Source organism: Rhizobium sp. C104, assembly GCF_022354505.1.
GTDB lineage: Bacteria > Pseudomonadota > Alphaproteobacteria > Rhizobiales > Rhizobiaceae > Rhizobium > Rhizobium redzepovicii.
This window is the reverse complement of the sequence record NZ_CP092348.1, coordinates 288,276-513,648: the sequence shown is the minus strand read 5'-3', so window position 1 is coordinate 513,648 and position 225,373 is coordinate 288,276. Positions and strand designations below refer to the sequence as shown.

Below are 225,373 nucleotides of genomic sequence, written 5' to 3'. Positions count from 1 at the left end.
ACAAGGATGAGGTTGGAGAGAGGTTGGCGCTTGGGGTTTGCGGCTCGCGCGCGCCAACAATGGCACAGTCTAGCCGTTTCCCGAGACACCAGCGCCGCCATTGGAAACCATTCTTCAAGCATAATGGCACAAATCCAGGGAGTACGAGCTTTCCCTCTGACCGCCCGCGACAATGCCGCTCGACACTTTCTTCGCAAAATCGGAAACGGATGAGAATGAAAACGTGGTCGCTCGCAGGACGCGGATTTCATCTCGTCGTGGCCGATCCCGGCGCCCGGTCGGTGCTGTAAGATCGGGAAGAGCCTGAAAGCCCTGCCGGGGCGGGCCGTGTCAGAAAACGTTGTTTTCCACGCTAAGCGCCCTGTGGACCTCGGTCCAGAACAGCGCCAGCGGGGTGTCCCCGTTGCGTTCGGCAACGAGCGCGCGGATCAGCGCTTCGGAGCCTGCCATGTCCTGCCAGCTGGATTTCAGGCCTTTGGCGGCCTGTTGGCATTCGGCAATCTCGAAGGGGCGCTTGCTGTCCATATGAGGTCTCCTCGTGGAAAGGCGCTAGCAGGCGGAGCCGGGATTGTCATTCCCCGCATATGTGGGGATGCCTTGTATTTATGACGGTCCTCACGGTAGGATTGAGGGAATTGGGGCAGTGGAAATGATCGAGAATAGCTATAGCGATAAGTTCGAGTCCGCCTTCGAACAGATCAAGGCGGCGGCCAATGTGGATGCTGCCATCCGCATTCTCCAGGCGCAATATGGCCTCGATTTCGTCACCTACCATCTCGCCCAGACGATCGCCAGCAAGATCGACTCGCCCTTCGTGCGCACCACCTATCCGGATGCCTGGGTCTCCCGTTACCTGTTGAACAGCTATGTGAAGGTGGATCCGATCGTCAAACAGGGCTTCGAGCGCCAGCTGCCTTTCGACTGGAGCGAGGTCGAGCCGACGCCGGAGGCCTATGCCATGCTGGTCGACGCCCAGAAGCACGGCATCGGCGGCAACGGCTATTCCATTCCCGTCGCCGACAAGGCGCAGCGCCGCGCGCTGCTGTCGGTGAACGCCCGAATCCCGGTCGAGGAATGGACGGAGCTTGTCCGGCGCTGCCGCAACGAATGGATCGAGATCGCCCACCTGATCCATCGCAAGGCCGTCTACGAGCTGCACGGTGAGAACGACCCTGTGCCGGCACTGTCGCCACGCGAGATCGAGTGCCTGCACTGGACAGCACTCGGCAAGGATTACAAGGACATCTCGGTCATCCTCGGCATTTCCGAGCACACCACACGCGATTATCTGAAGACCGCCCGCTTCAAGCTCGGCTGCGCCACCATCTCGGCCGCCGCCTCGCGGGCCGTGCAATTGCGCATCATCAATCCATAGTCTTTGCTCGGCGCATGTCGTGACGTCAGCCCTCATGCTTTTGGGCTAATCCCCTCATCTGAGGGGGCCCATCTGAGGGAATTTCCGAACCGGCCGGCCTGAACCATTCTGCTCTCCACGAACTTGTAAACGCTGGAGGGCAAAATGTTCGTTATCATTCAGGCACATGAGTATCAGAAATACGCTGCCGTACTCGACCAGATGTTTCGCCTGCGCAAGAAGGTGTTCGCCGATACGCTCGGCTGGGACGTTCCTGTCGTCGGCCCTTACGAACGCGACAGCTACGATGCGCTGGCTCCTGCCTATCTCGTCTGGTGCAACGACAGCCGCACGCGTCTTTACGGCGGCATGCGCCTGATGCCGACGACCGGCCCGACCCTTCTCTACGATGTCTTCCGCGAGACGTTTCCCGATGCCGCCGATCTCATCGCGCCGGGCATCTGGGAGGGCACGCGCATGTGCATCGACGAAGAGGCGATCGCCAGGGATTTCCCTCAGATCGACGCCGGCCGCGCCTTTTCGATGATGCTGCTTGCGCTTTGCGAATGCGCGCTCGATCACGGCATCCATACGATGATTTCCAACTACGAGCCCTATCTCAAGCGCGTCTACAAGCGCGCTGGCGCAGAAGTGGAAGAACTCGGCCGCGCAGACGGCTACGGCAAGTACCCCGTCTGCTGCGGCGCCTTCGAAGTGTCGGACCGCGTGCTGCGCAAGATGCGCACCGCCCTCGGCCTGACCCTACCCCTTTATGTCAGACATGTTCCGGCCCGCTCGGTCGTGACGCAATTCCTGGAGATGGCAGCATGAACCGCCTCGCTGAAACCGCAATACAGAAAGATATCGGCGCCCTGGAGCGCCACGTGCTCGCCTCCCGCGATATCGCCACGCAGATCGGGGATCCCTTCCTCTCCTATCTCCTCTCGATGGCGCTGTTCACCATCTACGAGAAGAAGGCTCACCACGAGAACGAGGCGCTGAAGAGCAGCTTCAGCTGAGGGCGCGACCCCCTCCGCACGCCTGAAGACGAGCATGTCTCCCGGCGCCTCGCGCGCAGCCGCAAAACCTGTCCCCGTTTTGCGGCTGTGCGCCCCGTCATGTCATCAGCGAATTGCCGTCACGTCATCAGGGAATCGATCGTCGAGATCAACGCGTCGTGCATATAGGGCTTCGGCAGGAAGGCGGTGTTGGCGGGCAGCGCCATGGGGTCGAGCCGCACCATGCCCGAGGTGATGATGATGCCGATGTTCGGCCGCATCGCCCTCACCCGCTTGGCAAGCTGGATGCCATCCATGGTACCCGCCATATTGACATCGGTGAACAGGATATCGACATCCTGCCTGCCCTTCAGCACCACCATCGCCTCGTCGGCATTCGCCGCCTCCAGCGCCACATGGCCGACCTCTTCAAGCACATCGAGAACATTGAACCGGATCAGCGGCTCATCCTCGACGATAAGCACCACGGCACTGTTCAACGCCACCATCTGCGATCGCCCTCCTTCATCGAATCCAATCTCTGTAATTGTCGCCGGCGCGAGAAGGTTCCAGTACCGGCGCCGATGAAATATGCATCGTCCACAGATGCTTGCGCTCTGCGCTTGTGGCTCCCTGCAATTTGCGTTAGAGCGAACCGATGCTGCGGGAACCATTGCCCCGGTATCCTGGCGCCGGCCTCCGGCGCCAAGGCGCCACCACCGGCGTCAAGGGCCTGTAGCTCAATGGTTAGAGCCGGCGGCTCATAACCGCTTGGTTGGGGGTTCGAGTCCCTCCGGGCCCACCATTTTTTCTTGTTTTAAGGGATTTGATGAGGGGGTTAGCCTTTGGTTCAGCGCCATCTTGATCGACTGTAGCCGGACGCGGAATTCCGGAATTTTGACACCAAGTTCCGGAATTTTACAAGAATCGTTGAAGGGGCTTTGAAGGCCACTTGAGCCATCAGTAGCGAGACGATCAATTCCGATCGATCACGGCAGAATGGTGTAAACCCTCATGACATTAACAAAATCGTTTGAGAGGGAGCTATGGGTAATCAGTTCCTCTATTTTCTCCGCCCAATAATCGGTATCGGGCAAAATAAGGGTTGCGCCGTTTCGAGCTAGGAATTCGGCGGCGGCGTGAAATGCTGTTCGCTTGTTACCTTGTTCGAACGCGTGGGCCTTCGCGATTGCGAACAAAAGGTTGCCGAAGGCCTGCACAAGATCTGGCCCCTCATAGTGCCAATGGTCCCGAGGCGACATCACCGCAGCTTCTAAAAGCCCAAAGTCTCGCAGAAAGTGCACCTCCCCAGTCTTGGAAACTTGTTCCGCGTTGATGGCAACCACCTGATGCACTTCAATCCAGATCGGCGAGTTCATTTGGCGAGGCGCGCTGTGATTTTAGGGAACCGCTGATTCAGGTCGTCACGAATCGCCTTCTCATCATCAGCCATGGTCTTGGATTGTTCTCGGATCTTGGCATCGATACTCGGTTGGAGCTCTTTTTGCAGGAAAGAAATGAATGCCTCATCGATTGCAATCATGTCTTCCTGCGAGCGGATCGATTCGGCGCTTCTCTTGCGGAAAAATTTCCTCTTTCCGGGCTCGCCAATCCGCAGAGCACGCTCTTCAATAGCCTGCCGCATCGCTGGGAAAATTTGGCGCATCTCTAATATGTGTTGGTAGGCGCGCATGCCGTACTCGATGCAGCCCAACCTGACTTCGATAAGCTTCATTCTGTCGTTATCTGCGATCATCGCATCAACAGCATCACGAAGAGCGGCGCGCTCCAATGCATCAGCTGAACGAAGCCTAAGGACGAATTTCGCGAAACCGCGCGCAAAAATGGCAGCAGCCTCGGCCGGGTCGGAATCGAGCGATGGCCAATCCGGACGCGGATAGGCTCCAAACCTTTTTTCACGCTCTTCGAGAAGTGCTAAAGCTGCCATCGCCCGTTTTTATCCTTCATCTCTTATTAAGATGCTCAGGAGCTATTTTCAATTCCCTGCGTTTGGCGCGGTCAGCTCCATCAAGTCACGGATAGAACTTCGCCTTTTCCGACTGAGGCACGCGGCCCACGGTTCTGAGGATGGTGTGAGGCAAAGGATGGACATGTGAACCGCGCCTAGTTTGCCGGGGGCCATTTCGTTTAAATTATGCGGCCATGGCTGGCGCATCCGCATGGCGTAGTATCGTTCTTCGGCCTCTGCTGGCGGAGTGTTTCAGATGGGTTCCAGAAGACGCCGGTTTTGTTGAACCAATCGACCCATTCGAGTGTGGCGAACTCCACGGCTTCGAAGTTGCGCCATGGTCCTCGCCGATGGATGACCTCGGCGTTGTGAAGACCGTTGATCGTTTCGGCGAGAACATTGTCATAACTGTCGCCAACTTCCAACGGAGGGCTCGATGCCCGCCTCCGCCAGTCGCTCGGGATACCGAATTGACACGCATTGCACGCCCCTGTCGGAATGGTGGATGAGGTCGCCGCGATAGATAGGCCGTCGATCATGAAGCGCTTGGTCCAAGGCATCGAGGGCCAAACCCGCATGGGCGGTCCGGCTTGCCCGCCCGATCCGGTCGCGCGTTTCAGGATCATCAGATTGTTCACAAAACGCGGCGACACGCGGAAATGCCGAGCCGCCTCTCGATGGCTATGGCCTTCCTCGACAAACGCAGCAACACGCACGCGCAACGCGATCGGATGTGATTTGCCCACGGCCCTTCTCCCTCTGTCAATCAAAGGGAATCACACCTCCACTGATTGGAGAATCCTGAATCTCAAAAGCCGCGACACGCTTTAGTGTCAGACAACATCGACAATTTTCACGGTCATTTCGTCATCGCGTTGCGAGCGAGTTTGCTCGGTGAAGATTTGCTGTTTTACTTGATCCCTAACTCCACACCTTTAGTCGCCTTGGGACGGCCAATCGTATCCTTGAGCCAGCATTCGTTTTTTTTGGGAATATAGGAAAACGCCTTGCAAGCATTGTCGCCGATACAGGCGGTGAAACATAGCAGATAGTTGCTGCCTCTTAGGCGTCTGTAGTCACCGCCGGGAAGATCGATGCCCGAATAGCTCGTGAAATCAGACACGATCACATCGGCTGCCTTTGACGATGCATAGGCGGCGACCGCATCCGAATTCCGTATCAGGGCAACAATGTTATCTTTCAGGAAGCAAACGCTGTGCTTCGTGTTGTAGGTAGTCGCCTTGCACTGGCTCTCGCCTTCGCAAATTTCGTGGCACCCCGAATAAGTGACATCCTTGACGGCTCGGTAGTCGAAGCCGATCGCGTCGTAGCCGCGAGCATCGATGAATGAAGCGGTTGGTTGCGCGGGGAGATTGGTCGTGGCGCTTGGTGTGTTGGTCGACGCCTGTTCCTGCTCCTCGCCGTAGCAGAGAATCTGGAACACCGACGGCGTGATTTTGTCCGCCACATCGGCTGTCGAGATCGGCTGCTGGTCTGCCGCCTTGTCGCCGGATTGCCCTGTGATGCTCTGAGATTGCAGGAAAAGGTCGGCAACCGAAGCACGAATAGCGAAATTCACATTCTGCGCCGTGATACCGATCTCATCCGCGATCCCTTTCGACAGCGTCGCGCTGGTGATGCCCATAAGAAAGCCGTCGCGGTCAACGACCGGGCCACCGGAATTACCGGGCTGGATCGGTGTGGAAATCTGGATGTACCGGGTGTCATTTCGAAGCCCTGCCAGCGCATTCACGTTGCCTGTGGTGACCTTGACCGAATCCGACAGCAATGTCGCCAGCGGGTAGCCTATGGCAACGATGTCCTCGCCGACCCGCGTTGGAGCGTGACGGAAGACAAGAGGCTTCAACGGCTCCGCGGCATTGATCTTCACCAACGCCAAATCATTCGTGGCGTCGATGCGGGGATCGGTGGCGTCTCCCTTGCCTTTCACCTCGATGCGCTTGCAAGCCTGGACGACGTGCGCATTTGTCAGCAGCCATCCATCGGTGGTTACTGCGAAGCCGGTCCCTGATGACGTCGGGCCGTCGGCAAGACATGTGGAAGCAAGGACCGCGGAAAACACAGCGCTCAAGATTACGCGAAACACGGCTGCCATCAGTATATCCCCAGTTGTCCGGAGATTAGACCTTTGCCCGGGTGCTTTTCAACCAACTCTTGCGGTCAGGCTTAATGCCATAACCATGCAGGGTCCCGCCGTCTGGAGCGATCAGGGATCAGTGGTTGACCGCATGCTCAGCCCGATCGTCGAGCCACCTGCCTTTCGATAGAAGTTGTGGTATTTTTTTTACGGATGTCGTTGTTCTCGGGAGGATAGCAATTCATGGTCGTGCACAGGGATATGACGAGCGACGAATGGAAGTGGCTTGTGCGCCTTTGCCAACACGAAGCGGACAGCATTCCGAAGGAAATCGAAGCGCGGTTTACCGAACTTGGTCTGTTGGGGCCGAATGGTCTTTCGGACAATGCCAGGAACCTGGTTCAAAATGAACTGCTGGCAGAGCGGCGGAACAGACTGCAAGGGCTTCACTGATTGATACCGTTGGACGCCAAGCAGGAGTCCAAGGCGGTGATGTTCATGCGGCACGTCCAAGCCGGAATCCGACTATCTCGGTTCCGGACTTGGTCATGGATTTTCTGCCAACGGCCCGAGCCGGCCTCTAATAGCTGCAGGAGCGACCGTCGCTAGGTCTAAACCCACCGCCGCAGGCCGGGTTGAGCGGCATCTCTTCCCGATAATAGCCGCCCCCGATCGACGAGGTCTGATCGAGGTATCCGGATGATGTGCAGGCCGAAGTGATCGTGGCAAGGCTGATCAGCGTTCCGGTCGCGATAAATGCGAAAAATCGGTTCATCTGAGCTTCTCCTTCGGAGGGCCCTTGGCTTGGCCCTGAACGGAGAATTTACCACGCGATCCCGCATGTTCGCGAGGATTTATGGTGTGAGAGTGCCCTTCGGCGGCCCTCATAACGCCAATGTGATCTCCCAAGCCATGCACTGTCGCATAACTGTCATGTAAAATTGCCCATTGCGATGGCAGCTTGGGCAAAATATATGCTGCCGGCTAACAAAAAAAGAATGAGTGAACTGCCATGAGTGCCCTGCATAAACTTTTCAACCGCAATCTCCTGACCCGTTTCGTGACCGGTCTCGGTGCGGTTCCCCAGCGTTTTCGCGACGCCCGCGAAGAGCGCAAGCCTGCGATCCATCCGTCTTTCATGGATGATTTCGGCGCTTAAATCCGCAATGTGTCCGCTGGCCGAAAGGTAAGGCAAACGACCTTATCCTGGCTGGCGTGCGCCCTCAATTCACTGCGGGCGCTGCCGGTTCTCCCCAGCTCGATATGGGCTGACCGGCCCTGGTTGCCACCCTCACATCATAGAGCGCGAGCGAAGCCTGAAGCTGCTGCGTATCGTTGCAACGGTTGATGACGCCGCCGATATATTGCACGCAGTCGCTGGCGCTGCCCTGCACGGAGCCCGTCGACCAATCCTTGACGATCCCATCGGCGCCCACCAGGAAATAGGACAGCCGGTTGCTCTGCGACACCGTGGAGCTGCCGACAAGGCCGGCAAAGTTCGTGCCGGTCTCGGTCTTGGCGGCGGGCGTCATATGCCGGTAGATCGTCATGCCGTTCTTCAACGGCGTCACGCGATCATCGGCCCATAGGTCGCGTCGGAGCCGGAAAGCCGCGCCATCGGCGATTGGACGAGATTGGCGATCTCCGTATAGTGTTTGCCGAGCGCATAGCTGATGTAGGAGCGGTTGGCGGCATTTTCAGCCTTTTCCGCCACCTGGGAGCAGCCCGCCAGGCCGATCGCGAGGCCGATCGAAAGAATTGTCATGAAGCGCATGCTGCGCCCTTGCCGGTCACAGCATGCCCGCCCCTGTTTCTTAACCCGCCGTCTTTGCTATCAGGTTTGGGGGATTTGGTAGGTGGTGGGAAGACGGAGAAATGGAGAGGCTGTGCCGTGGGCGCTACTCACCGTCGAGCCGGATTCGCGTTCCACGCCCGCACCCTCACATTTTTTCTCTCCGCACACACTCGCCCTTCTCTTCCGCCGCAATAGCTTCACAATCAACCGACAGAAAGTTCATCCGGGAAACGACAACTAGGGAATGAAACATGGCGCCGATTCTCTCCAAGAACTCTTCTGATGACTGCCCTTCTCGCCCTGCCGCTCGGCAGCGCAGCGCCGGTGTTGGCGCAGGAGGCAAAGCCGCGTGAGGCGGTGATTTCGGTGACGGGGGATGGTGAATCGGCCCTTGCGCCCGATATGGCCGTCGTCAACCTTGCCGTCGTCAAGCAGGCAAAGACCGCCCGCGAAGCGCTCGACGAGAACAACAAGGCGATGAACGAGGTGCTGAAGGCGCTGAAGGACGGCGGCATCGCCGAGCGCGATCTGCAGACCTCCGGCTTCTCAATCCAGCCGCAATACAACTACCCGCAGCCGGTCGATGGTCAACAGCAGCAGCCGCAGTTGATCGGCTACCAGACCATCAATTCCATCACCATCAGGCTGCGTGATCTTGCCAAGCTCGGCCAGGTGATCGACCAGTCCGTCACCCTCGGCATCAACCAGGGCGGCGACATCCAGTTCACCAACGACAAGCCGCAAGCAGCCCTCGAAGAGGCGCGCAAGAATGCTGTTGCCGAGGCGGTGAAGAAGGCGAAGACTCTGAGCGAAGCCGCCGGCGTCAAGCTCGGCCGCATCATCGAGATCAACGAGAACGTGCCGCGCCCGATGCCGCAGCCGGCCTATCGCGCCACGATGATGAAGGAGGCCGATTCGGCCGTTCCCGTGCAGAGCGGCGAGAACAACTACACTGTCAGCGTCACCGTGACTTTTGCGATCGAACAGTGAAATGAAAGTGCCGGCGGCAGCCAACACCCTCCCCAACCCCTCCCCACAAGGGGGAGGGACTAAGCTGCGGTTGCCGACGGCGGCCAAAATGAAGGTCTTGCTGACTGCCACCGTTCGACGAATTGCTTGGATGGAAATTATCTGAGGCGGTGCGGCATGTTAGACCCTCCAGGGTCTACCGAGCGTAGAACAACCTCACAAAAAGAAAACCGCCCTTGCCGATCCGGGGAGACTGGCAAAGGCGGTTCTGGCCGCCGCATCGGGGAGACGAGGCGGTATTCTAGTTTATCAGCGGCGCAGAGCCGGGCAGCCGCGGACGTTGCCGAAGCTCATCTCGCCGGGGCCGCGACGCGTCCAGCCCTGGACAATGACGCGGCGCGGGGTGACGTCGACGACGCGGGCGCGGCGGAAGCCGTAATCGCGGGCCATGTCTTCGGCCATCCGCGGATCACAGCCGCGCGGACGGCGGTCGTAGCCCAACGGCGGGCGATCGTAGCCCGGAGCCGGACGGCGGTAGTCCCGCGGCGCGTCACGGTCCTGATCGCCGATAATGATATTCAACTGCGCGGCGGCGGGCGCCACCGTGCCGGCAAGGGTGCCGGCGGTCAGCATGACGGCAAGACCCGCCTTTGCCAAAAACTGCATCATCGAAAAACCTTTCGTTTCAAAGTCGGTGCGGCCGAGCCGCCTGGGAATCACCCATACGGATTAGAGAAGAAGCGGCTGAACGTGTCGCCGTCAAGGCAAAAGCGGCCGGCAAGCGCCGTGTCGGCGCCTGCCGGCGCAGTCCTCAGCGCCGGATCAGCGGGCAGCCGCGGACATTGGCGAAGACCATTCGGTCCCAGCCACGATGGTCGCGGCCGGAAACGACGACGACGCGCGGCGACATGCGAGTGATCTGGGCTCTGCGCAGACCGAAATCGCGCGCCTTGCGCACTGCATGCATCGGCGAGCAGCCGCGAATCGGCCGGTGATATTGCGCCTCGACGACGAAATTCGTCTGCGGCCCAGCGGCTGCCGCGGTGGTGACCGTGGCCGGGACGGTGCAGAGGGCGAGCAATGCGGCAAGCGAGGCCTTGGCGAGGAAATGTGTCATGGGGCGTCTCCGTCGATTGGTCCTATTTCTACGCATGTCGTTATTGCGCGACATGCTTGGGTTCTCCCTTAGGGATTGCCTCGACAGTAAACGCTGTAAACTGAATGGCGTTCGAACCGACCATTCACTTCTCATTCACAAGGATTAATCCTTTCACGGGCCAAGATGCAGAACGATTTCCCGCCGGTGCGGGCGGTCGCGATGCTCGAAGAGATAGAGGCCCTGCCAAGTGCCGAGCATCAGCCGGCCCCGCGCGACGGGAATGCCGACCGAGACCTGCGTCAGCGCCGCCTTGATATGCGCCGGCATATCGTCCGGCCCTTCGGCGCGATGCACGACCCAGCCCATCGACGGATCAGAGGCCGGCGGCACGAGGCGGCGGAAGAAGGAAAGCAGATCGGTTTGCACGTCGGGATCGGCATTTTCCTGGATCAGCAGCGAGCAGGAAGTGTGGCGCACGAAGACAGTGAGAAGCCCCTCCTCCCGCCCTGATCGGTTGACAAAGGCGTCTGCCTGATCGGTGAATTCGTAAAGGCCCTGTCCGCGTGTGGACAGTGTCAGGATCGTCTGTGGCAAGGCGCTCTCCCGTCTCGGAATCTTATCGGCGCGAGGTGGCTCGTCAGAAGAGGCAAGTCAATGCTTGATCGGTTCAGAGTTTGATCAGCGTCTCGAAGCCGCCATAGATCATCCGCTTGCCGTCGAAGGGCATCTGCCATTGGTCGCCCTTGAGCCTCGGATCGGCCATCACCTTGGCGTTGACATCGTCGCGCTGCTGCCGGGACCGGTAGACGATCCAGGCAAACACCACCACCTCGTCCTCCTTGGCCTGCACAGCGCGGGGAAAGGAGGTGAGCTCGCCATAGGGCACGTCGTCGCCGATGCATTCGACATATTCCAGCGCGCCATATTCCTTCCAGATCGTGCCGGCAAATGTCGAGAATTTCTTGTAGGCCTCGATATTCTCCTTCGGCACCGCCACGATGAAACCGTCGACATAGGACACGATCATCTTCTCCATCTATCTCGCGCTGGAGGGAGAGATAGGCGCGCGGCCAGACAGATCCAGGGATGATGCGCCGGCAGCGGTAATCAGGCTCCGTTCACCAGCTTGAGGATGAGCTGCTGGATATTGCCGCCGTCGCCCATTTCGACCTTGTCGAAGTCGCGGCCGCGCTGGCGCTGCTTTGCAGAGATCTCACCGAGGCGGCGGGTCAACTCGATGCGGATTTTCTTGCAATCGGGATCGTCGGCAACGGTGAGGCCGATGCTCATCGTCTCGATTTCCTTGACCATCTCCTTGATGGTCTCACCGTGCACCCGCTCATGCGCCTGCACGCCTGCGATGAAGCTCTCCCAACTGGCCTGGACGGCCGGCGGCAGCGCCGTGGAGGGTTTCGGCAGCGTATAGGTGATGATCAGTTTCGGCCTGTTGGTGGTGATCACGCAGGCGGCGCCTTGCGCTTCGTATTTCCGGGTCCAGGTCAACTTGAAGGTCGTATGCGCGATCACCCGGCCCGCACCGACTTCAGGCCCCCGCGCCCCGATCGATTCGTAGAGTTCGGCGCCGGTCTTCCCCGATATCGAATAGGGCCGCACTTCTTCCACAGCCTGCCATTCGGCCACTGCGGCGGCTGGTGCTGCGGCGACAATCGCCGCCAGGACATAGGATAGAAAAGTTTTCGTCACGCGGCCCCCGCCGAATAGTGATTTGCGCGGACCCTAACGGCAGCCGCTGCTGCTTTCAACGCACCAGATATGCATCAGCCCTGCAGCGTCTTGACCTTGGTAAGATCGGGGAAGAGCCGCATCCACAAGAGCACGACGATTACAGTGCCGAGCCCGCCGACAATGCCGGTGGCGACCGGCCCAAGTGCTGCCGCCATCATGCCGGATTCGAATTCGCCGAGCTGGTTGGAGGTGCCGATGAACAGCGAGTTGACCGCACTGACACGACCCCGCATCTCATCCGGCGTCAGAAGCTGCACCAGCGAGCTGCGCACGACGACGCTAACCGTATCCGACGCGCCGACGACAAGCAGGGCGGCGACAGAAAGCGCGATGTTGGTGGACAGCGAAAAGACGATGGTGGCGACGCCGAACACGGCGACGGCGGCAAGCATCTTGCGCCCGACATTGCTCTCGAGCGGGCAGCGGGCCAGCACGATCGACATGGCAAGCGCGCCGATCGCCGGTGCGGCGCGCAAAAGGCCGAGCTCCCAAGGGCCGGCATGCAGGATATCGCGGGCAAACATCGGCAAGAGCGCGGTGGCGCCGCCGAGCAGCACCGCGAAGAGATCGAGCGAGATCGTGCCGAGCATCACCGGCCGGCTGCGGATGAAGGAGACGCCGGCAAAGACCGAGGCCAGTGTCACCGGCTCGCGCTTGCCGGGCGCCCATTGCAGGCGGATCGAGATGACGTTGACGCTGGCGGCGGCAAAAAACAGCGCCGACACGGCGAAGGGCGCCACCGGGTTCAGCCCGTAGAGCAGGCCACCGAGCGAGGGGCCGATGATCAGCGCCGTCTGCATCAGCGAGGTGGAGGTGGCGACCGCCTTCTGCAGCATCGAAGCCGGCACGATATTCGGCAGCAGCGCCGCCATGGTCGGCCGCTCGAAGGCGACAACGGCGCCAAGCACGGTGACGGCGACAAGGATACCTGAAGGCGTCAGCCATTGCTGCCAGGTGGCAACCGCCAGCACCAGTGCCGTCACCGCCTCGATCAACTGGCAGATGAGGCCGATGCGCCGCCGGTCGAAGCGGTCGGCGACATGGCCGACGACGAAGGTCAGCGCCGCCATCGGCAGGAACTGGCAGAGACCGACGAGGCCGAGCGCAAAGGCGCTGTGCGTCTGATCATAGATCATCCAGCCCATGGCGATGCCAATGGACTGGAAGGCAAGCGAGGAAAAGACGCGGGAGGCAGCGAAGTTCAGATAGCCGGGGTGGCGAAGAACGCTCCGCGGGCCTTGAGGTATGTCCATTTGCGATGTCACCGGCCGACGCGGCTGCGCCGGCCTTTGCAGGAGTTTGGGAAGATCAAAACGGTGTTCTGCCCGAACGGACCAATTGTCAATCGCAATGAACCGCTCTCACCGGATTGTGCGATTGCAGAGCCTGCAACATTCATGCGGTGAATGACCCCAAATAATCGATATCGATTTTCAATATGAAGACCCGCGCCGTAGCCTTTCGCTCGTCACCCAAGCAAGAGGCTTTCCATGACCATCGACACGACGGCAAGCGCACTGACCGCAGGGCAGCATGCAACGCTTCAAACCTTCTACGGCGCATTCACCCGCAAAAATCCCGATCTTCTCGACGAAGCCGTCACGCCCGGCTGGCAGGACATTCCGCTGGCGCCGGGCCAGGGGCCAGGACCGGCAGGACTGAAGCCGATCATCCTCGGCTTCATCGATTCCCTGCCTGATGTCGAGATCCTGGTCGACGAAGTCATCGGTCTCAACGATCGCGCCGGCGTTCGCGCCCGCATCGTCGGCACGCAGCGCGGCGCGCTCTTCGGCATTCCGCCGACGAACCGCCGACTCGAAATCGCGCTTCATGAATTCCACCGTTTCGAAGGCGACAGGATTTCCCACACCTGGCATCTCGAAGACTGGTTCGGCATGCTGCATCAGCTCGGCGCCTGGCCGCCAAAGACGATGCCGCTGCTTCAGGAGCGCGCGTGATGAAAGCCGTCCGCATCCATGCCTACGGCGCGATCGGCGACATCCGCCTCGACGATATTCCCGAGCCGGTGGTGGGTCTCGACGATGTCCTCATCCGTATCGAGGCCGCAGCAGCCAATCCGATGGATAACAAGCTGATCGCCGGCTACCTGAAGGATTTCTTTCCCCTCGCCTTCCCTCATGTGCTGGGGACCGATCTCACCGGCACGGTCGTTGCAACGGGCCGGATGGTCGCCACCGTCAAGCCCGGCGACAGGGTGATCGCGCGCACCGAGCCGGCCGCCGGCGGCGCCTTTGCCGAACTGGCGGCCGTGCCCGCGCGCCTGGTCGTGCCGGTTTCGCCGGCGCTGCCGCTCAAAAGCCTCGCCGGTCTGCCGACGGCTGCGGCCAGCGCCTGGCAGGCTTTGTTCGAAGCCGCAACCGTCCAGCCCGGTCAATCGGTCCTGGTCCATGCCGGCGCTGGCGGTGTCGGCAGCTTTGCCGTCCAGTTCGCAAGGCGTGCCGGAGCGCATGTGACGGCAACGGCATCTGCGGCCAATCTTGATCTCGTCGGCTCGCTCGGCGCCGAGGCGGTGGTCGATTACCGCAGCCAGGACTTCGCCGCCCTGCTGACGTCCGTCGACGTCGTGATCGATACGGTCGGCGGCGAAACATTGCAGCGCTCGCTCGGCATCATCCGCCGGGGCGGAAAGCTCGTCGGTCTGTCGGCGCCCTTCGACACCGAAGGGGCGAAAGCGCGCGGCATCGATGCGCAATTCCTGTTTCACCAGAGCGATGCGGGCCGCCTCGCCGCAGTGGCAGCGCTCGTTACAGATGGTCACCTGCAGAGCGTCATTGGCCGGGAGTTTGCTCTTGCCGATACCGCTGAAGCGCTGCGGGCTCTTTCGAAGGGCGGTTCTCGCGGCAAGACGCTGCTGATGCCATAGGCAACCGCTGGAGCATGATGCCGAAAAGTGTGCGCGGTCTTCTCAAGACATCACGATCTAACTCGTTAATTTAGAAGAGGATTCAGATTTTAGGCCAACGGGCCTAGAATCATCCTGTTCTAGAGCATGTCGCGCAAAAGTGTGCAGCGGTTTTGCGGCAACGACATGCGTAAAAACAAAGAGCTAAAGCGCGTCGCATGAATCAAATTTGACGCGACGCGCTTTAGCGCAGAAGCAGGATCAGTCCGGGTCTCCTGGCCGATCCTGCTTCGCCGCCGCAACGGAACCGATCAGCGCGCGGAACCACTGCTGTCCCACATGAGAATCGTTGCGGCGATGCCATGACAGCGCGAAGGAGACCGGCGGCAGCTCGATCGGCGGCCTGTGGACGGACAGCCTGGCGCGATGATCCGAAACCTCAACGATCCCCTGCATCAGCGTGGCGACGAGATCGGTCTCGGCGACGACCGCCGGCGCCGCATACATTTGCGGCAGCGTCAGGCCCAGCCTGCGCCGCAGTCCGAGTTCCGAAAGCCTTCGGTCGACATGGCCGTAACGATCGCCTTCCGGCGATACGAGCAGATGGTCAAGGCTGACGAAGGTTTCGAGGTCGAGGCACTTTGCCGCTGGGTGATCGGCGCGGACGATCGAAACGAAGCTCTCCTCGAAAAGCAGCCGCGAAAGGATCCGCGGCGACGAGGAGACCGGCACGCCGATTGCCGCATCGACCTCGCCGGCATCGAGCATTTCCACCGCCCGTTCGCGGACGGTGAAACCCTTGACGTCGACGCTGACATTCGGCGCGACCCGCCTGATTGCGGAGAGCAGTTTCGGCAGCAGCACGAAGGCCGGATGTTCGGAGAGACCGAGGCGAAACGAAGCCGATGACGACTGCGGGTCGAAGGCGCCGCTGAAGGCCAGCGCCTCCTGCGCATGCCGCAGCGATTTTCCGATCGGCTCAGCGAGATCGAGTGCCCGCGGCGTCGGCTCCAGCCCGTTCGGGCTGCGCACGAACAGTTCATCCTGGAAAAGCTGCCGCAACCGGGCGAGCGCCGCACTCATCGCCGGCTGGGTGCGGCCGATGCGGGCGCCGGCCCTTGTGACACTGCGCTCTGCCATGATCGCATCGAAGGCGACGAGAAGGTTGAGATCGATCGAGGAGAGATTATTCATGGCGTGGATGATAGGCGCCCGCCGCTATCGATTGCAAGCATGCCGAGAGCCGGTGACGTCAGGCCTGTCGCTGAAAGCGTTAGCGCGGCTCCTTGAAGATGTTCAGATAGGCGGGGTCGAATTCGGCGATTTCCTGCAGGCGCTCCCAGTCGACGATGGTGATCGTCCGGTTCTCCCAAGTAAAGACGCCCTCGCGCCTCAGCGCCTGCAGCGTCTTGTTCAGGTGGACGACGGAAACGCCGAGCACATCGGCCATCTCGATCTGCGTCAACGGAAACTGGAAGCTGGCGCCGCGCGTCCGCTTGACGACCTGCAGGCGCACGAAAAGCTCGCAGACGAGGTGGGCGATATGGGCGCGTTTGGAGCGCCGGCCCATGGCGACGATCCACTCGCGGTGAATGGCGCCATCGACAAGCGTATCGAGCCAGAGCAGCCGCGTCAGATGCGGCATGCGCTCGGTGATCGCCCTGAGATCGGCATGATCGGCGAAGGCGACATGACAGGGCGACAGAGCAACGATGCCGTGATCCATCTTCTTGACGGGAAAGGCATGCAGATCGACGAAATCGCCGGCGACATGCAGCGCGGTGATCTGTCGGCTGCCATCGGCCATCACCTTGTAGCGCGCCGCGAAACCATCGAGTAGCAGCGTGCTGTAGGGCGGGCGGCTGCCTTCGAGGACGATATCCTCTCCCGCAACAAAATGCCTGTCCTTGACCAGGATCGACCTGAGAAGGTTCTCCTCCTCGGCGGAAAGCACGTCGCGGCTTCCAAGATTGAGCAGCAGGGCTTCAATCACGGGCTTTTCCGCCGATAGCACAAGAGGAGATCATGATGATGCGACCTGTATTTTCTATAAGAATCAATGCCTAGCCTCGGGAACAATTGTCTTCATCTGTACTTTCCCCCTGTGACGACAGGAAAAAACATGGCTCGCTACTTTTTCGATCTACATAACGGCGAAGGTCCCACACGCGATGAGCACGGCACCGAGCTCAGATCGCGCGCGGACATTCCGAAAGAGGTGACCCGCATCCTGCTGGATGTGGCCCGTGACGAGCTGCCGGCGGGTGATCGCACCATCATCGCCGTCACCGTTCGCAACGAAAGCGGCGACCCAGTTACGGTTGCCAGCCTCATCTTCAACAATGAGTGGCTCGATGTATTGCGATAGGCCGCTATTCAAGGCTTGCCGTCGATCTTCTCCGCATAGTCCGACGCGGTGGCCGCGACGATTGAGTTCTCTTTATGCATGTCGTCATCCCGGAACCGCTACACACTTCCGGGCGACATGCATTAAGACCCGCCTTCATAGCCGGCAATTAACTTTGACATAGTCGCGCCATTGCTTGGAGCAACATCGTAGACGGCTTGCCGGCTGCGGCTATTTGGGTATTTCCTCGAGGATCAGCCGGATCTCCGCAAGCGGTCGCCGGCTTTCGTCAAAGAGTTCCACCGACAGCATGTTCAAAGGTTCTGCCGGCAGACCTTCGGCGGCCATCTCCGCCAGCACGCGCCGGGCCTCCGCTTTCGCGGCCTCGATGGAGGCGAACTCATATCCTGTCTCGGTCGCCCCGACGCCATCACCGTCGAGGAGCTGAAAGTAGAATTTCGGCACGACACATCCCCCGCTAGATCAGTCTAACGAGCCCGCGGGCCACATGTTCCCGATTGCTGATGTGTCTCACCTGCGGTGGTCAGAAGGTGCCGGCTTCCGGAGACGCCATTTCCTCGATGCCGTCGACGCGGTCGGGATAAAAGGCGAGATGGTCCTTGATGTTGCTGACGGCGGCATTCGGCGCTTCGTAGGTCCAGACGGCATTCTTCGAGCGCTCGCCGCCGGCAATGATGCTGTAATAGGCGGCGTCCCCCTTATAGGGGCAATGGCTGGCATGGTCGGTGCGCTGAAGCTGCGCCATGTCGACATGCCGACGCGGAATATACTGCACCGGCGGATAGGAGGCCTCGCGCAGCGTCAGCGCATCGTGGGTATCGGCAATCACCTTGCCAGCAAGCGTGACGACGACGCGGCAGGGATTGTGCTCGACGGTGATCGGATGATCCGGGCCCGGGATCTTGATCGATTTGTCTGACATGAGGTTCGTCTCCATGAGATATCGATCTGACTGAGATAGGTCGGGCATGCCGCCGGCCCAAGACCTATCCGGACGACATGCATTAGAATTCGAAACGCGGCGATGCCAGGCTCAGCATGGCGGTTTTCGGCTGAACCGCCCAGTGATGCGCCAGCGCCTCCGAAAGCGTTGCGACCAGCCTGCCGATATCCTCGCCGGCAGTAGCGTGCAGCGCCTCGGCGACGATCAGCACTGAGCGCGTCTGTTGCCGCACCGCCGAAAGCCCGCTCTGCCGGTTGGTCCAGCGCCGCGCATGCGCCCTGTCTTCACCGTCGGCAAAGATCACCTCGTTTACTTCCGGATGCTCGATTTCGCCGCCGAAGGTCAGATAGGTCTCGTGGCCGCCGGCGCGCCGAACCTCGAGATCGCCGGCAATCTGTTCGGCGTCGAAGACGGCGATTGGAATGGCGAAGGCGAGCGAAATCGCATTGCAGAGATCGACGAGCGGATGCAGGTTCGGCAGGCCATGCTCCTGGCGGAAGCGGCGCAACAGCGCCTCGGAAGCTGAGCGATATTGCGTCGGCTTCAGCCCCATGCGCGAAAAGCCGCGCCGCCACGCCTGGATTTCAGGAAATTCGCCCTCCTGCGCGGCGGCCAGCCGGCCCTCGGCAATCGTGCTGAAACTGGCAATCGCCTTCTCGACATCGGCATCCGCATGGATAGCGTCGACATGGAGCGCGCCGGCGCGAAGCTCCGGAAACGCCTGCCATATCGCATCGGAATGACGAAACTGCATGGCCTATCTCCCTCTGGATATATTCATTGCCGCCCGGCTGCCGGCAAAGGCAAGCCCGAGCACGGCCGCCAGCACGCAGGCGATGCCGGCGATCTGGTTGAGCCCGATCGGTTCGCCGAGGATCAGGAAAGCCAGCATGACGGCGCAGACCGGAGCGACTGCGGTGAAGAGCGCAGCTTCCGTGCCGCTCACCCTGGCCGCTCCCGCATACCAGAGCAGGAAGCCGCCGACGGTCGGCACCAGCGCATAATAGACGACGGCAATGATGGCGCTTGCAGGTATATCCGGTGTGACAGGCGCCGCGAAAGCCGCCGGGATGACGGCGACGACAAAGCCGATGCCGGCCATCAGCGTCGACTGGGCAAGCGGCGGAATGTCCGCCTTCAGTCTTTTGTTCAGCAGGATGAACAGCCCCTCGCAGACGACGGCGCAGAAGATCAGCAGATTGCCGGCGAGCGACCCGCCGGCCGCACCCGGCGTGACGGCGATCGAAAGCACGCCCGCCGTTGCAAGCGCCACGGCAAGGAGCAGGCCGCGCCCAGGCCTTTCGCGCAGCAGCAGGATGGAAATACCCGCCGAGACCACCGGCAGCGTGCCGATGACCACGCCGGCATCGGCGGCCGAACTGAGGCTGAGGCCTGAGATCAGCAGCGTCGTATAACCGACGCTGCCGGCGCCCGCCTGAACGACGAGAATCAGGCGATCGTGCCTGGAAAGCTTCGGCAGCCGGACGCCGCTTGCCCGCATCAGCACCAGCAAGACCGGAAAAGCCAGCGCGAAGCGCAGGGCGGTGGCGGTAAATGGCGGCAGGCCCGATGCGATGAGCTTGCTTGCGATGACGGTGCTGCCCACCGTCAGCATCGCCAGCGCCAGATAGACATACCCTTGAACCTGCCTCGACATTCAACGCCTCCTGTTGGAACGCCGAGGAAACAACAGGGGCGTCTCGCGGTCTTGAACGAAATTGCAGGCGCCGGGACTTTAGAGAAAGGCGCCGGCATAGAGCCGCGGCGACAGGCCGTATTTGCGCACGAAGACCCGCGTCATGTGGCTCTGGTCGGCAAAGCCGCTGGCGAAGGCGGCTTCGGCAAGCGGCATGCCCTGAGCGATCAGCCGCCGGGCGATATGGATGCGGGCCTGGACGAGATAGGCATGCGGTGTCAGGCCCGTCGCCCTGGCAAAACCGCGCAGCACCTGGAAGCGGCTGAGCCCGCTTTCGCCGGCGAGATCGGCGAGCGAGACGGCGGCAAGCGGATCGTCGTCGATCAGATCCCGGGCCGCGCGGATCGACGCCGGCACCGGCGGCCGCTCGTCGCTGCCGCCGCGCTCCCGCATGACGTCGGCCACAAGCTGCAGCAGCAATTGCTCGCGCAACAGCCCATATCCCGACCCGCTCTCGGTCACCGCGCCAAACAATATTTCGAAGCGGGCGGCGATCGCCCTGTTGCGGATGACGGGATGGGGGATTTCCTGCCGCCCTGGCCCACCCTCGCCGATCTCTCGCGACAGGCCGGCGACGATCTCGGGATCGAAATAGAGGATGCGCCACGATCGCCCATCGCCGATCGGCGCCCCGTCATGCACCTCGTTCGGATTGACCGTGATGATATCGCCGGCCGCAGCCTCGACCATGCCGCGGCCGCTCAGCGATTTCTGCGCCCCTGATGAGACGAGGCCGATGCCGAACTGCTCATGCGTGTGCCTGGAGAAACTGTGACGCGTTTCCGCCTCCACCGCTTCGACGCCTGATAGCGCCGAGCGCAGCATCCTGAACTGGTTCTTCGCCATCGTCTGTCCGCAGGTTCGATTGCGGCCACTCTGCCAGCCGGATGGAGATGGCGCAACGGCTAGAAGAATTCGTCGAGCAGCCGATAATAGTCGAGCCTCACAGGATCCGCGGCCGGCATGCCGTAACGATCGAGGAAGGGCTGCACCAGCGCCTCGCCGAAATTAGAGGCGATGCTGCGGCAGGCGAGCGCGATATCCTGATAGCGGTCGGCGACGCCGAGCCGGCTGCAATCGATATAGCCGGAGAACCCGTCCTCGGAGGCGATGAAATTCGGCAGGCAGGCATCGCCATGGGTGACGACGAGGTCTTCGCGGCCCGGCCTTCTGGTTTCGAGTTCGGCAAACAGCGTCTCGGCACTTTTCCCAAGCCGCGTCTCGTCGAAATCGGTCTCGTCGACACTACCGGCCTGCATCCGCGCTTTGGCTACCGCCATGCGTTTCTCCCGCCGGTGATCGAAGGGGCAGGATGTGATCGGCAGACGATGTAACTCGAGAAGCGCCGCAGCCAGCAATTCGACCCGCGCCAGCGGCGTCAGCGCCGATGCACTGGCAAGATCATTGCCCGGCAGCGCGCCGATCAGCAGCCAGTTGCGCCCGCCGTGGCTTTCCCGGCCGATCACTTCGGGACACGGCAAGCCGGCGGTCTTCAGCCAGTCAAGCCGGGCGGCTTCATCGGCAAGCTCGCCGAACGGCCCCGCTGCCTCGACCTTCAGATAGAGGACCGGCTGCCCCTCGCCTTCCAGCCGGAAGACGCTCGCGGTGGAACGGCCGAGCGTATCGCGTTCGAACCGGTAGCCGGACAGCCGCTCGGCAAGCGCTGCCGGCAATGTTTTGGAAAATGTCAATGCAGCGTTTCGGCGGGCGCCGCTTCGAGCAGAATCTCGAACGCCTCTTCCAGAGCCGCCACCAGAATATCGGTCAGCTCGTCACCCTTGTGTTCCAGGAACAGCGCGCTCACGGCTTCATCCTGACGCTCAAGAAAACGCTCGATCTCGTTCGACATATCATTGTCCTCTCTCACCGTATCATCACGGCCATGAGGAGAGGCTAGATGCGGTTCCTTGCGTGTGGCTTGTTGCCGATGAGACGAAAGCCCATCGCGAGGACTAGTCAAGAATATCGTACTTCGCATACTGACTGCGGGGGATCAACCCGCCAACTTCGTGGGCAAACGACACAACTTTCGTCGCTCCCTCATCCAACTCGCACCTGAAACGAACGTGGTACCAGCCTTTGGCTGTGCTAAAGGCCGCATCGTCGACGTTAAGAATGCTGCCGGCTCGCAATCCAAAACTGGGCAATGAGATGGGGAAATAACGCGGCGAACCGTGAATAAGTTGGGCCTGAAGCTCGGTGGCGCAAAGCGTGGCCACTCGATTTTTACGTGGAAGGCCATTGATCGCAGTTTGCGCAAATGAACTGCCATCGTTCGTCTGTGAAAACAGCGTTTTTGCCTTGGGTAGATCGCTGTTTTTAGTAATCACTTTCGGCGTCGCGGTGGTCTTTTCTTCAGACGGTTTGGCCTGCTCGATCGTCGTATTGGCGTCGCCAGACACGTCTGTCCGCGGCCCATCACGCTCCGGCGAAACCTCTGCCGTCGCAACCTCAGGAAGCTTCACATCATCCGGCACTGGTTTTGATGGAGGCTCCTCGGTTTTAGGCTTTTCGGCCGCCGTCTTTGTCGGCGCCTGCTGCGGTTCGATATCCTGCTGCGGCGAGTTCGCTGCAGGTTTAATTTCACCCTGAGAAGAATTTCCCGTCAGCGACTTTTCCGGGCCACTATTCTTGTCGCCAAACTCGATGACCGGGCGCAGGGTCGGCATCGGCTTCGCTTGCACGGGAGCTTTCTTAGCCTGCGGCGGCGGGGGCGGAGGCGGTGGTGGCGGAGGCGGCGGTTGCTTCTTCGCCTGTTCCTGCGGCTTCGGCTCCGGCGGTTTTTCCTCTTTGGGCTCCGGCTTCTTCTCCTCCGGCGGCGGAACGAGTTCGACCTTCACGCTCTCCTCTTCGGCAGGCTTCGGCTCGATCTTCGGCAGCCCGAAGATCAGAAGCGCGACAAGGGGGATATGCAGAAGTACGGACGCACCGATGCCCCAGCGGATTTCAGGCCGCTGTTTTCCCGTTTCGTGCTGCGTTTCCGCTGGTGCCACGTCTTCTTCAGTCACAGCAGCGATGTGGCCTTTAAAACCGGCAGCATCAAGCCACAAAAGAAAAAAACCGCGTGATCGCAACAGCGATTGGCGTCATTGGTCGGCCGCCCCGTCATCGGCCACCAGATCGTGCGCCTGCCATTCACCCTGCGGAATGGCATCGCCGACGAAAAAGGCGAAGGACATGACCTTGCCGGATCCGGCGTGGAGCCCGCATTTGAACTGGATGTTGTACCACTTGCCCTTGCTGCGGAAGGCGCCGCCCCTCACCTCGACGCTGTTGCCGCCGACCTTCTCCGGCGCCATCGCATAGGCAGCGAGCGTGTCAGGCCGCATATCCGGCCGGGCGCGGCGGACTTGTTCCAGCGCCTCGAGGTCGCAAAGCTGCAGATTGCGCTCGCTGCCGGCAAGGCCGCGCAACGCTTCGCGGGCGCCCCGGCTGCGCGGATCGGCCAGCACCTTGTCGGAAAACAGCCGGCTTGCCGCAACGAATTCAGCCGGCTTTGGCACCAGCGGAGCGATTGGCGTCACCGACGGCATTGCTGCGGCAGGTGCACTATCGACAACCGGCGCAGGCCTTTGGGCTTGGGGCGCTACGGCTTCTGGCTTTGCCGGCTCTGGCGATGGCGCCCTGGCCGGCTCGGGCATGATTGGTGGCCCCACCGGCTGCGGAACGATCTCCACCGAGAGACCGTCATCCGGCAATGGCAGCGGCGGCTCGGCCTTCGGCAACAGCAGCAGGAGCGCCAGGATCGCTGCGGCATGCAAGGCGAAGGACGCTGCCGCGCCCCACTGGATTCCGTCATCCCATTTGCCGGCCGTCAGCTCCATCGGTCAGGAAGCCGCTGTCGGAGGATCGGCGGAGATCATGAAACTGAGGCGCGCTTTCATCATGGAACTTGCCGGAATAATCGGGCCAGGAGCCCTGCCGCGGAAATTGAAGCACGGCGAGACACTGCCAGCACAGCCGAAGCTCTGCAACCTTCAAGTTCGACGATCTCCGTTTCCGGCTACCCGAGCGAGCCGATGATCTCCCGATAGGCGGCTTCCGGGAATGCCTTCAGTGTCTGGGTGCGGACATTGCCGCCCATCGCCAGCGAGAGGCCAAACCGCGCCATGACGGCATCGTCAGGCGCTTCGCAGACAGCCACCATGTCGTGGCCGCCCATCGTCAGAAAGAACTGGCTGAACGAGCCGCCCATGTCGCCGAGCAGTTTCTTCGCCGCATCCAGCCGTTTTGATCGAGTTCGCGAACGTTGCGCACACCTTGGTCCGTCCAGTTGATCAGCACAATGTAAGTGGTCACTTCGCACCTCCCATCGGAGGATTCGCCCGACACGGGCATGCGTCGGTCCTCGCTCGCGCATCGCGATCGATTTCTTCCCCCGTCGCCGGACTATAATCTTGTCACCACCGAGCGACAAGAAAGCCACCGGGATCATTGGTATTAGGCGTGTCGCCCAAAAGTGTGCGGCAGTGGCGCAAAGATCGAAAGCAAAAGCCGGACATGAAGCCCGGCTTTCGCAATCGTAGAGTTCTTGTCGCCCCTTAGCTGTCGAGGAACGAGCGCAGCTTTCTGGAGCGGCTCGGATGTTTCAGCTTGCGCAGCGCCTTTGCCTCGATCTGGCGGATACGTTCGCGGGTGACCGAGAACTGCTGGCCGACTTCTTCGAGCGTATGGTCGGTGTTCATGCCGATGCCGAAGCGCATGCGGAGCACACGTTCCTCGCGCGGCGTCAGCGAGGCGAGAACACGGGTCGTTGTTTCGCGCAGGTTCGCCTGGATGGCGGCGTCGATCGGCAGCAGCGCGTTCTTGTCCTCGATGAAATCCCCGAGATGCGAATCCTCTTCGTCGCCGACCGGCGTTTCGAGCGAGATCGGCTCCTTGGCGATCTTCAGGACCTTGCGGACCTTTTCGAGCGGCATGGCGAGCTTTTCCGCCAGTTCTTCCGGCGTCGGCTCGCGGCCGATCTCGTGCAGCATCTGGCGCGAGGTACGAACGATCTTGTTGATCGTCTCGATCATGTGCACCGGAATGCGGATCGTGCGGGCCTGGTCGGCGATCGAACGGGTGATCGCCTGACGGATCCACCAGGTCGCATAGGTCGAGAACTTATAGCCGCGGCGATATTCGAACTTGTCGACCGCCTTCATCAGGCCGATATTGCCTTCCTGAATGAGGTCGAGGAACTGCAGGCCGCGGTTCGTGTATTTCTTGGCGATGGAGATGACGAGGCGAAGGTTCGCTTCGACCATTTCCTTCTTGGCGATGCGCGCTTCGCGCTCGCCCTTCTGCACCATGTGGACGATGCGGCGGAATTCCGAAATCGAAATGCCGGTCTCGGTCGCCAGATTCTGGATCTCCTGGCGGATGTCGCGGATCGTCGTGTTTTCGCCGCGGGCGAATTCCTTCCAGCCGCGGGCGGCCAGATTGCCGATCGACTTCATCCAGTTCGGATCGAGCTCGGCGCCCTGATACTGCTCCAGGAAGCTATCGCGCTTGACACCGTAGGATTCGGCCAGACGCAGCAGGCGGCCCTCGTTGGAAACGAGGCGCTTGTTGATGTCGTAAAGCTGCTCGACCAGGGCGTCGATGCGGTTCTGGTTCAACGACAGAGACTTGACGGCCTTGATGAGCTCATCCTTGAGCTCCTTGTAGCGGCGCTCCTGTGCGGTCGACAGCGTGCCGGAAGCCGACAGGCGCTGCTCGACCTGCTGGTCCTGCAGCTTGCGCAGCTTCTTGTAGGTCTCAGCGATCGTATCCAGCGTCTCCATCACCTGCGGGCGAAGCTCGGCTTCCATCGCCGCCAGCGAAAGGTTGGATTCGTCCTCGTCCTCTTCCTCCTCCTCGGGAGGCAGGCCCTCGCCGCCGACATCGGTGATGTCGTCGTCGCCGGAGCGGGCGCGGCGGGTCTTTTCCTTTTCCTCGGCGGCCTTGCGGTCGGCCTCGATCTTCTCGGGGCTCTGGAACTGCGGCGCGGCCTTGGCTTCAGGACCGGAATAAGTGGTTTCGAGATCGATGATCTCGCGCAGCAGCGTCGTGCCTTCGTTGAGTTCATCGCGCCAGATGATGATCGCCTGGAAGGTCAGCGGGCTCTCGCAGAGGCCAGCGATCATCGTTTCGCGGCCGGCCTCGATGCGCTTGGCGATGGCGATTTCGCCCTCGCGGGAAAGAAGCTCCACCGAGCCCATCTCGCGCAGATACATGCGCACCGGGTCATCGGTACGGTCGGTCGGTTCTTTCTTCTTGGCGGTTGCGAGCGCGGTACCGCTCGAAGGCGCGAGTTCGCCGCCTTCGCTCTCCTCGTCGCCGCCGGCATCGTCGTCATCGCCGCCGCCGGAAGCACCGGCTTCCTCGGCTTCTTCATCCTCTATGACGTTGATGCCCATGTCCGACAGCATCGACATCGTGTCTTCGATCTGCTCGGACGTCACTTCTTCGGACGGCAGGACAGCGTTGAGCTCGTCCATCGTCACATAGCCGCGCTTCTTGGCGGCTTTGATCATCTTCTTGACCGCGTCGTCGGAAAGATCGAGAAGAGGGCCGTCGCTTGCGCCGTCGCGTTCGACTTCCGCGTCTTCGTTCTCTTTGACCTTGGTTGCCATTTATATCGTCGCCTTCCTGACGCTATCCAATCTCGCTACGGTGAATGGGCCGTCTCAGGGCCTGACACGTCGCTCGCGCCGCCCTAGAATCACCTTTGCCCACCTAACGGGATGACATTTAAAGCCTGATTAACCACGATCGCCGGCACCGGACAGCAAAGCTTTTTTGCTTTTGGATTTCCGGCCATGGTTGCGCGATCCGCCTTGACCCAGTTCACCGTTTCAACAAGTCGAACGGTGATTCCCACATTTTTTGTTCTCGTCAAGCTTTTCTACAAAAAAAGCTCACGAAAGATCGGAAAAAGCCTTATCCACAGGCTTTGAACCGCGGCAGCGATTGCGAACCCTTATTTAAGATGCGGCGAACAAAAGACAAGGGCAGCATGGATATTGGCCGCCATGCCAGTTGTTCGCGGCATTTTTGCGGTCCTATCGTTGGTCTATTCGCCTTTGTCGGGACAAATATCGGCTACTTTGCCTCGCCGTCATAGGCCGTCACCTTCAGCGCGCCGAGATCGACCGCGGGAATGCAGCGCAGATTGACCGAGGCCATGGCCGCGCCATTCGGGCCTACCCCCTCGCCAAACGGCGCGATGCCGCACTTGGCGCAGAAGTGATGCCGGATGACATGCCTGTTGAAAGTATAGGTCGAGAGATCCTCTTCAGGCGTCTTCAGCACCAGCTTGTCGCGCGGCACGAAGGCGAGAAGCCCGCCTCGCCGGCGGCAGAGCGAACAATTGCAGTCCAGCGCCTCGGTAAATTCGCCTTCGACCTCGAATGCGACCTTGCCGCAGTGGCAGCTTCCTTCATAGAGCATGTCTTTCTCCTCACATCCAATCCATTACGACCTTGCCGGAGTTGCCCGACCGCATCGCCTCGAAGCCGTCGCGGAAATCGTCGATGCCGATGCGATGGGTTATGATCGGCGCAAGGTCAAGGCCGCCCTGGACGAAGGCGATCATCTTGTACCAGGTCTCGAACATCTCGCGGCCATAGATGCCCTTGAGATTGAGCATCTTGAAGATCACCTTGTTCCAGTCGATCTCGAAACCGGCCGGCGCAATGCCGAGAATGGCGATCTTGCCGCCATTGTTCATCTTATCGATCATGTCGCGGAAGGCGGGTGCTGCCCCCGACATCTCGAGCCCGACATCGAAACCCTCCGTCATGCCGATCGTCTTCATCACGTCGGCCAGATTTTCGCGCGACGCGTCGACGACATGGTCGATCCCCAGTTTGCGTGCCAAGTCCAGCCGGTGCGGATTGATATCGGTGATGACGACCTTGCGGGCGCCGGAGCGTTTAGCGACGAGCGCCCCCATGATGCCGATCGGCCCGGCGCCGGTGACGAGCACGTCCTCGCCGACCAGATCGAAGGAGAGTGCGGTGTGCACGGCATTGCCGAACGGATCGAAGATGGCGGCAATCTCATCGGAAATATCCTCCGGGATCGCCACGACATTGCTTTCGGGGATGCAGACGAACTCGCCGAACGAACCCGGCCGGTTGACGCCGACGCCGAGCGTGTTGCGGCAGAGATGCCCCCTGCCCGCCCGGCAGTTGCGGCACTTGCCGCAGACGATATGCCCCTCGCCGGAAACCCGCTCGCCGACATGGTAGCGGGTGACCGCCGAACCGATCTCGGCGATCTCGCCGGAGAATTCATGGCCGACGACCATCGGCACGGGAATAGTCTTCTGCGCCCACTGGTCCCAGTTCCAGATATGGACGTCGGTGCCGCAGATCGCCGATTTCCTCACCCGGATCAGCACGTCGTTCGGCCCGACCTCCGGCACCGGCACATTCTCCATCCAGAGCCCGACTTCTGCTTTCGATTTGACCAGTGCCTTCATCATGTTCGACATCGACTATATCCCGCCCTTGTTCTGGTGCCGGACCTTGCGACTCCCTCTTCTCCCCAGCGGGGAGAAGGTGCCCGTAGGGCGGATGAGGGGGCGGCTCGGCAGGCCATCAAATCCAATATTGCTTCTCGCTCAACGCTCGAAACGTCGCTTCGCTCCGCCCCCTCATCCGACCCTTCGGGCCACCGACCGGGGTTGCGCCACGGGTCTCAACCCGTCCTTCGGAACTCCCGATGGGGAGAAGAGGGAGCAAGCCGCGCCGGTCTCACGTCAAGCTAAGAAGCAACGCCTCATTCTCAAATCACACCCAATTCCCGCCCTGCCTCGGCAAAGGCCGCAATCGCCCGCTCGACATCCCGCCTCGAATGCGCCGCCGACATCTGCGTGCGGATGCGGGCCTGGCCTTTCGGCACGACCGGGAAGGAAAAGCCGATGACGTAAATGCCCTTCTTCAGCATCAGCCCCGCCATGTCCTGGGCAAGCTTGGCGTCGCCGAGCATGACCGGGATGATCGGATGGCCTTTGCCGGCGAGCGTGAATCCCAGCTTCGTCATCTCGCCGCGGAAGAGATCGGCATTGTCGGACAGGCGTTGGCGCAAGGCGTCACCATTTTCGATGAGGTCGAACACCTTCAGCGAGGCGGCGGCGATGACCGGCGCCAGCGTATTGGAGAACAGATAGGGCCGCGAGCGCTGCCGCAGCCATTCGACGACCTCCGCCTTTGCCGAGGTATAACCGCCCGAGGCGCCGCCGAGCGCCTTGCCGAGGGTGCCGGTGATGATGTCGATCCGGCCCTCGACGCCGCAATGTTCGGGCGAGCCGCGGCCGTTCCTGCCGACGAAGCCGACCGCATGGCTGTCATCGACCATGACCATGGCGCCGTATTTCTCGGCGAGATCGCAGACGCCGCTGAGATTGGCGATGATGCCATCCATCGAGAAGACGCCGTCGGTGGCGATAAGCTTGAAGCGGCTGCCTTCGGCCTTCTTCAATTCCTCTTCGAGTGCTGCCATATCGTTGTTGGCGTAGCGGAAGCGCTTGGCCTTCGAAAGCCTGACGCCGTCGATAATCGAGGCGTGGTTCAGCGCGTCCGAGATGATCGCGTCTTCCTCCGAGAGCAGCGTTTCGAAAAGTCCGCCATTGGCGTCGAAGCAGGAGGAATAGAGGATCGTATCCTCCATGCCGAGGAAAGAGGAAATGCGCGCTTCGAGCTGCTTGTGCTCCTCCTGCGTGCCGCAGATGAAGCGCACCGAAGCCATGCCGTAACCGTAGCGGTCGAGCGCCTGCTTGCCGGCCTCGGCCAGTTCCTCATTGTCAGCAAGGCCGAGATAATTGTTAGCGCAGAAATTCAGCACGCGCTCGCCGGTCGAAATGGCAATTTCGCCTGCCTGCTTGGAGCTGATCACCCGCTCGGATTTATAGAGGCCGGCATCCTTCAGCGCCGAAATTTCGGCCCTGAGATGGGAGAGAAATGGCGAGGTCATGGGCGGCCCTTCCTGATGTTTTTTATAGCTTCCGGGTTAGCATATCGCCATCGGCTTGTCTTGTTCAGCGCCGGGCCGAGATCGGCAGGCACATCGCCCGATCCTTTCAACCGTCATGCGCCAGGATGATCTCCAGGAACGCATCGCCATAACGCTCGAGCTTCGCCTGGCCGACGCCCGATATTGCAAGCAGCTCCTTGCGGCTCCTCGGCTTTTCCGTGGCAAAGGCGATCAGCGTCGTATCGGGAAAGACGACATAGGGCGGCACGCCGAGCGATTTGGCGATCGCCATGCGCTCGGCCCGCAACGCCTCGAACAGAGCGCCGTCGGCGCCCGACAGTCCCGACTTGCGCTCGCTGCGCTCCGCCTTCTTCGTGCGCCGTTCGGAGGCCGGGCGGTCCTTGCGGAAGAACACCTGCCGCTCTTGCTTGAAGACGGCGCGCGCCTCCGGCTCCAGCTTCAGCGCGCCATAGGCTTCGTGATCGACACGGATCAGCCCCATGGCAAGCAGCTGGCGGTAGACGGATTGCCAGGTGCGCGATGGAATATCCTTGCCGGCGCCGAAGACCGGCATATCGACATGGCCGAAACGCTCGGTCTTTTCGTTGACGTTGCCGATAAGCACGTCGATGACGTGGCCGGCGCCGAAGCGTTCACCGGTGCGGTAGATCGCGGCCAGCGCCTTGATCGCCGCTTCCGTGCCCTCCCAGGTCTCGACCGGCTTCAGGCAAGTGTCGCAATTGCCGCATTGTCCGGCATGCGCCTCGCCGAAATGCGCAAGGATCGCCTGGCGGCGGCAGGAAGCGGTCTCGCAGATCGCAAGCAATGCATTGAGTTTGGCGCGCTCGACCCGCTTGATCTCCGCAGCAGCACTGCCCTCGTCGATCATCCGGCCGCGCTGGATGACATCGGCCATGCCATAGGCCATCCAGACCTCGGACGGCAGGCCGTCGCGGCCGGCGCGCCCGGTCTCCTGGTAGTAGGCCTCCACCGAACCCGGTAGGTCGAGATGAGCGACATACCGCACATTCGGCTTGTCGATGCCCATGCCGAAGGCGACGGTGGCGACCAAGCAGAGGTTTTCCTCTTTCAGAAAGGCATCCTGATTGGCGTCGCGAACCGCCCTGTCCATGCCGGCATGGTAGGCAAGCGCGCGTACGCCCTGGCCGTTCAGCCATTCGGCCGTATCCTCGACCTTGGCGCGCGACAGGCAATAGACGATGCCGCTGTTTCCCTTGTGGCCGGACAGGAAGCGCAACAGCTGCTGGCGCGGCTGATCGCGCTCGACAATTTCGTAAGCGATGTTCGGCCGGTCAAAGCTGGTGGTGAAGGTCCGGGCAGCGTCGAGCCCCAGCCGCTCGATAATGTCGTCGCGCGTATGCGGATCGGCGGTCGCCGTCAGCGCCACGCGCGGCACGCCCGGATATTGCTCGCCAAGCTGGCCGAGCGCGCGATATTCCGGCCGGAAATCATGCCCCCACTGCGAGACGCAATGCGCCTCGTCGATCGCAAACAGCGCGATCTTCTCGTTGGCGATCAGCTCGCGGAAACCATCGGTCAGAATGCGCTCGGGCGTCACGTAGAGAAGATCGAGCCGGCCGGCCGAAAGCGCGCGGCGGACTTCGACGAACTCCTCGCGCGACAGTGACGAATTGAGCGCGGCGGCGCGGATCCCGAGCTGCTTCATCGCCTCCACCTGATCGCGCATCAGCGCAATCAGCGGCGAAACGACAATGCCGACGCCATCGCGGCAGAGCGCCGGGATCTGGAAGCATAACGATTTGCCCGCGCCTGTGGGGAAGAGCACCACCGCATCGCCGCCCGATACCACATGTTCGACCACCTGCTGCTGCTTGCCGCGGAAGGAGGAATAACCATAGACCTGCTTGAGAATATCGAGCGGCGCGCGGCCGGCGGAAAACAGCGCGTCGGAGGCGGAAAAGCCCGGTTCGTTCCGTTCGGTCTGCGGCATCAGTGGTTCGCCGCCCCTTTGACGCGGCCGGAGAGCACGCCGAAGCCGTCGATGATCGCCTCCTGGTTCTCAAGCCGCACACCTTCGAAATGCACTTCCTGCTGGGCCCGCATCAGTTGAACGATCGCCTCGCCGTCGCCGGCTTCGGTCGCCAGCGCAATCTCGCGTTCAAGTTCCATCTTCTGCCGGCGCAGCGCCTTTGCCCGTTTATGGAAGGCGAGCGCCTGGCGATAACCCTCACGCGCATCCTCCATCGCCGCCTCCTCGGTTGCCGTCCAGAGTTCTGGCATTGCGCACCTGCTGGTCGAGGTTCTTGATCAGCGGAGCGAAGCCTTCGAATTCCAGCCGTTCGGTCAGATATTCGCGCGTCAGATGCGGGCCGGCGACGGCAGCCGCTGCCCCAAGCACAGCCGACCAGAGCTGCTTCAACTCGCGGCTGTCATAATCGATCGCAGCGATCTCGTCATAATCGTCGATCATCAGCGACGGATGATTGACGATGGTGAGCGCCAGCACACTTTCGCGCAGCGCCGTATTGTCCCTGTGGCCGCGCACCGGGCCTGAGCGGGCGAGCCGGTCGGAAATAAGGCTGGGGCTTTTCGGCCCTGCCTTAACAGCATTGTCGCGGCCAGGCCGGGAATTGCCGCTGAATCCGCGGCGCTCGCCATTGTTGCGGTTCTGAAACTGCGGCTGGAAGAAGACGTTCAGCCGGTCGCGAATATCCTGCTGGTAATGACGGCGCACATTCTCGTCGGCGATGACGGCGACCAGTTGCTTCAGCCGCGCCTCGAGTTCGGCGCGCGCCTCGGGCGTGTCGAACTTGCCGGTATTGATCTCGCGGCTCCACAGCATCTCCGACAGCGGCTTGGCCTGGCTCATCACCTTGTCGAAGGGTGCGCGGCCGTCATCGCGCACGAGATCGTCCGGGTCCTTGCCATCAGGCAAAAGTGCGAAGCGGACGGAACGGCCGGGCTTCAAATGCGGCAGCGCCAGTTCGGCGGCGCGATTGGCAGCGCGAATGCCGGCGCCGTCGCCGTCGAAGCAGAGCACCGGCTGCGGCACCATCTTCCAAAGCAGCTCGAGCTGGTTTTCGGTGAGCGCCGTGCCGAGCGGCGCCACCGCATTCTCGATGCCCGCCTGATAGAGCGCGATCACGTCCATATAGCCTTCGACGGCGATGATGGTGCCGCCGGCATTCTCGTCCTGAGCATCGCCGCGGCCCGGCCCCTGGATAGCGCGGCGCGCGCGGGCGAAATTATAAAGGACATTGCCCTTGTGGAAGAGTTCCGTCTCGTTGGAATTCAGATATTTCGCCGGCGCATCCGATGACATGGCGCGGCCGCCGAAGGCGATCACCTTTTCGCGCGACGAGAGGATCGGGAACATGATGCGGTCGCGGAAGCGATCGTAGGACACCGGTACGTTTTCATGAACAACCAGGCCGCAAGCCTCGATCTGCTCTTTGGTGACGCCCTTGCCGGCGAGGAATTCCTTCAGCGCATTGCGGCTGTCAGGCGCATAGCCGAGACGGAAGGTCTCGATGGTGCGCCCGGTTAGCCCGCGGTCGCGCAGATAGGCGCGCGCCCTCGCCCCATTCGCCGTCTGCAATTGATCCTGGAAAAATTGTGTCGCCATTTCCATGACGTCGATCAGCGAGCCGCGTTCCTTCTCGCGCTTCTCCATCACAGGATCGGCAAGCGGCATCGGAACGCCGGCCATATCGGCGATCTGCTGGACCGCCTCGGGAAAGCTTAGACCCTCAAGCTCGGTGAGGAAGCGGAAGTGGTCACCGGTGACGCCGCAGCCGAAGCAGTGATAGCGGCCCTTCCGGTCCTCGCAGTGGAAGCTCGGGGATTTCTCGCCGTGAAACGGGCAGCAGGCCCAGTAATCGCCGCGCGACACATTGGTCTTGCGCTTATCCCAGCTGACACGGCGCGCAATCACGTTCGAAATCGGAACGCGGTCACGAATATCATCGAGAAAAGTGTTGGAAAAGCGCATTTATACCTCTTGGCCAGCCTCCATATAAGCTGCTTTGCCGCTTCATGCCACGAAACTTGTCACGAAAACCCGCTATTCACAGGCAAGTGCAGCCGTCCTTCGGGGCGTCGGTTATCCAATCAAAAACGCGTTATCGCCCCCTGCGACAGGGTGCGACACTATTGTCTTTCAAGCGTTGAAATTCAACCATGGCAAATGTCTCGGCATGAGTACTGGCCTTTGATGAAGCCAAGGTAAACCGTTTTAAAACAGATGCTTATCACCTGCGTCGATGGCCCAGCCTTATCCTGGCGCCGCCACGCGAGCCTTCGCTTCGAAGCCTCCAAAAACGACGTTTTCGGCAATCATTATTTTTTTGTAATTTGAATAAGCCGCCGCACCGCAATAGGTTCGATCTCAACAAAGCGATCCCCGAGCGAAGCACCATCCCTACCCCCGGCGCCGCTTCGCAAGGGTGCCTTTGCAAATACCCTCCGGCTTGGGCCTCGGCCCTGCGTTTGCCGGCGGAAGCAAAGAGCAAGAAGGCAGGAGCGCCCCCAGCTCCTGCCTTCTTAAATTTTTGGCTTCCCCTGATACAAATTCCCTTTTGAAATTAACCGATTATTGACAAAACCGTTGACAGGCGGGGCTTGCGTGAAAGAAGTATGCGCCGAATTTCCTGGACCTCTTTTACATGGCCTTTACCGCTGAAACTCTTGCAGCAGACGATCGCTTTCTCGCTGCGATCCTGCATTGCGCCGATCAGATGCTCACGATCTATCGTGAGAGCCCGCGCATCGCCTCGATTTTCGCCGCACAACAGCGCTGGCTGATGGCCCATGCCGGCTTTGCGCTTCACTACGGCCAACCCGACGACGGCAAGAGCGGCCTCTATTCCGGCCGCTTCATCGATTTCGCGGTCAGGAACGACATCGCCAGCCGCAATACGGCCGCAGCCTTCATGCAGGAAATGCTGGCCTATCGTTTCCTTCGGCCGGTTCCCGGCCCCGACAAGCGCACGCGCTATCTGGAGCCCACGGAAACTGCCGAGCAGCATTTCACCCGATGGCTCGTCGCCCATCTGACGATCCTCGACAGCCTCGACGGCGGTGAACGCGCCGGCAAGGTCAGCGCCGACCCCTCGGCGATGATGGCAGCGATCCAGCCGCGCATCGCCAGGTCGATCATCGGGAGCGAAGCGGTGCGCAATCCCGGCCCCACCTTCAACCTCTTCAACTGGGCAAATACCGGCGGCCTGGTGATGGACTACCTGATCTCGCGGCTTCCGGAATTTCCTCGCACGGCCGAACGTGTCGTGGTCGGTCCTCTGTCGCTCAGGGAAATCCGCGAACAGTTCATGATCTCCAACACCCACCTGAAGCGGCTTCTGACGCAAGCCGCAAATATGGAAAGCGTCGGCTGGACAGAACCCTCCCGCAAGGGCGACTTCTGGCTGTCAGGCCGCTTCATTCTCGAATATTGGAATTATCAGGCGGCGAAATTCGCCATAATCGATGCTGCAGCCGAAGCGGTGCTCGGGCCTGCGGTCCTAGACGAACCGCAGGCAAGACGCGTGGTCTGAGCCGGCTTAAAGCGCGTCGCGATTTTTCAGATCGCTCCTTGCGCTTTAATCCTTTATTTTGATGCATGTCGTTGTCCCGGAACCGCTGCACACTTCCGGGCGACATGTATTAGCTCAGCAGTTCCTTGACGGTCGCCGACGCCTTGGCGAAATCCATCTGGCCGGCATAACGCTCCTTGAGCGCGGCCATCACCTTGCCCATGTCCTTGGCGCCGGCAGCACCGGTCTCGGCGATGATCGCCGAGACATTGGCGCGCACTTCGCTGTCCGAAAGCTGCTTCGGCATGAAATCCTGGATGACGGTGATTTCGGCGCGCTCCTTGGCGGCAAGCTCCGGCCGGGAATTCTCCTCGTAGATCTTTGCCGATTCGTCGCGCTGTTTCACCATCTTGGCCAGAATCTGCAGGATCTCGTCGTCACTCGCCTGCTCCTTGCCGGTGCCGCGATTGGCAATATCGCGATCTTTGACCGCGGCCTGAATCAGCCGGACGGTGGAAAGCCGCTCCGCATTCTTGGCCTTCATCGCCTCTTTCAGCTGGGTGGCGAGTTGATCGCGCAGCATGGTCTTCACTCCTGTTTTGATGCCGCTTCATAAACCACGCTGATGCGGCGGATCAAATAAATTGCGCGGTCGCCGCGATAAAGCGCAGGAAAACGGCGGCAATCTCCGCTACAAAGATTGACGCTACGCGATTGCGTGGCTATTTACCGCCACCTGCACCAAAATTCGTGATCAGGCCTGAAGCGCGCGGCATTGCCGTGTCCACACGCCTGCGAGATCAAATGGCGACGAGCGCGGCAACGCGCGCCGGCCGCCGGAAACGGGATGAAGATGACCGCGACAGCACCCTGGACAATCGAAAAGCCGACCGCCCTGCTCGTTCTTGCCGACGGCACAGTCATCGAAGGCAAGGGCATCGGCGCCACCGGCAAGGTCCAGGCCGAAGTGGTCTTCAACACGGCGCTGACCGGCTACGAGGAGATCCTGACGGACCCCTCCTATCTCGGCCAGATCGTCACCTTCACCTTTCCGCATATCGGCAATATCGGGACGAATGATGAAGACATCGAGGATCTGACGCCTGCCGCCCGCCACGGTGCCGTCGGCGTCATCTTCAAGGCCGACATCACCGACCCTTCGAACTACCGCGCCGCCAAGCATCTCGACCAATGGCTGAAGGCGCGCGGCGTCATTGGTCTCTGCGGCATCGACACGCGCGCGCTGACCGCCTGGATCCGTGAGAACGGCGCCCCGAACGCGGTCATCGCCCACGATCCGAACGGCGTCTTCGATATCGAGGCGCTGAAGGCCGAAGCCAAGGCCTGGAGCGGCCTCGAAGGTCTCGACCTTGCCAAGATCGCCTCGTCGGGCCAGTCCTCGCAATGGACCGAGACGCCGTGGGTCTGGAATGAAGGGTATGGGGAACTCGCCGCAGCGGACGCGAAGTACCACGTCGTCTGCCTCGACTACGGCGTCAAGCGCAACATTCTGCGGCTGTTTGCCGGTCTCGACTGCAAGGTCACCGTCGTGCCGGCCGCAACGAGCGCCGAAGACGTGCTCGCCATGCAGCCGGACGGCATCTTCCTGTCGAACGGCCCGGGCGATCCGGCCGCAACCGGCGAATATGCGGTGCCCGTGATCAAGACCCTTGTTAAGACCGATATCCCGGTCTTCGGCATCTGCCTCGGCCATCAGATGCTGGGGCTCGCCCTCGGCGCCAAGACCGAGAAGATGCATCAGGGCCATCACGGCGCCAACCACCCGGTCAAGGATCATACGACCGGCAAGGTCGAGATCGTCTCGATGAACCACGGCTTCGCGGTCGACTCGAAGTCGCTGCCCGATGGCGTTGAAGAGACTCACATTTCACTTTTCGACGGCACCAATTGCGGCCTGCGCGTCCTCGGCAAGCAGGTCTTCTCCGTCCAGCACCATCCGGAGGCCTCCCCGGCCCGCAGGACAGCCACTATCTCTTCCGCCGCTTCATCAACATGGTGCGCGAGAAGAAGGGCGAACCGGCACTCGCCGAACGCTGATTTCAAGAACTGCCGATTTCGCAAAGGCCCGCCACTAACGTGGTGTGGAATCTCTTGAATCTTGAAGACAGCAATGAGAGGAAGGACCGCTATCTGCCGAAGCGGTCTTTTTTCGTTATAGAAGAATAAGGCTGCTTTGCGCCTTCATATCGACCACAGAGGCGATCTTTGCCTTCGCCCGGGAGCAGAGCAGACATTGGTGACCATCTAAAGTTCATAGTCGCGCCACATGCGGCCATTCCCTCAAGGTCTGTGTGCCTCACGCCCGGCTCGCCCGAACGCTCAACCACCGATCATGAGGCCTTCCGACGCACCGACGTACCTCGCTGACGATCCAGCCGGCGTCGGTGAGTTCGGACCGCAGGGCAGGTTCGCGCCAGTACGTCTCGACGTAGTGCCGCGGCGCTGCAGCACCGCCGTGTGTGGACACATCCTCGCCGTCGCCCTCTCTAACCGAGGCGTGCAGTCGGCCACCGGTCCGGGTCGCCTCGGCAAGCCGTCCAAGCACCGTACCGAAATCATCGCGCGCGACGTGAATCAGGCAGGCACAGGCCCAGATCCCGTCGTACGCTGTGCCAGGACGCTGCGGGTCGGCCAAGTCTTCGGTCAGCGGGTCCAACAGGTCGGCCGCGAAGCCACTCTCGCGAAGCAGTTCGACGAAACCTTTCGAAATGTCGGTGCGCCGGACGCTAATCCCCCGCTTCTCAAGCTCAAGTGCATCTCGCCCGCCACCGCTTCCGATCTCCAGCACCCTGCCCGAGCCACCCAGCCCGGTCACGAACACATCGATCTCGGTCGCGACCCATTCGGGCATCGCCGCGGCCTCGGCAGCGTACTCCGCCGCGACTGTATCATAGGACCGCACGGTCTCCCGGTCGGTGCTCATCCTAGTGTTCCTCCTTCAAGAGAAGAGGCTCGATGAGCGAGAGGCCCATCAGCCCGTTGCGCCTTTCACACTTCGGCAGTTGGTGACATCGCGGGCGATTTGCTTCCAAAGTTAACAGAAATGCGATCAGAGGCACCACCGATCGATTGCCGATGCTGCCGGGCGGCAATGCGCCCTTATAATGGTCATCGAGCCGCCCGTCGCTATTGCTGCTGACGCAGTGACAACGCGGGTCGCAGTTGCGCCAAAAGCCGCCATTCCGCCCCATGCGGGTGATTAGATCACGAATTCCTCCTCGTACGTCTGTGGCTGGGGAACGACCGCAACCTCCACCGGAACGATCCAATTGGCGGCGTAGCTCTCGCAGTCGGATCGCTGGAGGTCAGGCTGCACGCCCCCCGCCCCATCGATCGCGCGACAGCGCAGGATATATCGCCCCACTTCTTCAGGGGTCCACATGTACTCCCACAAGCGCCATGCAAAAGGACGTTCCGTTTCGAGGAGCCTTCCCTCGCGCCAGCCCCTGCCATCTCCGGTGCAGACCTGCACCTGCCGGATAGCAGCCTCTCCGCTCCAGGCGGCTCCGAAAATCCGATACGGTTGGCCGGCGACGAGACGCGCCCCCTGCACGGGACGCGCGATCTGCGCTTTGACCTCCATCTCCGCAAGGGGGACCAGCCTTGGTTCCCCGAGGCTGCGCTCCCAACGGAAATAGTCGCGCGCCTGCCAGTAGCCAAGGAACGGTTGCTCCACAACCGTGATATCAGTGATCCACTTGACCCAAGCCATGCCGAACCAGCCACCCACGACCGCGCGTAGAGGGTAGCCGTGATCGCGCGTCAACGGCTCCTCGTTCATCGAATAGGCAAGGATCGTGCTGTCGGCGATGGCCTTCTCAAGCGGTAAACTGCGCGCAAAAGCGATGGGGCCGGGGGAGGCCGTTTTCTTGTTCGCGTCGACGACGCCGCTGTCTGCACCTATGAGGAGAACCTCACGTGCGGTTCGCTTAACGCCCGCCATTTCCAAAATCTCGCGCAGAGGAATACCTGTCCACGCGGCATTGCCGACGGCTCCGTTCTGCCACTGCAACCCTTCCTTCGGCGGCTCATAGTAGACGCGCCCATTCCCCGCACACTCGACGACGGCGGTCAAAGTCGTGCTCCGCATCGCCTTGATGCTGTCGAGGTCAAGTTCGATCGGCCGCTCCACCGCCCCGCCAACGCGCAATCTCCAGTCTCGGGCATCGAGGTCCGGCGACGGGAAATGGTTTCGCACGAAGAACAGCTCGGTTGGGATCAGCCAATCGGAGAGCGACGCAAACGGAAACTCGATATTCTCAGGGGATTTCTGTCGAACTATTAGACTGGGTTGCTCTGGTGTCGGCATCGTCCTCGTCTCCCCCTTCCAAGAGCATAACGTTGGCACTCGGTCGCGCGAATTCCGCTTCGATCACACCGCCCCTCGCAGTGCGTCTGTCGCGTTCCGTCTTCGGCCGCATTCTAGCACATACCGCACGTTCCTCGGATCGACCTCGAACGGCAGCGACGGACACCCCCGCTCTTAATTCCTAGATGTCGAAGCCGAGACGCCGAGCCATTTCGGCCGGTGGAGTCATCGGCCACCGCAACGTAAAATTTAAGCGCGGCAAGTTGCATTTTTCACGACGCGCCAAGCAAATTGCCACACTCGGAAGCCCCCTCCGGGAACGCTCCACGTACCAGCACCAACAGGTGTCACCCGGCACTGCCGGGTGACAGATCGTCCTGACGACGTTGGATGAAGGCCGCGGTCCGGTCGATGTCGTCAAGACCTGACGAACGAGAGCAGGTCGGGGTTGAGGACATCTGCATGTGTGGTCAGCATGCCATGGGGGTAGCCCGGATAGGTCTTCAGCGACCCGTTCTTGAGCAGGTCGACCGCACGCGGCACGGAACTTGCGAAGGGGACGACTTGATCGGCCTCGCCATGCATCACCAGCACCGGCACGGTGATCTTCTTGAGGTCTTCGGTATAATCTTCGAGCCAAGAGGCGACAGTCGCATAGTGAGCGAGAGCACCGCCGGCCATGCCCTGGCGCCACCAGTTCGCAATGATCGCCTCCGAAGGCTCGGCCCCGTCGAGGTTGTAACCGTAGAACGGGTTCTCAGGGACGAACCGGAAGAACTGCGACCGGTTGCCCAGCACGCCCGCGCGGATCGCTTCGAACCACTCCGGCGGCTGGCCGGACGGGTTTTCCTCGCTCCGGTACATGTTCGGCGTCAGGGAAGCGACCAGTACCGCCTTCGCGACGCGCTCCGGGTGGCGGGCGACATAGCGAGCCACCTCACCGCCACCTGTGGAGTGGCCGATGTGGATCGCGTCGCGCAGGTTGAGGTGCGCGGTCAGGGCCGCGAGGTCGGCAACCCAGTGGTCCATGTCGTTGCCGGTGCCGGGCTGGTCGGACCGGCCGTGGCCTCGCCGGTCGTGGGCGATCACCCGGTAGCCGTGGCCAAGAAAGAAGGTCATCTGGGCGTCCCAGTCATCCGCCGACAGCGGCCAGCCGTGGCTGAAAACGATCGGCTGGCCTGAGCCCCAGTCCTTGTAGAAGATTTTTACGCCGTCCGTTGTAGTAATTGTAGGCATCGTGTCGCTCCATCTGCCCTGTTAAACATTCGTTTTTCGATACAGCTGATTGCGAAATACCTCCGGTGAGGCGTATTCGATCATATCTCAAAACTGCGACGTTGACTAAATCCCCTCTTTATCAAGGACAAATACCTTGTACGTTCGAGCTATGCCTTAGATGTATAGCGAGGACCGGATGGAACTCAGGCATTTGCGCTATTTTGTTGCTGTTGCGGAAGAGGGAAGCTTGCTGACCGCAGCCGAGCGGCGGCTACACACTTCCCAGCCCTCACTCAGCAGGCAAATTCGCGATCTGGAAACCGAAATCGGTGTAAAACTGCTGGAACGGCAGCCGCGCGGCGTGGCGCTCACCGCCGCCGGTAAAGTGTTTCTTGATCACGCGCGGCTGGCTTTGTTGCAAGTCGAGGCGGCTGCGGAAGGGGCCCGGCGGGCAGAACGGCCGGAAAAGCAGTCGTTCACTATCGGTTTTCTCGCAGGACAGGAGGTCGTGTGGCTACCCCATGCATTGCGCATTATTCGTGAGGAAGCGCCGGAGGTTGAAATCATACTGTCCAGTCAGTCTTCCCCGGACCTTGCTCTGGCACTGATGCGAGGCAAGCTGGACGTCGCTTTCCTTCGCCCCGAGACGCAGAGTGTTGGTGTGTCCTTCAAGTTTTTAGCCAAGGAGCCACTGATCGCCGTACTGCCGGCGGACCATCGCTTGACGTCGCGCAAAAAGATCCGGCCGCAGGATCTTGCCCGCGAAACTTACGTCAGTTCGGCTAGAATTTCTCCCGTATTGCAATCCGTGATCCAGGATTACGCGGCGGAAATCGGGATCACACTCAAGGCAGAGTACGAAGGTGACGGCCTGCCATCAGCAATGTCGCTCGTCGTGTCTACGGGTGGAATAACGCTTATTCCGCTTTATGCGCAAAATATGCTGACGCCAAATGTCGTTGCCAGAGCACTTGAGGGTGTGCCTCCGACAATTGATCTCACCTTGGGATACAACGATTCAAATTCCTCACCTTTGCTCCGCCGATTTTTGGCTCGTTCTGATGAACTAGTCGCCAACGTGCAAAATCAGAGCATCATCCGCTATGCTGAAATTCCATAGTAGAGATCAAGCTCATGCGATTTCTGCTTGTTGGCGTGCTCCCGAATTTTGTTCAGCATTCTCGAATTTCGGGTATCGACCCATCTCGACTTTTCCAATCGAGGAGCGCGAGGCAAAAGTGGACGGCAGGCTTCACCACTATCAGAGGTCGACACAATTCAAAGGCTGTGACAGCAGTTTTGTGGGCAGGAGCTAATTGTTTGCAAACAGTGCGCGCAGTAGCGACAACACGCCTGCCCCATTCGCATCGCTTTAGCCCGCGGTCGGTGGCGGTGTGGGGTCAAAGACGCGCTGGTGAGTAACTCAAGGCCATCACACCGCCCGCCTCGCACCCTCCATTGCGGCCGTCAAGTAGATCGAACTTTGGTCCTGGAAGTGCCGCCCTGCAGCGCTAGCAATGCCAGTCTTGAGCCGTTGCCAAGACGGCGAACAGTCATGCAACTTTCTCCTCTTGGTCGCGCAGAAGTTCCAAATTCACCATCTGCGAGGTATCATTCGGAGGCACATTGGGCGGGATATTAAATTCGCACGCCTAAGCGAGAATACAGGAGTCGGCCGATGACGCGCATTCGCAGGACGTCCGACATGGGCGCGACCTCTCGCCCGAGAACCACTGGCCTGCGGCAATTCCTCGACCTTGAGCAGCAGCGCGATTGGATAGCGGGCAAGATCGACTTGCCGGACACGGGCGACCGATTAGAGTCCCTGGAACAGCGCTTCAAATATGTCGCTCGATTTGAGAAACTGCTTAGCCGCCCGCAAGCAGGGGAAGTCCTGGAGATTCTCAAGCTATACGGTCCAAACTGCATTCCGATCCTGCGCAAGACCGAGCGCTACTACTGGTCGGTTTCCTGTCTGCCGTCGACCTCGGACAAGCCGCTCGTACGCGTCAATGCGAGCTGGATGGAGCTTTTTGCGCTCTATGCCCAAGACGAAGATATCCGCTCCCGATTCATCGTGCATCTTTCGGATTTCACCACAGATCGTTCAGCCACGCCGAGCCGAGTCGACGAACCCTTTCTCGAGCAAAGCGTCGCGATGCCAGAGCACATCAGCTATTTCTTCCCGCGTGGTGCGGACATTTTCGGCATCAATGTGCGTGGCTCTGTCTCGATCCGCAAATTCCTCACTAACCGCCGCGTGTTGCGTGCCATTCGGACGTTCAACTTGACGCATATGAACCGGGGCGGAACGCCTACCAGGCGAGCCACTGCTACAGCGTGGCGGATTACATGCAGGCAGATTGAGGGGTTCTTCAGGAAGCGCCATCCTGGCTAACTCCCCGTCGCGTCCCCATTTCGCGAGGTCGAAAAGACAACGGAGGCGTACTTGAACTCTGGAACACGACGGCTTCAGGAAGCGGGCGCCCCGCAATTCCAAGTTAGTGACCGGACGTCTTCGCTTCCATATTGACCTCAACCACACTTGAGGAATTACAAACTCCCGAAGACATCTGATTCAGGGGAAAATGGATGAGCGGAGCTTTCTTTCGTGTCGACAAATTCGTCGTGCCGGCTGCGGCACGCGAGGAATTTCTCGTCAAGGTGATGATGACCCACAAGCTGCTGGAAGCGCAAGAAGGTTTCATCGATCACAGGGTATTGGAGCAGGTCGCCGGTCCCGGCGAATTCAATTTCGTCACCATTGCCGAATGGGAAAATACCGAGGTCGTCGAACGCGCGCGGGCAACCGTCGCGGCCGCCCACAAGGCCGCCAATTTCGATCCGCAGGAGATGTTTGCGCGTCTCGGCATTCGCGCCGATATCGCCAGCTACAAGCCTGTCGCGGCTTAAAATAACGCTGCCGGCTCAGGCGCCTGAAGTCGCGCCCTCCCGGCGAAGGAGAAGATAGAACCGCCAGCAGAGCATGACAGCCGCCGCCGCCAGCCCGACGAGGAAGCCGAACCAGATGCCGATGCCGCCGAAGCCCAGCGGGAAGGCAAAGGCCCAGGCGAGGAAGAAGCCGATCGGCCAATAGGCAATCAACGCCATGATCATCGGCACCCGTGCGTCTTTCAGACCGCGCAGCAATCCGTTGGCGACCACCTGCAGCCCGTCGACCAGCTGGAAAAGCCCGGCGACGACGATCAGTGGCCCGGCATAGGCAAGCACGGCAGGCGCCTCCGGCGAATTGACGTCGAGGAACCAGCTGCCGAGGAATTGCGGCATGGTGGCAAAGAGCACCGAGCCGACCGCCGAAATGGCGCAGGCAAGAATCAGCACCATGATCGAGGCGCGCACCAGCCCGCGGTAATCGCCCTGCCCGTGGGCGACGCCGACGCGCACCGTCGCCGCCTGGCTGAGACCGAGCGGGATCATGAAGGCGATCGAGGCCCATTGCAGGGCGATGCCGTGAGCGGCGAGTTCGATGGTGCCGATATAGCCCATCAGCAGCGAGGCCACCGTGAACAGGCTAACCTCGGCAAGCACGGTGACGCTGATCGGAAAACCGAGCCGGAGAACCTCAAGCAGCGCATGCCAATCAGGCTTCCAGAACCGCACGAAGATCTCGTAGCGCCGTGTCTCCTCCCGCTTCTGGACGAAGGCGAGAATGAACAGAAAGCCGGCCGTCTGCACGACGACAGAAACGATCGCCGCTCCTTCGAGCCCCATTGCCGGAAAGCCGAAATGGCCGAGCACCAGGGCATAGGCGAAGATCGCGTTCAGCACCAGCGTGGCGATGGTGACATTGAGGATGATGCCCGCCTTGCCGATGGCGCTGACGAGGGCCCGCATGACGTTGAAAAGCAGCGCCGGCAGCACGCCAAACTGGCCGATCATGATGTAGCCATGGGCAAGCTTGGCCACCTCCGGCTTCTGTTGCGCGAAGAGAAGGATCTGCTCCGAATTGAAGAAGGCGGGCTGCATGATGACCCAATATGCGATCACCACCCAGAGACCCATGCGCAGCGCCCGGCGCACGGAGACGACGTCACCGCGGCCATAGGCCTGCGCCACCATCGGAATGACGGCGATGGCAAAACCGGAGCCGAAGATCAGGATCGTGAACAGGAACTGCGCCGAAAGCACCATCGCCGCCAGATGCTCGGCGCCGAGGCGGCCGACGATCATCACGTCGGTGGTGTTGATGCCGAGCTGGGCGAGCTGCGCGCCGATCAACGGAATGCCGAGCGCCAGCGTTGCACGGAAATGTGCGCCCCAACGATTATCGGTTGTCGGCGCAAGCCTGCGCGCGTCGATCGGCGTGTCCATGACACCTAGTCCTGTGATTGAAATATGCGCCGCCGCACAATTTGCGGAGAAATATCATCGGGATTTAGAGGAAAGCCCCGCAAAGAACTACCCCAAAACAGGCAGATGATGAAAAATTCATCATCGCATCACCATTTCTGATTGATCAGCCCGCCGCCTCAAGCGCATCCGCCGGCTGACGGACCCGGACCCGCACGAGGAACACGCCGGCGGCCACCAGGATGAACAGGGCGGCGGTCAGGTAGGGCGCGCCGGCAAAGGTTATAGGCGCCTCTGGCCGGGTGAAATAGCTGAACAACTGGGTGAAGATCAGTGGTCCGACGATGGTGGTGATGCTGCTGAGACTGGTGAGCGCACCTTGCAGCTCGCCCTGCGCCGAGGGCGGCACCTTGCCGGCAGCGATACTGCGCAGCGGCGGATCGGCGACGTTTTCCATGACGGTCGCAACGATCACGACATAGACCACCCAGCCCTCCCACGCGAAGGCATAGCCGGTCAGCCCCGCCGCCGAAAAACAGAGGCCGAGAAGCGCTGTCTTCCATTCGCCGAGCAGAGGCACGACGCGCGGCAATACCAATCCCATCACCAGCGCGGCGCCGATGCCGTAAATGCCGAGCGACAGGCCGATCTGTCCCTCGCTCCAACCGTAGCGATAGGTCGAGACGAAGGACCAGACCGAGGGATAGACGGCATGCGCGAGGAAAAACAGGAACATCACGAGGCTGACCCAGCCGATGCCCGGATAATGGCGCATCTGCCGCAGCGCGCCGAGCGGATTGGCGCGTTTCCACTCGAAGCGGCGGCGATTCCTAACCTCCAGCGTTTCCGGCAGCAGGAAGCAGGCGGCGATGAAATTGACGAACGAGAGTGCTGCCGCGCCGAGGAACGGCACACGCGGGCCGAATTCGCCGAGGACACCGCCGATAACGGGGCCGATCGTGAAGCCGACGCCGAAGGCGATGCCGATCAGCCCGAAATTCTTCGCCCTGTTCTCCTCGGTGCTGATATCGGCGATATAGGCCGAGCACGTGGCGAAGCTGCCGCCGCTGATGCCGGCAAGCACGCGGCCGACAAACAGCATCCAGAAGCTGGTGGCGATGCCGCAGATGAAATTGTCGATCGCGAATGTCAGCACCGACAGCAGAAGGATCGGCCGGCGGCCGAACCGGTCGGAGAGGTTTCCGAGCAGCGGCGCGAACAGGAATTGCATGCCGGCATAGACGAGCATCAGCCAGCCGCCATCGATCGCCGCATCGCTGACGCCGCCGCCGGTCAGTTGTTCCAGATAGGCGGGCAGCACCGGCATGATGATGGCGATGCCGATAATGTCGAGGAAGAGAATGATGAAGACCAGGAAAAGGCCGCGACGGACGAATTTGGGGTCAAGCATGAGGCATCTCTACAGCGGTTCGTTCTGAAAAGACGATCTCGTCGCCGAGAAACTGACATAGCTCAGAAAACAAAACGAAACAATCCGTGAACATTTCAAAGTTTTTGATAATGCAGAACGGGAAATTTATGAAATCCTTCAACCTTGGGGCGCGGCAACGTGATCATTGGCTCCCTTGCAATCGCATTGACGACGTCCAGATCATTCGGGGAATGATCGTTCATTGTGCGGCCCTGCGCACGGCCCGTTCGAGACCATCCGGATTATCGCGCAGGGGCGAAGGCTGTAAAAACGGCATCCGGCAGCGCCGCTTGTGCGCGCATTAGGGAGAAGACAATGCAGACCTATCGTTTGGGAAAGACCGGACCTAATGTTTCGGCCATCGGCCTCGGCTGCATGGGCATGTCGGGCATGTACGGCCCTGCCGACCGCGCCGAAAGTATCGCGACGATCCATGCCGCACTCGATGCCGGCGTCAATCTGCTCGACACCGGCGATTTCTACGGCATGGGCCATAACGAGATGCTGATTGGCGAGGCGTTGAAGGGACGCAGGCGCGAGGATGCGGTCATCAGCGTCAAATTCGGCGCGCTCCGCGATCCCGCTGGCGGCTGGAGCGGCATCGACGCCCGCCCGGGCGCGGTGAAGAATTTCCTCGCTTACACGCTGCAGCGCCTCGGCGTCGACTATATCGACATCTACCGCCCGGCCCGCCTCGATCCCAACGTGCCGATCGAGGATACGGTCGGCGCCATCGCCGACGTGGTCAAAGCAGGTTATGTCAGGCATATCGGCCTGTCCGAAGTCGGCGCCGACACCATCCGCCGCGCAGCCGCTGTTGCCCCGATCGTCGACCTGCAAATCGAATATTCGCTGATCTCGCGCGGCATCGAAGAGAAGATCCTGCCGACGACGCGCGAACTCGGCATCTCGATCACCGCTTACGGCGTACTCTCGCGCGGCCTGATCAGCGGCCACTGGCAAAAGGGCCAAGCCGCCGCCGGAGACTTCCGCACCCATAGCCCGCGCTTCCAGGCGGGCAACATCGAGCAGAACCTCGCTTTGGTGGAAAAACTGCGTGAGATCGCGGAGGCAAAGAGCGTCTCGGTCGCCCAGATCGCCATCGCCTGGGTCGCCGCCAAGGGCAAGGATATCGTCCCGATCATCGGCGCCCGCCGCCGCGACCGGCTGACCGAGGCGCTCGGCTCACGCGCAGTGGATCTGTCGGCGGAAGATTTCGCCGCGATCGAACGGGCAGTCCCGAAGGATGCGGCTGCCGGCGGGCGTTATCCGGAGCATATGCTGCAGCATATGGATAGTGAGAGGTAGTGAAGTGGGACGAAGGACTAAAACGAGCGTCCTGCCGTGCAGCCCCCTCATCCGCCCTACGGCCACCTTCTCCCCGAGGGGAGAAGAAGGAATGAGATGCTGCGGCAAGTCCTCTTCTCCCCGGCGGGGAGATAGGTGGCCCGAAGGGTCGGATGAGGGGTGAATGACGAAGGAACCAAGTCCTGAGCGCAAACGAAGGACAGTCCCTTCCCCTCACACCGGCCCCGAGAACGTATCGCAAGCCGACAGTTGCCCGCTGTCGAAGCCGCGCTTGAACCATCTGACGCGCTGGGCCGAAGTGCCGTGGTTGAAACTCTCGGGCACGACGTAGCCCTGGGACCGCTTCTGCAGCGTGTCGTCGCCGATCTGCTGGGCGGCGTTCAGCGCCTCCTCTAGGTCGCCGGACTCCAGCAAGCCCTTCTGCTGGGTATATTTGCCCCAGATGCCGGCGAAGCAATCGGCCTGCAGTCTCGACGCGCACCGACATCTTGTTGGCCTCTTCCTCGCTCATGCGCTGGCGGGCCTGGTTGAACTTCGGCAGGATGCCGAGCAGGTTCTGCACGTGATGGCCGACCTCGTGAGCGACGACATAGGCTTCGGCGAAATCGCCGGACGCGCCGAACCGGTTGGAGAGTTCCTGGAAGAAATCCGTGTCGAGATAGAGCTTGTGGTCACCGGGGCAATAGAATGGTCCGGTTGCCGCCGATGCGGAGCCGCAGGCCGATGCCGTCGAGCCCGAAAACAGCACGAGGCGCGGCTCCTCGTAAGTCTGGCCTTGCGCCTGGAAGATGCCCGTCCAGGTATCTTCGGTTTCGGCAAGCACGGTCCGCATGAAGGCGGTCATCTCATCATTGGCGGGCGTCCGCGTGCCTTCCGACTGGCTCTGTTCGTAGCCGGGGCCGCTCGTCATGCCGCCGCCTTCGAGCACCTGCAGCAGATCGACGCCCATCATCTTGAAGATGAAATAGATGACGACGAGGAAGATGATCGTGCCGATGCTCAAGCCGCCGCCGGCGCGGCGAACGCCGCCGCCGGAAGGAAAGTTGAAGCCACCGCCGCGGCCGAAACCGCCGCTGCTCGGGTCGCCGCGGCGATCCTCGACATTATCGGACTGACGCCGGCCTCTCCATTCCATCTTCGTTCTCCCCGGCAATGCCCGTGATTGCACTTAACGAATCTATATATCCGTCGACGGCTGGAATTCCAGCGAGTTCATCGAGGGCTAGTAGTCCTGCCTGACGAAATAGTCTTCCGCGCCGTGTTGGATTCCTGTCGATTCCGCGATTTATGGGGTTCCGTTTGCAAATACATTTGCCTATAAGCCGCTTCTAGCCTGAAAAGACCTTCAATGCGCGACCCGACCCGGTGATCTCCCACCCTGGCCGGCTTTTTGCGCAGCCAGACAATGGATATCGCCCATGCCGAAGCGCCAAGACATCAAATCGATCCTCATCATCGGCGCGGGACCGATCGTCATTGGCCAGGCTTGCGAGTTCGACTATTCCGGCACCCAGGCCTGCAAGGCGCTGAGGGAGGAAGGCTACCGCGTTATCCTCGTCAACTCCAACCCGGCGACGATCATGACCGATCCGGGCCTTGCCGATGCAACTTACGTCGAGCCGATCACCCCCGAGGTCGTCGCCAAGATCATTGCCAAGGAGCGCCCGGATGCGCTGCTGCCGACGATGGGCGGCCAGACGGCTTTGAATACCGCGCTTTCGCTGAAGCGCATGGGCGTGCTCGACCGCTACAATGTCGAGATGATCGGCGCCAAGCCCGCCGCCATCGACATGGCCGAGGACCGGGCGCTGTTTCGCGAGGCGATGGCCCGCATCGGGCTGGAAACGCCGCGCTCGATGCTGGCGAACGCCACCGATATCAAGGATCTCGACCGCAAGACGCATGAGGCCGAACGCAACAAGCTGCGCGAAAGCCTCTCGGGTCCCGATCTCGACAAGGCATTGGACGAACTGGAAAACCAGTGGAACCTCGGCGAGAGCGACCGAAAGCAGCGCTACATGAGCCATGCCATGGCGATTGCCGCCCAGGCGATCGATCATGTCGGCCTGCCCGCCATCATCCGCCCCTCCTTCACGCTCGGCGGCACCGGCGGCGGCATCGCCTACAACCGCTCGGAATTCTTCGAGATCGTCGGCGGCGGCCTCGATGCCTCGCCGACCACCGAAGTGCTGGTCGAGGAAATCGGTGCTCGGCTGGAAGGAATATGAAATGGAAGTCGTCCGCGACAAGGCGGACAACTGCATCATCATCTGCTCGATCGAAAACATCGATCCGATGGGCGTGCATACCGGCGATTCGATTACCGTCGCCCCGGCGCTGACGCTGACCGACAAGGAATACCAGATCATGCGCAACGCCTCGATCGCGGTGCTGCGCGAGATCGGCGTCGAGACCGGCGGCTCAAACGTCCAGTTCGCCGTCAATCCGAAGGACGGCCGCCTGGTCGTCATCGAAATGAACCCGCGCGTCTCGCGCTCCTCGGCGCTCGCCTCCAAGGCCACCGGCTTCCCGATCGCCAAGGTCGCCGCCAAGCTCGCCATCGGTTATACGCTCGACGAGCTGGACAACGACATCACCGGCGGCGCAACCCCTGCCTCCTTCGAACCGTCCATCGACTATGTCGTCACCAAGATCCCGCGTTTCGCCTTCGAGAAATTCCCCGGCGCCTCGCCGGTGCTGACGACGGCGATGAAATCGGTCGGTGAAGTCATGGCGATCGGCCGCACCTTCGCCGAATCGCTGCAGAAGGCGCTGCGCGGCCTCGAAACCGGGCTGACCGGCCTCGACGAAATCGAGATCCCCGATTCCGAGGAAGGCGAATCCAGCCACAACGCCATCCGCGCTGCCATCGGCACCCCGACGCCGGATCGCCTGCGCATGGTCGCCCAGGCGCTGCGCATGGGTCTCAGCATCGAAGAGGTGCATGAGGGCTGCAAGATCGACCCCTGGTTCATCGCCGAGCTCAAGAACATCATCGACACGGAAGCCCGCATCCGCGAGCACGGCCTGCCCGAGGATGCCGCGAACCTGCGCATGCTGAAGGCCATGGGCTTTTCCGACGCCCGTCTGGCCACGCTGACCGGCAAGCGCCCGAAGCAGGTCGCCGAACTTCGCAACAGCCTGAACGTCCGCCCGGTCTTCAAGCGCATCGATACCTGTGCCGCCGAATTCGCCTCGCCGACCGCCTATATGTATTCGACCTACGAGACACCTTTCGTCGGCGCCGCCCGCTCCGAAGCTGAGGTTTCCGACCGCAAGAAGGTCGTCATCCTCGGCGGCGGCCCGAACCGCATCGGCCAGGGCATCGAGTTCGATTATTGCTGCTGCCATGCCGCCTTCGCGCTGAAGGATGCGGGTTATGAAGCGATCATGATCAACTGCAACCCAGAAACCGTCTCGACCGACTATGACACGTCCGATCGCCTCTACTTCGAGCCGCTGACGGCCGAGGACGTCATCGAGATCCTGCGGGCCGAGCAGGAAAAGGGCGAAGTCGTCGGCGTCATCGTCCAGTTCGGCGGCCAGACGCCGCTGAAGCTTGCCGAGGCGCTCGAGAAGAACGGCATCCCGATCCTCGGCACCGCACCCGACATGATCGATCTTGCCGAGGACCGCGATCGCTTCCAGAAGCTTCTGATGAAGCTCGACCTCAACCAGCCGAACAACGGCATCGCCTATTCGGTCGAGCAGGCCCGCCTGGTCGCCGCCGAAATCGGCTTCCCTCTGGTCGTGCGTCCCTCCTACGTGCTCGGCGGCCGCGCCATGCAAATCCTGCATTCAGAAGGCCAGCTGCAGACCTACCTGCTGGACACGGTTCCGGAACTGGTGCCCGAAGACATCAAGCAGCGTTATCCCAATGACAAGACCGGCCAGATCAACACCCTGCTCGGCAAGAACCCGCTTCTCTTCGACAGCTATCTCAGCCATGCCATCGAAGTCGATGTCGACTGCCTCTCTGATGGAACCGACGTCTATGTCGCCGGCATCATGGAGCATATCGAGGAAGCCGGCATCCATTCCGGCGACAGTGCCTGTTCGCTGCCGCCACGCTCGCTGCCCGTCGAACTGATCGACGAACTCGAGCGCCAGGCAAAGGCGATGGCCAAGGCGCTCAATGTCGGCGGCCTGATGAACGTCCAGTTCGCCATCAAAGACGGCACCGTCTACGTTCTGGAGGTCAATCCGCGCGCCTCGCGCACCGTGCCCTTCGTCGCCAAGACCATCGGCGCGCCGATCGCCAAGATCGCCGCGCGCGTTATGGCCGGCGAGAAGCTCGATGCGACCTTTGCCGCCTATGGCGAAAAGCCCGATCCGCGCAAGCTCACGCATATCGCCGTCAAGGAAGCAGTCTTCCCCTTCGCCCGCTTCCCCGGCGTCGACACGCTGCTCGGCCCGGAGATGCGCTCGACCGGTGAAGTCATCGGCCTCGACACCGATTTTGCGCTGGCCTTCGCCAAGTCGCAGCTCGGCGCCGGCGTCGAGCTGCCGCGTGACGGCACGGTGTTCGTCTCGGTGCGCGACGAGGACAAGCCACGCGTGCTGCCGGCGATCCGCATCCTCGTCGAACAGGGCTTCAAGGTGCTGGCCACCGGCGGCACCGCCCGCTTCCTCGGTGAAAACGGCATCACCGCCACCAAGATCAACAAGGTGCTCGAAGGCCGCCCGCATATCGAGGATGCCATCCGCAACCGCCAGGTTCAGCTGGTCATCAACACTACGGACGGCAACAAGGCGATCTCGGATTCGAAGTCGCTGCGCCGCGCGACGCTGATGCAGAAGGTGCCCTACTACACAACCATGGCCGGCGCCGAAGCTGCCGCCCAAGCGATCAAGGCGCTGAAGGCTGGCAATCTCGAAGTCCGGCCGCTGCAGAGTTACTTCGCCTGAGATAGAGCAATTCCAGCGGCGCCATCGCTCGGTGAGCGATGGCGCGTCTTCACTGGAATCACTTTAGCCGGCGGACGCCATAAGCCGCTGAATCTGCAGCATATCATTGCGAAATCGCACCATCTCCTCCGCTTTCAGTCGCTCGTCGGGAATGCGCAGCAGATAGGAGGGATGCACCGTCACGAAGAGCGTGCGTCCTCCTTCGATCGCCATTGCCTTTCCCCTGACATCCTGCAGGCGCTCCTTCACGTCGGTCAGCGCCGCAAGCGCCGTCGCCCCCATGGCGACGATCAGCTTCGGTTTGACGAGCGCCAGTTCCAGATCCAACCACCAGCGGCAATGCTTCACCTCGCCCATATTCGGCTTCTGATGGATACGGCGTTTGCCGCGCGGCTCATATTTGAAGTGCTTGATGGCATTGGTGACATAGAGCGCCGAACGGTCGATGCCGACGTCCGCGATCACCTGGTCGAGCAGTTTGCCGGCCGGGCCGACGAAGGGGCGCCCGGCAATATCCTCCTGATCACCCGGCTGCTCGCCGACGAACATCACCTCTGCATCGCGCGGCCCCTCCCCGAAGACGGTCTGTGTCGCCTTGGCATGAAGCGGGCAGCGGGTGCAGGCGGCGGCTTCGGCGCTGAGGGCTTCGAGCGTGCCGGCCGGCGCTTCGCGTTCTATGGGAAGGTTGCGGGCGGCCTCCTGAAGCCGGTCGTGAAAGGGCAGCGATTGCGTCGCCTCGCGCGCGGCCATCGCCCGCACCTGGCTCTCGGCGGAGGCGATCAGCCCGGGGATAAGATCGGCTTCCGGCAGGTTCTTCCAGTATTTTTTCGGCATTTCCGCCTGCATCGCCTTCAGCTTCAGCCGCGCCGGATTGAAAATGCTGGCATAGTAGGTGCGCCATAGCTCATCGGTGGTATCGGTGAGATTGGGCTTCTCGCAGGGGGCATCGCTGATCGTCAGCCGCTCGCCATCCCAGGCCGCCGACCCTTTGGGCGTGGCGATCAGCCAATCCATATCGGTGAAGCGCCGTTGGAAGAAGGGTGCCGTGCGCCTGACGATATGATGGTCCGGCTCGAACCAGGCGATGAATTTTCGACGGCCAGCAGCTGCCGCACCAACCTCTTTGAAACGGACGAAAGCCGTCATCTTGTGGGCGTCGCGCCGGACATTTTTTGCCATCAGGCGAGCCCGCACGACATCCTCGTCGGAGGCCACTTCGAGCAGTTGCCGGTCCATCTGCAGCCGCCAGAGCAGGCGGTAAAGCAAGGAGAACCGCGCCGGGTCGGAGTGGCAGAGGACCGTCTCGGCAAGCTCGATAAAGGCGGGCGGCACCGTCATCGGCTTGCGTGTCACCGGCACCGGCGGCATGGCGTCGCGTTGGAACGAAAGATCCGCCTCTGCGCTTTTTTCCCGCCAGTCGATCTCCTCAGGCAAAATGCCGGCGGCGGCAAAGGCGCGCGCGGCATCGCGCCATTCGGCAAGATCGCCCCGTCCCGCCAGCACGACCCGGCGCATCATAGCAGCGACAATTGTTCAGGTTTCGGCTCGAACATAGCGCGAAGATCCGGGCGGTCGATCAGCCGGCGCGGCGACCAGCCTTCCGCCGAGACGAAGGACTGGACTTTCTTGATCGAGATGCCGAGCCGCGAAAGATCGTCGAGCCGCAGCCGGCGAAAGCGGCGGGCCGAAACGATTGATTTGACCGTCTTGGTGCCGAGACCGGGAACGCGCAGTAGGCGTTCACGTTCGGCTTTGTTGATATCGACGGGAAATTCGGCCCGGTTGGCGAGCGCCCAGGCAAGCTTCGGGTCGAGGTTGAGGTCGAGCATGCCGCCCGTCTGGTTGGCGGTAATTTCGTCGATGCCGAACCCATAGAACCGATAGAGCCAGTCGGCTTGATAGAGCCTGTGTTCGCGCATCAGCGGCGGCTTGATCAGCGGCAGGTTTTTCGATGAATCCGGGATCGGGCTAAAGGCGGAATAATAGACACGCTTCAGGCCGTAACTGCTGTAAAGCCGGCCGCTGGTCGCAAGGATCGTCGCGTCATTCGCGCCGTCGGCACCGACGATCATCTGCGTGCTCTGGCCGGCCGGCACGAAGCGCTGACGCTTCTTCGTGCGCAGCGTCGGCTCGCCGGCGGCCTCGATCTTCAGCCTCAGATCGCCCATCGATCGGCGGATATTGGCGGGCTTCTTTTCCGGCGCGAAGCGGCTGATGCCATTATCCGTCGGCAACTCGATGTTGAGCGACAGCCTGTCGGCAAAAAGCCCCGCCTCCTCGATCAGACGCGGCGACGCCTCGGGGATCGATTTCAGATGGATGTATCCGCGAAAATTATGCGTCACGCGCAGTTCGCGGACGATGCGGACCATCTCTTCCATCGTGTAATCGGACGAGCGAATAATGCCCGAGGACAGGAACAGGCCTTCGATATAGTTGCGGCGGTAGAATTCCAGCGTCAGCCAAATGACTTCTTCGGGCGTGAAGCGCGCCCGTTCGACATTGCTCGAGGAGCGATTGATGCAATAGGCGCAGTCGTAGATGCAGAAATTGGTCAGCAGTATTTTCAGAAGCGAAATGCATCGCCCATCCGGCGCATAGGCATGACAGATGCCGGATCCCTCGGTCGAGCCGAGCCCGCCGCTTGCAGCCGAATCGCGTTTCACCGTGCCGCTGGAGGCGCAGGAAGCATCATATTTGGCAGCATCGGAAAGGATGGCCAAGCGTTCTGTTAGCGATTTCTTCATCAGTATGTTCACTATATGTTCTTACGAACAAAGTCAATCGCGGCGATCCGGCCTTGAGCGCGTTTTTGCGCCTGATGACCCGCTGTGGCGGCGGCTCGCTTTTTCGTTAATGCGAATTTTCTGGAAATCGGCCTTGGCGATCTGCTATAAGCACTTAACTAGGATTGTGGCACGGTTCCGAAGCTCCCCTTCGGGACCTGTTTTCTTTTGTGTTCGCGCCTGCTGCGTGGATACAAGGAGTGAAGGACAGAAAAATGGTTGAAAAGGTACCAATGACACCGGGTGGTTTCGTCAAGCTGCAGGAAGAGCTGCGCTGGCGTCAGCAGGAGGAGCGCCCTCGAATCATCGAGGCGATCGCCGAAGCCCGTGCCCATGGCGACCTTTCCGAAAACGCCGAATATCACGCCGCCAAGGAAGCCCAGAGCCACAATGAAGGCCGCATCAGCGAGCTGGAAGACCTGACGGCGCGCGCCGAGGTCATCGACCTGACGAAGATGTCCGGCGACAAGATCAAGTTCGGCGCCAAGGTGAAGCTCGTCGACGAGGACACCGAAGAAGAAAAGACCTACCAGATCGTCGGCGACCAGGAAGCCGACGTCAAAGCCGGCCGTATCTCCATATCCTCGCCGATCGCCCGCGCGCTCATCGGCAAGGAAGTCGGCGATTCCATCGAGGTCAATGCCCCCGGCGGCTCCAAGGCCTACGAAATCCTTCAGGTTTCCTGGGGCTGACCGCCCGCCACAGACGAGACCCCTCCCTTGCCTGATATGCGTGACGTCGAGATCATCGCGCCCAATTTCAAGCGCCGGCTCTCCGGCGTCACGTCGACCATCGTCCAGCTCATCCCCTGCCAGATCCGGCTCGGCATGAGGATCGCAACGCTCGGCCCCGGCCTGCCGGAAGGCTTGGCGAAGCTGAGATGGTCGCAGCTCCTTGGCCTTTGGCGCCCGCCGCCGCGCCGGCGGCGGCGTGTCTGGCACGCCCGCCGCAACAATGAGATGGCCGTCGGCATCCTGCTTCGCCATCTCCTGCGCATGCCGCTGAAACTCATCTTCACCTCGGCCGCGCAGCGCCGCCATACCGCCTATACGAAATGGCTGATCCGCCGCATGGACGCGGTGATCGCGACCAGCGACCGCTCCGGCTCGTTCCTCGAGGTGCCGCACACGGTCATCCAACACGGCGTCGACCTTTCGCTGTTCCATCCGCCGGCAACGGCAGAAGACGGCATTGCCGCCACCGGTCTGCCGGGCCGTTATCTGGTCGGCTGTTTTGGCCGCGTGCGCCATCAGAAGGGCACCGATCTTTTCGTCCGTGCAATGATCGAACTCTTGCCACAGCACCCGGAATGGACGGCCGTCGTCTCCGGCCGGGTGACGGCGGAGCACATCGCCTTCGCAGACAAGCTCAAGGCGGATGTCGCCGCCGCGGGCCTTAGCGACCGAATCCTCTTCCTCGGCGAAGTGCCCGATATCAAGGTCTGGTATCGCCGCCTGACGCTTTATGTCGCCCCCTCCCGCAACGAGGGTTTCGGGCTGACCCCGCTCGAAGCCATGGCTTCGCGAACGGCGGTGGTGGCATCGGACGCCGGCGCCTATGCCGAGCTCATAGCCGAAGGTGAGACCGGATCGGTGGTGGCGGCCGGCGACAGTGAAGCGCTGACACGGGCGATCGCGCCTTATATCGCCGATCCCGGTCTGGCGGTCGCGCATGGCGAGAATGCACTGCGCCATGTCAGAGCGAATTTTGCGCTGGAGAAGGAAGCAAACGCGATCGGCGCCATTTACGACCGTCTTCTCGGCGGCAACCGCTGAAGCAGAAAGCGAAACGGCCCGTCGGATAACGGGCCGCTGCAAAGATTGCCAACAATCGTGCTGATTATTCCGCCGGCTGCAGTCCGGCGGCCGGAGCGCTTTCTTCTGTCTGGCCGCCCAGGGCCCTGGCGAGCTGCGCGGTATCCAGTTCGTTTTCCCAGCGTGCCACGACGATCGTCGCCACGGCATTGCCGACGAGGTTGGTCAGCGCCCGGCATTCCGACATGAAGCGGTCGATGCCGAGGATGAGCGCCATGCCGGCGACCGGCACGGAGGGCACGACGGAGAGCGTGGCGGCAAGCGTGATGAAGCCGGCACCGGTGATGCCTGCGGCACCCTTGGAGCTCAGCATCGCTACCAAGAGCAGCAGGATCTGGTCACCCCAGGAGAGGTTGATGCCGGTTGCCTGGGCGATGAACAGCGCCGCCAGCGTCATGTAGATGTTGGTGCCGTCGAGATTGAAGGAATAGCCGGTAGGGATGACGAGGCCGACGACCGAGCGCTTGCAGCCGGCCTTTTCCATCTTGTTCATCAGGCCCGGAAGTGCGGCCTCCGACGACGAGGTGCCGAGAACCAGCAGCAGCTCTTCCTTGATGTAGCGCAGCAGCGCCAGGATCGAGAAGCCATTATAGCGCGCAACGGCGCCGAGAACGACGAGAACGAAGAGCAGCGACGTGAGGTAGAAAGTGCCGATCAGCATGGCGAGATTGGCGATCGATCCGATGCCGTACTTGCCGATGGTGAAGGCCATGGCGCCGAAAGCGCCGATCGGGGCAGCTTTCATCAGGATGGCGACGAGCTTGAAGACCGGCGCCGTCAGAGCATTGAGGAAATTGACGACCTGCTCGCCCTTTTCGCCGACCATGGCAAGCGCGATGCCGAAGAGCACCGAGAAGAACAGCACCTGCAGAATGTCGCCATCGGCAAAGGCGCCGACGATCGTCGTCGGAATGATATTGGTCAGGAAGCCGACGATGCTCTGCTCATGCGCCTTCGAGGCGTAGGTGGCGACGGCGGTGGGATCCAGCGACGCCGGGTCGATATTCATGCCGGCGCCGGGCTGGACGACATTGGCGACGACCATGCCGATGACCAGCGCCAAGGTCGAGAAGGTCAGGAAGTACAGCATCGCCTTGCCGGCGACGCGGCCGACCTTCTTCAGGTCGCTCATACCGGCAATGCCGGTCGCCACCGTCAGGAAAATGACCGGCGCGATAATCATCTTGACGAGTTTGATAAAGGCATCGCCGAGCGGCTTCAGCTGCGCGCCGAGTTCGGGATAGAAATGGCCGAGAAGGATACCCGCGGCGATAGCGGCGAGAACCTGAACGTAAAGATGGGAATAAAAGGGCTTCTTGCCCTTGCTGTCTGCGACTGCATCAAATGGTGCTGCGATCATGATGTCCTCCTTAAGGCTCGTCCGGAACGAACTCCGGCCTCCCGAGCCGTTCGCTTCAATCCAACAGCTCAGCCGTTGTTGCCATCTCCTTCGCAATCACTGTGCCAGTTTTGACGTACCTGACTAGAGCGTTGATTTTATTTAATAAAAATTTCCACGACCGATGAAAGCCCATCAAGAAATGCGGAAATCCGCACAAATCCATTTGCAACTAGTGCAGAAAAATGCACAAATTCGCCATGTCCCTGTCCCTGTCATCGCTGTGGCCTTCCCTGCCCCTGCGGCACCGCATCCGCCGGATGTGGTGGGCTTATGCAGTGATCGCGCTTGTTGCCGCCGCCCTCGGTCTGTGGGCAAGCGGCGAGATCGGCCGGCGCCATGCCGAGGCGGCCCTCGAAGAACAGGCCCGCACCGATGCCAGGCTGAATGCGGCATTGCTGCGCACGGTTCTCGAAAAATACCGGGCGCTGCCTTTCGTGCTGTCGCAGGATACGGCACTCGCCGCAGCCCTTGCGGGAAACGATGCCGGCACCTTCGAGCGGCTCAGCCAGAAGCTGGAGACGCTGGCGGCGGGAACCAAGGCTGCGGTCATCTATGTCATCGACAAGGACGGCATGGCGGTTGCGGCTAGCAACTGGCGCGAACCGACGAGCTTCGTCGGCAACGACTATCGTTTTCGGGAATATTTTCAGGGTGCGGTCGCTGAAGGACAGGCCGAGCACTTCGCGCTCGGCACAGTCAGCAAGAAACCCGGCCTTTATATCTCCGAGCGGATATCAGGCAGCAGCGGGCTGCTCGGTGTCGTCGTGGTCAAGGTCGAGTTCGACGACGTCGAAGCGGATTGGAGCGCCACGGACGCCCCCTCCTATGTCATCGACGATCGCGGCATCGTCCTCATCACCAGCGTTCCCTCCTGGCGGTTCATGACGATCGGCCGGATCCCCGGGGACCGGCTGACGACGATCCGCGAAAGTCTGCAATTCGGCGATGCGCCGCTGCAGCCGCTGCCGCTCGATACTGTGCGAAGTCTCGGCGAGAACCTCGACATCGTCGAAGTCGTCATGCCGGGAAGCGCAGGAAAAACCAGCTTTCTCGATGTCGGGATGCCGGTTCCCGCGACCGCCTGGCATTTGCAGCATCTCGTGGCGCTGGGGCCGTCCGTCGATGCGGGCATTCGCGAGGCCCGTATGTTGGCGCTGCTCACGCTCTTGCCGCTGCTGGCGGGCGCCGCCTTCCTGTTGCGCCGCCGCCAGGCGGTCACCCTCAGGATTTTGAGCGAACAGCAGGCGCGGGAGGAATTGGAACGGCGCGTGGCCGAACGGACACAGGATCTCAGCCAGGCGCGGGATCGGCTGCAGGCCGAGATCGTCGGCCACAGGAGCACCGAGCAGAAGCTGCAGGCGGTGCAGCAGGATCTGGTGCAGGCCAACCGGCTGGCGATCCTGGGCCAAGTGGCGGCCGGCGTCGCCCATGAGATCAATCAGCCGGTGGCGACCATCCGTGCCTATGCCGACAACGCCCGCACCTTTCTCTACCGCGGCCAGACCGCGCCGGCCGGTGAAAATCTCGATAGCATCGCGGCGCTGACGGAACGTATCGGCTCGATCACCGAGGACCTGAAGAGTTTTGCCCGCAAAGGCCGCGGCAGCGCCGAACCAACCGGCTTGAAGGATGTCATCGAGGGGGCCGTGATGCTGTTGCGCAGCCGCTTTGCCGGCCGCATGGACACGCTCGACATCGACCTGCCGCCGCCCGACCTGCAGGTCATGGGCAACAGGATCCGCCTCGAACAGGTGCTGATCAACCTGCTTCAGAACGCGCTTGAAGCGGTGGCGCCGAAGGCCGACGAGGCGCGCGTCGAGGTCAGGACGTCAAGCGAAGGGGAGATGGTGACGCTGACGGTTGCCGACAACGGCCCCGGCATTTCGCCTGAGATCCGCAAGGGCCTGTTCACGCCGTTCAACACCTCGAAGGAAAGCGGCCTCGGCCTCGGGCTGGTCATCTCCAAGGATATCGTCGGCGATTACGGCGGCCGGATGGAAGTTGACAGCAACGGCGGCGGAACTCGGTTCGTCGTTCATCTGAGGAAGGCTTGAGATCATGGCCGCACCGATGCCCGTTGCGCTGATCGACGATGACAAGGACCTGCGCCGCGCCACCGCCCAGACGCTGGAACTCGCCGGATTTTCCGTCTCGGCCTATGAGGGAGCGAAGGCCGCGCTGGCCGAGCTGTCCGCGGATTTTGCCGGCCCGGTCGTCACCGATATCCGCATGCCTGAGATCGACGGATTGCAGTTGTTCGCCATGCTCAAGGGCATCGACGCCGACCTGCCGGTGATCCTGATGACCGGTCATGGCGATATTCCAATGGCCGTTCAGGCGATCCAGGACGGCGCCTATGATTTCATCGCCAAGCCGTTTGCGGCCGACCGCCTCGTCCAGAGCGTGCGTCGCGCCGGCGAGAAGCGGCGGCTCATCCTGGAGAACCGCATGCTGCGCAAGGCGGCCGAAGATGCGCAGGAGAATTCGCCGCTGATCGGCCAGACGCCCGTCATGGAAAATCTGCGGAAGATCCTTCGCCACATCGCCGATACCGATGTCGACGTGCTCGTTGCCGGCGAGACCGGCAGCGGCAAGGAAGTCGTCGCCCAAATCCTGCATCAGTGGAGCCACCGCCGGAAGGGCAATTTCGTGGCGCTGAACTGCGGCGCGCTCCCCGAAACCGTCATCGAAAGCGAGCTGTTCGGCCACGAGGCCGGCGCCTTTACCGGCGCCCAGAAACGCCGCACCGGCCGCATCGAACATGCAAGCGGCGGCACGCTTTTCCTCGACGAGATCGAGAGCATGCCGGTCGCCACCCAGGTCAAGATGCTGCGGGTGCTGGAGATGCGCGAAATCACTCCGCTCGGCACCAATGAAGTACGCTCGGTCGATCTGCGCGTCGTCGCAGCCGCCAAGATCGATCTCGGCGATCCCGATCTGCGCGGCGATTTTCGCGAGGACCTCTATTACAGGCTGAATGTGGTGACGATCTCCATTCCGCCGCTGAGGGAGCGCCGCGACGATATTCCGCTGCTGTTTTCTCATTTCGCCGCGCGCGCCGCCGAGCGCTTTCGCAGAGAGGTGCCGGAGCTGTCGCCCGAGATGCGTCGCCACTTTGCCTCGCACGCATGGCCGGGCAATGTCCGCGAGCTCTCGCATTATGCTGAGCGTGTGGTGCTGGGCGTCGAAGGCGGCGCAGCCGCACCGGTCCCTGCTCAGCCGACCGGCGGCGGCACCCTGCCCGAACGGCTGGAACGCTACGAGGCGGAGATTATCCGCGACGCGCTCACGGCCAATGACGGCGACGTACGCAGCACCATCGAGGCGCTCGGCATACCGAGAAAGACGTTTTACGACAAGCTCCAGCGCCACGGGATCAACCGCGGTGGCTATACTGCGCGCAAATAGACTGTTTCAGACTTCGACCAGTCCCAGCTTCTTCACCTGTCGGATCGTCAGCATGGTGCGCACGGTATCGACATGTTCGTTCGCCGTCAGCACCTCGATGACGAAATCCTGGAAGTGGGTGAGATTCTCCGCCACGCAATGCAGCAGGAAATCGCTGTCGCCGGAGACCATCCAGGCCTGGCGCACCAGCGGCCATTCGGCGGTGGCGGCGGCGAAGGACTTGAGATTGCCTTCCGACTGATGCTTGAGGCCGACCATGCAGAAAGCGACGAGGTCGAAGCCGAGCCTCGGGCTGTTCAACATTGCATGGTAGCCCTCGATGATGCCCGCTTCCTCGAGCTTGCGCACCCGGCGCAGGCATGGCGGTGCCGAGATGCCGACGCGATCGGCCAGCTCCACATTGGTCATGCGGCCGTCGGCCTGCAATTCCCGGAGGATCTTAATATCGATGACGTCGAGCTCGGCGCGACCCACATCATGGCCTTTCTTTAATTCTCCGCGGGGAGCTTCTATATAAAGCCGCGGAATACGCAAGAATGTTTCACGCCGATGACGGATTCTTGCACATCCGCCCGATTTGCCTTGTTGGTAACGCAAGGCTGCCCTTGAATAAAAGCATTGGACGTTCATAAATGGCGCAGGGACCGCGAAACGGCCGCAATCGCCACTTAGCCGCCGCCCTCCTGCCAGTCGAAAGGAAATGACATGCCCGCCCGCCACACCAAGGTGCTCATCATCGGTTCCGGACCCGCAGGCTATACTGCCGCGGTCTATGCCGCGCGCGCCATGCTGAAGCCGGTCTTGATCGCCGGTCTCGAACAGGGCGGCCAGCTGATGATCACCACCGATGTGGAGAATTATCCGGGCTTTGCCGATCCGATCCAAGGTCCCTGGCTGATGGAACAGATGCTGCAGCAGGCAAAACATGTCGGCGCCGAGATCGTCAACGATCTGGTCACCGAAGTCGACATGAACCAGCGCCCCTTCGTCGCCCGCACCGACAGCGGGCAGGTCTGGACCGCCGATACGCTGATCATCGCCACCGGCGCCAAGGCCAAGTGGCTCGGCATCGAGAGCGAGCAGCATTTCCAGGGCTTCGGCGTTTCGGCCTGCGCCACCTGCGACGGATTCTTCTATCGCAACAAGGATGTGATTGTGGTCGGCGGCGGCAACAGCGCCGTCGAGGAAGCACTCTATCTCTCCAACATCGCCAAGTCGGTGACACTGGTCCACCGCCGCGACTTCTTCCGGGCCGAGAAGATCCTGCAGGAACGCTTGTTCTCCAAGGAGAACGTCAAGGTGCTGTGGAACACCGAAGTGGCCGAAATCACCGGCACGCCGGCCAAGCCGCCGATGCCGCAATCCGTCTCCGGCGCACGCCTGCGTGACGTCAAAACCGGCGCGATCACCGAGGTGGCAATCGACGGCGTCTTCGTCGCCATCGGCCATGCGCCGGCAACCGAGCTCTTCAAGGACAAATTGAAGCTGAAGGACAACGGCTATCTCTGGACGGCGCCGGACTCGACCGCGACCAGCCTGGAGGGGGTCTATGCCGCCGGCGACGTGACCGACGATACCTTCCGTCAGGCAATCACTGCCGCCGGTCTTGGATGCATGGCAGCGCTTGAAGCCGAGCGCTATCTGACGGGTCACATGCCCGTCGCCGTAGCCGCGGAGTAAGATCGGCATGAGGGGTGGGGGAATGCCATTGGATTGGGATAAGCTGCGTATTTTTCACGCAGCTGCCGAAGCGGGTTCGTTCACCCATGCGGCGGATAAACTCCATTTGTCCCAGTCCGCCATCAGCCGCCAGGTGAGCGCGCTGGAGCAGGATGTCGGCACCAAGCTGTTTCACCGCCATGCGCGCGGCCTGATCCTGACGGAACAAGGCGAGCTGCTTTACCGCACAGCCCATGACGTGCTGCTGAAGCTCGAAACCGTGAAGATGCAGCTGACGGAAACCAACGAAACACCGTCCGGCAAGCTGCGCGTCACCACCACGGTCGGCCTCGGCCAAGGCTGGCTGACCGACAAGATCCAGGAATTCCTGCAGCTTTATCCCGATGTGCAGATCCAGCTGATCCTCGACAACGAGGAAGTGGATGTGAACATGCGCCATGCCGACTGCGCGATCCGCCTGCGTCAGCCGCAGCAATCCGACCTCATCCAGCGCAAGCTCTTCACCGTGCACATGCACGTCTATGCCGCTCCCTCCTACATCAACCGCCATGGCGAGCCGCAGAAGATCGAGGATCTCGACAATCACCGCATCATCACCTTCGGCGAGCCGGCGCCGAGCTACCTGCTCGATGTCAACTGGCTTGAGGTCGCCGGCCGGTCGTCGGACAACAAGCGCATCCCGCATCTGCAGATCAACAGCCAGACCTCGATCAAGCGCGCCGCCCTGCTCGGCATCGGCGTCGCCTGCCTGCCGGACTACATCGTCGGCCGCGATCCTGGCCTCATTCAGCTGGCGATCAATGCCGACGTTCCCTCCTTCGACACCTATTTCTGCTATCCCGATGAGATCAAGAACGCCGCCAAGCTGAAGGCTTTCCGCGACTTCATCGTCAGCAAGGCCAGAAACTGGAATTTCTAGAATATCATGCCGAAAAGTGAGAGTGGCTTTCAGACGAGATCATGCTCACCTTCTTTGATTTAGATCCGGATGATTTTGGGCCGGATCGGCTTTGTATCATCGGATCTAAGCCAGATTTATGGAATGTTTTCCATACTATGCATTGAACGCATGACTGGCATGCACAAATAAGGGTTGCCGTTTGCCCATTAAACCACCATATCGCACATAGCTGATGCACATGGTGGCTTTTCCTCCCAGTTCCACCGCATTAGCTGTTCCCCTCTGGAGGTTTTTGACCTTCACACTTATAAGGGCCCTGGTTTTCCAGTGGCCCTCTTTTTTGCCCTTGCCCGCCCAGGAAATGCTGCGTCGCAAAAAAATTGTGCGACGCATAGCAGGCATGCACAAAAAAGCATTGAAACCTGCCCAAGGAAGCACCATATTTCTCTCAGCTGATGCATCTTGTGGTTTCTCTCCCAGTACCACCGCATTAGCTGTTCCCCTCTGGAGGTTTTTGACCTTCACAATTACAAGGGCCCTGGTTTTCCGGTGGCCCTCTTTTTTGCCCAAATTTTGCTCACTCAATAAAACGCACGGCCTCACGCCTCCGTGATTTGCATATCGACGCCTGACGATCAATATATCGATCGAAGACGATTTATAGTTCGGCTAACGACGATGGACAAAGACGAGATTATCAAGGCACTCGCCCATCCCACCCGGATGGACATTCTGAGCTGGCTGAAAAATCCCGAGCAGCATTTTCCTTCGCAGGAGCATCCTTTCGAAATGGGTGTCTGTGCCAGCCAGTTCGAACGCTGCGGCCTGTCGCAGTCGACGGTCTCGGCCCATTTGGGAACGCTGCATCGCGCCGGCCTCGTCACCACCAAACGCGTGGGACAGTGGATCTTCTACAAGCGCAACGAAGAAACGATCGCTGCATTCCTCAAGCAGCTGACGCAGGACCTATAAAATGCCCCTCGCCCTTCTCGTCCTTGCCTTGAGCTCGTTTGCTATAGGCACCACCGAATTCGTCATCATGGGTCTTCTGCCCGAGGTCGCCACCGATCTCTCGGTGACGATCCCGCAGGCCGGGTGGCTGGTAACCGGTTATGCACTGGCGGTCGCAATCGGCGCCCCGGTGATGGCTATTGCGACGGCCAAGCTGAAGCGCCGCACCGCCCTGATCGCGCTGATGGCCTTCTTCATCGCCGGCAACCTGCTTTGCGCGCTGGCAAGCGACTACTGGGTGCTGATGATTGCCCGTGTCGTGACCGCGCTTTGCCACGGCGCCTTCTTCGGCATCGGTTCGGTCGTCGCCGCCAGCCTGGTCGCCGAAGACCGCAAGGCCCGCGCCGTCGCCCTGATGTTTACCGGCCTGACGCTCGCCAATGTTCTTGGCGTGCCGCTCGGCACCGCCATCGGCCAGGCTTATGGCTGGCGCGCCACGTTCGGTATCGTCACCGTCATCGGCGTCGTCACCATATCAGGCCTGATCGCCATCCTGCCCAGGGATAAGCAGCAAGAGAACGGCAGTATCCTGCGCGAGATCGCCGCACTCCGGAATGGTGGCCTGTGGCTGGCGCTGTCCACCACCGTCTTCTTCGCCGCCTCGATGTTCGCGCTCTTCACCTATATCGCGCCGCTGCTGCGTGACGTTACCGGCATTTCCCCGGAAGGCGTCACCTGGACACTGTTCCTGATCGGCCTCGGGCTGACCATCGGCAATCTCGTCGGCGGCAAACTGGCCGACTGGCGGCTTGGCGCGACGCTTGCCGGTGTCTTCGCCGCCATCGCCGTTACGTCGATCGCCTTCAGCTATACCAGCCGCTTCTTCATCCCGGCTGAAATCACGCTTTTCCTCTGGGCCTTGGCAAGCTTTGCCGCTGTGCCGGCGCTCCAGGTCGGCGTCGTCGGTTTCGGTAAGGACGCCCCGAACCTGGTTTCAACCATCAATATCGGCGCCTTCAACACCGGTAACGCGCTCGGCGCCTGGGTTGGCGGCCTGGTCATCGATGCCGGCTTCGATCTTACCCGCGTCCCGCTCGCCGCAGCCTTGATGGCCCTGATCGGCCTCGGCGCGACTGGACTCACCTATCTCTCCGCCAGGGGCCGAGCCGCCCTCGCCCCTGCCGAGTGATCCTCCCGCAAAAGAAAGGACCATCATGGCCAAGCTTTTCGAACCCACCAAGGTTGGCGACATTACAGTCAAGAACCGCATCGTCATGGCGCCGCTCACCCGCAACCGCTCGCCGGGCGCCATCCCCAACGACCTCAATGTCGAATATTACCGCCAGCGCGCCACGGCAGGCCTGATCATTACCGAAGCGACCGCGATCACCCATCAGGGCCAGGGCTACGCCGACGTGCCCGGCCTTTACAGCAAAGAGGCTCTCGACGGCTGGAAGCGCGTCACCGACGCCGTTCACGCGGCCGGCGGCAAGATCGTCGTCCAGATGTGGCATGTCGGCCGCATCTCGCACACTACGCTGCAGCCGAATGGCGGCAAACCGGTCTCCTCTACCGACCGGATCGCCAAGGCCAAGACCTACCTGGTCAATGGCGACGGCACCGGCAGCTTTGCCGACACCTCCGAGCCGCGCGCCCTCGATACCGCTGAAATCCCGGGTATCATCGAAGATTACCGCAAGGCCGCGCGTGCGGCGATCAATGCCGGCTTCGACGGCGTCGAGATCCATGGCGCCAACGGCTACCTGCTCGACCAGTTCATCCGCGACGGCGTCAACGACCGCACCGATCAATATGGCGGCTCGATCGAAAACCGCGCCCGTTTGACCTTCGACGTCGTCGATGCCGTCGTCAGTGAAATCGGCGCAGGCCGAACCGCGATCCGCATATCGCCGGTGACACCGTCGGGCGAAAGCTACGATTCCAATCCGCAGGCGACTTTCACCCGTGTCGTCGAGGGGCTGGCCAAATACGATCTGGCCTATATCCATGTGATCGAAGGCCAGACCGGCGGTGATCGCGACTACCGCCAGGGCGACAATCCTTCCTTCGATTACAAGGCGTTGCGCCAGGCTTATGAAACCGCCGGCGGCAAGGCCGACTGGATGGTCAATAACGGTTATGACCGCGATCTAGCGATCGATGCTGTGGAAAGCGGCCGCGTCGACCTCGTCGCCTTCGGCAAGCCCTTCATCGCCAATCCCGATCTCGTCGAACGCTTGGCGAAGAACCTGCCGCTCAACACGCCCGACCAGTCGACCTTCTATGGCGGCACCGCCAGGGGCTATGTCGACTATCCCGCTCTCGAAAAGGTCGCCTGAACCTTTGGAACACACATTGCGAATCCCGCCGAAAGGCGGGATTTTCATTTCCCACGGATCTTTGTAGGGTGTGCCTATGTTCGCTCCCCATCTTGATCGCTGGTCGCTGATATCAGACGGCGAGCCCATCATCACCCATTCAAGCCGTCTGCTGCCGGTCCTCTGGCAGGAGAAGCCTGCCATGCTGAAAGTGGCCGCCGATGTCGACGAACGATACGGCGCGCTGTTGATGCAATGGTGGGATGGCGACGGCGCAGCCCATGTCTACGCTCATGAGGGCGACGCGGTACTCCTGGAACGGGCGATGGGGGAACGCTCGCTGCTTGCCATGGCGATGAACGGCGAGGACGACGAGGCAAGCCGCATCCTCTGCCGAACGGCCGCAAGGCTGCATGCGCCGCGCGAAAAACCGCTTCCCGATCCCATCCCCCTCAGCCGCTGGTTCCGCGATCTCGAGCCGGCGGCAGGCAAACATGGCGGCACGCTGGCCGAATGCTCGGCGATTGCCAATGCGCTGCTTGCCGATCCGCGCGACCTCACCGTCCTCCACGGCGACATTCACCACGACAATATCCTCGATTTCGAGGCGCGCGGCTGGCTGGCGATCGATCCGAAGCGACTGCATGGCGAGCGCGGCTTCGATTTCGCCAACATCTTCGCCAACGAGGAACTGCCGACCATTACCGATCCGGCTCGCTTCCGCCGCCAGCTCGCCATCGTCTCGGCGGAGGCTCGGATCGAGCCGAAGCGGCTGCTGCAGTGGATTGCCGCCTATTCCGGCCTTTCCGCCGCCTGGTTCCTCGGCGATCCGAACATTGAGCAGGCCGAGACGGCGTTGAAGGTCGCCCGGATTGCGCTGGCAGAACTCGAGGCTTAACCCGCACTCTCGGACGAAGGTGCGATCAAGGCCGCCGCCATCTCACGATGCGGTTCAGGCAGGCAGCCGAGCGCCACGAGCGAAGCTCTGACGGCCTCGTCGATCGGCGTCTGCGGTTCCTTGCCGAGTTCGGCAGTGAGCTTGGTGTTGCTCATCCTCAGCGGCACCTTCCAGAGATACCGCATCTCCTTGATCTCCCGCAGCATCGGAGCGAACGGCGCGGCGAGCGGCACGATCCACCAGGGAAAACGGGCGATCCTGGCTTTGCCGCCTGCGACACGCTTGATCGCTTCGGCCATCTGCATACCGTCTGCATCCCAGAACCCCTCCATATGATAGACGGCAAAGGGGGGCAACCGATCGGCGCGCTCGATGAGCTGGGCCATGGTTTCCGCCATATCGGGCAGATAGGCCCACTGATGGCCGATGCCGCGCTGCCCCGGATTCTTGATCGTGCCGACGGGTTTACCCGGCGTGACCAGGCCCGATGAAAACCAGCTGTTTCCAGTCGTGCCCGGGCCGAAGAAATCCCCTGCCCTGACGATGATCGCTCCAACACCAGCTTCACATGCCGCTTCCAGCCGCTTCTCCATCTCGACGCGGATTGCCCCCTTCTTCGTCAGCGGATGCTGCGGGCTTTCCTCTGTCGGCGCCGGCAGGGCGTCCGGCCCGAAATTGTAGACGTTTCCAGGCAGTACAATGCGGGCGCCGACGGTGCGGGCAGCAGCGATGGTATTGTCCATCATCGGCAGCACCAGCGTTCCCCAATTGCGATAGCCGGGCGGATTGACGGCGTGGACGATCATGCTGACGCCTTCGGCCGCCCTCAGGACGTCACCAGCATTGATCGCATCGCCCTGCACCCATTCGAAAGCCGGCTCGCGCCTCGACACCTTGGCGGCGTCACGGTTAAGCGCCCGGATGCGCCAGCCGCGCGCAAGCAGCTTGCGGGCAACCGCGCTGCCGATACCGCCGGTGGCGCCGAGAACGAGGGCCGTCTTCTTCATTTCGCTGCTCATGACAATCATCTCCTTCGCTTGAATGGAGGGATTATGCCATCGGCCCCAAGTAAACAAAATTGACGAAATAAATGCAGCTGCTATACAAAAATATATGAACATAGAACCGAGCTGGGATTTCTACCGCACCTTCCTGACCGTGCTCCAGCAAGGGTCGCTTTCGGCCGCCGCCCGCGAGTTGGGGCTGACGCAGCCGACCATAGGCCGCCATATTGACGCATTGGAAACGGCAATCGGCGCCGAACTCTTCACCCGATCCCCGAACGGGCTGCTGCCGACCGACGCCGCATTGGCGCTGAAGCCCTATGCCGAGACGCTGGCGGCAACCACTGCCGCGCTTTTGCGCACAGCATCCGGTGAGCGCGAGCGCGTCGCCGGAACCGTCAGGGTCAGCGCCAGCGAGGTCATCGCAGTCGAAGTACTGCCTGGGATTCTCGGCCCGCTGCAGGACGCTTATCCCGAACTCCAGATCGAGCTGTCGGCTTCCGATGCGATTGAGGATCTGGTGAGCCGCGAGGCCGATATTGCCGTGCGCATGGCCGAGCCGCAGCAGGGTGCGCTCGTCGTGCGCCGCATCGGCGATATCCCGCTTGGTTTCCACGCCCATCGCCGCTACCTCGAACGACACGGCATTCCGCAAACCCTGGCCGACCTCGCAAACCACCGGCTCATCGGCTTCGACCGCCAGACGGCCTATGTCCGCCTGGTAACAAAACGCTATGAGGTGCCGGGCATCGACTTCTCCTACAGGACCGACAGCAATCTTGCCCAGCTTTCGGCGATCCGCGCCGGCGTCGGCATCGGTCTCTGCCAGATTGGGCTCGTACGTGACAATCCCGATCTGGTGCACCTCCTGCCCGATGCGTTCAAGATCCCGCTCGGCACCTGGGTGGCGATGCATGAGAGCCTGAAGACCTCGCCGCGCTGCCGCGCCACCTTCGACGCACTGGTCAAGGGGCTTCAGGATTATCACCGATATTCGACCGGCACATAACCTCGAAATCCGGAATCGATTTTTGGAGAGAATCATGCGCACATTTCAACGCAAGAGAGCAACCGAAATCTGCCTTGTCGGACGCGCGGCGCTGTAAGCGGAAGAAAATGATGAGCCACGATCCGGTTGAACTCGTGCCCTACGATCCGCAATGGTCGCAGGCGTTCCGGCGCATCCGTGACAGGTTGCTCGTCTTGCTGCCGCAGGCGCTCTCCATCGATCACATCGGCAGCACCTCCATATCGGGCATGACCGCCAAGCCGCTGATCGATATCGACATCGTTCTTCCCAGCCTCGGGCATATCGAGGCTGCCACCGATGTGCTTCTGGCCGAAGGTTACGAACCGCGCGGCAATCGTTATGACGACGAGGTCTGGGCGTTTTTATCGAGAGGTTTGGTGCCGCGGGAGCGGGTCTACCTTTGTCCAGCCGGCAATGGCACGCATCGAAACAGGCTAGCTTTCCGGGATCATCTCATTGCGCATCCCGAGGCTGCGGCCGAATATGCCGCGCTCAAACGCAGGCTGGCGGGCGAATTCAGGATGGATGGGGACGGCTATACCGCGCATAAGCGCGAATTCGTCGACGCAATCGTCGCGCGGGCATTGGCGGACGATCGCTGACTTCAAAAGCCTTGCGAGGCCCCGGCCCCGCGGTCCTTCCACTGACCGTCTACCACCTCGGTTTCCGGCCGGTCACCGCCTTCGGCATATTCCTCATGCCACTTGCCATTCTCGTCCTGCCAACTGATCTCGGCGGAATCGCCGCCGACCTGCTGTTCGGCCGCGACGATGCGCGCGGCTTCGAGCGCCTCGGCATGAGTGGGGAATGCCTCGGAATAAACGCCTCCGAGCCTGTAAGCCCAACCGCCGTCATGCGGCACGACTTCGTAGACCACCTTGATCATGCATCCGTCTCCTCATCTTCTTGTTGCGCATTCGCACGCTTCCGGACAGGATCCGGATCATCGCGGCCGCTTGACAAGAATTCGAGGACGCCGCGATCTGCTTTCCGGCCCCGATGACATTCAGTATTCCATTAAACGCCGAAGACTGCAAATGGCCCCAGACCGCGGCTTTCTTGATATGCGAAATCAGTGACTTAGATAAAACGCATGAATCGGGACAGGAGCTGAGACTTGGCGATTGCGTCACGCTTAAAACAAGAGAAGTTTCTGGTCGCCTCAATTGCCGTTGCAGCGATCGCCTATCTCTTGGAACACGCGGTGATCGAGATGGGACGCGGCGTCGCGTTGATTGCCGCCGCCGCCCTGGTCGGCACCATCGTTCTCGCCTCGATCCGCGTTGCCCATCATGCCGAACTGCTCGCCATCAAGGTCGGCGACCCCTATGGCACGATGATCCTGACACTGTCGGCTGTTGCCGTGGAGGTCATCATCCTCGCCATCATGATGAGCGGAGAGAGTTCGCCGACACTGGTGCGCGACACGATCTATTCCGCCCTGATGCTCGATATCAACGGCATTCTGGGTCTCGCCGCCCTGCTCGGCGGCCTGAAGCACGGAGAACAGCCCTACAACGACAATTCGGGCAAGACCTACGGCGTGATGATCCTCACCGCCATGGGCATCTCGATGATAGTGCCGGAATTCGTGCCCCGCGACAAATGGCACTATTATTCCGCCTTCACCATCGTCGCGATGATTGCGCTCTACGGCCTCTTCCTGCGCATGCAGGTCGGCCAGCACAGCTATTTCTTCAGCTACAGCTACCCGCGCTCCGAACGGAAGAAAGGGGCTTCGGATGCGCACGGCGCTGACGAACCGGCCGCGATATCGATCGCCACCATTCTCGTCGGCGTCGTCATCATCGGCCTGCTGGCCGAGTTCATGTCGGCCTTGATGACCGAGGGTTTGCGCGACAGCGGCGCGCCGATCGCCGTCACCGCCGTCGTCGTCGCCGCGATTTCAGCTGCCCCCGAGATCCTGACCGCCTTGAGGGCAGCGCTCAGAAACCGCATGCAGGCGACGGTCAACATCGCCATGGGCGCCTCGCTTTCGACCGTGATCCTGACGGTGCCGGTCATGGAGGCGATCGCGCTCTATACCGGCCAGCCCTTCATCATGGCGATGACCCCGGTGCAGACGGTGATGGTGACGATCACGCTGATTGCCGCAGCGATCAACCTCAATGACGGCGAGACCAACGCCATCGAAGGCATGACGCACTTCATCCTCTTTGCCACCTTCGTCATGCTGACGGCACTGGGGCTTTGAGAGAGCGGTCACGCGCTCGGCAGGTCACGCCCGTCGGCGAGGTCCTGCGTCGGTCAATCCTTAGATTTTTCCAGGAAGCGCTCTTTACGGGTTTTTGGTTTGAAGCGCCGGAAGAAGTTTTCGACGGCGCGGATGGATTTGGTGACGGACATCAGCCTGTCGATCTGGCTGTTCGCATTGTGAAGCCGCTCAGACAGGACTTCGGCCGCCGTCATCGCGATTTCGACCGGCGGCACCTGCGGAAAGCGTTTGGCGAGCGCCGCATAGGGGCTGGCATCGACGCCGCCCATCATCGAGATCGTGCCCATCCTGGCAAAAAGACGCAGGAAGATTTGCTCGAACGTCCAATCGTGTACGTCGAAGACCTTCCACTTCTCGCTTCTCTTTGCCGAAAAGCCGGCAAGCAGGATCTTGCCCGGCAGCTGCAGATCGGCGAGCCAGAGCGCCATCGCAAAGCCGCTCGTCGCGATCTTGCCTGCCGGATAGAGATCTCCGATCATTTGCGTCAGATCGAGGTGGCGGGCGCGAGTGCCGTTGAAGCGGCTCTCCTCGCTGAAGTTCTCCTCGGGGGAAACGCGGATGTTGACCACACCCAGAAAATCATCGCCGGCAAAGAAGCGCAAGACATCCGCCACCTCGCGCCGGTGAACGATATTGGCGCCCATCACACCGCTGCGGGCGACCAGCACCGCATGTCCGGCGAAGGGTTCGTCGAGCACCTTGTAGACGTTGTTGAAGAAGACGTAGAGCGTCGTCTCCGGCAGCTCGCTTCGCAGCCGCTCCAAATCGACAGCCTCGCTGTTTGCCACCAGCACGATGTGGGAATAGCGCGACAGCAGCGCCTTCCACGCGTCCGGCGTCAGGAAATTGAAGCCGCTATCGGCGGCGGCTAGCCTCTGCGTATCACTGGGGATCGATTCCATATCGGCTCACATGCACTTTCCAAGGACGCGCCTTGCTAGCTGTTGCTGAAATAGGCGCGCATCCGTGCAAGCCGCGCCAGCCCGCCGATCTGCTTTCCCATATGCAAGACGAATCCGCCGATCCGGCCCGCAGCCGACGGCTGCCTGCAGAAGGACGCCCAGGGCGTGTTGCGGAGATCCTCGACATACTGCCTGGCCATCCGCCGATGCACCCAGGAAACGGTCGCCTGCCACGGTTTCTTGCGGCCGGTAAAGTGAAAGATGGCCGGCCGATCGACGAAAGGCAAAAGCCCCGTCTGCGTGTTCCAGCGCGGATCGAGCACCAGCCAGTCGCCGTCGAAACTGACGTTCAGCGCATCCTGGTCGTTGTTTTCGAACAGATGCGACCGCTCCTCGAAGATCTCCCGGGTTCTGGCGAAAAGCCCCTTCGCGCGGCAGGCGGACCAGTCAAACAGCAATACGCCGGCATTGAAATAGCGTCCGCCCTCGCCCATACCGATCTTGCGCTGCCGTGCGCCGGCTTTCTCTGGGAAGGCCATGACATAATCGTCGACCGCGGCAAGCGCCTTGCCTCGGAGATCCCTGGTAAAGAGTTCGTCGACGGGCGCCACCGCGAGCACGTCGGCATCAAGGTAAAGCAGGCGCTCGATATGATCGGGAATATGCAGATCCATGTAGAGCCGCGCCAGTGTCGCGCCCGACCAGCGGCCCCGGGCCTGCTTTGCCGTATCCGGGGTATTATAGGGCAGCACAGTGATCGCCATGTCGTGCAACTGCGCGAAACTACCGACCTCGGCGATCTCGTTCGGCTTGAGGTCGATACCGAGAAGCAGGAACTCCACGCCAGGAGCGTCGAGATTGCGCTTGACCGAAAGCAGCGTGCAGCAGGCAGCCGGCAGCATGTTGACATCCGAACAGACGATCACCGCACTCTGCTGCAAAATCCCGGCCCCCCGAAGCGGCAACTTAAACTTGATGCCGGATATCTAGTGGGTTTGGTGGCCGCCCGCAACCGCAGATCACCGGCCGAACCGTCGCTCCTCGTCACGTTTTGAATCGGAATTCAACGACTTGCGAGGCAAAGCGGAATCAACGCCCTGAAGGCCTTGAATCGGGACATGAGCCTAAAGTCGCAGCGCCAGCGGATGATCGACGAGCAGGCGGTCGACTGTCGCAAGTTGCAGGCCCTCGACCTTGCATTGCGCCAGCAGCAATCGGTCGAAGGGATCGCGCGTGTCCGGCTCTGGGTCGGCGGCGGTGATGACGTGCTGAATTTCGATCCGCAATAATATCAGCCCTATTTCTTCAAGAGACCGCGCGATGTCTTCAAGCGGCATGCCAGTATCCAGCTTTCCCAGACGAGCCTTGATCGCCGTTTCCCAGAGACTTGCGACGCTGACGAAGCCCTCGGTCTTGCTATCACCAAGCAGCGCCGCGATCTCTGGGAACCGTTGTCCCACGTCCTTGCGCAGGATCGCGAGAACGATATGGGTATCGAGGAGAAGCCTCATCGCTACGGCAAAGGTTTCAGGAGAAAATCCTCCGGCAGCGGATCATCAAAATCATCCGCGATGAACGGTACAGGATTGGTGATGCCCCGCGCACGCAGATAAGCCTGACCGGCTTCCAGGTCCAAGCCGCCGCGCTTCTGATGCGGTACAAGATCGAAGACCGGGCGGCCGTTGCGCGTCACGACGATGGTCTCGCCTTCCTCGACCTCGCGGGCAAGCTCGGTCAGGCGGTTCTTCGCGTCGCGGATCGAAACGGTCTTCATGCCACAAATGTAGCTACATGCAGCCACATCGTCAACGTCGCCACAAGCAAAAGGCCCGCCGTCGCCGGCAGGCCTTCGATCGATACTATCGCAGTCCGCTTACTTGCAGGCGGCGCAAAAACGCTGGATGCGGCGGCAGGCTTCCTCGAGAAGATCTTCCGACGTCGCATAGGAGATGCGGAAATTAGGGCCGAGGCCGAAGGCCGAGCCATGAACGACGGCGACGCCTTCCGATTCCAGAAGCTCGGAAACGAAATCCTCATCCGTCTCGATGACTTTGCCGGAGGGTGCGGTTTTGCCGATCAAGCCCTTGCAGGAGGGATAGACGTAGAAGGCGCCTTCCGGCACCGGGCAAACGATGCCCTTGGCCTGGTTCAGCATGGAAACGACGAGATCGCGGCGGCCTTCGAAGATCTTCTTGTTCTCAGGAATGAAGTCCTGCGTGCCGTTCAGCGCTTCGACGGCGGCCCACTGGGCAATCGACGTCGCGCCTGAGGTCTGCTGGCCCTGGATCATGTCCATCGCCTTGATGAGCTGGATCGGGCCTGCGGCATAGCCGATACGCCAACCGGTCATCGCATACGCCTTGGAAACGCCGTTCATCGTCAGTGTGCGGTCATAGAGCTTCGGCTCGACTTCGACGGGCGTAACGAACTTGAAGTCGCCATAGGTCAGGTGCTCGTACATATCGTCGGTCAGCACCCAGACATGCGGATGCTTCATCAGCACGTCTGTCAATGCCTTCAGCTCGGCATGCGTATAGGCCGCACCCGTCGGGTTGGACGGCGAGTTGAAGATGAACCACTTGGTTTTCGGCGTGATCGCCTTTTCCAAATCGGCGGCCTGGAGCTTGAAATTATGCTCCTGGGTCGCGGAAACGAAAACCGGCGTGCCGCCGCACAGCGCCACCATCTCAGGGTAGGAAACCCAGTAAGGTGCGGGGACGACGACTTCATCGCCGGGGTTCAGCGTCGCCATGAAGGCGTTGAACAGGATCTGCTTGCCGCCGGTGCCGACGATTGTCTGCTCCCAGGAATACTCCAGGCCGTTTTCGCGCTTGAATTTGGCGGCGATCGCCTTGCGCAGTTCGGGAATGCCGGAAACCGGCGTGTACTTGGTCTCGCCGCGGTTGATCGCCTCGATGGCGGCCGTCTTGATATTCTCCGGCGTATCGAAATCCGGCTCGCCTGCGCCGAGGCCAATGACGTCACGTCCTTTTGCTTTCAGCTCACGCGCTTTCTGGGAAACGGCGATGGTGGCTGAAGGCTTCACACGGGAAAGAGCATCGGCAAGGAAGGCCATGATATCGGTCCTAATGGTTGATACGGGCAGAAAGCCGCGACCGGAGTTCTGCGGTTAGCTCTATGTCCAATGTATGACGGCATTTCAAGCGTAAAGGCGTGATGGGGGCAATGATTCTTATTGATCCTTTTGCCGCACCGCCCCCCAGTTTGCCGGCGCTTCGGACAGCAGTTGAAGTGCGCGGCGCAACTCTTGCACTGAGATCTGAGACCATTGTGGTTCTCCGTTTCCTCGAAGTCATTCGCGGGCATGTCGAGAAGATCAGGATTATCGCCGGCAACTGGCGCGACCTGACCTTCGTCATCATGCCGATCAGCGAGGGTTGTTGTCACAAAGACAGCGGCGGACGGTCGGCGACATCTCCACAGCGTCCGGCACCTTCGCGGTTGCGATGATCGCGTTTTTCCTCACCTATGTCTTTTTGAAATCAGAGAGATCGCAGGATTTCATCGCCGCCACGAATAAGCCGCAACAAATGCCGGGCCGCGCCGTAATTCGGTCGCGAGCGCGCCGAGATCGAAGCCGCATCATTGACTTATCCAAAATTGGTTATTGAGGGTATGCCAATGTTTCTGGAAGACGAATATGCCATAGGGCGCATACGTGCGCGCCGGATTTCCATTTCATTTCTTGTCGCCGCCACCGCCTTTGTCGCCTGTGTCACGGCAATGCTGGGGCTTGTCTCCGCCGCTCGCGCCGAGACGCAGCAGGCGCCCAGCCAGCTTGCAGCACTGGTGCGGCCGAACGACGTCAACAGCGGTTCGCTGCTGTTTCCTTCGAAGGAGCCGGGCTTCTACGTCGAAGCGCCGCGGCTGAAGAGCGACGTCGCGATCGATGTCTCCGGCCCGATCGCGAGGGTGAAGGTGACGCAGCGTTTCCAGAACCCGAGCAAGGGCTGGGTCGAGGGCACCTACGTCTTCCCACTGCCGGACAATTCCGCCGTCGATGCGCTGAAGATGCAGATCGGCGAACGCTTCATCGAAGGCCAGATCAAGCCGCGCCAGGAAGCCCGCGAGATCTACGAGCAGGCCAAGGCGGAGGGCAAGAAGACGGCGCTGCTCGAACAGCAGCGGCCGAACATCTTCACCAACCAGGTCGCCAATATCGGGCCCGGGAAGAGATCGTCGTGCAGATCGAATATCAGCAAACCGTCCACCAGTCGGGCGGCGAGTTCTCGCTGCGCTTCCCGATGGTCGTCGCCCCGCGCTACAATCCTGCGCCGATCGTCCAGACCGTCGAGTTCAACAACGGCGCCGGTTTCGCCACGCCGCGCGACCCGGTGGGAAACCGGGATAAGATCGAAGCCCCGGTGCTTGATCCGCGCGACAATGCCAAGATCAACCCGGTTTCGCTGACCGTCGACCTCAGGGCCGGTTTTCGGCTCGGCGAGGTCAAATCCTCCTTCCACGAGGTCGATATCCACCAGGACGGCGACCAGACGAGAACGATCAGCCTGAAGGGGGACGCCGTCCCCGCCGACAAGGATTTCGAACTGACCTGGCAGGCCGCGCCCGGCAAACTGCCGAGCGCCGGACTCTTCCGCGAAGTGATTGATGGTAAGACCTATCTGCTCGCCTTCGTCACCCCGCCGACGGCGCCGGATGCGGCAGCGCCGCCAGCCAAACGTGAAGTGGTCTTCGTCATCGACAATTCCGGCTCCATGTCCGGGCCGTCGATCGAGCAGGCAAGGCAGAGCCTGGCGCTTGCCATTTCCAGGCTGAACCCCGACGACCGCTTCAACGTCGTCCGTTTCGACGACACGATGACCGACTATTTCAAGCGCCTGGTCGCCGCCACCCCGGATAACCGCGAAAAGGCGATCGCCTACGTCAGGGGCCTGACCGCCGACGGCGGCACCGAAATGCTGCCCGCACTCGAGGATGCGCTGCGCAATCAGGGACCGGTTGCAACCGGAGCGCTGCGGCAGGTCGTGTTCCTGACCGATGGTGCGATTGGCAACGAACAGCAGCTCTTCCAGGAAATCACCGCAAGCCGCGGCGATGCCCGCGTCTTCACCGTCGGGATCGGCTCGGCCCCGAACACCTATTTCATGTCCAAGGCCGCCGAAATCGGCCGTGGCACCTTCACTCAGATCGGCTCGACCGATCAGGTGGCAAGCCGCATGGGCGAGCTTTTCGCCAAGCTGCAGAACCCCGCCATGATCGATATCGCCGCAAATTTCGAAGGCATCGCGGCCGAGGATATTACGCCGAACCCGATGCCGGACCTTTATAGCGGCGAGCCTGTCGTTCTCACAGCGGAACTGCCGGGGGATAAGCCCGCCGGCAAGCTTGAAATCATCGGCAAGACGGGCGACCAGCCCTGGCGCGTCCAAATGGATATCGCCAATGCCGCCGACGGCAACGGCGTCTCCAAGCTCTGGGCGCGGCGTAAGATCGATGATTTCGAAGCCCGCGCCTATGAGCGTCAGAATCCGGCCGCGCTCGACAAGGATATCGAGACGGTGGCGCTCGCCCACCATCTCGTCTCCCGCCTCACCAGCCTGGTCGCCGTCGACGTCACGCCGTCGCGACCGGCAAGCGAACCGCTCGGCTCAGCAAAGCTGCCGCTGAACCTGCCTGAGGGTTGGGATTTCGATAAGGTCTTCGGCGAAAACGTTGTTCCTTCCGGTGGCGGAGAACGTCATGGCGCAGCCACCCCTGCAGCAAACGCCGGACCGCAACAGGCCGTGGTCGAAACACCGGATCTCGCCGCATCGCCTGAGCTCGCCAACATGATGGCCGCGGCCCCGACCGCTAAGGCCGCCACCCTGATCGCGCAGAAGAGCTCGACCGTGAACCTGCCGCAGACGGCGACGCGCGCCGACGAGCAGATCATCCGCGGGCTTACCATGCTGCTCCTGGCGCTGACGGCGGCAAGCGGGCTGGCCGTCTGGCGCCGGCGCATCAAGCGGTTGATCGCGGTGGGAGCCAAGCCAAATGGTCTCTAGGCTAGCAGCAAGCCGGAACGAGGAAGCGGCCGAATTCGAGCCGCTTCCGACCTATCTGGAACTCGCCATGGCGGCCGCCACGGCCCACGACAGGCCCAAGGTGCGCCAGAGGAAAGGCTTCTTCCTCTGGCGTCTTTCCCCGATCGAAAAAGCGATCGCCGTCGGTATCGCCGGCCTTGCCCTTTACGGCTTGGCGCTGATCGGCGACGGTTTCCTGCTGAAGGCGAAGGCGGAGCTTTCCCAGGTTCTGCTGAAACGCGCCTTCGCTGCCGAACTCAGGGGCGAAGCGACGAAACCCTGGCCTTGGGCTGATTTCACTACGGAAGCCAAGGTGCGCGCACCGCGCCTCGGCAAGGAGGCGATCGTGCTTTCCGGCGCTTCCGGCGAAGCTCTCGCCTTTGGTCCTGCCTGGCTCGCCAACACGCCGCAGCCAGGCGATGAAGGCACCGCGGTTATCGCCGCCCATCGCGACACGCATTTTCGCTGGCTGCAATATATAAAGCCCGGCGACACCATCGAGGTCACCCGTCGTGACGGCAAGGTCCTGACCTTCAAGGCCGGCGAAGGCCGTATCGCCCCCTGGGATGCCAGCGGCATCGATCCCGCCTCCAACGGCCGCCATCTGGTGCTGACCACCTGCTGGCCCTTCGATGCGACCGAACGCGGGCCGTTGCGCTATATCCTCGAAGCCGAACTGGTCGATGGGCAAGTGACAGGTTCCGTTCAACCGGTAAACACAAAGCCGTTATATCGGATCGAATGAGGGTTGAAGCTCTCCCCTGCCCGCTCCACGTTCCAGCGTGACAGACGACGGGGAAGCAAGATGACCAGAATATCCGCCTTTCAAATCGCCGCAGCGCTGCTTCTGATCGGCGCCTTATCAGCCGGTGCGGACGACACCGTCAACACGCAGGATCTGGCGGTCCGTGTCGACAAGCTTGCCGACGGCCTCGAACATCCCTGGGCGGTCGAGGTGTTGCCCGACGGCGCCTACCTCGTCACCGAGCGGCCGGGTCGGATGCGCATCGTCCGCGACGGCAAAGTCTCCGGCCCGATCGGCGGTGTGCCCAAGGTCAGCGCCCGCGGCCAGGGCGGCCTGATGGATGTGGCGCTGGCTCCGGACTTTGCGACGTCCAGAAAGCTCTATTTCACCGCTGCCATCGCCAATAAACAGGGCTCAGGCACCGAGGCCTTCACCGCCACGCTTTCCGCCGACGAGAAGGCACTCGATGCGGTGACGCCTGTTTTCACCATGCAGCGCTTCACCACGGGCAATATCCAGTACGGCTCGCGCATCGCCATTGCCCGTGACGGTTCGCTGTTCATCAGCGTCGGCGACCGCGGCGACCGCGACCGCTCGCAGGACTGGCGGGACGATGCCGGCTCGATCATCCACATCAATGCCGATGGCAGCATCCCGGCCGACAATCCGTTCAAGGACGGCGGCAAAGCGCTGCCGGAAATCTGGTCGAAAGGCCACCGCAACCCGCAGGGTATCACCTTCGATAGCAAGGACGGCAAGCTTTATACCGTCGAACACGGCGCCCGCGGCGGCGACGAGATCAATGAGCCCGAGGCGGGCAAGAATTACGGCTGGCCGATCATCACCTACGGCCGCGACTATTCCGGCGCCGAGATCGGAGAAGGTACAGCGAAGAAGGGACTGGAACAGCCGCTGCATTACTGGGATCCGTCGATCGCGCCCGGTGCGCTCGCTGTCTATCGCGGCGCCATGTTTCCGGAATGGGACGGCAATTTCATCGTCGCGGCGCTGAAGTTCCAGCTGCTATCGCGCATGCAGCGCGACGAAAGCGGCGCCTTCGTCGCCGAGGAGCGGCTGTTCGAGGGCGAATACGGCCGCATTCGCGATGTCATCGTCGCGCCCGACGGCGCGCTGCTGATGGTGACGGACGAGGATAACGGCGCGCTGCTCAGAGTTTCGCGCGCTGAGGCCAACAACGGCTGAAAGATCACAAGGTCCCGCGAAGTTCCTTGCGGATAACGAATTTCAGCCCGGACCAGATTTCGTCGACGGCGCAGACCTTGACGTCGACAAGACCGGTCGGAAGGAGGATCTTCCGGAGCACGTCCTCGGTGACATCGGTCGGCACCCGCGAACTCTTTTTTGGCCAGGAGATCCAGAGCATGCCATCCGGTTTGAGAACGCCGAAGAGCCTAACCGCGACAGCCTCCAGCGCTGCCCGTTCGGTCACAAACAGATGCACGTAGTCGAAAGCCCGCCGAGGCGTCTCCGGCAGCGCAAGGGCGACCGAGGCAAAACCATCGAAGCCATGGATATCGCCAATCGTTTCGGGAACGCCGAGAAGAGCAGCCGCCTGCCCGCGCCCAAGGCCGAGCTTGCTGGCGAGCGGCCTGCCTGAATAGCCAGCCGTCCCGGACGTTGCAGCCGTATCGCCGGCCGGCCGGCTTTCTTCCTGTCCCATCCTGTCATCTCCGCCGATAGAAGTCTTTGCCCTTGCCTGGAGGAAATGCAACTGCTAACCGCTCCGGCCTACCCTTCCCCATAGAGGACGACATGACGCGCGCTCAGGCGAACCTCCTGCTATTGTTCGCAGCCGCCATCTGGGGCGGCGGCTTCGTTGCCCAGTCGACGGCGATGAAGGCGATCGGCCCCTTCTGGTTCATCGCTCTGCGTTTTACCGTCGCCACATTGGCCGTGCTGCCCTTCGTCGTTTTCGAAGCGCGCAAAGCCAAGGCGAAGACAAGCGCCCGCCATGCGAAACTCTATATCCTCACCGGCCTTGCCCTTTTCAGCGGCGCAGCCACACAGCAGGTCGGGCTGCAGACGACCACGGTGACGAATTCCAGCTTCATCACCGGTCTCTATGTGGTCTTCGTGCCGCTGATCGCCGTGTTCTTCCTGCGCCGTGCCCCGCATTGGATCATCTGGCCGGGCGCGCTGATGGCCGTCGCCGGCATCTATCTCCTCTCCGGCGGTCATCTCTCGGCCCTCACCTCAGGCGATCTCCTGACAGTCGCCTGCGCCGTCTTCTGGGCAATCCAGATCACCCTTGCCGGCACGACCGTTTCTGCGACCGGAAGGCCGCTTGCACTCTCGGCCACGCAATTCGCCGTCACCGCGGTCTGCGCGCTCGCCATTGCCGCAGCCTTTGAACCGATCACGCTGTCGGCAATATGGGCCGCAGGACCTCAGATTCTCTATGTCGGCATTTTCTCCTCGGGCTTGGCCTTCGTGCTGCAGGTGATCGCCCAGCGTTACACGACGCCCTCGCAGGCCGCGATCTTCCTCTCCTCCGAAGCGCTTTTCGGCTCGTCGCTTGCGGCCCTTGTGCTCGGGGAGACGATGCCGGCGACGGGTTATGCAGGTTGCGCGCTCCTGTTTATCGCTATGCTTGTGGTCGAACTCGTGCCCGGATTTGCCCGGCGACGCTTGCCAGCCGTCTGAACACGCGTCCAAATATGGGCGATTGGCGAATCCGAAAAAAATTAACGAGAGCGGCAAGACGCGTTCACGTTGCATTTTTGGGAAAATCTGCTCGAAACTTATATTGCAGACGATGTAAAACGTTAATCATTCCCTATCGGCGAAGGAAATTTTGCGTTTTTGCGCAAATTGGATATCCGGGCAGGTGTGCCTCGAACGACACGGAAAAAAACTTTTACTTGCCAAAATTCGTTTAACGCAGCACTCTCAGCGCGTTCGGGCATTTTGCGAGCATGGGAAGTCCTAAAGTATTTGCGCGCCGGGAACGCCAATTATCCCGGTCAGCCGGTTCCGATTATGGCGGGCGAAAGTCCTGTCTGGAGCAGGCCGAGGTAGAGGGGACCTTTTTCTCACATTTCAAGAATTGCCTGCCAACGCCTCCCGCAAGGAGGCAATGCTATGATGCTGCCCGTGTGGATGGCGGGCGGAGAGAAAAGGACCTGACGCATGGCAGAGACTGGCACTGTAAAATTCTTCAATACCGACAAAGGCTTCGGCTTCATCAAGCCGGACCGGGGCGGCGCCGATATCTTCGTTCACATTTCTGCCGTTCAAGCCTCCGGACTGGCCGGCCTGACGGAAAATCAGAAGGTAAGCTTCGACACGGAGCCGGATCGCCGCGGCAAGGGCCCAAAGGCCGTCAATCTGCAGATTGCGGGCTGAACCCTTAACAAGGCTGTCGAATTTCGAGTTGAAGCCCGGCAGCAATGCCGGGTTTTGTCGTTCAGCCTTCGTTCAGCTACTGATCTCTACTACCATCATCATCGAGATAGGAACCGGCGTTCGGTTCCCGGGATTGGGATTTATGCTTATGAACAGGCTCGCCAAAACTCTTCTGCTGACGGCAACGGCTGCTGCGCTTACCCTTTCTGTTATCGGCGAGGCATCGGCCGGCGACCGCCATTGGCGGCATCATGGCAATAACGACGCGCTCGTCGGAGGCGCAGTCGGCCTTGCCACCGGCCTGATCGTCGGCTCGGCCATCGCCAACGCCAATAACGGCCCTGTTTACGACGAGCCTCGCTACATCGACCCGCCCTACGAACCCGGATATTACGAGCCGGCTCCGGTCTATCGCGCCCCGCGCCGCGTTTATGTCGAGCAGCCGCAATATGTCGAACAGCCGCGCTATTATGCGCCGGTCCGCACGGCAGTGGAGCCCTGGTCGCCGCAATGGGAGCGTTACTGCTCTTATCGCTACCGCTCCTTCGATCCGCGTAGCGGCACCTATATCGGCAATGACGGCCGCAGCCATTTCTGCACCGCCGGCTGATCTCTCTTCATCGCTGATGCCGAGCGCCGCTTTTTAGCGGCGCTTTCTTTTTGCCCATCTGTCAGCCGAGTTTCTCAAAGGGTCTCGGCATCGGGCTCAAAATCGGTCGAGACGCTGACGGCGCGCCATTCCCGATCAGCCTCAATACGCGCGGCATCGGCTTTTTCGACATTGCTGACCGCATCGCTGCCGAGCAGCAGCCGGAACGGGGGCTGGTCGAGACCGGCGATATGGATAATGACCGCAGCCGCCTTGGCGGGATCGCCGGGCTGGCGGCCATTATACTCACGCTGGAAGCGCACGGTAGCGCCGACCGTCTCCTCATAGTCCTGCCGCCCTTCGGCAAGCATCGTCGAGGCGCCGGCGAAATCGGTTCTGAAGCCGCCGGGCTCGATCACTGTCACCTTGATGCCGAATGGCGCAACCTCTTTCGACAGCACCTCAGAAAAGCCCTCGACAGCAAATTTCGCCGCCGAATAGGCGCCGCGCCCGGCAGGGCCGATACGGCCGCCGACCGATGAGAACTGGATGATGTGCCCCGCCCCCTGCCCGCGCATTAAGGCGATGACCGCCTTGGTCATGATGATCGTGCCGAACAGGTTGGCCTCGACCTGTGCCCGGAAATCGGCGAGACTGGTATCTTCGATCGAGGAAACATTGCCGTAGCCGGCATTGTTGACGAGCACATCGATACGCCCGAACCTCTTCACGCCAGCCTCGACCGCCACTGCTGCCGCCGTCTCGTCGGTCACATCGAGCGCTATCGTCAACACCTGGCCGCCATACCGCTCGGAGAGATCGGCAAGGCGGGCGGGATCGCGCGCCGTCGCCACCAGATTGTCGCCGGAGGCCAAAACCGCCTCCGCCAGCGCCCGGCCGAGACCGCGCGAACTTCCTGTGATCAACCAGACCCTGGACATCGGAAACCTTTCCCTTCTTTGGTTCCCGGCTGATGTATGGTCTGTTGTATCCAATCGAAAGAAGGTACCCAGACGATCTATACACACCTTGAGGTAACTGACATGACCAGTGACATGTTCGACTTCTGCTGCTCCATGACGGACGAACAGGATGCGCGCGCTCGCGAACTGATCGAGCGGGCGGCGGCGAAATGGCCGCTGCGCATCCTGCACGTGCTCGCCGATGCCGGTGCACCCTTGCGCTTCTCGCGCCTCATGGAAAGGGTCGAGGGCATCAGCCAGAAAGTGCTGACGCAGACGCTACGCACCCTCGAAAGAGACGGTCTCATCATCCGCACCCTCTATCCGCAAGTGCCGCCGCGCGTCGAATATGAGTTGACGCCGCTCGGACGCGACCTCCTCATGCAGGTTGCCGCCCTCTGGCGTTGGATCGTCGAACGTTTGGGCGATTTCGATGCGCGCAAGGCCGTGAAGCTGACCGTGACAGGCGTTTAGGCCGGGATGCGGATCGTTGCCCTCAGTCCGCCGAGCGGGCTGTCGCCAAGGGTGACGTTGCCGCCGTGACTGCGGGCGATGTCGCGGGCGATCGCAAGGCCGAGGCCGGTGCCCGAGGCATCGAGATTACGCGCCGCGTCCAGCCGGAAGAACGGCTTGAACACGTCCTCGCGATTCTTTTCCGGAATGCCCGGCCCGTCGTCGTCGAAGATGACGGTCAACCATTTGGCACTGTGCTTGGCCTCAATGTCGAGCCTGCCCGCATAACGCCGCGCATTCGATGCAAGGTTGGTGACGAGACGCATGAAGGCGTTCGGCCTGACCGATATGTCGTCATCGCCTTCGATCGTATAGCTGAATGTCTTGCCGTGCAGGGCGAAATCGGATTCCAGCTTTGCGAAGACCTCGCTGAGTCTTAACTCGCCGACATCTTCTTCGACCTCGCCGCGTGCGAAAGCCGTATAGGCCTCCAGCATGGCCTGCATATCGTCGACGTCGTCGTTCAGCCCATGCAGATCGGGATTGTCGCCGGCGAGCGCCAGTTGCAGTTTGAAGCGGGTCAGGATGGTGCGCAGATCATGGCTGACGCCCGACAGCATCGCAGTGCGCTGCTCGATCTGCCGCTCGATTCGCTCGCGCATCAGGATAAAGGCAAGGCCGGCGCGCCGGACCTCGTCGGCCCCGCGCGGATAGAAATTGTCGGGTTTCTGCCCCTTGCCGAAGCTTTCGGCCGCGCGCGCCAAGGTCAGGATCGGACGGATTTGTCCGCGCAGGAAGAGGATCGAGATGCCGATCAACACCAGCGAGGTGCCGACCATCCAGACGATGAAGATATGGGTGTTCGAGGCATAGGTCTGGCTGCGCTTGGTCAGCACCCTGAGGATCTTGTTGTCAAGCTTGATGCGGATCTCGACGAGGTTCGAGTTGCCGACCGTGTCGATCCAGAAAGGCCGGTGGATCTCGTCGGTGATCTCGTCGCTGAGGATGCCATCGAGGATCGAGAAGAAGGGCTTGACGCGCGGCGGCGGCAGATCGCCGTCCGGCTCGATCGAGATCTGCAGGCTGAGCTGATCGCGGGCGATGCGGACGATCTCGCTATAGTCCGAATTCTGCGGGTAGGTCTCGATGATCTCTATGATCGCGGCAATGTCGCGGGTGACGGCAAGCGACAGCCGCTCCGTCACCATCTGCCAGTGGCGCTCCATGAAGACGGCCGCGACAACGGATTGCAGTAGCACCATCGGAATGATGATAATCAGCAGCGAGCGCGCGTAAAGCCCGGTCGGCAGCCGCCGGCGCAGCCAGCGGACAACCGAGCGCCAGCCTGGCGCAGAATTGCGGTCTTCCCGCCGCAAGCTGTCGATCGTCACCATCAGCGCCGGTCCTGGCCTCTATCCTTAGACCTAAAGCGCGTCGCGACTTTCAGATTCGCTCCTTGCGCTTTAGGTCTTTGTTTTCAGCATGTCGTTGCCGCAAAACCGCTGCACAGTTTTGCGCGACATGCATTAGTCGATGCTCAGCCTGTATCCGATGCCGCGCACGGTCTGCAGCCAGACGGGATTGGCCGGATCATCCTCGATCTTACGCCGCAGCCGGTTGATCTGCACGTCGATCGTCCGTTCGCCCACCTCGGTGTCGTTGCCGATCAGCTCATGGCGGGGGATCGTATCGCCGGCACGCCGCGCAAAGAGCAGCATGATCTCCTGCTCGCGGTCGGTCAGCCGGATCACCTCGCTGGCCTTCTTCAGCTCCTTGCGGGTCAGCGAGAATGTGTAGGGGCCGAACATCACTTGTTCGATCTTCGGTCCCTCCCCGCCGGCATTGCGACGCAGGATATTGTTGATGCGCAGCACCAGTTCCCGCGGATCGAAGGGCTTGGAAAGATAGTCGTCGGCGCCTGCCTCGAGGCCTTCGATGCGGTTGCCGGACTCTGCCAACGCCGTCAGCATGATGATCGGCACATTCTTGATGGCGCGAAGCCCGCGGGTGACGTCGATGCCGGATTCGCCCGGCATCATCACATCCATGATGATCAGGTCGAAATCGAGACCCGCGAGCTTGCGCTGCGCCTCGGCGCCGTCGGCGGCGACGGTCACGCGAAAGCCGTTCTCGGCGAGATAGCGATTGAGCAGCGCGCGGATGCGCGAGTCGTCGTCGACCACCAGCAGATGCGCCGCATCGTCGGAAATACCTGTCTTGACCGCCATTCAATCCGCCTTCTGTCTGTCCCGCATGCCTCTAAGGAAAGCTTTTACGCCCTCCCGCACCTCCGCAGAAGCCCCTTCGAATGCCCGCTCAATGCGGCGCGATTGCGGCTCGGCAAGAGCAAGCGCCAGCTCTCGTCCCGATTTCGTTGGATAAAGCTTGCGCTGCCGCCGGTCCTCCGGCCCCGCCACCTGGCGAATATAGCCTGAATCGATCAGCTGTTTCAGCACCCTTGCAAGGCTCTGCTTGGTGATCTTCAGCGTATCGAGAAGATCGGCCACCGTCATGCCGGGGTTACGGTTGACGAAATGCACGACGCGGTGATGCGCCCGCCCGAAGCCGCTTGTTTCGAGGATGGCGTCAGGATCGGAAACGAAGTCGCGATAGGCGAAGAAGAACAGCTCGATGATCTCGAAATCGATGATGTCGGTATCTTCCATCGGCGTGGCCAGCGGCTCTGACTTGCCTACTTTCGGGCCGGTCTGTCGTGACACGCGGCATTTCCTTTCTCTTCCCGCCCCCGCGGGAAATTTCGCCAAAATATGCCAGCTTTATTGACATAAATTGCGTCACTGTGAGTTTTCCGACCTCTACGGGAGACTCGCACGGACTTTTTTCCTCAGCATTTCCATGAAAACCAAGACCCGCCCGGCACTCCGACGCAATACGCGATTTCCCCTTGCGTCTGTGGATAAAACGTAATGGGGACAACAATCAACAGGCTTGGCGCTTGAAGCGCCGGCTTTAAGGGCGAGCGCGCTGGCCGGATGTTCAAGCTCACCTATATAACCAAACGGTTTCGCCAAGCGCTGCGGCATCGAGGTCATCGAGCGCGCAACCCCGCGGAAGAATTCCCCGGCTTCAGCGAATGCTTCCTCACCGGCTCGGCTGCTGAGGTGACGACGATTTCCGAAAGGCCGATGAACGGCTACCAGCCGCAGTCGCGGCCGGGCAAAATGCGTCATGCGGTCGACACAGTGATTCAAAGCGTTACGGCGCCGCACGGCTGAAAAGACGCGCGGCGCTAGGCTGAACGCCCGCGGGCATTTACCGATGTGCCCGTGCCATGACCAGACCGGCGAGCGTCGAGAGAATGCCGCCGCCGATCAGGCCGCCGATGCCGGCAGCGATCAGGCCGGTCATAGCCGCTTCCCCACCGACCATGCCGAGCAGCATGCCGCCGGCGACACCGCCGATCGCGCCTGCGATCGTTCGAGCGACGACATTGATCGCATGCTGCTTCAAGGCGGCGCTCGCGGCATTGCCGCCAATGGCACCGGCAATCAATTGTATGACGAGCGGAAGTAGCGCTTCCATGACTTTCCTCCTCTGGCGATCTCCCCGATCGCCGCTTTATATGCCGAACCTTCAGCATATTAGCATTTTATCATATTACGAAGGAAAGCGTTAAGAAAAAATCAACCCATGCGGGAGGCAAGGGAAGAAGTTGACAGACGTGAAACGAGGCGGCCGGTTCGACCGCCTCGTTGTATTTTTCCCGGTTCGATTATTGATAAACGTAGACGATCCGGCGTGTACCGGGATCAACCAGAACCGGTCGGTCGTTGATCCTGGTATAGCGGTACTCGTAATCCGGGATCGACTGGAAGGTAACATCGGCGGGCACCTCTGCACCGACGACGACATCGCCGCCGAGCTGCACCGTCTGGCCGGGATTGGTGTCGATATAGGTGCGGACCGTCTCCGGCGGCGTGATGGTCTCGACAGCCCCGACCGGGCCGAGCAACTCGTCGCCCGGGGCCGGCTGCGGGTCAACGGGAACGACGCTGGCGGTCGACTCGTAGGTTACGACAGGAACGCCGATCTCGTCGCGGTGCTGTTCGACGATGACCTGGCTGCCGCCGCGGTCGACCTGCAGATAGTCGGCGTAGACCCAGCCGCGCATCCCGTTGACGTCGACGCGGCACCAGCGGCTGCCTTCGATGCAGCCGTCGAGCACCGCGGTCGAGCCGCGGGTGGCAAGACCGACCGCCGGATATTGCGGGCCGGGGCCGGCACGGACATTGAGATCGTTGACGGTCGTCGCCATCATCTCCGCCTGCGCCAGACCGCCGCTCGCCAGGAGCACGGCTCCGGCCAATAGAATGTTTCTCTTCAAGGTCATCTGAGCGTCTCCTTGGTTTCGATGGGCTGACAACGCGCGGCGTTCCACGATGTTCCCATCGACTGCCTAGCATCAAAGACCGCTTGCAGAATGCACTTCATAAGCAATTGAAAAAATTCAATAAAACAAGGTTTTTCGGCATCTGACGACACCATCGGAAGGCATAAATTCTTGTTGCAGCCCGTCTTCTTGCCGTGAGGCAAGGCAGCAAACACGGAAAATTCCGGCTGTCCTTGACGCGGTTTCGGACTATACCCTGAGCATCCCAGACACCAAGCGAGGCACTTATGGGCATGCTCCAGGCCGGCATCATTCCGGTGACACCCTTCCAGCAGAACTGCACGATCTTCTTCGATCCCGAGACCAAGGAAGGCGTCGTCGTCGATCCGGGCGGCGACGTGCCGCTGATCCTTCAGGCGATCGCGCAAAACGGCTTGATCATCAAGGAGATCTGGCTGACGCACGGCCATCTCGACCATGCCGGCGGTGCCAGCGAGCTAAAGGAAGCCCTGGGCATCGAGGTGGTTGGCCCGCATCAGGACGACCTGCCGCTGCTGCAACGGATCGAGACCCAGGCCGAAAAATACGGCATATCGGGATTGCGCAACGTCCTACCCGACCGCTGGCTGAAGGATGGCGACAAGATCTCTTTCGGCGATCACGAATTCGAGGTCTATCATGCGCCCGGTCATGCGCCGGGCCACGTCATCTATTTCAACCGTGCGCAGAATTTCGCCCATCTCGGCGACGTGCTCTTCAACGGCTCGATCGGCCGCACCGACTTGCCGGGCGGCAATCATCAGCAGCTTCTCGACTCGATCCGCGACAAGGTGCTGCCGCTTGGCGACGACGTCGGCTTCATCTGCGGCCACGGCCCCGGCAGCCGCATCGGCGATGAGCGGCGCAGCAATCCATTTTTGCAGGAAATCAGAACCGGCTGAGCGTTCGGCGCGGGCTCACATCATCTTCCGGCCATTCGGCACGGGCTGCTCGACATCAGCAAGCACGATCGCGCCGTTCTCGTCCTCGAATCCAAGCGTCAGCACTTCCGAGCGGAACGGCCCGATCTGGCGCGGCGGGAAGTTGACGACACCGAGCACCTGCCGGCCAATCAGGCTTTCCGGCGTGTAATGCACGGTAATCTGGGCCGAGGATTTCTTCGTGCCGATCTCGGGACCGAAATCGATGACCAGCTTGATCGCCGGCTTGCGCGCTTCCGGAAACGGACTGGCTTCGATAATCGTGCCGACGCGAATGTCGACGCGCTCGAAATCGGCGTAGGCAATTTCCTCGGACATATCGTCTCCGCTAGCGCATTAATCCTTTGCGAAAATCGCGATCGGTTTTCGCAAAGGATTAATGCGCAAATTCATAATGTCAGAGCGTCCTTAGCGCGTCTTTATAGACGCGCGGCGCTCTAGCCGGCCAGTTCTTCGGCCCGCTTGCGCGCCGCTGCCAGTGCTGCGTCGAACAGAGGCTGCATGCCGTTTTCGGCCATCAGCACGGCGAGCGCAGCCGCCGTCGTGCCGCCAGGAGAGGTCACATTCTGCCGCAGCCGCGAAGCGTCGTCGGGGGACTGGTGCAAAAGTTCACCAGCCCCCGCGACTGTTTCCCGCGCAAGACGCATGGCGAGGTCCGCCTGCAGGCCGAGTTTACGGCCTGCCTCCGCCATGCATTCGACGAGATAGAACACATAGGCAGGACCGCTGCCCGAAAGCGCCGTCACGGCATCGATATCGGCCTCTGCAGGCACCCATTCCACAGGACCCGAGACGCTGAGAAGAGAATGGACACGTTCGCGCTGCTGATGACTGACCCCTGAATTGGCAAAGGCGCCGGTGACGCCGCGCCCGACCATGGCCGGCGTGTTCGGCATGGCCCGCACCATGGCGGCTTTGCCCAGATGTTTCTCGAGGAAAGCGAGCGTCTTGCCGGCGGCCACAGAGACGACGACCGTTTCCGGCCCGACGGCGCTCTTCACCGCCGGCAGCACCGTCTCCATCACCTGCGGCTTGACCGCGAGAAACAGCACGCTTGCCTTCAAATCCGCCGGAGCCGCGGTAACATGGGTCGCGCCGGCCTCGCTGATCGTCGCCAGCATCGCCGGCGACGGGCCAGGATCGACGACAAGAACGGCCGAGCCCGGCACGCCGCTTTTCAGCCAGCCGGAGAGCATCGCCCCGCCCATGTTGCCGGCACCGATCAGGACGACGGGATTTGTCGAGGAGAAAGCGTTCGCGGGCATCTTATGCCTCGCCGACTGTTTCGAACAATACGGCTTCCATCGCCTTCGTCGCTTCCATGCCGGACCAGACGACGAACTGGAATGCCTGGAAATAGGCTTCGCAGGTATCGAGCGCGCTGGAAAGCAGCACTTCCACCTGGCGGTTGGTGGGCTCCGCGCCGCCGGCGAGCAGCAGCGACTGGCGAAAGATGACGACATCTTCCTGGCGCCAAAGGTCGAAATGCCCCATCAGCACCTGCCCGTTGATCGCCGAAAGCAGCTTGACCACCTCGTTGACCCTGATGTCGGGAACTTTGATATCGAAGGCGCAGCCAAGGTGCAGCGCCTCGAATTCCTCCATCCAGGAGAAGGAGACGTGATAGTCCGTCCAGCGACCCTCGACCGTCATCGCGATCTCGTCCTCGCCGGAGCGTTCGAACGACCAGTCGTTGTTGGAGGCAACGTACTCGATCATATCGACCGGGTTCGACTGACGCTCGACTTCCAATTCCATCAGGTTCATGCAGCACCTTCTTGACCGGAACGAATGCGACCTAACTTTGTGTACGCACACAAGAAAGACACACGCAAATACCGGAACCACCACTCGGATGATCGTTGAACCGCTGCCAGACTTAACGCAGATAACCTGCCCGGAGCTTACCAAGTCGCTTCGAATCATCATTTAAAATCAGTGTATAATGCGCCTTGCCCCCTGCCAGCCCCCTGAGGGGAAAATAGGCCGGACCACTGTGGAAAGGCTCTTCGAAATTCAATTCAGAAGGGAGAATAAGCGACTCTGCGAATTGGCTTTTTTGGCAGTGTCCACAGGTGGAAAAACTCACCTGATTTTTTTGTGACGGATGCGGCGTGTGGCATGAAGGCAACGCCGCGTCTGCGTCATATCGGGACTTTCAGCCATGTCGCGCAAAAGTGTTCAGCGGCTTTTGCGCGACATGCGGGAAAACGAAGACCTGCAGCGCAAGGGGCGAATCTAAAAAGACCGCGGCGCGCTTTAGTGCCCTTCGCCGGCAAGCCTCGCCTCGAGCGCCGCGATGCGGGCGGCAAGCGCCTCGTTCTCGTCGCGCGCCTTGATCGCCATCTCGCGCACGGCCTCAAACTCCTCGCGCTTGACGATATCCATGCTGTTCAGCCAACGCTCGGCCTGGGCGTTGAAGGCGGTCTCGATCTCCTTGCGGACGCCCTGGGCAGCACCTGCCGCATCGGTCATCAGCTTGGCGAATTCGTCCATGATGCGGTTCGTTCCGGTCGCCATGGCGTTTTTCTCCCTTCGCATGAGGTGAATTTCAGCCCTTTGGGGCCCCAAGGATTGAGGTAGGGCTTCGCCACCCGCGATGCAAGCGCTTTGCATCGGATCGGCTTGCCGTACCCGGCCGGGAAAGAGCCATCACGAACAATGGACTTGACCGTCCGGGATCGCAGCGGCATGTTCCGCGCGACCAAACAGGTGGGAAAACCTTGCCGACAGCAGCCAATCTCCTTGCTATCATGCCTTTTCCGGACATCGATCCGATCGCCTTTTCGATCGGCCCGCTGGCGATTCATTGGTACGGTCTCGCTTATGTCGCCGGCATCCTGCTCGGCTGGGCCTATGCGCGCCGCCTCGCCGCCAATGACAGTCTCTGGCCCGGCAACGTCTCGCCGATGTCTAAGACGCAGCTCGACGATTTCATCGTCTGGGCGGCCCTCGGCGTCGTCCTCGGCGGCCGTCTCGGCTATATTTTCTTCTATGATCTCCCCGCCGTCCTTCGCAGTCCCATCCGTGCGCTCGAGATCTGGAACGGCGGCATGTCCTTCCATGGCGGCCTGACGGGTACGACGATCGCCATGATCGTCTTTGCCCGCCGCAACGGCATCCCGATCTGGAGCCTGTTCGACATCGTCGCCACCGTCGTTCCCTTCGGCCTCTTCTTCGGCCGCATCGCCAATTTCATCAACGGCGAGCTCTGGGGCCGGCTGACCGACGTGCCCTGGGCGGTGGTCTTCCCGACCGGCGGCCCCTTCGCCCGCCACCCGAGCCAGCTTTACGAAGCCGGCCTCGAAGGCATCGTTCTTCTGCTGGTGCTGGCCGCCTTGGTGTATGGCATGCGCGCTCTGAAAAGCCCCGGCTTCATCACCGGCGTCTTCGTCTCCGGTTATGCCCTGTCGCGCATCTTCGTCGAATTCTTCCGCGAGCCTGACGCCCAGCTCGGTTACCTCCTCGGCACAAACTGGCTGACCATGGGCATGGTGCTCTCCTCCCCGATGATCCTGCTCGGCATCTGGGCAATGCTCAGGGCCCGCCGCCAGGCTGCGCTGCAGCTCTGAAAACGGCAGGACGCGCGATATGACCACCGCTCTAGGCGAAAAGATCAAGGCGATCATCCAGGCCAACGGCCCGATCAGCGTCACCGATTATTTCTCGCTCTGCCTGGCCGATCCTGAACACGGCTACTACCGCACCCGCGAGCCCTTCGGCCGTGCGGGCGATTTCGTGACCGCGCCCGAGGTCAGTCAGATTTTCGGCGAAATGATCGGCGTCTTCATCGTTCATGCCTGGCAGCGCCACGGCACGCCGGCGGGCGTCCGTCTCGTCGAGATCGGACCCGGCCGCGGCACGATGATGGCCGATATGCTGCGCGTCATCTCGCGCATCGCCCCGCCGCTGCTGGATGCTATGACCGTGCATCTCGTCGAAACCAGCGAGCGCCTGCGCGACGTCCAGAGCCAGACGCTCGAAGCTTACGATGATAAGATTGCCTGGCACGACGGCTTCGACGAAGTCCCGCCGGGCTTCACGCTGATCGCCGCCAACGAATTGTTCGACGCCATCCCGATCCGCCAGTTCGTCCGCATGCCGACGGGTTTCCGCGAGCGCATGATCGGAATTGATGCCGATGGGGAGCTGACCTTCTCCGCCGGCGTCGCCGGCCTCGATCCGGCGCTTCTGCCCGAACCGGTGCAGAACCTGCCGCTCGGCACGCTCTTCGAAGATCTCGCCTGCCCGCCAGGCTGTCATGATTGCGATCTGCGAGCGGCTGCGCGCTTTCGGCGGCACGGCGCTCGCGATCGATTATGGCCATCTCGTCACCGGCTTCGGCGATACGTTGCAGGCCGTGCGCATGCATGAATTCGATCCGCCGCTCGCCCATCCCGGTGAAGCCGATCTGACGAGCCATGTCGACTTCCAGCAGCTCGCCGAAACCGCACTTGCGGCCGGCGTCCATCTGAACGGCGCCCTGCATCAGGGTGATTTTCTGACCGGTCTCGGCATCCTCGAACGTGCCGCCGCCCTCGGCCACGACCGCGAGCCGCAAACCCAGCAGGTTATCCAGGCGGCGGTCGACCGGCTCGCCGGCGCCGGTGAAGGCCGGATGGGCGAACTCTTCAAGGTGATGGCGGTCTCTCATCCCGCGGTCGACCTCATGCCCTTTCGCCCGGTGGATTGACAGGGCGCACGCGGCTGGTTCAACATCCGCGCGAACAAGAACTTGAAGCGCGCCGCCTGTGCGATGCGCTTGGGATAATAACAAACCCCTTAAAAAACCCCGGAATCACAGATGCAGGAAGCGGCCTCTCCCGCACCGATCGAAAGCGCGCTGCTGAATGAAGCGGCAGGCGGCACTATCCGCCACGGTTATTTCACCCGCGCCGGCGGCGTGTCCGAAGGGCTGTATCGCGGCCTCAATGTCGGCCTTGGCTCCAACGACGAACGCGACAAGGTCCTGGAAAACCGTCGCCGCGTCGCCGCGTGGTTCGACCTGCCGGTCGAGCGGCTGGCGACTGTGCATCAGGTCCATTCCCCTGACGTCGTGACCATCGATGCCGATTACGACGGCGCCCGCCCCGAGGCGGATGCGATGGTAACGCGCACCCCCGGCATTGTGCTTGGCGTGCTTGCCGCCGATTGCGGCCCGATCCTGTTCGCCGACCCGGACAATCGCGTCGTCGGCGCCGCCCATGCCGGCTGGAAAGGCGCGCTGACGGGTGTGCTCGAAAATACCATCGCCGCCATGGAAGCGCTGGGGGCGGATCGCACACGCATTATCGCCTGCCTCGGCCCCTCGATCAGCCAGGCAAGCTATGAGGTCGGTCCTGAATTCGTCGAGCGTTTCGTCGCCGGGAACCCGGAAGATGCGCGTTTTTTCGTGCCTTCCGCAACCTCCGGCCACGCCATGTTCGACCTGCCGGCGCTGACTGTCGACCGGCTGACGAAAGCCGGAGTGCGGGCCGAAAGCCTCGGCCTCTGCACCTATCCGGACAGCGAGCGCTTCTTTTCCTACCGCAGGACGACGCATCGCAAGGAGCCGGACTACGGCCGGCAGATTTCCGCGATATCAATCAGGGAGACGTGAGCAGAATGGCACTGCACTTCGAAAAGGCCGAATTCGCAAGCCGGCTTGCGCGCCTCACCGAGAAGATGAAGGAAGAAAAGCTCGACGCCCTGCTGCTCTTCGCCCAGGAAAGCATGTACTGGCTGACCGGCTACGACACCTTTGGCTACTGCTTCTTCCAGACGCTGGTCGTCAAGAGCGACGGCACCATGGCGCTGCTGACCCGCTCGGCCGATCTTCGCCAGGCCAGGCATACCTCGATCCTCGACGACATCCATATCTGGGTCGACCGGGTCAACGCCGATCCGACGCTTGACCTGAAGAACCTGCTGGTCGAGATGGATCTGCTCGGTGCCCGCATCGGCGTCGAATATGACACGCACGGCATGACCGGCCGTATCGCCCGCCTGCTCGACGCACAGCTGACCACCTTCGGCCAGATCACCGACGCGTCCTATCTCGTCAGTCGCCTGCGCCTTGTCAAAAGCCCGACCGAGGTTGCCTATGTCGAGCGCGCCGCCGTTCTCGCCGACGATGCGCTCGACGCCGCGATCCGGCTGACGAAGCCCGGTGCCGACGAGGCCGATATCCTCGCCGCCATGCAGGGCGCGATCTTTTCCGGCGGCGGCGACTATCCCGCCAACGAGTTCATCATCGGCTCCGGCGCCGATGCCCTGCTTTGCCGCTACAAGGCCGGCCGCCGCAAACTCGACGCCAGCGACCAGCTGACGCTCGAATGGGCCGGCGCTTACGCGCATTACCATGCCGCCATGATGCGCACGATCGTCATCGGCGAGCCGATGCAACGCCACCGCGAGCTCTATAATGCCTGCCGCGAAACCATCGAGGCGATCGAGACGGTGCTGAAGCCGGGCAACAGCTTCGGCGACGTCTTCGACATGCATGCCAGGATCATGGACGAACGCGGTCTTGCCCGGCACCGGCTGAACGCCTGCGGTTATTCGCTCGGCGCCCGCTTCTCGCCCTCCTGGATGGAGCATCAGATGTTCCATGTCGGCAATCCGCAGCCGATCGAGCCGAACATGTCGCTCTTCGTGCACATGATCATCGCCGATTCCGACACGGGCACGGCGATGACGCTCGGCCAGACCTATCTGACGACGGCGGATGCGCCGCGCGCGCTATCCCGCCATCCGCTCGATTTCATCGGTCTTTGACCGATGAGAATCCGGAATTGACAGACGCCCGCCGCCGCCCGCATAAATTCGGGCGGGGCTGATGCGATTGTGGGAAGGACGGATCAAGGGATGACGCGAGCTGCGATTGTGCCCACGCTCCTGGTCTTCACGGCCCTGCTGACCGCCTGCAACACAACCGATGCACTGACACCGCAGGTCGATATCGGCGATTCCTCCGCGCGCGCGTCGTCGAGCCCGGTGACACAGAACGAGGCCGAGCGTCTGGCTGGTTCTCGCCAGCGGGCCTTCGCCCAAAGCTCCCAGCCGGGCGGCTACCATCCAGCTTACGATCAGTCGCAGCAGGCCTACAGGCCCGGCACCGGCGCGCCGCCGACGACAATGCAGCAGCAGGCAGACGCCCTGTCGAGGAGCAGTTCCTCGCCGGCCGCCTCCGCCCCGATCGAGGAACAATCGCTGCCACCGCCGGCTTCCAGCGGTGAGCTTCCCGCACAACCGGCTCAGCCGCCCGCCGTACAACAGCCGCAACGGACCGCCGCCCTCAACACCGGCGCCTCCTCTGTGCGCGGCAACACCGTGCGCTTCTTGCCGATCATCGGCGCGCCGGTTCAGGCGGTGACCCCGCTGTCGCGTCAGCTTGGCGCCGAGGCGCGCGCGCACGGGCTTTCCATCAAGAGCTCGACCGATGCGAGCAGCGATTACATCCTCAAAGGCTACCTCTCAGCCTTCAGCGACGACGGCAAGGTCACCGTGGTCTATGTCTGGGACATTCTCGACAGCGCCGGCGGCCGCCTGCACCGCATCCAGGGGCAGGAAAGCGTGCCGACGGCGGCGGCCGATCCCTGGGCTGGCGTTCCTGCCTCGGTGATGCAGCAGATCGGCTCGAAAACCATCGCGGAATTCTCCTCCTGGCGGCAGACGCGGGGTGGTTAGTCACAAACTTTTCGCAAATATGAAAGCCTGTGGCGCCTTTGCCCTTGCATTCACGGGGAAGCTGGCTAAAAAGCGCGGCTATCAGCGCATAACGGGCGGACCAAAATGAAGGTTTTCGCAGGCAATTCGAACCGGCAACTCGCCGAAGCGATCTGCACCTATCTCAACGTTCCCTTGGGGAGAGCCAGTGTTCGAAGGTTTGCCGATCAGGAAATCTTCGTGGAAATCCAGGAAAATGTGCGCGGCGAGGACGTTTTCCTCGTGCAGCCCACCGCCTTCCCTGCCAACGACCACCTGATGGAACTGTTGATCATGATCGACGCGATGCGTCGTTCTTCAGCCCGCCGCATCACCGCGGTGCTTCCCTATTTCGGCTATGCGCGCCAGGATCGGCGCGCCTCAGGCCGCACACCGATCTCCGCGAAGCTGGTCGCGAACCTCATCACCGAAGCCGGCGCCGACCGGGTGATGACGCTCGATCTCCATGCCGGGCAGATCCAGGGCTTCTTCGATATACCCACGGACAATCTCTTCGCCCTGCCTGTGCTGACGCGCGACATCAAGAGCCATTACGACCTCAGCAACGTTGTGGTCGTTTCGCCCGATGTCGGCGGCGTGGTTCGCGCCCGCGCGCTTGCCAAGCGGCTGGACTGTCTTCTGGCCATCGTTGACAAGCGTCGCGATCGGCCGGGTGAATCCGAAGTCATGAACATCATCGGCGATATCGCCGGCAAGGACTGCCTGCTGATCGACGACATCGTCGATTCCGGCGGCACGCTCTGCAACGCGGCCGACGCGATGCTCGCCAAGGGCGCAGCCAGCGTCACCGCCTATATCACCCATGGCGTCCTTTCCGGCGGCGCGGTCACCCGCGTCACCTCCTCGAAGCTGCGCGAACTCGTCATCACGGATTCGATCCAGCCGACGACGGCCGTGCTCTCGGCGCACAATATCCGCATCGTGACGACGGCGCCGCTGATCGGCGAAGCCATCAGCCGAACGGCCCAGGAAGAGTCCGTCTCCAGCCTCTTCGATTGAAAAGAGCCGGCATTCGACCGGCTCTTTCAATTTCTACATCGGATGGACCTGGCTATTACCGGGCATGCTCGCTGAACAGTATGAATTACCCAGAATAAACCGCCCCGATCATTCGGCGAAGCTTGTCACATAAGGCGTAAAAAGCCGGCACAAGGCCGGCTTCATTAGTTTGTTATCATGACAGACAACGCTCAAGGCTGCTGCGGCGACGCAGGTGCCGCATCCTGGCCCTGATCCTGCTCCTGGTCCTGCTCCAGCCCCTGATCCTGATCCGGAGCGTCCGGCCCCTTGACCACCTGTCCGTTAACGGCAACCGCGCCGTCGCGGCTGACGCTGATATCCCAGCGCGAGCGGCCGTCCGCATCGGTCTTGGCGAAGCCCTTCACCATCATGATGCCGAAGGAAACCTGGTTGAGGTCGGGATCCGTCTTGGCAAGTTCCTGAACCGCGGCAATCGTCTTGTCGAGATCGCGGGCAAGGATGGTCGCCTCCATCGAATAGTCCTTCTCGGTGTCGACCCGTCCCTCGATCTTGCCGGTCACGTCGATGTCGTAGACATTCGACTTGGCGCTGATCATCGGAAAGTCGACCGTGACCCGGCCGTCGCGGAAGAGCTTCTTGCCCATCTCCTCGCCGCTCGCCTCCGGCGCATTTTCCTTGAAATCCATCGCCATCAAGGCATCGCCAAAGCTGGCAAAGTCCAGATTCGGCACGGCAAGCTGCAGATCGAAGCTGGTCGGCATGAATGTCGAATAGCTTGGCGGCATCAGCGGACTGTCGAGGCTGATGTCATGCGCATTCATGCCGAAGCCGAAACGCATCGCGTCGCTCGGCCCGTCCATGGCCACGTTATAGCCGAACTGCTTGACGCCGCCATTGCCCATCTGAGTGCTGACGGTCAGATTGTTGACGCCAATCGTCTCGCTGAAGGAGGCGAGAAGCGGAAAGGCGTCCTTGAGTATCCCCTTCACCTTGGCGCTGTTTTCGGGGCTCAGTTCCTTCTCGTCGGCATGATCGAGAATGAATAAGACCATCTCGCGAATCTGCTTGGCCGGCAGAGCGTTTATCTTGGCTTCGACATCGATCGAGTCGGCGCGGATTTCGACGGGCGGCATTTGCGCGCCGGAGACCTGCTCGACGAAAGTCGATGCCGAGCCGCTGCCTACGATATCGATACGCCCGTTGCCGCCGGCACTGTCGGTCGAACTCAGCTTCTGATCCATGCTGGCGATGCTGGCGCTGACTTCTTCGGTCTCGGACTTGCTGGTGAGCTTGATGTCCTTGGCCGTGGCGGTGCTGGAGCGCAGATAGCTGATCGCCGGATCGAAGACTCCGGCATAGACAAGCGAAGCGATGGAGTAGGAGAAATCCGTCGGCTTTTCGTCGGGTCCTTTGAAATGGCCGGAGACATCAAACTTATTGTCGCCTTCGATGTTCCAGAGGCCGCTGTCGAGCGGTGTGGCAAAGGTCGAGAACGGCGTCAAACCGTTGATAGTGAATTTCGAAGGGTCAGCTTTGGAAAGCAGCTTTGCCAGATCGTAGATGATTTCGTAGCGCGTGCCCGCCGGATTGACGGTGATTAGGCCGCTCTTTGCCAGATCCTCGGGAAGCAGCTTCGTCAGGTTGCCCTTGAGCGCATCGGCGCCGTTCTGGTTGATCTCGACACCCTGGGCGGTGGTGACAAGGCAAAGTGCCAGCAAGCTCGTTGCCGTGACAAGTTTAAGACGCATAGTCCGATTTCTCCTCAGCCGCTTTTTTGATTGCGGCATCCAAAGAGGGGAAGCGCGCCGATGTCAACCTCAGCCATAGCGGGACTGGTGATTTCGCCGCTTTGCGGGGCTGCGGAATTCGCAGCAGGCGCAAACATCGCCTTCCCGAACGCGGCATTCGGCTTGCCGCAAACATGCCTGATCCGCAACTTGCGTTTCCGAGCGACTTATAATATAGGCCACCGGTCCGTGTAGACACCCTTGGAGGCAACGCGGATGAGGATGGGGAAACCCGCCTCCGGTTCGACGGAACAAGGCTTTTGCCCGCCGACGAACTCTCCAAATAACCTCGAAAGGAATAGCCATGAGCCAGGAAACTTACGAGCTCAAGGCCGAGGCGCGCGAACGGGTTGGTAAGGGGTCCGCCCGTGAACTTCGCCGCAACGGTTTGATTCCCGCTGTCATCTATGGTGACAAGCAGGCCCCCATTGCCATCGCTCTCAACACCAATGAGGTGACGAAGCGCATTCATGCCGGTGGTTTCATGACCACCGTGGCGACGATCGAAGTCGACGGCAAGAAGTACAAGGTTCTGCCGAAGGACTACCAGCTCGATCCGGTCCGTGACTTCACGATGCATGTCGATTTTCTGCGCGTCTCCGGCAACACCCAGGTGACCGTTGAAATCCCGGTTCACTTCATCAACGAAGAGAAGTCCCAGGGCCTCAAGGTCGGCGGCGTTCTGAACATCGTTCGCCATGAAGTCGAAGTTCACTGCCCGGCCGATGCGATCCCGGAATTCTTCAACGTTGACCTCAGCGGTAAGAAGATCGGCGACAGCATCCATATTTCGGAAGTCACTCTTCCGAAGGGCGTCACCACCGTGATCGACCGCGACTTCACGATCGCGACCATCATCGCTCCGGCTGCCGGCATCGACGAGAGCGCCGCGGAAGGCGAAGCCGAAGCCTGATAGCTTCGACAACTTGCAAAGCATACGGCCCGCTTTCCCGTGAACTGGGAAGGCGGGCTTTTCATTGCCCGGCAAGCCCCTGTTTCAGCAACATTTAACGTATTCATGAAAGCATGCTTCGTCAGCTGCAAAGAAGCCCGCCTTAGCGCGCGACAGCAGATAAGGGTCGGCCTGGGGGAGTAGACGGAACCATGAACAATTCCGTTGAGAACAGATTTTTTGGAATTGTTTGCGGAGCGCTGCTCGTCTTTGTCGCTCCCCTCTTTGTTCTCTTCCTTTTTCTTTCCTCGGAACGGGCCGACAAGGAAATCCGCGATCACATTTCCGTTCTCCTTGTCGCCAATGCCCAGGCGCTGGCAAAGCCGCTCTGGGATCTTGATGAGGAGAGCGTCACCCAGATCAGCGCGACGGTCGTCTCCCAGGGCGCCATCGTCAAGGTCGAGGTGCGTGACCAGTCGGGTCAGCTCGACATCAGCCAGTCCACCATTCCGCGCTCCTTCGACGGCAAGCTCGTCCAGGTATCGCGCGCCATTATCTACAACACTGTCGACGGCCCGAAGAATCTCGGCAGCATCAGCGTCTACTATCCCGCGCTCGGCTTGTTTTCCGGCCTGAAGCAGGAAGAGGTCGTCTTCATCTCGATCTTCATCTTCGCCGTGCTGACCGTTTTCGGCACCGCGCTGATCGGCAACCGGTTCTTCGTCATCCAGCCGCTGATGCGGTTGACGGCAGCGATCGAGGCCACCCGGCAGCTCGGCTCCCGCCACCATGTCGACTGGCAGTCGAACGACGAGATGGGACGGCTTGCCCGCAGCTTCAACGAGATGCAGACCAAGCTCGAAAGCGAGGAGAAGGAGCTGAAATTCGCCCATCGCCGCGCCACCGACATCTATAATCTGACGCCTGCCATGCTCTTCTCGCTCGACGAGGAAGACCGCATCACCGCCGTCAGCGATTACTGGCTGCTTGCCACGGGTTATAACCGCGCCGCCGTCATCGGCCGCAACTTCGCCGATCTCGTGACATCGACGACCCGCGACAAGTTCGTCAAGCGCCGCCAGGCCGAAAGCGGCATCGCCGTCACCGTCAAGTTCGTCTGCCTGGACGGCCGCACCATGGACGTCCTCATCATGGAGTCGGAGGCGGAAGCCGGCGCTCACGACCGCCTCTCGCTGTCGGTCATGACCGATGTGACCGAACTTAAGGCCTCCGAGGACCGCAACCACCGCCAGGCGATTACCGATCATTTGACCGGGCTGCTCAACCGCCAGGGCTTCGAAGCCGTGCTCGACAGCAAGATCGCCGCTGCCGACGCCGCCGGCCAGGAACTCGCCTGCCTCTTCGTCGATCTCGATCGCTTCAAGTGGATCAATGACAATATGGGTCATGCCGCCGGCGACATGGCGCTGATCGAACTCGTCGAGCGCCTGAAGACCTATCTCGCTCCCTCCGATGAGGCGGCCCGTCTCGGCGGCGACGAATTTGCCATCCTGCTGCCGGCGAAGGACGCCGAAAAACGCGCCAGGATAATGTGCGAGCAGATCGCCTCGATCTTCGAAACGCCGTTTACGCCCGACATGCATCTGAGTGCTTCCGTCGGCATCGCCATTTATCCGCATCATGCCGCAACCGCCGCCGAACTGCTGCAGAAATCCGACCTGGCAATGTATGCCAAGAAACGCGACGGCAAGAACGGCGCCCAGCTTTTCGACAACGCCATGCTCGACCGTGCCCGCAGCCGCGCCGAGATCGAGGCCAATATTGAATCCGGCCTCGTCGACAACTGGTTCGAGGCCTTCCTGCAGCCGATCGTCAATCTGAACGGCCGTGGCATTGCCGGTTTCGAAGCGCTAATGCGCCTCAACCATCCGCAGAAAGGCCTGATGCCGCCGGCCGAGATCATCAGCGTCGCCGAAGAGACGGCAAAAATCGTCCGCGTCGGCAATGTCATCATGGAAAAGGCGATCTGCAATCTCGCCAAAATCTCCCGCATATCAGGCATGCAGGATACCTATCTCGCTATCAACTTCTCGCCCCTGCAGTTCGAGCCGGCGCTGCCGGCCCGGCTTGCAGCCATCGTCGGTCGCCATGGCATCCGGCCGGAGCGCATCGTCGTCGAGATCACCGAAGCCGTGCTGATGCACGACAACCCGCAGATCCGCATGATCGTCACCGAGCTTCGCCACTTCGGCTGCCGTATCGCGCTCGACGATTTCGGCACCGGCTATTCGTCGTTGAGCTACCTCAACCGCTTCCCTGTCGACATCATCAAGATCGACCAGTCCTTCACCCGCGCGATCAACGATGGCGACGACGACGTGCGCCAGAAGAGCCGCATGCTGATCGAAGGCATTACCACGCTCTCTCACAAGATGAACTGCACCGTCATCGCCGAGGGTATCGAGACCGAAGAGGAATGCCGCACGCTCCATCAGATGGGTCTCGATTATGGCCAGGGCTACCTCTTCCATCGTCCGCAACACGCAGCCGTACTCATCGAAGAACTGATGGCCTCGGAATCGGCCGTCGCCCGCGCCTCATAACGAAGGAGACGAGATGATGAAAAAGCTCCTGCTTCTCGCATGCCTGGCGATGCCCTGCGCCGCGCATGCACAAACGGTGACCTTCACCACCGAGGATTATGCCCCCTTCAACTATCGCGACGGCAAGGAGATCAAAGGCGCGACCGTCGAGCAGGTCGAAAAGGTAATGGCCGCGATCGGCGTCGACTACACCATCGAGATCATGCCCTGGGCGCGCGCCTTCGGCCTCGCCCGCACCGCACCGATGACCTGCGTCTTCGCGACCGCTCACAACAGCGCCCGCGACCCCCTGTTCAAATGGGTGGAGCCGCTGCTCATCGACCGCAACATCCTGATTACCCGCAAAGGCTCGGGCGTCATCGCCAGCAATCTGGACGAGGCGAAGAAATATACGATCGGCACGCAGCGCGAGGATTATACCGAGACGATCTTGAAGGAAAAGGGCTTCACCAAGCTGGATGTCGCCAGCGATTTCAACGCGACGCTGCGCAAGCTGCTCGGCGGGCGCATCGACATGATGCCGATTTCCGAACTTTATTTCGAAAAGCTCAAGGCCGACCAGCCGGTGGAAATGGTGACCGTGCTCTCCGCCCAGCCGATGAGCATTGCCTGCGAGAAGAGTTTTCCGGACGATCTGCGCGCCAGGATGCAGGCAGCCCTTAACAAGCTGATCGCCGATGGCGACCAGAAGCAGATCTTCCAGAAATACGGCATGAACCTCTCGGAGTAACGCTGCCGGCGGGCTTGCCCTTTCCGCTTGACTTTGGTCTCGTTTCCGGGTGGTGAACGTGGGCAAAAGTTAAGCGAGGACGACAGGCCATGCTGATCATCGCGGGTCTCGGCAATCCCGGCGGCAAATACGCCGGCAACCGCCACAATATCGGCTTCATGGCCGTCGACGCCATTCATCGGCGTCACAGCTTCTCGCCCTGGTCGAGGAAATTCAGGGCCGAGATCGCCGAGGGCGAACTCGGCGGCGAGAAGGTTCTGCTGATCAAGCCGCAAACTTTCATGAACCTCTCCGGCGAGGCCGTCGGCGAAGCGATGCGCTTCTACAAGCTCCAGCCCGCCGATCTTGTCGCGATCTATGACGAACTCGACCTTCCCGCGGGCAAGGCACGGCTGAAAACCGGCGGCGGCCATGGCGGCCACAACGGCATCAAGTCGCTGGATGCTCATTGCGGCAAGGAGTACCGGCGGCTGCGCCTCGGCATCGGCCACCCCGGCATCAAGGAAATGGTGCAGAACCACGTGCTCGGCGATTTCGCCAAGGCCGACAAGGCTTGGCTGGAGCCGCTTCTCGATACGCTCGCCGACAATGCCGACATGCTGGTGCGAAACGAGGATTCGCAGCTGATGAACAAGATCGCGCTGGCACTCGGCGGCAAGGCCGAGGAGGAGAAGCAGCGCAAGGACAACAAGACTACCGAAAAGAAGCCGGTCGACCAGTCGCATATACACCAGGCGCGCAATCACAATCAGCCGAAGGTGCTGGCCACCGGCCCGATGGCCGATATTCTGAAGAAGATGTTCGGCAACAAGGGGGAATGAGGCCGGTGCCGGATCAGAATTTCGCCATCCGTCCGGCCGCCGCCAGCGACCTTCCCGGGCTGACCACCCTCTACCAGCATTTGAACCCGGCCGATCCGGTTCTCGACAAGGCCATGGCCGAAGAGCTGTTCTCCACCATCCTCGCGCAGCCCGGCATGATCGTATTCATTGGCTTTGCCGGCGATATCGCCGCCGCAACCGCCACCTTGATCGTCGTGCCGAACCTTACGCGCAACGGCGCCTCCTATGCGTTGGTTGAAAACGTCGTCACCCACGCCGATCACCGCCAGCGCGGTTATGCCGGCGCCGTCATCGGTCATGCAGTGACCGAGGCCTGGAAGGCCGGCTGTTACAAGGTAATGCTGCTGACCGGCTCGAAGAACCCGGCAACGCTGCGCTTCTACGAAAATTGCGGTTTCGTGCGGGATAAGACCGGTTTACAGATCCGCCGGCCTGAAGCAGAGCTTATTCCTCCGGCTCCGTCGTAAACATTAGCGGAAAGCCCATCTCCTTGGCGAGATCGATGCCCTCCTTGGCCTTGGTCTCGGCAATGTCCCTGGCGCAGACCACGACCACGCAGGAGCCGAGCTTGTGGGCGGTCATCATCACCCGATAGCCGGTCTCCTCGCTCATGCGGAAGACGGCCTTCAGGATCACGATGACGAACTCACGCGGGGTATAGTCGTCATTGACGAGGATGACCTTGTAGAGCTTCGGCTTGTCCAGCTTCGGCTTCACCTTGGTCTTCGGTTTCAGGGCAACGTCATTGTCACTCATCGGAAAATCCACCCGTCGATGACATGGTCAAGAATCTTCAAAACAACTAATCATTGTCGATGACGAATTTTCGACGGTCCCCGGTCGCTGCTTCCACCAATCAGGAGGAAAGGCCCGCTGGCTTGAGACCCTACCGTTATTGCGGCCAGGCAAGAGCAACCTTGCATCTGACGAAATCCGCAATGCATCGAAACCGAAATCGCCCTCCAAAATAGGGCGCCACTGTTCCGTGAGCAAGTGAGCAACGCTAAAAGCTCGCGAAGACTTGACCACATTGCTCCTTTATCCCATAGGCACCAGCAAGAAATTCAAGAACAGCAGGTTTTAGCCATGGGCTTCAAATGCGGCATCGTCGGACTGCCGAACGTCGGCAAATCGACCCTCTTCAACGCGCTCACCAAGACGGCGGCCGCACAGGCGGCGAACTATCCCTTCTGCACCATCGAGCCGAACACCGGCGAAGTCGCCGTGCCCGATCCGCGCATGCGCAAGCTCGCCGACATCGCCAAGTCGAAAGAACTGATCCCGACCCGCATCTCCTTCGTCGACATCGCCGGCCTCGTGCGCGGCGCCTCGAAGGGTGAAGGTCTCGGCAATCAGTTCCTTGCCAATATCCGTGAAGTCGACGCCATCGTGCATGTGCTGCGTTGCTTCGAAGACAGCGACATCACCCATGTCGAGGGTCGTATCAATCCCGTCGCCGATGCCGAGACCATCGAGACCGAGCTGATGCTCGCCGACCTCGAAAGCCTCGAGCGCCGCACCGAGCAGACGCGCAAGCGCGCCACCAGCAAGGACAAGGAATCGATGGCGATGCTGCCGATCATGGAAGCGTCGCTGAAATTGCTCAACGAAGGCAAGCCGGTGCGCACGCTGCTGTCGACGCTGGATGCCGAGGAAATCGCCATCCTCAAGGGCCTCAATCTCCTGACCTCGCATCCGGTCCTCTACGTCTGCAACGTCGCCGAGGCCGAGGCCTCCACAGGCAATGAATTCACCGAGGCCGTCGCCGCCATGGCTCGGGAACAAGGTGCCGAAACCGTCGTCATCTCGGCGGCGATCGAGGCTGAAGTCGCTCAGCTTCCCGAAGATGAGGCCAAGGAATTCCTCTCCGCGCTCGACCTTGACGAAGCGGGCCTCGACCGGCTGATCCGTGCCGGCTACAAGCTGCTCCACCTCATCACCTATTTCACCGTCGGCCCGAAGGAAACACGCGCATGGACGATCGAGCGCGGCACCAAGGCGCCGCAGGCCGCCGGTGTCATCCATTCGGATTTCGAGCGCGGCTTCATCCGCGCCAACACCATCGCCTATGACGATTACATCAAATACAACGGCGAAGTCGGCGCCAAGGATGCCGGCAAGGCGCGTGACGAAGGCAAGGAATACGTCGTCCAGGACGGCGACGTCATCCACTTCCGCTTCAACACTTAAATAAAAGAGCGCTGCCGCCTTAACCCGGCGGCAGCCTGTTTGCGATGGCCGGCGGTAGTGCGCGCAACACCAGCCGGCGAAGCGGCATCCAGCCGGTGCCGATGATCAAGACGATCGCGCCGACGACAATCAGCGTCGTGAAGATGTAGGTGTTGACCGTGGCGCTTCCCTGCCGGAAGACGCTGAAGATCGCAACGCCGAGCGACAGCAGTCCCGAAGTGACAAAGGCCCGCCGGTCGATGACCAAGCCGATCAGCATCAGCACCGCCACCGTCGCGACGACCACCGGCGTCCGGGCCGACATGTTCGCCAGGTCGAAGATACGGCCGCCTTCTCCGAAAGACATGAGGGAAACAGTGCTATAGAGCAGCGCCGGCGCCGCGCCGAGATGCAGCCAGAACGCAATATCCGAACGCGTAGTCCGGCGCAGCCGGTCGCCGAAATCGAAATAGAGCGCCGTGGCGAAGAGGCCGAGCGAGCAAAGAAGAGAGATCGCCGCCAGCAGGGCAACATGATCGACGAAAAATTCCGGATTGCCGCTTATCCATTGTACGAGACGCAACAACAGGGTGAGTGCCAAGGCAAGCGCCGACATAATGGCAAGCGCCAGCGACAAGGGCACGCGATAGCGGGCATAGTAGACGCCGAGAAGGATCGGAAAGCCGGCAACGAATTGCGTCAGCCCCGCGCCGATTTCGGAGGTCCACGGCGTGAAAACGCGGGACATCAGCAAGAATGTCCAGCAGAATAGGGCGATCGTCAGGCCGACGGCCGGCAAAGCGAGCCGCTGGCGGCGCACCAGGATTTCCGAAAGCACCAGGATCGCGGGCGGCACGGCATAAAGCGGCGCAAGGCCCCAGAGGCCGACGAGCGCCACGACGACGCCGATGGTGATCAGCACGTCGTGAAACCCGCGCACGAAGCGCGGTGTCTCCGTATCAGACCAAGCCTGCTCTTCGGCTGCCTGTGCAGGCTGTGGCTCAATGACAGCCACGCCACGCTCGGTCAGAAACGGCAGAAGCCGCCCGCCCGCCTCCGGCGAAATCAGCCCCTGGCGCGCTGCCTCGTCGAGTATCGACCTCAGATCAGTCATGCCGGTTTATCTCCCCGGAATCATTGAGCCCACGCGGATGCTATTGTAAGCATTGTGCGCTTGATATGGCGGAGGAGCGAATGTCGGCAGAAAAGCTAGCCTTCGAGGATTTCGAACCCGGTCGCCGCTTTCCCCTCGGCCCGAAACCGGTGAGCGCCGAGGAAATCGTCGAATTCGCGCGGGAATTCGACCCGCAGCCGATGCATCTCGACGAGGCTGCTGGCCGCGCCAGCATTCTCGGCGGCCTCGCCGCCTCCGGCTGGCATACGTCCGCGATGCTGATGCGGATGATGGCCGACAGCTACATCCTACATGCGCTTTGCGAGGGTGCGCCGGGCATCGACCTGATGGAATGGCGAAAGCCGGTGCTGTCAGGCGATACGCTGCAGGGTCAATCGACCGTGCTCGAAGCCCGGCCGATGCGCTCGCGCCCCGGCATGGGCATCGTCAAGTTCCGCCACGAGGTGGAAAACCAGCGCGGCGAACTCGTCTGCCTCTCGGAAAATTCGGTCATGATCCGCATGCGCCCGGAGATTGCAACATGAGAATGTCCGAACTTTACCCCATCGGTGAAAAGGCCGAGATCGGCAGCTACACCTTCACCGAGGAAAACATCATCAGTTTCGCCGAGCGCTACGATCCGCAGCGTTTCCACGTCGACAAGGCAGCAGCCAAGGATACCATGTTCGGCGGCCTTTGCGCGTCGGGCTGGCACACCACCGCCGGCTGGATGCGAACCTTCCTCGCCTTCTGGAAAAGCCAGAGCGTCGCGCTTACGCAAAGGGGCCTGAAGGCGCCGAATCTCGGCCCTTCGCCGGGCTTCCAGAAACTGCAATGGCTGCGGCCGATCTTTCCGGGCGACGTCGTGACCTATTCCGTCGCCCTCCTCTCCAGCCGGCCGCTCGCATCCCGGCCGGGCTGGCACCTCAACACCATTCTCTGCGAGGGCGTCAATCAGAACGGCGAAGCCGTCATGCGCTTCGAAAGCGGCGTCTTGGAATTCGACTGACGCCGCAAGAGCAATGCCGGGTCAGTGGCCGGAGAATTCGACCAGCGTGTGCACGACGACGCCGAGCTCTTCCAGCTTCTTGCGGCCGCCAAGGTCCGGCAGATCGATAACGAAGCAGGCGCCGACCACCTCGGCGCCGATCTGCCGCAACAGCTTGGTAGCACCCACCGCAGTACCGCCGGTGGCGATCAGGTCATCGACGAGGATCACCTTCTCACCAGGCTGCACCGCATCGCGATGCATCTCCATTTCGTCGACGCCATATTCCAGGCTGTAGGCGATGCGCACTGTATCGTGCGGCAACTTGCCCTTTTTGCGGATCGGTACGAAGCCGGAGGAAAGCTGGTGCGCCACCGCGCCGCCGAGGATGAAGCCGCGCGCCTCCATGCCGGCAATCTTGTCGATCTTCGTGCCGGCATAGGGCTGCACGAGTTCATCGACCGCTCGGCGGAAAGCGCGGGGATTGCCGAGCAGCGTGGTGATGTCGCGAAAGATGATGCCCGGCTTGGGATAGTCGGGAATGGAGCGGATGCTTGCAGCAAGCTCCGAAGTCATATTCTTGTCCATGGAAAGTCCATATCTGCGAGCGCTTTAAATCGGCCGCACCCTATCAATTGCCAGGGGCGGAACCAACAAAAAAGGCGGCCGAGGCCGCCTTTTGAATGTTGATCGGGAGCGCTCAATGTTCCTTATTGGCATAGACCGAGCGCTTCGTCAGGTAGATCAGCACCGTGAAGATCGCCAGGAAGACCATGACCATGAAACCGGTGCGCTTGCGCTCCTCGAGGTGCGGCTCGGCAGCCCACATCAGGAAGGACGAGACGTCCTTGGAATACTGGTCGACGGTCTGCGGCGCGCCGTCGTCATAGGTCACCTGGCCGTCCGAGAGCGGCTTCGGCATGGCGAGGACGGCGGCAGCATGGAAATACGGGTTGTAATGTCCGCCCTGCGGCACCTGGAAACCGGCCGGTGGTTCTTCGTAGCCGGTCAGCAGCGCGTGGATGTAATCCGGGCCGTTCTCCTGATACTGCGTGAAGATGTCGAAGACGAATTGCGGGAAGCCGCGCTCGACTTCGCGGGCCTTGGCGATCAGCGAAAAGTCAGGCGGAGCCGCGCCGTTGTTGGAAGCGGCAGCCGCCTCCGCATTGGCGAAAGGCGCCGGGAAGTGGTCGGAAGGGACCGCCTTGCGGGTAAACATCTCGCCGGCCGCGTTCGGCCCGTCCTGGACTTCGTAGTTCGCGGCGAAAGCCTTCACCTGCGCCTCGTTATAGCCGAGCTCGTCGAGCATGCGGAAAGGCACGAGGTTCATCGAATGGCAGGCGGAACAGACTTCGGTGTAAACCTTGAGGCCGCGCTGAAGCTGAGCCTTGTCGTAATGGCCGAACGGACCGGCAAAAGTCCATTCCTCCTCCTTCGGCTCCTTCAGCGGATAGTGCGGCGTCGCACCTTCCTCGTGATGGGCAGGTGCTGCTCCATTGGCGGGCGTCGCTTCCTGGGCCAAGGCTGCGCTGCCGAGAACGGCAGCGACTGCGAGCGAAAGAATGCTTGCAACAAGCGTTTTCATATTTCTGTTTCCTTCCGCCGCTCGCTTACGCATTGGCCGCTGCACTGGCAGCAACTGTCTTGTTGCGCTTTTCGAGCACCGCTTCGGTGATCGAGTTCGGGATGCGGCGCGGTGTTTCCACCAGGCCGAGAACTGGCATCGCGACCAGGAAGAAAGCAAAGTAAAGAAGCGTGCAGATCTGTGAAATCGTCGTGAACAGGCCTTCCGCCGGTTGTGAGCCGAGCCAGCCGAGGATGATCGCATTGATCACGAACAGCCAGAAGAACAGCTTGTACCAGGGACGGTAGACGGCCGAGCGGACCTTGGAGGTGTCGAGCCAGGGCAGGAAGAACAGCACGATGATCGCGCCGAACATGACGAGCACGCCGCCGAGCTTGGAGTCGATCGGGCCGACGTTGAAGGTGATCGAGCGCAGCATCGCGTAGAACGGCAGGAAGTACCATTCCGGAACGATGTGGGCCGGCGTCTTCAACGGGTCTGCCGGGATATAGTTGTCGGCATGGCCGAGAAAGTTCGGCAGGTAAAAGACGAAATAGGCATAGACCAGCAGGAAGACGGAGACGCCGAGCGCATCCTTCATCGTCGCATAAGGCGTGAAGCGCACCGTGTCCGTCTTCGTCTTAACCTCGATGCCGGTCGGGTTCGTCTGGCCGGTGACGTGCAGCGCCCAGATGTGCAGGACGACGACGCCGGCGATCATGAAGGGCAGCAGGTAGTGCAGCGAGAAGAAGCGGTTCAGCGTCGGCTGATCGACGGCGAAGCCGCCAAGCAGGAACTGCTGGATCCATTCGCCGACCAGTGGGAAGGCTGAGAAGAAGCCGGTGATGACGGTCGCGCCCCAGAAGGACATCTGGCCCCAGGGCAGAACATAGCCCATGAAGCCGGTCGCCATCATCAGGAGGTAGATGACGACGCCGAGAATCCAGAGGATTTCGCGCGGCGCTTTGTAAGAACCGTAATAGAGGCCGCGGGCAATGTGCAGGTAAACGGCGACGAAGAAGAAGGAAGCGCCGTTGGCATGCATATAGCGCAGCAGCCAGCCGTGGTTGACGTCACGCATGATCTTTTCAACAGAGTTGAAAGCAAGCGACGTGTCGGCGGCATAATGCATGGCGAGCGTAACGCCTGTCAGGATCTGTACGATCAGCATGACGGCGAGCATGGCACCGAAGGTATAGGCATAGTTAAGGTTTCTGGGAACCGGATATGCAATGAAGCTGTCATAGACCATGCGCGGCAAAGGCAGGCGCGCATCGACCCATTTCTCAAGGCCGGTTGATGGCTCGTAGCTGGAATGGCCACTCATTAATCAGTCTCCCCTCAACCGATCTTGATCTTGGTATCGGATATAAATGAAAAGGTCGGAATCGCCAGATTCTGCGGCGCGGGACCCTTACGAATGCGGCCGGCCGTATCGTAGACCGAGCCATGGCAGGGACAGAACCAACCATTATATTCGCCGGCCTGGCCGAGCGGAACGCAGCCGAGATGGGTGCAGGTGCCGATCATGACGATCCAGTTTTCTTTGTCCTTGCCGCCTGAACGGTCAACACCCGTTGCCTGGGCCTCGGGCGGCAGGTTGGCATTGCGGGCGACCGGATCCTTGAGATCCGCCAGCGGAACATCGGCGGCAGCCTTCACTTCTTCAGGCGTACGGTTACGAATGAAGATCGGCTTGCCGCGCCACTTGACCGTCAATGACATGCCGGGCTCGAGGCTCGCGACATCGACTTCGATGGAGGCCAGCGCCAGCGTCGACGCATCCGGTCGCATCTGGTCGACGAACGGCCAGGCAACCGAGACGGCGCCGACAGCGCCCGCCATACCAGTGGTGAGATAAAGGAAATCACGGCGAGTAGGCTCTGTCGAAGCCTCGCTTGTCGTTACGTGTTCGCTCACGGCCTAACCATCCTCTGCGCAAATATTGCGGAATTCCGCCCTGCCCCCTCTGCCGGCGAATCGATCTGGACACAATTCGGCCATAGATTCCCCGGCAATCCGGCGCGTTCTAAGCTTGATCGCAAATTATGTCCAGCCTTGGCAAGGGGACGAGGGCACAATGTCGCGGGAATTTCCGATGAATTTTTTAAGGCAAACACGAGCTTGCCCTCATGTTGCATTGCAACAAAAAAGCCACCGTGATAGGCGCAGTCGCAGCCAAGCCAGCGAGCCGGACCGGAGCGGATGAGAGACACGATTTTTTGCGTATTCAGCGTTCTCACCACCCTCGTCCTCGCTATCGTCTCGCTGCGGTATGTCACCGATTTTTATCTGCTCTCCTTCTTTTACAGCTTCCAGGTCCACTTGGCCGTTGCCGCGGCAGCCGCCTCCGTTGCGGCCCTTCTCGTCAAACGGCACTGGTATGCGCTGCTGACGCTCGGCGTATCCGTCGTCCTTGCCGTCCATGGCGTCGTGATGATGCGCGAGTTCGTCGAGCCGGCTGTCGATCAAAACCGTCCGGCCCTCTTCAAGCTGATGTCCTTCAATATCGAGAATGATAATTTCGCCAATGGCGCCGATATCGCCGACATGGCGATCGCCTCAGGCGCCGACGTCGTCAGCATCCTGGAGGCCGAGCCGCTGCTGCCGGAACTGCCTCGGCTCTTGAAGACTTATCCCTATTATATCGGCTGCGGAGTCGGCATGCAGGAATGCGACACGCTGGTGCTGTCGAAGCGCCCGCTCATCGAACCCCGCATCCGCAATCTCGGACTGCTCTGGCGCAACCGGCTGACGATCTCGACGATCGATTTCGACGGTCAGAAGGTCAATTTCCTCGCCGCGCACCTGACCAAACCCTATTACGACGAATTCCACGGCCTGGAAATCGAAGATCTCGCGGAAATTATTCCGTCCCTGCCGGGGCCACTCGTCCTTGCCGGCGATTTCAACACGTCGATTCTGGCGCCCGACGTGCAGTATCTGATGCGCAGCCAAGGGCTGGGCACGGTCTCGCTGGAGCCGGCGACATGGCCGATCGCAGCAGGCGCCTTCGGCATTCCGATTGATCACGTTTTCAGCCGGGCGCCTCTGCGGCTGAAATCGGTCCGCCGCATCGAGAACAGCTTCGGTTCAAATCATTTTGGCCTCATGGCGGAATTCGCCGTCGACCCTTGAGACCGCGTCGCCGTCCGCCGCGAGGAACCCGCCGGACTGGCGCGCCCAGAGCTCGGCATAGAGCCCGCCGCGGCGAAGCAGTTGATCATGGCTACCCTCCTCGATGATGCGGCCGAGATCGACGACGATCAACCGGTCGAGTGCTGCAATCGTCGATAGCCGATGGGCGATCGCAAGCACGGTCTTGCCCTCCATGATCCGGTGGAGATTGGACTGGATCGCTTCCTCCACTTCCGAATCGAGCGCCGACGTCGCTTCGTCGAGGACGAGGATCGGCGCGTCCTTCAGCATGACGCGGGCAATGGCGATGCGCTGCCGCTGGCCGCCTGACAGTTTGACACCGCGTTCGCCAACATGCGCATCGAAGCCTCTGCGCCCCTGCTGATCCTGCAGACGCTCGATGAAGTCGATGGCTTCGGCGCGTATGGCTGCTTCGACCAACCGCTCCTCACCGGCATCTGGCCGTCCGAACAGGATATTGTCGCGCACCGAACGATGCAGCAGCGAGGTGTCCTGGCTGACGACGCCGATCTGCATTCTGAGCGATTCCTGCGTCACGGCTGCAATATCCTGGCCGTCGATGAGAATGCGCCCGTCCTGAATGTCGTAGAGGCGCAGCAGCAGGTTCATCAGTGTGGACTTGCCCGCGCCCGAACGACCGACGATCCCGACCTTTTCGCCGGGATGGATTGTCAGGGAGAAATTCTCGACGACCGGCAGGTGACCCTTGCCGTAGCGGAAGGAAACATTGTCGAAACGGATGCCGGGCTGCCGGATCACCAGGCTCTTCGCATCCGGCCGATCGACGAGCCCCAGCGGTTGAGAGATCGAGCTCGGCGGCGTTCTGGATGGTGCCGAGATTGCGCATGATGCCATTGAACTGCGTCATCAGCCGCCCGAGCAGAAAATTCAGCCTGAGCACCAGCGCCAGCGAGAAGGCCACGGCTCCGGAGCTTACCATGCCGCGCAGCCAGAGATCGACGCTCAGCCCCGCCATCGTCACGATCATCAGGCCGGAGAGCAGCGCCATCGAGGCCCTGACCCCGGTGATGAAGCGCGTGAAGCGCAGCACCGTATCCTGATAGATATCGAAGCCCTGCCGCATATAGCGGTCGCTTTCCTCGTCGCGGGCAAACAGCTTCAGCGTCTGCATGTTGCTGTAGGAATCGACCATCCGCCCGTTCAGCATCGATCCGGCCTCCGCCGTTTCGCGGGAATGCTGGCGGATCCTCGGAACGAAATGGCGGGCAAGCAGGCTGAAGGCGCCAAGCCAGAACAACACTACGGCGGCAAGGGAAAAGTCCAGCCGGGCGACGAGCACGAGCGTCGTCACGGCATAAATGCCGACGAACCAGACGCTTTCCATCAGCGAAGTGACGAGATCTCCGGTCGCCTGCCCGGCCGACCAGACCTTGGTAACGATGCGCCCGGAGAAATCGCTCTGGAAGAACGATAAAGACTGCCTGGAGACATGGAGATAGGATTGCCAACGTGCTAGATTATAGAAGCCCGGCGTGATCACCTGCTGATCCACGAGCGCGATCAGGAAGGCGACGACGAAACGCACGAGCCCGATGAGAGCGAGCATGCCGAACAGCTCGCCGCCATGGGCCGCCAGAAGACCGCTCCAGCCGGCGCCGGGCGTGATACTGCCGAGGATATCGACCAGCCGGCCGACGAACCAGAAAAGTGCCGCCTCGATTGCCGCCGATGTGCCGCCGAGAACGAGCATGGCGACGAAGGGCATCTTCGCCTGGCCGATATAGAACCGGATGAATCCGAGCGTCGAGCCCGGCGGCTGAAGGTTGGCGCGCGGACGGAACGGATCGATCCAGGTTTCGAACAGGCGAAGGATGGGGCGCAGGAACATGGAAGCGATATAGGCGGATTGGGAGGAGCGGCAAAGGGAATGAAAAGCGGACTCAACCTTATATTTTGGTAATGATCGATAACATCGGCGGCATCGCCATTGATTACCCCCGAACCGGTCACAATCTGACGATACGATCGCGCTTCACCGGAGAGAAGGCCCATGGAAACGAAAATGCTCGATGCGCATATTCCGCTTCCGCTCGCGGAAAGGCTCGACGCCCTCGCGCTCGACCTGGCATTGCCGCGCGACGTAATTGTTACCGAGGCCGTTACCGCCTGGCTCGACCACGAGGAGCGCCGCCGCATCGCCACGCTGCGCACACTCGCCGCCGCCAACACCATCATCCTCGTCGAACATGACCGCGTGATCGACTGGGCCGACAGTCTGTGAATAGATAGCGCGGCCGCCAGCAGTCCGCAGCACCGCTGGCAGCCACACTGTAAAGCCAGGATAGGAATTACCGGCCCTCCCCGCCTCCGCCGGGAGGGCCCTTTATCATTCCGCCGCCACTTCCGCTTCCTCGGCGTGATCGGAGAGGAAGCCGCCGGACTGGCGGTTCCAGAGGTCGGCGTAGATGCCGCCGCTCTCGATCAGTTCGCTGTGTGAGCCGGCCTCGATGATCCGGCCCTTGTCGAGCACGATCAGCCGGTCCATCTCCGTCAGTGTCGACAGCCGGTGGGCAATCGCGATCACCGTCTTGCCCTCCATTAGGGCGAAGAGGTTTTCCTGGATAGCCGCCTCGACTTCGGAATCGAGCGCCGAGGTTGCCTCGTCGAGCACCAGGATCGGCGCGTCCTTCAGGAAGACGCGGGCGATCGCGATGCGCTGCCGCTGACCGCCGGAGAGCTTGACGCCGCGTTCGCCGACCTGCGCATCAAGCCCTTGGCGGCCCTGCATGTCGACGAGCCCTTCGACGAACTCCCAGGCATTGGCACGCTTGGCAGCCTCGATGATCTCGGCATCCGAGGCGTCGGGTCGGCCATAGGCGATATTGTCGCGAATTGAGCGATGCAGCAGCGAAGTATCCTGCGTCACCACGCCGATCAGCGAGCGCAGGCTTTCCTGCGAGACGCCGGCGACATCCTGCCCGTCGATGGTGATGCGGCCGCCCTCCAAGTCGTAGAAGCGCAGCAGCAGGTTCATCAGCGTCGTCTTGCCGGCTCCGGAGCGCCCGACGAGACCCACCTTCTCGCCTGCCTTAATATCGAGCGACAGGTTGTCGATCACACCCTTGCTCTTGCCATAGTGGAAGCGGATGCGGTCGTAGTGGATCGCGCCCTTCTTTGCCGTCATGGGAGGCGCGTCCGGCTTGTCGACGATGTCGTGCTGTTTGCTCATCATCTCCATGCCGTCATAGACTGTGCCGATATTCTCGAACAGCGCCGAGACTTCCCACATGATCCATTGCGACATGCCGTTGACGCGCATGGCAAGACCGATGGCGATGGCGATGGCGCCGACCGAGATCGCCCCGTTCAACCAGAACCAGATCGACATGCCCGAGACGACGAACAGCGCAACGCAGTTGTTCAGGTAGACGCTGATATGGAAGAGCGTCACCTTGCGCATCTGCTTGTGCACGGTCTGCAGGAACTCGTCCATGCCTTCCTTGGCATAGACCTCCTCCCGGCCGGCATGTGAAAACAGCTTGACGGTGGCGATATTCGTATAGCTGTCGACCACGCGCCCCGTCATCATCGAGCGGGCATCCGCCTGCGCCGCAGCGATCTTGCGAAGCCGGGGCACGAAATAGGAGACGATGCCGATATAGACGGAGAGCCAGACGAGGATCGGGATCATCAGCCGCCAATCGGCAGCCGCGATGACGATGATCATCGTCAGGAAGTACGTCACGACATAGACGAAGACGTCAAGGATCTTCATCACCGTCTCACGCACGGCGAGCGAGGTCTGCATCACCTTGGTCGCCACACGCCCGGCAAACTCGTTGGCGAAGAAGGTCATGCTGTGGCGCAGCAGGAAGCGATGCATCTGCCAGCGGGCGCTCATGGGATAATTGCCGAGCAGCATCTGGTGCATGATGAGGGAATCCAGGCCCGCCGTCAGAGGCAGGCCGATCAGCACCAGCGCCGCCATCCAGAAAAGCTTGTGGCCTTCCGTCTGCAGGAAGGTGGCGCGGTCGGCATTCGTCAGCCAGTCGACGATATCGCCGAGGAACTGGAAGAGCGCCACTTCGCCGACGGCGATCAGCGCCGTCAGCACGGCCATCAGGCAGAGCCACGGCGCTGCCGGCTTGCTGTAGTGCCAGCAAAAGGCAAAAAGACCCTTTGGCGGAGCGACGGGCTCCTCGCTCGGAAAGGGATTGAGTCGCTGTTCGAACCAGCCAAACATGAAATTGCTCCGAAACGTCAGCGTTTCGGCTCCCGGCTTCGCGCCATCCCGGCGTTACGCAAGCACATATGGGAACCGAACGTTCAAGGGGCGAGGCTGAAGCAGCCGCACAATGGATCAAAAGGGGATTCAAGAAGAAAAGCGCTCTAGCGGCGCCATGTCGCCCTAATCGGCATCACGGCGGGAAAGCGCATATCGAGCAAAATATTCATGACGGCCCTCCCTGCTGGCGATTAAAGATGTGCATGGATAACGCGAAAATGGCGAAATTTCCAGCCCTATAATGGCGTAAATTGAACGTTTCTCGGCCAAAACGCGCAGTTGCGGCGAAATGGCAGTTGCTTTAGGTCTTGCCCGTTCTAGCGAAATAAGCAGCGTGTGATGACCGACCTCAGATTGGCACTCTACCAGCCGGATATAGCAGGCAATACCGGCACGATCCTGCGTCTTGCCGCCTGCCTCGGCTTTGCGGTCGATCTGATCGAGCCCGCCGGCTTCGACGTTTCCGATCGCAACCTGAAACGATCCGGCATGGATTATATCGCCGCCGCCGCGCTGACCCGCCATGTCAACTGGGACCGCTTCGAGGCGTGGCGCGCCACGACCGGCCGCCGCCTGATCCTCGCCTCGACCAAGGCGGCCGATCGCTACACCGATCTGGTCTTCCGTTCGGACGACATCCTGCTTTTCGGGCGCGAAAGCGCCGGGGTGCCGGATCATGTGCACGATAGAGCCAATGCCCGCATCCTGATCCCGATGGTCGGCGGACAGCGCTCCATCAACGTCGCCGTCTCGGCTGCCATGATCGTCGGCGAAGCGATGCGCCAGACGGTCTGGGCATAACTGTATCGGTTCGACGCCACGACTATCAGCTCCCGAATATGTCGCAAAACGACGTTGCCAATCCGCCAAAGCGGCGTATATTTATTAGCCGGGCAATCAAAAAGATCGCATTGCTCCTACGATTCCAAGCGGTTGGAACAGCCCAAATCTCGTTAGCTTCGCCTCTTTGGAAGGAAGAATAAAAACAAGAAAATGGATTCCACAATTATCATGATCAACCTGTTCGGTGCCGTGGCATTGCTGCTGTTCGGACTTGCGCAGGTGAAGGACGGTGTGTCCAGGGCCTTCGGCGCACGGCTGAGAACGGGGTTGGCGACCGGCACGCGTGGCGGTTTCCGTTCCTTCCTGTCCGGTCTCGTCGCGACTATTGCACTGCAGAGCTCCACGGCGACGGCGCTGATGACCGCGTCCTTCGTCGAGCGCGATCTGATCAGGCCGCGCATGGCGCAGATCGTCTTGCTCGGCGCCAATGTCGGCACTGCGATCACCGCCTGGATCGTCGCCACCGGCATCGAATGGCTCTCGCCCCTCCTGATCCTGGCCGGCATCGTGCTTTACCGCGGCCGCTCCAGCACCCGCCAGGGCGGCGGCGCAGCGCTGATCGGCATCGGGCTGATGCTGCTGTCGCTGCATCTGCTCGGCCTCGCGACGGAACCGATGCGCGCCTCCCCCGCTCTCGCCGCCTTTATCGGCCTGCTGGACGGCGCGCTGCCCGTAGCGCTGCTCTTCTCGGCGGCCCTTGCCTTCCTCTCCTCATCGAGCCTGGCAGTGGTGGTGCTTATCCTGTCGCTCGCCTCAGCGGGCCTCGTCTCGGCTGAACTCGTCATCGTGCTCGTGCTCGGCGCCAACCTCGGCGGTGCGATCCCGCCCGTTATCGCGACATTGTCCGGCCCGGTTTCGGCGCGGCGCGTCACCCTCGGCAATCTCGCAGTGCGCGCGTTCGGATGCTTCATCGCCCTACCGCTGGCGGGTTATGGCGCCGAACTCATCCAGATGCTGCCCTTTGGTCCGGCCAAGCTTCCGGTCGACGCGCATCTCGCCTTCAACCTTCTGCTCGCAGCACTCGCCTGGCCTTTTTCCCGGCCGCTGGCCACCCTGATGGCTCGGCTGGTGCCGGATCAGCCGGAGCCTGACAACGCCCCGAAATATCTCGATGCGCAGGAGCTTTCGACACCCGTCATCGCGCTCACCAGCGCGACCCGCGAAGTGCTCGGCGTCGGCGACCTCATCGAGCGCATGCTGGTCAGGGTCTCAGAAGCCTTCGAACAGAACGATTCCGGCAAACTTGCTGAAATCCCCGCGCTCGAGGAGCGCGTCGACCGGCTGCAGCAGGCGGTGAAGATCTATCTCTCGAAGCTCGGCCGCGAAGGTCTCAGCGACGAAAACGCCCGCCGCTCAATCGTCGTAATCGACTACGCGATCAATCTCGAACATATGGGCGACATTATCGAGAAAGGCTTGCGGGAAGAGGTGGCGAAGAAGATCTCGCTCGGCCTGAAATTTTCCGACGACGGCCATCAGGAACTGCGCAAGCTGTTCGATCTGACGATCGACAATCTGCGCGTCGCCCAGACGATCTTCGTCACTCGCGATTTCAATCTGGCGCGGCAGATGATGGAGGTAAAGGTCGAAGTGCGCCGGATGGAGAAGCAGTCGGCCGAGCGCCATCTCGAACGCTTGCGCGACGGCCGCGCCGACAGCCTGCAGACGAGCTCGCTGCATCTCGACATGCTGCGCGACCTGAAGCGCATCAATGCCCACATCGTCTCGGTGGCGCATCCGATCATGGATGAGAGCGGCCTCTTGATCGAAAGTCGCGTGCGGCCGGCGGCTGAGTGACGATCAATCGGCCGAAGGCAGGCGGCGCATGGTGAATTCGATCTGGTCGCCGTCGAGCTGACGCCAGCTTTCCACCTCGGTCCAGTAGGCGGCTTTCGGATATTCGTCGAACCATTCGCGCGCCTTGGCGCGTGCATCGAGAAGGCCGAGGCAATATGTCTCACGCACGAAATGGTCTTTCCGCCGGGAGGACGTTTCCGCCCGATGTCTCGCTATCCTGCGCTTCAGGCCGTCGAAGGACGGAGGCCCTGGAACTTTTTTCATCAAACCTACCTCTTCGGAAAAGGTAGTATCGAAATTCGGGATTTGCGAGTCGAATCTTGGAAGCGCGTGGGCGTGCCGCCTTGGCTTGGCGAGACGCGGGGCCACCTGCTAAACGGGGCGGGTAATCGAGAATGAGCGAGTCGCTTCCTATGCAGATGCCGACCGCCGGAGGCGCGACATGGAAAGACCGGAACTGCCGATCGGCTTGCCTGAGGATATCGAAGAGAAGAAGGCCGCCGCCCGCAACTGGTTCGAAGGACTGCGCGATACGATCTGCGCCTCCTTTGAAGCCCTCGAAGACGAGCTGGAAGGCCCGCTCTCCGATCAGGAGCCCGGCCGCTTCACCGCCAAGGACTGGTCGCGCGAAAACGGCGCCGGCGGCGGTGGCCGCATGTCGATGATGGAAGGCCGGGTCTTCGAGAAGGTCGGCGTCCACACCTCCACCGTTCACGGCGAATTCTCCCCGGACTTCCGGGCGCAGATACCCGGCGCCAAGGACGATCCGCGTTTCTGGGCCTCGGGCATTTCGCTCATCGCCCATCCCGTCAATCCCAACGTTCCGGCCGTGCATATGAACACCCGTATGGTGGTCACCACCAGCCGCTGGTTCGGCGGTGGCGCCGACCTGACGCCGGTTCTGTCGCGCCGCCGCACCCAGGAGGACGAGGACAGCCAGCTCTTCCACAAGGCGATGGAGATCGCATGCCGCAATCATGCCGTCGCCGATTACGATGCCTACAAAGCCTGGTGCGACGAATATTTTTTCCTGAAGCATCGCAACGAGGCCCGCGGCATTGGCGGCATTTTCTATGACTGGCTGTATTCGAGCGAGGATGCCGGCGGCTGGGACGCCGATTTCGCCTTCACCCGCGATGTCGGCCGGGCGTTCGCCATGGTCTATCCGAAAATCGTCCGGTCCAACTTCAATAAGCTGTGGACAGAGGCCGATCGCGACGAACAATTGATCCGCCGGGGCCGCTACGTCGAATTCAATCTGCTGTATGATCGCGGTACGATCTTCGGCCTGAAGACCGGCGGCAACGTTGAATCCATTCTCTCGTCCTTGCCCCCCGTCGTCCGCTGGCCATGAGACTGTGATATCTCGTCGATAAATTCGAGTTGATTGACCTTCACGAAAATTAAGCGCGTCCTAACTTTATATGTATGTGCGTAACAATCGGAGGAGGATTGTCATGACGATACAAAGTGGTTCGCCTGCGTCCACGGATGTCCAGGAAACATCCCGCACAATCGACACATCCGAGTTTCTGACACGCATCGCCGAGAAATTGCGGGCCAAGAGCGGCTCGGATCTGCCGCTGTCCTGCTTCATCGAGCAGGTCAAGCTGCAGCTGGCCGGCGGAAAATCCCCGGAACAGCTGCAGAACGAAGCAGCGGCCGCCAATAGCAACATGCCCGGCCAGCTTTCGGATACCTACAAAGCCTGGGCGATGCCCGACTGACACGGCCTCTACTGGCCGGCATATCGATGCCGGCCGGAACCTTCCCTCCCCCGCACATTCATAAATCGCGTGAGAAGCGCGATCGTCTTTGTGTTTTAAACAGAGGAGAAGACCATGCGACTTTTCGAATGCGGCACTCTCGTCCCGGGCTGCGCCTGGCATACACGGGCGGATAGCGACGCCGAGGTGGTCCGCCGCGCCGTCGAGCACCTGAAAAATGCTCACGGCGAAACCACGATCCGCGAGAACATGGTGGATAATATCAAGTCTCGCATCCGAGACGAGGTCAACGCAGCCTGATTATTGCACTCGTTCCTGCAGCCGGGCGAGCAGCGCCGCCCGGTCGGAAACGAAATTTTCTTCCACCCACTGGTTTTCCAGGCCGGCAAGCAGCTCACCGACGCGCGGGCCGGACGGAATTCCCGCAGACATCACGTCGCCGCCGTTCAGCGGAAATTGCGGCTTCTTCCAGTTCGCGGCCTGATCCAGGAGCTTGGTGAGCCGGGCGGACCGCGCCATTTCGTCGAAATCCCCTTCAGCCTTGCCCCGCGCAACGCCGAGCGCCAGCTTCAGCCGCGTCGTGATGCCGTCGGCACCGTTGCGGTAGAGCAACCGTTCGAAGGCGGCCGACGACATGTCGTCATTGACAGGTGCTGCCATTGCCCAGGCCTTGAGGAAAGCCGCTTCCGCGTTCGCAAGCTTGAGCCGGGCTGCCAGTGCCTCCAGCCGCGCCGCATCGGGCGGCACGATCGCCGCAAGCCGCAGCAGCGGATCCGGCGTCCAGCCGAGCGCCTTTTCAGTGGCGACCAGCGAAGGGATCGCATCGATCCCCCATTTTTCCGATTCCGGCAGGATTTCCGTCAGCACTGCCACCTGCCGCATCCAGAGCAGCGCCCGGCCGGGATCGGCAGCACCGAGCAGCTTGCGCAGCTCCGACCAGACCCGCTCCGCCGACAGCGTCTTCAGCTTCGAACGCGCCGCCGAACACGCCTTCAGTCCCTCGGCATCCGGGCGTCCGGAGCCGTAATAGGCAAAGAAGCGGAAGAAGCGCAGGATGCGCAGATGATCTTCCGCAATACGCTTTGCCGCGTCACCGATGAAGCGGATGTTACGTCTCTCGATATCGGCAAGCCCGCCGACCAGATCCACCACCTCGCCTTTGGCATCGGCATAAAGCGCATTGATGGTCAGATCCCGCCGCTCGGCATCGGCCTTCCAATCGGTGCTGAAGGCAACCTTTGCGTGGCGGCCGTCGGTCTCGACGTCGGTGCGAAGCGTCGTCACTTCGAAAGGCTTGCCATCAATGACGAGCGTCACCGTGCCGTGCTGCAGGCCCGTCGGCACCGCCTTGATACCGGCCGCGCCCGCCCGATCCATCACCACCTCCGGCCTGAGCGTGGTGGCGATGTCAATATCGCTGACCGGCAGGTCCATCAGGCTGTTGCGCACCGCGCCGCCGACCACCCGCGCTTCTCCGCCCTCGGCCCCACCATTGGCATTGAGGAGTTCCAGGATGCGGCCGAGCGCCGGGTCGCGGAACCATGCTTGGTCGGCAACACCGGTCATGCATAAAGTCTTTCGTAAAGCGTGCGGACGATGCCGGCGGTGATGCCCCAGATCATTCTGGTTTCATAGGGCATCCGGTAGAAATGCCGGTCGACGCCGTCGACGACACGCCTGTCGCGGGCATGGTTAGCAGGGTCCATCAGGAAAGAAAGCGGCACCTCGAACACGTCGGCCACCTCGGCCGGGTTCAGCGTCAGTGCGAAGCCCGGCGAGACGACGCCGAGGACCGGTGTGATGCGAAAGCCGGTCGAGGCAAGATAATTCGGCAGCCGCCCGACGGTCTCGACGAAGGAACCGGAAAGACCGATCTCCTCTTCCGTCTCGCGGATTGCCGCCATCTCAGGTGAGATATCGGCCGGATCGATCGAACCGCCGGGAAAAGCGATCTGCCCGGAATGTTTGCGCAGCGTCGCCGTTCGCTTGGTAAAGATCACGTGCGCCTCGTCACCGGCATCGACGACGGGCACGAGCACGGCCGCGTCGCGCAGCTTGAAGGTCTCAACCTCGGCGACGATATCCGGATTGAGGACATGATCACCGTGATCGCGCCAGGCATGGTCGACCGGTCCGCCATTCTGGTTGAGCGCGCGGCGGCGGAATTCGGCTGCGGAGAACAGCGGATAACGGTGGGTGATCGCATCATTCATCGGCAAAGAGCATCCAGTTCGTCGGCCGGCATGACAGGAAAAACCTCGCCAGAGGAGCGGATCGCAAACATCGCCCGTCCCTGCACGTCGAGAATCTCGCCAAGCGCGACCAGTTCATACATCACCGCACGCGACACCAGCGCCTCCAGCCGCCCGCGCACATGCAGATAGGGTTTAAGTTCGGCGTTGCCGTCCGCAATGGCAAAGCGCAGCCGATGCTGTCCTCCCGCCTCCACGACATCGCCGACATTGGTTCGCAATGTCAGCACCTGTTTACCCTCCCGATCCGTCACACTCATCTCCACGGCAATGAAGGGAGCGTCGGCGACCCTGATCCCGACCTTTTCCACAGGAGTTACAAGATAGGTCTTCTCATCTTCGTCCTTGCGCAAAACCGTCGAAAACAGCCGCACCAGCGCCGGCCGGCCGATCGGCGTGCCCATGTAGAACCAAGTGCCGTCGGCTCTGATCTCCATATCGATATCGCCGCAGAAAGGCGGATTCCACCGCTCGACCGGCGGTAAGCCGCGTTTTTTTCCGCCGCTTTCGTCAGAGGCGCGCGAAATCATGGCGGCAAGTCCTGCCGCATCCGCCTGTCCGCTGATTTCCTCGGCTGCCATTCTTCCGTCCCGGTTTGTCCTTAACGAAGTGATGTCACGAGATAGTCATTCGCAACGAACTTGTCAGCCCGTCACATCTCCATAACTCTATCGAGTATGAGGCACATGTATAAGTCCGCCGATTCGCTGCCGAATGATTTCAGCCGTTGGAGATGCCTATGGGTATGATGAAGACCGAAGCCAGCCTCGATGAAAAGGCAATCGTCGCCGCCGCCGAAAAGGCGCTCTCCGATATCGCCGCCATCCGCGGAGAGGTCTCGAAGGTGATCTTCGGTCAGGAAAGCGTCGTCGAGAACACCATTCTCGCCGTGCTCTCCGGTGGTCATGCCCTGCTCGTCGGCGTTCCCGGCCTTGCCAAGACCAGACTGGTGACGACACTCGGCGAAGTCCTCGGCCTCGCCGCCAACCGCATCCAGTTCACGCCCGACCTGATGCCCTCGGATATTCTCGGGTCCGAGGTGATGGATCAGGACGACAGTGGACGCCGGTCTTTCCGCTTCGTCAAGGGTCCTGTCTTCGCTCAGCTACTGATGGCCGACGAGATCAACCGCGCCTCGCCGCGGACCCAGTCGGCGCTTCTGCAAGCCATGCAGGAATATCACATCACGATCGCCGGCCAGCGTTATGACCTGCCGGCGCCCTTCCATGTGCTCGCCACCCAGAACCCGCTCGAGCAGGAAGGCACCTATCCCCTGCCCGAAGCCCAGCTCGACCGTTTTCTGCTGCAGGTCGACGTCAACTATCCCGAGCTCGCCGCCGAACGCCAGATCCTGCTCGAGACGACGGGTCTGGGAGAAACCCGGCCGGCAGCCGTCATCGACGCGCAGCGGCTGATCGAGATCCAGACGCTGGTGCGTCAGATGCCGGTGAGCGACACGGTCGTCGACGCCATCCTGGCGCTGGTGCGGTCCGCCCGCCCCGGCCAGGGCAATGCATCGACCGACAAGAACGTCGCCTGGGGTCCGGGTCCTCGCGCCGGCCAGGCGATGATGCTTTGCGCCCGTGCCCGGGCGCTCTATGAAGGCCGCCTGGCGCCCTCGCTCGACGATATTTTTGCGCTGGCCGAACCCATTCTCCAGCACCGTATGGCGCTGACATTCGCCGCCCGCGCCGAAGGCATGTCGGTGCGCGACGTCATCGCCGGACTGGTCAAGCAGGCAAAGGGATAAGGAAGCCGGACGCGTGGCATCTATCGGACAGATCGTCAATCCGACGTCAGGCAGCGATGCCCTTTCCCGCGCCAGGCAGCGGGCCGCCCTGGTGCCGGACTGCCTGGTGGAAGCCAAGCGCATCGCCAATACGGTGATCGCCGGCTGGCATGGCCGCCGCAAGCGCGGCATCGGCGAAAATTTCTGGCAGTTCCGTCCCTATGCCGAGGGCGAAAGCCTGTCGCGCATCGATTGGCGCCGCTCCGCCCGCGACGATCATACCTATGTGCGCGAGCGCGAATGGGAAGCGGCCCACACGATCTGGCTCTGGTGCGACATGTCGCCCTCGATGATGTACAAGTCGAGCTATGGCAGCGTCTCCAAGGAAAGTCGCGCGCTGGTCGTCATGCTGGCGCTGGCCGAGATACTCGCCCGCTCCGGCGAGCGTATCGGCTGCCCCGGCATCATGGATCCCGCCTCCACCCGCAATGCCGCCGAGCGTCTTGCGGCCGCGCTCATGCACACGCCGCTGACCGGCGGTCTGCCTGAAACGGCAATGATTCGCGGCTGGAGCGACCTCGTCCTCATCGGCGATTTCCTCGATGATGCACCGGCGATCATGGAACGCCTCGGCCCGCTTGCCCGCCGCGGCCTGCGCGGCCACGTGGTCGAGATATCGGATCCCGCCGAGGAAATATTCCCCTATAGCGGCCGCACCGAATTCACCGATCCGGAGAGCGGCGCCAAGCTCATCTCCGGCCGCGCCGAACACATCCGCGAAGCCTATCGCAATGCCTACCTCGCCCGCAGGGACAGCCTCGGCCAGTCGCTGCGCCATCTCGGCTGGACCTTTGCGACGCACCGCACCGATCATCTTGCCTCGGAGGCGCTGGTCGCGGTGCACATGTACCTTTCCGGCATGCCGGCCAAGGCAACGCATGGAGGGCAGCTGTGAACGCCCTTCCTTTCGCTTTCGCCTTTCCCGCCATTCTGGGCGCACTCGTCGCCTTGCCGGTCATCTGGTGGCTGCTGCGGCTGACGCCGCCGCGGCCGAAGACCGAGGTCTTCCCGCCGCTGAAAATCCTCGCCTCCGTTTTGAAGCGCGAGGAGACGCCGGCGCAGAGCCCGTGGTGGCTGACGCTGCTGCGCATGCTGCTCGCCGCCACCGTCATTCTTGCGATCGCCGATCCGGTCTTCAATCCGCGCACCAGTTCGCTCGCCTCAGGCGGCCCGCTCGTCCTCTTCGTCGACAACAGCTGGGCGGCGGCCCCAGACTGGGAGCGCCGCATCCAGACGGCCGACGCGTTGATAGACGACGCCGAATCCGCCGGCACGCCGGTGTCGATCGCCTTCACCGCCGATCCGACCAACAACGCCGTTCCAGGCACCGCCGCGGCCGCCCGCGACAAGCTGCGCGCCGCCGAGCCGCGACCGCTGGTGCCGGACCGCGAGCGCGCCTTCCAGGCGCTGCGCGCGGCGTTGAACGGCGTCAAACCCGGGACCCTCGCCTTCCTGACCGACGGCGCCGCTGTCAAGGCCAACGACGCGACGGTGCAAAGGCTCGCGGAACTCCAGCCCGCCGATCTCCGCCTGATCGAGGGCGATGCCGAACGGACGGTCGCCATCACCGCGGCCAACAATGCGGCCGATGCCATGACCGTCAAGGTCACACGGCTTAACAGTTCGCGCGCCGCATCCGTGGCGCTGAATGCGGTCGATACCCAGGGGCGCTCGATTGCCAACGGCAGGGTGGATTTCCGCCCCGGCCAGAGCGTGGCGACAAGTTCGATCACCGCCCCCTTCGAAATGCGCAACGATTTCGCCCGCGTCAGCGTCGACAACGGCGCAACGGCCGGCGCCGTTCACCTGCTCGACGATGCATTCAAGCGCCGCCGTGTTGTCTTGCTGTCTGGTGAAGGCGGGGATGAGTTCCAGCCGCTGCTCTCGCCGCTCTATTATATCCAGCGGGCGCTGCAGCCCTATGCGGATCTGATCCAGCCCAGCGATTCCGACCTTTCGGTCGCCATACCGAAACTTCTCGCCAGCAATCCCTCCATCATTATCATGGCCGATATCGGCCGTCTGCCTGAAGAAACCTACGAACCGCTGACGCGCTGGATATCGAATGGTGGCATGCTGCTGCGTTTTGCCGGTCCGCGCATGGCCGCAGCCCCTGCCGATGATCCGCTGATCCCCGTCATCCTGCGCCAGGGAGAGCGGGCGCTGGGCGGCACATTGTCCTGGAGCGAGCCGCAGTCGCTCGCCGAATTTCCGAGTTTCGGGCCTTTCGCCGGCATAGCGCGTCCCGTTGATGTCGTCGTCAAGCGGCAGGTGCTTGCCGAACCGACGCCCGATCTTGCCGAACGCACCTGGGCGAGCCTGGCTGACGGCACGCCGCTGGTGACGATGAAGCAGCTCGCATCCGGACAGATCGTCCTGTTTCATGTGACCGCGGAAGCGACCTGGTCCGATCTGCCGATCTCGGGCACTTTCGTCGACATGCTGCGCCACCTCCTGCAAATATCGCGCTCGGGCGGCGTCACGTCGGAGGCGCGCGGCAATGCGCGTATCTCCGAAACCCTGCCGCCATTCCGGATGCTGACGGCCAAGGGCACGCTCGTCTCCGAGACGGGCGCGGCGCGACCCCTCATTCCACAGGCCGGAGCCGAACCGACGGCGAATTTCGACAACCCGCCCGGGCTCTACGGTTCGGAAGACGGTTTCACCTCCCTGAACGTATTGCCTGAGGACGCCGAACTGACGCCGCTCGACACAACCGGGACCAATGCCGTGCGCGAAGGCCTGATTGGTGGCGAGAGCTGGTCGGCAAAGCCCGTGCTTTTCTCGCAGCCTTTCTGCTGCTGCTGGCCGACAGTCTGGTCGTCCTTTTCATGAACGGCGCGTTCTCACGATTGCGCCCGGCTGCCCGCACAGCGGCGATGATCGCCATTGCGGTCAGTGTCGGCTTCCTCGTGCAACCCGGCATGCTTCATGCCGATGAACTCGCAGCCCGGCGACGACCTCATTCTCCAGAGGCTCGACAATACGCATCTCGCCTATGTCGTCACCGGCGAACGGGACGTGGACGAGATATCCGAGCGCGGACTCGAGGGCCTTACCCAGTTCCTGACGTTCCGCACGACGCTGGAGCCGGCGCCGCCCGTCGGCATCGACCCCACCAAAGATGAACTCGCCTTCTATCCGATCATCTACTGGCCGGTTTCGGCAACGGCGCCGATGCCGCCGTCGGCGGCGATCAGCCGCATCGACGCCTATATGCGCAATGGCGGCACCGTGCTTTTCGATACGCGCGATCAGATTAGCGCCCTGGACAATGGCGGCAATATCAGCGCCAACGGCCAGAGGCTGCAGGCAATCCTCGCCAATCTCGACATTCCGCCGCTGGAACCGGTGCCATCGGACCACGTGCTGACGAAATCCTTCTATCTCCTGTCGAGCTTTCCCGGCCGTTACACCGGCAGCCCGCTTTGGATCGAGGCTCGGCAGGGTGGCCGCGAAGCGACCGAAAAATCGGCTGCGACGGCCGACGGCGTTTCGCCGATCCTGATCACCGGCAATGATTTCGCCGGCGCCTGGGCAGTCGACGATAACGGCGTGCCGATGCTGCCGACCGTGCCGTCCGATGAAGCGCAGCGCGAATATGCCTACCGTGCCGGTGTCAACATCATGATGTATATGCTGACCGGCAACTACAAGACCGACCAGGTCCATGTTCCCGACCTTCTCGAACGGTTAGGACAGTGAGATGACCTTCGACTTTTCGCCTTTCCTGCCCTGGCCGGTTCTGGCCGCACTGGCCGCCGTCAGCGTCATCATCGCCGCCTTCGCGATCTGGCGCGGCATTCGCGGCGCCTGGATCAGAACGCTGGCGGCGCTCGCCATGCTGACCGCCCTTGCCAATCCGGTGCTGCTGCAGGAGGATAGGGATCAGCTGTCGACGATCGTCCCGGTTCTCGTCGACCGAAGCCAGAGCCAGCAGACGCCCGATCGCGTCAAGATGACCGACGATGCGCTGGCGGCGTTGAAGGGGCAGCTCGCCCGCTTCCCCCAGATCGAGCCCCGCTTCGTCGATGTCGAAGGCGACGTCAATTCCGATGTGCCGTCGACGCGCCTGTTCGACGCGCTGTCGGCCAACATCGCCGATGTTCCGCCTGCCCGCATCGGCGGCGCCATCATGCTGACCGATGGTGAAGTTCACGATGTTCCGGCCGCCAATCAGGCGCTCGGTTTCGATGCGCCGATCCATGGCCTCATCACCGGCAAAGCCAACGAATTCGATCGCCGCATCGAAGTCATCAAGGGGCCGCGCTTCGGCATCGTCAATGAGGAGCAGCAGGTCGTTCTGCGCGTCTTCGACGACGGCCCGAGCCCCGGCGGCACGGCCAATGTCACGGTAAAGCTGAACGGTGACGAGATCGCCACCCTTCAGGCGACGCCCGGTCAGGATACGCCCTTCTCCTTCAAGGTGCCGGCCGGCGGCAGCAACGTGCTCGAATTTTCCGTTGCCGCACTTCCGGGCGAGGTCACCACTGCCAACAATCGCGCCGTTCACGTCATCGACGGCATCCGCCAGAATCTCCGCGTCCTTCTCGTCTCCGGCGAGCCGCATGCCGGCGAACGCGCCTGGCGCAACCTGCTGAAATCCGATGCCTCGGTCGATCTTGTCCATTTCACCATCCTGCGGCCGCCGGAAAAGCAGGACGGCACACCGATCAACGAGCTGTCGCTGATCGCCTTCCCGACGCGCGAACTCTTCGTCGACAAGATCAAGGATTTCGACCTGATCATCTTCGACCGCTACCAGCACCGCGGCGTGCTGCCGCTGCTTTATTACGATTACATCGCCCAATATGTCGACAATGGCGGCGCGCTGCTGATCGCCGCCGGTCCCGAGCATGCCGGCCCCGACTCCATCGCACTGACGCCGCTTTCCTCGGTCCTGCCGGCAACGCCCACCGGAGAGATGATCGAAAAGGCCTTCTACCCGCGCCTCTCCGAGGAAGGCCGCAAGCATCCCGTCACCCGCGGCCTGGACGGTTCGGGCGAGGATCCGCCGCATTGGGGCCGCTGGTTCCGCAGCGTCGATGTCGATCGGCCGCAGGGCGAGACGATCATGCTCGGTGCCGACAACCACCCGCTGCTGGTGCTGAACCGCGCCGGCCAGGGCCGGGTCGCCATGCTGCTTTCCGATCAGGGCTGGCTCTGGGCGCGCGGCTTCGAAGGCGGCGGACCGAACGTTTCGCTCTATCGCCGTATCGCCCATTGGCTGATGAAGGAGCCGGCGCTCGAGGAAGAAGCGCTGACGGCGCGCGCCGCCGGCCGGACGCTTGAAGTCACGCGCCAGACGATCGGCGACAATCCGGGCAACGCCACCGTGCGTTACCCCTCGGGCAAGACCGAAACCCTGCCGCTCACCCAGGCCGAACCGGGGCTCTACAAGGCCGAGAAGCGGATGGATGAAATCGGCCTCTTCGAAATCCGCAACGGCAAGCTGTCGACGCTTGTCCATATCGGCGCCGTCGACGCACCGGAATTCAAGGCGATGATCTCGACGACCGATGTGCTGAAGCCGGTCACCGAGAGAAGCAAGGGTCTCGTCACCCGCGTCGCCAACGAAAACGGCAGGATCAGCGTGCCGCCGATCCTGCCGGTACGCAGCCAGGTCCGCGTCGCCGACAATGATCGCATGATGATTCGCATGACCAGCGAGACGGTCTTGAAGGGCATCAACACGCTGCCGCTCTTTGCCGGTTTTGCCGGCGTCGGCATCCTGCTGTTGGCCTTCGGAACCATGTGGTGGCGCGAGGGGCGGTAATCTGATGTCGGAATTCGAGCTGACCGCCTCACCCTCGCCGGAGGAACTGGCGGCGATCACCGATGCGCTCTCCGCCTTCAACGCGAGTGATGTCGGCCCCTCCGATCGCCGGCCGCTTGCCGTTCTCATCCGCGATACCGACGGCAAGCTGACCGGCGGCCTGTCGGGCTTTACCGCCTGGGGCTGGCTCTTCACCCAGATGCTCTATATTCCCGACACGTTGCGCGGCACCGGTCTCGCCGGCAAGCTCCTCGCAAAAGCCGAAGAAGAAGCGAAAGCACGGGGATGCCGCGGCGCCTGGATCGACACCTTCAGCCCGCAGGCTCTCAGCGCTTATCTGCGCCAGGGCTATGAAGTTTTCGGCGAGCTTGAGGATTTCCCGGAAGGCCGCACGCGCAGCTTCCTCCGCAAACGTCTGTAAATCATCCGTGCCAGGCGATGATGCCCTTCAGCCGCTCGTGTGCATCCTCGGCGATCGGCACGACGAGCACGCGGCCGGGATCGACGGGGCCTGGAAAGGAAAGCGCGTTGTAGGCAACCTTCTGGAAGCCGAGCGGGCCGTAATAGGGCGGATCGCCGACGAGGATCACGGCTTCCGAGCCCTTGCGTCTGGCCGCCTCCACCGCGATCCGCACCAGTTCGCGGCCGATGCCCTGATTCTCGTGCGAGGGACGGACGGCGAGCGGGCCGAGAAGATGGCCCTTCACCGTGCCGGCCAGCACCGGCGTCATGCGCACGGAAGCGATCGTCTCGCCATTATCGGTGCAGATGAAGGAGAGCGACAGATCGTGCGGCCCCTGCTCGCGAATGCGCGCTGCCGCCCGCGTGAAGCGGCCCGGCCCAAAAGCTTCTTCGTTGATATGTTCGATGGCGGCGTCATGAGACGCGTCTTCGGTGAGGTAGACGAGATCGTGCTTGTACATGATGGCAGAAACCGGATGGACAGATTGATGGGTCTCGAACACGCCTTGGGCGTTCGGGAGCATCAGCGTCGTCGCGGGTTTCTGGCAATGAACATCGGGCAGGAATCCTAAAACCGTGAAAGGCCGATAGCAGGAAAAATTTCCGCCGTCCAACGCAAAATGCACACGACAGCACTGGAAATTATGCAGCGCCAAAACAACGTGACACACTGTTCAACCTTTACCGCCTGCAAAGCCCCGCTATCTCAGCTAACTTCGATCCCGACACGCAACCAAAGGAAATGAAGATCATGGGAATGCTGGTGGACGGCGTCTGGCATGATGTCTGGTACGACACGAAGGAGAGCAAGGGCCAGTTCAAGCGGCAGCCCTCGCAGTTCCGCAACTGGGTGACATCGGACGGTGAGGCCGGCCCTTCCGGCAGCGGCGGCTTCAAGGCCGAGGCCGGGCGTTATCATCTCTATGTCTCGCTTGCCTGCCCATGGGCGCACCGCACGCTGATCTTCCGCAAGCTGAAGAAGCTGGAGGAACTGATCTCAGTCTCGGTCGTCGACCCGCTGATGCTCGACAATGGCTGGGAATTCAAAGTCGGCGACGGCGCCACCGGCGACCAGCTCTTCGGTTCAGCCACGCTCTGGCAGATCTATGTCAAGGCCGATCCGCATTATTCCGGCCGCGTCACCGTTCCCGTTCTGTGGGACAAAAAGACCGGCACGATCGTCAGCAACGAATCCGCCGAGATCATCCGCATGTTCAACAGCGCCTTCGACGGGCTGACCGGCTCGAAGACCGATTTTTATCCCGAGGATCTCCGCGCCGAAATCGACACGCTGAACGCCACCGTCTACGACACCGTCAACAACGGCGTCTACAAGGCGGGCTTTGCCACCACGCAGGAAGCCTATGAGGAAAATGTCGGCAAGCTGTTCGAAACGCTCGACATGCTCGACGAACGTCTTGGCAAAGGCCGCTATCTCCTGGGCAACCGTCAGACCGAAGCCGACTGGCGCCTGTTCACGACGCTGGTGCGCTTCGACCCGGTCTATGTCGGCCATTTCAAATGCAACATCCGCCGGATCGCCGACTACCGCAACCTGCCCGGCTACTGAAGAGATCTCTATCAGACGCCAGGCATTGCCGAGACGGTGAACCTGACGCATATCAAGCAGCACTATTACCGCAGCCACAAGACCATCAATCCGACCGGCATCATTCCCGTCGGCCCGGCGCTCGATCTCGACAGCCCGCATGGACGTGCGAAGCTTGCCGCGGCTTAAAAATGTGGAGCCCTCACCAGCGGTGGTCGGGCTCCTGCTCGCCTCGAAGCTCGGCAAGGCGGCGATGCGTCGCCTTGGTCGTACCCTCAGGCAGGCTGTCGAGCCGGAAGAAGCCGCTGTCGGAGATCTCCCAGTCAGGCGGGCGCGGCGCCGTCTGCTCGACATTCGCCCGGTAGAACACGACATGGTCGCGGCGAGTATTCGTGGTGTTGAAATAGACCTGGACCAGTTGCGGTTTGCCGATGATCCTGAGGTTGCCCTCTTCGCGCAATTCCTTAGCCAGCGCTTCTTCGACCGTCTCGTTGCGTTCCAGCCCGCCGCCCGGCATGTGCCAGCCGCCGATATAGCTGTGGCGCACCAGAAAAATCCGCCCCTCCGCATCGAAGCAGGCGGCCCTGACGCCCATCGTCATGCCGCGGGCGAAGGAGAAATAGACATGCAGAAGGCGCAGGGCCGTTCTGATATGAAGAGGCCGCTTTTCTTTATCCACCATCGTTCCGTTTCAGCCCTTCATCGCGCCGGATGTGTTTGATTTGTCAATAAGCTGGTCTATGTCTCGTAGCATGTTCAAGCTCGCGCATATTTCCGACGTCCACCTCGGGCCGTTACCCCGTCTTTCCATCCAGGAGCTGTTTTCAAAACGCATAACGGGCTTTGTGAACTGGCATCGAAATCGACGCAAGCACCTTTTCGGCAGCACGCTGGATCTGTTGCTCGACGACATCCGCGCCCACGAGGCGGATCATCTGGCAGTCACCGGCGACCTCGTCAATCTCGCGAGCGGTATCGAGATCCGCGCCGCCGCCGCCTGGCTGCGCGCGCTTGGCGATCCGGCCGACACCTCGGTGGTTCCCGGTAATCACGACGCCTATGTGCCCGGGGCCTACGAGAAGTCGATGCGCGCCTGGTACGAGTATGTCCGCGGCGATCTCTCCCCGCCGCAATGGCAGGAAGACCGCCATATTTTTCCCTATCTGCGCATCCGCGACAAAGTCGCGATCGTCGGCTGCTCGACGGCGGTCGCCACCCCTCCCTTTGCCGCCTCCGGCTTTTTCGGTGCGCGCCAGGCCCGCGATACCGTCAACATGCTGCGAGCGGCCGGCGAAGCCGGTCTCTTCCGGGTCGTGATGATCCATCATCCGCCGATCCGCGGCGCCACGACCTTCTACAAGCGGATGATCGGCATCCGCCGCTTCGCCGCGGTGATTTCGACCGGCGGCGCCGAACTTGTGTTGCACGGACACACGCACCTGAACACGCTGCACTGGCTGCGCGGCCAGGTGCAGCCGGTGCCCGTCGTCGGCATCGCCTCCGCCTCGCAAGGACCGGGCAGCATCAAGCCACCCGCCGCCTACAACCTCTTCTCCATCGACGGATCTCCCGGCGCCTGGGAACTCAGCGGCGAACGCTTCAGCGTCAACCGGTCCGGCGATGCCGTGATGGCGGAAAGCGCAGATATTTTCGCGCGTTAGCGCCGGCTCCGGACTCTTTTCCTCCAACACTTGAACCGATATCAGAGGAGGCCCGGCCATCGCCGCAGCAATTGCCATGGCGGCCGCTTACCCTCTTGGTATTTTTAGCGGTAAGCGTACAATCCGGCCAACGCATCGCCTCAGAACGGAGCCCGCCAATGACTTCTTCCTTCCGTCACCTGTCCAGACTTTCGCTCGCCGCCGGCTTTGCCTTCGGCATCGCCACAGCTGCTTTCGCGGTGGGCGACAACAACGATGACACCAATCCGCCGCCGAAGACCCAGACGACCAAGACCTGCACCGGCGGCAAGGTCTGGGACAAAGCCAAGAAGGAATGCGTCAACCCGAAGAAGAGCAGCTTCAACGACGACGATCTCTATAAGTTCGGCCGCGAATTTGCCTATGCCGGCCAGTATGACAATGCCATCACCGTGCTCAATCTCGCCCGCAACCAGAACGACCCGCGCATCCTGAACTATCTTGGCTACGCCAATCGCAAGGCTGGCCGCATGGAACTCGGCATGTCCTACTACCGCAAGGCGCTGCAGGCGGATGAGAACTACATCCTTGCCCGCTCCTACATGGGCATGGCGCTGGTGGAACAGGGAGACATCCAGGGCGCCCGTGTCCAGCTCGTCGAAATCCGCGATCGCGGCGGCGAAGGGACATGGGCCTATCGCGCTCTGCTGCAAAGCTTGAACGGCTACAAGACATATTGACGCAAGTTTTGTGGGCCACAATACGAAAATCCTTTGAGAAAAGGGGATGAAGACAGCCGGATGCTTGCGAAGTGCAGGAGACTTGCTTCATAAAGCACATGCGGCGTCGATAAGGCCGGCTTCGCGGCCGAGGCGAACCCATCGTCCGCGAAACCATTGTGAATGCTTCTTGGATAGACAATGCGTCAACCCGCAACGACCATCGATCTCCGGCGTGATCTCGTCGGCCTTCTGCCCCGCCTTCGCCGCTTCGCGATCACGCTCGCGGGTGAGGCCGCCGTGGCCGACGAACTCGTACAGGCCGTCTGTCAGCGCGCCATCGCAAAGGGCCATCAATGGAGTGGTGAAGGCCGCCTGGAAAGCTGGATCTACACGCTCGCTCGCCAGCAATGGACCGACGATAGCCGCAAGCGCAAGCCGAAGGCTTCCGTCCGCGGCAACGTCACGGATATTCGCGACGCCGCGCGCGAGCGCTCGGCTGCAGTCGATCCCGACGCCATTCATCGCATGATCGCCGATATGCCGGACGGCCTTTGCAGCATGTTCCTGCTCGTCGACGTCGAAGGCCACAGCTACCAGCAGGCGGCCGACATCATGGGCACGCCAGTGGCAAATGTCGTCTCACAGCTCGCGACGGCAAGGCTGCATTTTGCCGGACTTTCCGGCACCCACCCGATCCACAGGTACTGAATTGCTCGATCTTAGGAAATTGCCGCTCGAAGCCCAGCTTACCGCCCTTCTCGATGGCGAGGTCTCGCCCGAACAGCGCCACGAACTGGAGCAGCGCCTGGCAACCGACGAGAATGCGCGACGGCTGCACGAGAAACTGCGCCACGGCGCCGATTTCGGCCGCCGCCGTCTCGACGACATCCTGAAGGAGCCTGTGCCTCTCGCCCTCGTCCGCTCGATCAAGAGCACGCAGCCGCCGAAGACACCGATCGCGCAGCGCGCCACGCGCCCGCCGGTGAAACTGGCGCCGAGCGGCCCGCAGGCGCTGGCCGCCGCGCTTATTCTCTTCGCCGTCGGTTGCGGTATCGGCTATTTCGTCGGCACTAGCCCGGATGCCGACGAAATCGCCACCACGACCTCCGCGACGGCGCCTGCCAATACCAGCGACTGGCTGGGCGACGTCACCGCCTATCAGCGCCTGCTGATCCGCCAGCCTCGCCATCTCGTCGAAGTGCCCGCCTCGCAGGCCGAGGAAATCTCCAGCTGGCTGACGACCGCGATCGGCGTGCCCTTCCGCGTGCCTGATCTCAGCGCCGAAGCCTGGACCTTCCAGGGCGCGCGCGTCATCCTCGGCGACAGCCGCCCTGTCGGCCAGCTCGTCTATTCCAACGCGGACGGCGACGTCATCTCCATCTGCTTCCGCAAGGACGCACAGCCACCGGAGACCGACGACTTCAAAGAAACCATCAAGGACGAGATCGGTCTGGTGACATGGCACAATGCCGGCACCTCCTACGTGCTTGCCGGCCCCTCCGCCGAGGCGGCCCTCGGCCAGCTCGCCATGAAGATCGCTACGGCGATATGATGCCGGCTGTCGTCCGTGGCGAATAATTACCGCCTGCGGAGCTGAGGTGGCACCATGGCAAATCAGCATCCCCTCATCCGCCTGCCGGCACCTTCTCCCCAAGGGAGAAGAGACATGCGGCAACCTCTCGCTCTTAAAACGTCTGCAGTGGGAAGGCAGGGCAGAAAGCTTGCTCCCCTCTTGTCCCCTCGGGGAGAAGGTGCCCGTAGGGCGGATGAGGGAGCCGCATGGCACGCCTTTCATTGGCTAGCGCTCACCGAAGACTCAACGAAGCCAATCTCCTCATCAGACCGCGCCGCACCGAAGCGATCGCGGCCTGATTCCATCGAAGATCAAGCCTTGCCGGCCTTCACATCGAGCACGCGGTTGGCCGCCGAGACGATCGCTTCCAGCGATGCCGCGACGATGTTGGTATTGATGCCGGCGCCGAAGAGCTTGCCGCCGGGATAGGAGGTCTCGACGTAGGAGATCGCCGCCGCGTTCGAGCCGTGCTGCAGAGAATGCTCGGAATAATCCTCTACCGACATCTCGATGCCGAGATAATGCGACAGTGCATTGATGAAGCCGTCGATCGGACCGTTGCCGCGCCCTTCGATGCGCTTGATCTCGCCATTGTCGGTGATCTCGGCCGCCACGATCCGCTGGCCCTTGTGCTCGGTATCGGGATAGGTGTGGTGGTCGGCGAATTTGAGGCGTCCATCGGGCTGCGTCACGTAGCGCTCGATGAAACGGTCGTAGATCCGCTTTGAAGGAAGCTCCTTGCCCTCGACGTCGGTAATGCGCTGGATATCCTCGCGGAACTCCACCTGCAGGTTGCGCGGCAGGTTCAGCCCGTAATCCTGCTGCAGAATATAGGCGATGCCGCCCTTGCCGGACTGCGAGTTGATGCGGATGATCGCCTCGTAGGAACGGCCGACGTCACGCGGATCGATCGGCAGGTACGGCACTTCCCAGACGGGGTGGTTGGCGACCTGCGCCGCCTTCATACCCTTGTTGATCGCATCCTGATGCGAGCCCGAGAAGGCCGTATAGACCAGCTCGCCGACGTAAGGATGACGCTCGCCGATCGCCATCTGGTTGGAATATTCGAACACTTCCTTGATACGCTCAATGTTCGAGCAGTCGATCTCGGGATCGACCCCTTGCGTGAACATGTTCAACGCCATCGTCACCATGTCGACATTGCCGGTGCGCTCACCATTGCCGAAGAGCGTGCCTTCGACACGGTCGGCGCCTGCCAGCAATGCCAGTTCGGCAGCGGCGATGCCGGTGCCGCGGTCGTTATGCGGGTGCAGGGAGATGATCAGATTCTCGCGATTGTCGAGATTGCGGCACATCCACTCGATCTGGTCGGCATAGACGTTCGGCGTCGCCATCTCGACGGTGGACGGCAGGTTGATGATCAGCTTGTTATCGGGCGTCGGCTTGACCACCTCGATGACGCCATTGCAGATTTCCAGCGCCACTTCGAGTTCCGTGCCGGTAAAGCTCTCGGGCGAATATTCGAAACGGTAGCCGCCGCCTGCCTTGACGGCCATGTCGGTAATCATCTTGGCAGCATCGACGGCGATCTGCTTGATGCCCTGCACATCCTTGGCGAAGACGACGCGGCGCTGCAGTCTCGCTGGTCGAGTTGTAAAAATGTACGATTGGCCGGTTTGCGCCTTCCAGTGCTTCGAAGGTGCGGGTGATGAGTTCCGGGCGGCATTGGACCAGCACCTGCAGGGAGACGTCGGCGGGCACGTTGCCCTCTTCCACGCACCAGCGGGCGAAATCGAAATCGGTCTGCGAAGCGGAGGGGAAACCGATCTCGATTTCCTTGAAGCCCATCTCCAGCAGCAGCTGGAACATCCGCGCCTTGCGGTCGTGGCCCATCGGGTCGACCAGCGCCTGGTTGCCATCACGCAGGTCGACTGAGCACCAAACCGGCGCCTTGGTGATGGTCTTGGTCGGCCAGGTGCGGTCGGGAATGTTTACCTGCGGATAGGCCCGGTATTTCACCGCAGCGTCAGGCATGCCTTTTGCGGAGGCCGTTTTTCCCTCGGAGAATTGCGTCTTTGCATTCATCGTATCGTCTCCTCGTCCCGGCATTTGCCCCGCTCTTAGCCGATCGTGTCAGGCTTGGCGATAAACAAATGCGGACCTTTGTCGGTCGTTAGGTCAATTTTGAAAATGAATCGCGAGGAGCAATCGCCGGGCGGGCTTTCGGCCGCCGGGCGCTCCTCAAAGGACCCGGCAACCGCGCGTAAGGCCGAGGAGAAGAAGCGAGGTCAAGGCGCGCGTATTGTCACGCAGGGCGATGCGGCCGCGTGCAATCGTGTCTGAAATTCTGGCGCCAGTGGTCTTCATGGCCGCGCTTATAACCTTGGGCCGGGAAACTGGCAAGCCCTTGCTCGGGCTTTTGGCCGCCGAAGGCGCAGCGCCATTCCGCTACCGCGGCTGGCGTCGGTCTTTCCAAACGCTCACCAGCCGCGACAGCGCCAGCATCAGCCCGCCGGCGATCAGGCCCCAGAAAGCGCCGGAAATGCCGCCGAAGGAAACGCCTGAGGCGGTGACGAGGAAGGTGATCGCCGCCGCCTCGCGCGACTCCGGCGCCTGGAAGGCCGACATCGCCGAGGAGGAGAAAGCCCCGACCAGCGCCAGCCCGGCCACCGCCTCGATCAGGATCGGAGGCGCAAGCGCGACGAAAGCCGTCACCGCGCCGGCAAGCAGCCCGAGGATGACATACCCGACGCCGGCGGTCAGCGACGCCCAATAGCGCCGCTTCGGATCCGCGTGGGCATCCTGTCCGGCGCACATTGCCGCCGTGATCGCCGCCAGATTGACGGCGTGGCCGCCGAACGGCGCCGACAGCAGCGAGAAAAAGCCGGTGACGGCAAAGAGCGGACCGGCCTTCGGATCGTAGTGGTTGACCTTCAAGACGGCGATACCCGGAATGTTCTGCGAGGCCATGGTGACGATGAACAGCGGCAGCGCGATCGAAACAAGGCCGGCGAGACTGAACACCGGCCGGACGATTTCAGCCGCCGGCACCAGCGATTGTTCGAGCGAACTGAGAGAGCCGTCCGGAATATCGACGCCGAAGGTGAGCACCAGCACGAAGGCCGCGAGTGCCGCCGGCACCGCCCAGAGCCGTTTGAAGGCGCCTACGACGATCCAGGCGACGACGATCGGCAGGCCGAGCACGGGATTGAAGCTGATCGCCTTCACCGGCGCGAAGCAGAGGCCGATCAGCACGCCGGAGAGCATCGCATTGGCAAGCGGCGCCGGAATGGCGGCGACCGCCCGGCCGAGCGGCTTGAACAGCCCGGCGACGACGATCAGCGCGCCGCATATCAGGAATGCGCCGACCGCCGCATTGAAGCCGCCCTCAATCGGCCCGGTGCTTGCGAGCAGTGCGGCACCCGGCGTCGACCACGCGATGCTGATCGGCAACCGGGTCACCCCACTGAGCACGATCGCACAGATGCCCATGGAGATAGACAACGCCATCAGCCCCGAGGCCGCCTGCGCATCCGTGGCGCCGACCGCCTCGAGCCCGTGCAGCACGACGGCAAAGGAGCTGGCGGAGCCGACGAAGGCGGTCAGCAGCCCCATGAACAAGGCCTGGACGGAAAAATCTTCGAGCATGGCGGAACTCGAACTGCGGGAATGACGCATGGAGCATGACGGTTGCCGCCCGCGCAAGTCCGAATTCAGCTCCTTCCGTTCAGCACCTGTGTCTTCCGGCAGAAACAAAACGCCCTCGCCTGCTGCTGCAGGCGAGGGCGTTCAATAACACTACATGAGAAAACTCAGATATCGGCCTGCGACGTCACGATCCGCGAGACGAGACCATAGTCCTTCGCCTCTTCGGCCGACAGCCAGTAATCGCGATCGGTATCCTTGGCGATCTTTTCGAGCGGCTGGCCGGTGGCTGCCGCCATGATCTTGTTCAGGCGCTCGTTCATCTTGATGATCTCCCGTGCCTGGATCTCGATGTCGGATGCCATGCCGCGCGTGCCGCCCGAGGGTTGGTGCAGCAGGAAGCGGGTGTTCGGCAGGCACAGGCGCTGCTCCTTCGGAGCGGCGACATATATCAGCGCGCCGGCGGAGGCGACCCAGCCCGTGCCGATCATCCAGACCTTCGGCTTGATGAACTTGATCATGTCATGAATGGAATCGCCGGATTCGACGTGACCGCCGGGCGAATTCACATAGATGCGGATGTCTTCGTCGCTGGCCGCGGCAAGCGCCACAAGCTGCGAGCAGACCTTCTGCGCCAATTCCTGATTGATCGGTCCGTAGATGAAGATCGAACGCGACTTGAAAAGATTCGCCTCCGTTTCCTTGCCGAGCGGCAGTTCCTTCGTCTTGTCGTCCTGGTCTTCGTCGTTCATTCGAACCTCTTGGAGATGAATTCGGCTTCCCCGCACATAGTGCGACTCAATGCCTAAAACAATGTGGGAAAAACACAAGGCACCGAAGCGATGGAGATATCCTTAAGAAGCCGCGGGCCGTTCTGCAAGCCTTACTGAAATGTAACGGTGAAAGGCTTTGAAAAGCCTGAATCGGTTCCTACCTCAACCTCACGCAGCGATAGCTGCACCGAAAAACCATGGAGCGCTTTACGCGTCCGGTCGGATACGAGAGCGCTTCGGACCAACAGGAGGCAGACATGTCACCCGAAGAACGCCAATTGCTGACCGCCCTCTTCGACCGTGTGCGCACAGCAGCGGCCCAGCCGCGCGACCGCGACGCCGAGGCCCTGATCGACCAGGCAACGCGCGAACAGCCCTCCGCCACCTATTATCTCGCCCAGGCCGTCATCGTTCAGGAAAAGGGACTGGAAGCGGCCGCCAATCATATCAAGGAACTCGAAGAGCATGTCCGCCAGCTGGAAGCCGGCGCGAGTGAGCACCGCCAGGCCGAACAGGGCGGCGGCTTCCTGAGCTCGATCTTCGGCAACACCCAGACGCAGCAGCCGGCACCCGTCCCTTCCAATCACGGTCCCTGGGGTCAGCAGTCCCGCGCCTACGACGATTCCCGCGGCTGCGACCGCGATGGCCGCCAGCCGCAGCAGCAACAACCAACCGGCCCCTGGAGCCAGCAGGCCTATGCGCCGTCCGCCGGCGGCAGCTTCCTGCGCGGCGCGCTCGGCACGGCAGCCGGCGTTGCCGGCGGCATGCTGCTTGCCAATTCGCTGAGCGGCATCTTCGGCAATCACATGTCCTCGCTCGGCTGGGGCTCGCCCTTCGGCGCCAACCCTTTCGGCAATGCCAGCGCGCCTACCGAGGAAACCGTCATCAACAATTATTATGGCAATGACGACACTGGCCAGGCGTCCGACAATGCGGCCGATAATAACGACAACGACAATGTGCAGCAGGCCGATTATGACGACGGCGACGATTACAGCGATGACTCGTCTAGTGACGACGTTACGGATGTTTGAGGTTCAACCGACAAGGATGGGTGGCAATTGGTATTCGATTGCCGCACCGTATCCCGGCCCTTCGCTTGGGCTCAGGGCGTTCGCCGCTGCAATCGATTCACTGGATCGATTGCTCGGGCTGCGCCCGACCGCGGCTCACCCACGTCCGCGATAGGTGGCGACGCCCTGCTCCGGCAGCCACACACCTTCCGGCGGCTTGCCGGTCTGCCAGAAGACGTCGATCGGAATGCCGCCGCGCGGATACCAGTAGGCGCCGATCCTCAGCCACTTGGGATCAAGCAGCTCGACGATGCGCTTGGCGATGTAGATCGAGCAATCCTCGTGGAAAGCGCCGTGATTGCGGAAGGAATGCAGGAAGAGCTTCAGCGACTTCGATTCCACCAGCCATTCGCCCGGAATGTAATCGATGACGATATGGGCGAAATCCGGCTGTCCGGTCATCGGGCAGAGCGAAGTGAATTCCGGCGCGGTGAAGCGCACGACGTAATCGGTGCCGGCATGGTTGGACGGCACTTTTTCAAGCACTGCCTGCTCCGGCGATTGTGCGGTTTCGGTTTGCTGGCCCAGCATCGAAAGGCTGGAAACATCGGTATTCGGCATCATGCCTCCTTGACGACTTTGACGCGGATTCCATGGGCCTTTTCGCCCTCCGGCTCCACGTGAATGGCTATTTTGGCGCCCTCGTGCACCGCACTGATGGCATCCTCAAGGCGGTCGCATATATCATGCGCCTGCCGCACCGACATAGTGCCGGGAACCACCATGTGAAAATCGATGAAGGTGACGGCGCCGGCCCGCCTGGTCTTCAGGTCGTGTACGCCGATCGAGCCTGACGCATGGGTGGCGATCGCCTGCTTGATCGCCTCCTCCTCGCGCGGCTCAACGGCCTGGTCCATCAGCCCTCCGATCGATTGCGAGATCACCTTCCAGCCCTGGTAGATGATGTTGACGGCAACCAGAATGGCAAGCACCGGATCGAAGATCGCATAACCGGTCGCCAGCGCCAGCAGCAGGCCGGCGAGCACGCCGACGGAGGTCACCACATCCGACAAGATATGCTGCCCGTCCGCGGCAAGTGCGGCCGAGCGATGTTTGCGCCCGGTCCGGATCAGCAGCCGCGCCCAGACCGCATTGATGACACCGGCCGCGAAATTGATCGCAAGCCCGAGCACCGGCGCATCGAGCATGCGGGGCTCGGCGAGGTAGCCGATCGCCTCGTTGACGATCAGGAGTGCGGCGACCACGATCAGTACGCCCTCGGTGACCGCCGACAGATATTCCGCCTTGTGATGGCCGAAGGGATGGTCGTGATCGGCCGGCTTCTGCGCATAGCGAATGACGAAAAAGGCGATGAAGGCGGCAACGACGTTGACCGTCGATTCGAGCCCGTCCGACAGCAGCGCCACCGATCCGGTGACCCACCAAGCCACCATCTTCAGGCCCATGACGCCGAGCGACAGCGGAATGCCCCACATCGCCAGCGTCCTAACCGTAAGATCGCCGTTGTCACTCATATCGTCCTCCTGCGGTTGCGAATGAATTGCAGGGTCCAAGCCATTGAAACGCAAAACCGCCCACGCGAATGTCGCGCAGGCGGCCCAGTTGAGGGTGATATGGGCGATGATGATGGATTTGTCAAAGGAGAATGCCACTCCGTTCACAGGCGTTGCCGCCCCTCGCCGGAAAGCTGCCTTGCGGCGCGACTCAGCCGATCGGGTAGGAAAGGTCAGCCTGCGGCCAGCGCAGGAGAGCGGCCTGCCCTGCCGGCGTCAGCGCGTAGACGCCCTTTTCCTGGCGCTCGAACCATCCATAGACGTTGTCGCGCAGGATCGGACCGGCCTTTGACGTCAGCGCCTTCATATCTCGAGGCCTTACGATTCCCCGATCGAGTGCCGAAGCGCAAAGCAGCGCCTGCTGACGGTAGGCGGTCATGATCGGCGCCCGCGAGCCGCCGCCAACGGCAGGATCGCCGCGGCGGCGCTGATGCTCCTTGACGAGGCGCGTGCGCCGCTTCGGATTGGTGCGCGGCATCGGCGAGACGGAACTGACGATGACGCTGACCTCACCGCCGTCGGAGACGCCGAGCATGCCGATGCCGAGCCGTCGACAGAGGTCGCGGTAACGTTTATCGGCCTCCCGCCCACGCCCCTTGGCCGAAACGCGGGCCGCGATCCAGACTTCATCGCTGATGGCGGCGCGGTCGACTGCCTGGAGAAGCAGTTCGAGGTTGAAGGAAAGTTTCAGTTCGCAGACCACCACGACCGGCGGCTCGCCCTCGCTCAAGCCGACGAGATCGCATCCGGCGACCTCGCCCTTCACGACATAACCGGCCGCTTCGAGGAAAGTTTTGACCGGCAGGTAGAGCGACGTTTCCACAGCGAAAACGGCGACTCAGGCGGCGTTGAGATCAGCAATCTCGCCATATCGGGCGAGCAGTCGCGGTGAGGACATGTCGCCGGTTTCTTCGTCGACGATCACGGCATAGGCCGCCACGCCGACGAACCGCTCAGCCATCGCCGAGGCGATCTTTTCAGCGCTGACGGAGTTCGACGCCTGGCGCATTTCGCCGGGCACAAGATTGCCGCGGTTCTTGCGGTAAGGGAGCACGATGAACTTTTCAGCATTGGCCACGGCGATAATTCCCGGTTAATCGTTCCTGAAATGTTCTGATTTGCACGATAAAGTCAACCGCTGAATGGCCGCCCGCCCTTCCCGTGACAAGGAAGGGCGGGGCGGATAGCCATCAAGCAGCCTTCGTCTTCGCCTTGCGGGCCAGATGCGCCACGACATTTTCGATCATCCGCATACCGGCATCGCCGCCGAGCGTCATGATCGATTCCGGATGGAACTGCACTGCGGCGATCGGCTCCTTCTCATGTTCGATGCCCATGATCGTACCGTCTTCGCTTTCCGCCGTGATGATGAACTCGCGCGGCAGCGTCGAAGGATCGGCGAAGATCGAGTGATAACGGCCGACCGTCACTTCCTTCGACAGGCCGGAGAAGACGATGCCCGGCTCCAGCACGCGGATGCGCGACGGCTTGCCGTGCATCGGCAGGGCCAGATGGCGCAGTTCCCCGCCATAGGCTTCGGCGAGCGCCTGCAGGCCGAGGCAGACGCCGAAGATCGGCAGGTTGCGCGCCCGCGCCTTCTTGATCGTCGCCTTGCAGTCGAAATCCTTGGGCGTTCCGGGTCCCGGCGACAGCACGACGAGGTCAGGATTCAGCCGGTCGAAGATCTCGTCCGGCACCGGCGTGCGCACGGTCGAAACCGTCGCCCCGGTCTGGCGGAAATAATTGGCGAGCGTGTGAACGAAGCTGTCCTCATGATCGATCAACAGGATGCTGACACCCTTGCCGACGCTTGCGACGTCGCGCTGGATCTTGCCGGAATTGCCCGTTTTGGCATCGCGGATGGCGGAAAGCATGGCGGAGGCCTTCAATTCTGTTTCGGCTTCTTCTTCCTCTGGAATGGAATCGTTGAGCAGCGTCGCGCCGGCGCGCACCTCGGCGATGCCGTCCTTGATGCGCACGGTGCGTAGCGTCAAACCGGTATTCATATCGCCGTTGAAGCCGACCATGCCGATCGCCCCACCATACCATGCGCGCGGGCTCTTTTCATGGCTCTCGATGAAGCGCATCGCCCAGAGCTTCGGCGCGCCAGTGACGGTGACGGCCCAGGCGTGGCTGAGGAAACCGTCGAAGGCATCCATATCGTCGCGCAGCCGCCCTTCGATGTGGTCGACCGTATGGATCAGGCGCGAATACATCTCGATCTGCCGGCGGCCAATCACCTTGACCGAGCCGGGTTCGCAGACGCGGCTCTTGTCGTTGCGATCGACGTCGGAGCACATGGTCAGCTCGGATTCGTCCTTCTTGGAATTCAAAAGCTTCAGGATCTGCTCGCTGTCGGCGATCGGATCGTCGCCGCGTTTGATCGTGCCCGAAATCGGGCAGGTCTCGATGCGGCGGCCGGACACGCGCACGAACATTTCGGGCGATGCGCCGACCAGATATTCCTGGCTGCCGAGATTGATGAAGAAGGAATAGGGCGACGGGTTGATCGCCTTCAGCCGCCTGGAAATGTCGGAAGGCTTGCTGTCGCAGCGCTCCATGAATTTCTGCCCCGGCACGACTTCGAAGAGGTCGCCCTTGCGGAAACTTTCCTTCGCCTTGGTGACGAGCTCGGCATATTCGCCCGGCCGGTGATCGCTCTTCGGCGGAATGGCATCCGTGTGCTTGAAAGGCTCCGGCGCAATATCCTGCGCCTTGCCCTCGGTCGTCACGCCGCCCTTTTCGAAATCGTAACGGTCGATCCAGGCCTTGGCGGCGTAATTGTCGACGACGAGGATCTCGTCGGGCAGGTAAAGCACCATGTCGCGCTGGTCGGAGGGCCGCGTCAACTTCAGATCGATTGCGTCGAACTGGAAGGCGATGTCGTAGCCGAAGGCGCCGTAGAGCCCGAGGCTCGCATCCGCGTGCGAATAGAAGAGGTCGGTAACGGCGCGCAGCACGGTGAAGACCGTCGGCATCTTCGAGCGCTCTTCCTCGGTGAACACCCGGTCCGGCGTCTTGACGGAAAGGTCGAGGCGCCGGGCGGAGGAAGCGCCGAGCACGAGGTCGGAGACCGTCTTCAGCCGCTCGGTCACGAAGCCGAGAAGCACCTCGCCGCGCTCGTTATAGGCCTCGATCCAGACATCGCGCCCGAAGGAGGAGATGCCGAGCGGCGGATCGACGACGGCGGTATCCCAGCGCGTATAACGGCCCGGATATTCGTAGTTCGACGAGAACACCGCACCGCGGCGCTCATCGAGCTTGTCGATATAGGAAGAGACCGCGTCGCCGTAGGGGATCGCACGCCGCTGCCGCGTGACCGATATCCCGCCCTTGGTCTCGTAGATTTCCGCACCATCATCCCGCAGGATCGTTACCATTGTTCCACTCCGTTATCGGGGCCCGGACGACAGGCGGCGATAAATAAAAAAGCCGCCTCGAAGTTTCGGGCGGCTCACTCGTCGTCGTCTTTGGACACGATTGGTCGAGGCCGCCTTAGCGAGCCCACCACCAAACAGCAATGTTCAAGGACTTGATCATGGAAAAATTGTTAGCCTGAGATCAGCCGCCGCGCAAGAGGCGATTGCGCGAATGAAAGAGGCGGCCCGAAAGCCGCCCTCTCCCCAGCCTCGAAGGCGTATCGACAATCAGAAGGTCTTGGTGAGCGAGACCTTGAAGGTACGGCCAGGCTCGGAATACCAATCGCGCGGCTGCGATGCCGTCGAGACAAGATTGACGTCCCGCACGGCGAGCGCATTGAAATATTCCTGGTCGAAGATGTTGTAGACGCCGGCTTGAACGCGCAGGCCCGGCACCTGTTCCGGCGTCCACCAGCCGGTCAGGTCGACGATTGCATAGCCGGGCGCATCGAAGGTCGTATCGGCGGTCGAGCCGACAGTCTTGAGATGATCGGTGAGCATGCCCGCCGCAAGCGTCGAGGAAAGGTCGAAGCCGAAAGTCTCGTTGCTCCAGCCACCGCCGACGATCGCCTTGAAGGGCGCCACCGAGCGCAGGCGCTGGGCGGTTTCCTCGTTCCTGCCGTAAGCATAGGCAAGTGCGGCGTGCAGGTTGATGCCGTTATTGAACGTCTTGTCGGCGCTCGCTTCGACACCCGAGATCGTCACACTGCTGATGTTGGTATAGTTGAACTCGGTGATACCGGTGGAGGCGTTGACGCTCGTCACCGTTTCAATGAAGTTGTGGTACCGGTTGTGGAAGAGCGCCAGACGACCGTTGAAATCGCCTGTGTCGAAATTGGCGCCCATTTCGACACCGTAGCCGGTCTCGGGCTTCAGGTCGGGATTGCCGAGCTGGGCATAATTGCCGCCCGCATTGTAGAAGCGGCTATAGAGTTCGTCGACAGTCGGGGCGCGGAAGGCCGACGACAACTGGGTGTAGAGTTGCACATCGGGTGTCAGCTCGTAGGTGGCAAGCACCTTCGGCGAAGCATGCTGATCGCTGCGATCGGACAGCGCACCGAATTTTGCAAGCGCGGGGTTGCTGGCGAAACCGCCACCCGTCGACGGATCATAGCTGAACCAGTCGAAACGAATGCCCGGCGTCAGCGCAAAATTCGTATCGCCGAACTCGATTTTGTCCTCGATCGACAGGCCCATCGTCTTGCTGTCAACATCCGGCACTTCCGACTGGTTGTTGAGCGAGGGGCACGTGGTCGGCGTCGGGCAAAGCGCGGAGCTGTACTGGCTCCAGGCCGACGTCGTCGCGTCGAGCGTTGCCTTTACCGAATGGCGGACGTTCGAATATTCGAAATCTTTGGTGACCGTGCCGTGGAAGCCCCAGGTCTTATTTTCGATCTCGTTGTTGCGGCCGTAGGCGACATTGGCCGCTGTGCGTCCCTTGCTGCCCGACTCCTTTTCAGATCCTGCCAGTAAAGGACGGCCCGTGCGCTGGTGAAGAATGCATCCGAGGACTGTGCTTCATAGTCATAGTCGAGCGATACACGATCGCGGTCGCGCAGTTCGCGGCCGTCATAGTTGTCGATCATGTAGGTGCGTCCGGTTCCCTGCAGATCTCTCAGGTCTGTCTGGAGATCCCGGCGGAACCGTTCCGCCGTCAGGCCGATGCGATGACCGCCTTCCAGGTCCTGGCGGAGATTGAAGAGCAGGTTGTGCTGGTCGAAATCGGCGGGATCGGCCTCGGTGCGATACCGGCCATAGACGTCGGTGTTGCCCATGTTCGCCCGCTCATGGCCCTTGCGGTAGCCGCCCTGAAACAGGATTGACGTGCCGCCGATCTTCTTCGCCGCGGCCGCCGAGCCGGAAAGGCTGCTATCTTCGCTGTCATAGGTAGACTTGACGATCGCACCCCAGTCACGGCCTTCCGGAATGATATCCTCCGGCTCCAGCGTGTTGACGACGATCGCACCACCGAGCATGCCCGAGCCGCCCTTGCTGGAATCCGCGCCGCGCACGATATCGAGCGACGACAGAGAGTTGAAATCGAACGTGTCACCGCCGCCGTTGGCGTTGGCCGGCGCAAATGCACCCTGGCGTGCGCTGTTCGAGAGATAGGGGATTGGAATGCCATCCACCACGGTCAGGATGCGTGCGCCGGAGAGGCCGCGCAGATTGACGCCGGCATCGCCGCGGGAGAAGTTCACGCCGGGATCGACCCTGCGTCCGAGGTCTTCGAGATTGGTGACCTGTTTCTCGTCGAGTTGCTTGTCGGTGATCTCCGTTGCAAGCGGCGTGTCGGCGACGCTGCCCGGCGCCACGCGTTTGCCTTTGACGACGATCTTCTGCAGGACGGTGCTGTCATCCGTCGTCGCTTGCGGCGTGGTTGCCGCGGCGCTTTGCGCGAAAGACTGCGAAACTGGAAGAACATATGCGGCTGCCGTGCAGACCAATAGCACCGAGCGCCAATACCGGACGATCATAACCTACCCTCTAAATGATGATTACCGGGCTGGCTGGTCGTGGCGCGTCGAACGCTCGAGGGGCTGGCTGGGCTTTTGCGGATGAAGGCGATGCAGAATTCCGCCCTCTTTTTGCCGCATAAAAAACATGATAAGTTCTGTCAACATAAACCGGCAAAATATGTTGAATAAATTGATCAAGTTTTAACGATGTTTCCTGACGTTGCGCAATTGCAACGAAAATCGCCATAATGCGTTACCCCTACGCAATCGACATGACGGAAACGGATGCGTTGAGAAAACTTTCGATACTGGCGATCCTTCTCGCCGCAGCCACCTTTCTTGCCGGTGCCCGCCTGCCCCCGCACGGTCCCCTACCCCAGCCCCGACCGGATGCTGCCGGTTCGACCAGCCCTACTCCACTCCCTGATAAGGCTGAACCGCCGGCACCGAATGATGTGCCGGCACCTCAGCCAAAACCTGATGTGAAGGAACCGGAGACCCCTGCACCAGACCAGCCGGCGGCGGCGCCCACCGAACCGAAAAAACCCGAATCGGCAAAACCCGAACCGGCGGAACCAATGCAGGGCCCGCCGCTCCCGCCGGGCCAAGGCCCGCAAACGCCGGAGGAAGACAACAAGCCGCCCGCCGAGCAGACGCTCGAAGAGCAGCATCTGACGATCGAACCGGAAAGCGATGCCAAGCACGCCGAATGCACCGCTGCGCTTAAGGCCTTGGGCGTCGCCTTCAGGGATGTCCCACGCATCGACGACGGCAACGGCTGCGGTATCGACAAGCCGATCATCGTTTCCGAAGCCCTGCCCGGCATCACGCTGAAGCCGGAGGCGACGGTCCGCTGCCCGGCCGCACTCGCCCTTGCCCGCTGGATGAAAGAGAGTGTTATTCCGGCAGCCTCTGCCGCTCTGCCGGAGCAGGGCCGCCTCACGACAGTCAACCAGGCAACCTCCTATATGTGCCGCCTGCGCAACAGCGCTGGCACGGGCAAGATCTCCGAACATGCCCGTGGCAATGCCATCGACATTGCCAGCTTCCATTTCGAGAAAGGCGAAGATGTCGCCGTCCGCTCCCGCCGCGAGGACGCGACGCTGACCGGCGCGTTCCAACGCACCGTCAGCGCCGCCGGCTGCCTCTATTTTACCACCGTCCTCGACCCCGAAAGCGACGCCGCCCACGAAACCCATTTCCACCTCGACGTGATCGAAAGGAAAGGCGGCTATCGCTACTGCCACTGATCATTCAATGGCCGCGATCCTCGCTTGAATCGTGCAGCGAAATAACCAAATGGAAGCTGCGACTTGGGAAATGGGGTCAGCGGCCAATGAAAATCATAGCGAGTATCATTTCGGTTCTCCTGATCGTCGCCGTCGGCTTCACTTTTACGGGTCGATTGCATTGGCTTCCTGCCATAGGAATGCTGTTCCTCGGCGCGCTGCAAAGCCTTTTCATCTGGCTGTTCATCGACCCAGACTTTGAAAAGCGTCGCGAGCGTTGTCTGCTCGAGCGCTGGAAAGCCATCCCTGGATCAGAACAACCCCTCGATATAACCCTGCTCATTCAGGAAAATCCGTTCCGCCGACGGTGACTTCGGCAGCCCGGGCATGGTCATGATCTCGCCGGTAATGGCGACGACGAAGCCAGCTCCGCTGAAAGCCGCACCTCGCGCACGGTAACGATGTGGCCTTCCGGCGCGCCGCGCAGGCTCGGATCGGTGGAGAAGGAATATTGCGTCTTGGCCATGCAGACCGGCAGCTTGCCGTAACCCTGCTCCTCCCATATCTGCAACTGGTCGCGCACCGCCTTGTCGGCCGTCACCTCGCCGGCATGGTAGATCTTCGACGCGACGATCTCGATTTTCTCGAACAGCGAAACATCGTCGCCATAGAGCGGCTGGAATTTCGCCTGGCCGGATTCCGCGAGCTCCACCACCTTGTGCGCCAGTTCCTCGATGCCGGCCGAACCCAGCGCCCAGTGGCGGCAAAGGATCGCCTCGGCGCCGAGCCTCGAAACAAATTCCTTCACTGCCGCGATTTCGGCGTCGGTATCGGAGATGAAATGGTTGATCGCCACGACCACCGGCACACCGAACCGGCGGACATTGGCGACGTGGCGGCCAAGATTGGCGCAGCCCTTTTTCAGCGCCGCGACATCCTCGGTGCCGAGCTCCTCCTTCTTCACCCCGCCATTCATCTTCAGCGCCCTCACGGTTGCGACGATGACCGCCGCATCCGGCTTCAACCCGGCCTTACGGCATTTGATGTCGAAAAATTTCTCGGCGCCGAGATCGGCCCCGAAGCCCGCTTCCGTCACCACATAGTCGCCGAGCTTCAGCGCCGTCTTCGTCGCCGTCACCGAATTGCAGCCATGGGCTATGTTGGCAAACGGCCCGCCATGCACGAAGGCCGGATTGTTCTCCAGCGTCTGCACGAGGTTCGGCTGCATCGCATCCTTCAGCAGCACCGCCATGGCGCCATCTGCCTTGAGATCGCGCGCATGCACCGGCGTCCTGTCGAAGCGGTAGCCGATGATGATGTCGCCGAGACGCCGTTCCAGATCCTTGAGGTCGGTGGCGAGGCAGAGGATGGCCATCACCTCGGAGGCGACGGTGATGTCGAACCCGCCCTGACGCGGGAAGCCGTTGGCGACACCGCCGAGCGAGGAGACCATGCTCCTGAGCGCTCGGTCGTTCATATCCATCACCCGCCGCCAGGTGATGCGGCGGATGTCGATATTTTCCTCGTTGCCCCAGTAGATGTGATTATCGACCATCGCCGCCAGCAGATTGTGCGCCGAGGTGATCGCGTGGAAATCGCCGGTAAAATGCAGGTTGATGTCTTCCATCGGCACGACCTGGGCATAACCGCCGCCGGCCGCGCCGCCCTTGACACCAAAGCAGGGGCCGAGCGAAGCCTCGCGGATGCAGACGATGGCCTTCTTGCCGATCCGGTTCAGCCCGTCGCCGAGACCCACGGTCGTCGTCGTCTTGCCCTCGCCCGCCGGCGTCGGATTGATCGCGGTGACGAGGATCAGCTTGCCGTCCTTCTTGTCCGCTTGCCCGGCGATGAATTCGGCGCTGACCTTTGCCTTGTCGTGACCGTAGGGGACGAGCTGCCCGACCGGAATGCCGAGCTTCGCGCCGATTTCGAAGATCGGCTTCTTGGCCGCAGCGCGCGCGATTTCGATATCGGATTTGATTGATGGCATGGATGTTCCCCGTCCCGGCCTACCGCGGGGCGCGGAGGCGTTTTCCCTCTCATCGGGATAGCGAAATATCGGCGAGGTGTGAATAGCACTGCGCCTTGCGGCGGCCACGCCGGATGTTTATGTGGCGGTCAACGATCGCGGTTTTATAGGGTGAAGACATGAAAGCACTGGAACTGATCATCGAGCGCATCATCCTGTCGAGCCGCTGGATCCTCGTCGCCTTCTATATCGGCCTGGTTGCGGCACTCGCCGTCTATGCCGTTTCCTTCGGCTACAAGCTGCTGAAGATCGCTTCCGGCGTCTTCGCCCTCGACGAGGCGGAGATGATCCTTGCCATGCTCAGCCTGATCGATGCGGCTCTCGTCGCGAGCCTGATCGTCATGGTGATGATTTCGGGCTATGAAAATTTCGTCAGCCGCTTCGATGAAGCGAGCGAAGCCGACAACGAAGTCTCCTTTCTCGGCAAGCTTGATTCAGGCAGCCTGAAGATCAAGGTCGCCTCCTCGATCGTCGCCATCTCCTCCATCCACCTGCTGCAGGTCTTCCTCAACGCCGACAAATACGCCGACGGCAAGATCATGTGGCTGACGCTCATGCACCTCGCCTTCGTCGCCTCCGCCGTCATGCTCGGCTTCCTGGAGAAGCTGATGAGCGTGACGTCGAAGAATGATTTGAAGGATAAGGAGTAGCCGGCGGAAGAAAAACAATTTCAGACCGGCAACAAGCAGTCGCCCACGGGCAACAGCGATGGGCCATCAGGAAATGTTCTTCCGCAGTCCGATATCAATTTGCCAACGCTGTGGCAGGAACGATCCCGGCCTTCTGATTTCCGGGGCATCGGAGACTTTCCTTCGCGTCTGGCCCACAGAAATGCAGGCCGGGCTCTTCACCGTAAGGAATGATACCATTGATGATGCCGAGATCGAATGCCTGCGAACGCAGTATCTTGTCTCGCTCGATCGACGTCGCGAACATCATCGTCTCATATGTCTGGGGACCGACGCCCATCTCGTCGAAATAGGCGAAGAATTTCGTATATTCAGCTGTCGTGGGCCGGACGAGGCCGATATCGGAATATCCGACAAGCCGCGGCATTCCGCTCATCAGGACAAGAGTACAGCTCGAAAGGCAGTATGCACCGCCTGCAGAGACCTCGCCTCCAGTCGGTCCGCTTTTGACCATGCTCGCCTTGCAACGCGGGTCCAGCGTCGGGCAGTGGGGCAACCGCGTTCTGCCAATCGAAGTCTCTAGACCAGCAGCCCGGATTGCACGCCCCATCGCAAAAGCCGCGTCCATGTCTCCGCCATAGGATTGCAGGACGACCGGCAGCTTTCGTTCACCAAGCGTTTCCAAGATCGCCTGCAGCCGAGCCGGTGTCTCCGGCGTAATCTCTCCTTCGGCAGAAATCCATTGGGTGCACTCGTCCTGGCAATTGCCGTTGTACATCAGCAGAAAATCCATCGGCCGGTTTTCCGGTGTAGTCTCGCTTGTGACCGCGGCCACATCCTGCGCCGGCGCCTTGGATACAGGTGTCGCAGCCACCACGGGCGCTTGGGCGACCGGGTGGCCGTGACAGACTGCCTCGGCCGCTGCATCCCTCGCGCAGAGCGGCATGCCGGGCCACTCATTGTAGGAGAGCATATCGGTGATGAGACCCGTCCGAAGTGCCTCCGCGGGCAGTACGATGTTGATATTCTCAGGCGTGGCGCTCATCATCAGGCCGATCACATCCTGGCTGACGCCCATTTCCTTCAAATAGGCTGTCAACGCAGCACCGGCCTTCTTGCCGAGCTTGGTGGAACTGCTCTGCCCTGCTGATTTGCGTCCAACCTCCTTGCGGGAGATTTCCTTCTTCTTGCCGTTCACGATCTTGTATTCGATGCGGTAGGAGACACGCACCTTGTTATAAACTGTCGTGATCTGGTGAACGCCGATCAAAGCCCATTGCGACGCGACACGCGACGTACCGCCGGCCAATACAAGCGGACAGGCGGAAAAACAATATGCACCTTCCGAATAGGCGTAGCCAAGCGCGGTCCCATGCTTTGTGATAGCGGCATCGCAACGCAGATCGTCGGCCGGGCAATCCTTCAGCCGTGCGCCACCGACCGCCGTCTCAAGACCGGCTTTGCGGATTATCCGGCCCATCGCATAAGCGGCCTCGACATCACCGCCCTCGGACCGGAACACGATCGGCAGTTTCCGGCCGCCGACCTTCTTCAGCATTTTTCGGAGTTGGGCCGGTGTATCAGAAGTTATGCGACCCTCTGCCGACACCCATCCCGGGCAGTCTTCCGTGCAGAGGGGATGGTGCACGAGGATGAAGCGCATTGGCGGCTGCCCTGCCTGCTTCTTCTCTCCGGCAGCCTGCGAGGTTGCAGTCTCCGATCGGCAGGGTCAAAAATAATAAAACAAGTAGTATCGGGGAAAGCAGGGACTGCACGAAAAAAGAAATCGCAGAGCGCACGATTAAATTGCCTCAATTATACATGGCAAGATGCTTAGCAATTGCCTTGATCGCCAGCAAGCCGGATTTCAGCACCTGTTGCCGCCGCCTCCCCCAAGTGATTCTCTCAGTGCATCACTGCGCAAGACCCATGGCTATGCGGCGTGAAGGAGATCGAAGATACCGTAACGGTATATCTGCAAGTCAAAACTCAACTAAAGCGCGATCGCCCCTCAATAATTTTACACAATTCGAGTAAATCAGCTTGCGCTAAGTCAATTGGGACTAGCATCCCGCCGGCTTTCTGTGTTTGATAGCGTTAACATTAGGTCAGCCGGGGGCGTACAGATGTCTTATATGACTACCTCTGAAAGACAATCATCGCTTTCGGCAGAGCTTGCCACTGCACGGACGCGCAGCCTGTTTGCGCAAGCGCTCGGCAGGGTCTCCGCCGCCTTCGGACTGTCGCATGCGACCCTGATGCACGCGCCCTCCCGGAAGACCTCCTGCTGAAACCCCTGCTGATCGAGAGCTCGCTTCCGGCCGCCTATATCAAGGAGTTCGACCGCGCCCACATGATGCGCGGTTGTCCTTTCGGCTTACGGCTGAGGGAATCCGCCGTCCCCCCGGCATGGCATCTAAACGACGCCGCCAATGGTCAAGCCTTCCCCGCCGAACTGCGCGCCCTGATGCTGCGCCATGCCATACCGGCGGGCGTTGCCATGCCGACCATTGCTGCCAATGGCCAGCGCCTGGTCTTCTGGTTCTGTGGCGAGCGCGCCGCACTCGGCCAGAGCGAGGTCAACGAGCTGGCAATGATCATTCTGCATGCGCTCGATGCATATAATGCAGTCAAGCGGAATGAGGAATGCGCGCATAACGCGCTGTCGACCAGAGAACTGGAAGTTGTGCGCTGGACTGCCCAGGGCAAGACCTCGATCGAAATCGGCCAGATCCTGGCGCTCTCGGATCATACGGTGAACGCCTACATGACCAACGCGATCAAAAAACTCGATTGCGTCAACCGCACCCAGTTGGTCGCTAAGGCAATTCGATTGAAGCTGATCAACTGAGGTATCGGAAGAGAGTTCTGGATGTCGTCCCGTGATCTGGGGACCCGTGATCTGGGGGAAACGTGTCTCTTCGCTTCGAACAGCCCGTCAGCGACAAGACTGAGCAATCCCGCGCCCACATCGGCATCACTGATGCGGAAATCGTCCAGATGCTTGCTGCCTATCGCCTTTTCGGCTTCTGGCGCATCGACATCGAGGCGGGACATTTCTTTGCAAGCGAGGACGTGCACGCGATTTTCGACCTCCCCTACAGCGACGGCCCCGTCAATCTGGCCGAGCTCGATGTCGCGCATCCATGAGGACGACCGCAGCCTGATCGCCCAGACCTTCGAAGAAGCGAGCCTTCACGGCGTCGGGTTCCATTTCGTATACCGCGTCTGCAATCGGCTTGGCGGCCACAAGCTGGTGCGCAGCGTCGGCCGCTTCCGGGACGGTCAAAGCGGGGGCGGCATCGTCGGCGTCACCTATGAGTTCGTCGAGAGGCTGCGCGTCGTCGGCTTCGAGGACGATACGAGACCGCGCTGCCCCGCGAAAATTTAGCGGTCGAGCACCGAGCGGATCTCGACGAGGTTCGAGCGCACCCTCAGAATATAGAAACCCATGGTGGCGAGATGGCTCGGCATGATCCAGCCGTCTTCGCGCCCGTTCGAGATGATCGCCGGCTGAATGCGCAGCGCTGCCTGGAACTGCCGCATCGTGCTGCCCCACACCGCTCCGAGATTGCGCTCCTGCACCACCTGCGAGAAATCCGCCTGCGCGGCGGCAAGGATGGCGTAGTAGGCGTAGAGCTGGCCATAGGCAAACCAGAACCGGTCGTCGGCGCGCGTATCGAACCAACCGCGGTTGTGATTTTCCGAACGTTCGGCGAGCATGTCGGACGTACCGCCGAGATCGTTGGCGATGCGGTCGATGAACTGCATGAGGTTGTCGGCGCGGCCGTCGAAAATGACGCTGCAGGCGGAAAGATCGGTGTTGAACTTGCGCAGGCTGCCGATCGCCGAGCGGTAGTAAGAGGGCGTCGGCGTCTTCGGCCCGAAGGGATTGAGCCCGAAATACCAGCTGTATTCGTCGAACTGCAAGTTACCGCGGGCGCTCTGCAGATCGTTGTTGATGCCCGACGTGCCGCGCACCCGCCCCAGCGTATCGACAAGCTCCGCCGACGTCCGGCGGACCGCCTGATTGATGCCGCGCTGGAACGACGCCTTATTATCAAGGAAAGGCGTGTGATCCCAGTCGATGCCGAAAAAGCCCATTTTATAGAGCAGCATCGAGGAGATCCATGCGTTCTGATTGACGTTGAAGTCGGTCAGGTCGGCCGTGACGTCAACGATGGCGGAACGCTGGCAGGTCTTGGCGGCTGAGCTGTTGCTTCCCTCCGCGACCGGCACGTCCTGTCCCGCGGCAACCTTGCGCTCGGAAAGCCGGTATTGGTCGACGAAGGCGGTGTTGAAATTCGACCAGACCTGCGTCTGCCAGAAGAAATAGCCGTAGAGCACGACGAAGAGCGCCACGAGCGCGATGACCGGCAGCCGGATCATCCAGCTCCGGCGCTGATACCAGCCATGCGCGGCAAGAAAGGGCCAGAAGGCCCAGGCGGAAAACAGGCGGGCCCAGCGACCGATCGTCTGGCCGATCAGCCTGAAAAAACCGGCTATCCGATCAAGCATCGTCGTCTCCTGTCAGGCGAGGCAAACGCCACAGCGCCGCGCGTCTTTTCAGACGCGCTAAGGACGCTGTAACACTTTCAATTACTGCAGAATTCCTTAAATCGATTCCGATTTAAGGAATTCTGCAGCGGGACATTGCCATCCCCACATATGCGCTCGACGGGCCGAGCACAACACGAGCCCTCGATTTTTCGGATGAATGCATCGCGACAGCGGCGCGAACGGCCTCGCGGGTCAGGAACGCAGGAAAGGCAGGCTGAAACGGAAGGACCTGCGTACCGTGTCGATCAGAGGCGCTCCCGATGTCTCCGGCAGCGGTTCGGCATAGGCGGGAAACCTGCCGGCGAATTCCAGATCGGCGCGGCTCTTGCGCCGCTCCAGATCCTGGGCGACCAGCATGCCCTTCTCGAACAGCCCGATCGGCGCGGCGATATCGGGAAAGAGTTCCGGCTTGATCCGCATCTTCATGCCCGGCCTGTCGGTATCGACCTGCGCCTGGTAGATGATCAACCGCTCCTCGACGTCGATCATCAATTTGCGCAGCAGCACGTTGCAGGCGGCGATCCGGCCGTTCAGCGAATCCACAAAGCTCTGGAACAGACCGATGAACCGTTCGCGCCGCTGGCTGTCGTCGCGCATCTCGTGCTCTCCGGCGGAAATCTGCTCGGCCTCCGCCTTCAGCGCCCGCCGCTCCGCCTCCATCTGCTCCCAATGCGCCCTGTTGCCGTAGACGCCGATACGGCCCTGCGTCGTTAGCGCCTTGGCGTTGAGCTCCTTCATCTTGAGACGGGCGATATCGATGGAATCGACCAGCCGGCGCCGTTGCTCGACGATGTCGACGAGACCGCGTTCGGCGACCCTATGCCGCCCTATGATCGCAGCGCGCTGGCCGGCGATCAGCCTGGCGAGCGCATCCGATTTCGTCAGAAGCTCGAGCAGTCGTTCGATGACCGGAGCCTCGCGCACGCGTTCGGTGTACATGCGCCACATCCGCTGGCGCGACGTCCAGCCGGCCATCTTCTCGCGCAGCGTCAGCCCCCGAAAGCTGTCGAGATCGGCGGAAACCTCGGCCGTCAGCCGGTCGAGGGAAAAGACCAGCTCGGCCTGCAGCGCGTCGAGTGCTTCAGCATCGGCGATATGCGCCTGGAACCGAGCGTTCTGCTCGAGGAAAACCTCGTCGGCCGACCGTGCTTCATCGCCGCTAAACGCGCTGATCGCGCCCACACAATAGGCTCCGTCGACCGCAACCCTCTCGGCAAGGCTGCCGGCAGCTTCGTATTGGCTTTGGAATGGCGGAGGTTTGCGCACAGGCGTCTCCAGGGAATCTCATATCGCCCAAGCTAGAGCATGATGCCGAAAAGTGTGAAGCGGTTTTCCGCCCGGAATTGCGTAAAATGGAAAGCAGGTCGCTTGCGGCGCCAAAGAAACAGGCGGCAGCCGCGTCTTCAGACCGGCTCGGCAATCCAGGCCCCGTTCATCGCTTCATCCCAATGCCTGCGGCAGAGCGAGACATATTTCTCATTGCCGCCGACATCGATCTGCGCGCCTTCGTGCAGCACTTTCCCCTCCGCGTCGAGCCGCACCACCATCGTCGCCTTGCGCCCGCAATGGCAGATCGTCCGCACCTCACGCATTTCGTCGGCGATCGCCAATAGTTCCTGCGAGGCCGGAAACAATTTGCCCTGGAAATCGGTTCGGAGCCCATAGACCATCACAGGAATGCCGAGCCTGTCGACGACGCGGGCAAGCTGCCAGACATGGACGGGCGTCATGAAATGCGCCTCGTCGACGAAAACACAGGCAATCGGCGCCCCCTCTCCGCTCAGCGTCGCGATCAGCCGGAACAGGTCCTCATGCGGCTCGAAGGGGATGGCGCTTGCCTCCAGCCCGATCCGCGAGCCGATGACGCCCCGGCCGGTGCGCTCGTCGAAGGCGGCGATCAGCTGCACCGTGCGCATGCCGCGCTCCTGGTAATTATAGGAGGCCTGCAGCAGCATCGTCGACTTGCCGGCGTTCATCGTCGAGTAGTTGAAATAGAGTTTTGCCATCCGATCTCTCCTTGATCGGTTTATTGAAGCTCATAATGGCAAAGAAAAGCCCCCTGGCGGCGATAATCACAGGAATCCCAGCCCGAAAATCGCCGAGCCGCCTGAAAACCAGGTGCCGCGAAAAATCCGCCGACGTCGCAATCGCATGGGTCGATACGACGCAAACGCACTGAGGTCGCTTGTCAAACTCGGCTATTGGTGGTTGGCTTGGGAACTTAAAGACTGGGAGTCTAAAATGAAAACAACAAGCACGTTCAAACTGGTTACTGCAACTGCCGTCGCCGCCCTCTCCGTTGCGACCGCCGCCTTCGCCGCCGATCCTGACAGCTGCTCCACGGTCCACTTCTCGGATGTCGGCTGGACGGATATTACCGCCACCACCGCCACCGCAGCCGTCGTCCTGAAGAGCATCGGCTATCAGACCGACGTCAAGGTTCTCTCGGTGCCGGTCACCTACACCTCGCTGAAGAACAAGGACATCGACATCTTCCTCGGCAACTGGATGCCGACGCAGGAAAAGGACGTCCGCCCTTATCTCGATGACAAGTCAGTCGAATCCTTCGGCCCCAACCTCGTCGGCGCCAAGTACACACTCGCCACCAACGCCAAGGGCGCCGAACTCGGCATCAAGGACTTCAAGGACATCGCCGCCCACAAGGACGATCTCGACGGCAAGATCTATGGCATCGAGCCCGGCAATGACGGCAACCGTCTGGTCATGGACCTGATCGAAAAGAACACCTTCGGCATGAAGGAGATGGAAGTCGTCGAATCCTCGGAACAGGGCATGCTCGCTCAGGTCGCCCGTGCAGAGAAAGCAGGCAAGCCCGTCGTCTTCCTCGGATGGGAGCCCCATCCGATGAACACCAACTTCAAGCTGACCTACCTCACCGGCGGTGACGACGTCTTCGGTCCCGACTTCGGCGGTGCCAAGGTCTATACCAATGTCCGCGCCGGTTATCTCGATGAATGCCCGAATGTCGGCACGATGCTGAAGAACCTGAAGTTCTCCCTCGACATGGAGAACCAGATCATGGGCAAGATCCTCGATGACGGCAAGGAGCCGGAAGCTGCCGCTTCCGAATGGCTGAAGGCGAACCCTTCTGCGCTCGAGCCTTGGCTCGCAGGGGTCAAGACCCGCGACGGCAAGGGCGACGCATTGGCGGCCGCCAAGACCGGTCTCGGCCTTTGATGTTATGAACGGGGCGGCGAGCCGCCCCGTTTCATTTTGTCCATTGTTGATTTTTTCTGGATAGGCGCGCGCTCTTGAATTGGATCACCGACTTTAAGATTCCCATCGGCCCCTGGGCAAAATCCTTTGTGGACTGGCTCACCTCGAACGGCGCATGGTTCTTCGACCAACTCGCCTCCGTGCTGTCGCACGTTATCGACGGGCTGCTTTTCGTGTTGCAGAAGCCTCACCCGCTGATCGTCATCGCCGTCATCGCCGCCATCGCCTTCTGGCTGCGCCGATCGATTGCGGTGACCCTCTTCACCTGTCTTGGTCTGTTGCTGATCATGAACCAGGGCTACTGGAAGGAAACGACGGAGACGCTCGCTCTTGTGCTGGCCTCCACTTTCGTCAGCATGGTGATCGGCATTCCGCTCGGGATTGCAGCCGCCCGCCGCGCCTGGATTTATGCCGCCATGCGCCCAGCGCTCGATCTCATGCAGACCATTCCGACATTCGTCTATCTCATTCCGGCGCTCATCCTGTTCGGCCTCGGCATGGTGCCGGGGCTAATCGCCACCGTCATCTTCGCAATCCCCGCCCCTGATCCGGCTGACGCGCCTCGGCATCATCTCGACGCCGCCTTCGCTTGTGGAAGCCGCCGTCGCCTTCGGCGCGCGGCCGATGCAGGTGCTGCGCAAGGTAGAACTTCCCTTCGCCGCGCCGCAGATCATGGCGGGCCTCACCCAAACCATCATGCTGTCCTTGTCGATGGTGGTCATCGCCGCCCTCGTCGGCGCCGATGGTCTCGGCGTGCCTGTCGTGCGGGCGCTGAACACCGTCAATGTTGCGAAAGGCTTCGAAGCCGGTCTCTGCATTGTCATCCTGGCCATTATTCTCGACCGCATGTTCCGCGCGGCAGGTGAAGGAGACGGAGCATGACCGCGGTAAACTTCAAGGATGTCAGCATCATCTTCGGCGACCGGCCGGAAACAGCGCTTGCCATGGCCGATCAGGGCAAGACACGTGACGAAATCGGCGCTGCTACCGGCCTCGTGCTCGGCGTCGCCAATGCCTCGCTGACGATCGAGGAAGGCGAGATTCTGGTGCTGATGGGCCTTTCCGGCTCGGGCAAGTCGACGCTGCTGCGCGCCGTCAACGGGCTCGCCCCGGTGGTGCGCGGCGATGTCGCGGTCTCCACGGCCACCGGCTCCGTCAATCCCTACAAATGCAATGCCAAGGCCCTGCGGGAGCTGCGCACCCACACCGTCTCCATGGTGTTCCAGCAATTCGCTCTTCTGCCCTGGCGCACGGTCGCCGAGAATGTCGGCTTCGGCCTCGAACTCGCCGGCATGCCGGAGGCCGAACGCAAACAGCGCGTCGGCGAGCAGCTCGAACTTGTCAACCTGGCGAAATGGGCCGACCGCAAGGTCAACGAGCTCTCGGGCGGCATGCAGCAGCGCGTTGGACTGGCCCGTGCCTTTGCCACCGGCGCCCCGATCCTGCTGATGGACGAACCGTTCTCGGCGCTCGATCCGTTGATCCGCACCCGCCTGCAGGACGAACTTCTGGAGTTCCAGCGGCGGCTGAAGAAGACCATCCTGTTCGTCAGCCATGATCTCGACGAGGCCTTCCGCATCGGCAACCGCATCGCCATCATGGAGGGCGGCCGCATCATCCAGTGCGGAACGCCGCACGACATCGTCAAGAACCCCGCCGACCAGTATGTCGCCGATTTCGTGCAGCATCTCAATCCGATCAGCATGCTGACGGCGGCCGACGTGATGCAGTCCGGACTCGGTCAGACAGCCGCCGGCATGAGTGTCAGCGCCACGGCCCGCGCCGAGACCCCGCTCGTCGATATCCTCGATGCCCTTGCCCGCCAGCCGGGCAGCATCGGCATCGTCGAGAACGGCACGATCGTCGGTACCATCTCGGCCCAGGATATCGTCGCCGGCCTTACCCGCCATCGCCGCAAGCAGGACGCTTGATGTTTTCAATCCGCTTTGCCACAAAGCGGATATGAAAGATCAGCCCTCGCCCATACGCGAAACCGACGACGACGCCCGCAAACTCGCCCGCGTGCTTCTGCGCTCCGCGCGGCACGCGGCGATTGCCGTTCTCGACCCCGAGACCGGCTTTCCCTTCGCCAGCCGCGTGCTCGTCGCGACCGATATTGACGGCACCCCCGTCATTCTCGTTTCGAAACTCTCGGCCCATACCAAAGCGCTCGGCCATGACGCGCGCGCCTCGCTCCTGGCCGGCGAGGCCGGCAAGGGCGATCCGCTTGCCCACCCTCGCCTGACGACCCAATGCCTGGCGGAACCCGTCGAGCGCGGCAACGCCTTCCACGAGCGTCTGCGCACGCGTTTTCTCGCTCGCCACACCAAGGCAAAGCTTTATATCGACTTTCCCGATTTCCTCTTCTTCCGCCTCAAGCCGGAGCAGGCCAGCCTCAATGGCGGCTTCGGCCGCGCCTACCAGCTCAATGGGAACGACCTCATCATCCAGTCGGCTGCCAATGAGGAGATTGCCGCCGGCGCGGCAGAAACAGTGCGAGATTTAGTAGAACGGCACCCCGATGTGGCCGAGGCCCTTGCTGCCAGGCTGAAAGCGCCGGAATCGGCTTCCTGGCGCATTTGTGGTATCGATCCCTCAGGTTTCGATATGATTTCCGGCGATTTTCTGCTGCGGTATGAATTCGAAACCCTCGCTCGGGATGCCGATCACATTTGTTCAAACATGTCTAAAATAGCATACTCGATACCTTAAATTTAGGTATATACAATCTTCGACCCCAATTGCTAGTTTTTGGGCGTCGGTCAAAATCCGACTGACGGCCAGTGCCAACAAGCATGATGTACGTTTCGCATTAGGAAGATAACAATATGGAAACCACAGATTTGGCCGATCACACCAATGTGGCGGCAGCTCTATTGTCGGCTATGGCAAATCCCAAGAGATTGCTGATCCTGTGCAGCCTGGTGAAGGGCGAAGTGGCCGTCGGCGTGCTTGCAACGCAGGTCGGCCTCAGCCAGTCGGCACTCTCCCAGCACCTGTCGAAGCTGCGCGCACAGAAGCTGGTGAAGACCCGGCGTGACGCACAGACCATTTATTATTCCAGCACCTCCGAGCCGGTCATGAAGATCCTGGCAACGCTCGAAGACATCTACCTGGTGACAAACAGGAATAGATCCGCCGCTTGATGATAGCGCTGACATGAATGTCGGCCGATGCCATGCCGCAAGGGGATGTTCCCGGAGGCGCGGCAACGATATTTCAGCACCTGAACCTTATGGCACGACCGGTAAATCTTGCGATTTGCCGGTCGTGCCCTTTTTTCTGCACCTGCCGGTCCCGGGATATGCTCAAACTCAAGGCTTCCTGTCCCGAGTGGCTCTCGGGCGTTTTACCGTTGACGCTTCAAGAAGCCCTGATAATTTGACCGGGCAGTCAAAATATGGGCGTGAAGCCCCGGGAACGGGCCGTCAGCGGCCAGGAGAACAGCATGTCCAATCGCCTCAACGCACCGAACGATCTTCGCGCCTTCTGGATGCCGTTCACGGCCAATCGCCAATTCAAGAAGGAGCCGCGTATGTTCGTCGGCGCCAAGGACATGTATTATACGACCCATGACGGCCGCCAGGTGCTGGACGGCACGGCCGGCCTCTGGTGTGTCAATGCCGGCCACTGCCGCCCGAAGATCACCGAGGCGATCCGCGAGCAGGCCGGCGAGCTCGATTACGCCCCCGCCTTTCAGCTCGGCCACCCCAAGGCCTTCGAGCTGGCGAACCGGCTGGTTGACATTGCGCCGGAAGGCCTGAACCACGTTCTCTACACCAATTCCGGATCCGAATCCGTCGAGACGGCGCTCAAGGTGGCGCTCGCCTATCACCGCGTGAAGGGCAATGGTTCACGCTTCCGCCTGATCGGCCGCGAGCGCGGCTATCATGGCGTCAATTTCGGCGGCATCTCCGTCGGCGGCATCGTCACCAACCGCAAAATGTTCGGCACGCTGCTGACCGGCGTCGATCACATGCCGCACACCCATCAGCCCGGCAAGAACAACTTCACCCGCGGCGAACCCGAGCATGGCGGCGACATTGCCACCGAACTGGAGCGCATCGTCGCCCTGCATGACGCCTCGACGGTCGCGGCCGTCATTGTCGAGCCGGTGGCCGGCTCCACCGGCGTTCTGATTCCGCCGAAGGGCTATCTGCAGAAGCTGCGCGAGATCTGCACCAAGCACGGCATCCTGCTGATCTTCGACGAGGTCATCACCGGTTTCGGCCGCCTCGGCGCCCCCTTCGCCGCGCAATATTACGACGTCAAGCCCGACATGATCACCGCCGCCAAGGGCCTGACCAATGGCGTCATTCCGATGGGCGCCGTCTTCGTCACCTCCGAGATCCATGATGCCTTCATGAACGGCCCGGAGCACATGATCGAGTTCTTCCACGGCTACACCTATTCCGGCAATCCGATCGCTTCCGCCGCCGCCCTCGCCACGCTCGATACCTACAAGGAAGAAGGGCTGCTGACGCGTGCCGCCGAGCTTTCCGGCTATTGGGCCGACGCGTTGCATTCACTCAAGGACTGCCCCAACGTCATCGACATCAGGAACACCGGCCTGATCGGCGCGATCGAGCTCGATCCGATCGCCGGCGAGCCGACCAAGCGCGCCTTCACCGCTTTCCTGAAAGCCTATGAAAGCGGCCTGCTGATCCGCACCACCGGCGATATCATCGCGCTCTCCCCGCCGCTGATCATCGAGAAACACCATATCGACGAACTCTTCGGCAAGCTGCGGACGATCCTGCAGAACAACATCTGAAGACGCGTTCATAAGCGCTTCGGGCCAGCGGCGGACAAAATCCCCGCGGGTCTTTTCGTTTCGGCGCAGAAAAAACCTCAGGTCACGGAGGCGACGGAAAGGCAGAGGGCGAATTTCTTCAGGAGCCGGCGATCGAAGTGCCCTTCATTGCCGAACATCCACTTCAGTGCCTCGCTCGCGTTCCACGCCGCCTTGTATGACCGCACCGAGGTGATGGCGTCATAGACATCGCAGATCGTGGCAATTCGCGCATGGAGGCTCAACTCTCTGCCGGACAGCCGATGCGGGTAGCCCTTGCCGTCGATGCGCTCATGATGATTGAGGCAGACATCGAGAACGATCTCCGACATGCCCTCCTGCCGCGACAGGAAAGCGTGTCCCTTCTCCGGATGGCCGCGGATCAGGGTGATCTCGTCCTTTTCCAGAGGCCCTGCCTTGTTGAGCACCTCAAGCGGAATTTCAAGCTTGCCGACATCATGCAGCAACCCCGCGGTGCCGAGCAGTTGGACCGTCTGCTCGTCGAGTTCCGAGATGGCGGCTGAACAGGATCATCAGCGCGCTCACCGAAATGGAATGGAGGAAGGTCACTTCGTCTTTCGATTTCAAACGCGTGACGTTCAGGAAAACCGAGGGGTTTTCCTCCATCGACTTGGAGACCGAAGAAATCACCGGCGCCACATGCGCGACACTGATCGCATCGCCATTCCGCAGCCTGGCGAAAGCCTCGTCCAGCACCTGCACGGATTTCTGGACGGTCTCGCGCGCGGCCTGGATATCGATCTCGATGTCACGTCCCGGCAGGCCGTTGGTATCGAGCCCCTTGCTGGTGTTGATGACGACGCTGGCAGTGCCGCATTTGCGAATTTTCGCGGCATCGACCTCGCGCCGCAGCGAAAACCTGCGTTTGGACAAAAGCGGATCCTGCCACAGGCCCTCGACGGCCTCCACAAACATTCCGATACGCACCTGGCTGGCGTCGATACGCTTGAGCATCCAGTCTCTGTTTCCCGATGTGTCTATCTAATTATCTGTCTGGGTCTCTTTTTCAATACTGCGGTATTTCGGGTATCGGGGGATACTACTGCCATCAGCCAAACTAACGGTTAATGGGAAAGATAAAGACAACCCTACGAGGTGGTTTCGCTTAGGCGGAGGCGCTTCCCTTCGCAGCTTTGCCGATGAGAAATCACCGAAAAGCAGAGAAAGTAACCGCCTTCGCAGAGTTTCCGGCCGCATCGATCGCATTTCGCTTCCCATTTGTTATAAACTTGCGCAATCCCGTCAAAATTCCTAGAAATCTCGTCATGAGCCTTCCCGAGTCAAATATGGCCGGCAGCTCACTGATCGCGCCCTTGTCGATCGTCCTTGGCACGGCCCAAAGGGCCGTGGAATGATCGGAAAAACCGGCGCGGCACCTCATCGCGGGTCGAAGGACCCCACCCAAGGAGACAGACAATGACCCTCAAGACATTGACGGCGACACTCGTCGCGTCGCTTGCCTTCGCGCCGCTTGCCCATGCCGATATCACCATCGGCCTGATTGCGCCGCTGACGGGCCCCGTCGCCGCCTATGGCGACCAGGTGAAGAACGGCGCTCAGACCGCCGTCGACGAGATCAACAAGAAAGGCGGCATTCTCGGCGAGAAGGTCGTCCTCGAGCTGGCCGACGATGCCGGCGAACCGAAGCAGGGCGTTTCCGCCGCCAACAAGGTCGTTGGCGACGGCATTCGCTTCGTCGTCGGCCCGGTGACCTCGGGTGTTGCGATCCCCGTTTCGGACGTTCTGGCTGAAAATGGCGTCCTGATGGTCACCCCGACCGCGACCGCCCCCGACCTCACCAAGCGCGGCCTCACCAATGTGCTGCGCACCTGCGGCCGCGACGACCAGCAGGCCGAAGTCGCCGCCAAATACGTGCTGAAGAATTTCAAGGACAAGCGGATCGCCATCGTCAACGACAAGGGCGCGTATGGCAAAGGGCTTGCCGACGCCTTCAAGGCGACGCTGAACGCCGGTGGGATGACCGAAGTTGTCAATGACGCGATCACTCCCGGTGACAAGGATTTCAGCGCGCTCACCACCCGCGTCAAATCGGAAAAGGTCGACCTGGTCTATTTCGGCGGCTATCACCCGGAAGGCGGCCTGCTCGCCCGCCAGCTGCATGACCTCGCCGCCAACGCGACGATCATCGGCGGCGATGGCCTCTCCAACACCGAGTTCTGGGCGATCGGCACGGATGCGGCGGCAGGCACGCTGTTCACCAATGCCTCCGACGCCACCAAGAACCCGGATTCCAAAGCTGCCGCCGATGCGCTCGCTGCCAAGAACATCCCGGCCGAGGCCTTCACGCTCAACGCCTATGCCGCCGTCGAAGTGCTGAAAGCCGGCATCGAGAAGGCCGGCAGCGCCGAGGATGCCGAAGCCGTCGCGGCCGCGCTGAAAGACGGCAAGGAAATCCAGACCGCTATCGGCAAGGTCACCTACGGCGAAACCGGCGACCTCACCTCGCAGAGCTTCTCGCTCTACAAATGGGAAGGCGGCAAGATCGTCGCCGCTGAATAAACTATCGCTGATCGCCATCGACCGGGCGCCCCCTGTGGCGCCCGGTTTCGTTTGTGGCACTCGCTTGTGGCGGCAGATCGGCTATAAAGTTTAGGAATCGGTTGCAATGTGAGCAAGGCCATGACCAGCAAACTCGAACGCCTCATCGACCAAGGGGTCGGCCGCGTGCCGGCCGATATCGTGCTGAAGGGCGGCCGTTTCTTCGACCTCGTCACCGGCGAACTCGTCCGCTCCGATATCGCCATGGGAGCCGATCGCATCGTCGGCACCTCAGGCAATTATCAGGGCGAAACTGAGATCGACATATCGGGAAAAACAGTCGTTCCCGGCTTCATCGACACGCATCTGCACATCGAATCCTCGCTCGTCACGCCGCACGAATTCGACCGCTGCGTTCTGCCCTATGGCGTCACCACCGCGATCTGCGATCCGCACGAAATCGCCAATGTGCTCGGCGCCGCCGGCATCGAATTCTTTCTCCAATCCGCGCTCGAGACGATCATGGACATCCGCGTCCAGCTCTCCTCCTGCGTGCCGGCAACACATCTTGAAACCTCTGGCGCCGATCTGCCGATCGAGCGCCTCCTGCCCTTCCGCCATCACCCGAAGGTCATCGGCCTTGCCGAATTCATGAATTTCCCCGGCGTGATCCACAAGGATCCCGTCTGCATGGCTAAGCTCGACGCCTTCCAGGGCGGCCATATCGACGGTCATGCACCGCTTCTGTCCGGCAACGACCTCAACGGTTATCTCGCAACCGGCATCCGCACCGAGCATGAATGTACGACCGCCACCGAGGCGCTGGAAAAGATCCGCAAGGGCATGCATATCCTCGTGCGCGAGGGGTCCGTGTCGAAGGATCTCGCTGCACTGATCCCCATCATCACCGAGCGGCTATCGCCTTATCTCGCGCTCTGCACCGACGACCGCAATCCGCTCGATATCGCCGAACAGGGCCATCTCGATCACATGATCCGCGCGGCGATCGCTAACGGCGTCGAGCCGCTGGCGATCTATCGCGCCGCCTCGATCTCGGCCGCCCGTGCCTTCGGCCTCCGGGACCGCGGCCTGGTGGCGCCGGGCTGGCGCGCCGATCTCGTGGTTCTCGACAGTCTGGAAAACTGCCGTGCCGACATGGTCTTCTCCGCTGGCCGCCGCGTCACCGACGCGCTCTTTTCCACGCGCAAGCCGGTCGCTCCGATCGGCCTCGACAGCGTCAAGGCCAGACCGGTCAACGCGGCCCATTTCGGCGTGCCGGCCAGGGAGGGCGAGACATCGGTCATCGGCGTCATGCCGGGCAAGATCATCACCGAGCATCGCCGTTACCGGCTGCCCGTCAAAGGCAACGAAACGGCGGTCGATCTTGCCAACGACATCATCAAGGTCGCCGTCATCGAGCGCCACGGCAAGAACGGCAATCACGCCAACGGCTTTGTCCAGGGCTTCGGCCTGAAGAAGGGCGCGATCGCCTCCACCGTCGGCCATGACAGCCACAATATCTGCGTCGTCGGCGTCGACGAGGACGACATGGCGCGCGCCGTAAACCGCCTCACCGAAATCAAGGGCGGCTTCGTCGTCGTGGAGGGCGGCAAGGTCACGGGCGAAATCGCCCTGCCCATCGCCGGCCTGATGAGCCTTGAGCCTTACGAGACAGTCCGGGACACCCTGCACCATCTGCGCAAGGCCGCCTTCGCGCTCGGCGCCACGCTGGAAGAACCCTTCCTCCAGCTCGCCTTCCTGCCGCTGCCGGTCATCCCACACCTGAAAATATCCGACCGCGGCATGGTCGATGTGGACAAGTTCGCGCTGATCGGGTGATGGAATCCATAGCAAATTCCGCGCCAGCACCTATTTTGCGATATCGCTGGAGCAAATCATGACCAAGCTGGAACAGATTGAAAAATCCGTGACCGAACTCGACAAGCAGGAGTTCCAGGCCTTTTCAGCGTGGTTTGAAGCCCTTAAGGCCGAACGCTGGGATCGACGGATGGAAGGGACGCCGCGAGCGGCAAGCTCGATCGTTTCGCGGAGAAGGCCTTGGCAGATTTTCGCGCCGAAAAAACAAGGCCGCTCTGAAACACCATGCAACTCCCTCCTTCTGAGTGGCCTATGACGGCTTGCGTAAGCAGATCCGGAAGCTGCCGACGAAAATTTCGATCGGCGCAAACAAGAACCCAGACATCCATCCCTGCATTTCAAGCGCGTCGGCCGCTTTTGGTTGGCACGCGTTGGCGCGTCCTGGAGAGCTTTAGCCGTCCGCGATAGCGACGACCTCATCTGGTTTTGGATCCGCTCCCATGGGGATTACGACAAACTGCTGATTGATCCTCAAAGCCGCGCACAGAACCCGTCCAGCGCCGCAAGCTTCACCAGCCCCGAAACCGACACCGCCTCGAACCCGGGCATCTCGAGCGGTTCGCCCAACACCATGCCTTCAGGCAGACGGAATTCCGCCGGTTTGCGCGTCAGGTTGAAAACGAAGAGTAGTTTTTCGCCGTCCTTTTCCCGGGTGAAGACGAGCAGATCCTGATTGGTGCCGATGAAGGTCATTTCGCCGTCGATCAGTGCCGGATGGCTCTTCCGGAATGCGAGCGACTTGCGATAGTGATGCAGCACCGAGCTGTCGCTCCCCTCCTGTGTATCCACGGAAAGTGCCGCCTGCTCGTAAGGCACCGGCAGCCAGCTCTTTTCGGCGGAGGTAAAGCCCGCATGCGCCTTGCCCGCCTCCCAGGGCATCGGCGTGCGGCATCCGTCGCGGCCTTTGAAGGCCGGCCAGAAGCGGATGCCGTAGGGGTCACGCAGATCTTCGAAGGCAAGCTCCGCCTCCGGCAGGCCGAGCTCCTCGCCTTGATAGAGGCAGATTGAACCGCGCAGCGCCGAAAGAACCGAGATTGCCAGTTTGGCGATGACGGGTCGCTCTTCCTCCGTCACCGCAAAACGGCTGACATGGCGCATGACGTCGTGATTTGAGAAAGCCCAGCAGACCCAGCCGTCTGTCACGGATTTTTGGAAAGCTTCGACGCAGCCGCGAATATGCTCGGCGGTAAAATCCGGTCCCAGCAGATCGAAGGTGTAGCACATGTGCAGCTTGTCGCCGCCGCTCGTATAGGCCGCCACCGTCTTCAGCGAACGCGCGCCGTCGCCAACCTCGCCGACGGTGGTACGATCCTCATATTGGTCGAGCAGCACCCGGAAGCGTTTGAGGAAATCGACGTTTTCCGGCTGCGTCTTGTCATAGAGATGGTTCTGCATGCCATAGGGATTGCTGTCGGGCGCATCGAGGCCTGCATCATCCTCATCGGGCTCGTGCGGCGGATTGCTTCTGAGCTGCTTGTCGCAGAAATAATAGTTGACGGTATCCAACCGGAAGCCGTCGACGCCGCGGTCGAGCCAGAACTTCACCGTCTCCAGCACCGCATTCTGCACTTCCCTGCTATGGAAATTGAGGTCCGGCTGCGAGGTCAGGAAATTGTGCTGGTAATATTGCCGGCGCACGCCGTCCCACTCCCAGCCCGGCCCGCCGAAGATCGACAGCCAATTGTTCGGCGCGGTGCCATCCGGCTTCGGATCGGCCCAGACATACCAGTCCGCCTTCGCATTGGTCCGGCTCGTCCGGCTCTCGACGAACCAGGGATGCCGGTCCGATGTGTGCGAGATCACCTGGTCGATGACGACCTTGATGCCGAGCCTGTGCGCCTCCGCCATCATCTCGTCGAAATCGGCGAGCGTCCCGAAGATCGGGTCGACGTCGCAATAATCGGAAACATCATAGCCCATGTCGGCCATCGGCGACCTGAAGAAGGGCGAAAGCCAGATCGCGTCGACACCGAGACTGGCGATATGCGGCAGCCGGCGGGTGATCCCCTTGAGGTCGCCGAGCCCGTCGCAGTTGGTGTCCTGAAACGAGCGCGGATAGACCTGATAGATTACCGCGCCGCGCCACCAGTCCGCATTCCTGCCTGCCTGCAATGCCATCGGCTACATCTCCTGCCTCGTTAGCGCCCGCCACACTAAAGCGGACGAAACAAAAGACAACATGTGAGACCGTCATGGAGGTGCCGGAGATGTCGCAATGTGTCGTCGCGATCCAACAAAGGGGAGACGTATATAGGCTTGTCCACAACCCGTTTCCAGCCTCCGGATTTGGGGTTGCAACGCGATTCCTTTGCGATAAGGTGCGCACTGACCTGCACGTAAGAGGTCAAAATCTCGGGAACAGATGTCTAATAAAGGCGCAAAGCCTAGAAAGGTGGACCCACCATGAACCAGTTCACGAAAAAATTTCTCGCCTCCGCAATGTTTGGCACATTGCTGGCGTTTTCAGCGCATGCGGCCACGCTGAATATTCACAATGGCGGCGACCCGCAATCGCTCGATCCGCAGAAGCTGTCCGGCGACTGGGAGAATCGTATCGCCGGCGACATTTTCGAAGGCTTGGTCACGGAAGACGCCAAGGACAATCCGGTCCCCGGCCAGGCCGAAAGCTGGACGATTTCGCCTGACGGCAAAGTCTACACCTTCAAGCTTCGCGACGGCATCAAGTGGTCCGATGGCCAGCCGGTAACGGCAGGAGACTTCGTCTTCGCCTTCCAGCGCCTCGTCGACCCGAAGAACGCCGCCGATTATGCCTATCTGCAGTTCACCATCAAGAATGCCGAAAAGATCAACAAGGGTGAGATCACTGACCTCAACCAGCTCGGCGTCAAGGCGATCGACGACAAGACGCTGGAAATCACCCTCGAAAACCCGACGCCCTATTTCCTCAACGCTCTGATGCACTACACCGCCTATCCGCTGCCGAAGCACGTCGTCGAGGCGAAGGGCCAGGATTGGGTCAAGATCGGCAATATCGTCACCAACGGACCTTACAAGCCGGTCGAATGGGTTCCGGGCTCGCATGTCACCACGGTCAAGAACGACCAGTGGTACGGCACCAAGGACCTGAAGATTGACGGCGCCAAGTTCTTCGTGCTCGAGGATCAGGAAGCCGCACTGAAACGTTACCGCGCCGGCGAATTCGATATCCTGACCGATTTCCCCACCGACCAATACGAGTGGATGAAGAAGAACCTTCCGGGCCAGGCGCATGTCGCTCCCTTCTCCGGCCTCTATTACTATGTCATCAATTCGACCAAGCCGCCCTTCGCCGACAAGCGCGTTCGCCAGGCTCTCTCCATGGCGATCAACCGCGAAGTCATCGGCCCGCAGATTCTCGGCACCGGCGAACTGCCGGCCTATTCCTGGGTCCCGCCGGGCACGGCAAATTACGGCGAACCGGCCTACGTCTCCTGGAAGGATCTTCCCTATAAGGACAAGGTCGAAGAAGCCAAGAAGCTGCTGAAGGAAGCCGGTTTCGGTCCGGATCATCCGCTGACCGCCGAGCTCAAGTACAACACCAACGACAACCACAAGCGCATCGCCGTGGCGATCGCCTCGATGTGGAAGCCGCTCGGCGTTAATGTCGAACTCGTCAACGCCGAGACTAAAGTCCATTATGACCAGTTGCAGCGCGGCGAAGTGCAGATCGGCCGCGCCGGCTGGCTGGCCGACTACAACGACCCAGACAACTTCCTGAACCTCCTGGTCACAGGCGTTCAGATGAATTACGGCCGCTGGTCCAATCCTGATTACGACAAGATGATCAAGGACGGCAACGCCGAGACCGATCTCGCCAAGCGCGCCGCAATCTTCAAGAAAGCCGAACAGCTGGCGCTGGATGATTCCGCCGCCCTTCCGATCTACTATTATGTTTCGAAGAACGTCGTCTCACCGAAGATCGAAGGTTTCGTCGATAACATTCAGGACATCCACCGCACCCGCTGGCTGTCGATGAAAGAGTAAGGGAAAACGGTCCTTGCCGCGCTCTGCAGCAAGGACCGGCCCACGATCATGATCAAATACGCCCTCCGTCGCCTGCTATCGACGATCCCGGTTCTGTGGATCGCCGTCACAGCCTGTTTTTTCGTTTTGCGCCTTGCCCCCGGCGGCCCCTTCGATGGCGAAAGGCCATTGCCGCCGGTGATCCTGAAAAATCTCGCGGTTCATTACAATCTCGATAAGCCGCTGATTCAGCAGTACCTGATCTATGTCGGGGACCTGCTGCGGGGCGATCTCGGCCCCTCCTTCGCCAGCGAGGATTTTTCCGTGGCCCAGCAGATCATGATCGGTCTGCCCTATACCTTCACCATCGGTACCGCCGCGTTCCTGATCGCCATCATCGTCGGCATCGCCGTCGGCTGCCTTGGGGCGCTCTACCAGAATAAGACGCCGGACTATATTCTCGGCGCCCTTATCCTGGTCGGTGTCGTGCTGCCGAACTTCCTGATCGCGCCCATCCTGCAATTGATCTTCGGCATCCACCTCGCCTGGTTTCCGGTCGGCGGTTGGGGTGACGGCTCAATCAAATACTTGATCCTGCCGATTGTCGTTCTGGCCCTGCCGCATGCAGGCCGCATCTCGCGCATCACCCGCGGTTCGATGATCGAAGTGATGAACCAGAACTTCATCCGCACGGCCAAGGCCAAGGGCATCGGCCCGCGGCTGACGGTGATGCGCCATGCGCTGAAGCCCGCGCTCATGCCTGTCGTTTCCTATCTCGGTCCGGCGGCAAGCTACCTTCTCACCGGCTCGCTGGTTGTCGAGAGCATCTTCGGATTGCCCGGCATCGGCCGCTATTTCGTCAACGCAGCGCTGAACCGCGATTACGGCATGGTTCTCGGTACGGTCATCTTCTACATGGTGTTGATCGTGTTTCTGAACCTTCTAGTCGACATCGCCTATGCCTGGCTGGACCCGAAAGTGAGAAACCGATGATCCTCAACCCCGCAAAACGCGAACTGCTTGCTGAGGAGCTTCTGGAGGCGGAAGGCCTCGCACCTGAAGGCCGCTCGCTCACCAGGGATGCGCTCCGCCGCCTCGGGCGTAACAAGGCGGCCGTTCTGTCAATCGCCGTCCTGGCGCTGTTGGTCCTCGCCGCCTTCCTTGGCCCCTGGTTCATTCCCTTCAATTACGAGGATCCGGACTGGGCCGCCTTCCGCATCCCGCCGTCGATCGAGACCGGCCATTATTTCGGCACCGACCCGAACGGGCGCGACCTGCTTGCCCGCGTGCTCTACGGCACTCGCGTTTCGCTGGCCGTAGCGCTGACGGCAACCGTCGTCTCGGTCGTCATCGGCGTGCTCTACGGCGCCATATCCGGCTATATCGGCGGCAGACTCGACGCGATCATGATGCGCTTCGTCGATATCATGTATGCGCTTCCCTATATCCTCTTCGTCATCCTGCTGATGGTGATCTTCGGCCGCAACGTCTATCTGCTCTTTGCCGCCATCGGCGCGCTGGAGTGGCTGACCATGGCCCGCATCGTGCGCGGCCAGACACTGTCGATCAAGCATCGAGAATTCATCGAGGCGGCCCGTGCCTCCGGCCAGCGGCCATTCAAGATCATCGTCAAGCACATCATTCCGAACCTCGTCGGACCGGTAGTCATTTTCGCGGCGCTGACCGTGCCTGAAATCATCGCCACCGAAAGCTTCCTGTCCTATCTCGGCTTCGGCGTGCAGGAACCGCTGACCTCGCTCGGCACCCTGATCGCCGAGGGCACCGACGCCATGGAAAGCATGCCCTGGCTGCTGATCTTTCCGGCAAGCTTCCTCGTGGCCCTGCTGCTCAGTCTGCTCTTCATCGGCGACGGCCTGCGCGACGCGTTCGACCCGAAGGATCGCTAAGAATGCCCTACGAAACACAAAAAGACATCCTCCTCGAACTCAAGAATTATTCGATCACCTTCAAAACGCCGGATGGAGAGGTGAAGGCGGTCTCGAACATGAACCTCACCGTCCGGCCCGGCGAACGCGTTGCCATTGTCGGCGAATCCGGTTCGGGTAAGAGCCAGACCTTCCTGGGCATCATGGGCCTTCTCGCCAAGAACGGGAGAACGACTGGACAGGCGCTGCTCGAAGGCAGGGATGTACTGTCGTTGAAACCGCGCGAGCTCGACCAGATCCGCGGCAAGGACATGGCGATGGTCTTCCAAGACCCGATGACCGCCTTGAATCCCTCGCTCAAGATTTCACGGCAGCTGACCGAACAGCTTGAGGTTCACCGCGGCCTGACGGCTCGCGCCGCATCGGACGCTGCCCTCGACATGCTGAAACGCGTCGGCATCCCCGACCCGACGCGGCGCTTTCACCTCTATCCGCATGAACTCTCAGGCGGCATGCGCCAGCGCATCGTCATTGCCATGGCGCTGCTCACCAAACCGAAGCTGCTCATCGCCGACGAGCCGACGACGGCGCTCGACGTCACCATCCAGGCGCAGATCCTCGATCTCTTCAACGACCTGACGGCGGAGATGAACACGGCCCTGATCATGATCACCCACGATCTCGGCGTCGTCGCCGGCCTCGCCGACCGCGTCGCCGTCATGTATGCCGGCCGCATCGTCGAGGAGGCGCCCGTCGACGAGCTCTTCGACAATCCCGCCCATCCCTATACGGCGGCGCTGCACGCCTCGATCCCACGCCCGGATCAGGATGTCGACGAGCTCGTCGTCATCCCCGGGCGCCCGCCGAACCTGCAGCACCTGCCGAAAGGCTGCAATTTCTCGCCGCGCTGTTCGCAGGTCCAGGACGATTGCATCGACCGTCCGCCGCCGCTCGAAACCCTGGCACCGCGCCACTGCGCCGCCTGCTACCACCCGTTCCCGCGTCGTGAGGAGTTGCTGAACCATGGCTGACCGATCGCTGCTAAGGGTCGAGAACCTGACGACCCAGTTCGAATTGCCGGCAAAGGGCTTGTTCAAGCCGCCGATTTTCCTCACCGCCGTCAACAATGTCAGCTTCGATCTCGCCGAAGGCCGCACCCTCGGCGTCGTCGGTGAATCCGGCTGCGGCAAGTCGACGCTCGGCCGCTCCATCCTACGGCTGTTGAAATCGCAAAAGGGCCGCATCCTATGGCAGGGCCGCAATCTTCTCGACCTCTCGGAGGAGGAAATGCGTGCCGCCCGCCGCGACATGCAGATCATATTCCAGGATCCGATCGCCTCGCTCGACCCGCGCATGACCGTTGGAGACATCATCGCCGAACCGCTCACCGTTTTCGAGCCGAAGCTTTCCAAGGCCGAGCGCACCGAACGTGTCCGCGAGATCATGACCGCCGTCGGGCTGGTGCCGGAGATGATCAACCGCTATCCCCACGAATTCTCCGGCGGCCAGGCGCAACGCATCGGCATTGCCCGCGCCGTCGTCACCAAACCGAAGCTGATCATCTGCGACGAGCCGGTTTCGGCCCTCGACGTCTCGATCCAGGGCCAGGTGATTACGCTTCTGCGTAAACTGCGCAAGGAGTTCGGCCTGACGCTGATCTTCATCAGCCACGACCTTTCCGTCGTCCGCCTGATCTCCGACGATGTGCTGGTGCTCTATCTCGGCCGAGTGGTAGAGGCAGGCGACTGCGCCACCGTCTTCGACCATCCCGCCCATCCCTATACGCAGGCGCTCTTTTCCGCAGCACCGATCCCGGATCCGAAGCTTGCGCGCCTGCGCACCCGCATCCGCCTGCAGGGCGATCCGCCCTCGCCGCTCAACCCGCCGAAAGGCTGTGTCTTCTCGCCGCGCTGCTGGAAGGCGACCGATATCTGTCGCACCGAAATGCCGCCGACCGAGGAGGTCCGTCCCGGCCAGAAGGCAGCCTGCTATCATATGGACAGGCCAATGAGCGGCGACGCAATCTCAGGATGAAGCGCTTGGAAAAGCGGACTTATTTTGGGTTCTAAAGTCCCCGATAAGAAAGATTTATCTGAGCACGTGCTAACTGTTTCCCGCCCAATCATGGGTTAGGGGAACGCATATATGAAATCGAGACTATCGGGATTGATCGCAGTTGCATCTGCGATCATCGCTGCCTCCGCCATTTCGGCACAGGCCGAAGATCTGAAGTTCAAGCTCACTAACGGCACCGACTCCGTCCTGACGCGCTTCTACAGCTCGCCGACCGGCGTCGCCGACTGGGAGGAAGACGTCTTCGGCGAAGACGTTCTCGATCCGGGCGAAAGCATCGATATCACCATCGCCGATGGCCGCACCGTCTGCAAATACGATATGCGCTTCGAGTTCGAGGAAGGCTCAAACCTCGCGACCACCGAAGATACGCAGGATCTTTGCCAGATGGGCAGCTACACCATCCACGAATAAGCAGCCCCCGCCGCCGCCCGCCTTCGCCATGTTCGCGAAGGCGGGCTTTTACCTCCTGCGATATCGGCATCCATATATCAACGCTTGTCACTCCGCCTGGCTCCGCGTATCAGCGATTAAGAGCAGTGCGGGAGGACAAGGTGAGCAGACGGTTTCTATCGATCGGTGAATGCATGGTGGAACTCTCGCAGGCAGGCGACGGCCTGCTGCGCAAAGGTTTCGCCGGCGATACTTTCAACACCGCCTGGTATGCCCGCGCCTGCCTTGGCCCCGACTGGTCGGTCGATTATTTTACGGCGCTTGGCGACGACGCCATGTCGGATGAAATGGTGGCCTTCATCGACAAGGCGGGCATCGGCACAAGCCTCATCCGCCGCATCAGGGGTAAAACGCCCGGCCTTTACATGATCAATCTGAAGAACGGCGAACGCTCCTTCAGCTACTGGCGCGACAGTTCGGCCGCCCGCAGCCTGGCCGCCGATCCCGACAGCCTGCGCGAGGCGGTGGAGAGCGCTGACCTCGTCTATTTCTCCGGCATCACCCTTGCCATCCTGCCGCAGGAGGACGCGGCAACGCTGCTCGCCGAAATCCGCCGCGCCAAGGCCGCCGGCAAGCTTGTGGTGTTCGACCCGAACATCCGGCCCCGCCTGTGGTCGAGCTATGACATCATGCACGCGACGATCAGCGAGGGCGCACGCTCCTCCGTCCTCATCATGCCGAGCTTCGACGACGAAGCCGCCCATTTCGGTGACGATTCCATTGAAGCGACGGTCCACCGCTATCGCGCGCTGGGCGCTGTCCATATCGTCGTCAAGAATGGCGCGGACGGGGTCAGGCTGAATTTCGCCGGCGAGGAGAGCTTCGTTCCGGCCGAGAAGGTCGAGCAAGTGGTCGATACCACCAGTGCCGGCGACAGCTTCAACGGCGCCTTCCTTGCGCACTATCTGGAAACAGCGGATGCGACCGCCGCCGCCCGCTTCGCCGCAGGCGTCGCAGCCCGTGTCGTCAGCGAACACGGCGCATTGGTGGCAAAGGAAAAACTCGGATTGGATGGCGGCTAAGCCCGCGCATAGAAATTCGGTACGAATGCCATGTACGAGGCGCTCCCCCGCCTCCTCGGCTGACCCGTTAAAATGGGTAGGACCTCAGGACTTCGTCGGCCGATCGGTCTCGCGAACCGCCTCGTCATGGTACCAGCAACTGTCAAGCGCCGCGTCGCAAATATCGGCGGCCTCGCGCTCCATCAGCTTGGCGCGTTCGAACCGGCTGGCGGCCCGCGGCGGCTTGACAGGAAACTGATAGATCGTTGCGGATTCACGATGGAAACCGGTGGGCATGAGATCGCCTCCATTCAGTTCGGCGCATCGACATTTAACGCCAGGACCATAACACGATGCACATAGTTTATGCAAATTGCACAAATTATATGCATATCCATATTATGATTGATCGATATGCTGTCTACAGCGAAAGCGCCCGCCTATTTGTTCAACACTTCATCACGCCAGGCTAACGTCGAAATTTTCATCCGGTTCCAAGCGGAAAACTCAGTTTCCTGCTGATGATACGGCCTTCAGCCGTCAAAACGGGGTGGTTTTTGCAAAAGCAAAATTCATCCCGACCGGCTGACCTGCGATTTTTCTTGTCCCGGCGGCCGAACTGGCACGCTACGTGCTTTTGAAGGTGCATCCCCTGGCGGTTGGGTGCGCTTGCGCGCCGAGATCGTCTCCGGATTTGCTCACCTTCGTAGCATTGAGAGAGTCACGATGACAAAATATAAGCTCGAGTATATTTGGCTCGATGGGTACACTCCGGTACCGAACCTGCGTGGCAAGACGCAGATCAAGGAATTCGACGTATTCCCGACGCTGGAACAGCTTCCGCTCTGGGGCTTCGACGGTTCGTCGACCATGCAGGCCGAAGGCCGCAGCTCCGATTGCGTGCTGAAGCCGGTCGCCATCTATCCCGACCCGGCTCGCACCAACGGCGCGCTCGTCATGTGCGAAGTCATGATGCCTGATGGCGTCACGCCGCACCCGAGCAACGCTCGCGCGACCATTCTCGACGATGAAGATGCATGGTTCGGCTTCGAACAGGAATACTTCTTCTACCAGAACGGCCGTCCGCTCGGCTTCCCCGAGCAGGGCTACCCGGCTCCGCAGGGCCCCTACTACACCGGCGTCGGCTATTCGAACGTCGGCGACGTCGCCCGCGAAATCGTCGAAGAACATCTCGACCTCTGCCTGGCTGCCGGCATCAACCACGAAGGCATCAATGCCGAAGTGGCCAAGGGCCAGTGGGAATTCCAGATTTTCGGCAAGGGCTCCAAGAAGGCCGCCGACCAGATCTGGATGGCACGCTACCTGCTGCAGCGCCTGACCGAAAAATACGGCATCGACATCGAGTATCACTGCAAACCGCTCGGCGACACCGACTGGAACGGTTCGGGCATGCATTGCAACTTCTCGACCAAGTACATGCGCGAAGTCGGCGGCAAGGCCTATTTCGAAGCACTGATGGCGCAGTTCGAAAAGAACCTGATGGACCACATCGACGTTTACGGTCCTGACAACGACAAGCGCCTGACCGGCAAGCACGAAACGGCTCCGTGGAACAAGTTCTCCTACGGCGTTGCCGACCGTGGCGCCTCGATCCGCGTCCCGCATTCCTTCGTCAAGAACGACTACAAGGGCTATCTGGAAGATCGCCGCCCGAACTCGCAGGGCTGCCCCTACCAGATCGCTTCCCAGGTTCTGAAGACGATTTCGGAAGTTCCGACTGCAAGCTCGGCTTCCGCTGCCGCTTAACCTCCCAAACGGCGCCGGTCCACGACCGGCGCCGTCCTTCTTTCCGCATGAAAACCGCGATCGGCCGCTGACATATTCGCGAGGATCGAGCCGCTGAAAGGCCTGCAAGCGCGGGCATGCGGCTGTAATATTTCCATCATGGTCATGCCTCAAAATAGGCAAGCGGGAATCGCCGTTCCGGAACCCCGCTTTGGGGTTGAGCGTTGGCATATCGATGCAACGCGGATGGAAATCGTGACATGCTGCAACGTCCGGCAAACACTCATCACAGCGAGAGCTGGGCCAATGCCACAGCCGCCGGCAACCTGCCCGAACGGTTGGTGATCATCACCGATGCCTGGCATCCGCAAGTCAACGGCGTTGTGCGCTCGATCGAGAACACCAATCGCGAGCTGGCCAAGATGGGCGTGGCTGTTTCCATGGTGACGCCGGAGCGCTTCAACAGCATCCCGTGCCCGACTTATCCCGAGATCCGCCTGTCGATCGCCAATTACCGCCGCATCGCCCGTGAGATCGAAAAACACAATCCCTCCTACGTGCATATCGCCACGGAAGGGCCGCTGGGGCTGACTGCCCGCCGCTGGTGCCTGCGCAAGGGCATGCCCTTCTCCACCAGCTACCACACGCGCTTTCCCGAATATGTTTCCGCCCGCCTGCCGATTCCGCAAAGCTGGCTTTATGCCTTCGTGCGCTGGTTCCATAATGGCGGCGCCGGCTGCATGGTCGCCACCCCGAGTCTTGCTCGCGAGCTTTCGGCACGCGGCATCAAGAACCTGATGCCCTGGACCCGGGGTATCGACGCCACGCAATTCCATCCCATGCCGCTTGAGGAACAGCCATTCGGCCTTCCGCGCCCGATCTTCATGACAGTCGGGCGCGTGGCGCTGGAGAAGAACCTGCCGGCCTTTCTCGATCTCGACCTGCCCGGTTCGAAGGTAGTGGTCGGCGACGGCCCGGCACGAGCCGAACTGGAGCAGCGCTATCCCGATGTGCACTTTACCGGTGTGAAGTTCGGCGAGGATCTGGCCAAAGCCTATGCCCAGGCCGATGTCTTCGTCTTTCCCTCGCTCACCGACACGTTCGGCAACACGATCCTTGAAGCGCTGGCATCGGGTGTCCCGGTCGCCGCCTATCCGGTCACCGGCCCGCTCGATATCATCGGCGAAGACAGCGAGGTCGGCGCGCTCGACCAGAACCTGCAAGCCGCCTGCCTTGCCGCCCTCTCCGCCTCGCGCATCAAGGCGCGCGAGCTTGCCATGCAATATTCCTGGGAAGCGGCGACGCTGCAGTTCATCAACAATATCCGCGCCGCCAACGGCGTCATTACGCCGAAATGGAAAAAGGCCTGGCAGTTTGCCAAATCGCTGCCTAGAACCAGAAAGCCTGGCGAAACCGCCGGGCCTCTCCCCTCCGCAGACTGATCTCCCCTGCTCGTGCCGTTCCCGACGGCAATCGCGCTGCGCGCAGCAGATATTTCGGCGATGGCGTTCAAAGGCACAAAATCGTGGATCGTGCCGTTGTAGCGCATCGACGTGACGCGAACGCCGGCGAGCGACCACGACGCGGCGGATCTCACCCCGCTACAGGCCGATATCGTGGCGCTGCGCGAAGCGCAGGATAAGAGCGCGGCTTAGGTTCAGGACGACCGACATAGGGTGCGCATGAGGCGCCCCCTCTGCCTTGACGGGCATTTCCTCACAAGTGGGGAGATCGGCTGGGGTACCCGCTCGCTCCAACATCGATTGTTCGGGGAGATACTATCCGCCGGCGATCTCCACCCTTGTGGGGGAGATGCCCGGCAGGGCAGAGGGGGGTGCCCCAGGCCCCGGCAACGCCCCCAAAATAACCCTATGTCCGTCTCTTCTTGCCTTCGAACGGATTCTCAGCTGAACGGAAATGAATACGGATCGGCACGCTCGGCATGTCGAAATCGGCGCGCAAGCCGTTGATCAGATAGCGCGTATAGGATTCCGGCAGTGCGTCCGAACGGGTGCAGGAGATCATGAAGGCCGGCGGGCGGGCCTTGACCTGCGTCATGTATTTCAGCTTGATCCGGCGGCCGGACACGGCCGGTGGCGGATGCTGGATCTGCTGCGTTTCCAGCCAGCGATTAAGCTTCGCCGTCGAAATGCGCTTGTTCCAGACCCTGTCCGTGTCGATGATCGACTGCATCAGCTTGTCGAGCCCCCAGCCGGTTTGGCCGGAGATCGGCACGGCGCGGATGCCGCGCGCCTGCGGCAGCAGCCGGTCGGTCTTTTCGCGGAGATCCGCAAGCACTGCCTGCCGGTCTTCGATCATGTCCCACTTGTTGAAGGCGAGCACGGCCGCGCGGCCTTCGCGCAGCACGAGATCGACGATCTGCAGATCCTGCTTCTCGAAAGGGATCGTCGCGTCGAAGACGATGACGACGGTTTCGGCAAAACGGATGGCGCGCAGCGCGTCGGCGACGGAAAGCTTCTCCAGCTTCTCGGTCACCCGCGCCTTGCGGCGCATGCCTGCGGTATCGAACATTTTGATGGTGCGGCCGCGCCAATCCCATTCGACTGAAATGGAATCGCGGGTGATGCCTGCCTCCGGCCCGGTCAAAAGCCGGTCCTCGCCGAGGAAACGGTTGATCAGCGTCGACTTTCCGGCATTCGGCCGGCCGACGATCGCCACCCGGAGCGGCTTGGTGTCGTCATAGACGGGCTCTTCGTCCTCGTCGTCGCCTTCACCCGCGGCCTCGGAAATATCGACGTTGGTGACGGCGACATCCTCCTTGGCATAGGCGCGATCCTTGCCGATCGCCTCGACGATCGCGTCCCGCAGATCGAGCATGCCCTCGCCGTGTTCGGCCGAAATCGGTGTCGGCTCGCCGAGCCCGAGCGTATAAGCGTCATAGAAGCCGCTGTCGGAGCCGCGCGCTTCGGATTTATTGGCGACCAGCACCACCGGCTTGCCGCGCCGGCGCAGCATTTCGGCAAGCGCGGTGTCGACGGGCGTCAGTCCGTTCTTGGCATCGACGACGAAAAGCGAAAGATCGGCCTCGTCGATTGCCGCTTCCGTCTGGGCGCGCATCCGGCCCTGCAGGCTTTCTTCGTCGGCCTCTTCCAGACCGGCCGTGTCGATAATGGTAAAGGTCAGGCCCATCAGCCGCGCATCGCCCGGCCGGCGGTCGCGGGTCACGCCTGGCGTGTCGTCGACAAGCGCCAGCTTCTTTCCCACCAGGCGGTTGAAAAGCGTCGACTTGCCGACATTCGGACGACCGACGATCGCGACCGTGAAACTCATTCTTTTTCCTTAAAACTCAGCCCTGCGCGGCGGGCGCCTTGCCGGATGCGGTAATGAGATCAAGCATCATATGAGCGCGATTGGTAACATTGCGCGGGCTGTCGGTATCGTCGACGATTGACTGGAACCATTGCCGCGCCTGCGCCATGTTGCCGGCCTTATAAGAAGCAAGGCCGAGCGCTTCGCGTGCCGAATGACGGAAGGCGTTGCCCGGCACGGCCATTTCCTCGATCGCGGCCGAAACCTGTTCGTAGGAGCCGTTTTCGATCAGCAGCCAGCCGGCCCGCATTTTTGCGGCATCGCGCACGGCGGCCGGAACGCCATTATCCTTGCCGATCTCGTTGAAGGCGGCGATCGCCGTGGCAGCGTCGCCCTTCTGCGCCTGAACGGTCGCCGCCCGCATGCGCGCCAGCACCGGATAGGCGCCATGGCCTTCCTTTTCCAGCTTATCGAGCGCGGCCAGCGCTTCGTCGTTCTTGTTCTCGTCGGCAAGCTTCATCGCCGCCAGGAACTGGTCGCCGGCACCGGAGGAGCGGGTATCGTCCCAATATTCATAGAGAACCTTGCCGGCGGTGCCGACGACGATCAGGATGGCGACGACGATGATATAGCGGCCAAAGCGGCGCCAGACACCCTTCATCTGGTCGGACCGCAATTCCTCATTGACTTCACGGATGAAGCTGTCGTCGTTGAATGCCATTCTCGTCTCCGGCCGCGGAAATACCCAATACTATGCAAGATGCATATTGCCGGGCCTTCTACCCCATTTTGCCGCAGTTGTAAGGGGGATATGAAAGATTCGTTACATCACAAGCGGCGAAACGCCGATCAGCCATTCGTGCAGCTTCCAGATGATCAGCGCCCAGACGACGATGCCGATGACGATCGCATAGAGATCGTATTTGGCTGACACGAACGGCCGGAGCACGATCTCGCCCGCCCGCTGCCGCCGTTTCAGCGAAATGCGCAGGATGACGCCCCAGGCGAGAAAGGCTGCAAACAGCAGCACCGACGACGTCTCGCCATTGGCGAGCAGATGCGCCAGCGCCCAGATCTTCACCGACAGCACCATCGGATGTTTGGTCTTGGTCGCAATGTGCCCCGCCGGCAGCAGCGAGGCGACCAGACAGATCATCGCGATCAGCATCAAGGTAATGGTGATATGCGCCATCCAGACCGGCGGATTGTAAAGCACGCCGGTCACCTGCCGGGCCTGGCCGAATCCGTAGATCAACAGGATCAGCGTGGCGAGACCTCGCGACGGAATAAGCCGCTCGCCAGCCCTTCTCGCCAAGGCTTGCGATCATCGAGGCGCGGAAGCCGGGGGCGACCACCCGCAAAAGATGCACCCCGAGGAAAAGTATGATGCCGACGATAAGCAATGCCATGGCGGATCCCTTCCGTGCCGTTTGTCATGGCTTAGCGGCTAGCGGGAAAAAATACCAGTTGAGACCGCAGCTTCGCCGCAATTCTATCGGAGGGAAACCGCGAACAAATTGTCGCGGTGCCCATGTCTCGTCCTCTCCTCTCCGCCTGTCTGGCTGCCTCCTTCATTCTGCCTGTCACGGCAGAGGCGGCCGACCGGCCGAAACAGCTGGTCATCATCTCTTTCGACGGCGCCCACGACAATGCGCTCTGGCTGAAAAGCCGCGAGATGGCGGCAAAGAACGGCGCCCATTTCACCTATTTCCTCTCCTGCACCTTCCTGATGAACGAGGCGGCGAAGAAGGCCTACCGGGCGCCGCACCAGAGACGCGGAAAGTCCAATGTCGGCTTCGCCCAGAGCGACGACGAAATCCGCGAACGCCTCGGCAATATCTGGCATGCCCATCTCGAAGGTCACGACATATCGAGCCACGCCTGCGGCCATTTCGATGGCCGCGAATGGAGCGAGGCCGACTGGTCGGCCGAATACGCCACCTTCCACACAACCCTGAAGAATGCCTGGAAAGGCGTCGGTCTGGACGAGCCGGCCGGCTGGCGGGATCTGGTCGATCATGGCATCAAGGGTTTCCGCGCCCCCTACCTCTCCGCGACCGCGGGCGCCGACATGATCGCCGCCGAAAAGAAGGCGGGCTTCAGCTATGACGCGAGCCTCGTCACCAAAGGCCCGGCTATGCCTGTCGAGGAGGACGGCATTATCCGCTTCGGCCTGCCGCTGATCCCTGAAGGCCCAAGCGAAAAACCGATCATCGGCATGGACTACAATCTCTTCGTGCGCCACTCCAAGGGCGAGGAAGACAGCGCGGATTCGAAAGAATTCGAGGACCGCGCCTATGCCGCCTTCTCCCAAGCCTTCGACCGCCAGTACAACGGCAACCGCATCCCGCTCCAGCTTGGCTTCCACTTCGTCGAGATGAACGGCGGCGCCTACTGGCGCGCCCTCGACCGGCTGGTCGGCGACGTCTGCCACCGAGAGGACGTCGCCTGTGTCAGCTATTCCGAAGCGATCCCGATGATCGAGGCGCGGGGGAGATTGCAGCAGACGTCGGGGCTGTGACAGTACTTTTCGAGACTGAGACGAGGTGCCGTGCGGCCCCGTCATCCGCTTGCCGGCACCTTCTCCGCGCTCGGCGCGCTAGGGAAAAGGGATAAGCCGCAGAATTTCGACTCCCTCTTCTCCCCTCGGGGAGAAGGCGCCCGTAGGGCGGATGACGGGGCGACACGGCAGGTGAGGTATTTCCCGTTGCCGCCTGCCTCCCCATCGGACAATCTCACCCATCAGCCATCCGCGTGTACGGCGCCGGCTTCACGCTCCAGATAGCGCTGATCGATCTCCGGCAACGGCTCATCATCGATTGCCGCCTCGAAGGCCTTCAGGCGTTTGTGGATGGAAAGTAGCTCGATAATCGTCGTCCAGGCGTTGACGAGATACTGGAATGAGTTGCTGACCTGACCGAAGGCGGTCGAAATCTGCTGGAAGATGCCATAGGTGATGGCGCCGGCCACGATCGTCGGCACCAGCATGAAGATGACGAAGAGCGCGTCCGCCTGACTGTAGAAATTGCGGGCGACGTTAAAATACATGTAGTGAAAATACATCCGGTAATAGTTGCGACGAACATTGTCGAAGAGTTCGCGCACCGTCAGTGGCTGGGCCCTTTCCGCATGGTCTTCGCCGTAGACGAGTTCCTTGCGATAGGCCGCTTCAACGCGCTGATTGCGGAAGTTCAGACCCGGCAGCTTGATGCCGACAACCGCCAGCAGCACGGTGCCGAAAGCCGACCAAAAGAGCGCTAGCCAGAAGAGCGAATTCGCCACCGGTCCGATGACCGGCAGCGCGGTCACGTAATGCGAGAGCGCCAGCAGGATCGGGAGGAAGACGACAAGCGTCATCACCGAGTTGATGAGGCTGATGCCGAGCACTTCGAGCGTGCTTGCAAAACGCATCGTATCTTCCTGAACGCGCTGTGAGGCGCCCTCGATATGGCGCAGCTTTTCCCACTTCGACATGTAGAAATTGTTCATCGCCGTGCGCCAGCGGAAGATGTAGTGGCTGGTGAAGAAGTCGGTCATGATCGACACGAACATGCTGAGAAATGCGATCTGACAGAAGACCCACATCAGGTCGTAGAAATTATCGACGCTAATGCCCGGCTGCTTCGACAATGCGTTCTGCAAAAGATCGCCGAACGGCCGGCGCCAGTTGTTGATCACGACGGTAATCTGGACGCCGAAATAGGTCACGAAGATGATGAGTGCCGAACCCCAGATCGACCACAGCTTCCAGGGATGGTGCAGCGCCTTCAGATGCCATGCGCCGCAGAAGATCACCGCCGAAAGAAAGAAATGGCTATAGAACCAGAGGTTTTCGGGCAGCAGGAAGAACGAAAGATCGATCGGCTGCTGGTCTTCCGGAACAGGTCCATAACCGAGCGATACACCGAGATGAGCGGCGAACAGATACCAGCCGGCGATGCAAATCAGGGTCCAAATGACGAGCGAAGTAAAAAACGCCTTCGGCTGGGGAAAAAGGAATGAAACACGGGGAGCTTTGCTTTCCTGAACTGTGAGTCTCGGGAGTGTCGTCGAACACTGATTGTGCCGGAAACTAAGGCAGTTCGAAGGAAGCAGCAATGGGTTTAGCCGATTGTTACGCAGATGTAACGGGTTAAGCGATTTTCTTGATCACCGGCATCACCAGTCCCGCGCAGGCAACGAGTGCCGCCGCAGCAATCACCGTCGGAACGGTGAAACTGCCCGAGCGTTCGGCGATCCAGCCGGCAACGACAGGCCCGACGATCTGGCCGACACCGAAGGCGGCCGTCATCATCGCCAGGATCCGCCGCGGGCTTTCGGGGAAAGCTTGCGGCCGATCTGCAGCCCGTAAGCGGTGATCGCCAGGAAGGTCGCCCCGAACAGCGCCCCGCCGATCAGCGGTGCGGCAGAGTGCGGCAGCATGACGGTTGCGAGCACGCCGGCGGCTTCGACCAGAAGTGCTGCGACATAGACGCCCCCGAGCCCGAGCGGCCTGACCAGCGGCTTCCAGGCAAACAGCGCCACCGCCGACGTCAGGCCGGCGATGAACCAGCAGAGAAATTCGACAAAGGCACCCGTGGCTGACAGGCGGGCGATGGTGACGAGGAAGGTCGCGGTGATCACATAGCCGAAGCCGAACAGGCCGTAGGACAGCGTGATCAGCACCATCGGCCGGCTCCAGACGAGGGCCGGCTCTTTGCCCGTGCGCGCCGATTGCGCCGGCGCCGACGGCAAGAGCAGGAAGACGATGACGAGGCTTGCCGCGCAGTAGAGCGCGCCGCCGATCCAGTCGGCGCGCCAGCTGTCCGGGCGGCCGTGAAAGCCGAGGCCGATGAGAAACACCATGATCGAGGACAGCGCGATCCCCGCTCCCGGCCCGCCGAAATGCGCTGCCTGCACATGGTCGTTGCCGGCGGAAGCCCCGTGGCTGAGCACGATCGATGAGGTGAAGACCATCGCAAAGGCGCTGGCGAGGCCGGCCAGGAACCGGATGACGGCAAAGACTGCGACGGAATTTGTGGCGGCCATGGCGGCGAGCAGGATTGCGGTCGCAAGCAGTGCCGAGAGCGCCACCAGCCGTTCGCGCCCCGCCGCCCAGCCATAGGCGGCAAGCACGGCGCCGACGAGATAACCGACGAAATTCGCCGAAGCAATAAAACCGGCATCCGCCGCCGAAAGCGGCACGCCACTCATCATGCCGGGCAGGATCGGCGTGTAGGAGAAACGCCCGAAGCCCATGGCCGCCGCCATCGCAACGGCGCCGGCAGCGGCAGTGGAAACAAGGTTCGGCGGGGAATGACGGATGCGCTCAAGCATGCAGCGCTTATCGCGCCGCAGCACCTGCGCGACAATCAAGTAATTCTGATCGGTCGATCAATTTCCGGAAACATGAAAAATTCCTCGGCTCCCTTGAAAGCAATTATCTTACGATATATGTTTTAAGACATAGCCAACGATACATCCAACGATGAAAGGAAAAGTCATGAGAGGTTTTAAAGGCGGCATGTTCGGCGACGCTTTCCGCATGGGCCGCAAATTTGCGGCCGGCGATCTGCAGCTCGTCATTCTGGCGCTGCTCGCTGAGCAACCCCGCCACGGCTATGAATTGATAAAGTTGCTGGAGGAACGCTCCGGGGGCTTCTACGTGCCGAGCCCCGGCGTTATCTACCCGGCGCTCACCTATCTCGAGGAAACCGGTCTTGCCGAGGTGGAGAACGAGGGCACCAAGAAACTCTACAGCATCACCGACGCCGGCCGCCGCCGCGTCGAGGAAAACCGCGACATGATCCTGCACACACTCGCCAAGCTGGAACGCATCGGTGAGAAGATGGCCTATGTGAAGCGCGTCTTCGAAACCGACCGCCACGGCGCCGACGAGGGTGACGACGGCGATTTCATGCAGGACGGCGGCGATATCCGCGCCGCTCGCATGCTGCTGCGCTCGGCACTGCGCATGCGTTATCCCTGGTCAAAGCCCGAGGCCGCCCGCATTGCCGGCATACTGGAACGTGCGGCGACGGAAATCCTGCAGGGCGGCAGGCCGCAAACGCGGGGTGAAGACGGGTGATGCCAAGGTACAAGGGATGAGGCGCTCGAGGATACCGCACTGGTGCCCAAGAGGGCCTCATCCTGAAGCGCCCCGCAGGGGCCTCGAAGGACGGGACGGGTGCACCGATGCCGGATGAATGCAAGAAGCGACGTTGTGGCGTACTTCGAGGCTCCGCCCTACTGGCTGCGCACCTCAGCATGAGGAACGTTGGTGGATGCCGCGCTTGTAGTAGCGGGCGTTGCAGGATGCCGTGCCGACACTCAAGCCCCCTGAGATGCCGCCGCCTACACTCAAGAGAGCCTCATCCCGAGGTGCCCCGCAGGGGCCTCGAAGGACGGGGCGGGCGCACTGATGCCGGATGAATGCAAGAAGCGAAGTAGCAGTATGATCATTCGAGGCTCCGCCCCACGGGCTGCGCACCTCGGCGTAGGAAGCGTCGGAGGATGCCGCACGTAAGGGAGCTCCGCCTCTGCGCGTTTCCCTACGCCCGCCCGTCCGGCAAAGTCAGAATCACCGGCCCGTTGCGCGTTGCCACAACCGTATGTTCATATTGAACGGTCGGCGCCTTCGGATCGGCATAAAGCGTCCATGCATCGTCGCCGCCCTCCGCCCAGGTCGCGCCGAGCGACAGGAAAGGCTCGACGGTAAAGACGAGCCCATCCGTCATGACGCGTTTTTCCGAAGGGTCCGGCCAGGTCGAGAGTTCGGCCGGCTCCTCGTGAAGCGAGCGGCCGACACCGTGGCTCGCCAGATTGGCGACCAGCGTATAGCGGTTCTTCTGCGCGAAGGCGCCGACGGCGGTGCCGATCTTTGCCAACGGCTCGCCCGATTTCACCTGATTGAGCCCGACCCAGAGCGCCCGCTTGCCGTCACGGCAGAGCTTGTCGATCTTCGGCTTGACCGGCGGCATCGCGAAGGAAGCGCCGGTATCGGCAAAGAAGCCGTCCTTCTCCGCCGAGACGTCGATGTTGACGAGGTCGCCGGCGCGGATGACGCGCGACCCGGGAATGCCGTGGGCGATTTCCTCATTGACGCTGATGCAGGTCGCCCCCGGAAACTGGTAGCAGAACTCCGGCGCCGAGCGCGCGCCCGAATCCTCGAGCACCTTACGGCCGATCCGGTCGAGCTCCAGCGTCGTCATGCCGGGCTCCATCGCCGCCGCCATCACCTGGATGGCGTTGGCGCAGATCCGGCCGATCTCCTTGAGCTTTGTCAGTTCGTCGTCGTTTGCGATAACCATTCGTCTGTTCCGGCTTTGCGCAGGGGCGACCGCAGCCGCCTTGGTTAGGCCGTGGCTTTCGCCCCTTCGCCGCTTTCAGTCAATGCCTTTCTGACGATCGGCGCGACTTTCGTCCCGTAGAGCTCGATGCCGCGCATGATCTCGGCATGTGGCATCAGGCCGATCGCCATCTGCAGCAGGAAGCGGTCGTTCTTGAAGAGTGCGTGATGGGCGATAATCTTTTCGGCGACCACCTCGGGATCCCCAACGAAGAGCGCACCGTTCGGTCCGCGCGACATATCGAACTGTGCCCGGCTCGTCGGCCCCCAGCCGCGCTCGCGGCCGATGCGGTTCATCACTTCGGCCTGCGGTCCGTAAAACTGTTCGGCGGCCGCCTCTGTCGTATCGGCGATGAAGCCGTGGACATTGATGCTGGTCTTCAGCTTGGCCTGATCCTGCCCTGCCCGGCGCGCGGCCTCCCGGTAGAGATCGAAGAGTGGCGCGAACCGGCGCGGCTCGCCGCCGATGATCGCCAGCGCCACCGGCAGGCCGAGCGCACCGGCGCGCGCCACCGACTGCGGCGTGCCGCCAACGGCGATCCACAACGGCAACGGATCCTGCAGAGGCCTGGGATAGACGCCGCGCCCCCGGATCGGCGCGCGGAGCTCGCCGCTCCAGTCGACCGTCTCGCCATCGCGCAACGCCAGCAGCAGATCGAGCTTCTCTTCGAAAAGCTGGTCGTAGTCCTCGAGATTGTAGCCGAACAGCGGGAAGGACTCGATGAAGGAGCCGCGCCCCGCCATGATCTCGGCGCGGCCGTTCGAAATTAGATCCAGCGTCGAAAACTGCTGGAAGACGCGCACCGGATCATCGGAGGAAAGCACAGTGACGGCGCTGGTCAGCCGGATGTTTTTCGTCTTGACGGCCGCCGCCGCCAGCGCGACGGCAGGCGCCGACGCCGCATAATCCGGCCGATGATGTTCGCCGAGCCCGAAGACATCGAGCCCCACCTGATCGGCAAGCTCGATCTCCTCGATCAGATGCTTCAGCCGTTCGGCCCCTTCCGCACCCTTGCTGCGGGAGGGATTGGGATTGACATCCGCAAACGTATAAAGACCCAGTTCCATCGTCGGCATCCTGTTGAATTCCGCCAGGAGATAAGGATCGCCGAGACCGAGCGCAAATACAAACTCTGGAACGGAATGTTCGAGAATTTCGATAGTGGCGTGATGTTTTCTGCAGCGTGGTAAGAGTCTTTGCGCCGTAGACACGGCGCTGCTGGACTGTGACGAGCACAGGAATGAGGGAGCAAGGGGTGCACGCCGTGCTCCCATATCGCCTATCATACAAAGCACAACTCCCTCATTCCTGTGCTCGTCACAGGAATCCAGCAGTTGCGCGTCCGCGCGACGAGACACTCGTCACAGACCGAGAAGATGAAACGAAATATCCTCCCACGCAGGATTATCCCGCTCGATCAGATTAAGCTTCCACTGCCGCGGCCATTTCTTGATCGTCTTCTCCCGTGTGATCGCTGTCGTCAGCAGATCATGCTCCTCAAGCCACACCAGCGTCTTGACGCCATATTTCGATGTGAAGCCCGGCGTCAGCTCATTCTGATGCTCGTATAACCGCCCGGCTAGGTCCCGCGTCACGCCGGTATAGAGCATGCCGTTGCGTCCAGATGCGAGGATGTAGACGTATCCTTTATCTCTGCAGATTGGCACAGGACACATCCGACGTCGACAGAGACACGGCCACGCTCAGCCCCCAATTCGACTCTCAATTCAACGACTTGAAGGCGCCGGCGGAATCATCTTTCGAGCCACCTCAACTCGCACTGAAGCGTCAGGACGGCGCCTTCGCCAGCAATTCCGCCAGCTGATCTGCGGCCTTGCCCCATCCTTCATGGAAGCCCATTTTCTCGTGCGTTTCCTTGTCCTCCGCGCGCCAGTGCAATGCCTTGGCGGTATATTTCGTGCGGCCATTGCCGAGGTCTTCGAGCAGGATGACGCCGGTGAAGAAAGGTTTTTCGGCAGGCACCCAGGCGCTGGTATAGGCATCGGTGAAGACGATCTTCTCGTTCTCGATGATCTCGAGATAGACGCCGCGGTTCGGGTACCGATTGCCCTCGGGATCCTGCATGACGATCACGCTGGAACCGCCGGGGCGAACGTCGAGCGTTGCTTCCGCAACACCCAGGGGCGTGGAACGAACCACTGCTTCATGAGATCGGGATCGGTCCACGCCTTGTAGATTTTCTCGCGCGGGGCGTCGAATTCGCGAACGAGGACGAGTTCATGTTGGGTGCTGGCGGTCATTTCAACATCTCTCCATTTGAATAAACCTGTTTCTGTCAGGTTGTTACAAGGACGTGCCGAAGTTCGCCGTTCCGACAAAGCGCCGATTTTTTCTTGATTATTTCGCGACCGGCTGCGTCGCCTCTTCCTGCATCTTGTCGATCTGCCGGCGGATATGGGCGGCCTCCGCCGCCGAATGGGCAAGCGCGATGGCGCGGTCGAAGGCTTCGCGCGCCTGGCCGGTCAAGCCAAGCTGCTTCAGCAGCCCGCCCCGCAGGCCGTGATAGTAGAAATAGCCGCCGAGCTTTTCGCCCAGCGGATCGATCAGATCGAGCGCCTGCTGCGGCCCGTGCAGTTTGGAAACAACGACCGCGCGATTGAGTGTCACCACAGGAGAAGGCTGCACACGTTCCAGCGCGCGGTAGAGCAGATCGATTTCCACCCAGTCGGTGTCTTCGGCGCGCTTCGCCCGGGAATGGATGGCGGCGATGGCCGCCTGAAGCTGATACGGGCCGGGCCGGCGGTGTCGCAGCGCTTTGTCGAGCAGCGCCAGGGCCTCGTTGATGAAGGGCTGGTTCCAGAGCGAGCGGTCCTGATCTTCCAGCAGCACAATCTCGTCTTCGGCGCTGAAGCGCGCCGGCCGGCGCGATATCTGCAGAAGCATCAGTGCAAGCAGCCCCATCAGCTCCGGTTCGGACGGAAAGAGGTACAGGATCAGCCGTGCCAGCCGGATCGCCTCGTCGCTGAAGGCGGCCGCCTCATGCTTCGGGTCGGCCTGGCTGTAGCCCTCGTTGAAGACGAGATAGATCATCGTGCTGACGATCGTAAGACGCTCGGCCCTTTCCTCAGCGCTCGGCGTTTCGAACGGCACGCCGGCCTTGGCGACGCGTGCCTTGGCGCGGGTGATGCGTTGCTCCATGGCGCTTTCCGACACCAGGAAGGCGCGGGCGATCTGCGTCACCGAAAGGCCGGAAACGATGCGCAGCGCCAGCGCGATCTGCTGGGTCGCCGGCAGGTCCGGGTGGCAGCAGATGAAGAGAAGCCGCAGGATATCGTCGCGATAGTGGGAATCGTCCAGCCGCTCGGCAATATCGCTTTCGGCATCCTCGGTATCGGAGATCGTATCCTCGTCCGGCAGGGCCTGGAGCTTTGACCGCTTGCGCACCGCGTCGATCCCGCTGTTTCGGGCGACGAAGATCAGCCAGGCTGTGGGATCGCGTGGCGGCCCTTTTTCCGGCCATGTCCGGATCGCCCTCAGGCATGCCTCCTGAAAAGCCTCTTCCGCGGTATCAAGATTGCGGAAATAGCGCAGCAGCGCACCGAGCGCCTTCGGGCGGGCCGAGGCAAGGGCAAGGTCGATCCAGGCAATGTCTGTCATGATGAAGCATCTCCCGGCCTGAAGACGTAGAACGGCCGAATTTCGTAAGAGGTGGAACCCGGATTGACGGAGGAAAGCTGTTTCGAGAAGGCGACCGCCTCGTCGAGCGTTTCGAAGTCGACCAGGTAGAAGCCGAGAAGCGCCTCTTTCGTTTCCGCAAAAGGCCCGTCGATGACCAAAGGCTCGTCCTTGCCCTTACGCACGGTGGTCGCAGCCGTCGTCGGCATCAGCCGGCCAACGGGGCCGAGCTTGCCGGATGCGGCAAGCGGCTCCTGCACGGCATAGAGCTTCTCCATGACGGCGGCCTCTTCCTCCTTCGTCCAGGCGAAGACGGTTTCCTCATGGGCGTAACAAAGGATTGCATAAAGCATTGCTCACTCCTCTTTCCGAATGACGAAGGAGTAGCCGCTTAGCCGACAGGCCGCATCAAAAAATTCTGGATAGGATTCGTGATCTTCCGGAGCACGGCAACGCTCCGGCGGAAGAAATAGCCGGATGCTGCGTGGAGACACCCTAGGCCTACATCGCGTTCCTCACCCCTCGCTCAGCGTCCGCCTGACCGCGCTCTTCCAGCCCTTGAGCTTTGCCGCCCGCACCTTCTCATCCATGTCGGGCTCGAACCGCCGGTCCCGCTTCCATGTCGCTGAAAAACCGTCCCTGTCCGGCCAGACCCCTGCCCGGCTGCCAGCAAGCCAGGCAGCACCCAGCGCCGTCGTCTCCAGGATCACCGGGCGGTCGACCGGGGCGTCGAGCAGATCGGCCAGGCGCTGCATCGTCCAGTCGGAGGCGACCATGCCGCCATCGACGCGCAGCACCGTGTCGTCGCCACCGTTCTTCCAGTCCTTCTGCATGGCGTCGAGCAGATCGCGGGTCTGGTAGCAGACAGCTTCGAGTGCCGCCCTGGACAGTTCCGCCGGGCCGCTGTTGCGTGTCAGCCCGAAGATCGCGCCGCGCGCCTTGGCATCCCAATGCGGTGCGCCAAGCCCCGTGAAGGCGGGCACGAGATAGACCTCCTGCGTCGGATCGGCCTTTTCGGCAAGCGCATTGGTCTCGGCGGCGCTGCCGATGATCCCGAGCCCGTCCCGCAGCCATTGCACCGCCGCGCCAGCGATGAAGATCGACCCCTCAAGCGCATAGGTCGTCTCGCCGTTCAGGCGATAGGCGATGGTGGTCAGCAGCCGGTTTTTCGAACGGACCATATCGGCGCCGGTGTTGAGCAAAGCGAAACAGCCGGTGCCGTAGGTCGATTTCAGCATGCCCGGTGCAAAACAGGCCTGACCGATGGTCGCCGCCTGCTGGTCGCCGGCAACCCCGAGAATCGGGATCGCGGCGCCGAAGATATCAGGATCGACCGTGCCGAAATCGGAGGCGCAATCCTTCACCTCAGGCAGCATGGCGGCCGGCACGCGCAAAATATCGAGCAGATCCTCATCCCAGGCGTTTTCGGCGATATTGTACATCAGCGTGCGCGAGGCGTTGGTGGCGTCGGTGCCGAAGCTCTTGCCGCCGGTCAGCCGCCAGATCAGGAAGGTATCGATCGTACCGAAGCAGAGATCGCCCCTGGCGGCGCGCGCCCGGGCGCCCTTGACGTTGGCGAGCATCCAGGAAAGCTTGGTGCCGGAAAAATACGGGTCGAGGATCAGGCCGGTCTTCTTGGTGAACAACCGCTCCAGATCCTGCCGTTTCAGATTGTCGCAATAGCTTGCCGTGCGCCGGTCCTGCCAGACGATGGCGTTCTGGATCGGCCGGCCGGTCTCGCGTTCCCAGACGACCACCGTCTCGCGCTGGTTGGTGATGCCGAGCGCGGCAATATCCTTGGCCGTGATCCCGGCGTCGCGCAGCGCCATGTTGACGGTGGAGACGACCGAGTCCCAGATTTCCTCGGGATCGTGCTCGACCCAGCCGGATCGCGGATAGATCTGAGTGAATTCCTTCTGGCCCTTGCCGGCGACATGCATTTCGCCGTCGAAGACGATCGCCCGCGTCGATGTCGTTCCCTGATCGATCGCCAGAACATATCCACTCATGCAATTCCCTCCTCTAGCATGTCGATTATCGTGACAAATCAATAAGACACGGATGCGGGTGAGAAAAGCGAATAAAGCGGAATTGCCAGCCTGCCGGCTTTGGGCATAACCTCGCCACTAACGTTGCAACGCAGCATCGGCCTGTCAGGAGAAAAATATGAGCAGATCAGTCGTCGTCACCGGTTCCACCAGCGGCATCGGCCTTGCGATCGCCACCGCCTTTGCCGAAACCGGCGACAACGTCGTCATCAACGGTTTCGGAAATGCCGATGAAATCAAGGCGATCGTCGCACGGCTTGAATCAGTATCCAAGGCCCGGGCGATCTACCATCCGGCCGATATGACCAAGCCCGCCGAGATCGCCGACCTGATCGAAACGGCGGCAAAGACCTTCGGCACCGTCGATGTCCTGGTCAACAATGCCGGCATCCAGCATGTCGAAAAGATCGAGGACTTCCCGATCGAGAAATGGGATCAGATCATCGCCATCAATCTGTCGAGCTCCTTTCACACGATGCGCGCCGCCATCCCGCTGATGAAGGCGAAGAAGCACGGCCGCATCATCAACATCGCCTCGGCGCACGGGCTCGTCGCCTCTCCCTTCAAATGCGCCTATGTCGCAGCAAAACATGGTATATTAGGTCTGACGAAGACGGCCGCCCTGGAGCTTGCCGAATTCGGCGTGACGGTCAACGCCATCTGCCCCGGCTATGTGCTGACGCCGCTGGTCGAGAAGCAGATACCCGATACCGCCAAGGCCCGCGGCATGACCGAGGAACAGGTGAAGAGCGAGGTCATCCTCAAGGCGCAGCCGACCCGTGAATTCGTCAAGGCCGAAGAAATCGGTGCGCTGTCGCTTTACCTTGCCAGCGACGCCGCCCGGCAGGTGACGGGAACGCATATCTCGATTGACGGTGGCTGGACTGCGGCTTAACCATTTGGAAAAAACAACCGGGAATATCATGAACGACAGCATCCGCTTCATCCTGAATGGCGAGGACATCGCGCTCGCCGATGTCGGCCCGACCGAGACGTTGCTCGATTTCCTGCGGTTGAAGCGACGCCTGACGGGCACCAAGGAAGGATGCGCGGAAGGCGATTGCGGCGCCTGCACCGTGCTCGTCGGCCGGCTCGCCGACGGCAAGCTCACCTATGAATCCGTCAATGCCTGCATCCGTTTCATCGGCTCGCTGCATGCGACCCATGTGGTGACGGTCGAGCACTTGGCCGGCCGGGACGGCGCATTGCATCCGGTGCAGCAGGCATTGGTCGATTGTCATGGCTCGCAGTGCGGCTTCTGCACTCCGGGCTTCGTCATGTCGCTCTATGGCCTATGGCTGACGAAGGAAAATCCCGGCCGCCGCGAGATCGAAAAGGCGCTGCAAGGCAATCTCTGTCGCTGCACCGGCTACGAGCCGATCGTCAAGGCCGCCGAGCAGGTGAGCCTGATGCGGCCGAGCGCGCTCTTCGACCCGCTGGAGCGGACACGTTCGGAAATCGTCGCTCGGCTCTGGGCAATACAGACAAGCAGCACGATCAGGATTGCCAAGGACGAAGACCGGCTGATCATTCCGGTTTCGCTTCAAGCGCTGACCGAAGTCCTCTCGCAGGAGCCCGACGCGATCGTCGTCGCCGGTTCGACCGATGTCGGTCTCTGGGTGACGAAGCAGATGCGGCGGCTGAGCCCCGTCGTCTTCATCAATCACTTGAGCGAACTGCAGTCGGTCACCGAAAGCGAGCAGGGCGTCACCATCGGCGCCGGGGTCAGCTATAGCGGCGCCTTCGCCGCAATCTCGAAAAAGATCCCGGCGCTTGGGCGGTTGATCGATCGCATCGGCGGCGAGCAGGTGCGCAACATGGGCACGATCGGCGGCAATATCGCCAACGGCTCGCCGATCGGCGACAGCCCTCCGCCGCTGATCGCGCTGGGCGCAACGCTGACGCTGCGCTCCCTGGAAGGCCAGCGCAAAATGCCGCTCGAAGATTTTTTCATTGCCTACGGCAAGCAGGATCGGAAGCCCGGCGAATTCGTCGAGAGCGTCTTCGTGCCCTATCCCAAGACAACCAGCCGCTTTGCCGCCTACAAGATCACCAAGCGCCGCGACGAGGATATCACCGCCGTGCTCGGCGCCTTCCTGCTGACGCTCGATGAAGCGGAAGTGGTCACGGACATCCGCATCGCCTTCGGCGGCATGGCCGCAACGCCGAAACGCGCCCCCACGGTCGAAGCCGAACTGATGGGCAAACCATGGACGGAAGCGACGATCGAAGCCGCCCGCCCCGCGTTTGACGCCGACTACCAGCCGCTGACCGACTGGCGCGCCACGGCGGAATACCGGCAGCTGACGGCAAAGAACCTGCTGACGCGGTTTTATCTGGAGACAGTTGGAGCGCCGGCGGAACTGAAGCGGTTCGAGGAGGTGGCGTGATGGTTTGTTTCACCAACCGGCCTTCTGCCGCCACCATTTTGCCCCTCACCCTAACCCCCTCTCCGCTTGCGGGGAGAGGGGGCGTGCCCTGCGCGATGGTTGAGAGAGGGAAATACGGTGCGGCATATCCTTTCTCCCCGTCAGAACGGGGAGAAGGTGGCGGCAGCCGGATGAGGGGCAGCACCGGCTGCGGAGGGCTCATCTAATGGACAAGTCCACCTTCGAAAACCCCAAGGTCGTCATATCGGGCCCCATGCACGGCTCGCTGCGGCATGATTCAGCGCATAAACATGTCACCGGAAGTGCCGATTATATCGACGATATTCCCGAACCCGCCGGCCTGCTGCACGGCGCACTCGGCCTTTCCGATCGGGCGCATGCCGAAATCATCAGCATCGATCTTTCCGCTGTCGCCGCCTATCCCGGCGTCGTCTGGGTTTTCACCGGCAAGGACGTGCCCGGCGTCAACGACACCAGTTCTAACGGCAGCCATGACGAGCCGCTGCTTGCTGAAACCTTAGTTCAGTTCCACGGCCAGCCGATCTTTGCCGTCATCGCCGAGACACGCGACGCGGCGCGACGCGCCGCCCGGCTGGCGAAGATCGACTATCGCGAACTGCCGCACTGGCACGATATCGACGGCGCGCTCGCCAATGGGGGCCCGCTGGTCATCACCCCGATGACGCTCCAGCGCGGCGAGCTCGGAAACGGAAATGCCGAATGCTCCAATGCGTCTGAAAGGGCAGATGCGCATCGGCGGACAGGAGCATTTCTACCTCGAAGGCCATATCGCCGTGGCGATCCCCGGCGAGGACGACGAGGTCACCGTCTGGTCCTCGACCCAGCATCCGAGCGAGATCCAGCACATTGTCGGCCACGTGCTCGATATCCCGTCGAACGCGGTCACCGTCAACGTGCGCCGCATGGGCGGCGGCTTCGGCGGCAAGGAGACGCAGGGCAACCAGTTCGCAGCCCTTGCGGCGATCGCCGCCAAGAAGCTCGGCCGCGCCATCAAATTCCGCCCCGACCGCGACGAGGATATGAGCGCCACCGGCAAGCGCCATGATTTCCTGGTCGACTACGAAATAGGCTTCGATGCCGAAGGCCGCATCCACGCGGTTAACGCGACCTACGCGGCGCGCTGCGGCTTCTCCTCCGATCTCTCGGGGCCGGTGACCGACCGCGCCATGTTCCACGCCGACTCCAGCTATTTCTACCCGCATGTACATCTGCAGTCGAAACCGTTGAAGACGCACACCGTCTCCAACACCGCCTTCCGCGGCTTCGGCGGACCCCAGGGCATGCTCGGCGCTGAACGCTTCATCGAGGAAATCGCTTACGCCCTCGGCAAGGACCCGCTCGATATCCGCAAGCTGAATTTCTACGGCCAGCCGGGCTCCGGGCGCACGCTGACGCCCTACCACCAGGAGGTCGAGGACAATATCATCGCCCGCATCGTCGAGGAGTTGGAGGAAACTGCCGAATACCGCGCGCGGCGCAATGCCGTCATCGGCTTCAACCGCGATAGCCGCTATATCAGAAAAGGCATCTCCCTGACGCCGGTCAAATTCGGCATCTCCTTCACCATGACCGCCTTCAACCAGGCGGGCGCCCTCGTCCACATCTATCAGGACGGGTCGATCCATCTGAACCATGGCGGCACCGAAATGGGCCAGGGCCTTTATACCAAGGTGGCGCAGGTGCTGGCCGACAGTTTTCAGGTCGATATCGATCGGGTGAAGATCACCGCGACGACGACGGCCAAGGTGCCGAACACCTCGGCCACCGCCGCCTCCTCCGGCTCGGACCTGAACGGCATGGCAGCTTATGACGCCGCCCGCCAGATCAAGGAACGACTGGTGGCCTTTGCCGCCGAAAAATGGGATGTGGCGCCCTCCGACGTCGTCTTCCTGCCGAACCGTGTGCGCGTCGGCGAAATCGAGATCCCCTTCCCTGATTTCATCAAGCAGGCCTATTTCGCCCGCGTCCAGCTGTCCGCCACCGGCTTCTACAAAACGCCGAAGATCCACTGGGACCGCAAGGCCGGCCGCGGCACGCCCTTCTATTATTTCGCCTATGGCGCCGCCTGCACCGAGGTTTCGATCGATACGCTGACCGGCGAGTACCTGATCGACCGCACCGACATCCTCCACGATGTCGGCCGCTCGCTGAACCCGGCAATCGACCTCGGCCAGGTCGAGGGCGCTTTCGTCCAGGGCATGGGATGGCTGACAACGGAAGAACTCTGGTGGGATGACAAGGGACGGCTGCGCACCCATGCGCCCTCAACATACAAGATCCCGCTCGCCTCCGACCGCCCGAAGATCTTCAACGTCCGCCTTGCCGAATGGTCGGAGAGCGCAGAGGCCACCATCGGCCGCTCCAAGGCCGTCGGAGAGCCGCCCTTCATGCTGGCGATCTCGGTGCTGGAAGCGTTATCGATGGCAGTCGCCAGCGTGGCGGACTACAAGGTCTGCCCAGGGCTCGACGCGCCGGCGACGCCGGAGCGGGTGCTGATGGCGGTGGAGCGGATGAAGCGGGTTTAGGATGAGAAGGCGTTCGGCTGGTTTATTGCGTCAGCGGGACCGGCGGCGCGGGTGGCACCCCCCTCTGTCCTGCCGGACATCTCCCCCACGAGGGGGAGATCGACAAGACCGCAGCCCTTCGCCCATATTGCCTTGGCATCGGATTATCAAAATCCGCTTTTACGCTGTCGTTTCGGTGTCTTGGGAGGCCAGCGCCTGATGCCGATCTCCCCCCTTGTGGGGGAGATGTCCGGCAGGACAGAGGGGGTATCACAGCCGCTTACCTATCGGCCATCTTTCCATGACCGACCTCCCCACCTTCCTCACCGCCAACCCCGACAGCATCCTCGTCGACATCACCGGGGCGCAAGGCTCCACCCCGCGCGAGGCCGGCGCCTACATGCTCGTCTCGCCGACCGCGCTGTGGGGCACGATCGGCGGCGGGCAATTTGAATTCATGGCGATCGCGAATGCACGGGAGATGCTCGCAGGAACCGGCGGAACCGCCGCGATGGACATCCCGCTCGGCCCCGAAATCGGCCAGTGCTGCGGCGGGCGCACACAGTTGCGGTTTCGCCGGCTGACGCAGGCGGTAAAAGACGAACTCGAAGCCAGGATTGCCGGCGAGATCGAGCGCCTGCCCGAGGTCTATCTTTTCGGTGCCGGCCATGTCGGCCGGGCGCTTGCCGCAGCCCTTGCGCCGCTGCCGCTGTCGGTCACGATCGTCGAAACGCGACAGGAAGAATTGACCAATCTGCCGGCTGAGACGAAAACCCGGCTCGTGCCGATGCCGGAGGCGCTGGTGAAGGATATTCGCGGCGGCGGCGCTGTCGTCATCCTGACGCACGACCACGCGCTGGATTTCCTCATCGCCCGCGAGGCGCTTGATAGGAGTGACCTTGCCTATACCGGCATGATCGGCTCGGCGACCAAGCGCGCCACCTTCGCAAGCTGGCTTTCCCGCGTAGGCGGCGGAGAGCGTGGCTGGATGGAGCGGCTGACGCTGCCGATCGGCGGCTCGGCGGTCAGGGACAAGCGCCCCGAAGTGATCGCCGCCATGAGCGCCGCCGAAATCCTGACGGCGCTTTCAGCCTACCGCATGCGGTCGTCTTCGTAGTAAGGGTCCCGCCCGTCGAGAAAGCCGAGGTCGCGCTTGACGCGGTCCGGCATGGCGGAAAAGTCGAGCCGAGGCAGACGGCAGAAACGGTCGGCGCTGCCCGCCAGCCAGCCGGCAAAACGCCGGAAAGCACCGATGCTCTGTTGCGGCCGGTTCTCTTCGATCGTGGAGCAATCCATGACATCACCTCGATAGATTGATGGTATGAGTTGCAGTTTGCCGCCGAAAATGCTGCAATTCCAATCGAACGACCGTCTGCCTGCATCAAGAGAACTTATCCATGAAACTGTCGAAGCAATTCCCGCTGAATGCGCTGCGCGTCTTCGAAGCCGCTGCCCGGCTCGGCAGTTTCACCAAGGCGGGCGACGAACTCGGCATGACGCAGACGGCCGTCAGCTACCAGATCAAGCTGCTGGAGGAGAATGTCGGCGAGCCGCTCTTCTTGCGCCGTCCCCGCCAAATCGCGCTGACGGAAACCGGCGAACGGCTGGCGCCGAAGGTGACCGAAGCCTTTGCCATGCTGCACGATGCAATGGCGACGGCGCGCGACAGTGTGGAAGGCACGCTCGCCATCAGCTCGACCCATACGTTCGCCTCGAAATGGCTGGCGCCGCGCCTCGGTTCCTTCCACTTGAAGCATCCGGCGATCGCGGTGCGCTTTCAGGCGAGTTCCGACATCATCGATTTTACCCGTGAACAGATCGATGTCGGGATCCGCTGGGGCGACGGCAACTGGCCGGGTCTGACCCTGCACCGGCTGATGGGGCTGGAGTTCACCCCGATGCTCAGCCCGAAGCTGGCGGAATCAGCCGGCGGCATCAAGGCGCCGCGCGATCTCCTGAAGTTCGATCTCTTCGACGCCGGCGACATCTGGTGGAAACAATGGTTCGAGGCAGCCGGCGTTACCGACACGGACCTCGATCGCCGCCCGCGCAACCAGCTCGGCTCCCAGGCGGTGGAAGCCGACGCGGCAATCGCCGGCCATGGCGTTGCCATCCTCCATCCGGCCTTCTACGCGGCCGAGATCGCCCTCGGCCGGCTGTATCAACCTTTCGAGCTGACCCGCAGCGACGGCAAGGCCTATTGGCTCGTCTATCCGGAAAACCGCCGCAACGTGCCGAAGATCAAAGCCTTCCGCAACTGGATCCTCGACGAGATGAAGGCAGCCGGGAACTAATGCATGTCGCCGGGAAGTGTGTAGCGGTTCCGGGATAACGACATGCATCAAAACAAAAAGCTAAAGCGCGTAGCATGAATCAAGTTTGCTGCGACGCGCTTTGGAGCCAGGCATCGCCGTGGCCTCAGTATCCCATCTCCGGCGCATAGAAGCAGCGCGGCGTGTCCTCGTTCGGGAATAAACAGAGATGATAGTCGTTGTCGCCGGATTGCATCGCCTTCGTCATCGGCAGCAGGAAGACGTGGGCATGCGTGACCAGCCGGTGGTCGCCCGGCAGCAGCGTGACACGATATCCGCCCGGCGTCACCGCCACGCTCTTCGAAGGGATCATCTGGCAGTCGCCATTATGACTGTCGCCGTTGCAACAATAGGGGTCATAACTCCACCCCGACGGTGCGTCGTGAGCCATCGCCAGCGACGCATACGCAATCATCACACACGTCAGAATGCTGCGCATGGGCATCTTCTCCGTTGATGAATGCGCCGCCGACGATCTAACTTTTCTTATTTATTCCGGCGGCCTTAAACATAACTGCAATCGAGTCGTCATCGTTCAAGATCCACTATATTAGCAGATCGAGTATAAGACGGAGATAATGCACAGCATTCTCGGCAGCTTTTAGGCACGGGACAGCAGATTCGGCGATGCGGCCGCGATCGGCAGCTTCGACAAAGCCGCCAGCGATCATCAGCGGAGCGCCGAAGATTTCGACGAGCCCATCGCAGAGAATGAGACCCTCACCGTCCCGGCACGCGAGAATAGGATTTGCCGTGGTCTCGCTGTAGCGCAGCAGCGCGGGGAGATAGCCGGGATCGTCGTTCAGATGCGGAAAGAACTCGAAGGGCATGAGATCAAGAGCCGCGCCATCCCGTACCGCCTCCGGCGAACCGCCCTCAAAGAGCGCATCGGCGGCGATCGTCGGCGTCATCAAAATCGCCCCGGCGCTGGTGCCGACGAGAATGCCGTCGTCAAGCGCCCATGCGCGCAGTTTTTCCAGCATGCCGCTTTGGCGCAGCCGTCTCAGAAAATCGCCGGTGTGGCCGCCTGTGAGATGGATGGCGTTGCAGGCAAACAGCCGGCCGATCTCCTCGCCGCCGGCAAGCGCGTCGAGATCGACGAAGAGATCGAGAGAAAGGCCATATCGGGCATAATACTGCCGCTTCTCGTCGAAGAACGCCCGCTGCGGCTCCGGGGCCGAGGCGATATAGCCGATGCGGTTACCACGCGACAGAATGAGCGCCGCGAGCCGCCGGTCCATCGGCGCGTTTTCGGCGATGAGCTGATCGCTGTAGAGCGCGGTGATCATTCCATGGCTCCTTCGGCCTCGCCACCGTTGCGGAAACCGGTGCACATGTGCGGTCTTTCAATCTCCTCTTCCCTCCCCGCCAAAATTTCCGCAATGTTACGAGTTCGGAGGAAGATAGGGGAACTCGATGTATGAATATGCCATAGCATGGGAATGGCTCGCCTTCGCGGCGCGCTGGTTCCATGTCGTCACCGCGATCGCCTGGATCGGATCGTCCTTCTATTTCATCGCGCTCGATCTCGGACTGGTGAAACGCCCACATCTGCCGCCCGGCGCCTATGGCGAGGAATGGCAGGTCCATGGCGGCGGCTTCTATCATATCCAGAAATATCTGGTGGCACCCGCGCAAATGCCGGAGCACCTGACCTGGTTCAAATATGAGAGCTATTTCACCTGGATATCCGGCTTCCTGATGCTGTGCATCGTCTATTATGGCGGCGCCGACCTCTTTCTCATCGATCGCCATGTGCTCGATATCAGCCCGCCGGTCGCCATCGCGATCTCGCTGGCATCCCTGGCTTTCGGCTGGATCGTCTACGACTTGCTCTGCAAGTCGCCGCTCGGTCGCAACACCTGGGGACTGATGGCAGTCCTCTACGTCGTGCTGGTCTTCATGGCCTGGGGCTATACGCAGCTTTTCAGCGGCCGCGCCGCCTTCCTGCATCTCGGCGCCTTCACCGCGACGATCATGTCGGCCAACGTCTTCATGATCATCATCCCCAACCAGAAGATCGTCGTCGCCGATCTCATCGCCGGCCGAACGCCCGATCCGAAATACGGACAGATCGCCAAGCAGCGTTCGCTGCACAACAACTACCTGACCCTGCCCGTCATCTTTTTCATGCTGTCGAACCACTATCCGCTGGCTTTCGGAACACAGTTCAATTGGGTGATCGCGGCGCTTGTCTTCCTGATGGGCGTCACCATCCGCCACTGGTTCAACACCACCCATGCCAGGAAAGGCCGGCCGACCTGGACCTGGATCGTCACCCTCGTCCTTTTCATCCTGATCATGTGGCTTTCGACGGTGCCGAAGCTGCTGACCGGCGATAAGGATACGGCGGCGGTGGCGCCCGCCTTCCAGCAATTCGCCGGCGATCCGCATTTTCCCGCCGTCAAGCAACTGGTCGCGACGCGCTGTTCGATGTGCCACGCCGCCGAGCCCGTCTATGAGGGCATCGTGCGGCCGCCGAAAGAGGTGATGCTCGAAAACGACGCGGAAATTGCCGCCCATGCCCGCGAGATCTATATACAAGCGGGCCGCACCCATGCCATGCCGCCCGGCAACGTGACCGATATCACGCCGGACGAACGCAAGCTGCTGGTCGCCTGGTTCGAAAGCGCAGTCGAAGGCAAGAAACAATGACGACGACACTCCTGCGCGGCCGCCTGCTTTCTTTTCATCGCGCGCCGCTGAGTTTGACCGACAGCCAGAGCTATCTCTACGAGGAGGATGGCGGTCTGCTGATCGAAGACGGGCTGATCGCGGCGGCCGGCGCCTATGCCGACGTGAAGGCAAAGGCAGCCGCTGATGTGATCGAGATCGACCATCGCCCGCATCTGATCCTGCCCGGCTTCATCGACATGCATTTGCATTTTCCGCAGATGCAGGTGATCGCCTCCTATGCCGCCAACCTGCTCGAATGGCTGAACAGCTATACCTTTCCTGAGGAATGCCGTTTCGTCGAAAGCGCACACGCGCAAAGGATCGCCACGCATTTCTACGACGAACTGATCCGCCACGGCACGACCACGGCGGTCGCCTATTGCTCCGTGCACAAGACCTCGGCCGACGCCTTTTTCGCCGAGGCGATGAAGCGCAACATGCGCATGGTCGGCGGCAAGGTGATGATGGACCGCAACGCCCCGCAAGGCCTGCTCGACACGCCGGAGATGGGCTATGACGAGACCCGTCAGGTGATAGCCGACTGGCACGGCAAGGGCCGCAACCACGTCGCCATCACCCCGCGCTTCGCCATCACCTCGACCCCGGCGCAGATGGAAGCGACGGCAGCGCTCGCCCGCGAATTTCCCGATCTGCACATCCAGACGCATCTTTCGGAAAATCACGACGAGATCAAATTCACCTGCGAGCTCTATCCCGACGCGATCGACTATACCGACATCTACGCCCGTTACGGCCTGCTCGGACCGAAAAGCCTGTTCGGCCACGCCATTCACCTGTCCGAGCGTGAAGCCGATGTCATGAGCGAGACGGGCTCGGTCGCCGTCCACTGCCCGACCTCGAACCTCTTCCTCGGCTCCGGCCTGTTTCCGCTGAAGGCGCTGGCGCGGCGCGAAAAGCCGGTGCGCATCGGGGTGGCGACCGATATTGGCGGCGGCTCCAGCTATTCGATGCTGAAAACCATGGACGAGGCCTACAAGATCCAGCAATTGCTCGGCGAACGGCTGAACCCGCTGGAAAGCTACTACCTGATGACGCGCGGCAATGCCGAGGCGCTGTCACTGGCAGGTCGGATCGGCACGCTGGACCCCGGCACCGAAGCCGACCTCATCGTCCTCGACGCGGCCGCGACCCCGGCCATGGCGCTGAAACTGGAGGCGGTAAAGACCTTGCCCGAAGAACTCTTCCTCTTGCAGACGATGGGCGACGACCGGGCGGTCGCCGAAACCTATGTGGCGGGTGTGGCTATGAAAGCGGGGCTTGGATGACACCTCGCTTTATCGATCCCCGATGCCCAACTGCAGCCTGAAAGGGCCAATTTCCTGTAGCCGCATTCAGATGTGAAGGTTCAATTCATGGCCACGCCGCTCACCATCGCCGATCTGAAACAGCGCGCACGGCGCCGCGTGCCGAAGATGTTTTTCGATTATGCGGATTCGGGCGCCTGGACGGAATCTACATATCAGGCGAACGAGAGTGATTTCAGCCGGATCAAGCTGCGCCAGCGGGTAATGGTCGACATGGCCAACCGCTCGCTGGAAACGACGATGATCGGCCAGAGAGTGTCGATGCCGGTGGCCCTGGCGCCGACCGGCCTGACCGGCATGCAGCACGCCGATGGCGAGATGCTGGCGGCGCGCGCCGCCGAGGAGTTCGGCGTCCCCTTCACGCTGTCGACGATGAGCATCTGCTCGATCGAGGATGTCGCTTCGGTGACGACGCGTCCCTTCTGGTTCCAGCTCTATGTGATGCGGGACAAGGATTTCGTCCTCGGGCTGATCAACCGCGCCAAGGCCGCCAGATGTTCGGCGCTGGTGCTGACAGCGGACCTGCAGATCCTCGGCCAGCGCCACAAGGACCTGCGCAACGGCCTGTCGGCGCCGCCAAGATTTACCCCGAAACACATCTGGCAGATGGCGACCCGGCCCTTCTGGTGCCTGGATATGCTTAAGACCAAGCGCCGCACCTTCGGCAACATTATCGGCCACGCGAAAAATGTCACCAACATCACCTCGCTTGCCGCATGGACACACGAGCAGTTCGACCCGCGGCTTTCCTGGGCCGATGTCGCCTGGATCAAGGAGCAATGGGGCGGCCCGCTGATCATCAAGGGCGTGCTCGATCCGGAGGATGCGAAGGCCGCCGCCGATACCGGCGCCGACGCGATCGTCGTCTCCAATCATGGCGGCCGCCAACTGGACGGCGCCCCTTCCTCGATCAGCATGCTGCCTGCGATCGTCGACGCCGTCGGCGACCGCATCGAAGTCCATCTCGACGGCGGCATCCGCTCCGGACAGGACGTCTTGAAGGCCGTCGCGCTCGGCGCCAAAGGCACCTATATCGGCCGCCCCTTCCTTTATGGCCTCGGCGCCATGGGCAAGGAGGGCGTCACACTGGCGCTCGGCATTCTCCGCAAGGAGATGGACATCACCATGGCCCTCTGCGGCAAGCGCGACATCAAGGATGTGAACTCGTCGATCATCGCTGTGCGGCCGTGACCCTGCTTGAGAAGCCGCTCAGCAGAGCGGCGGCCCATCGGTCGCGTCGAGCAGAAGGATCGCGAAAATCACGAGATAGATGGAGAGCGCGAGACGCTGCTGCCAGACGATGCGGCGCGATCCGGCAATCCGCTTCTCGAGGCCACGCGGCGTCCCGTCAGGCTTGCGAAGCTGCATGCGGGACAACAGGTCGTCGATCGCGGCAAGACCGGCCGTCTCGGTCTCGTAGCTCGACGCGAGGCGAAACAACAGCGCATCGAAAAGCAGATGGATCGCCAGCGCAAGAATAATCCCGCAGAAAACGAGCATCAGAAGCCAGCCGAGCATTGGAGCGAAACCTCGATAGTCCGCGGTGATCGGGCCGACAATCAGTGGCAACAACACTGTGAGCCCGCAGACGACTGCATTGCGGCCGAGGTTTCGCGCAGCCGCAGAGGCCACGGTATTCCACTGCGTCATTGCAAACCCTCCGCCACGGCATGGAGACTTTCCACAGGCAGATAAACACGCCACCCCGCCCGTTCGATCAGCCGCAGCGCTTCGGCTGGATTGTCGCAACGTCGGCTGATAAGCAGCCAGCGCACGATGACGCCGGCGCTCCGCTGGAAACCTAAAGCACAGCAGACGAGGACCGGTCCCTGGTGGCGCGCAACCTCGATAAGGTTCGCCGCAGCCCGGGTCTGGATCTTGTCGAGGCCGGTCAGATCAAGGGTTGGAAAGCTGGACCAGCCCGCGAGCGTCCCGCTCGGGCGCTGAAGTTCGCCGGTAATGTCGATCACCGTGGCAAAACGATTGGCCTCGTGGCGACGCGGAAAACGACCAAGATGGACACCATCAGCGATCGCCACGGATGCCGGCATTTTTCGGGTCCAGAGCCAAACGTTGATGACAGCGCCGAGCCGGTAGGGCGCCAGCAGCCAGCGGCTGGCAAGCGTGGTCCGGCCATCGGCGCGTTTCTGGAATATCTGCGGGCCGGCGCCGAAATATCCGACTGCGACGATCGCCAGCGCCATGGCCGGCCAGAGCAACAGAAGTGCTGCGGCCGATAGAGGCGTGCAGAGCACTGCAAGACCGAGGAATGCGACGGCGCCGCACAGGTAGTAGACGCCAAGGCGGCGCGACTTCGGATCGCCGCTCATCGCAAACTTCGCGAGAGGCGAACCGGCGTCGCGCGGAAAAAGCCAGGCGGCGAACAGACCGAGCAGCATGCCGGTCGGTATGTCCATGACGTGATGCTGCCACGTCGTCAGCACGGAGGCTCCGATCAGGAAGCACCAGAAGTGCCAAAAAAGCCGTGCCTTCCGCGGCAGCCGGCCGCGCAGATGGTCCCAGATCACCATCAGAAGCGCGATATGCAGGGACGGCGCCTGGTTGAACGGCTTATCGAATCCACCGAGGACGGTGAACATGAAACCGGGCAGGCCGCTCGTTGCCGGCCGCACGAAGAGCGCTTCGAGCGGAAACGCGACAAAGCAGGCGACGGCTAGCAGCTGGATCGTCAAATAACGCCTCGCGAGCACATCCACATCGCGCGGCGTCGTGTTGATGAACAGGCAGAGTGCGTAGAACAGATTGATCGACCAATAGGGAATGATCGTCCACGCTAGGAACGGAATGGCGCTTTCCCATGCGAAGGCGATGTTCGGCACATGGGCGCGTTGCGACGCCACCCAATTGGCGCCGCCATAGGTCAGATAGAAGAACGGCGCCAGGAGGACGAGCCAGAGCGCTGCCCGTCTCAGGACCGGCGCTGCCTCAGAAAGAGTTGAACGTGCCTGCCCCAACGTCTTGCCCTCACGCTCTCTCCGCCAGCGAGACGGTGAAAATACCCCACTGGTCGATGCGCTGTTCGAGCTTGCGGAAACCGGCTGCGGCGACCAGTTGGTCCATTTCTTCCTGCGTCCGCCGTCGCATCACCCATGCCTGGCCGCCGCGGTGGGAGGTCAGAGCACGGGCGATCATCTCCAGTTGCGGATGCCATGGCTGGTTGGTGTAGACGAGCAGTCCGCCGGGCCGCATCGCGCGGGCAATCCCATCGAGCGAAGCGGCGATCATCGCATTGTCGGAAAACAACTCATACAGGCCGGAGACGATCGCGAGATCCGGAGCCGGCATGATTGCAGCCAGCCCTTCGCCGTCAAAGGCATCCTGCTGGCGGAAGCTCACGAAATCACCCAGTCCCCGCGCGGCGATGCTGTTGCGGCCGGCATCGACGTTTATGGGGGAATAATCCTGCAATCGCGCACTATCGGGACGCACGGCAGCCGCCTCGATCGCATCAAGGACATAACGGCCGTGGCCGGCCGCTATGTCGAGCATATGGGTGCTGCGGCCGGCTGCTTTCAGGCGCTGCAGCGCGCGGTCGATCAGCTCCTGCAAATGCAGCTTTCGCTGCCTGATGCCGCGCCAGCCGATCGCCTCGAGGAACACCTTGTCGATCAAACGCCCGCCGGGACCGAGCCCGCGCGGCTTGTTCTCGTAGACGTAATCGAGCGTCGAGCCGGAATCAAAACCGGTCTTGACCCCCGTCCTGATGCCTTCTGAGACCAGGGCGCCAAGCCTGATGTTGAGGCGGCTGAGCGCCCAGTAGATGCCGCGTGGGGATGCGGCGTCGAGAGGGCTCGCGAGCCGGTCTGCCTCATCCTTCGTATAGCCCTGGATATGGGCGGTGCTGAGATCGGCAGGCGCCCGGGGCTCGGCGAAACGCGCATCGACAAAACGGCGGATCTCGGCGAGCGCCATCGTACGGTCTTTTTCGCCAAGTGTGTCATGGTAGAAGCCGGCAAGCACATGCCGCTCCTTGATGCGGCTGCCGAGGTTTTCATAGAACCGGTGCTGCGGCGCGTGTCGCACCACCCAGTCGCTGCCGGATATCAGCAGTTGGGTCGGAACGGTGATGGCGCGGGCGTCGCCGACGACGCGGGCTGCCGCCTCGTAGAGCTGCAAAAGAATGTTGGAGGCAATTGGCCTAGATATCAGCGGGTCGGATTCGTACGAGGCGATGCGCTCGGGGTCATGCGTCAGGAACCTCGCCTTGACATAGGAATTGACGAAGAATGTGCCCTTAAGCTTTTCCCAGAGCGCAATGCCTTCCCTGGCAAAAGGCACATAGAGCTTGACGCTGAAGGCCGGCGAGGCCAACACCAGCGCACGGATCGGCGGCGCATAGTCGTGCACCCAGGCGGTGGCGAGAACGGCGCCGACGCTCTGCGCAATGACGGCGATGTCTTCGACGGCAGTACCGCTTGTCTCGCTGACATGGCGGACGAAGCAATCGAGGTCATGCGCCGAGGCGGCAAAGGATGGCGAATAGCCGCGCTCCCCCGGTGAACGCCCGTGGCCGCGCGCGTCCCAGGCGTAGAAGGCAAAATCATCGAGGCCGAGCTCGGTGGCGAGATGGGCGACGCGGCCGCTATGCTCGTGGCCGCGATGGAGAAGGATGATTGCGCCCTTCGGTGCAGCGCCGGTCGCAGGCCACATCCGATAAAAGAGCCGTGTGCCATCATGCGAGACAAATTCGGATTCTTGCATTGCTCTGGCCGTCGATGACGAATGCCCACTATCGGCAGTTTGCAGCACGGTCTTCTCCAATTCTGATCGATGGATGAGTTGCAACCATTAGCGGAACAGTGATTTGCATTCATTGCAAAAGTCTAGTCGCAAATGTAAGTCCTAAGCGAGAACCGCTATGAAGTATGGACTTCCCCACAAGTACGATCTGCACCGCCGGAGCCGGACTAGATTTATCCGATGCCACGAAATTCCATTGAGGTCGCATGTCTGTTTATCAATTGAAGTCCCGGTTTCAGAATATTCTTCGCCCTCTGGTGCGCTCCCTTGCGGCGCGAGGCGTCACCGCCAATCAGGTGACGTCAATCGCCGCCGCCGTCTCGGTTGCACTCGGCCTTTTTCTGAGCGTTGCTCCGCTTCCGCATTGGTTCCTGCTGGTGCCTGTCTGGTTTCTCCTGCGCATGGGCCTCAACGCCATTGACGGCATGCTTGCGCGCGAACATGGGCAGAAGAGCATTTTGGGCGCCTATCTGAACGAGATCGGCGATGTCGTGTCGGATGTCGCCCTGTATTTGCCGTTTGCGCTCATCGATCCAAACGGCTTGGTGCTGGCGATGGCCGTCATCTTCCTTTCGGCGCTGACGGAATTTACCGGCGTTCTGGGTCAGACCGTCGGCGCAAGCCGGCGTTACGACGGGCCACTGGGCAAGAGCGACCGCGCGGTACTTTTCAGCGCGCTCGGCATCTTCGTCGCGGCAGGTGGAACGTTTGCAGCATGGACTTCGTGGCTTTGGGCCGTGGTGGCTCTCCTGCTCATATGGACCATCATCAATCGTATCAGCGCCGGCATTCGCGAGGCGCGCACGGCCGCTCGATAGGGAGCGGAGCCGATCTGATGCCGGTTCTTCCATCTGCAATGTAATTCGGAATGTCTCAAACGCTGCTTCTTGCAACTTGCTTACAGCGCGTATCGTTCGACGCCTCCCGCCTTCTAACGATACGTTAAGCAAAGGTTGTATTTTTTGCGCCTCCCCTTGAAAGCACAAAAGCGGTGCTTTATGTTTTATCCATGGCACCCACGAGCAAGACACCGCATCCTTCGCTATTGCGCTACATGCTGGCGCCTGACGATCAGGCCCGGCAGGCGCTTGATGACACCATTGCCGCCTATCGCAAGATGACCGGCATCCTGACCGAACTCATCGACGACAAGGCCGGCGCCAATCTCGTGGTCCTGCATGATCTTGCTTACGAGACGGTCCGCGAGCAGACGGGCCTGCCGGCGCGGCTGGTGACGCTCGGCCTGCGCGATTTCGCCGCCAATCGGGGCGCCATCCCCGATCCGCTGCAGCTGCCGCTCGACGACAAGCTTTTCGCCATCAAGGGGCCATCGGATCTCACGATCGCTACGGTGCACGGACGTGTTGCCGTGGCTTTCGATGTCGCGGGTTATTCCAAGGGATGGGAGAGTATTTTTCCCGCATACCTTGTAGCGGACCACGATCGCTACGAGATTAACATCGGCGTCACGCCGAATTCCGCTCGGATGGAGGAAAACATGACGAATGAAGGCATTCTTTCACGCATGGGTCGCCTGATCGCGGGCATCGCCAATGCAGCGATCGACAAAGCGGAAGGCGTCAACAAGATCGCCGTCATCGAACAGGCGATCCGCGAAATCGATGCGGCGGCCGAGGAAGCCCGCACCGACCTCGGCAAGGCGCGCGCTGAGGAATACCGCATCCAGAGCCGCAAGGACGAAATCGTTGAAGACATGGACGCGCTCGACGCAAAGATCCGCCTTGCCGTCTCCTCCGGACGGGATGATCTCGCAAAGGCCGGCGTCGCCCGTCAGATCGATCTCGAATCCCAGATCGCCGCGCTCGACAAGGCACTGGCCGACGCCCGGGAGCAGCTGGACGAAGGCCAGAAAGCCCTCCAGGCCGTTCTCGCCACCCGCCGCGAGGCCGACGCCCGCCTTGCCGATTTCAAGCGCAGCATCGCCAAGCATCCCGAAGAGGCCGCAGCCGGCCACAACAGACCGACGCCCGGCGCAGGTGCCGCCCGCGCCGCCGCGGCGGTCTCGCGGCTGACCGGCGTGCCATCAGCCGAGCATACCAATAGTTCCGAGTTGGACGAACTCGACCGGTTGCATCGCGAACGCGCGATCGAGGCACGCCTCGCACGCTTCAAGACGGATAGCCGGTAACGCCGATGGCACTTTTCTTCGCGCCCGAATGTGCTCCCTTTGCCATTGCCGCCGCCGTGCTCGCGGGCCTGACGGCGATCGAGATGCTGGCGACCGTCATGGGTTTTTCGATCACGGAACTTCTCGGAAAGCCGGATTTCCATGGCCATGACGGCATTGCTGGCTATCTCTCCTGGCTCAATCTCGGCGGCGTTCCCCTGCTCATTCTGCTGATGCTGACACTCGGCTTCTTCGCCATTTCAGGCTTTGCCGTCCAGGCCGTCGCCAACACCTTCTGGGCGCCGCTACCCTCCGTCATCGCCGTCATTCCGGCCCTTTTGATCACCTTCCCCATGGTCAGGGCATCGAGCAGAACCGTGGCGCGGATCGTGCCGCACGACGAGACCTATGCGGTCGATCTCGACACCTTCGTCGGCCGGACCGCCGAAGTGTCCCTCGGCCCGCTCGATCAGGGACTGCCGGGACGCGTCCGCGTCAAGGACCAGCATGGCAACTGGCATGTGCTGAGAGCCAGGGCCGCCAAGGATCAGCAGCCTCTCGGCATCGGCACGCAGGTTCTCCTCGTCGATCGCAACGCAGATGTATTTATCGCCATTCCCGCCCTGGTGGACCCCACCGGCTCGGACAATCAATCTTTCAGGGAGCAGTCATGATGTATGACATTATTCTACCGGCCGCTATCGCGATCGTTCTGATCTTCGGCATCGGTTTTGTCCTCGCCTCTCTCTACACCCGCTCCAGCCGCGACGAAGCCTATGTGCGCACCGGTCTTGGCGGCCAGAAGGTTGTGCTCGACGGCGGTTCGGTCGTTCTGCCGATCTTTCACTCGATCGCCCGCGTCAACCTGAAGACGCTGCGGCTCGAGGTTCGCCGCGGCGAGGGCGATGCACTGATCACCAAGGACCGCATGCGCGTCGATATCGGCGCCGAATTCTATGTGCGCGTCAAACCCGACGCCTCCTCGATCGCGCTGGCCGCTCAGACGCTCGGCAGCCGCACCAACGATGCCGAGGCGCTTCGTATCCTGATCGAAGCAAAATTCGTCGACGGCCTTCGCTCGGTGGCCGCGACAATGAATCTCGACGCGCTGCAGGAACAGCGCATGGACTTCGTCAAGGCCGTGCAGGAAGCCGTCGGCGCCGATCTCCAGTCGAACGGCCTCGAGCTCGAATCCGTGTCGCTGACACGCCTCGACCAGACCGACATCAAGCACTTCAACGCCAACAACTTCTTCGATGCGCAAGGTCTTGCGGCATTGACCCGCATCACCGAGGGTCGCAAGAAGGAGCGAAACGAAATCGTTCGCGATACCGAAGTCGCCATCGCCCAGAAAGATTTGGAGGCCCGCCAGCAGTCGCTGACCATCGAGCGGACCAAGCGGGAAGCCGAACTCAGCCAGGAACGCGACATCGCCAACAAATCCGCGGCGACGCGCGCCGAAACCGCCCAGCAGGAGCAGGCGGCAAAACGCGCCGAGGAAGAAGCCCGCATCGCCTCCGAACAGGCGGTCGCCGAACGCGAGGCAGCCGCCAAACAGGCCCGCGAAAGCGCCAACATCGATTCGGCCCGCGCCGTGCAGCAGCGCGACACCGAAGCCAAGCGTGACCTGCAGATCGTCGCGCAGGAAAGCGCGATCGCCGTTGCCAACAAAAGCCGTGAAGAATCCGAGGCGAAGGCGGCTGCGGAAGCGGCCCGGGCGCTGGCGATTGCGGCAGAGGAAAAAGTCGGCACCGCCAAGGCGATCGAGATCGCCGAACGCGAAAGGCAGATTGCCGTGATCGATGCGCGCAAGAAAGCCGAGACGGACGCAACCGCAGTCACCGTCGGCGCCGAGGCTGAAAAACAGGCCGCAAGCGACCAAGCCGAAGCCATCAAGACGCTGGCGACCGCCGAAGCGGATGCGGCGATCATCAAGGCCAAGGGTATTCTCGAAACCGGCAAGGCCGCGGCCGAGAGCGAAGCCCTGCTCAACGACGCGCGTAACAAACTGAGCGCTGCCATCATCGAGTTCGAGATCACCCGCGAACGTATCCGCATCATTCCCGAGGCGCTTGCCGAGGCGGTCAAGCCGATCGAAAAGATCTCCGATATCCGGATCTTCGACACCGGCGGCATGCTTGGCCGCGGAAACGGCGCGACCGGCGGAAACGGCATCGGGCTTGGCGAAGGACTGGCCGGCCAGCTTCTGTCCTATCAGGCCAACAAACCGATCCTCGACAGGTTGATGAAGGAAGCCGGCTTCGACGGCGACGATGCTATCTCGTCGCTCCTTGGAAATCTCAATGGCGCAACACCAGCCGCAGCACCGGCAAAGCCGGCAATACCGCCCACGGCTCCGGCAAGGCCGGCAACATCGGCTGCTGCTCCGGCAACGCCGGCAACACCGGCCGCGGCCCCGGCAAAGACGATCGCCCCTTCGTCGCCGAAGAAGGACTGATCGCAGCGCAGGCGGGTCTTGGCTATCTCACCCAGCCCGCCGCCAAGGCACTCGCCCAGTCGGCACGGCCCCTTTCGCCGGCCAGTGCCGACATCGCCACATGGTCGTAGGCAACGGTTCGAAACTGCCATATCCATCCGGCCGCCGTCTTTTCCAGAATAGCGTAGCTCGCCAGCGGGTGGCCGGCCTCGACCTTGTGGTAGTAAGGCAGCACATCGTCATAGGCGGGGCAGCCGACGCTGCCGGGATTGACGATCAGGCGGCCGTCGGAGAGCCGGACGGCGCGGGGAAGATGGCTGTGGCCGCAGAGGATCAGCGGCAGGTCGATACCCTCAGCCAGCGCCTCGATCGCCTCGATCGGCTTCAGGAAGACCAATCCTTCGGGCGAGACCGATTCCAGCCAATAGAGATTGTCGTTCTTTGGGGTCGCATGGCAGAGATAGGCCTCGCCGCGATAGACCGTGTCGAACGGCAGGCCGCGGATCCAGTCGAGATGGGCCGGCGTCAGCTGCCGATAGGCTGAGGCATCCGAAACATGCATCGTCGCCGGATCCTGCTCGATCAGGTAGCGGTCATGATTGCCGCAGACCGAGGTCAGGCCAAGCGGCATCAGCAGCTCCGCCGTCCGGCCGGCATCGAGCGGACCGCTGAAGAAATCGCCGAGGTTGACGATCTCCTCGATACCTTCAGCGCGAATATCCGAAAGCACGGCTTCAAGCGCCAGATGGTTGCCGTGAATGTCGGCGATCGCGGCGAATTTCATAATTAACTGCCTCGATAGGTGGAATAGCCGTAGGGCGAGATCAGCAGCGGCACATGGTAGTGCGCCGTGATATCGGCGATGCCGAAACGGATCGGTACAAGATCGAGGAAAGCCGGATGCGGCAGCGGCGTGCCGCTCCCCCTCAGATAATCACCGGCGTGGAAGACCAGTTCATAGGTGCCGGCCCGGAAATTTTCGCCGGCAAGGATGGGGCCGCCGTCGACCCGGCCATCGGCATTGGTCTCGACCGTCTTCAGATGCCTGCGGATTTCGCCATCGAGCTGGAAAAGATCGATCCTGAGCCGCTCGGCTGGCTTGCCCAAGGCGGTATCGAGAACATGCGTGGTCAGTCCGGTCATGGGGCTGGCTCTCTGATGACGAAGGGGGTTTCGAAGAAGAATTCCTCCAGATTGTTGCCTGGCCCCTCGCGATCGACGACCAGGAAATCGGAGACTTGGCCAAGCGCCATCAGCGGATGATGCCAGACATTGCGGCGGTAGTTCACACCCTGGTCCCCCCGCGCGTAAAACACCTGCGGCCTGCCCGGGCGTCCGCTCTCGTCCTCGGCGACGACGACCAGAAAAGGACGGCCGGAAACCGGCGAGAAACTCTGGCTGCCGAAAGGATGACGCTCCATCATATCGACATCATAGGGGAAACTGCGCGGCTGGCCGCGAAACAGATTGATGATGACGCGCGCGCCCTCGCCCGCCGCCTCCGCCACAGCCAGCGCGTGAAACCGTTCGGTCGTGCCACCATTGATGAGCCGCATCGAGGCCGGATCGGCTTCGATGACTTCGCCGAAGGCAGCGAAGGCAGCGCTGGTGAGCGGGCAAATGTCGAGAAATTCGGGCATGGCCTCACTCACCTTGGGCATGCCAGTTGCGGACGGCATCGATCTCGCGAAGAAGCTCCGGCAGCGTCCGATAGGTCGCCTCCCAGATGTCCGAAGGATCGAGATCGAAGACATCGTCGAGGATGCGATTGCCCGTGCCGCAGATCTTTGTCCACGGCAGGCCGGGATGCTCGGTGGCAAATTCCGGATGCGTCACCAGCAGACGGGATGCCGCGGCACCGATGGTGAAGTGGCAGAAGGCAACGGCCTTGAAAGTGAGCTGATCCTCGGCGAAAGCCGCCTCATCCATTCCGCCGATGAAGGACAGCGCTTCGGATGCCGCCTTTTGCATGTCATTGAGATAGTCGATGGCACGCCTCTCCTTCATTCCGCCTCCGGCAGCATCGAGGTCAGACGCAGCAGCGCGATCTTTTCGACCTGCGCAGTCGCGGTCGCAAATTCTTCGTCCCGGCCGTTGCCGATCCGTGTTTCAAAAGCTTCCAGAATATCCTCCTTGCCGAGTCCTTTGACGGCGATGATGAAGGGAAAGCCATATTTTTCGACATAGGCCGAATTGAGTTCGGTGAAGCGGGCGTGTTCGGCAGGGCTCAGGCGGTCGAGACCGGCGCCGGACTGCTCCTTGCGGCTGTCTTCGGTAAGTTCGCCGGATATGGCAAGACGCCCGGCAAGATCGGGGTGGGCGCGGAGCACGCCGAGACGTTCCTCCGGGCTTGCGGCGCGGAAGACGGCCGCAAGCGCCGCATGCACGCCTGATGCCGTCAGCGGCTCGGTCAGGCCGCCGGCGTCATAGGCACGCTCGGCGATGAAAGGCGAATGTTCGAAGACGCCGCCGAAGCGGAAAACGAAATCCTCGCGCGACAGCATCAGATCGCGTCCGGCTGATGATGCTTGTGCCAATGCGCGGCGATCTCGATGCGGCGCGGAATCCAGACCTTGTCGTGTTTCAGCACATATTCGATGAAGCGCTTCAGCGCCGCCGCCCGGCCGGGGCGCCCGACGAGACGGCAATGCAGGCCGACCGACATCATCTTCGGGCTGCCCGCCTTGCCTTCCTCATAAAGCGTATCGAAGGCATCCTTGAGATAGGTGAAGAACTGATCGCCGGTGTTGAAGCCCTGCGGCGTCGCGAAACGCATGTCGTTGGTTTCGAGTGTGTAGGGAATGATCAGGAAAGGTTTCCCGTCGACGCCCTTCACCCAGAAAGGCAGGTCGTCGGCATAGGAATCGGAGGAATAGAGGAAGCCGCCCTCCTCCTGCACCAGCCGCAGCGTATTGTCGGAGGGCTTGCCCTGATACATGCCGTAGGGCCGCTCGCCGGTCAGTTCGGTGTGCAGGCGCACGGCTTCGAGGATATGCTTGCGCTCCAAGTCTTCCGGAAAATCCTTATATTCCAGCCAGCGGTAACCGTGGCTGGCGATCTCCCAGCCGGCTTCCTTCATCGCCGCGACGGCCTCGGGGTTGCGCGCCATCGCCAGCGTCACGCCGTAGACGGTCGCTTGCA

General features: G+C 61.5%; 203 protein-coding genes, 1 tRNA gene and 28 pseudogenes (1 of these 232 running past the window's edge). 108 read left to right on the top strand and 124 right to left on the bottom strand.

Going from position 1 to position 225,373, the window contains the following annotated elements; all coding sequences use genetic code 11:
* Positions 1-330: 330 nt before the first annotated feature.
* Positions 331-525, bottom strand: a complete 195-nt coding sequence (locus tag MF410_RS03610; protein ID WP_097628187.1) for a hypothetical protein — start codon at positions 523-525, stop codon at positions 331-333.
* A gap of 124 nt (positions 526-649) precedes the next feature.
* On the opposite strand from MF410_RS03610, the gene MF410_RS03605 reads away from it, so the two are divergent.
* From MF410_RS03605 to MF410_RS03595, 3 genes are all read left to right on the top strand, one after another.
* A complete protein-coding gene (locus MF410_RS03605; RefSeq protein ID WP_097628186.1) occupies positions 650-1,375 on the top strand; it encodes a LuxR family transcriptional regulator in 726 nt (241 codons plus the stop codon).
* A 144-nt stretch (positions 1,376-1,519) separates the two neighbouring features.
* Positions 1,520-2,185 carry an acyl-homoserine-lactone synthase gene (locus tag MF410_RS03600; protein ID WP_088936510.1) on the top strand — a complete coding sequence of 222 codons (666 nt, stop codon included), beginning with the start codon at positions 1,520-1,522 and terminating at the stop codon, positions 2,183-2,185.
* Positions 2,182-2,373, top strand: a complete 192-nt coding sequence (locus MF410_RS03595) for a hypothetical protein (RefSeq protein WP_003593249.1) — start codon at positions 2,182-2,184, stop codon at positions 2,371-2,373. Before MF410_RS03600 ends, MF410_RS03595 begins: the two co-directional genes overlap by 4 nt.
* Positions 2,374-2,492: 119 nt before the next feature.
* On the opposite strand, the gene MF410_RS03590 is transcribed toward MF410_RS03595, so the two are convergent.
* A complete protein-coding gene (locus tag MF410_RS03590; protein WP_012558426.1) occupies positions 2,493-2,861 on the bottom strand; it encodes a response regulator in 369 nt (122 codons plus the stop codon).
* Positions 2,862-3,081: 220 nt separating this feature from the next.
* Between MF410_RS03590 and MF410_RS03585 the strand changes: the two genes are divergently transcribed.
* Positions 3,082-3,157: transfer RNA gene (locus tag MF410_RS03585), tRNA-Ile, on the top strand.
* A gap of 184 nt (positions 3,158-3,341) precedes the next feature.
* On the opposite strand, the gene MF410_RS03580 is transcribed toward MF410_RS03585, so the two are convergent.
* The 4 genes and pseudogenes from MF410_RS03580 to MF410_RS03565 form a co-directional block, all read right to left on the bottom strand.
* On the bottom strand, positions 3,342-3,731 hold the full coding sequence (locus tag MF410_RS03580) for a Fic family protein (RefSeq protein ID WP_097628178.1): 390 nt from the start codon (positions 3,729-3,731) through the stop codon (positions 3,342-3,344).
* Positions 3,728-4,300: a hypothetical protein gene (locus tag MF410_RS03575; RefSeq protein WP_097628177.1), complete on the bottom strand. Its 573-nt coding sequence runs from the start codon at positions 4,298-4,300 to the stop codon at positions 3,728-3,730. The genes MF410_RS03580 and MF410_RS03575 overlap by 4 nt, the downstream gene beginning before the upstream one ends.
* Positions 4,301-4,505: 205 nt before the next feature.
* A pseudogene (locus MF410_RS03570) lies at positions 4,506-4,885 on the bottom strand (integrase core domain-containing protein); the annotation flags it as partial.
* 346 nt (positions 4,886-5,231) lie between these two features.
* On the bottom strand, positions 5,232-6,437 hold the full coding sequence (locus tag MF410_RS03565) for a trypsin-like peptidase domain-containing protein (protein WP_097628176.1): 1,206 nt from the start codon (positions 6,435-6,437) through the stop codon (positions 5,232-5,234).
* A 225-nt stretch (positions 6,438-6,662) separates the two neighbouring features.
* Between MF410_RS03565 and MF410_RS03560 the strand changes: the two genes are divergently transcribed.
* A complete protein-coding gene (locus MF410_RS03560) occupies positions 6,663-6,872 on the top strand; it encodes a hypothetical protein (protein WP_012558428.1) in 210 nt (69 codons plus the stop codon).
* A gap of 127 nt (positions 6,873-6,999) precedes the next feature.
* On the opposite strand, the gene MF410_RS03555 is transcribed toward MF410_RS03560, so the two are convergent.
* The 4 genes from MF410_RS03555 to MF410_RS03540 all read right to left on the bottom strand — a co-directional run bounded on the left by MF410_RS03555 (position 7,000) and on the right by MF410_RS03540 (position 8,184).
* Entirely contained in the window at positions 7,000-7,194 is a 195-nt protein-coding gene (locus tag MF410_RS03555) for a hypothetical protein (RefSeq protein ID WP_097628175.1), read from the bottom strand.
* A 156-nt stretch (positions 7,195-7,350) separates the two neighbouring features.
* Positions 7,351-7,614: a hypothetical protein gene (locus MF410_RS03550; RefSeq protein WP_239620451.1), complete on the bottom strand. Its 264-nt coding sequence runs from the start codon at positions 7,612-7,614 to the stop codon at positions 7,351-7,353.
* A 28-nt stretch (positions 7,615-7,642) separates the two neighbouring features.
* Positions 7,643-7,990 (bottom strand): hypothetical protein, encoded by a 348-nt coding sequence (locus tag MF410_RS03545; RefSeq protein WP_239620172.1) that lies wholly within the window; start codon positions 7,988-7,990, stop codon positions 7,643-7,645.
* Positions 7,987-8,184 (bottom strand): hypothetical protein, encoded by a 198-nt coding sequence (locus tag MF410_RS03540; RefSeq protein ID WP_239620170.1) that lies wholly within the window; start codon positions 8,182-8,184, stop codon positions 7,987-7,989. Before MF410_RS03540 ends, MF410_RS03545 begins: the two co-directional genes overlap by 4 nt.
* A 312-nt stretch (positions 8,185-8,496) precedes the next feature.
* Between MF410_RS03540 and MF410_RS03535 the strand changes: the two genes are divergently transcribed.
* The gene (locus tag MF410_RS03535; RefSeq protein ID WP_239620168.1) at positions 8,497-9,204 is read left to right on the top strand and encodes an SIMPL domain-containing protein; all 708 of its coding nucleotides are present in this window, start codon (positions 8,497-8,499) and stop codon (positions 9,202-9,204) included.
* A 288-nt stretch (positions 9,205-9,492) separates the two neighbouring features.
* Here MF410_RS03535 and MF410_RS03530 read toward each other — a convergent pair whose 3' ends face one another.
* The 6 genes from MF410_RS03530 to MF410_RS03505 all read right to left on the bottom strand — a co-directional run bounded on the left by MF410_RS03530 (position 9,493) and on the right by MF410_RS03505 (position 13,281).
* The gene (locus tag MF410_RS03530; RefSeq protein ID WP_097628311.1) at positions 9,493-9,852 is read right to left on the bottom strand and encodes a hypothetical protein; all 360 of its coding nucleotides are present in this window, start codon (positions 9,850-9,852) and stop codon (positions 9,493-9,495) included.
* A 142-nt stretch (positions 9,853-9,994) separates the two neighbouring features.
* Positions 9,995-10,300, bottom strand: a complete 306-nt coding sequence (locus tag MF410_RS03525) for a hypothetical protein (protein ID WP_064839834.1) — start codon at positions 10,298-10,300, stop codon at positions 9,995-9,997.
* Between the two features lie 153 nt (positions 10,301-10,453).
* Positions 10,454-10,876, bottom strand: a complete 423-nt coding sequence (locus tag MF410_RS03520; protein WP_097628173.1) for a secondary thiamine-phosphate synthase enzyme YjbQ — start codon at positions 10,874-10,876, stop codon at positions 10,454-10,456.
* 73 nt (positions 10,877-10,949) lie between these two features.
* Complete coding sequence (locus MF410_RS03515; RefSeq protein ID WP_012558435.1) at positions 10,950-11,303, bottom strand: DUF1428 family protein; 354 nt, start codon at positions 11,301-11,303, stop codon at positions 10,950-10,952.
* Positions 11,304-11,389: 86 nt separating this feature from the next.
* On the bottom strand, positions 11,390-11,986 hold the full coding sequence (locus MF410_RS03510) for a DUF922 domain-containing protein (protein ID WP_097628172.1): 597 nt from the start codon (positions 11,984-11,986) through the stop codon (positions 11,390-11,392).
* Positions 11,987-12,060: 74 nt separating this feature from the next.
* Entirely contained in the window at positions 12,061-13,281 is a 1,221-nt protein-coding gene (locus MF410_RS03505) for an MFS transporter (protein WP_097628171.1), read from the bottom strand.
* 237 nt (positions 13,282-13,518) lie between these two features.
* Here MF410_RS03505 and MF410_RS03500 point away from each other — a divergent pair, with 237 nt between their 5' ends.
* Positions 13,519-13,986, top strand: coding sequence for an ester cyclase (locus MF410_RS03500; RefSeq protein ID WP_097628170.1), 468 nt, complete (start codon positions 13,519-13,521; stop codon positions 13,984-13,986).
* Positions 13,986-14,912 (top strand): NADP-dependent oxidoreductase, encoded by a 927-nt coding sequence (locus tag MF410_RS03495; RefSeq protein WP_097628169.1) that lies wholly within the window; start codon positions 13,986-13,988, stop codon positions 14,910-14,912. The genes MF410_RS03500 and MF410_RS03495 overlap by 1 nt, the downstream gene beginning before the upstream one ends.
* Positions 14,913-15,152: 240 nt before the next feature.
* On the opposite strand, the gene MF410_RS03490 is transcribed toward MF410_RS03495, so the two are convergent.
* Positions 15,153-16,085, bottom strand: a complete 933-nt coding sequence (locus MF410_RS03490; RefSeq protein WP_097628168.1) for a LysR family transcriptional regulator — start codon at positions 16,083-16,085, stop codon at positions 15,153-15,155.
* A gap of 79 nt (positions 16,086-16,164) precedes the next feature.
* Complete coding sequence (locus MF410_RS03485) at positions 16,165-16,884, bottom strand: Crp/Fnr family transcriptional regulator (RefSeq protein WP_097628167.1); 720 nt, start codon at positions 16,882-16,884, stop codon at positions 16,165-16,167.
* Positions 16,885-17,013: 129 nt separating this feature from the next.
* Here MF410_RS03485 and MF410_RS03480 point away from each other — a divergent pair, with 129 nt between their 5' ends.
* Entirely contained in the window at positions 17,014-17,259 is a 246-nt protein-coding gene (locus tag MF410_RS03480; protein WP_097628166.1) for a hypothetical protein, read from the top strand.
* Between the two features lie 210 nt (positions 17,260-17,469).
* Here MF410_RS03480 and MF410_RS03475 read toward each other — a convergent pair whose 3' ends face one another.
* The 17 genes and pseudogenes from MF410_RS03475 to dnaG all read right to left on the bottom strand — a co-directional run bounded on the left by MF410_RS03475 (position 17,470) and on the right by dnaG (position 33,816).
* Positions 17,470-17,703 (bottom strand): hypothetical protein, encoded by a 234-nt coding sequence (locus MF410_RS03475; RefSeq protein WP_097628165.1) that lies wholly within the window; start codon positions 17,701-17,703, stop codon positions 17,470-17,472.
* 79 nt (positions 17,704-17,782) lie between these two features.
* Positions 17,783-18,181 carry a DUF427 domain-containing protein gene (locus MF410_RS03470; RefSeq protein WP_239620166.1) on the bottom strand — a complete coding sequence of 133 codons (399 nt, stop codon included), beginning with the start codon at positions 18,179-18,181 and terminating at the stop codon, positions 17,783-17,785.
* Positions 18,182-18,263: 82 nt separating this feature from the next.
* On the bottom strand, positions 18,264-18,956 hold the full coding sequence (locus MF410_RS03465) for a phenylalanine--tRNA ligase beta subunit-related protein (RefSeq protein WP_097628163.1): 693 nt from the start codon (positions 18,954-18,956) through the stop codon (positions 18,264-18,266).
* A gap of 3 nt (positions 18,957-18,959) precedes the next feature.
* Positions 18,960-19,859, bottom strand: a complete 900-nt coding sequence (locus MF410_RS03460; RefSeq protein WP_097628162.1) for a DMT family transporter — start codon at positions 19,857-19,859, stop codon at positions 18,960-18,962.
* A 78-nt stretch (positions 19,860-19,937) separates the two neighbouring features.
* Positions 19,938-20,744: an AraC family transcriptional regulator gene (locus MF410_RS03455; protein ID WP_097628161.1), complete on the bottom strand. Its 807-nt coding sequence runs from the start codon at positions 20,742-20,744 to the stop codon at positions 19,938-19,940.
* Between the two features lie 59 nt (positions 20,745-20,803).
* Positions 20,804-21,589 carry an APH(3')-II family aminoglycoside O-phosphotransferase gene (locus tag MF410_RS03450; protein WP_097628160.1) on the bottom strand — a complete coding sequence of 262 codons (786 nt, stop codon included), beginning with the start codon at positions 21,587-21,589 and terminating at the stop codon, positions 20,804-20,806.
* Entirely contained in the window at positions 21,586-21,747 is a 162-nt protein-coding gene (locus MF410_RS03445; RefSeq protein ID WP_003565364.1) for a hypothetical protein, read from the bottom strand. The genes MF410_RS03450 and MF410_RS03445 overlap by 4 nt, the downstream gene beginning before the upstream one ends.
* A 103-nt stretch (positions 21,748-21,850) precedes the next feature.
* Complete coding sequence (locus MF410_RS03440) at positions 21,851-22,948, bottom strand: DUF930 domain-containing protein (protein WP_183777661.1); 1,098 nt, start codon at positions 22,946-22,948, stop codon at positions 21,851-21,853.
* A gap of 36 nt (positions 22,949-22,984) precedes the next feature.
* A complete protein-coding gene (locus tag MF410_RS03435) occupies positions 22,985-23,722 on the bottom strand; it encodes a DUF930 domain-containing protein (protein ID WP_097628158.1) in 738 nt (245 codons plus the stop codon).
* A gap of 179 nt (positions 23,723-23,901) precedes the next feature.
* Positions 23,902-24,197 (bottom strand): annotated as a pseudogene (locus MF410_RS03430) (GYD domain-containing protein).
* Positions 24,198-24,439: 242 nt separating this feature from the next.
* Positions 24,440-26,497 (bottom strand): RNA polymerase sigma factor RpoD, encoded by a 2,058-nt coding sequence (gene rpoD / locus MF410_RS03425; RefSeq protein WP_097628157.1) that lies wholly within the window; start codon positions 26,495-26,497, stop codon positions 24,440-24,442.
* A gap of 89 nt (positions 26,498-26,586) precedes the next feature.
* Positions 26,587-26,745 (bottom strand): hypothetical protein, encoded by a 159-nt coding sequence (locus MF410_RS03420; RefSeq protein ID WP_165503952.1) that lies wholly within the window; start codon positions 26,743-26,745, stop codon positions 26,587-26,589.
* 221 nt (positions 26,746-26,966) lie between these two features.
* Positions 26,967-27,314: a GFA family protein gene (locus MF410_RS03415; protein ID WP_003593175.1), complete on the bottom strand. Its 348-nt coding sequence runs from the start codon at positions 27,312-27,314 to the stop codon at positions 26,967-26,969.
* A 10-nt stretch (positions 27,315-27,324) separates the two neighbouring features.
* Positions 27,325-28,362, bottom strand: coding sequence for an L-threonine 3-dehydrogenase (tdh, locus tag MF410_RS03410; protein ID WP_097628156.1), 1,038 nt, complete (start codon positions 28,360-28,362; stop codon positions 27,325-27,327).
* Between the two features lie 293 nt (positions 28,363-28,655).
* Positions 28,656-29,843 (bottom strand): glycine C-acetyltransferase, encoded by a 1,188-nt coding sequence (locus MF410_RS03405; RefSeq protein WP_097628155.1) that lies wholly within the window; start codon positions 29,841-29,843, stop codon positions 28,656-28,658.
* Between the two features lie 106 nt (positions 29,844-29,949).
* A complete protein-coding gene (recQ, locus tag MF410_RS03400; protein ID WP_131711519.1) occupies positions 29,950-31,815 on the bottom strand; it encodes a DNA helicase RecQ in 1,866 nt (621 codons plus the stop codon).
* Positions 31,815-33,816: pseudogene (gene dnaG / locus MF410_RS03395) on the bottom strand (DNA primase). The gene recQ and the pseudogene dnaG overlap by 1 nt, the downstream one beginning before the upstream one ends.
* A gap of 673 nt (positions 33,817-34,489) precedes the next feature.
* On the opposite strand from dnaG, the gene MF410_RS03390 reads away from it, so the two are divergent.
* A complete protein-coding gene (locus MF410_RS03390) occupies positions 34,490-35,377 on the top strand; it encodes a hypothetical protein (RefSeq protein WP_097628152.1) in 888 nt (295 codons plus the stop codon).
* 109 nt (positions 35,378-35,486) lie between these two features.
* Here MF410_RS03390 and MF410_RS03385 read toward each other — a convergent pair whose 3' ends face one another.
* The gene (locus tag MF410_RS03385) at positions 35,487-35,939 is read right to left on the bottom strand and encodes a GatB/YqeY domain-containing protein (RefSeq protein ID WP_049736298.1); all 453 of its coding nucleotides are present in this window, start codon (positions 35,937-35,939) and stop codon (positions 35,487-35,489) included.
* Positions 35,940-36,209: 270 nt separating this feature from the next.
* On the opposite strand from MF410_RS03385, the pseudogene carA reads away from it, so the two are divergent.
* A pseudogene (gene carA, locus MF410_RS03380) lies at positions 36,210-37,414 on the top strand (glutamine-hydrolyzing carbamoyl-phosphate synthase small subunit).
* 259 nt (positions 37,415-37,673) lie between these two features.
* Here carA and MF410_RS03375 read toward each other — a convergent pair.
* The 3 genes from MF410_RS03375 to MF410_RS03365 all read right to left on the bottom strand — a co-directional run bounded on the left by MF410_RS03375 (position 37,674) and on the right by MF410_RS03365 (position 40,922).
* Positions 37,674-38,300: a class I SAM-dependent methyltransferase gene (locus MF410_RS03375; protein ID WP_097628151.1), complete on the bottom strand. Its 627-nt coding sequence runs from the start codon at positions 38,298-38,300 to the stop codon at positions 37,674-37,676.
* A gap of 276 nt (positions 38,301-38,576) precedes the next feature.
* Entirely contained in the window at positions 38,577-39,686 is a 1,110-nt protein-coding gene (locus tag MF410_RS03370; RefSeq protein ID WP_131711518.1) for a sulfite oxidase, read from the bottom strand.
* 417 nt (positions 39,687-40,103) lie between these two features.
* Positions 40,104-40,922: an alpha/beta hydrolase gene (locus tag MF410_RS03365; RefSeq protein WP_097626803.1), complete on the bottom strand. Its 819-nt coding sequence runs from the start codon at positions 40,920-40,922 to the stop codon at positions 40,104-40,106.
* A 178-nt stretch (positions 40,923-41,100) separates the two neighbouring features.
* On the opposite strand from MF410_RS03365, the gene MF410_RS03360 reads away from it, so the two are divergent.
* From MF410_RS03360 to MF410_RS03350, 3 genes and pseudogenes are all read left to right on the top strand, one after another.
* Entirely contained in the window at positions 41,101-42,024 is a 924-nt protein-coding gene (locus MF410_RS03360) for a LysR family transcriptional regulator (protein ID WP_097626801.1), read from the top strand.
* Between the two features lie 585 nt (positions 42,025-42,609).
* Positions 42,610-43,271 (top strand): annotated as a pseudogene (locus MF410_RS03355) (hypothetical protein).
* 225 nt (positions 43,272-43,496) lie between these two features.
* Entirely contained in the window at positions 43,497-43,817 is a 321-nt protein-coding gene (locus tag MF410_RS03350) for an antibiotic biosynthesis monooxygenase (RefSeq protein WP_097626798.1), read from the top strand.
* A gap of 15 nt (positions 43,818-43,832) precedes the next feature.
* Here MF410_RS03350 and MF410_RS03345 read toward each other — a convergent pair whose 3' ends face one another.
* Together MF410_RS03345 and MF410_RS03340 are read right to left on the bottom strand one after the other, a co-directional pair.
* A complete protein-coding gene (locus tag MF410_RS03345; protein WP_097626796.1) occupies positions 43,833-45,236 on the bottom strand; it encodes an MATE family efflux transporter in 1,404 nt (467 codons plus the stop codon).
* Between the two features lie 145 nt (positions 45,237-45,381).
* Entirely contained in the window at positions 45,382-46,626 is a 1,245-nt protein-coding gene (locus MF410_RS03340) for a TCR/Tet family MFS transporter (RefSeq protein ID WP_097626794.1), read from the bottom strand.
* Between the two features lie 336 nt (positions 46,627-46,962).
* Here MF410_RS03340 and MF410_RS03335 point away from each other — a divergent pair, with 336 nt between their 5' ends.
* Positions 46,963-47,955: an aldo/keto reductase gene (locus MF410_RS03335; RefSeq protein ID WP_097626792.1), complete on the top strand. Its 993-nt coding sequence runs from the start codon at positions 46,963-46,965 to the stop codon at positions 47,953-47,955.
* Between the two features lie 213 nt (positions 47,956-48,168).
* Here MF410_RS03335 and MF410_RS03330 read toward each other — a convergent pair.
* Positions 48,169-49,090, bottom strand: a pseudogene (locus tag MF410_RS03330) (neutral zinc metallopeptidase).
* A gap of 283 nt (positions 49,091-49,373) precedes the next feature.
* Between MF410_RS03330 and carB the strand changes: the two are divergent.
* Positions 49,374-52,863 (top strand): annotated as a pseudogene (carB, locus tag MF410_RS03325) (carbamoyl-phosphate synthase large subunit).
* Positions 52,864-52,926: 63 nt separating this feature from the next.
* On the opposite strand, the gene MF410_RS03320 reads toward carB, so the two are convergent.
* A complete protein-coding gene (locus tag MF410_RS03320; protein ID WP_097626831.1) occupies positions 52,927-54,378 on the bottom strand; it encodes a UdgX family uracil-DNA binding protein in 1,452 nt (483 codons plus the stop codon).
* A complete protein-coding gene (locus tag MF410_RS03315) occupies positions 54,378-55,610 on the bottom strand; it encodes a putative DNA modification/repair radical SAM protein (protein WP_097626786.1) in 1,233 nt (410 codons plus the stop codon). Before MF410_RS03315 ends, MF410_RS03320 begins: the two co-directional genes overlap by 1 nt.
* Before the next feature lie 254 nt (positions 55,611-55,864).
* On the opposite strand from MF410_RS03315, the gene greA reads away from it, so the two are divergent.
* Positions 55,865-56,341: a transcription elongation factor GreA gene (gene greA / locus MF410_RS03310; protein ID WP_003565408.1), complete on the top strand. Its 477-nt coding sequence runs from the start codon at positions 55,865-55,867 to the stop codon at positions 56,339-56,341.
* Between the two features lie 27 nt (positions 56,342-56,368).
* Positions 56,369-57,424: a glycosyltransferase family 4 protein gene (locus MF410_RS03305; RefSeq protein WP_097626784.1), complete on the top strand. Its 1,056-nt coding sequence runs from the start codon at positions 56,369-56,371 to the stop codon at positions 57,422-57,424.
* Between the two features lie 64 nt (positions 57,425-57,488).
* Here the strand turns inward: MF410_RS03305 and MF410_RS03300 are convergent, their stop codons facing one another.
* A complete protein-coding gene (locus tag MF410_RS03300; RefSeq protein WP_097626782.1) occupies positions 57,489-58,823 on the bottom strand; it encodes a dicarboxylate/amino acid:cation symporter in 1,335 nt (444 codons plus the stop codon).
* A gap of 224 nt (positions 58,824-59,047) precedes the next feature.
* Here MF410_RS03300 and MF410_RS03295 point away from each other — a divergent pair, with 224 nt between their 5' ends.
* Together MF410_RS03295 and MF410_RS03290 are read left to right on the top strand one after the other, a co-directional pair.
* Positions 59,048-60,919, top strand: coding sequence for an ATP-binding protein (locus MF410_RS03295; RefSeq protein ID WP_097626780.1), 1,872 nt, complete (start codon positions 59,048-59,050; stop codon positions 60,917-60,919).
* Positions 60,920-60,923: 4 nt separating this feature from the next.
* Positions 60,924-62,273 carry a sigma-54 dependent transcriptional regulator gene (locus tag MF410_RS03290; RefSeq protein WP_097626778.1) on the top strand — a complete coding sequence of 450 codons (1,350 nt, stop codon included), beginning with the start codon at positions 60,924-60,926 and terminating at the stop codon, positions 62,271-62,273.
* Between the two features lie 6 nt (positions 62,274-62,279).
* Here the strand turns inward: MF410_RS03290 and MF410_RS03285 are convergent, their stop codons facing one another.
* A complete protein-coding gene (locus tag MF410_RS03285; protein ID WP_003593144.1) occupies positions 62,280-62,747 on the bottom strand; it encodes an Lrp/AsnC family transcriptional regulator in 468 nt (155 codons plus the stop codon).
* A 231-nt stretch (positions 62,748-62,978) separates the two neighbouring features.
* Between MF410_RS03285 and trxB the strand changes: the two genes are divergently transcribed.
* On the top strand, positions 62,979-63,953 hold the full coding sequence (gene trxB, locus MF410_RS03280) for a thioredoxin-disulfide reductase (protein WP_097626776.1): 975 nt from the start codon (positions 62,979-62,981) through the stop codon (positions 63,951-63,953).
* Between the two features lie 22 nt (positions 63,954-63,975).
* The gene (locus MF410_RS03275) at positions 63,976-64,872 is read left to right on the top strand and encodes a LysR family transcriptional regulator VtlR (protein ID WP_003593139.1); all 897 of its coding nucleotides are present in this window, start codon (positions 63,976-63,978) and stop codon (positions 64,870-64,872) included.
* 135 nt (positions 64,873-65,007) lie between these two features.
* Here the strand turns inward: MF410_RS03275 and MF410_RS03270 are convergent, their stop codons facing one another.
* On the bottom strand, positions 65,008-65,439 hold the full coding sequence (locus MF410_RS03270; RefSeq protein WP_239620163.1) for a hypothetical protein: 432 nt from the start codon (positions 65,437-65,439) through the stop codon (positions 65,008-65,010).
* 93 nt (positions 65,440-65,532) lie between these two features.
* Here MF410_RS03270 and MF410_RS03265 point away from each other — a divergent pair, with 93 nt between their 5' ends.
* The 4 genes from MF410_RS03265 to MF410_RS03250 all read left to right on the top strand — a co-directional run bounded on the left by MF410_RS03265 (position 65,533) and on the right by MF410_RS03250 (position 69,021).
* Positions 65,533-65,826, top strand: coding sequence for a metalloregulator ArsR/SmtB family transcription factor (locus MF410_RS03265; protein ID WP_097626774.1), 294 nt, complete (start codon positions 65,533-65,535; stop codon positions 65,824-65,826).
* Position 65,827: 1 nt separating this feature from the next.
* Positions 65,828-66,994 carry an MFS transporter gene (locus MF410_RS03260; RefSeq protein WP_097626772.1) on the top strand — a complete coding sequence of 389 codons (1,167 nt, stop codon included), beginning with the start codon at positions 65,828-65,830 and terminating at the stop codon, positions 66,992-66,994.
* A 25-nt stretch (positions 66,995-67,019) separates the two neighbouring features.
* Positions 67,020-68,144 carry an alkene reductase gene (locus tag MF410_RS03255; protein WP_097626770.1) on the top strand — a complete coding sequence of 375 codons (1,125 nt, stop codon included), beginning with the start codon at positions 67,020-67,022 and terminating at the stop codon, positions 68,142-68,144.
* Between the two features lie 76 nt (positions 68,145-68,220).
* Positions 68,221-69,021, top strand: coding sequence for an aminoglycoside phosphotransferase family protein (locus tag MF410_RS03250; RefSeq protein ID WP_097626768.1), 801 nt, complete (start codon positions 68,221-68,223; stop codon positions 69,019-69,021).
* On the opposite strand, the gene MF410_RS03245 is transcribed toward MF410_RS03250, so the two are convergent.
* A complete protein-coding gene (locus tag MF410_RS03245) occupies positions 69,018-70,040 on the bottom strand; it encodes an NAD-dependent epimerase/dehydratase family protein (RefSeq protein ID WP_131711516.1) in 1,023 nt (340 codons plus the stop codon). The two genes, MF410_RS03250 and MF410_RS03245, sit on opposite strands and share 4 nt — an antisense overlap.
* 94 nt (positions 70,041-70,134) lie before the next feature.
* Here MF410_RS03245 and MF410_RS03240 point away from each other — a divergent pair, with 94 nt between their 5' ends.
* Both MF410_RS03240 and MF410_RS03235 read left to right on the top strand, forming a co-directional pair.
* On the top strand, positions 70,135-71,034 hold the full coding sequence (locus MF410_RS03240) for a LysR family transcriptional regulator (RefSeq protein WP_097626764.1): 900 nt from the start codon (positions 70,135-70,137) through the stop codon (positions 71,032-71,034).
* Between the two features lie 107 nt (positions 71,035-71,141).
* A complete protein-coding gene (locus MF410_RS03235; protein ID WP_097626762.1) occupies positions 71,142-71,657 on the top strand; it encodes a GrpB family protein in 516 nt (171 codons plus the stop codon).
* Between the two features lie 2 nt (positions 71,658-71,659).
* On the opposite strand, the gene MF410_RS03230 is transcribed toward MF410_RS03235, so the two are convergent.
* Positions 71,660-71,941 carry a DUF2188 domain-containing protein gene (locus MF410_RS03230; RefSeq protein ID WP_097626760.1) on the bottom strand — a complete coding sequence of 94 codons (282 nt, stop codon included), beginning with the start codon at positions 71,939-71,941 and terminating at the stop codon, positions 71,660-71,662.
* A gap of 231 nt (positions 71,942-72,172) precedes the next feature.
* Here MF410_RS03230 and MF410_RS03225 point away from each other — a divergent pair, with 231 nt between their 5' ends.
* Positions 72,173-73,270: a calcium:proton antiporter gene (locus MF410_RS03225; protein WP_097626758.1), complete on the top strand. Its 1,098-nt coding sequence runs from the start codon at positions 72,173-72,175 to the stop codon at positions 73,268-73,270.
* A 53-nt stretch (positions 73,271-73,323) separates the two neighbouring features.
* Here MF410_RS03225 and MF410_RS03220 read toward each other — a convergent pair whose 3' ends face one another.
* The 5 genes from MF410_RS03220 to MF410_RS03200 all read right to left on the bottom strand — a co-directional run bounded on the left by MF410_RS03220 (position 73,324) and on the right by MF410_RS03200 (position 77,269).
* Entirely contained in the window at positions 73,324-74,193 is an 870-nt protein-coding gene (locus MF410_RS03220; protein WP_097626756.1) for a 3-deoxy-manno-octulosonate cytidylyltransferase, read from the bottom strand.
* Positions 74,194-74,228: 35 nt separating this feature from the next.
* Complete coding sequence (locus MF410_RS03215; protein ID WP_097626754.1) at positions 74,229-75,134, bottom strand: glycosyltransferase family 8 protein; 906 nt, start codon at positions 75,132-75,134, stop codon at positions 74,229-74,231.
* Between the two features lie 183 nt (positions 75,135-75,317).
* Complete coding sequence (locus MF410_RS03210) at positions 75,318-75,704, bottom strand: type II toxin-antitoxin system VapC family toxin (RefSeq protein WP_097626752.1); 387 nt, start codon at positions 75,702-75,704, stop codon at positions 75,318-75,320.
* A 2-nt stretch (positions 75,705-75,706) separates the two neighbouring features.
* Positions 75,707-75,967 carry a type II toxin-antitoxin system prevent-host-death family antitoxin gene (locus tag MF410_RS03205; protein ID WP_064839929.1) on the bottom strand — a complete coding sequence of 87 codons (261 nt, stop codon included), beginning with the start codon at positions 75,965-75,967 and terminating at the stop codon, positions 75,707-75,709.
* Between the two features lie 99 nt (positions 75,968-76,066).
* Entirely contained in the window at positions 76,067-77,269 is a 1,203-nt protein-coding gene (locus MF410_RS03200; RefSeq protein WP_097626750.1) for a pyridoxal phosphate-dependent aminotransferase, read from the bottom strand.
* Between the two features lie 110 nt (positions 77,270-77,379).
* On the opposite strand from MF410_RS03200, the gene MF410_RS03195 reads away from it, so the two are divergent.
* The 4 genes and pseudogenes from MF410_RS03195 (at position 77,380) to MF410_RS03180 (ending at position 82,185) form a co-directional block, all read left to right on the top strand.
* Positions 77,380-77,664, top strand: a complete 285-nt coding sequence (locus MF410_RS03195; protein WP_131711515.1) for a hypothetical protein — start codon at positions 77,380-77,382, stop codon at positions 77,662-77,664.
* 171 nt (positions 77,665-77,835) lie between these two features.
* Positions 77,836-80,219: pseudogene (locus MF410_RS03190) on the top strand (marine proteobacterial sortase target protein).
* Positions 80,209-80,982 carry a class GN sortase gene (locus MF410_RS03185; RefSeq protein ID WP_097626746.1) on the top strand — a complete coding sequence of 258 codons (774 nt, stop codon included), beginning with the start codon at positions 80,209-80,211 and terminating at the stop codon, positions 80,980-80,982. The pseudogene MF410_RS03190 and the gene MF410_RS03185 overlap by 11 nt, the downstream one beginning before the upstream one ends.
* A 60-nt stretch (positions 80,983-81,042) precedes the next feature.
* Positions 81,043-82,185 carry a PQQ-dependent sugar dehydrogenase gene (locus MF410_RS03180; protein WP_097626745.1) on the top strand — a complete coding sequence of 381 codons (1,143 nt, stop codon included), beginning with the start codon at positions 81,043-81,045 and terminating at the stop codon, positions 82,183-82,185.
* A gap of 4 nt (positions 82,186-82,189) precedes the next feature.
* On the opposite strand, the gene MF410_RS03175 is transcribed toward MF410_RS03180, so the two are convergent.
* Positions 82,190-82,663 (bottom strand): DUF3052 domain-containing protein, encoded by a 474-nt coding sequence (locus MF410_RS03175; protein WP_097626742.1) that lies wholly within the window; start codon positions 82,661-82,663, stop codon positions 82,190-82,192.
* 92 nt (positions 82,664-82,755) lie between these two features.
* Here MF410_RS03175 and MF410_RS03170 point away from each other — a divergent pair, with 92 nt between their 5' ends.
* The 3 genes from MF410_RS03170 (at position 82,756) to MF410_RS03160 (ending at position 84,958) form a co-directional block, all read left to right on the top strand.
* Positions 82,756-83,646, top strand: coding sequence for a DMT family transporter (locus tag MF410_RS03170; RefSeq protein WP_097626740.1), 891 nt, complete (start codon positions 82,756-82,758; stop codon positions 83,644-83,646).
* A 486-nt stretch (positions 83,647-84,132) separates the two neighbouring features.
* Entirely contained in the window at positions 84,133-84,348 is a 216-nt protein-coding gene (locus MF410_RS03165; RefSeq protein WP_003561293.1) for a cold-shock protein, read from the top strand.
* Between the two features lie 148 nt (positions 84,349-84,496).
* Positions 84,497-84,958, top strand: a complete 462-nt coding sequence (locus MF410_RS03160) for a BA14K family protein (RefSeq protein ID WP_097626829.1) — start codon at positions 84,497-84,499, stop codon at positions 84,956-84,958.
* A 74-nt stretch (positions 84,959-85,032) separates the two neighbouring features.
* On the opposite strand, the gene MF410_RS03155 is transcribed toward MF410_RS03160, so the two are convergent.
* Positions 85,033-85,878, bottom strand: coding sequence for an oxidoreductase (locus tag MF410_RS03155; RefSeq protein WP_097626738.1), 846 nt, complete (start codon positions 85,876-85,878; stop codon positions 85,033-85,035).
* A 36-nt stretch (positions 85,879-85,914) separates the two neighbouring features.
* Here MF410_RS03155 and MF410_RS03150 point away from each other — a divergent pair, with 36 nt between their 5' ends.
* Positions 85,915-86,373 carry a helix-turn-helix domain-containing protein gene (locus tag MF410_RS03150; RefSeq protein ID WP_097626736.1) on the top strand — a complete coding sequence of 153 codons (459 nt, stop codon included), beginning with the start codon at positions 85,915-85,917 and terminating at the stop codon, positions 86,371-86,373.
* Here the strand turns inward: MF410_RS03150 and MF410_RS03145 are convergent.
* From MF410_RS03145 to MF410_RS03135, 3 genes are all read right to left on the bottom strand, one after another.
* Entirely contained in the window at positions 86,370-87,746 is a 1,377-nt protein-coding gene (locus tag MF410_RS03145; RefSeq protein ID WP_097626734.1) for an ATP-binding protein, read from the bottom strand. The genes MF410_RS03150 and MF410_RS03145 overlap by 4 nt on opposite strands.
* A 132-nt stretch (positions 87,747-87,878) precedes the next feature.
* On the bottom strand, positions 87,879-88,580 hold the full coding sequence (locus MF410_RS03140) for a response regulator transcription factor (protein ID WP_003581129.1): 702 nt from the start codon (positions 88,578-88,580) through the stop codon (positions 87,879-87,881).
* Positions 88,581-89,072, bottom strand: a complete 492-nt coding sequence (locus MF410_RS03135) for a MarR family transcriptional regulator (protein WP_097626732.1) — start codon at positions 89,070-89,072, stop codon at positions 88,581-88,583.
* 307 nt (positions 89,073-89,379) lie between these two features.
* Here MF410_RS03135 and MF410_RS03130 point away from each other — a divergent pair.
* A pseudogene (locus MF410_RS03130) lies at positions 89,380-89,588 on the top strand (hypothetical protein); the annotation flags it as partial.
* 37 nt (positions 89,589-89,625) lie between these two features.
* Here MF410_RS03130 and MF410_RS03125 read toward each other — a convergent pair.
* The 3 genes from MF410_RS03125 to MF410_RS03115 form a co-directional block, all read right to left on the bottom strand.
* Complete coding sequence (locus MF410_RS03125) at positions 89,626-89,895, bottom strand: hypothetical protein (RefSeq protein WP_097626728.1); 270 nt, start codon at positions 89,893-89,895, stop codon at positions 89,626-89,628.
* Between the two features lie 190 nt (positions 89,896-90,085).
* Positions 90,086-90,703, bottom strand: a complete 618-nt coding sequence (locus MF410_RS03120) for a DUF1236 domain-containing protein (protein WP_012558489.1) — start codon at positions 90,701-90,703, stop codon at positions 90,086-90,088.
* Positions 90,700-90,918, bottom strand: coding sequence for a hypothetical protein (locus tag MF410_RS03115; protein WP_131711514.1), 219 nt, complete (start codon positions 90,916-90,918; stop codon positions 90,700-90,702). The genes MF410_RS03120 and MF410_RS03115 overlap by 4 nt, the downstream gene beginning before the upstream one ends.
* Before the next feature lie 72 nt (positions 90,919-90,990).
* Here MF410_RS03115 and MF410_RS03110 point away from each other — a divergent pair, with 72 nt between their 5' ends.
* Positions 90,991-91,644, top strand: coding sequence for an MBL fold metallo-hydrolase (locus MF410_RS03110; protein WP_097626726.1), 654 nt, complete (start codon positions 90,991-90,993; stop codon positions 91,642-91,644).
* Between the two features lie 15 nt (positions 91,645-91,659).
* Here MF410_RS03110 and MF410_RS03105 read toward each other — a convergent pair whose 3' ends face one another.
* The 4 genes from MF410_RS03105 to MF410_RS03090 all read right to left on the bottom strand — a co-directional run bounded on the left by MF410_RS03105 (position 91,660) and on the right by MF410_RS03090 (position 94,203).
* On the bottom strand, positions 91,660-92,001 hold the full coding sequence (locus tag MF410_RS03105; protein ID WP_097626724.1) for a tRNA-binding protein: 342 nt from the start codon (positions 91,999-92,001) through the stop codon (positions 91,660-91,662).
* Positions 92,002-92,120: 119 nt separating this feature from the next.
* Positions 92,121-92,948: a pyrroline-5-carboxylate reductase gene (gene proC, locus MF410_RS03100; protein ID WP_097626722.1), complete on the bottom strand. Its 828-nt coding sequence runs from the start codon at positions 92,946-92,948 to the stop codon at positions 92,121-92,123.
* 1 nt (position 92,949) lies between these two features.
* On the bottom strand, positions 92,950-93,450 hold the full coding sequence (locus tag MF410_RS03095) for a YbjN domain-containing protein (protein ID WP_003541709.1): 501 nt from the start codon (positions 93,448-93,450) through the stop codon (positions 92,950-92,952).
* A 492-nt stretch (positions 93,451-93,942) separates the two neighbouring features.
* Positions 93,943-94,203 carry an accessory factor UbiK family protein gene (locus MF410_RS03090; protein WP_097626720.1) on the bottom strand — a complete coding sequence of 87 codons (261 nt, stop codon included), beginning with the start codon at positions 94,201-94,203 and terminating at the stop codon, positions 93,943-93,945.
* Between the two features lie 203 nt (positions 94,204-94,406).
* On the opposite strand from MF410_RS03090, the gene lgt reads away from it, so the two are divergent.
* From lgt to MF410_RS03060, 6 genes and pseudogenes are all read left to right on the top strand, one after another.
* On the top strand, positions 94,407-95,255 hold the full coding sequence (lgt, locus tag MF410_RS03085) for a prolipoprotein diacylglyceryl transferase (RefSeq protein WP_097626718.1): 849 nt from the start codon (positions 94,407-94,409) through the stop codon (positions 95,253-95,255).
* A gap of 19 nt (positions 95,256-95,274) precedes the next feature.
* Positions 95,275-96,376, top strand: a pseudogene (locus MF410_RS03080) (class I SAM-dependent methyltransferase).
* Positions 96,377-96,487: 111 nt separating this feature from the next.
* Positions 96,488-97,282, top strand: coding sequence for a peptidoglycan editing factor PgeF (gene pgeF / locus MF410_RS03075; protein WP_097626714.1), 795 nt, complete (start codon positions 96,488-96,490; stop codon positions 97,280-97,282).
* 5 nt (positions 97,283-97,287) lie between these two features.
* Positions 97,288-98,439, top strand: a complete 1,152-nt coding sequence (locus MF410_RS03070; RefSeq protein WP_097626712.1) for a Xaa-Pro peptidase family protein — start codon at positions 97,288-97,290, stop codon at positions 98,437-98,439.
* 90 nt (positions 98,440-98,529) lie between these two features.
* Complete coding sequence (locus tag MF410_RS03065) at positions 98,530-99,351, top strand: hypothetical protein (protein ID WP_097626710.1); 822 nt, start codon at positions 98,530-98,532, stop codon at positions 99,349-99,351.
* A gap of 105 nt (positions 99,352-99,456) precedes the next feature.
* Complete coding sequence (locus MF410_RS03060) at positions 99,457-100,389, top strand: ribose-phosphate pyrophosphokinase (RefSeq protein WP_049736196.1); 933 nt, start codon at positions 99,457-99,459, stop codon at positions 100,387-100,389.
* A gap of 191 nt (positions 100,390-100,580) precedes the next feature.
* On the opposite strand, the gene MF410_RS03055 is transcribed toward MF410_RS03060, so the two are convergent.
* Positions 100,581-102,119: a hypothetical protein gene (locus MF410_RS03055; RefSeq protein WP_097626708.1), complete on the bottom strand. Its 1,539-nt coding sequence runs from the start codon at positions 102,117-102,119 to the stop codon at positions 100,581-100,583.
* A gap of 343 nt (positions 102,120-102,462) precedes the next feature.
* On the opposite strand from MF410_RS03055, the gene MF410_RS03050 reads away from it, so the two are divergent.
* The 5 genes from MF410_RS03050 to MF410_RS03030 all read left to right on the top strand — a co-directional run bounded on the left by MF410_RS03050 (position 102,463) and on the right by MF410_RS03030 (position 107,653).
* Positions 102,463-103,071 (top strand): 50S ribosomal protein L25/general stress protein Ctc, encoded by a 609-nt coding sequence (locus MF410_RS03050; RefSeq protein WP_097626706.1) that lies wholly within the window; start codon positions 102,463-102,465, stop codon positions 103,069-103,071.
* A gap of 191 nt (positions 103,072-103,262) precedes the next feature.
* A complete protein-coding gene (locus tag MF410_RS03045; RefSeq protein ID WP_097626704.1) occupies positions 103,263-105,614 on the top strand; it encodes an EAL domain-containing protein in 2,352 nt (783 codons plus the stop codon).
* A 16-nt stretch (positions 105,615-105,630) separates the two neighbouring features.
* A complete protein-coding gene (locus tag MF410_RS03040; protein ID WP_097626827.1) occupies positions 105,631-106,344 on the top strand; it encodes a transporter substrate-binding domain-containing protein in 714 nt (237 codons plus the stop codon).
* An 89-nt stretch (positions 106,345-106,433) separates the two neighbouring features.
* A complete protein-coding gene (gene pth, locus MF410_RS03035; RefSeq protein WP_097626701.1) occupies positions 106,434-107,165 on the top strand; it encodes an aminoacyl-tRNA hydrolase in 732 nt (243 codons plus the stop codon).
* The gene (locus tag MF410_RS03030; RefSeq protein WP_097626699.1) at positions 107,162-107,653 is read left to right on the top strand and encodes a GNAT family N-acetyltransferase; all 492 of its coding nucleotides are present in this window, start codon (positions 107,162-107,164) and stop codon (positions 107,651-107,653) included. Before pth ends, MF410_RS03030 begins: the two co-directional genes overlap by 4 nt.
* Here the strand turns inward: MF410_RS03030 and clpS are convergent.
* Positions 107,631-107,942 carry an ATP-dependent Clp protease adapter ClpS gene (gene clpS, locus MF410_RS03025; protein WP_003593075.1) on the bottom strand — a complete coding sequence of 104 codons (312 nt, stop codon included), beginning with the start codon at positions 107,940-107,942 and terminating at the stop codon, positions 107,631-107,633. The two genes, MF410_RS03030 and clpS, sit on opposite strands and share 23 nt — an antisense overlap.
* Before the next feature lie 330 nt (positions 107,943-108,272).
* Between clpS and ychF the strand changes: the two genes are divergently transcribed.
* Complete coding sequence (ychF, locus tag MF410_RS03020) at positions 108,273-109,376, top strand: redox-regulated ATPase YchF (RefSeq protein ID WP_097626697.1); 1,104 nt, start codon at positions 108,273-108,275, stop codon at positions 109,374-109,376.
* A 19-nt stretch (positions 109,377-109,395) separates the two neighbouring features.
* Here ychF and MF410_RS03015 read toward each other — a convergent pair whose 3' ends face one another.
* The gene (locus MF410_RS03015) at positions 109,396-110,469 is read right to left on the bottom strand and encodes a hypothetical protein (RefSeq protein ID WP_097626695.1); all 1,074 of its coding nucleotides are present in this window, start codon (positions 110,467-110,469) and stop codon (positions 109,396-109,398) included.
* An 80-nt stretch (positions 110,470-110,549) separates the two neighbouring features.
* Between MF410_RS03015 and MF410_RS03010 the strand changes: the two genes are divergently transcribed.
* The gene (locus MF410_RS03010) at positions 110,550-111,014 is read left to right on the top strand and encodes a MaoC family dehydratase (protein ID WP_097626693.1); all 465 of its coding nucleotides are present in this window, start codon (positions 110,550-110,552) and stop codon (positions 111,012-111,014) included.
* Positions 111,011-111,478 carry a MaoC family dehydratase gene (locus MF410_RS03005; RefSeq protein WP_097626691.1) on the top strand — a complete coding sequence of 156 codons (468 nt, stop codon included), beginning with the start codon at positions 111,011-111,013 and terminating at the stop codon, positions 111,476-111,478. Before MF410_RS03010 ends, MF410_RS03005 begins: the two co-directional genes overlap by 4 nt.
* A 21-nt stretch (positions 111,479-111,499) precedes the next feature.
* Here the strand turns inward: MF410_RS03005 and MF410_RS03000 are convergent, their stop codons facing one another.
* The 4 genes from MF410_RS03000 to petA all read right to left on the bottom strand — a co-directional run bounded on the left by MF410_RS03000 (position 111,500) and on the right by petA (position 114,941).
* Positions 111,500-112,045: an adenine phosphoribosyltransferase gene (locus MF410_RS03000; RefSeq protein ID WP_049736186.1), complete on the bottom strand. Its 546-nt coding sequence runs from the start codon at positions 112,043-112,045 to the stop codon at positions 111,500-111,502.
* 112 nt (positions 112,046-112,157) lie between these two features.
* Positions 112,158-113,042, bottom strand: coding sequence for a cytochrome c1 (locus MF410_RS02995; protein ID WP_003593065.1), 885 nt, complete (start codon positions 113,040-113,042; stop codon positions 112,158-112,160).
* 25 nt (positions 113,043-113,067) lie between these two features.
* Positions 113,068-114,348 carry a cytochrome b N-terminal domain-containing protein gene (locus MF410_RS02990; RefSeq protein WP_097626689.1) on the bottom strand — a complete coding sequence of 427 codons (1,281 nt, stop codon included), beginning with the start codon at positions 114,346-114,348 and terminating at the stop codon, positions 113,068-113,070.
* A 14-nt stretch (positions 114,349-114,362) separates the two neighbouring features.
* A complete protein-coding gene (petA, locus tag MF410_RS02985) occupies positions 114,363-114,941 on the bottom strand; it encodes a ubiquinol-cytochrome c reductase iron-sulfur subunit (RefSeq protein ID WP_097626687.1) in 579 nt (192 codons plus the stop codon).
* Between the two features lie 285 nt (positions 114,942-115,226).
* On the opposite strand from petA, the gene MF410_RS02980 reads away from it, so the two are divergent.
* A complete protein-coding gene (locus MF410_RS02980) occupies positions 115,227-116,159 on the top strand; it encodes an endonuclease/exonuclease/phosphatase family protein (protein WP_131711512.1) in 933 nt (310 codons plus the stop codon).
* Here MF410_RS02980 and MF410_RS02975 read toward each other — a convergent pair.
* Positions 116,115-118,029, bottom strand: a pseudogene (locus tag MF410_RS02975) (ABC transporter ATP-binding protein). The gene MF410_RS02980 and the pseudogene MF410_RS02975 overlap by 45 nt on opposite strands.
* 162 nt (positions 118,030-118,191) lie before the next feature.
* On the opposite strand from MF410_RS02975, the gene MF410_RS02970 reads away from it, so the two are divergent.
* Positions 118,192-118,422 (top strand): CopG family transcriptional regulator, encoded by a 231-nt coding sequence (locus tag MF410_RS02970; protein ID WP_097626681.1) that lies wholly within the window; start codon positions 118,192-118,194, stop codon positions 118,420-118,422.
* A 105-nt stretch (positions 118,423-118,527) separates the two neighbouring features.
* On the opposite strand, the gene MF410_RS02965 is transcribed toward MF410_RS02970, so the two are convergent.
* Positions 118,528-120,384 carry an ABC transporter ATP-binding protein gene (locus MF410_RS02965; protein ID WP_239620158.1) on the bottom strand — a complete coding sequence of 619 codons (1,857 nt, stop codon included), beginning with the start codon at positions 120,382-120,384 and terminating at the stop codon, positions 118,528-118,530.
* 381 nt (positions 120,385-120,765) lie between these two features.
* On the opposite strand from MF410_RS02965, the gene MF410_RS02960 reads away from it, so the two are divergent.
* Positions 120,766-121,227 carry a tRNA (cytidine(34)-2'-O)-methyltransferase gene (locus MF410_RS02960; protein ID WP_097626677.1) on the top strand — a complete coding sequence of 154 codons (462 nt, stop codon included), beginning with the start codon at positions 120,766-120,768 and terminating at the stop codon, positions 121,225-121,227.
* A gap of 192 nt (positions 121,228-121,419) precedes the next feature.
* On the top strand, positions 121,420-123,066 hold the full coding sequence (locus MF410_RS02955) for a Na/Pi cotransporter family protein (protein WP_131711510.1): 1,647 nt from the start codon (positions 121,420-121,422) through the stop codon (positions 123,064-123,066).
* 3 nt (positions 123,067-123,069) lie between these two features.
* Here the strand turns inward: MF410_RS02955 and MF410_RS02950 are convergent, their stop codons facing one another.
* Complete coding sequence (locus MF410_RS02950) at positions 123,070-123,330, bottom strand: hypothetical protein (RefSeq protein WP_003565536.1); 261 nt, start codon at positions 123,328-123,330, stop codon at positions 123,070-123,072.
* Between the two features lie 178 nt (positions 123,331-123,508).
* Between MF410_RS02950 and hemF the strand changes: the two genes are divergently transcribed.
* The 3 genes from hemF to MF410_RS02935 all read left to right on the top strand — a co-directional run bounded on the left by hemF (position 123,509) and on the right by MF410_RS02935 (position 125,093).
* Positions 123,509-124,420, top strand: coding sequence for an oxygen-dependent coproporphyrinogen oxidase (gene hemF, locus MF410_RS02945; protein WP_097626673.1), 912 nt, complete (start codon positions 123,509-123,511; stop codon positions 124,418-124,420).
* A 103-nt stretch (positions 124,421-124,523) separates the two neighbouring features.
* Positions 124,524-124,793: a hypothetical protein gene (locus MF410_RS02940; RefSeq protein ID WP_064840017.1), complete on the top strand. Its 270-nt coding sequence runs from the start codon at positions 124,524-124,526 to the stop codon at positions 124,791-124,793.
* Between the two features lie 114 nt (positions 124,794-124,907).
* Positions 124,908-125,093 (top strand): DUF1059 domain-containing protein, encoded by a 186-nt coding sequence (locus tag MF410_RS02935; protein ID WP_003593041.1) that lies wholly within the window; start codon positions 124,908-124,910, stop codon positions 125,091-125,093.
* Here MF410_RS02935 and MF410_RS02930 read toward each other — a convergent pair whose 3' ends face one another.
* Genes MF410_RS02930 through MF410_RS02920 form a run of 3 tightly spaced genes read right to left on the bottom strand, consistent with a single transcriptional unit; the run spans position 125,094 to position 127,626 of the window.
* Positions 125,094-126,359, bottom strand: a complete 1,266-nt coding sequence (locus tag MF410_RS02930; protein WP_097626671.1) for a CCA tRNA nucleotidyltransferase — start codon at positions 126,357-126,359, stop codon at positions 125,094-125,096.
* Positions 126,356-127,006 (bottom strand): CoA pyrophosphatase, encoded by a 651-nt coding sequence (locus MF410_RS02925; RefSeq protein WP_097626670.1) that lies wholly within the window; start codon positions 127,004-127,006, stop codon positions 126,356-126,358. Before MF410_RS02925 ends, MF410_RS02930 begins: the two co-directional genes overlap by 4 nt.
* Positions 127,003-127,626, bottom strand: a complete 624-nt coding sequence (locus MF410_RS02920; RefSeq protein WP_097626668.1) for a DUF1285 domain-containing protein — start codon at positions 127,624-127,626, stop codon at positions 127,003-127,005. The genes MF410_RS02925 and MF410_RS02920 overlap by 4 nt, the downstream gene beginning before the upstream one ends.
* 158 nt (positions 127,627-127,784) lie before the next feature.
* Here MF410_RS02920 and MF410_RS02915 point away from each other — a divergent pair, with 158 nt between their 5' ends.
* The 5 genes and pseudogenes from MF410_RS02915 (at position 127,785) to MF410_RS02895 (ending at position 135,031) form a co-directional block, all read left to right on the top strand.
* Positions 127,785-128,795 (top strand): MoxR family ATPase, encoded by a 1,011-nt coding sequence (locus tag MF410_RS02915; RefSeq protein WP_003593035.1) that lies wholly within the window; start codon positions 127,785-127,787, stop codon positions 128,793-128,795.
* Between the two features lie 13 nt (positions 128,796-128,808).
* Positions 128,809-129,729, top strand: coding sequence for a DUF58 domain-containing protein (locus tag MF410_RS02910; RefSeq protein ID WP_097626666.1), 921 nt, complete (start codon positions 128,809-128,811; stop codon positions 129,727-129,729).
* Positions 129,726-132,539 (top strand): annotated as a pseudogene (locus MF410_RS02905) (DUF4159 domain-containing protein). The gene MF410_RS02910 and the pseudogene MF410_RS02905 overlap by 4 nt, the downstream one beginning before the upstream one ends.
* Before the next feature lies 1 nt (position 132,540).
* The gene (locus MF410_RS02900; RefSeq protein ID WP_097626662.1) at positions 132,541-134,610 is read left to right on the top strand and encodes a hypothetical protein; all 2,070 of its coding nucleotides are present in this window, start codon (positions 132,541-132,543) and stop codon (positions 134,608-134,610) included.
* A 4-nt stretch (positions 134,611-134,614) separates the two neighbouring features.
* Positions 134,615-135,031, top strand: a complete 417-nt coding sequence (locus tag MF410_RS02895) for a GNAT family N-acetyltransferase (protein ID WP_097626660.1) — start codon at positions 134,615-134,617, stop codon at positions 135,029-135,031.
* A 1-nt stretch (position 135,032) separates the two neighbouring features.
* Here the strand turns inward: MF410_RS02895 and MF410_RS02890 are convergent, their stop codons facing one another.
* Complete coding sequence (locus MF410_RS02890) at positions 135,033-135,596, bottom strand: N-acetyltransferase (RefSeq protein WP_239620156.1); 564 nt, start codon at positions 135,594-135,596, stop codon at positions 135,033-135,035.
* 227 nt (positions 135,597-135,823) lie between these two features.
* On the opposite strand from MF410_RS02890, the pseudogene MF410_RS02885 reads away from it, so the two are divergent.
* Positions 135,824-136,810 (top strand): annotated as a pseudogene (locus tag MF410_RS02885) (glutathione S-transferase family protein).
* A gap of 13 nt (positions 136,811-136,823) precedes the next feature.
* On the opposite strand, the gene MF410_RS02880 reads toward MF410_RS02885, so the two are convergent.
* Positions 136,824-137,303 (bottom strand): NUDIX domain-containing protein, encoded by a 480-nt coding sequence (locus tag MF410_RS02880; protein WP_097626656.1) that lies wholly within the window; start codon positions 137,301-137,303, stop codon positions 136,824-136,826.
* 70 nt (positions 137,304-137,373) lie between these two features.
* Here MF410_RS02880 and MF410_RS02875 point away from each other — a divergent pair, with 70 nt between their 5' ends.
* The 4 genes from MF410_RS02875 (at position 137,374) to MF410_RS02860 (ending at position 140,535) form a co-directional block, all read left to right on the top strand.
* Positions 137,374-138,282, top strand: coding sequence for a metallophosphoesterase (locus tag MF410_RS02875; RefSeq protein WP_054182557.1), 909 nt, complete (start codon positions 137,374-137,376; stop codon positions 138,280-138,282).
* A gap of 158 nt (positions 138,283-138,440) precedes the next feature.
* Positions 138,441-139,001, top strand: coding sequence for a hypothetical protein (locus tag MF410_RS02870; RefSeq protein ID WP_097626654.1), 561 nt, complete (start codon positions 138,441-138,443; stop codon positions 138,999-139,001).
* Between the two features lie 180 nt (positions 139,002-139,181).
* Positions 139,182-139,691, top strand: a complete 510-nt coding sequence (locus MF410_RS02865; RefSeq protein ID WP_097626652.1) for an RNA polymerase sigma factor — start codon at positions 139,182-139,184, stop codon at positions 139,689-139,691.
* A 1-nt stretch (position 139,692) separates the two neighbouring features.
* A complete protein-coding gene (locus MF410_RS02860) occupies positions 139,693-140,535 on the top strand; it encodes an anti-sigma factor (RefSeq protein ID WP_097626650.1) in 843 nt (280 codons plus the stop codon).
* Between the two features lie 332 nt (positions 140,536-140,867).
* Here the strand turns inward: MF410_RS02860 and leuA are convergent.
* From leuA to MF410_RS02845, 3 genes and pseudogenes are all read right to left on the bottom strand, one after another.
* Positions 140,868-142,602, bottom strand: a pseudogene (gene leuA / locus MF410_RS02855) (2-isopropylmalate synthase).
* Positions 142,603-142,965: 363 nt separating this feature from the next.
* Complete coding sequence (locus MF410_RS02850) at positions 142,966-144,195, bottom strand: benzoate/H(+) symporter BenE family transporter (protein ID WP_239620153.1); 1,230 nt, start codon at positions 144,193-144,195, stop codon at positions 142,966-142,968.
* 134 nt (positions 144,196-144,329) lie between these two features.
* On the bottom strand, positions 144,330-144,914 hold the full coding sequence (locus MF410_RS02845; RefSeq protein ID WP_097626644.1) for an ATP-dependent Clp protease proteolytic subunit: 585 nt from the start codon (positions 144,912-144,914) through the stop codon (positions 144,330-144,332).
* Between the two features lie 278 nt (positions 144,915-145,192).
* Here MF410_RS02845 and MF410_RS02840 point away from each other — a divergent pair, with 278 nt between their 5' ends.
* A complete protein-coding gene (locus MF410_RS02840) occupies positions 145,193-145,969 on the top strand; it encodes a DUF2076 domain-containing protein (RefSeq protein WP_097626823.1) in 777 nt (258 codons plus the stop codon).
* A gap of 135 nt (positions 145,970-146,104) precedes the next feature.
* On the opposite strand, the gene queF is transcribed toward MF410_RS02840, so the two are convergent.
* From queF to MF410_RS02805, 7 genes and pseudogenes are all read right to left on the bottom strand, one after another.
* The gene (gene queF / locus MF410_RS02835) at positions 146,105-146,569 is read right to left on the bottom strand and encodes a preQ(1) synthase (protein WP_003581211.1); all 465 of its coding nucleotides are present in this window, start codon (positions 146,567-146,569) and stop codon (positions 146,105-146,107) included.
* A complete protein-coding gene (gene emfA, locus MF410_RS02830) occupies positions 146,569-147,483 on the bottom strand; it encodes a CDF family cation efflux transporter EmfA (RefSeq protein ID WP_097626642.1) in 915 nt (304 codons plus the stop codon). Before emfA ends, queF begins: the two co-directional genes overlap by 1 nt.
* A 190-nt stretch (positions 147,484-147,673) precedes the next feature.
* Entirely contained in the window at positions 147,674-148,345 is a 672-nt protein-coding gene (locus MF410_RS02825; protein WP_097626640.1) for a DUF2161 family putative PD-(D/E)XK-type phosphodiesterase, read from the bottom strand.
* A gap of 15 nt (positions 148,346-148,360) precedes the next feature.
* Positions 148,361-148,600: a hypothetical protein gene (locus MF410_RS02820; protein WP_003561395.1), complete on the bottom strand. Its 240-nt coding sequence runs from the start codon at positions 148,598-148,600 to the stop codon at positions 148,361-148,363.
* A gap of 112 nt (positions 148,601-148,712) precedes the next feature.
* Positions 148,713-150,902, bottom strand: coding sequence for an anthranilate synthase (locus MF410_RS02815; RefSeq protein WP_097626638.1), 2,190 nt, complete (start codon positions 150,900-150,902; stop codon positions 148,713-148,715).
* Positions 150,903-151,169: 267 nt separating this feature from the next.
* Positions 151,170-153,418 (bottom strand): annotated as a pseudogene (locus tag MF410_RS02810) (TonB-dependent hemoglobin/transferrin/lactoferrin family receptor).
* 10 nt (positions 153,419-153,428) lie between these two features.
* The gene (locus tag MF410_RS02805; protein ID WP_131711509.1) at positions 153,429-153,647 is read right to left on the bottom strand and encodes a hypothetical protein; all 219 of its coding nucleotides are present in this window, start codon (positions 153,645-153,647) and stop codon (positions 153,429-153,431) included.
* A 25-nt stretch (positions 153,648-153,672) separates the two neighbouring features.
* Between MF410_RS02805 and MF410_RS02800 the strand changes: the two genes are divergently transcribed.
* Both MF410_RS02800 and MF410_RS02795 read left to right on the top strand, forming a co-directional pair.
* Positions 153,673-154,650 (top strand): extensin family protein, encoded by a 978-nt coding sequence (locus MF410_RS02800; RefSeq protein WP_097626821.1) that lies wholly within the window; start codon positions 153,673-153,675, stop codon positions 154,648-154,650.
* An 86-nt stretch (positions 154,651-154,736) separates the two neighbouring features.
* Complete coding sequence (locus MF410_RS02795; protein ID WP_239620151.1) at positions 154,737-155,000, top strand: hypothetical protein; 264 nt, start codon at positions 154,737-154,739, stop codon at positions 154,998-155,000.
* On the opposite strand, the pseudogene MF410_RS02790 reads toward MF410_RS02795, so the two are convergent.
* Positions 154,941-156,619: pseudogene (locus MF410_RS02790) on the bottom strand (formate--tetrahydrofolate ligase). The gene MF410_RS02795 and the pseudogene MF410_RS02790 sit on opposite strands and share 60 nt — an antisense overlap.
* A gap of 158 nt (positions 156,620-156,777) precedes the next feature.
* Here MF410_RS02790 and MF410_RS02785 point away from each other — a divergent pair.
* Positions 156,778-157,308, top strand: a complete 531-nt coding sequence (locus MF410_RS02785; RefSeq protein WP_131711383.1) for a TIGR00645 family protein — start codon at positions 156,778-156,780, stop codon at positions 157,306-157,308.
* 94 nt (positions 157,309-157,402) lie between these two features.
* Here MF410_RS02785 and MF410_RS02780 read toward each other — a convergent pair.
* Positions 157,403-159,086 (bottom strand): annotated as a pseudogene (locus MF410_RS02780) (hypothetical protein).
* Positions 159,087-159,413: 327 nt separating this feature from the next.
* Between MF410_RS02780 and MF410_RS02775 the strand changes: the two are divergent.
* Positions 159,414-160,138: pseudogene (locus tag MF410_RS02775) on the top strand (LuxR C-terminal-related transcriptional regulator).
* A 62-nt stretch (positions 160,139-160,200) separates the two neighbouring features.
* Positions 160,201-160,678: pseudogene (locus tag MF410_RS02770) on the top strand (PAS domain-containing protein).
* Here the strand turns inward: MF410_RS02770 and MF410_RS02765 are convergent.
* From MF410_RS02765 to MF410_RS02755, 3 genes are all read right to left on the bottom strand, one after another.
* A complete protein-coding gene (locus MF410_RS02765; protein ID WP_097626626.1) occupies positions 160,675-161,805 on the bottom strand; it encodes a DUF2333 family protein in 1,131 nt (376 codons plus the stop codon). The pseudogene MF410_RS02770 and the gene MF410_RS02765 sit on opposite strands and share 4 nt — an antisense overlap.
* Positions 161,806-162,039: 234 nt before the next feature.
* A complete protein-coding gene (locus tag MF410_RS02760; RefSeq protein ID WP_131711384.1) occupies positions 162,040-163,113 on the bottom strand; it encodes a hypothetical protein in 1,074 nt (357 codons plus the stop codon).
* 137 nt (positions 163,114-163,250) lie between these two features.
* The gene (locus MF410_RS02755) at positions 163,251-163,853 is read right to left on the bottom strand and encodes a thymidine kinase (protein ID WP_097626622.1); all 603 of its coding nucleotides are present in this window, start codon (positions 163,851-163,853) and stop codon (positions 163,251-163,253) included.
* Positions 163,854-164,088: 235 nt separating this feature from the next.
* Here MF410_RS02755 and MF410_RS02750 point away from each other — a divergent pair, with 235 nt between their 5' ends.
* The 6 genes and pseudogenes from MF410_RS02750 to MF410_RS02725 all read left to right on the top strand — a co-directional run bounded on the left by MF410_RS02750 (position 164,089) and on the right by MF410_RS02725 (position 169,858).
* Positions 164,089-165,045 carry a choline ABC transporter substrate-binding protein gene (locus MF410_RS02750; protein WP_097626620.1) on the top strand — a complete coding sequence of 319 codons (957 nt, stop codon included), beginning with the start codon at positions 164,089-164,091 and terminating at the stop codon, positions 165,043-165,045.
* Positions 165,046-165,119: 74 nt separating this feature from the next.
* Positions 165,120-165,966, top strand: a pseudogene (choW, locus tag MF410_RS02745) (choline ABC transporter permease subunit).
* Entirely contained in the window at positions 165,963-167,015 is a 1,053-nt protein-coding gene (gene choV / locus MF410_RS02740) for a choline ABC transporter ATP-binding protein (RefSeq protein ID WP_097626618.1), read from the top strand. The pseudogene choW and the gene choV overlap by 4 nt, the downstream one beginning before the upstream one ends.
* Before the next feature lie 31 nt (positions 167,016-167,046).
* Positions 167,047-167,796, top strand: coding sequence for a HugZ family protein (locus tag MF410_RS02735; RefSeq protein ID WP_097626616.1), 750 nt, complete (start codon positions 167,047-167,049; stop codon positions 167,794-167,796).
* Positions 167,797-167,912: 116 nt separating this feature from the next.
* A complete protein-coding gene (locus MF410_RS02730; protein WP_003592984.1) occupies positions 167,913-168,230 on the top strand; it encodes a metalloregulator ArsR/SmtB family transcription factor in 318 nt (105 codons plus the stop codon).
* A 302-nt stretch (positions 168,231-168,532) separates the two neighbouring features.
* Positions 168,533-169,858 carry an aspartate aminotransferase family protein gene (locus MF410_RS02725; protein WP_097626819.1) on the top strand — a complete coding sequence of 442 codons (1,326 nt, stop codon included), beginning with the start codon at positions 168,533-168,535 and terminating at the stop codon, positions 169,856-169,858.
* A 77-nt stretch (positions 169,859-169,935) separates the two neighbouring features.
* Here MF410_RS02725 and MF410_RS02720 read toward each other — a convergent pair.
* Positions 169,936-170,851 (bottom strand): annotated as a pseudogene (locus MF410_RS02720) (HD-GYP domain-containing protein).
* Between the two features lie 462 nt (positions 170,852-171,313).
* Between MF410_RS02720 and MF410_RS02715 the strand changes: the two are divergent.
* The 3 genes and pseudogenes from MF410_RS02715 (at position 171,314) to MF410_RS02705 (ending at position 174,493) form a co-directional block, all read left to right on the top strand.
* Complete coding sequence (locus MF410_RS02715) at positions 171,314-172,417, top strand: branched-chain amino acid ABC transporter substrate-binding protein (RefSeq protein ID WP_097626612.1); 1,104 nt, start codon at positions 171,314-171,316, stop codon at positions 172,415-172,417.
* A 120-nt stretch (positions 172,418-172,537) separates the two neighbouring features.
* Positions 172,538-174,235 (top strand): adenine deaminase, encoded by a 1,698-nt coding sequence (gene ade, locus MF410_RS02710; RefSeq protein ID WP_097626610.1) that lies wholly within the window; start codon positions 172,538-172,540, stop codon positions 174,233-174,235.
* A gap of 58 nt (positions 174,236-174,293) precedes the next feature.
* A pseudogene (locus MF410_RS02705) lies at positions 174,294-174,493 on the top strand (hypothetical protein).
* Between the two features lie 252 nt (positions 174,494-174,745).
* Here MF410_RS02705 and MF410_RS02695 read toward each other — a convergent pair.
* On the bottom strand, positions 174,746-176,392 hold the full coding sequence (locus MF410_RS02695) for an alpha-glucosidase family protein (protein WP_097626608.1): 1,647 nt from the start codon (positions 176,390-176,392) through the stop codon (positions 174,746-174,748).
* A 285-nt stretch (positions 176,393-176,677) separates the two neighbouring features.
* Between MF410_RS02695 and MF410_RS02690 the strand changes: the two genes are divergently transcribed.
* From MF410_RS02690 to MF410_RS02660, 7 genes are all read left to right on the top strand, one after another.
* Entirely contained in the window at positions 176,678-178,258 is a 1,581-nt protein-coding gene (locus MF410_RS02690; protein ID WP_003592969.1) for an ABC transporter substrate-binding protein, read from the top strand.
* Between the two features lie 48 nt (positions 178,259-178,306).
* The gene (locus MF410_RS02685; RefSeq protein ID WP_071087984.1) at positions 178,307-179,230 is read left to right on the top strand and encodes an ABC transporter permease subunit; all 924 of its coding nucleotides are present in this window, start codon (positions 178,307-178,309) and stop codon (positions 179,228-179,230) included.
* Positions 179,227-180,144 carry an ABC transporter permease subunit gene (locus MF410_RS02680; protein WP_097626606.1) on the top strand — a complete coding sequence of 306 codons (918 nt, stop codon included), beginning with the start codon at positions 179,227-179,229 and terminating at the stop codon, positions 180,142-180,144. Before MF410_RS02685 ends, MF410_RS02680 begins: the two co-directional genes overlap by 4 nt.
* 2 nt (positions 180,145-180,146) lie before the next feature.
* Complete coding sequence (locus MF410_RS02675; protein ID WP_097626604.1) at positions 180,147-181,154, top strand: ABC transporter ATP-binding protein; 1,008 nt, start codon at positions 180,147-180,149, stop codon at positions 181,152-181,154.
* On the top strand, positions 181,147-182,157 hold the full coding sequence (locus tag MF410_RS02670; RefSeq protein ID WP_097626602.1) for an oligopeptide/dipeptide ABC transporter ATP-binding protein: 1,011 nt from the start codon (positions 181,147-181,149) through the stop codon (positions 182,155-182,157). Before MF410_RS02675 ends, MF410_RS02670 begins: the two co-directional genes overlap by 8 nt.
* Before the next feature lie 111 nt (positions 182,158-182,268).
* A complete protein-coding gene (locus MF410_RS02665) occupies positions 182,269-182,610 on the top strand; it encodes a hypothetical protein (RefSeq protein WP_097626600.1) in 342 nt (113 codons plus the stop codon).
* 140 nt (positions 182,611-182,750) lie between these two features.
* Entirely contained in the window at positions 182,751-183,671 is a 921-nt protein-coding gene (locus tag MF410_RS02660) for a sugar kinase (protein ID WP_097626598.1), read from the top strand.
* Positions 183,672-183,755: 84 nt separating this feature from the next.
* Here the strand turns inward: MF410_RS02660 and gstI are convergent, their stop codons facing one another.
* On the bottom strand, positions 183,756-183,947 hold the full coding sequence (gene gstI / locus MF410_RS02655; protein WP_097626596.1) for a glutamine synthetase translation inhibitor GstI: 192 nt from the start codon (positions 183,945-183,947) through the stop codon (positions 183,756-183,758).
* A gap of 429 nt (positions 183,948-184,376) precedes the next feature.
* Between gstI and MF410_RS02650 the strand changes: the two genes are divergently transcribed.
* Positions 184,377-185,417: a glutamine synthetase beta-grasp domain-containing protein gene (locus MF410_RS02650; RefSeq protein ID WP_088936412.1), complete on the top strand. Its 1,041-nt coding sequence runs from the start codon at positions 184,377-184,379 to the stop codon at positions 185,415-185,417.
* Between the two features lie 239 nt (positions 185,418-185,656).
* Positions 185,657-186,838 (top strand): glycosyltransferase family 1 protein, encoded by a 1,182-nt coding sequence (locus MF410_RS02645; RefSeq protein WP_097626594.1) that lies wholly within the window; start codon positions 185,657-185,659, stop codon positions 186,836-186,838.
* Positions 186,839-186,843: 5 nt separating this feature from the next.
* On the opposite strand, the pseudogene MF410_RS02640 reads toward MF410_RS02645, so the two are convergent.
* The 4 genes and pseudogenes from MF410_RS02640 to MF410_RS02625 form a co-directional block, all read right to left on the bottom strand.
* Positions 186,844-186,972, bottom strand: a pseudogene (locus tag MF410_RS02640) (lipase); the annotation flags it as partial.
* A gap of 293 nt (positions 186,973-187,265) precedes the next feature.
* Positions 187,266-188,687, bottom strand: coding sequence for a ribosome biogenesis GTPase Der (der, locus tag MF410_RS02635; RefSeq protein WP_097626592.1), 1,422 nt, complete (start codon positions 188,685-188,687; stop codon positions 187,266-187,268).
* 16 nt (positions 188,688-188,703) lie between these two features.
* On the bottom strand, positions 188,704-189,387 hold the full coding sequence (locus MF410_RS02630; RefSeq protein WP_097626590.1) for a tetratricopeptide repeat protein: 684 nt from the start codon (positions 189,385-189,387) through the stop codon (positions 188,704-188,706).
* 102 nt (positions 189,388-189,489) lie between these two features.
* Positions 189,490-190,075, bottom strand: a pseudogene (locus tag MF410_RS02625) (NnrU family protein).
* A 122-nt stretch (positions 190,076-190,197) separates the two neighbouring features.
* Here MF410_RS02625 and MF410_RS02620 point away from each other — a divergent pair.
* Positions 190,198-191,187, top strand: coding sequence for a polysaccharide deacetylase (locus tag MF410_RS02620; RefSeq protein ID WP_131711386.1), 990 nt, complete (start codon positions 190,198-190,200; stop codon positions 191,185-191,187).
* 221 nt (positions 191,188-191,408) lie between these two features.
* On the opposite strand, the gene sbmA is transcribed toward MF410_RS02620, so the two are convergent.
* Together sbmA and MF410_RS02610 are read right to left on the bottom strand one after the other, a co-directional pair.
* Positions 191,409-192,764 carry a peptide antibiotic transporter SbmA gene (gene sbmA, locus MF410_RS02615; RefSeq protein ID WP_275593021.1) on the bottom strand — a complete coding sequence of 452 codons (1,356 nt, stop codon included), beginning with the start codon at positions 192,762-192,764 and terminating at the stop codon, positions 191,409-191,411.
* A gap of 34 nt (positions 192,765-192,798) precedes the next feature.
* A pseudogene (locus MF410_RS02610) lies at positions 192,799-193,982 on the bottom strand (YbfB/YjiJ family MFS transporter).
* Positions 193,983-194,148: 166 nt separating this feature from the next.
* Here MF410_RS02610 and MF410_RS02605 point away from each other — a divergent pair.
* On the top strand, positions 194,149-194,733 hold the full coding sequence (locus tag MF410_RS02605) for a PadR family transcriptional regulator (RefSeq protein ID WP_097626582.1): 585 nt from the start codon (positions 194,149-194,151) through the stop codon (positions 194,731-194,733).
* 463 nt (positions 194,734-195,196) lie between these two features.
* Here MF410_RS02605 and map read toward each other — a convergent pair whose 3' ends face one another.
* The 7 genes and pseudogenes from map to glpK form a co-directional block, all read right to left on the bottom strand.
* Positions 195,197-195,955, bottom strand: coding sequence for a type I methionyl aminopeptidase (map, locus tag MF410_RS02600; RefSeq protein WP_097626580.1), 759 nt, complete (start codon positions 195,953-195,955; stop codon positions 195,197-195,199).
* A gap of 44 nt (positions 195,956-195,999) precedes the next feature.
* Positions 196,000-197,061 (bottom strand): LLM class flavin-dependent oxidoreductase, encoded by a 1,062-nt coding sequence (locus MF410_RS02595; RefSeq protein WP_097626815.1) that lies wholly within the window; start codon positions 197,059-197,061, stop codon positions 196,000-196,002.
* 294 nt (positions 197,062-197,355) lie between these two features.
* Complete coding sequence (locus tag MF410_RS02590; RefSeq protein WP_097626578.1) at positions 197,356-197,670, bottom strand: GIY-YIG nuclease family protein; 315 nt, start codon at positions 197,668-197,670, stop codon at positions 197,356-197,358.
* Between the two features lie 112 nt (positions 197,671-197,782).
* Positions 197,783-198,255, bottom strand: a pseudogene (locus MF410_RS02585) (SRPBCC family protein).
* Positions 198,256-198,352: 97 nt separating this feature from the next.
* Positions 198,353-199,612: an RNA polymerase sigma factor gene (locus MF410_RS02580; protein ID WP_097626575.1), complete on the bottom strand. Its 1,260-nt coding sequence runs from the start codon at positions 199,610-199,612 to the stop codon at positions 198,353-198,355.
* Positions 199,609-199,983 (bottom strand): YciI family protein, encoded by a 375-nt coding sequence (locus tag MF410_RS02575; RefSeq protein WP_097626573.1) that lies wholly within the window; start codon positions 199,981-199,983, stop codon positions 199,609-199,611. The genes MF410_RS02580 and MF410_RS02575 overlap by 4 nt, the downstream gene beginning before the upstream one ends.
* Positions 199,984-200,145: 162 nt before the next feature.
* A complete protein-coding gene (glpK, locus tag MF410_RS02570) occupies positions 200,146-201,639 on the bottom strand; it encodes a glycerol kinase GlpK (RefSeq protein WP_097626571.1) in 1,494 nt (497 codons plus the stop codon).
* A 157-nt stretch (positions 201,640-201,796) separates the two neighbouring features.
* Between glpK and MF410_RS02565 the strand changes: the two genes are divergently transcribed.
* From MF410_RS02565 to xdhC, 4 genes and pseudogenes are all read left to right on the top strand, one after another.
* The gene (locus MF410_RS02565) at positions 201,797-202,573 is read left to right on the top strand and encodes a 3-hydroxybutyrate dehydrogenase (RefSeq protein WP_097626569.1); all 777 of its coding nucleotides are present in this window, start codon (positions 201,797-201,799) and stop codon (positions 202,571-202,573) included.
* A 28-nt stretch (positions 202,574-202,601) separates the two neighbouring features.
* Positions 202,602-204,068, top strand: coding sequence for a xanthine dehydrogenase small subunit (gene xdhA / locus MF410_RS02560; protein WP_097626567.1), 1,467 nt, complete (start codon positions 202,602-202,604; stop codon positions 204,066-204,068).
* A 205-nt stretch (positions 204,069-204,273) separates the two neighbouring features.
* Positions 204,274-206,614: pseudogene (gene xdhB / locus MF410_RS02555) on the top strand (xanthine dehydrogenase molybdopterin binding subunit).
* A 280-nt stretch (positions 206,615-206,894) separates the two neighbouring features.
* Positions 206,895-207,710 carry a xanthine dehydrogenase accessory protein XdhC gene (xdhC, locus tag MF410_RS02550; RefSeq protein ID WP_097626563.1) on the top strand — a complete coding sequence of 272 codons (816 nt, stop codon included), beginning with the start codon at positions 206,895-206,897 and terminating at the stop codon, positions 207,708-207,710.
* On the opposite strand, the gene MF410_RS02545 is transcribed toward xdhC, so the two are convergent.
* Complete coding sequence (locus MF410_RS02545) at positions 207,686-207,889, bottom strand: hypothetical protein (RefSeq protein WP_097626561.1); 204 nt, start codon at positions 207,887-207,889, stop codon at positions 207,686-207,688. The genes xdhC and MF410_RS02545 overlap by 25 nt on opposite strands.
* Before the next feature lie 101 nt (positions 207,890-207,990).
* On the opposite strand from MF410_RS02545, the gene gcvA reads away from it, so the two are divergent.
* Complete coding sequence (gene gcvA, locus MF410_RS02540) at positions 207,991-208,887, top strand: transcriptional regulator GcvA (RefSeq protein WP_097626558.1); 897 nt, start codon at positions 207,991-207,993, stop codon at positions 208,885-208,887.
* 124 nt (positions 208,888-209,011) lie between these two features.
* On the opposite strand, the gene MF410_RS02535 is transcribed toward gcvA, so the two are convergent.
* Together MF410_RS02535 and MF410_RS02530 are read right to left on the bottom strand one after the other, a co-directional pair.
* On the bottom strand, positions 209,012-209,344 hold the full coding sequence (locus MF410_RS02535) for a hypothetical protein (RefSeq protein ID WP_097626556.1): 333 nt from the start codon (positions 209,342-209,344) through the stop codon (positions 209,012-209,014).
* A 181-nt stretch (positions 209,345-209,525) separates the two neighbouring features.
* Positions 209,526-210,194 (bottom strand): annotated as a pseudogene (locus MF410_RS02530) (Type 1 glutamine amidotransferase-like domain-containing protein); the annotation flags it as partial.
* 127 nt (positions 210,195-210,321) lie between these two features.
* On the opposite strand from MF410_RS02530, the gene MF410_RS02525 reads away from it, so the two are divergent.
* The 3 genes from MF410_RS02525 (at position 210,322) to MF410_RS02515 (ending at position 214,097) form a co-directional block, all read left to right on the top strand.
* Entirely contained in the window at positions 210,322-211,560 is a 1,239-nt protein-coding gene (locus tag MF410_RS02525) for a urate hydroxylase PuuD (RefSeq protein WP_097626552.1), read from the top strand.
* Positions 211,557-212,867: a guanine deaminase gene (gene guaD / locus MF410_RS02520; protein WP_097626550.1), complete on the top strand. Its 1,311-nt coding sequence runs from the start codon at positions 211,557-211,559 to the stop codon at positions 212,865-212,867. Before MF410_RS02525 ends, guaD begins: the two co-directional genes overlap by 4 nt.
* Before the next feature lie 87 nt (positions 212,868-212,954).
* Positions 212,955-214,097, top strand: coding sequence for an alpha-hydroxy acid oxidase (locus MF410_RS02515; RefSeq protein WP_097626548.1), 1,143 nt, complete (start codon positions 212,955-212,957; stop codon positions 214,095-214,097).
* An 18-nt stretch (positions 214,098-214,115) separates the two neighbouring features.
* On the opposite strand, the gene MF410_RS02510 is transcribed toward MF410_RS02515, so the two are convergent.
* Genes MF410_RS02510 through MF410_RS02500 form a run of 3 tightly spaced genes read right to left on the bottom strand, consistent with a single transcriptional unit; the run spans position 214,116 to position 217,676 of the window.
* Entirely contained in the window at positions 214,116-214,556 is a 441-nt protein-coding gene (locus tag MF410_RS02510) for a hypothetical protein (protein ID WP_097626546.1), read from the bottom strand.
* Entirely contained in the window at positions 214,553-215,881 is a 1,329-nt protein-coding gene (locus tag MF410_RS02505; RefSeq protein WP_097626544.1) for a phosphatase PAP2/dual specificity phosphatase family protein, read from the bottom strand. Before MF410_RS02505 ends, MF410_RS02510 begins: the two co-directional genes overlap by 4 nt.
* A gap of 10 nt (positions 215,882-215,891) precedes the next feature.
* Entirely contained in the window at positions 215,892-217,676 is a 1,785-nt protein-coding gene (locus MF410_RS02500) for a bifunctional alpha/beta hydrolase/class I SAM-dependent methyltransferase (protein WP_097626542.1), read from the bottom strand.
* 197 nt (positions 217,677-217,873) lie between these two features.
* Here MF410_RS02500 and MF410_RS02495 point away from each other — a divergent pair, with 197 nt between their 5' ends.
* The 4 genes from MF410_RS02495 to MF410_RS02480 all read left to right on the top strand — a co-directional run bounded on the left by MF410_RS02495 (position 217,874) and on the right by MF410_RS02480 (position 222,253).
* Positions 217,874-218,485, top strand: coding sequence for a CDP-alcohol phosphatidyltransferase family protein (locus MF410_RS02495; protein WP_097626540.1), 612 nt, complete (start codon positions 217,874-217,876; stop codon positions 218,483-218,485).
* A gap of 191 nt (positions 218,486-218,676) precedes the next feature.
* Positions 218,677-219,816, top strand: a complete 1,140-nt coding sequence (locus tag MF410_RS02490; RefSeq protein ID WP_097626538.1) for a PspA/IM30 family protein — start codon at positions 218,677-218,679, stop codon at positions 219,814-219,816.
* A 5-nt stretch (positions 219,817-219,821) separates the two neighbouring features.
* A complete protein-coding gene (locus tag MF410_RS02485; protein WP_097626536.1) occupies positions 219,822-220,469 on the top strand; it encodes an OB-fold-containig protein in 648 nt (215 codons plus the stop codon).
* Positions 220,466-222,253, top strand: a complete 1,788-nt coding sequence (locus MF410_RS02480) for a flotillin domain-containing protein (protein ID WP_097626534.1) — start codon at positions 220,466-220,468, stop codon at positions 222,251-222,253. The genes MF410_RS02485 and MF410_RS02480 overlap by 4 nt, the downstream gene beginning before the upstream one ends.
* A gap of 22 nt (positions 222,254-222,275) precedes the next feature.
* Here MF410_RS02480 and MF410_RS02475 read toward each other — a convergent pair whose 3' ends face one another.
* The 6 genes in view from MF410_RS02475 to puuE are tightly spaced (at most 4 nt apart) and all read right to left on the bottom strand, a layout consistent with a single transcriptional unit that may run on beyond the window.
* Positions 222,276-223,016 carry a metallophosphoesterase family protein gene (locus tag MF410_RS02475; RefSeq protein WP_097626533.1) on the bottom strand — a complete coding sequence of 247 codons (741 nt, stop codon included), beginning with the start codon at positions 223,014-223,016 and terminating at the stop codon, positions 222,276-222,278.
* Between the two features lie 2 nt (positions 223,017-223,018).
* A complete protein-coding gene (uraH, locus tag MF410_RS02470; RefSeq protein WP_097626531.1) occupies positions 223,019-223,375 on the bottom strand; it encodes a hydroxyisourate hydrolase in 357 nt (118 codons plus the stop codon).
* Positions 223,372-223,872, bottom strand: a complete 501-nt coding sequence (locus MF410_RS02465; protein WP_097626529.1) for an ureidoglycolate lyase — start codon at positions 223,870-223,872, stop codon at positions 223,372-223,374. The genes uraH and MF410_RS02465 overlap by 4 nt, the downstream gene beginning before the upstream one ends.
* Before the next feature lie 4 nt (positions 223,873-223,876).
* Complete coding sequence (locus MF410_RS02460) at positions 223,877-224,239, bottom strand: HepT-like ribonuclease domain-containing protein (protein ID WP_003592892.1); 363 nt, start codon at positions 224,237-224,239, stop codon at positions 223,877-223,879.
* Positions 224,236-224,736 (bottom strand): 2-oxo-4-hydroxy-4-carboxy-5-ureidoimidazoline decarboxylase, encoded by a 501-nt coding sequence (gene uraD / locus MF410_RS02455; protein ID WP_097626528.1) that lies wholly within the window; start codon positions 224,734-224,736, stop codon positions 224,236-224,238. Before uraD ends, MF410_RS02460 begins: the two co-directional genes overlap by 4 nt.
* Positions 224,736-225,373, bottom strand: partial view of an allantoinase PuuE gene (gene puuE, locus MF410_RS02450; RefSeq protein WP_097626526.1) — the 3' portion only. It continues 286 nt past the right edge of the window; only the last 638 of its 924 coding nucleotides appear in the window; its start codon lies beyond the right edge, outside the window — the gene reads right to left on this strand; it ends in the stop codon at positions 224,736-224,738. Before puuE ends, uraD begins: the two co-directional genes overlap by 1 nt.

What these genes read in the sequence shown, in the direction of transcription:
- MF410_RS03610 (WP_097628187.1), bottom strand. Translation starts at nt 525, where the DNA reads ATGGACAGCAAGCGCCCCTTCGAGATTGCCGAATGCCAACAGGCCGCC.
- MF410_RS03605 (WP_097628186.1), top strand. Translation starts at nt 650, where the DNA reads ATGATCGAGAATAGCTATAGCGATAAGTTCGAGTCCGCCTTCGAACAG.
- MF410_RS03600 (WP_088936510.1), top strand. Translation starts at nt 1,520, where the DNA reads ATGTTCGTTATCATTCAGGCACATGAGTATCAGAAATACGCTGCCGTA.
- MF410_RS03595 (WP_003593249.1), top strand. Translation starts at nt 2,182, where the DNA reads ATGAACCGCCTCGCTGAAACCGCAATACAGAAAGATATCGGCGCCCTG.
- MF410_RS03590 (WP_012558426.1), bottom strand. Translation starts at nt 2,861, where the DNA reads ATGGTGGCGTTGAACAGTGCCGTGGTGCTTATCGTCGAGGATGAGCCG.
- MF410_RS03580 (WP_097628178.1), bottom strand. Translation starts at nt 3,731, where the DNA reads ATGAACTCGCCGATCTGGATTGAAGTGCATCAGGTGGTTGCCATCAAC.
- MF410_RS03575 (WP_097628177.1), bottom strand. Translation starts at nt 4,300, where the DNA reads ATGGCAGCTTTAGCACTTCTCGAAGAGCGTGAAAAAAGGTTTGGAGCC.
- MF410_RS03565 (WP_097628176.1), bottom strand. Translation starts at nt 6,437, where the DNA reads ATGGCAGCCGTGTTTCGCGTAATCTTGAGCGCTGTGTTTTCCGCGGTC.
- MF410_RS03560 (WP_012558428.1), top strand. Translation starts at nt 6,663, where the DNA reads ATGGTCGTGCACAGGGATATGACGAGCGACGAATGGAAGTGGCTTGTG.
- MF410_RS03555 (WP_097628175.1), bottom strand. Translation starts at nt 7,194, where the DNA reads ATGAACCGATTTTTCGCATTTATCGCGACCGGAACGCTGATCAGCCTT.
- MF410_RS03540 (WP_239620170.1), bottom strand. Translation starts at nt 8,184, where the DNA reads ATGACAATTCTTTCGATCGGCCTCGCGATCGGCCTGGCGGGCTGCTCC.
- MF410_RS03535 (WP_239620168.1), top strand. Translation starts at nt 8,497, where the DNA reads ATGACTGCCCTTCTCGCCCTGCCGCTCGGCAGCGCAGCGCCGGTGTTG.
- MF410_RS03530 (WP_097628311.1), bottom strand. Translation starts at nt 9,852, where the DNA reads ATGATGCAGTTTTTGGCAAAGGCGGGTCTTGCCGTCATGCTGACCGCC.
- MF410_RS03525 (WP_064839834.1), bottom strand. Translation starts at nt 10,300, where the DNA reads ATGACACATTTCCTCGCCAAGGCCTCGCTTGCCGCATTGCTCGCCCTC.
- MF410_RS03505 (WP_097628171.1), bottom strand. Translation starts at nt 13,281, where the DNA reads ATGGACATACCTCAAGGCCCGCGGAGCGTTCTTCGCCACCCCGGCTAT.
- MF410_RS03500 (WP_097628170.1), top strand. Translation starts at nt 13,519, where the DNA reads ATGACCATCGACACGACGGCAAGCGCACTGACCGCAGGGCAGCATGCA.
- MF410_RS03495 (WP_097628169.1), top strand. Translation starts at nt 13,986, where the DNA reads ATGAAAGCCGTCCGCATCCATGCCTACGGCGCGATCGGCGACATCCGC.
- MF410_RS03490 (WP_097628168.1), bottom strand. Translation starts at nt 16,085, where the DNA reads ATGAATAATCTCTCCTCGATCGATCTCAACCTTCTCGTCGCCTTCGAT.
- MF410_RS03480 (WP_097628166.1), top strand. Translation starts at nt 17,014, where the DNA reads ATGGCTCGCTACTTTTTCGATCTACATAACGGCGAAGGTCCCACACGC.
- MF410_RS03470 (WP_239620166.1), bottom strand. Translation starts at nt 18,181, where the DNA reads ATGTCAGACAAATCGATCAAGATCCCGGGCCCGGATCATCCGATCACC.
- MF410_RS03465 (WP_097628163.1), bottom strand. Translation starts at nt 18,956, where the DNA reads ATGCAGTTTCGTCATTCCGATGCGATATGGCAGGCGTTTCCGGAGCTT.
- MF410_RS03460 (WP_097628162.1), bottom strand. Translation starts at nt 19,859, where the DNA reads ATGTCGAGGCAGGTTCAAGGGTATGTCTATCTGGCGCTGGCGATGCTG.
- MF410_RS03455 (WP_097628161.1), bottom strand. Translation starts at nt 20,744, where the DNA reads ATGGCGAAGAACCAGTTCAGGATGCTGCGCTCGGCGCTATCAGGCGTC.
- MF410_RS03445 (WP_003565364.1), bottom strand. Translation starts at nt 21,747, where the DNA reads ATGTCGAACGAGATCGAGCGTTTTCTTGAGCGTCAGGATGAAGCCGTG.
- MF410_RS03435 (WP_097628158.1), bottom strand. Translation starts at nt 23,722, where the DNA reads ATGGAGCTGACGGCCGGCAAATGGGATGACGGAATCCAGTGGGGCGCG.
- rpoD (WP_097628157.1), bottom strand. Translation starts at nt 26,497, where the DNA reads ATGGCAACCAAGGTCAAAGAGAACGAAGACGCGGAAGTCGAACGCGAC.
- MF410_RS03415 (WP_003593175.1), bottom strand. Translation starts at nt 27,314, where the DNA reads ATGCTCTATGAAGGAAGCTGCCACTGCGGCAAGGTCGCATTCGAGGTC.
- tdh (WP_097628156.1), bottom strand. Translation starts at nt 28,362, where the DNA reads ATGTCGAACATGATGAAGGCACTGGTCAAATCGAAAGCAGAAGTCGGG.
- MF410_RS03405 (WP_097628155.1), bottom strand. Translation starts at nt 29,843, where the DNA reads ATGACCTCGCCATTTCTCTCCCATCTCAGGGCCGAAATTTCGGCGCTG.
- recQ (WP_131711519.1), bottom strand. Translation starts at nt 31,815, where the DNA reads ATGCCGCAGACCGAACGGAACGAACCGGGCTTTTCCGCCTCCGACGCG.
- MF410_RS03390 (WP_097628152.1), top strand. Translation starts at nt 34,490, where the DNA reads ATGGCCTTTACCGCTGAAACTCTTGCAGCAGACGATCGCTTTCTCGCT.
- MF410_RS03385 (WP_049736298.1), bottom strand. Translation starts at nt 35,939, where the DNA reads ATGCTGCGCGATCAACTCGCCACCCAGCTGAAAGAGGCGATGAAGGCC.
- MF410_RS03375 (WP_097628151.1), bottom strand. Translation starts at nt 38,300, where the DNA reads ATGAGCACCGACCGGGAGACCGTGCGGTCCTATGATACAGTCGCGGCG.
- MF410_RS03370 (WP_131711518.1), bottom strand. Translation starts at nt 39,686, where the DNA reads ATGCCGACACCAGAGCAACCCAGTCTAATAGTTCGACAGAAATCCCCT.
- MF410_RS03365 (WP_097626803.1), bottom strand. Translation starts at nt 40,922, where the DNA reads ATGCCTACAATTACTACAACGGACGGCGTAAAAATCTTCTACAAGGAC.
- MF410_RS03360 (WP_097626801.1), top strand. Translation starts at nt 41,101, where the DNA reads ATGGAACTCAGGCATTTGCGCTATTTTGTTGCTGTTGCGGAAGAGGGA.
- MF410_RS03350 (WP_097626798.1), top strand. Translation starts at nt 43,497, where the DNA reads ATGAGCGGAGCTTTCTTTCGTGTCGACAAATTCGTCGTGCCGGCTGCG.
- MF410_RS03345 (WP_097626796.1), bottom strand. Translation starts at nt 45,236, where the DNA reads ATGGACACGCCGATCGACGCGCGCAGGCTTGCGCCGACAACCGATAAT.
- MF410_RS03340 (WP_097626794.1), bottom strand. Translation starts at nt 46,626, where the DNA reads ATGCTTGACCCCAAATTCGTCCGTCGCGGCCTTTTCCTGGTCTTCATC.
- MF410_RS03335 (WP_097626792.1), top strand. Translation starts at nt 46,963, where the DNA reads ATGCAGACCTATCGTTTGGGAAAGACCGGACCTAATGTTTCGGCCATC.
- MF410_RS03320 (WP_097626831.1), bottom strand. Translation starts at nt 54,378, where the DNA reads ATGCGCCGGGTCGTGCTGGCGGGACGGGGCGATCTTGCCGAATGGCGC.
- MF410_RS03315 (WP_097626786.1), bottom strand. Translation starts at nt 55,610, where the DNA reads ATGAAGAAATCGCTAACAGAACGCTTGGCCATCCTTTCCGATGCTGCC.
- greA (WP_003565408.1), top strand. Translation starts at nt 55,865, where the DNA reads ATGGTTGAAAAGGTACCAATGACACCGGGTGGTTTCGTCAAGCTGCAG.
- MF410_RS03300 (WP_097626782.1), bottom strand. Translation starts at nt 58,823, where the DNA reads ATGATCGCAGCACCATTTGATGCAGTCGCAGACAGCAAGGGCAAGAAG.
- MF410_RS03295 (WP_097626780.1), top strand. Translation starts at nt 59,048, where the DNA reads ATGCACAAATTCGCCATGTCCCTGTCCCTGTCATCGCTGTGGCCTTCC.
- MF410_RS03290 (WP_097626778.1), top strand. Translation starts at nt 60,924, where the DNA reads ATGGCCGCACCGATGCCCGTTGCGCTGATCGACGATGACAAGGACCTG.
- trxB (WP_097626776.1), top strand. Translation starts at nt 62,979, where the DNA reads ATGCCCGCCCGCCACACCAAGGTGCTCATCATCGGTTCCGGACCCGCA.
- MF410_RS03275 (WP_003593139.1), top strand. Translation starts at nt 63,976, where the DNA reads ATGCCATTGGATTGGGATAAGCTGCGTATTTTTCACGCAGCTGCCGAA.
- MF410_RS03265 (WP_097626774.1), top strand. Translation starts at nt 65,533, where the DNA reads ATGGACAAAGACGAGATTATCAAGGCACTCGCCCATCCCACCCGGATG.
- MF410_RS03260 (WP_097626772.1), top strand. Translation starts at nt 65,828, where the DNA reads ATGCCCCTCGCCCTTCTCGTCCTTGCCTTGAGCTCGTTTGCTATAGGC.
- MF410_RS03255 (WP_097626770.1), top strand. Translation starts at nt 67,020, where the DNA reads ATGGCCAAGCTTTTCGAACCCACCAAGGTTGGCGACATTACAGTCAAG.
- MF410_RS03250 (WP_097626768.1), top strand. Translation starts at nt 68,221, where the DNA reads ATGTTCGCTCCCCATCTTGATCGCTGGTCGCTGATATCAGACGGCGAG.
- MF410_RS03245 (WP_131711516.1), bottom strand. Translation starts at nt 70,040, where the DNA reads ATGAGCAGCGAAATGAAGAAGACGGCCCTCGTTCTCGGCGCCACCGGC.
- MF410_RS03240 (WP_097626764.1), top strand. Translation starts at nt 70,135, where the DNA reads ATGAACATAGAACCGAGCTGGGATTTCTACCGCACCTTCCTGACCGTG.
- MF410_RS03235 (WP_097626762.1), top strand. Translation starts at nt 71,142, where the DNA reads ATGATGAGCCACGATCCGGTTGAACTCGTGCCCTACGATCCGCAATGG.
- MF410_RS03230 (WP_097626760.1), bottom strand. Translation starts at nt 71,941, where the DNA reads ATGATCAAGGTGGTCTACGAAGTCGTGCCGCATGACGGCGGTTGGGCT.
- MF410_RS03220 (WP_097626756.1), bottom strand. Translation starts at nt 74,193, where the DNA reads ATGGAATCGATCCCCAGTGATACGCAGAGGCTAGCCGCCGCCGATAGC.
- MF410_RS03210 (WP_097626752.1), bottom strand. Translation starts at nt 75,704, where the DNA reads ATGAGGCTTCTCCTCGATACCCATATCGTTCTCGCGATCCTGCGCAAG.
- MF410_RS03205 (WP_064839929.1), bottom strand. Translation starts at nt 75,967, where the DNA reads ATGAAGACCGTTTCGATCCGCGACGCGAAGAACCGCCTGACCGAGCTT.
- MF410_RS03200 (WP_097626750.1), bottom strand. Translation starts at nt 77,269, where the DNA reads ATGGCCTTCCTTGCCGATGCTCTTTCCCGTGTGAAGCCTTCAGCCACC.
- MF410_RS03195 (WP_131711515.1), top strand. Translation starts at nt 77,380, where the DNA reads ATGATTCTTATTGATCCTTTTGCCGCACCGCCCCCCAGTTTGCCGGCG.
- MF410_RS03185 (WP_097626746.1), top strand. Translation starts at nt 80,209, where the DNA reads ATGGTCTCTAGGCTAGCAGCAAGCCGGAACGAGGAAGCGGCCGAATTC.
- MF410_RS03180 (WP_097626745.1), top strand. Translation starts at nt 81,043, where the DNA reads ATGACCAGAATATCCGCCTTTCAAATCGCCGCAGCGCTGCTTCTGATC.
- MF410_RS03175 (WP_097626742.1), bottom strand. Translation starts at nt 82,663, where the DNA reads ATGGGACAGGAAGAAAGCCGGCCGGCCGGCGATACGGCTGCAACGTCC.
- MF410_RS03170 (WP_097626740.1), top strand. Translation starts at nt 82,756, where the DNA reads ATGACGCGCGCTCAGGCGAACCTCCTGCTATTGTTCGCAGCCGCCATC.
- MF410_RS03165 (WP_003561293.1), top strand. Translation starts at nt 84,133, where the DNA reads ATGGCAGAGACTGGCACTGTAAAATTCTTCAATACCGACAAAGGCTTC.
- MF410_RS03160 (WP_097626829.1), top strand. Translation starts at nt 84,497, where the DNA reads ATGAACAGGCTCGCCAAAACTCTTCTGCTGACGGCAACGGCTGCTGCG.
- MF410_RS03155 (WP_097626738.1), bottom strand. Translation starts at nt 85,878, where the DNA reads ATGTCCAGGGTCTGGTTGATCACAGGAAGTTCGCGCGGTCTCGGCCGG.
- MF410_RS03150 (WP_097626736.1), top strand. Translation starts at nt 85,915, where the DNA reads ATGGTCTGTTGTATCCAATCGAAAGAAGGTACCCAGACGATCTATACA.
- MF410_RS03145 (WP_097626734.1), bottom strand. Translation starts at nt 87,746, where the DNA reads ATGGTGACGATCGACAGCTTGCGGCGGGAAGACCGCAATTCTGCGCCA.
- MF410_RS03140 (WP_003581129.1), bottom strand. Translation starts at nt 88,580, where the DNA reads ATGGCGGTCAAGACAGGTATTTCCGACGATGCGGCGCATCTGCTGGTG.
- MF410_RS03125 (WP_097626728.1), bottom strand. Translation starts at nt 89,895, where the DNA reads ATGGAAGCGCTACTTCCGCTCGTCATACAATTGATTGCCGGTGCCATT.
- MF410_RS03120 (WP_012558489.1), bottom strand. Translation starts at nt 90,703, where the DNA reads ATGACCTTGAAGAGAAACATTCTATTGGCCGGAGCCGTGCTCCTGGCG.
- MF410_RS03110 (WP_097626726.1), top strand. Translation starts at nt 90,991, where the DNA reads ATGGGCATGCTCCAGGCCGGCATCATTCCGGTGACACCCTTCCAGCAG.
- MF410_RS03105 (WP_097626724.1), bottom strand. Translation starts at nt 92,001, where the DNA reads ATGTCCGAGGAAATTGCCTACGCCGATTTCGAGCGCGTCGACATTCGC.
- proC (WP_097626722.1), bottom strand. Translation starts at nt 92,948, where the DNA reads ATGCCCGCGAACGCTTTCTCCTCGACAAATCCCGTCGTCCTGATCGGT.
- MF410_RS03095 (WP_003541709.1), bottom strand. Translation starts at nt 93,450, where the DNA reads ATGAACCTGATGGAATTGGAAGTCGAGCGTCAGTCGAACCCGGTCGAT.
- MF410_RS03090 (WP_097626720.1), bottom strand. Translation starts at nt 94,203, where the DNA reads ATGGCGACCGGAACGAACCGCATCATGGACGAATTCGCCAAGCTGATG.
- pgeF (WP_097626714.1), top strand. Translation starts at nt 96,488, where the DNA reads ATGCAGGAAGCGGCCTCTCCCGCACCGATCGAAAGCGCGCTGCTGAAT.
- MF410_RS03070 (WP_097626712.1), top strand. Translation starts at nt 97,288, where the DNA reads ATGGCACTGCACTTCGAAAAGGCCGAATTCGCAAGCCGGCTTGCGCGC.
- MF410_RS03065 (WP_097626710.1), top strand. Translation starts at nt 98,530, where the DNA reads ATGACGCGAGCTGCGATTGTGCCCACGCTCCTGGTCTTCACGGCCCTG.
- MF410_RS03060 (WP_049736196.1), top strand. Translation starts at nt 99,457, where the DNA reads ATGAAGGTTTTCGCAGGCAATTCGAACCGGCAACTCGCCGAAGCGATC.
- MF410_RS03055 (WP_097626708.1), bottom strand. Translation starts at nt 102,119, where the DNA reads ATGCGTCTTAAACTTGTCACGGCAACGAGCTTGCTGGCACTTTGCCTT.
- MF410_RS03050 (WP_097626706.1), top strand. Translation starts at nt 102,463, where the DNA reads ATGAGCCAGGAAACTTACGAGCTCAAGGCCGAGGCGCGCGAACGGGTT.
- MF410_RS03045 (WP_097626704.1), top strand. Translation starts at nt 103,263, where the DNA reads ATGAACAATTCCGTTGAGAACAGATTTTTTGGAATTGTTTGCGGAGCG.
- MF410_RS03040 (WP_097626827.1), top strand. Translation starts at nt 105,631, where the DNA reads ATGAAAAAGCTCCTGCTTCTCGCATGCCTGGCGATGCCCTGCGCCGCG.
- pth (WP_097626701.1), top strand. Translation starts at nt 106,434, where the DNA reads ATGCTGATCATCGCGGGTCTCGGCAATCCCGGCGGCAAATACGCCGGC.
- MF410_RS03030 (WP_097626699.1), top strand. Translation starts at nt 107,162, where the DNA reads ATGAGGCCGGTGCCGGATCAGAATTTCGCCATCCGTCCGGCCGCCGCC.
- clpS (WP_003593075.1), bottom strand. Translation starts at nt 107,942, where the DNA reads ATGAGTGACAATGACGTTGCCCTGAAACCGAAGACCAAGGTGAAGCCG.
- ychF (WP_097626697.1), top strand. Translation starts at nt 108,273, where the DNA reads ATGGGCTTCAAATGCGGCATCGTCGGACTGCCGAACGTCGGCAAATCG.
- MF410_RS03015 (WP_097626695.1), bottom strand. Translation starts at nt 110,469, where the DNA reads ATGACTGATCTGAGGTCGATACTCGACGAGGCAGCGCGCCAGGGGCTG.
- MF410_RS03010 (WP_097626693.1), top strand. Translation starts at nt 110,550, where the DNA reads ATGTCGGCAGAAAAGCTAGCCTTCGAGGATTTCGAACCCGGTCGCCGC.
- MF410_RS03005 (WP_097626691.1), top strand. Translation starts at nt 111,011, where the DNA reads ATGAGAATGTCCGAACTTTACCCCATCGGTGAAAAGGCCGAGATCGGC.
- MF410_RS03000 (WP_049736186.1), bottom strand. Translation starts at nt 112,045, where the DNA reads ATGGACAAGAATATGACTTCGGAGCTTGCTGCAAGCATCCGCTCCATT.
- MF410_RS02995 (WP_003593065.1), bottom strand. Translation starts at nt 113,042, where the DNA reads ATGAAAACGCTTGTTGCAAGCATTCTTTCGCTCGCAGTCGCTGCCGTT.
- MF410_RS02990 (WP_097626689.1), bottom strand. Translation starts at nt 114,348, where the DNA reads ATGAGTGGCCATTCCAGCTACGAGCCATCAACCGGCCTTGAGAAATGG.
- MF410_RS02980 (WP_131711512.1), top strand. Translation starts at nt 115,227, where the DNA reads ATGAGAGACACGATTTTTTGCGTATTCAGCGTTCTCACCACCCTCGTC.
- MF410_RS02970 (WP_097626681.1), top strand. Translation starts at nt 118,192, where the DNA reads ATGGAAACGAAAATGCTCGATGCGCATATTCCGCTTCCGCTCGCGGAA.
- MF410_RS02965 (WP_239620158.1), bottom strand. Translation starts at nt 120,384, where the DNA reads ATGTTTGGCTGGTTCGAACAGCGACTCAATCCCTTTCCGAGCGAGGAG.
- MF410_RS02960 (WP_097626677.1), top strand. Translation starts at nt 120,766, where the DNA reads ATGACCGACCTCAGATTGGCACTCTACCAGCCGGATATAGCAGGCAAT.
- MF410_RS02955 (WP_131711510.1), top strand. Translation starts at nt 121,420, where the DNA reads ATGGATTCCACAATTATCATGATCAACCTGTTCGGTGCCGTGGCATTG.
- MF410_RS02950 (WP_003565536.1), bottom strand. Translation starts at nt 123,330, where the DNA reads ATGAAAAAAGTTCCAGGGCCTCCGTCCTTCGACGGCCTGAAGCGCAGG.
- hemF (WP_097626673.1), top strand. Translation starts at nt 123,509, where the DNA reads ATGGAAAGACCGGAACTGCCGATCGGCTTGCCTGAGGATATCGAAGAG.
- MF410_RS02940 (WP_064840017.1), top strand. Translation starts at nt 124,524, where the DNA reads ATGACGATACAAAGTGGTTCGCCTGCGTCCACGGATGTCCAGGAAACA.
- MF410_RS02935 (WP_003593041.1), top strand. Translation starts at nt 124,908, where the DNA reads ATGCGACTTTTCGAATGCGGCACTCTCGTCCCGGGCTGCGCCTGGCAT.
- MF410_RS02930 (WP_097626671.1), bottom strand. Translation starts at nt 126,359, where the DNA reads ATGACCGGTGTTGCCGACCAAGCATGGTTCCGCGACCCGGCGCTCGGC.
- MF410_RS02925 (WP_097626670.1), bottom strand. Translation starts at nt 127,006, where the DNA reads ATGAATGATGCGATCACCCACCGTTATCCGCTGTTCTCCGCAGCCGAA.
- MF410_RS02920 (WP_097626668.1), bottom strand. Translation starts at nt 127,626, where the DNA reads ATGGCAGCCGAGGAAATCAGCGGACAGGCGGATGCGGCAGGACTTGCC.
- MF410_RS02915 (WP_003593035.1), top strand. Translation starts at nt 127,785, where the DNA reads ATGGGTATGATGAAGACCGAAGCCAGCCTCGATGAAAAGGCAATCGTC.
- MF410_RS02900 (WP_097626662.1), top strand. Translation starts at nt 132,541, where the DNA reads ATGACCTTCGACTTTTCGCCTTTCCTGCCCTGGCCGGTTCTGGCCGCA.
- MF410_RS02895 (WP_097626660.1), top strand. Translation starts at nt 134,615, where the DNA reads ATGTCGGAATTCGAGCTGACCGCCTCACCCTCGCCGGAGGAACTGGCG.
- MF410_RS02890 (WP_239620156.1), bottom strand. Translation starts at nt 135,596, where the DNA reads ATGCTCCCGAACGCCCAAGGCGTGTTCGAGACCCATCAATCTGTCCAT.
- MF410_RS02880 (WP_097626656.1), bottom strand. Translation starts at nt 137,303, where the DNA reads ATGGTGGATAAAGAAAAGCGGCCTCTTCATATCAGAACGGCCCTGCGC.
- MF410_RS02875 (WP_054182557.1), top strand. Translation starts at nt 137,374, where the DNA reads ATGTTCAAGCTCGCGCATATTTCCGACGTCCACCTCGGGCCGTTACCC.
- MF410_RS02870 (WP_097626654.1), top strand. Translation starts at nt 138,441, where the DNA reads ATGACTTCTTCCTTCCGTCACCTGTCCAGACTTTCGCTCGCCGCCGGC.
- MF410_RS02865 (WP_097626652.1), top strand. Translation starts at nt 139,182, where the DNA reads ATGCGTCAACCCGCAACGACCATCGATCTCCGGCGTGATCTCGTCGGC.
- MF410_RS02850 (WP_239620153.1), bottom strand. Translation starts at nt 144,195, where the DNA reads ATGCGTCATTCCCGCAGTTCGAGTTCCGCCATGCTCGAAGATTTTTCC.
- MF410_RS02845 (WP_097626644.1), bottom strand. Translation starts at nt 144,914, where the DNA reads ATGAACGACGAAGACCAGGACGACAAGACGAAGGAACTGCCGCTCGGC.
- MF410_RS02840 (WP_097626823.1), top strand. Translation starts at nt 145,193, where the DNA reads ATGTCACCCGAAGAACGCCAATTGCTGACCGCCCTCTTCGACCGTGTG.
- queF (WP_003581211.1), bottom strand. Translation starts at nt 146,569, where the DNA reads ATGCCGAATACCGATGTTTCCAGCCTTTCGATGCTGGGCCAGCAAACC.
- emfA (WP_097626642.1), bottom strand. Translation starts at nt 147,483, where the DNA reads ATGAGTGACAACGGCGATCTTACGGTTAGGACGCTGGCGATGTGGGGC.
- MF410_RS02815 (WP_097626638.1), bottom strand. Translation starts at nt 150,902, where the DNA reads ATGGTAACGATCCTGCGGGATGATGGTGCGGAAATCTACGAGACCAAG.
- MF410_RS02805 (WP_131711509.1), bottom strand. Translation starts at nt 153,647, where the DNA reads ATGGCGATTTTCGTTGCAATTGCGCAACGTCAGGAAACATCGTTAAAA.
- MF410_RS02800 (WP_097626821.1), top strand. Translation starts at nt 153,673, where the DNA reads ATGACGGAAACGGATGCGTTGAGAAAACTTTCGATACTGGCGATCCTT.
- MF410_RS02795 (WP_239620151.1), top strand. Translation starts at nt 154,737, where the DNA reads ATGAAAATCATAGCGAGTATCATTTCGGTTCTCCTGATCGTCGCCGTC.
- MF410_RS02785 (WP_131711383.1), top strand. Translation starts at nt 156,778, where the DNA reads ATGAAAGCACTGGAACTGATCATCGAGCGCATCATCCTGTCGAGCCGC.
- MF410_RS02765 (WP_097626626.1), bottom strand. Translation starts at nt 161,805, where the DNA reads ATGCTTGATCGGATAGCCGGTTTTTTCAGGCTGATCGGCCAGACGATC.
- MF410_RS02755 (WP_097626622.1), bottom strand. Translation starts at nt 163,853, where the DNA reads ATGGCAAAACTCTATTTCAACTACTCGACGATGAACGCCGGCAAGTCG.
- MF410_RS02750 (WP_097626620.1), top strand. Translation starts at nt 164,089, where the DNA reads ATGAAAACAACAAGCACGTTCAAACTGGTTACTGCAACTGCCGTCGCC.
- choV (WP_097626618.1), top strand. Translation starts at nt 165,963, where the DNA reads ATGACCGCGGTAAACTTCAAGGATGTCAGCATCATCTTCGGCGACCGG.
- MF410_RS02735 (WP_097626616.1), top strand. Translation starts at nt 167,047, where the DNA reads ATGAAAGATCAGCCCTCGCCCATACGCGAAACCGACGACGACGCCCGC.
- MF410_RS02730 (WP_003592984.1), top strand. Translation starts at nt 167,913, where the DNA reads ATGGAAACCACAGATTTGGCCGATCACACCAATGTGGCGGCAGCTCTA.
- MF410_RS02725 (WP_097626819.1), top strand. Translation starts at nt 168,533, where the DNA reads ATGTCCAATCGCCTCAACGCACCGAACGATCTTCGCGCCTTCTGGATG.
- MF410_RS02715 (WP_097626612.1), top strand. Translation starts at nt 171,314, where the DNA reads ATGACCCTCAAGACATTGACGGCGACACTCGTCGCGTCGCTTGCCTTC.
- ade (WP_097626610.1), top strand. Translation starts at nt 172,538, where the DNA reads ATGACCAGCAAACTCGAACGCCTCATCGACCAAGGGGTCGGCCGCGTG.
- MF410_RS02695 (WP_097626608.1), bottom strand. Translation starts at nt 176,392, where the DNA reads ATGGCATTGCAGGCAGGCAGGAATGCGGACTGGTGGCGCGGCGCGGTA.
- MF410_RS02690 (WP_003592969.1), top strand. Translation starts at nt 176,678, where the DNA reads ATGAACCAGTTCACGAAAAAATTTCTCGCCTCCGCAATGTTTGGCACA.
- MF410_RS02685 (WP_071087984.1), top strand. Translation starts at nt 178,307, where the DNA reads ATGATCAAATACGCCCTCCGTCGCCTGCTATCGACGATCCCGGTTCTG.
- MF410_RS02680 (WP_097626606.1), top strand. Translation starts at nt 179,227, where the DNA reads ATGATCCTCAACCCCGCAAAACGCGAACTGCTTGCTGAGGAGCTTCTG.
- MF410_RS02675 (WP_097626604.1), top strand. Translation starts at nt 180,147, where the DNA reads ATGCCCTACGAAACACAAAAAGACATCCTCCTCGAACTCAAGAATTAT.
- MF410_RS02670 (WP_097626602.1), top strand. Translation starts at nt 181,147, where the DNA reads ATGGCTGACCGATCGCTGCTAAGGGTCGAGAACCTGACGACCCAGTTC.
- MF410_RS02665 (WP_097626600.1), top strand. Translation starts at nt 182,269, where the DNA reads ATGAAATCGAGACTATCGGGATTGATCGCAGTTGCATCTGCGATCATC.
- gstI (WP_097626596.1), bottom strand. Translation starts at nt 183,947, where the DNA reads ATGCCCACCGGTTTCCATCGTGAATCCGCAACGATCTATCAGTTTCCT.
- MF410_RS02650 (WP_088936412.1), top strand. Translation starts at nt 184,377, where the DNA reads ATGACAAAATATAAGCTCGAGTATATTTGGCTCGATGGGTACACTCCG.
- MF410_RS02645 (WP_097626594.1), top strand. Translation starts at nt 185,657, where the DNA reads ATGCTGCAACGTCCGGCAAACACTCATCACAGCGAGAGCTGGGCCAAT.
- der (WP_097626592.1), bottom strand. Translation starts at nt 188,687, where the DNA reads ATGAGTTTCACGGTCGCGATCGTCGGTCGTCCGAATGTCGGCAAGTCG.
- MF410_RS02630 (WP_097626590.1), bottom strand. Translation starts at nt 189,387, where the DNA reads ATGGCATTCAACGACGACAGCTTCATCCGTGAAGTCAATGAGGAATTG.
- MF410_RS02620 (WP_131711386.1), top strand. Translation starts at nt 190,198, where the DNA reads ATGTCTCGTCCTCTCCTCTCCGCCTGTCTGGCTGCCTCCTTCATTCTG.
- MF410_RS02605 (WP_097626582.1), top strand. Translation starts at nt 194,149, where the DNA reads ATGAGAGGTTTTAAAGGCGGCATGTTCGGCGACGCTTTCCGCATGGGC.
- map (WP_097626580.1), bottom strand. Translation starts at nt 195,955, where the DNA reads ATGGTTATCGCAAACGACGACGAACTGACAAAGCTCAAGGAGATCGGC.
- MF410_RS02595 (WP_097626815.1), bottom strand. Translation starts at nt 197,061, where the DNA reads ATGGAACTGGGTCTTTATACGTTTGCGGATGTCAATCCCAATCCCTCC.
- MF410_RS02590 (WP_097626578.1), bottom strand. Translation starts at nt 197,670, where the DNA reads ATGTGTCCTGTGCCAATCTGCAGAGATAAAGGATACGTCTACATCCTC.
- MF410_RS02580 (WP_097626575.1), bottom strand. Translation starts at nt 199,612, where the DNA reads ATGACAGACATTGCCTGGATCGACCTTGCCCTTGCCTCGGCCCGCCCG.
- MF410_RS02575 (WP_097626573.1), bottom strand. Translation starts at nt 199,983, where the DNA reads ATGCTTTATGCAATCCTTTGTTACGCCCATGAGGAAACCGTCTTCGCC.
- glpK (WP_097626571.1), bottom strand. Translation starts at nt 201,639, where the DNA reads ATGAGTGGATATGTTCTGGCGATCGATCAGGGAACGACATCGACGCGG.
- MF410_RS02565 (WP_097626569.1), top strand. Translation starts at nt 201,797, where the DNA reads ATGAGCAGATCAGTCGTCGTCACCGGTTCCACCAGCGGCATCGGCCTT.
- xdhA (WP_097626567.1), top strand. Translation starts at nt 202,602, where the DNA reads ATGAACGACAGCATCCGCTTCATCCTGAATGGCGAGGACATCGCGCTC.
- xdhC (WP_097626563.1), top strand. Translation starts at nt 206,895, where the DNA reads ATGACCGACCTCCCCACCTTCCTCACCGCCAACCCCGACAGCATCCTC.
- MF410_RS02545 (WP_097626561.1), bottom strand. Translation starts at nt 207,889, where the DNA reads ATGGATTGCTCCACGATCGAAGAGAACCGGCCGCAACAGAGCATCGGT.
- gcvA (WP_097626558.1), top strand. Translation starts at nt 207,991, where the DNA reads ATGAAACTGTCGAAGCAATTCCCGCTGAATGCGCTGCGCGTCTTCGAA.
- MF410_RS02535 (WP_097626556.1), bottom strand. Translation starts at nt 209,344, where the DNA reads ATGCGCAGCATTCTGACGTGTGTGATGATTGCGTATGCGTCGCTGGCG.
- MF410_RS02525 (WP_097626552.1), top strand. Translation starts at nt 210,322, where the DNA reads ATGTATGAATATGCCATAGCATGGGAATGGCTCGCCTTCGCGGCGCGC.
- guaD (WP_097626550.1), top strand. Translation starts at nt 211,557, where the DNA reads ATGACGACGACACTCCTGCGCGGCCGCCTGCTTTCTTTTCATCGCGCG.
- MF410_RS02515 (WP_097626548.1), top strand. Translation starts at nt 212,955, where the DNA reads ATGGCCACGCCGCTCACCATCGCCGATCTGAAACAGCGCGCACGGCGC.
- MF410_RS02510 (WP_097626546.1), bottom strand. Translation starts at nt 214,556, where the DNA reads ATGACGCAGTGGAATACCGTGGCCTCTGCGGCTGCGCGAAACCTCGGC.
- MF410_RS02495 (WP_097626540.1), top strand. Translation starts at nt 217,874, where the DNA reads ATGTCTGTTTATCAATTGAAGTCCCGGTTTCAGAATATTCTTCGCCCT.
- MF410_RS02490 (WP_097626538.1), top strand. Translation starts at nt 218,677, where the DNA reads ATGGCACCCACGAGCAAGACACCGCATCCTTCGCTATTGCGCTACATG.
- MF410_RS02485 (WP_097626536.1), top strand. Translation starts at nt 219,822, where the DNA reads ATGGCACTTTTCTTCGCGCCCGAATGTGCTCCCTTTGCCATTGCCGCC.
- MF410_RS02480 (WP_097626534.1), top strand. Translation starts at nt 220,466, where the DNA reads ATGATGTATGACATTATTCTACCGGCCGCTATCGCGATCGTTCTGATC.
- MF410_RS02475 (WP_097626533.1), bottom strand. Translation starts at nt 223,016, where the DNA reads ATGAAATTCGCCGCGATCGCCGACATTCACGGCAACCATCTGGCGCTT.
- uraH (WP_097626531.1), bottom strand. Translation starts at nt 223,375, where the DNA reads ATGACCGGACTGACCACGCATGTTCTCGATACCGCCTTGGGCAAGCCA.
- MF410_RS02465 (WP_097626529.1), bottom strand. Translation starts at nt 223,872, where the DNA reads ATGCCCGAATTTCTCGACATTTGCCCGCTCACCAGCGCTGCCTTCGCT.
- MF410_RS02460 (WP_003592892.1), bottom strand. Translation starts at nt 224,239, where the DNA reads ATGAAGGAGAGGCGTGCCATCGACTATCTCAATGACATGCAAAAGGCG.
- uraD (WP_097626528.1), bottom strand. Translation starts at nt 224,736, where the DNA reads ATGCTGTCGCGCGAGGATTTCGTTTTCCGCTTCGGCGGCGTCTTCGAA.